The following is a 223150-nucleotide window of genomic DNA, read 5'->3' on the forward strand; positions in this document are numbered from 1 at the left end:
AGTTGACCGGCACGGGGGACGGTGGCAGGATTTACCGGGGCCGGTAAACGGAAGTCAAACCCACGGTGAACTCTTCGTTCGTCACGTCGATCCCGTCGACATCTCCCTCTTCCTCAAGACCGAAAGCGAACGGTGGAAACCGCAGCCCTCATCGTCGTGCTCGTCATCGCGCTGGCACTCTTCTTCGACTTCACGAACGGGTTTCACGACACCGCGAACGCGATGGCCACGCCCATCGCGACCGGGGCGCTGAAGCCCAAGACCGCCGTCCTCCTGGCCGCTCTCCTGAATCTCGTCGGCGCTTTCCTGTCGACCGAGGTCTCCAAGACGATCTCCGGCGGCATCATCCGGGAGGATGCGATCATCGCCGCGGGGGCCGAGCTGTTCCTCGCGTTGATCTTCGCCGGACTCATCGGCGCCATCACCTGGAACATGCTGACCTGGCTGCTCGGCCTGCCGTCGAGCTCCTCCCACGCTCTGTTCGGCGGCCTGATCGGTGCGACCCTGGTCGGTGCCGGCCTCGGCGGCATCGACTTCGGTGCCGTGCTGTCGAAGATCGTCCTCCCGGCCCTCATCGCCCCGATCACCGCCGGCATCATCGCCTTCGTCGCGACGAAGATCGCCTATTCGGTCACACGGCGCTACGACGGCAAGCCGGACGGACGCGACGGCTTCCGCTGGGGTCAGATCTTCACGTCGTCCCTCGTCGCGCTCGCGCACGGCACGAACGACGCACAGAAGACGATGGGTGTCATCACGCTCGCGATGATCACGATCGGCTGGCAGTCGGGTGCGCACCACGAGCCCGAGTTGTGGGTCATCGTCGCCTGTGCGTTCACGATCGCTCTCGGCACGTACCTCGGCGGCTGGCGCATCATCCGCACCCTGGGCAAGGGGCTGACCGACGTGAAGCCGGCGCAGGGCTTCTCCGCGGAGAGCTCGACGGCGGCGACGATCCTCGCGTCCAGCGCTCTCGGCTTCGCCCTCTCCACCACCCAGGTCGCCTCGGGATCCGTCATCGGCTCGGGACTCGGGCGCCGCGGTTCGACGGTCCGCTGGCGGACCGCCGGTCGCATCGGCGTCGGCTGGTTGCTGACCCTCCCGGCAGCGGGCGGCGTCGGGGCGCTCGCGGCGCTGCTCGTCGTCTGGCTCGGCACCTGGGGTGTGGCGATCGACGCCATCCTCGCGGTGGCGATCATCCTCGGGCTGTACATGCGTTCCCGGCACAACGCCGTGACCCCGGCGAACGCCATGAGCGATGTCGCCGAGTCCCACCTCGCGGTCGAGGTCCCCGACACCCCGCCGCCCACGCGCCGGCAGCAGCGCATCGCTCAGGCCAAGGCCGAGGCGAAGGCGCGCGCCGAAGCCAAGGACAAGGCGAAGGCCGAGGCCAAGGCCAAGGCGAAGAAGAAGGCAGCGGCGAAGGCGGATGCGAAGGCCGCCAAGGCGGGTGTCGCGCCGGAACAGGCCAACGCCCCGCGGAACGGGGACTCGGCATGAACGTCGCGATCGACTGGCTCGCGTTCCTGCAGGTGTTCGCCGCCGCCCTCATCGGTGCGGCCGCCATCGTGACCTTCTACGCCCTCGGCCTCCGGCTGCTGGTGCGCAGCGGGCGCGCGCCCGTCGTGAGCCCGGCCGAGTTCACTGACGCGATCACCGTGATCTCCGAGAAGGAACTCAAGCGAGCAGCCAAGCAGGCCGCCAAGGCGGCCAAGAAGAGTCCGCTCACCGAGGGGCAGAAGACGCTTGCCCTGCTGGGTGCCTACGCGTGCTTCGTGCTCTGCGGCGCCGCGGTCATCGCCGGCATCCTCCTCATCGTCCTCGGGCACTGACCCGGCCGGCGTGCCAGGTCAGGGCGTCGGCGACCGCCCCTAGGCTGATGGCATGTCCGCAGCCAACGGAACCCCTCCGGCGTTCGGCCGGTACGCGCCGGCCTCCCATGTCCTAATCCACGTCAGCGACCCACACTTCCTCGCCGGGGGAGCCGCACTGGCAGGACGATACGACGTCGAGCGCACGTTCGGGCGGACGCTGGAGGCGGTCCGCGCCGTGCATCCCGCTCCCGCCGCCATCGTGATCACCGGGGATCTCACGGACCTCGGTGAGCCGGACGCCTACCGCCGGCTACGGGCCGCGATCGAGCCGGTCGCCGCCGACCTCGGCGCTCCCGTGGTCTGGGTCGCGGGCAACCACGACGAACGCCCGGCGCTGCGCGAGGTGCTCCTCGACGGCGAGCCGACCGAAGAGCCGGTCACCGGGGTCTGGGATCTCGACGGTTTGCGCCTGGTGGCTCTCGATACCAGCGTGCCCGGCTGGCATCACGGCGACCTCGACTCGGCCCAGCTCGCCTGGCTCGCCGAGGTCCTCGCCGAGCCGGCACCCCACGGAACGCTCCTGGCGATGCACCACCCGCCGTTGCCCAGCCACCTGCCGCTGTTCGACATCCTCGAACTCCGCCACCAGGACGAACTCGCCGCCGTCATCCGCGGTACCGACGTCCGCGGCATCCTCGCCGGCCACCTGCACTACTCGTCGCATGGGCTCTTCGCCGGTGTCCCGGTGAGCGTGGCCTCCGCCACGTGCTACACGATGAACGTCGCCCGCCCCGCTCCGGAGGTGAACGGCATGGACGCCGCTCAGGCCTTCCAGCTCGTCCACGTGCGGCCCGAGACCATCACGCACACCGTCGTCCCCGTGACCGACGCGCCGACCGGTGACTACTTCTCCGAGGAGTGGATCGCGCGCATGGCGGCACTGACGCCGGAAGGGCGGCTGGAGGCGTTCTCCCGCAAATCCCCGCGGGGACCGGCGTAGACTGGGGGCCATCCCCCACCTTTCCGTTCGCCACGACCCACGAGGATGTGACATGGCTTCTGCCGCGCCCGCCAACACCCGTACCGAGACCGATTCGCTGGGGAGCATGGAGATCCCTGCCGACGCGTACTGGGGGATCCACACCGCCCGCGCCGACGCGAACTTCCCGATCACGAAGCGCCCCATCTCGGTGTACCCCGATCTGGTGATCGCGCTGGCCATGGTGAAGCAGGCCAGCGCGAGGGCCAACAAGGAGATCGGTGTCCTCGACGCCGAGCGGGCCGACCTCATCGATCGCGCGGCGCAGCGCGTCATCGACGGGGAGTTCCACGACCAGTTCACCGTCGGCGTGATCCAGGGTGGTGCCGGCACCTCGACGAACATGAACGCCAACGAGGTCATCACCAACATCGCGCTCGAGATGGCCGGACGCGAGAAGGGCGACTACGCCTTCCTTTCGCCGATCGACCACACCAACCGCAGCCAGTCGACCAACGATGTCTATCCGACGGCCGTCAAGATCGGGCTCTCGCTGACCCTTCGTTCGCTTCTCGACGAGCTGGACGCGCTGCGCGTCGCCTTCCTCGGCAAGGCGGGGGAGTTCCACGACATCCTCAAGGTCGGCCGTACGCAGCTGCAGGACGCCGTGCCCATGACGCTGGGACAGGAGTTCCACGGCTTCGCGACGACGCTGGGGGAGGACCACAGCCGTCTCACCGAGAACGCGTCGCTCATGTTCGAGATCAACATGGGAGCCACCGCGATCGGTACCGGCATCACGACGCATGTCGACTACGCGCCTGCCGTGCTGAAGCACCTCCGCGAGATCACCGGCCTCGACCTGGAGACGGCCACGGACCTCGTCGAGTCCACGAGCGACACGGGCGCGTTCATGTCGTTCTCGTCCTCCCTCAAGCGCAACGCCATCAAGCTCTCGAAGATCTGCAACGACCTGCGGCTGCTCTCCTCGGGTCCCCAGGCGGGTCTCGGTGAGATCAACCTCCCGGCCCGGCAGGCGGGCTCCAGCATCATGCCGGGCAAGGTCAACCCGGTGATTCCGGAAGTGGTCAACCAGGTGGCGTTCGCCGTCGTCGGCGCCGACACGACCGTGACCATGGCCGTCGAGGGCGGTCAGCTCCAGCTCAACGCCTTCGAGCCCGTCATCGCGCACTCGATCTTCCAGTCCATCACCTGGATGCGTCAGGCCATGTGGACGCTGCGCGTGAACTGCGTCGAGGGCATCACCGCCAACCGCGACCGCCTGGGCGCGATGGTCGGTGCCTCTGTCGGCGTCATCACGGCGCTCACGCCCTTCATCGGCTACGCGGCGGCCGCGGCCCTCGCCAAGACGGCCCTGCTGACCAACCGCAACGTCGCCGACCTCGTCGTCGAGGCCGGGCTCATGTCTCGCGACGAGGTCACGAAGCAGCTGTCGCCGGCGCGCCTGTCCGGCCTGGAGGCGGTCACGGCCGCCATTCCGATCGTCACGCCGGACGACCTGATCCAGATCTGAGCGTCGACCGCAGAAGCGAAGGGGACGGGAGCCGGAGCTCCCGTCCCCTTCGCGTGTCCGACGTCAGTCGAGGATGCGGCAGTGTGTGGTGAGCTCGCCGATCCCATCGATGCCGACCGTCACGGTCGAACGGTCGCGCAGGAAGATCTGCGGGTCGCGGGAGTAGCCGGCGCCGCCGGGACTCCCGGTCGAGATGAGCGTGCCGGGGAGCAGCGTGAGCGACTGCGAGAGGTGGGCGATGAGCTTCGCGACCGAGCGCACCATCTGGTCGGTGCTGGCGTCCTGCACCGTGTGTCCGTCGACGACGGTCCAGATGTGGAGGTCCTGCGGGTCGGCGATCTCGTCGGCGGTCACCGCGAACGGTCCGGTGGGCGTGAAACCGTCGAACGACTTGCACCGAGACCACTGCGCCTCGGAGAACTGGATGTTGCGGGCGGTGATGTCGTTGACGACCGTGTAGCCCCAGACATGGGACAGGGCTTCCGCCTCCGGCACGTCCTTGGCCGGCGTGCCGATGAGCACGCCCAGCTCCGCCTCGTAGTCGACCGCCTCACTGAGGGTCCGTGGCCAGGAGGTCGTCTGCTCGTGTCCCGTGAGGGAGTTCGGCCACAGGGTGAACACGGTCGGAGCGGCGTCGGTCTTGAGGCCGAGCTCGCTGGAATGCGCGGCGTAGTTCAAGCCGACGGCGAGCACAGCGGGCGGCGCGATCACCGCGGACGCGAATGCCCAGCCGGTCAGGGGGTGGCGCGGTGCCGTGCCGTCGCGCAGGGCGGCGCGGAGCTCGTCCAGTCCGGAGTCTCCTCGCTCGATCAGCTGCTGCAGCGTGGCAGGCGCGTCGGACAGGAGGTCGGAGACGAGGATGGCGTCCGAGTCCTCCACCACGGCGAGAGCCGCACGGGAGGAGTCTGGACGGCGCAGGTGAGCGAACCGCATGGTTCTACGCTACCGGGTGCGTGCGGCCGGACGGGTGGAGGATGCCCCCAGAGCCCGGCACGGATGCTTGTGCCCCATAAGCTTTGAGCATGACCTTCGGAGGACCGTCCGACCCCCAGCAGCCCGCTCGGTACACGCCGCCGCCGACGACGCCGCCGCAACCGACCGCGTACTCCGCCGCGCAGTACGCCCAGTCGCCGTATCTGCCGTCGTCGTACGGGCAGCAGCCGGGCTATGCCTCGGCGCTCGCGCAGCCCACGCCCTACACGCCACCGGCGCCGGTCGCACCGTCACCCGCGGAGTCGCTGCCGGCGCTCCCGGTGCCGAACAAGAAGGGCCGCACCATCTCGCTGTGGCTGTTCGGCTTCCTCGGCTTCCTGCTGCTCGCCCTGATCGGCTACTTCGGCTGGGCGCTCGGCCCGACGGCGTCCGTGATCGGTCTCGTGCTGGCGCTGATCCCGCTCACCATCGTCTTCCTCGGCGTGCGCATGATCGACCGCTGGGAGCCGGAGCCCAAGCGCCTCGTCGCGTTCGCGATCGCCTGGGGCGCGGTCGCCGCCGTCGGCCTCACCCTCCTCGTCGACATCGGGCTCACGATGCTGCTCGGTATCCGCTCCGAGGAGTTCTCGGCGGTGATCCAAGCGCCGATCGTCGAGGAGTTCTGGAAGGGCCTCGGCGTCTTCCTCATCTTCCTCCTCGCACGACGGTCATTCGACGGGCCGATCGACGGGGTCGTCTACGGCGCCCTCGTCGGGGCGGGCTTCGCGTTCACGGAGAACATCCAGTACTTCGCGATCAGCCTGATCGAGGGCGGCGGCGAGCAGCTCGGCGTCACGTTCATCGTGCGGGCCGTGCTGTCCCCGTTCGCGCATGCGATGTTCACCTCGCTCACCGGGTTCGCGATCGGTCTCGTGGCTCGGCGACACTCGTCTGCGGGAGCAGCGCTCGGCGCCGGGCTCCTCGGCATGCTCGGGGCGATCTTCCTGCACGGGCTCTGGAACGGGTCCGCCACCTTCGCCGACTTCTTCGGCCTCTACTTCACGCTGCAGGTGCCGCTGTTCATCGGGTTCATCCTGGGGATCATCGCGTTGCGGCGGGAGGAGGCCCGGCTCACCCGGGCACGCCTGGCCGAGTACGCGGCGGCCGGGTGGTTCACGCCGGAAGAGGTCACCATGCTCGCCACCCCGGCCGGACGCAAGGTCGGTCTCGCGTGGGCGGCACAGCTCCGGGGTGACCGTCGACCGCTGATGCGCGAGTTCATCAAGGACGCGACGGCCTTGGCAGCGGTGCGCCAGCGTGCGATCACCGGTCGCGACCCGCTGGCCGCCGAGGACGAGCGTGCCCTGCTGGTCCGCACCAGGGCGGCGCGAGCTGCGCTGCTGGCCTACTGAGCGAAAGACCCGGACAGACTCAGCGCCCGGTGCTGCGGCGATGCCTGCATGTCTCCCGGGCGCTGAGTTGATCTGCCACCAGGGTGCACCCGGCCACGGGGACATGTCAAGAGAGACGGAGACTTCCCAGCGGCGGCGTCCCGGCGAGGTGTTCGCTGTGAGCAGGTGCGGTCGCGTTGACCGCGCGCGCGGAGCTCCGGTTGGATGGAAGCATGACTGATCGCACAAAGCCCGAGTTCGACGCCCCGACCGGCCCTGCCCCCGCAGAGCTGGTCATCCGCGACATCATCGAGGGTGACGGTGCCGAGGCCAAGCCCGGCGACACCGTGACCGTCCACTACGCCGGTGTGGAGTTCGAGTCCGGCGAGGAGTTCGACTCGTCGTGGGGCCGCGGCGAGACCATCCAGTTTCCTCTCCGCGGCCTGATCCAGGGGTGGCAGGACGGCATCCCCGGTATGAAGGTCGGCGGTCGTCGTGAGCTGATCATCCCGCCGCACTTCGCCTACGGGCCCGTCGGGGGAGGGCACTTCCTCTCCGGCAAGACGCTGATCTTCATCATCGATCTCGTCGCCGTCGGCTGACATCGTTGTGAGGAAGCGCCCTTCGCCCCCCGTGGCGAGGGGCGCTTTCCTCTTGCGGCGACATTCCTCCGTCATCGCGGGAATACATGCGAATGAATGTATGTTGTGGGAAGGGTGCCGCGGACGATCGCGGTCCCATCCCTCCGCCGCCGCCGCGGCCGACGTCTCCTGAGGAGCAACCATGAGCACCATCGACATCCCCGGTTACCGCCCCGGCACCTGGGTCCTCGACCCCGCCCACAGCGAGGTGACCTTCAGCGTCCGCCACATGATGATCTCCAAGGTGCGCGGCACCTTCGGAGTGAAGAGCGCCACGCTCGTCGCTCCCGAGAACCCCCTCGAGGCCAAGGTCGAGGCCTCGGTCGACGTGACCTCGGTCGACACCAAGGACGAGGGCCGCGACCAGCACCTCCGCTCTGCCGACTTCTTCGACACCGAGAACTTCCCGACCATGGAGTTCGTCTCCACCGGCGCCCGCGTCGAAGGCGGCGACTTCCTCGTGGACGGCGACCTCACCATCCGCGGCATCACGAAACCGGTGACCTTCGAGCTCGACTTCGGCGGCTTCGGCAGCGACCCGTGGGGCAACTACAAGGCCGGCGCCTCCGCCAAGACCGTCATCAACCGCGAGGACTTCGGCCTCACCTGGAACGCCGCGCTGGAGACCGGCGGCGTGCTCGTGGGCAAGGACGTCACGATCACGCTCGACCTCCAGGGCTCGCTGCAGCAGGACTGACGCGCAGACTCTCTCGAACCCCGGGCCCGTCAGGGCTCGGGGTTCTCTGCGTCGTAGTCGTGGAATCGCGGATGGCGCCGCGCCAGGAGTGCGACGAGGGCGATCACGAGAACACCGCCGAGCAGCGGCGGGAACCACAGCGACGTCAGTGTCGCGAGCGTCCCCGCGTAGAGAGCGCCGACGCGTGGACCTCCGGCCACCACCACGACGAAGAGGCCCTGGAGCCGTCCGCGCATTGCGTCGGGCACGGCCGCCTGCATCATGGTGTTGCGGTAGATCGAGCTGACGTTGTCCGAGGCGCCGGAGAGAGCCAGTGCCACGCAGGCCGCGACGATCAGGCTGACGTGCGGCCGGTCCTCACCGGCGGGATCCGGCGAGAGTGCGCCGACGAGGAGGACGAGGCCGAACAGGAGGATGGACGCGCCGTACGCCTCGACCGCGCGCGCGATGCCGCGACCGTGCCACCGGTATTGCACGACACGACCGGAGAGCAGGCTCGACGCGAACGTGCCGACGGCGACGGCGGCCGTGAGGATGCCGGTGGTCAATGCGCCGCCGCCGAGGATGACCGTGCCGAGGGCGGGGAAGAGCACCAGCGGCTGCCCGAACGTCATCGCGATGATGTCGATGATGTACTGCATCCGGATGTTGCCCGCCCGACGGAGGAAGCGCCAGCCATCGACGAGCGACGCGAGGCCCGGGCGCACGATCTCGCCCTCGGGGCGCAGGGCGGGAAGCGTCCACAAGCCGAGGAACATCGACAGCATGAGCACGACGTCGATGGTGTACGTCCACCCGTAGCCCGTGAGCGCCACCAGGAGCCCGGCCAGGGCGGGGCCGGCCATCACGGTGAGTCCGAAGGCGACGCCGTTGAGGGCGGAGGCGGCGGCGAGCAGGTCGCGGGGGAGAAGCCGCGGCACGATCGCGGTCCGTGTGGCCATACCGACGGAGTTCGCGGCCGAGTTCACGATGCTCAGCGCGTACAACCACCAGATCGTCTCCGTGCCGGTCCAGGTGAGGGCGGCGAGGAGTGCGGTGGAGACGAAGGTCACGCTGGCGGCGATCAGCGCGACGCGCCGGCGGTCGAAGGCGTCCGCGAGCATGCCGCCATAGAGGCCGGCGAGGATCATCGGGAGGAGTCCGGCGACGGCGATCATGGACACCGCGAACGTGCTCCCGGTCAGCACGAAGACGTGCAGCATCACGGTCACGATCGTGAGCTGGCCGCCGATGCCGGCGAGCGTGGAACCGATCCACATGCGAGCGAAAGCCGGGCTCGCCTTCAGCGGGGTGAGGTCGATCAGGTGGCCGTGCCGGGGGCTCACGGGGCGATCTTCTTCTGCACATCCCGAGCCTAGTTGACCAGCGCCGCTCGACTGGGAGGGCGTGTGTCGCGGCGGGCGTTTCGACTGGTAGACTCGTCAGGTTGCCGTTCGATCGGCCGCGGATAAAGAGAGCTCACGCATCAGGCGTCGGGCGCCGCGCAACAAGCAGAGAGGGGATCGAATCTATGGCACTGGAAGCAGACGTCAAGAAGGCGATCATCGAAGAGTACGCGACGCACCCCGGTGACACCGGATCCCCCGAGGTGCAGGCCGCGATGCTGACGCAGCGCATCAAGGACCTCACCGAGCACCTGAAGGAGCACAAGCACGACCACCACTCGCGTCGTGGTCTGTTCCTGCTCGTCGGTCAGCGCCGTCGTCTGCTCGGCTACCTCCAGAGCGTCGACATCGAGCGTTACCGCTCGCTGATCGCGCGCCTTGGTCTTCGCCGATAAGGCACCACGGACCCAGCGTTCAATCGCGCAAAACATTCTTGAGAAGGCCGCCCCACGGTGTGGGGCGGCCTTCGTCATGTCCGGGCTTCGCGGCGCGTGTCACACGGTCGTCTGCACCAGGTCGGGGTGGTGGATGGCCGCCACGTCCGGGTGCGCGCGCAGCCGGGACTTCATGGCGTTCTCGCCGTAGGTCGCGTGGATCGGATTGCTCGGGTCCTCGGTGACTCCGGTCGCCTCCGCGGCGAGGTCGGCGGGGAGCTCGAGCAGCGGGAGCTGCTGATCGAGCGCCGGGTTGAAGAAGAACGGGATCGAGATGCGCTCCTCCGGCGCCCGCGGAGAGATCACCCGGTGGTTCGTGGCCTTGAGGTATCCGCCGGTGGCGTACTCCAGCAGTTCGCCGATGTTCACGACGAAGGCGCCGGGCACCGGGGGAGCGTCGACCCAGGTTCCGTCGCGCTCGACCTGCAACCCGCCCTTGCCGGGCTCGACCCAGAGCAGCGTCAGCACGCCGGAGTCCTTGTGTGCGCCCACGCCCTGCTGGGGTTCCGGCTCGTTCGTGCCCGGGTAGCGCACGATCTTGATCAGGGTAGACGGATCACGGAACGGCTCGTCGAAGTAGGTCTCCTCCGCCCCGAGGGTGAGCGCCCAGGCGCGGAGGAGCTTGCGGGCCACCTCCGTCAGGGTGTCGTGCCACTCCGTGACGACCGCCTTCAGCTCCGGCTGGGCGGCGGGCCAGAGGTTCGGGCCGATGAGCCGATTGAACGCGGGCCCCCCTTCGACCGGCTCGCGCTCGGGACCGATGTCGATCTGCTCTCGCCAGTCGACCTTGCCCTGCGTGCGCTCTCCGCCGATCCGCGTGTAGCCGCGGAAGTGCGGGCTGTTGACGTTCTCGATCGCGAGCTTGTCCTCTTCCGGGAGCGCGAAGAAGTCCCGGGCCGCCTGGTGCAGTCGAGCCTCCAGCTCGGGGGAGATGCCTGTGCCTGTCAGATAGAAGAAGCCGACGTCGTGGGTGGCCGCGCGGAGATCGTCGCGGAAGCGCGCCGCGGCCTCGGGGCCGTCGTCGAGCTGGGACAGGTCGAGGATGGGGAGCGAGAGTTCAGCCATGGACCGAGGCTATGTCCGGATGAGACGGGGGAGATGCTCTGTTGCACTCCATTACTTCCGCCCCTTCCTGTCGGAGCACGGGTGATGGCAGTGCTAGAGTCTCGTTGGTAAGGGATGCCTTACCTCAGTTGCCTTCCAGAGAGTGTCTCCCGTGCTCGCCACCTTCCTCATCGGACTCCGCGAGGGTCTCGAAGCCGCGCTCGTCGTCGGCATCCTCGTCGCCTACCTTCGCCGCCTGGGTCGGCGTGACGCGCTGCCGAAGATGGGGGCGGGCGTCGCGCTCGCGATCGCTCTCGCCCTCGGTATCGGCGCGATCCTGACGTTCGGCGCCTACGAGCTGACCTTCCAGGCGCAGGAGCTGATCGGCGGCGGGCTCTCTCTGCTGGCGGTCGCGATGGTGACGTGGATGATCTTCTGGATGCAGCGTGCCGGCCGCACCATGAAGGCGACTCTGGAGAGCGGAGTCGATCGCGCGCTGACCATCGGCGGCCTCTGGGCGCTCATCGCCATCGGGTTCGTCTCCGTCGCCCGCGAGGGGATCGAGACGACCCTCCTGCTGTGGTCCATGGTCCAGTCCTTCGGGGACGCGCCGACCGCGCTGCTCGGCGCCCTCCTCGGCCTCTCCGTCGCCGTGGTCCTCGGCTGGCTGATCTCCCGCGGGGCGCTGCGTCTCGACCTGCGGCGCTTCTTCGCCTGGACCGGAGGGTTCCTCGTGGTCGTCGCGGCCGGCGTCCTCGCGTACGCCGTGATGGACCTGCAGGAGGCCGGCGTCCTCCCCGGTCCGTTCACGGCGGCGGCACCCCAGGACCCCGTCACGGGGGCGGTCGCCGTCGGCGGAGCGGCATTCCCGTTCGGCTGGGCGTTCGACGTGTCGGACGCTATCGCTCCCGGCGGCGCACTGGCCTCCGTCCTGCAGGCCACGGTCGGCTTCATGCCCGCCATGACCTGGCTGCAGGTGCTCGCTTGGAGCCTCTACATCCTCGTCGTCGGCGGGCTCTACCTCCGGGGCCTCCGCTCGGCACGCCCCTCCACGCGCGGCGCCTCCGCCGCCCCGAGTTCCTCCCTCACACAGCAAGGAGCAGCATGATCACCTCGCACCGGGTCCTCGCCGCGGCAGCCGCCGCAGGCACCGCCGCCCTCCTCCTCAGCGGCTGCGTCGCGAAGAGCGACGCGCAGGCCGCAGCGGCTTTCGACGTCTCGTCCACCGACAGCGACTGCAGTGTCTCGGGCTCGACCGCGAAGAGCGGGACGCTGACTTTCGACGTGACGAACGACACCGACCAGGTGTCCGAGTTCTATCTGCTGGCCGAGGACGGCCTGCGCATCGTCGGCGAGGTGGAGAACATCGCTCCGGCGGCCTCTCGCACGTTGACCGTCGTCGCCCAGCCGGGCGAGTACTTCACGCTCTGCAAGCCGGGCATGGTCGGGGACGGAGTCGGCCGAGCCTCCTTCACCGTGACCGGGGACCGGGTGGCGGTGGACGGTCCCGATGCCGAGCAGAAGCAGAACGCGGTCGAGCTCTACGGAGCCTTCGTGAAGGACCAGGTCGGGCAGCTCGTGCCGGCCGTCGAGGAACTCGTGGCCGCCTACGAGGCCGGCGACGACGAGAGCGCCCGGGCCCTCTTCCCGCAGACCAGGGCGTTCTACGAGCGCATCGAGCCGGTCGCCGAGGCGCTCGGCGACCTGGACCCGCGCATCGACTACCGTGAGGTCGACGCGGTCGCCGAGGGATTGGACTGGACGGGCTTCCACCGCATCGAGAAGGACCTCTGGGTGCCGGCGAAGGACGCGCTGAACGCCGACGGGGAGACGCCGGCGTGGCAGGACTGGGCGCCGTCCACGCCCGCGGAGCGCGCCGACTACGGCGACCTGCTGCTGGCCGACGTGCAGGAGCTGTACGACTACGTGCACTCGGACGACTTCACCGCCGCGCTGGACGACCAGGGCATCGGCGGCATCTCCAACGGGTCGATCGCGCTACTCGACGAGGTGGCGACCGGCAAGATCTCCGGCGAGGAGGACTGGTGGTCCGGCACGGACCTCTACGACTTCGCGGCGAACGTCGAGGGCTCGAAGATGGCCTTCTCCCTCGTGCAGGATTTCGCCGCGGCGCAGGGCGACGACGGTGAGGCCCTCGTCTCCGAGATCGAGACGGGCTACGCGGCTCTCGAGGAATCCCTCGCCACGCATGGCTCGCTCGCCGACGGGTTCGTCGGCTACAGCGAGCTGACCGAGGCCGACAAGCGCGAGTTCACCGACCTCATCAACGCCCTCGCCGAGCCGCTCTCGCAGCTCACCGGCACGGTGCTCGACTGACGCCGCCGCACAGGAGGGTATGGACGTGAATGAATCGGAAGCGGGTGCCCCGGAGGCATCCGCGACGTCGGCAGGCGCCTCCTCCGGGGGCGGTCTCAGCCGGCGCGGGCTGCTGGGACTCGCCGTCGGCGGCGGCGTCGCGGGCCTGGCCGTCGGCATGGGCGCCGGACTGTCCGGCGGGGTCGCGCTCGGTCGGGCGCGGGCTGCGGAGGACGCGGACTCGCGGTACGAGTTCTTCGGCGCGCACCAGGCCGGGATCACGACGCCCGTGCAGGACCACCTGCATTTCGCCAGCTTCGACATGATGCCCCGCACGGACCGGGATGACCTCGTCTCGCTTCTGCAGGACTGGTCGTACGCCGCGGCGCGGATGACGCAGGGACTCGAAGTGAGTGCGAGCGGCGCGGTGAACGGCCCCGCCGAGGCGCCCCCGGACGACACGGGGGAGGCACTGGGCCTCCCCGCGGCCGGCCTCACCCTCACCTTCGGCTTCGGCCCGGGGCTGTTCGAGAACGAGGACGGAGACCGCTACGGCCTCGCGGCGCGACGGCCGACCGGTCTCGACCGTCTGCCCGCCTTCCTCGGCGACGACCTCGACCCCGATGCTTCGCACGGCGACCTGTGCGTCCAGGCCTGTGCCGACGACCCTCAGGTCGCGGTGCACGCGATCAGGAATCTCAGTCGCATCGCGTTCGGACGGGCGCGCCTTCGCTGGTCGCAGCTCGGCTTCGGCAAGACGTCCCGGACGACAGCCGCCCAGGCCACCCCGCGCAACCTCTTCGGGTTCAAGGACGGGACCGCCAACATCCTCGCCGACGACACCGCGGCGCTTGCCGACCACGTCTGGGTGTCGAGCGACGACGAGCCGGCATGGATGGCCGGTGGCTCCTACCTCGTCGCCCGGAAGATCGCCATGCTGATCGAGACCTGGGACCGTGTGCGCCTCGCGGAGCAGGACACGATCATCGGACGGGACAAAGGTGCCGGCGCACCGCTCTCCGGTGGAGACGAGTTCACGGCGCCGGACTTCCAGGGCACGGCGATCGATGCGAACAGCCATCTCCGGCTGGCTCACCCGGAACAGAACGCCGGCATCCGGATCCTGCGTCGCGGCTACAACTACGTCGACGGCAACAACGCCCTGGGGCGACTGGACGCCGGGCTGTTCTTCCTGTCGTATCAGCGCGATCCCGCCCAGTTCATCACGCTGCAGCGTCGCCTGTCGACGGACCGTCTGAACGAGTACATCCGGCACGTCGGGTCGGGGATCTGGGCGATCCCGCGGGGAGCCCGACCCGGGTCGTACGTCGGTGCGGAGCTTTTCGCCTGACCGGCTCTCAGGCCGCTGCCGTGTCCTCCAGCACCCCGACGGCGGCCGCGGCGAAGGCGTCCGCTCCGGCATGGTCGTGCGCGGTGACGGTCACCACCGCGTCGTCCAGGAAGAGCAGGAGCTGGCCGTGGGCGCCGTGCAACCGCCAGGCACGCCCCGGACCATGCCAGCCCGCGAGGGCATAGCGGTCGTAGCCAGGGTGGACGCCCGCGACCACGGGGTCCTCATGCATGGCCGCGATCCACGCCGGGGAGACGAGCCTGCGTCCTTCCCACGAGCCGCGATCGCGGATCAGTCGGCCGATGCGCGCGATCTCCCTCGTCCGGAGGGGCAGCCCACCGCCGGCCTCGATGCGGCCGTTCGGGCACCGGGACCAGGTCACGTCCTCGATGCCGAGAGGGCCGAAGAGACGCGCTGAGAGGTAATCGCCGACGTCGCCGACGCGGGTTCCGAGGGCTGTCATCGCGGTGTAGGTGCTGGCGTTGGAGTACTGGAACACGCGCCCGCGTGACGGTCGTCGCAGGAACTCCCGCGCGAGGTCCGGCCAGTCCGTCATCAGCGTCTCGGACCACGGGAGGTCGATGCCGCTGGACATCGACAGCAGATGACGCAGGGTGACCCGCTCGACGCCTTCGCCGAGCTCGTGGTCGGGGAGAAGCTTCGACACCGTGTCGTCGGGACGGATCAGGCCCTCGTCCACGGCCATGCCGACGGCCAGCACGCACACCCCTTTCGCGATCGAGTGCACGTCCTCGCGCACATCGGGCGTCCAGCGGTGGTCGGCGGTGTCGTCGCCGATGCGCACATGCAGACCGTGGGCCGCGAAGCCCTGGGCGGCCGCGATGCCGACGAGTCGATCCCGAACAGCCGCCGCCGTGCCGGCGGCCCGGTACCGCGGCGTCACCGCGGACGCCGGGAGCCGGTCGGGTCGTTGCGGCGACCCTCACGCGACGCGAGCTCGGGGTCGGCGAAGAGCCACCGCGGTCGCGGCTCCACGAGCGGGCGGAACACACGTCGCACCGGTGCCGTCGCGAGCAGCAGCGCGAGGACGACGGAGAGCGCCGTGACGAGGGGGAGCCAGAACCAGGTGGGCTCCAGGTCGCGCAGCACGCCGCTCTCCCGGAACGGGTACAGCACGAACGAATGCAGGAGATAGACGTACATCGTGTACTGGCCGAACGTCGTCCACCAGTAGGACCCGCGGGGAATCAGCGCGAAGAACGCGGCGCAGAGCAGGACCGCGAGGAGCATCAGCGCGATGCGGATGCCGCCGGCCCACCACTGGTCGCCCACGAGGTCGGAGTAGGAGTCCTCGTAGAAAAGCCAGTGGCGCAGGTCGGTGGCCTGCCAGACCGGCAGCCAGTTCCACGCGGCCCAGCCGGCCGCAGCGAGGACGGCGACGGCGGCGACCCGCGCCCACCACGGGCGGAGGTCGAGGAGGTGGAGCCGGTCCACGACGTCGCGCTCCCGCAACCACCAGCCGAGAGCGAAGAACGGCAGCAGGCCGAGAGTGCGGGAGAGCGAGAAGGTGCTGTCGACGTTCGGGAGGTAGCCGGCGCCGACGGAGATCACGATCGTCCACAGCAGCGGCCAGCGCAGGAGGGCGAGGTAGGGGAGGACGAGCCGGAAGATCCCGAGGGCGAGGAGGAACCAGAGCGTCCAGCTCGGCTGGGTGGGGTTCGGCGTCGCCTCGCCTTCCACGAGCCACTTGGTGAGCGTCCACAGCGTCTCGAAGATGACGTAGGGGAGGATGATGTCGGTGATCACCCGGGCCATCTGCGTGCGTGTCGGTGAGCCGGATTTGGAGAAGTACCCGGAGATGATCGCGAACGCCGGCATGTGGAAGGCGTAGAGGGCCAGGTAGAACGCGAACGCGATGTCCGAGTCATAGATGAGGCGCTGGATCGCATGGCCCAGCACCACGAGAACGATGCAGGCATACCGCGCGTTGTCCCAGAAGGGGACGCGTCGTCGTCTACGGGTGACGGGCCCCGTCGTCCCGACTCCGGTGGTGCTCATTCTCCGAGGCTACCGGCCGGGAATAAAGTTGCCCTGCACGCGTTGACCCAATTACATTCAAATGAATAGAACCGGATGCAGGGCACTCGATTCGGAGAACACGGAGCAATCATGAGCGAGCAGTCAGGCGCGCAGGCGATGCAGTTCGGCATCATGTCGGTCAGCGACATCACCCGCGACCCCACCACGGGAGTCACCCCCAGCGAGCAGGAGCGGATCAAGGCGACGCTGGCCATCGCCACGCACGCGGAGGAGGTCGGACTCGATGTCTTCGCGATCGGCGAGCATCACAACCCGCCGTTCTGGTCCTCCAGCCCCACCACGTTCCTCGCCGCCCTCGCCGCGCAGACGGAGCGCCTCATCGTCTCCACCTCAACGACGCTGATCACGACGAACGACCCCGTCCGCATCGCGGAGGAGTACGCGATGCTCCAGCACGTCTCGGACGGTCGCATGGACCTCATGCTCGGCCGCGGCAACACCGGACCGGTGTACCCGTGGTTCGGGCAGGACATCCGTCAGGGGCTCCCGCTCGCGATCGAGAACTACGCACTCCTGCACAAGCTGTGGCGCGAGGACGTCGTCGACTGGGAGGGCAAGTTCCGCACGCCGCTGCAGGGCTTCACCTCCACCCCGCGTCCGCTCGACGGCATCGCCCCGTTCGTATGGCACGGTTCCATCCGGACCCCGGAGATCGCGGAGCAGGCGGCCTACTACGGCGACGGCTTCTTCGCGAACAACATCTTCTGGCCGAAGGAGCACTACCAGCGGCTCATCGAGCTGTACCGTCAGCGCTTCGAGCACTACGGACACGGCACGCGGGAGCAGGCGATCGTCGGTCTCGGCGGACAGGTCTTCATGGCAGCGAAGTCGCAGGACGCGGTGAACCAGTTCCGTCCGTACTTCGACAACGCCCCGGTCTACGGCCACGGCCCCAGCATGGAGGACTTCACGGAGATGACCCCGCTCACGGTGGGCTCTCCGCAGCAGGTGATCGACCGCTACGCAGCGATGCGCGAGCACTACGGCGACTACCAGCGCCAGCTGTTCCTCATCGACCACGCCGGCCTTCCGCTGAAGACGGTCCTCGAGCAGCTCGACATCCTCGGATCCGAGGTCGTGCCGGTGCTGCGCAAGGAGCTGGCGAAGGACCGCCCCGCGGCGGTGCCGGACGCCCCGACGCACGCCGCGCGGGTGAAGGCGACTTACGGCGACGGACCCACGCGGCAGGCGCGTCCCGGTGCGAACCGGGGCGACAACCTCACCGCGGACTCGCCTTACGAGGACACCCCGGCTCCCGCGGGTGCCGCGTTCGGACTCGGCCGGAAGGGGGCGTGACATGACCACGCGTCGCATCGCGGTCGTCTCCGCGGGACTCTCCAACCCCTCGTCCACCCGGATGCTCGCCGACCGGCTGGCCGCCGAGACCGTGAAGGCTCTCGCCGAGCGGGACATCGACGCCACCGTCGATGTGATCGAGCTGCGCGACCACGCGCACGACATCACGAACAACCTGCTCACGGGATTCGCGCCCCCCGCCCTCGAGACGGCGATCAACACCGTGGTCTCGGCGGACGCCCTCATCGCGGTGACGCCGATCTTCTCGACGAGCTACTCGGGTCTGTTCAAGTCGTTCGTCGACGTGCTCGATCCGGATGCCCTCACCGGCAAGCCGGTGCTCATCGGAGCGAACGCAGGCACCGCGCGGCACTCGCTCGCGATCGACTACGCGATCCGCCCGCTGTTCGCCTACCTGCACGCAGAGGCCGTCTCGACGGGCGTCTTCGCGGCGTCCAGCGACTGGGGCGGCGCCGGAGACGATGTCGCGCCGCTGGCGAAGCGCGTCGAGAAGGGGGCTCGCGAGCTCGCCGAGGCGATCGCGCGGCGAGAGGCCGCCACGGTCGCCGACCCGTACGACCCCGCGACGTACCTCGGCGAGGGGCGCTCCTTCGGTCACATGCTCGGCGGCCTCGCCGGGGAGTGATCTCTCGCCCTGCCTCATCATCGCCGTGCCCTGCGCCCGCCCGGGCGCAGGGCACGAGTGCGTCCGGCGGGGTCAGCCGCGATGCGCGCGTTCCCGCCAGGCATACTCCGTTTCGGGGCGTCCCCGACCGCCGAGACGTCCACGCCGCAGGGCGACGCCCGTGACGACGAGGTGTTCGAGGTATCGACGGACGGAGACGCGGGAGAGCCCCAGACGTTCGGCGGCCTCGCGAGCCGAGAGCGGTCCGCTCTGACGCAGCTCGGCGCGGACGCGCGCGAGGGACGAGGCGGAGAGGCCTTTGGGGAGGGCGATGCTTCCGGTCGCCCGTCCGAGCAGAGCGTCGATCTCCTCCTGCGTGGCAGGGCCGCTGGTCGCCTGTGCCTGAGCGCGGTGGTCCCGGTAGTCTTCGAGACGCTCACGGAAGACGGCGAAGGAGAACGGCTTCACGAGGTACTGGAACACCCCGAGCGCCGCCATCTGTCGCACGACCTCCGCGTCGCGGACTGCCGTGACGGCGATCACGTCCACGGTGGCCGCTCGGGCCCGGAGAGTGCGCAGGACCTCGAGCCCGGAACCGTCCGGCATCGTCACGTCGAGCAGGACCAGATCGAATGCGTCCGCCCGGCCGCTCTCCTGCACGGCGGCGAGTGCCGCCCGCGCGCCCGTGCATTCCCCGGTCACGACGAAGCCGCCGAGACGCTCCAGGAAGGTGCGGTGGAGCTCGAGGGTCAGGGCATCGTCGTCGACGAGCAGGGTGCGGATCATCGCCGCCCCCGTCCGTCACGAGCGGCCGGCAGCAGGACCCGGAAGGTCGTGGGGGAGCCGAGCACCGTCACAGAGCCGCCGGCCTCGGCGACGACGGAGCGCACCAGGGCGAGACCGACGCCGCGTCCCTCCGCGCCGGCCGGCTTGGTGGAGTATCCCGCCGCGAAGATCCTCTCCCGCTGGTCCGCGGGGATCCCGGCGCCGCTGTCCGCCACCTCGAGGAGGATACCGCCGTCCCCGTCCGGCTCCAGGCGCACGGCCACCCACCGCTCCTCGGCGGAGGCGGCGGCGTCGAGGGCGTTGTCGATGAGATTGCCGAGGACAGCCACCGCATCGACGGCCGACAGCGGTGTACGGGGCGTGTCCGGCGCGATGTGCACCCGCCACTCGACACCCCGCTCCTTGGCCTGGGACGCCTTGCCGAGCAGCAGGGCTCCCACTGCCGGATCACCGTGGCGCCGGGCCGTGACCTGGTCGACGAGTGACTGACTCTGCCTCGCGGTGTCGGTGAGGATCCCGATCGCCTCGTCGGTGCGTCCCAGCTCCATCAGCGCGACCGCCGTATGCATCCGGTTGCCGTGTTCGTGCGTCTGGGCGCGGAGCGCCTCCCCGAGGGTCCGGATCGATTCGTAGGACGAGACGGCGTCGCGAACCTCGCCGGGAGGGAGATCGCCGGCGAAACGGCGTGTGACACGCCGGGCGACGAGGGCTCCGCCGATGCCGAGCAGCACGAGGGCACCGGTGAGGGTGAGGGACAGCGGGAGCCGACGGACGAGCGTCTGCGCGATGGTCTCGGTGGTGACCCCCGCCGCCACCCACCCCACAGGGTGGCCGTCGACCCGGATCGGCACGATCGTCCGGACGGATGGCCCGAGCGTTCCCCGGAACTCCTCGGTGAGGGCCCGGGGCGAGGAGGGGATCGTCCCGAGGTAGCGTTCGCCGACTCGGGTCGGGTCAGGGTGCGTCACGCGGGTGCCGTCCGGCGTCATCACCGTGACGAAATCGAGGTCGGCACCCGCCACGACCTCCCGGGCGTAGGGAGCGAGGTCGCGGGCCGCCGCCTCCCGATCCCCCTTCAGCAGGGCGGAGGAGACCGAAGGGGAGTCGGCGATCGCCGCGGCTGTCGCCGCGGTCACGCGCTCCGCCTCGGCCCTCGCCGCCCGCTGCGCCTCCGTCACGAGGAACACGGCGACGAGGATCCCGAGCAGCACGGTCGTCACGAGGAGCAGCAGGAAGACACGGGAGGCGGCACTGTGCCAGCGGGCAGAGGACGGCAAGGTTCTCCTCGATCGTCGACGGTCGGGACCGTGACCAATACGACCACAAATAGGGCGCACGCGCGACGCGGGGAGACGGTGGAGGAGCAGCGGCACCGACGCCCCTGCCGCAGACGACGACGTCGACGATCGAGGAGGACGCATGGCGCTCACGACAGGATTCTCGCTTCCCGGATTCCACTGGAGGCGGGGGAAGCACGCATGGGATCGCCACACCTGGCTGTACGTGTCCGTCATCATCGCGGTGGTGCTCGGTGCCGCAGTGGGCCTGTTGTGGCCCGAGGCGGGACGGGCCTTCGAACCCCTGGGCACGGCGTTCGTGTCGCTGATCAAGATGATGATCGCGCCGATCATCTTCTGCACCATCGTGGTCGGGGTCGGCTCGATCGCGAAGGCGGCGACCGTGGGGAAGATCGGCGGGCTGGCACTGCTGTACTTCCTCACGATGTCGACCTTCGCCCTGGCGATCGGCCTCGTCGTCGGGAACATCATCCACCCGGGCGCCGGCCTCGACATGGCGAACGCGAACTACGAGGCGGAGGCGAGCGAGGCGAAGAGCACGCAGGAGTTCCTGCTCGGGATCATCCCGGCGACCTTCTTCTCGGCGTTCACGGGGGAGAGCGTCCTCCAGGTGCTCTTCATCGCTCTGCTGGTCGGCTTCGCCCTCCAGGGGATGGGTGAGCGCGGGGCGCCGATCATGCAGGCCGTCGTCCAACTCCAGAAGCTCGTCTTCCGGATCCTCGGGATGATCCTCTGGCTGGCGCCCGTCGGTGCGTTCGGCGCCATCGCGGCCGTCGTGGGCAAGACGGGGGCCGCGGCGATCTGGAGCCTCGGGGTCCTGATGGTCGCGTTCTACATCACCTGCATCCTCTTCATCGTCCTCGTGCTCGGCCTCCTGCTCTGGGTGGTCACGCGGGTGAACATCTTCGCCCTCATGAAGTACCTCGCCCGGGAGTACCTGTTGATCGTGGGGACGTCCTCGTCGGAGTCTGCGCTTCCCCGACTCATCGCGAAGCTGGAGCACCTGGGCATCTCGAAGCCCGTCGTGGGCATCACCGTCCCCACCGGTTACTCGTTCAACCTCGACGGGACTGCCATCTACCTCACGATGGCGTCGCTGTTCATCGCGACGGGAATGGGCCAGCCGATGTCTATCGGGGAGCAGATCGGTCTTCTCGTCTTCATGATCATCGCGAGCAAGGGCGCCGCGGGCGTGACCGGTGCGGGGCTGGCGACACTCGCCGGAGGACTGCAGGCGTACCGCCCCGACCTGGTGGACGGCGTCGGGGTCATCGTCGGCATCGACCGGTTCATGTCGGAGGGGCGAGCCCTGACGAACTTCACGGGCAACGCGGTCGCCACCGTCCTCATCGGCACCTGGACGAAGCAGATCGACCGCGACCGCGTCCGCCGTGTCCTCTCCGGGGCGCTTCCGTTCGACGAGTCCGTGCTGGACGGCGTGGACCCCCATGCGGCCCCGGCGACGGATGACGTGGGGGTGCCGGAGCTGCAGGACGCCGCGGTCACGGAGATGGCCGCCAAGGAGGAGCGGGCCCGCCGGCGCGCACTCGATCGCTGAGGTCCGCGCAGAGGATGCGGGAGCCCTGGTCGGACTCCCGCATCCGGGTGGTCAACCGCTCTTGCGTCGGAACTCGCGCCGCGTCTGCGGGGCGTTGGCGGCGTGCACGGCGGAGTCGCCGTCGAGGTGAGCCTCGCCCTGCCGGTGGTGCGCGTTCTTCTTCTCGAGCGCTTCCTTGAACTTGCGCTTCATCTCCTCGGAGGAGGAGCCGGCGCCTTCTTCGGTGCTCATGCTCCCGAGCCTAGAGCACGGGTCGCGACGGGTGGGAGTCATCGTCCGAGACGTCGCGTGAGCCGGTCGAGCCCCAACCCGAGCGCGACGGCCACGGCCACGGACACCGGGACGGCGATGAGGGGACCGCCGGGGAGCACTGCGGCGACGACCGCGCCGACCGCGGCCTGGTACATCGCCCACCCGGTCGCGGCCAGGAACACCAACAGCAGATACCGCGGTGGGTGGATGCGGGAGGCGCCCGCCACGAGGTTCACGGCGAGGCGGGCGAAGGGGACGAACCGGGCGGTGAACAGCACGGTGGCGGTCCCGCGATCCAGGCGGACGCGCGCCCAGCCGAGGGCCTGCTGGACGCGGGGCGCTCTCATCCAGCGCCAGCGTTCGATGCCGATGACGCGGCCGATCAGGTAGCAGCAGGCGTCGCCGAGTGCCGCCGCGGCGGCAGCGCAGATGACCACCGCCCAGAGCGCGGGCGTCCCTGCGGTCACCGCGACCGCGCCGAGTGCGGTCACCGCGATCTCCCCGGGGATCACGACGAAGAAGGCGTCTCCGAGCACGAGAACGCTCATCGCGGCGAGGCTCCAGGGGCCCGCGAGCGATTCGGTGAGCAGATCCGTCGGCACTCCGCCAGCCTGCCCCGACGCGGTGAACGGGAACCAACGTGGGGATAGCCGGTGACCCGCGATCCAGCATCCGGTGAACATCCGGTGCCCGGGCTCGATTCGCCATCGACGCGGACGAGCTGCGCACGATCCTGGGGGAGTGAGAGTCGCGATCGTCACCGAGTCCTTCCTTCCGCACATGAACGGCGTGACCGGATCCGTGATGCAGATCCTCCGTCACCTGGAGCGCCGGGGGCACGAAGCCCACGTGCTCGCGCCCGACGCTGCCGGCATCCCTGAGCGGATGCACGGGGCCCGCATCGCAGCGATCCCGAGTGTTCCGCTTCCCGGATACCGGGATGTCCGGGTCGGCGCGGCCACGACCCGTCGGATCGGTGCCGCGCTGGACCGTTTCGGTCCCGATGTCGTCCACCTGGCCTCGCCGTTCGCCCTGGGGTGGCGAGGGCTGCTCGCCGCCGAACGGAGCGGGGTGGCGACGGTCGCGGCCTATCAGACCGATGTGGCCGCCTACGCGGAGAGGTACCGCGTCGCGGCGACGACCGGCATCGCCCACGCGCACCTCGCGCGGCTGCACCGGCGAGCGACCCTCACCCTCGCGCCGTCGACCGAGTCCGCGCAGCAACTCAGCCGTCTCGGCATCGACCGCCTCCGATCCTGGGGAAGAGGGGTGGACGCGGAGCGTTTCCACCCGTCCCGGCGCAGCGACGCGCTCCGCTCGGAGTGGGGCGCCGAGATCGTCATCGGCTACGTCGGGCGCCTCGCCCCCGAGAAGCAGGTGGAGGACCTCGCCGCGCTGCGCGGCATCCCCGGCACCCGGCTGGTCATCGTCGGGGACGGGCCTCGGCGGCAGCGCCTGCAGGAGCAGCTCCCCGAAGCCCTGTTCCTCGGGCGGCTCGACGGCGACGCGCTCGCCGCGGCGCTCGCGTCGTTCGACGTCTTCGTGCATCCGGGGGAGAGCGAGACCTTCGGCCAGACGCTGCAGGAGGCGCACGCGAGCGGCGTGCCCGTGGTGGCGACCGGCCGCGGAGGACCGCTGGACCTCGTCGACGCGGGCGTGGACGGCTGGCTCTACCCTCCGGGCGACCTCGGGGACCTCCGCCGACGGGTGGCCGATCTCGCGTCCGACGAGCGCACCCGTCGAGCCTTCGGGCAGGCAGGCTGGGAGGGCGTGCAAGGACGCAGCTGGGCACACCTGAGCGACCAGTTGCTCGACCACTTCGAGGAGGCGCGGGAGCTCCATGCCGTCGACCGTCGCCTGCGCGCTCGCCGCCTCGTGCGGCCGGAGCCGACTCCGCCCGCACCATCGCGCCGCTGGCGACGGTTCGTCGCGCTCGGCGACTCCTTGACCGAGGGACTCTGCGACCCCGGGCCCGACGGCACGCTTCGGGGGTGGGCTGATCGGCTCACGCTGCTTCTCGCGGCTCGGGGAGGCCTCCACTACGCGAACCTCGCGATCCGGTCGAAGCGCGTGGCCGACGTCTGCGGTACGCAGCTCGATCGGGCGCTGGAGCTCCGACCCGATCTCGTCACCATCCTGGTGGGTGCGAACGACCTCGTGAAGCATCGCGTCGACGTGCTCGCGCTCGCCGCGAGCCTGGAGACGGCGGTGAGGCGACTGCGAGCATCGGGTGCCGACGTGGTCCTGGTCACGCCCTTCCTGCCGGACCGTCGTGCCGCGGTGCTGTACGTTCGGCGCTTCTCGGCGTTCGCCACGGCCCTCGCGGGGACCGCAGCACGGACCGGCGCGATCCTCATCGACACCGACCTGCACCCCTCGTTGGGCGAGCGGCAGCACTGGGGCGAGGATCTCGTGCATCTCAGCAGTCGAGGGCACCGGTTCCTCGCGTACCGGGTTGCGGAGGTGCTCGGGGTGCCTCATGCGGACGCATTGGGGCTGCTGGACGCGGCGTTGCACGAGAACGAGCTCATCGGACGCGCGGCCTGGTGGCGGCGCCACGCCCTCCCGTGGGTCTGGCGTCGACTGCACGGTCGTGCCGCGGGAGACGGTCGGCGGGCCAAGCACGACGACTACGTCTACGTCGGACGTTCCGCTGTGGAACGGGACGCCAGCGTGGTGTGAGGAGGGGAAGGCGTCAGCGCTTGCCCATTCCGCGGTATGTCCAACCGGCGGCGCGCCACGCGTCCGCGTCCAGACAGTTCCGCCCGTCCACCACGATCCGGCCTCGCACGAGTCCACCGGCGTGCTGGGGACTCAGCTCCCTGCGGTACTCGTCCCACTCCGTGACGACCACCACCGCATCCGCGTCTCGCAGCGCGTCGTCCCTGGACGAGGCGTACCCGAGTTGCGGATGCAGGGCACGGGCGTTCTCGATCGCCGCGGGATCGGTCACCACGACGTCCGCACCGAGCCCCCGCAGCCGCACGGCCACCTCCAGCGCCGGCGAATCGCGGATGTCGTCGCTGAACGGCTTGAAGGCCGCCCCGAGGACGGCGACCCTCCTCCCGAAGACGAGGCCCCCGAGAGCGTCCACCACGAGGCGCACCGCGCGGTCGCGACGGCGGAGGTTGATGGCGTCCACCTCGTGCAGGAAGCCGACGGCGTCGCCACGCCCGAGCTCCTCGGCGCGTGCCGCGAACGCTCTGATGTCCTTGGGAAGGCAGCCGCCACCGAAGCCGATCCCGGACCCGAGGTAGCGACGGCCGATGCGTGAATCGTGTCCGAGGGCCTCGGCGAGCAGGGTGACGTCGGCCCCCGCAGCTTCCGCGATCTCCGCCATGGCGTTGATGAAGGAGATCTTCGTGGCGAGGAAGGCGTTGGCCGCCCCCTTGACGAGCTCGGCGGTTGCGAGGTCGGTCACGAGGAAGGGGGTGCCCCCGTCGATCGCCGAGGCATAGGCATGGCGGAGCAGATCGACGGCGGCGAGGCCCATCGGGGTGTCGTCGGCACCCACCACCAGGCGGTCAGGCGTGAGGGTGTCATGGACGGCCCAGCCCTCGCGGAGGAACTCGGGGTTCCACACGAGCGTGGCCCCGGTCGCCTCGATCCGGCGGGCGAGGCGCGCGGCGGTACCGACGGGGACGGTCGACTTCCCGGCCACCACCGTCCCCGGCCGCAGGTGGGGGAGCAGTCCGTCGATCGCCGCTTCGATGGCACGGAGGTCGGCTGCCGGACCGGAGGGGGACTGCGGGGTACCGACGGCGAGGAAGTGCACTTCCGCTGCCGCAGCCGCCCCCGGATCCGCGGCGAAGCGCAGTCGTCCGGACCGCAGCCCCTCGTCCAGGAGCTCGGCGAGCCCCGGCTCGAAGAACGGCGGGACACCCGCCGCGAGGGCGGCCACCCTGTGCTCGTCTACGTCGATGCCGACGACGTCGTGGCCGAGCGAGGCCATCGCCGCGGCATGCACAGCTCCCAAGTACCCGCATCCGATCACTGACATCCTCATCTGCCCAGCACAGCCGAGCATCCCCTCGCGCCGGAGGACGCGCAGTGAACGTCCGGTGACGGTCCGGTGTCGGGCGCACCGCGCGCGGAACCCTCGGCTCCGCGCGCGCACGCTGGTAGGGTGGTCGAGGGTGACCCCGGTCATCCGACAAGTTCATATCGACTCATGGAGCGATCGGCGGAGAAGCTGGTCCCCTGTGGTGGGTTCCTCGGCGGACGCCGGGTGGCTTTCTACTGGTGGCCAGCGCAGGCGAGATTCGCGGGAGTGCCCGCGCGCCCGAACCCTTCCGTTCCGCTCCTTTGAACACGCTCGCGCGCCACACGGGCTCGCGAGTCTAAACAAAGAAGGAGAGACCTCTTGGAAGGTCCTGAAATCACCGCCACCGAGGCCGTTCTCGACAACGGCCGCTTCGGCACCCGCACCATCCGCTTCGAGACCGGCCGCCTCGCGCAGCAGGCTCAGGGCGCCGTCGCCGCGTACCTCGACGGCGAGACCATGCTCCTCTCGGCCACGAGCGCAGGCAAGCACCCGCGTGAAGGCTTCGACTTCTTCCCACTGACGGTCGACGTCGAGGAGCGCTCCTACGCCGCAGGCAAGATCCCCGGCTCGTTCTTCCGTCGTGAGGGTCGTCCCTCGACCGAGGCGATCCTCGTCTGCCGCCTGATCGACCGTCCGCTGCGTCCGTCGTTCGTCGACGGCCTCCGCAACGAGGTCCAGATCGTCATCACGGTCCTCTCGATCGCTCCCGGCGAGTTCTACGACGCCCTGGCGATCAACGCCGCCTCGGCGTCGACCCAGATCTCGGGTCTGCCGTTCTCGGGTCCCGTCGCCGGTGTGCGCCTCGCGTTCATCCCCGGTCACGGGCAGCACGAGGACCAGTGGGTCGCCTTCCCGACCGCGGAGCAGGTCTCCGAGGCCGTGTTCGACCTGATCGTCGCCGGTCGTGTCGTCACCAAGGCCGACGGTTCCGAGGACGTCGCGATCATGATGGTCGAGGCCGAGGCGACCGAGGGCAGCTGGAACCTGATCAAGGCCGGCGCCACCAAGCCGAACGAGGACATCGTGGCCCAGGGCCTCGAGGCCTCGAAGCCGTTCATCGCCCAGCTCGTCAAGGCCCAGGCCGAGCTCGCCGCCACCGCATCGAAGGAGCCGGGGGTCTACCCGGTCTTCCCCGCGTACAGCGACGAGGTCTACGACTTCGTGTCCGAGCGCGCGTTCGCCGAACTCAGCGACGTCTACCAGATCGCCGACAAGACCGAGCGTCAGAACGCCGACGACGCGATCAAGGACCGTGTCAAGGCCGAGCTCATCGAAGCCACCGAAGCGGGTTCGCTGCCGGCTGCGGCTCCGCTGGAGTTCTCCGCGGCGTACAAGTCCGTCACCAAGAAGATCGTCCGCGGTCGCATCCTCACCGAGGGCACCCGCATCGACGGCCGCGGCCTGGCGGACATCCGTCCGCTCGACGCCGAGGTGCAGGTCATCCCGCGCGTGCACGGCTCCGCGATCTTCCAGCGCGGCGAGACCCAGATCATGGGTGTCACCACGCTCAACATGCTCAAGATGGAGCAGCAGATCGACTCGCTGTCGCCCACCACGAGCAAGCGGTACATGCACCACTACAACTTCCCGCCCTACTCGACCGGTGAGACCGGCCGCGTGGGTTCGCCGAAGCGTCGCGAGATCGGGCACGGCTTCCTCGCCGAGCGCGCCCTCGTGCCGGTGCTGCCGAGCCGCGAGGAGTTCCCCTACGCGATCCGTCAGGTCTCCGAGGCCCTCGGTTCCAACGGCTCCACGTCGATGGGCTCCGTCTGCGCCTCGACCCTCTCGCTGCTGAACGCGGGTGTGCCGCTGCGCGCCCCCGTCGCCGGCATCGCGATGGGGCTCGTCTCCGACGAGGTGAACGGGGAGACCCGCTACGCCGCGCTGACCGACATCCTGGGTGCGGAGGACGCGCTCGGTGACATGGACTTCAAGGTCGCCGGCACGAGCGAGTTCGTCACCGCCATCCAGCTCGACACGAAGCTCGACGGCATCCCGTCTTCGGTGCTCGCGGGTGCGCTGACCCAGGCGCGCGATGCGCGCCTGACGATCCTCAACGTCCTCAACGCCGCGATCGACGCACCCGACGAGATGGCGCCGACCGCTCCGCGCGTCATCAGCGTCCAGATCCCGGTCGACAAGATCGGCGAGCTGATCGGCCCGAAGGGCAAGACGATCAACGCGATCCAGGACGAGACCGGCGCGCAGATCTCCATCGAGGAGGACGGCACCGTCTACATCGGCGCGACCGACGGCCCTTCGGCCGAGGCTGCTCGGGCCCAGGTGAACGCGATCGCCAACCCCACTAACCCGGAGGTCGGCGAGCAGTTCCTCGGCACCGTCGTGAAGATCGCCACCTTCGGCGCCTTCATCTCGCTGCTGCCCGGCAAGGACGGTCTGCTGCACGTCACCGAGGTGCGCAAGCTCGCCGGAGGCAAGCGGGTAGAGAACGTCGAGGACGTGCTCTCCGTGGGCCAGAAGATCCTCGTGAAGATCACGAAGATCGACGACCGCGGCAAGCTGTCGCTCGAGCCCGTGCTCGATGACGCGCCCGCTGCGGACGAGGCTCCGGCCGAGGACGCCGCCGAGTAACCACGGCTCCGACAGAACCCGGGCCCTCCTTCGGTGGGGCCCGGGTTCTGTCGTCTCCGCCGTGATCGAAACGTTATGGGAAGTTTGCGCGCCGTTCCTCGGAATGGTCGGGACGTTCGCGTGCGTCGCATACCCTCGAAGTACGCACCGGGGGGTGCCAGTGAAGCAGTGATGTCGATCGGTTCCGACCGGTCGTAGCGGGGGTGAGAGTATGCGGTTGTTCGGCGTAGGCGCAGGACCCGACGCTGAACGCGCCGCGCTGGAGCACCAGGATCACCCGTCCGCACCCATCCCGATCGTCGGGCCCGGTGTGGGGGAGTCCATTCGCACCGCTCTCGGTGAGACCGGGTACGAGACGTTCCCGCTGATGCTCGGCGCCGCGGAGTTCGGGTGGAACGTCGATCTCGAGACGAGTCACGGCATCCTCGACAGGTACGTGGAGTTCGGCGGCAACGCCATCCACACTGCCGACGGGTTCTCCGGCGGCAGAAGCGAGCACATCCTCGGTCAGTGGCTGCGGTCGCGGGACCAGCGGGAGCGTGTCGTCCTCAGTGTCCGCATCGGGGCGCATGCCGACAACCCCGGCCTTGGGTCGGTCAACCTCGTCCGGGCCGTCGAGGGTTCGCTCACCCGTCTCGCCGTCGAACGCATCGACGTGCTCTACCTGGACGCCACACTGGACGCGACCACCAACCTCGAGGACACCTTGGCCACGGTCGAGTGGCTCGTCGAGGCCGGGAAGATCGGCGCGGTCGGCGCTTACGGTTTCACTCCGGAGAGGCTCGTCGAGGCGCGCATCCTCGCCTCCGCGGGATACCCGCGGATCACGGTGATCGACACACCGTACAACCTCGTCCGTCGGCAGCCGTTCGAGGGCGATCTGCGACTCGTCGCCGGGGCGCAGAACCTCGCCGTCACGCCGTCTCACGCGCTGGAGCACGGGTTCCTCTCCGGGCGTCATCGCTCGAAGGCCCTCGCCTCGCGGGGCGTCAGGGGTGAGCAGCTCCGTGGACACCTCAACCGCCGCGGGATCAAAGTGCTGCGCGCGCTCGACCAGGTGGCCGCGGAGCTCGCCGTTCCGGTCGCCGCCGTCTCCATCGCCTGGCTGCTCGCGCAGCGCACGGTGGCTGCGCCGATCGTGAACACGTTCGCGACGGACCACGTCGACGAGCTCATGCAGGGGGCCGGTGTGACGCTCTCCCGTGCGCACGTCGCAGAGCTCACCCGCGCGGGCGCCTGACCTTTCGCCACCCGTGACATAGGGTGGAAGGGAAGACCGGCGGATGCTGGCGACGAGGCGAGCGAGCGAGTTGTGACGCACTACATTTATCTGGTCAGACACGGTGAACATCAGGATGCCGAGCATGGCCTCGCCGACGGACCCCTCTCGCCGCGCGGTCAGCGTCAGGCGGAGCTGATCGCGGATCGACTGTCCGGTCTGCCACTGGACGCTGTCTGGCACTCGCCGCTGCTGCGCGCGGCCGAGACGGCGCGGGCCATCGCCGGTCGTCTTCCCTCCGTGGACCCGGAGCCGTCTGCTCTTCTCTTCGACTGCGTCCCGACGGGGATGACCGAGGAGACGCCGGCGGTGTTCGAGCCCTTCTTCGGTTCGGTCACCGAGGCCGAGATCGACGCAGGCCGCGCCCAGATGTCGGACGCCGTCAACGAGTTCCTCGTGCGGAAGACCGGTGACGTGCATGAGGTCCTGATCACCCACAACTTCGTGATCTCGTGGTTCGTCCGCGAGGTGCTCGCCGCCCCCGACTGGCGGTGGATGACACTCAACCAGTCCCACTGCGGTCTGACGGTGATCGCGCAGAAGCAGGGGCGGCCGTGGACCCTGCTCACGCACAACGACACGGGCCATCTGCCCATGGAGCTGCGGACGGGCATCCCGGACGCGCTGCTCGTGTGATCAGCGGCCCCGCGTGCCGCGACCTCCGATCGTGGCCCGGAAATAGACTGGACACATGACCACGAAGGTAGCCCTCGTCGGCGGGACCGGAAAGCTGGGAACGATCATCGGCGCGGTGATCGCAGAGCTCGACGGTTTCGAGGTGAGCCGGGTGCTGACGTCGGCCAGCGACCTTTCCGAGCTCGCCGGTTCCGATCTCGTGATCGACGCCTCCACGCCGCAGATCAGCATCGATGTGGTGCGGGCAGCGGTGGAGCACGGCCTCAACGTCCTCGTCGCAACGTCCGGCTGGTCCGCCGAGCGGATCGCCCTCGTCCGACCGCTGGTCGAGGCAGCCGGCACCGGGGCGGTCTTCATCCCCAACTTCTCGCTCGGTTCCGTGCTCGGCTCTGCCCTCGCCGCCGCGGCCGCGCCCTACTTCGGCTCCGCGGAGATCGTGGAGGCACACCGGGAGACCAAGGTCGACTCGCCGAGCGGGACCGCCGTCCGCACCGCGGAGCTCATCGCTGCCGCCCGTGCCGCCCAGGGTCCGGTCAGCGCGCCGCACGCGGATCAGCGCGCGCGTGGCCAGCAGGTCGGCAGCGTGCCCATCCACTCTCTCCGTCGGCCGGGGGTGATCGCGAAGCAGGAGGTGATCCTGTCCGGGCCGGGCGAGTCCCTCACCTTCACGCACGACACCACGGACCCCGCGCTGGCCTATGCGCCGGGCATCCGCCTGGCCGTGCCGTATGCGGCGACCGCGACCGGCGTCGTCGTCGGCCTGGAGAACATGATCGACATCGGCATCCGATCGTGATGTCCCGGATCGGGGTCGGGCTGATGGCAGCGGCCCTCCTGCTCTACCTCGTGGTCGCGGGCTGGCTCGCGGTCATGTTCCTGGCCGTCGGGACGCCGGTCTCCATCGGGATGGGGGTCACGCTCCTGGTTCTCGCCCCCGTCGGCGGCTGGGCGCTGGTCCGGGAGATGCTCTTCGGCTTCGGTGCCGACCGGCTGGGGCGGCTGCTCGACGCGGAGGGCGGTATGCCGCCGGTCGAGACCGAGCTCACGCCCAGCGGGCGGATCGCCAAGAAGGACGCGGACGCCATCGTCGCGCGCTACACGGCGGAAGCCGAAGCGGCGCCCGCGGACTGGCGTGCGCGCTATCGCCTCGGCGTCGTGCAGGACGCCGCGGGGCGCCGTAAGGACGCCAGGGCGAGCATCCGGCAGGCGATCCGCCTGTCCCGCGCCTGACGTCCTCGGCGTTCAGGCCAGAGTCGCTTCGAGGGTGATCTCGATGCCCGCCAGGGCCTGGGATACGGGGCACCCGGTCTTGGCGCCTTCGGCGACTTCCTGGAACTTCTCCGGGCTCAGCCCGGGCACGGTGGCGTTGACGTTCAGGTGGCTGCCGGTGATGCCGACGCCCGGCTTGAAGGTGACGGAGGCGCTGGTGTCGACACGCTCCGGCGGTGTGCCGTTCTCGGCGAGGGCGTGCGAGAGGGCCATGCTGAAGCAGGAGGCATGGGCAGCCGCGATGAGCTCCTCCGGCGTCGTGGTGGTGTCGCTGCCCTCGCTGCGGGACTTCCAGTCGAGCGGGAACGTCCCCAGCTGCGAGGAGGAGAAGGCGACCGTGCCGGAACCTTCCGTGAGCGATCCGGTCCAGGTGGCGGCGGCTTCACTGGTGACGGGCATGGTTCCTCCGGTTCTGACGCCACCGGGGGAGCGGCGTCGCTTGTCGTCAGCCTACCGAGCGACCGGGCATCCGGGAACCGGCGTCAGGCGGCGCGGCGCGGTCGTCCGGTCAGACCGATGCGCTGCAGCAGGAGGTAGAGCTGGCACCCGAGGCAGAGTCCGAACGCGGCGTTGAGGAAAGCGGCGAGGAACGCCGCGGCGGTCGCGATCGGCAGAGCCCATGGCACTCCCGCGAGGTGGAACAGGAGGCCGAGGCCGACCACGACGAGACCGACGCCCTGGGCGAATCGCGGGGGTCGAGGATCCTCCAGCTCGGCGGGCGCCGCGAGGCGCGGGCGCACGACGTGGCGGTAGAGGACACCCCACGGTGCGGTGCGCGGGGAGATGACACCCCAGAGGAACAGCAGCGCGATGAGCGTGGCGAGGAGGAACCCAGGGTCGAGTGCCCGCTCGGAGAGACCGGATACCGTCACCGCCCACCCTCGTCCTCCGACGAACGCGAATTCCGACGATCGCGTCAGCGCGAACCAGCCTCTGGTGATCCATGCCGTGGAGATTCCGATGAGGGCGAAGTACGTCGCGACGGCGAGCAGGAACGCCGTGATCGCCGCCGCGAAGCGGGGACCGCGCGGATCGATGCCGGGGGGAGGGGTCATCAGGTGCTCCAGACGGGGTCTCAGACGGCGGCGAGGGCACGGGTCAGGTGCTCGTGAGCGGGAATACCCGCGAACCGCGCGCGGACGACCCCAGTCGCGTCGAGCACGAAGGTGGTCGGCGTCTGCAGCACGCGGTAGCGCGCCGAGAGGTCGGGGCGGTGCGTCAGGTCGATCTCGATGTGCGCGAGGTCGGCGTCGGCGGCCGCGTAGGCGCCGAGAAGTCGACGGACCTGGGGGCAGCGTGCGCACGTCTCCGTGCTGAACTGCACGAGGGTCGCGCTGGAACCCAGGGCCGCACCCTTCGCATCCGCGGGATCGAAGCGCAGGGCCCCGCCGTCGCGAAGGCGACCTTCTCGGCGTCGAACCGCGACCCCCGCCAGGACGCCGAGCACGACAAGCGCGGCCACGGCGGCGAGGGCGACTGCGGGGGACATACGTCGAGAGTACGGCCGGGCGGCCAGGGGCGCCGCGATGTTTCCATCCGTGACGAGGGCATCGTGCCGACGGCACCGCCTTCGGGGCGACCGGGGCGGGTATCCTGACAACCATGAGCGCTGCCGTCCCGACACCGTACGAAGACCTGCTCCGCGACGTGCTCGAGACGGGCACACACAAGAGCGATCGGACCGGGACCGGGACCACGAGCGTGTTCGGACGGCAGATCCGCTTCGACCTGGCGCAGGGCTTCCCTCTCATCACCACGAAGCGCGTCCACTTCAAGTCCATCGCGTACGAGCTGCTGTGGTTCCTGCGCGGCGACTCGAACGTGCGATGGCTGCAGGAGAACGGTGTGTCGATCTGGGACGAGTGGGCGGACGAGGACGGCGACCTCGGCCCGGTCTACGGCGTGCAGTGGCGCTCCTGGCCGACCGCCGACGGCCGCAGCATCGACCAGCTGGCCGAGGTCATCGAGCAGATCCGGCGTTCGCCCGACTCCCGGCGCCTCCTCGTGTCCGCCTGGAACCCGGCCGACATCCCCGACATGGCCCTCGCGCCCTGCCACGCGCTCTTCCAGTTCTACGTCGCCGACGGCAAGCTGTCCTGCCAGCTCTATCAGCGCAGCGCGGACATGTTCCTCGGAGTTCCGTTCAACATCGCCTCGTATGCGCTGCTGACGATGATGATCGCGCAGCAGGTCGGTCTGCAGCCCGGGGACTTCGTGTGGACCGGCGGCGACTGCCACGTCTACGACAACCATGTCGAGCAGGTGCGCGAGCAGCTCACCCGCGAGGCATACCCGTACCCGACGCTGCGATTCGCCCGGAAGCCCGACTCGATCTTCGACTACCGATACGAGGACTTCGTCGTCGAGGACTACCAGCACCACGCACCGATCAGGGCGGCGGTGGCGGTATGACCTGGGTGGGGCTCATCTGGGCCGAGGCCGCCGGTGGGGTGATCGGCGCCGAGGGGGGTATGCCCTGGCACGTCCCCGAGGACCTGGCGCACTTCAAGGAGATCACCCGGGGCGCGCCGGTCGTCATGGGGCGAAAGACGTGGGACTCGCTGCCGGAGCGGTTCCGTCCGCTGCCCGATCGCGACAACATCGTGGTCACGCGCCAGCAGGACTGGTCAGCGGAAGGCGCTCGTCGTGCCGCGACGGTGACGGAAGCCGTCCGCGGTCAGGAGAAGGTGTGGATCATCGGCGGCGCCGAGATCTTCCGCCAGGTGATCGCGGGCGCTGACCGCCTGGAGGTCACGGAGATCGACCTCGAGGTCGACGGCGACACCTTCGCTCCCTCGAAGGCCGGCTGGCGCGTGGTGCAGGAGGGGGACTGGCAGACGTCCCGTACCGGTGTCCGCTACCGCTTCCTGAGGTACGAGCGCTGATGCCCACCGCACTGATCACCGGAGCAAGCGCGGGACTGGGCGCCGAGTTCGCGCGTCAGCTCGCTCGTCGGCGCGCCGATCTCGTGCTCGTGGCACGCTCGGAGGAGACGCTGTCGTCGCTTGCGGCGGAGCTGCGCAGCGAATGGGGAGTGGCCGTCGAGGTGCTGGGCGCCGACCTGTCCGAGGAGGACGGCGTCGAGCGCCTCGCGGCTCGGCTCCGCGATCGGGACGACCCGATCGACCTGCTCGTGAACAACGCCGGCTTCGGGTTGCCGCTGCGGTTCGCCGACAACGACATCGAGGACGAGGTGCGGCACCTCCGCGTGCACGTCGAGGCCTCGATGCGCCTCATGCATGCCGCGCTGCAGACCATGCGGGGTCGAGGCGGCCGGATCATCAACGTCGCTTCGGTCGCCGGATTCATCTCGCGTTCGACCTACTCCGCCTGCAAGGGCTGGCTCATCGATTTCAGCCGGTGGGCGAACACCGCGTACGGCCCGGACGGCGTCAGCGTCACGGCGCTCTGTCCCGGATTCACGCACACGTCCTTCCACGAGCGGATGGGTCTCGCCGTCGGCGAGGAGGGCGTGCCGTCGGTCCTCTGGCTCGACGCCGGTGACGTCGTTCGGGAGGGGCTGCGCGACGCTGCGCGCGGCAAAGCCGTGTCCATCCCGTCCGTGCGGTACAAGGCCGTCGTGGCGGTGACGAAGGTCCTGCCGCGATCCCTCACCGCGGCCGTCGCCCGACGGGGCCGGGTCTGACCGCTGTCAGCGGAACCTCCCGAGTCGGATCCCGGCGAGAGCCATCGCGGCGATCGTCTCGCCGTCCGTGATGCGGCCGTCCGCGATCATCCGGAGGACCTCGCCGAACGGCACCCACTCGACCTCGTCAATGCCTTCCTCGGCACGACTGCCTGCCGCGTCTCCGACCCAATGGATCTCGCGAGCGAGGTAGACGTGCTCGGTCGCCTCCGCCACACCGTCGAGGGCGTGGGTGATCCCGAGGTGCTCCCACTGCCTCGCTCGGTAGCCCGTTTCCTCCAGGAGCTCGCGTTCCGCAGCACGGAGGGGGTCCTCGCCGTCCGTCCCGCCGGCGGGGACCTCGATGGACGGGCCGATCGTGTAGCGATCGATGTTCACGAGACAGACCCGGTCGTCGGCGTCCATCGCGACGACGAACACCGCGGGGTTCCTGACCGTCATCACGCCGTAGATGCCTCTTCCGCCCGGGCCGGTGACGTCGTCCTCACGGACGCGGATCCAGGCGTTCTCGTAGGTCGTGCGCGAGGCGTGCGTGATCCATCCCATGCGGCGAGCCTACGGCCCGCGGGGACGGACGACGCGGGCGCGTCCGCGGCAGCGGCATCCGACCCGATACGCTGGACGCATGACGCACTCGGGCAACCCTTTCGGACAGGTTCTCGTCGCGCTCGTCACTCCGATGACGGCCGACGGCGAAGTCGATTGGCCCGCCGTCGAGAAGCACATCGATGATGTGATCACCGCGGGGGCGGACGGCATCGTCGTGACGGGAACGACCGGCGAGACCTCGACCCTGACGGACCCCGAGAAGCTCAAGCTCGTCGAGGTCGGCAAGTCCGTCTCGGCCGGCCGCGCGAAGATCATCACCGGCGGCGGCTCCAACGAGACCGCCCACGCCATCGAGCTCTACAAGGCGAGCGAGAAGGCCGGGGCCGACGGCATCATGATCGTCACCCCGTACTACAACAAGCCGACGCAGGCCGGCATCCTCACGCACTTCCGACTGGTCGCCGACGCGACGGACCTGCCGGTCATCCTCTACGACATCCCGGGTCGGACCGGTGTGCCCATCAAGTACGAGACGATCCTTCGCCTTGCCAAGCACCCCAACATCCTCGCCGTGAAGGACGCCAAGGGCGACTTCTCCGAGGTGAGCCGTGTGCTCAACCAGACCGACCTCATGTACTTCTCCGGTGACGACGCGAACGTGCTGCCGCACCTGTCCATCGGCGCGACCGGCCTCATCGGCGTGACCGCGAACGTGGCCGCCGCTCCGTACCGGACCATCATCGACGCGGTGAACCGGGGCGACCTCGCCACCGCGACCGCGGAGCACAGGCGGCTGGAACCGCTGGTCCGAGCCGTCATGACGCACGTCCCGGGCACTGTGGCCGCGAAGTACATCCTGCATGGGCTGGGTCGCATCTCCAGCCCGCGCGTCCGTCTTCCCCTCGTCGGCCCGGAGGAGTGGGAGGCCGCCCTCATCGAGGACGAACTCGACCTCGTCACGGGCGTGCCAGGGGCGGACTTCTCGAACTTCCGGCCCGACCGCAACGCGGCCGCGGGCGGTGCTCTGCCGAAGGTGCACGGCACGACGCGCTGAGCCGCGTCATCATGAACGAACGGACGCGTGGAGTGTCCGACTGAGGAGACAGCATGTCCATTCCCCTGGCCGAACCGTCCGCCCTCGACGAAGGGACGCTCCGGGTCATCCCGATCGGCGGCCTGGGGGAGATCGGGCGCAACATGACCGTGTTCGAGTACGCGGGCAAGATCCTGATCGTCGACTGCGGCGTGCTGTTCCCGGAGGAGCACCAGCCGGGCGTCGATCTGATCCTCCCCGACTTCGAGCCGATCCGCGACCGCCTCGACGACATCGTCGGCGTCGTGCTGACGCACGGGCATGAGGACCACATCGGCGCGGTGCCCTACCTCCTGCGGCTCAAGAGCGACATCCCGCTGATCGGCTCCGGCCTGACCCTCGCCCTCGTGGAAGCCAAGCTCAAGGAGCATCGGATCAAGGCCTTCACCCTGACCGTGAAGGAGGGCCAGCAGGAGAAGGTCGGCCCGTTCGATCTCGAGTTCGTCGCGGTGAACCACTCCATCCCCGACGCGCTGGCGGTCGCGATCCGCACCCCTGCCGGCATGGCTCTCGCCACGGGCGACTTCAAGATGGACCAGCTGCCGCTCGACGGCCGCATCACCGACCTGCGCGCGTTCTCCCGGCTGGGGGAGGAGGGAGTCGACCTCTTCCTCGTCGACTCCACCAACGCCGACGTGCCGGGGTTCACCCCCACGGAGCGCTCGATCGGCCCGGTCCTCGACCAGGTCATCGGGAAGGCGCCGCGCCGCGTGATCGTCGCGAGCTTCTCCAGCCACGTGCACCGCGTGCAGCAGGTGATCGACGCCGCGCACGCGCACGGGCGCCGGGTCGCGTTCCTCGGCCGCAGCATGGTGCGCAACATGACCATCGCCGAGCAGCTCGGCTACCTCAAGGTCCCGGCCGGGGTCCTGATCGACTTCAAGAAGGCGCGCGATCTTCCGGACGAGCAGATCGTCTACATGTCCACGGGGTCGCAGGGTGAGCCGATGGCCGTGCTGAGCCGGATGGCCAACCTCGACCACGCGATCGAGGTGAGCGAGGGCGACACCGTCATCCTGGCGTCCAGCCTCATTCCCGGCAACGAGAACGCCGTGTACCGGGTGATCGACGGGTTGACGAAGCTCGGTGCGAACGTGGTGCACAAGGCCAACGCGCGGGTGCACGTGTCCGGCCACGCCGCAGCGGGCGAGCTGCTCTACTGCTACAACATCCTGAAGCCGAAGAACGTCCTGCCGGTCCACGGCGAGTACCGTCACCTGATCGCGAACGCGAAGCTGGCTCAGGACACCGGGATCCCGGAGCAGAACACGATCATCGCCTCCAACGGCACCGTGATCGATCTGAAGGACGGTGTGGCCCGGGTCGCCGGCCAGCTCGACCTCGGATTCGTCTACGTCGACGGCTCGACCGTCGGGGAGATCACCGAAGCCGACCTCAAGGACCGTCGGATCCTCGGCGAGGAGGGCTTCATCTCGGTCATCGTCGTCGTGGACGCCGCCACAGGGCGCATCATCTCGGGTCCCGAGATCCACGCGCGCGGTGTCGCCGAGGACGATGCGGTCTTCGACGACGTCGCACCGAAGATCGTCGCTGCGCTCAAGGAGGCCTCGGGCAACGGCGTGCGCGACACGCATGCGCTGTCGCAGGTCGTACGCCGGACGATCGGCCGCTGGGTGAACCAGAAGCTGCGGAGGCGGCCGATGATCGTCCCCCTCGTCATCGAGGCCTGACCCCCGCCTCACGGCGCGCTGTCGCGCGCCGTGATCGTCGAGTTCCGCGTGGTGACGCGGAGATGGCGGTCGCTGGCCGTACCGTGGAGGCATGGCCAGGAGCAGCACCAAGACCGAGCGCGCCTCGACGAGCGCACCGTCGCGCCCCAAGCGGCAGTCGGCTCCCAAGGCACAGCCCGCTCCCAAGAAGTACATCGACGAGGCCGACAAGCCCCCCGTCGCGGCACGAGCGTGGAACGGGCTTGCCCACGGCGTCGGCGGACTCTTCCGGGCCTTCGGGCCGGAGACGCTGCAGAAGGACGATCGCCGAGACGGATTCCCGTTCCTGCTGGTGATCCTGGCGGCCCTCGGCGCCGTCAACGAGTGGTTCTTCATCGGCAACGAGGTCGCGGCGAACATCAGCGCCTACTCGGTGGGACTCTTCGTCGGTCGTGTCGCCTTCATCATGCCGGTGCTGCTGCTCTTCCTGGCGGGCTGGCTGTTCCGGCATCCGTCGTCGGTGCACGACAACGGACGCATCGGGATCGGCTTCGGGATGTTCGTCCTCGCCCTGGCGGGGATCTTCCACGTCGCGGGCCCTCGTCCGCATCCGAACCAGGGCATGCCAGCGCTGAGCGAGTCGGGTGGACTGCTCGGTTGGCTCGTGGGGCAGCCGCTGACGTACCTCACCGACATCCCCGCCTACATCATCCTCGGGCTGCTGGCGGCCCTCAGCATCCTCATCCTCACGAAGACCCCGCCGAACCGCATCGGCTCCCGTCTCGGAGACCTCTACGCATGGATGTTCGACGCCGAACGCCCGGAGAAGCCGGCGAAGGGCACCTCGGACGCGGTCGACGAGGCCGACAAGGTCGACGACCCCGACGTGCTGCCCTGGTGGCGTCGCAACAAGACAGGCCGGGAGGAAGACCCGGACGAGGGCACCCTCGCCTCCGACGACATCACCGCGCTGCTCTCCACGACCGAGGCCACCCCGGCGTACGACCAGGCCGTGACGGTGGCGAACCCCTACGACGCCGCGACCGAGGTGCTCAGCGACGTCCGCTCCGTCACGGACTCCCTCGCCGAGCAGCAGACCACCGCGCTCCTGGACGACGAGTCCGACACCGGCGAGATGCCGGAGCTTCCGGGTCTCGACGGCTTCGGCACCGAAGGCCCGGGCGACCGCGGACCGCAGGCGCCGGTGGCGCCGTACATCCTGCCCTCGCCCGGCGTGCTGTCGGAGGGGCCGCCGTCGGTCGCGCGCTCCGAGGCGAACGACCGGATCGTCGAGCAGATCACCAGCGTCCTCGACCAGTTCAAGGTCGACGCCAAGGTCACCGGTTTCTCTCGCGGACCGACGGTCACGCAGTACGAGGTCGAGGTCGGGCACGGCGTCAAGGTCGAGAAGATCCTGCAGCTGAGCAACAACTTCGCCTACGCCGTCGCCTCCAACGACGTGCGCATCCTCTCGCCGATCCCCGGCAAGAGCGCGATCGGCATCGAGATCCCCAACACCGATCGCGAGACGGTCGCCCTCGGTGACGTGCTGCGTTCCGCGGCCGCACAGAAGAGCACGCACCCGCTGACCATCGGCGTCGGCAAGGACGTCGGCGGCAACTTCGTCGTCGCCAACCTCGCGAAGATGCCGCACCTCCTGGTCGCCGGCTCGACGGGGTCCGGTAAGTCCAGCTTCGTGAACTCGATGATCACGAGCCTCCTGATGCGGGCCCGACCCTCCGACGTGCGCATGGTCCTCATCGACCCGAAGCGCGTCGAGCTCACGAGTTACGCCGGTGTGCCGCACCTCATCACGCCGATCATCACGAACCCGAAGAAGGCCGCCGAGGCGCTCCAGTGGGTCGTGAAGGAGATGGACATGCGGTACGACGACCTCGCGTCGTTCGGCTTCCGTCACATCGACGACTTCAACCGTGCCGTCCGGGCCGGAGAGGTCGAGGTGCCCCCGGGCAGTGAGCGGGTGCTCAAGCCGTACCCGTATCTCCTCGTCGTGGTCGATGAGCTCGCCGACCTCATGATGGTCGCGCCGCGTGATGTCGAGGACTCGATCGTCCGCATCACCCAGCTGGCCCGTGCCTCCGGTATCCATCTCGTGCTCGCCACGCAGCGGCCGAGCGTCGACGTGGTCACCGGCCTCATCAAGGCGAACGTGCCGTCTCGTCTCGCGTTCGCCGTCACGAGCGTCACGGACAGCCGCGTGATCCTCGACAGCCCCGGGGCCGACAAGCTCATCGGCCAGGGTGACGCCCTGTTCTCGCCCATGGGCTCGTCGAAGCCGTTCCGTCTTCAGGGCGCGTGGGTCGACGAGAAGGAGATCGACGCGGTCGTCAAGCACGTCACGCGCCAGGCCCGCCCCGAGTACCGGGCGGATGTCCAGGAGGCGATGGAGCCGGCGAAGAAGAAGGAAGTGGACGAGGACATCGGTGACGACCTCGAGCTCCTGCTCGCGGCGGCAGAGCTGATCATCTCCTCGCAGTTCGGATCCACGTCGATGCTGCAGCGCAAGCTGCGGGTCGGTTTCGCCAAAGCCGGGCGCCTGATGGATCTGCTCGAGTCGCGAGAGGTCGTCGGTCCCTCCGAGGGCTCGAAGGCACGCGACGTGCTCGCGACTCCCGAACAGCTTCCGCAGGTCATGGCGAAGCTCCGGGGTGAAGACGTCCCCTCGGCCCCTGCGGCACCGGCTGCGCCCGCCGCAGCGACGCCGCCGGTCGAACGTGATCCGCTGGAGGCCCAGTACGACGGGCTGCCGGTCGTCGAGGCGGAGGGCGACGAAGACGCCTGGGGTCTGACGGGACGCGACTGATGGCGATTCCTCGGCAGCTCCCCAACGCCATCACCGTGGCGCGCATCCCGCTCGCGGTGGTGTTCTTCGTGTTCCTCCTCGTCGGTGGGACGTACGGTCTCTCGGACCTCACGGTGCGCTGGATCGCGGCGGTCCTCTTCATCGTCGCGATCTCGACCGATTGGGTGGACGGCTACCTCGCCCGCCGTTACGACATCGTCAGCGACTTCGGGAAGCTGTGGGACCCGATCGCGGACAAGCTCCTCACCGGCGCCGGGTTCGTGGGGCTGGCGATCCTCGGCGAGGTCTCGTGGTGGATCGTCGCGATCATCCTCGTCCGCGAATGGGGGATCACGATTCACCGGCTGGTGGTCGCGAGCGAGCATGTCGTGGCGGCCGCCTGGATGGGGAAGATCAAGACGGCATTCCAGGGTGTCGCCCTCGGTTGGGCTCTCCTTCCCCTGCACGTGTTCATCGGGCTCGGCCCGTGGACCCTCGTGACGACCGTCCTCATGGTCATCGTCCTCGTGCTGACCGTCGTGAGCGGCATCGACTACATCGTCGCGCAGGTGCGTGGGGCGCGCCGGAGCCGATGAGCGATACGACGGCGGCCGAGGCGTTGGCCGGTCTGCGCACCCGCGGTTGGACGCTCGGCGTGGCGGAGTCGCTCACCGGCGGCTCGGTGTGCGCGGCACTCGTCGCGGTTCCCGGCGCGTCCGCGGTGCTCCTCGGCGGTGTCGTCGCCTACGCGACTCCGGTGAAGCGCACGCTGCTCGCCGTCGATGCCGATCTCCTGGAACGACACGGACCGGTGCACGCAGAGGTCGCGAGGCAGATGGCTGCCGGCGTGCGTGATGCCGTGGCCGTCGGCGGGCACCCCGCGGACGTCGGCGTATCCACGACAGGGATCGCCGGACCGGACTCGCCGGACGGACAGCCCGTCGGCACCGTGCACATCGGCGTCGTCACGCCGACCACGAGCCGCACCGAGCAGTTCCGTTTCCTCGGCGACCGCGACGCGGTGCGTGCGCAGTCGGTCGCGGCTGTTCTTGGTGTGCTGGCCGCCGTGCTGAGGGAATAGCGAGCCCCCGCCGCAGGTTGATACGGATGTGCTCACATTCAAACCACAGAGTGCAAGGGTAGATTCTGTGCAAGCCAGGAGGACTAGACTGGCCGTCTCTTCGAGGGACACCTCGATTCACGAACTGCGGAGGAGGTTCCGATGATTCTTGTACGACAGGAGATCGGCGACGTGCTGAGGGACTTCCGTCTGCAGAAGGGGCGGACGCTCCGCCAGGTGGCGAGCAAGGCTTCCGTCGCTCTCGGGTACCTCAGTGAGGTCGAGCGGGGGCAGAAGGAAGCGTCGAGCGAGATCCTCGCCTCGGTGGCCGAGGCCCTTGACGTGCCCATCTCCACGATCATGCGCGAGGTCGGAGATCGCATCTCCGTTCTCGAGGGCATCCAGGTCTTCCCGGATGTCGTTCCCGAGGACCTGGTCGCCTCCGTGGAGCCCGAGCTCTCGCTCCGCTGAGTCTCGGAGAAGGTCCCTATGCGACGCAGTGAGTTCCTCCGTGCCGTCGATGCCGAGTTCCAGGCCCGGGCCACGTCGCTCGTGAACGATCTGGTGCTGTCCGGCATGGACGGGCGCACGGCGGCCGAGGCGCTCGACGCGGGCGTGCCGCCGCGGAACATCTGGCTGGCACTCTGTGCGGACATGGACGTTCCCGAAGCCCGCCGCCACGGTGTCGGGCGCTTGGAGCCACGTGGCCGGTGACGCGACCGCCGATGTGCGGATGTCCGACACGCCGATGAGGGCGCGGTGTCGAAAATGTGTTCGAAGCGGGCGTAGTCTTCTGCACAAGTGGTGAATCGGATCTGATCCTCACGATCCGCGGCTTCTCGACGGAATGTCGGTGGCCCCTCGTACCGTGAGGACCAGGCTGAAAGCCATACGCCTTGTCGGAGAGTTCCTTCCAGCCGGAAGAGCCGCGACAGCCTACAGGCGGCAGCACACGCGCAGAAGGAGCACACCATGCCATCACCCGCTGACCGCGAGAAGTCCCTCGAGACCGCTCTCGCTCAGATCGACCGCCAGTTCGGAAAGGGCTCGGTCATGCGGCTGGGCAGCGATGAGCGGGCCCCCGTGGCCGTCATCCCCACCGGCTCCATCGCCCTCGACGTCGCTCTCGGCGTGGGTGGCCTGCCGCGTGGCCGCATCGTCGAGATCTACGGGCCGGAATCGTCGGGTAAGACGACGCTGACTCTGCATGCCATCGCCAACGCCCAGCGGGCCGGCGGGATCGCGGCGTTCATCGACGCGGAGCACGCTCTCGATCCCGACTACGCCGCGAAGCTCGGCGTGGACATCGACTCGCTTCTCGTCTCGCAGCCCGACACGGGTGAGCAGGCGCTCGAGATCGCTGACATGCTCGTCCGTTCGGGCGCGATCGACCTCATCGTGGTGGACTCGGTCGCGGCCCTGGTGCCACGCGCCGAGATCGAGGGCGAGATGGGTGATTCCCACGTCGGTCTCCAGGCGCGCCTCATGTCCCAGGCGCTTCGAAAGCTCACGGGTGGTCTCAACCAGACCAACACGACGATGATCTTCATCAACCAGCTGCGCGAGAAGATCGGTGTGTTCTTCGGTTCGCCCGAGACCACCGCGGGCGGTAAGGCGCTGAAGTTCTACGCTTCCGTGCGCATGGACATCCGTCGCATCGAAACCCTCAAGGACGGCACGGACGCGGTGGGTAACCGGACCCGCGTCAAGATCGTCAAGAACAAGATGGCACCGCCCTTCAAGCAGGCCGAGTTCGACATCCTGTACGGCGTCGGCATCTCCCGCGAGGGCAGCCTGATCGACTTTGGCGTGGAGCACGGCATCGTCAAGAAGTCCGGATCGTGGTACACCTACGATGGCGATCAGCTGGGCCAGGGCAAGGAGAACGCACGGACGTTCCTGCTCAACAACGCGGACATCGCGTTGGCCATCGAAAGCCAGATCAAGCAGAAGCTCGGAATCGGCGGCCCGGCTGCGGCCGCGGGCGCTGACGAGCTGGCCGAGCGTCGCCCGGCCTGATGACGGAGCAGCGTGGGGGCGATTCCGAACGGATCGCCCCCATCATCCCTCTCTTCGGCGGCTCAGCACGACACGATGGGTCGTCTGCGGCGCACGCGGACAGAGCCCCCGCACGCGAGCGTGGACGGAGCGTGCGGTCGGATGAGGGTGCGGGAGTATGGCGCTCGACCTGGGACGAGCCCGCGAAGGCACCGTCCCGGGTGGACGATGGGGACGGATCGCCCAGTGCGCGCCATCCTGCTCGCGGAGCGGCCGCCCGGGCTGCTGCCTCGGGTGCAGGCAAGGGCAGGCTGCGCGCCGTTAACGACCCGTCTCGGGTGGCGGGCACGGAGGAGGCCGGAGAGAGCGGTCCCTCGGCGGAGGAGATCCGTTCCGCGGCGGAGGAGTCGTTGGTGCGAAAGCTCCGTACGAGGTCACTGTCCGTCTCCGAAGCCCGCCTGGTGCTGAAAGGACACGGCCTGGACGCGGACGGGATCGAAGACGTGATCGACGACTTCGTCCGGCGAGGCTATCTCGACGACGCTGTGCTCGCAGAGCTTCTCGTCACGTCAGGCGTCGAGCGCAAGGGACAGGGGAGGGTCGCGCTGTCGCGCGCGCTGGCGCAGCGAGGGATTCCGCGCGAGATCATCGACGCCGCTCTTGACGAACTCCCGGACGACGATGCGGAGCGGGCACTGGAGTTCGCGCGAGGCAAAGCACGCTCGATGGGGCGACTCGACCCGGACGCGGCGTTGCGGCGGTTGGTCGGGCAGCTGGCACGCCGTGGGTATGGAGGCGCCGTCGCCATGAACGCCGCGAAGACGGCACTGCGAGAAGCGTCGTTCGGGAGCGGCGCCTCCGGTGTCCGGTTCGTGGATTCCGACTGACGAACCCGGAGGGCAGCTTCCGAGGACGCTCGTACAATGGGAGGATCATGACTATCCCCCGCAGCGAACCGACGATCATCCGCGCGTCGTCAGCGGCCATCGATGACGACGGGCGCCAGCGATCCTACGAAGTGCGCACGTTCGGTTGTCAGATGAACGTCCACGACTCCGAGCGTCTGTCGGGCTCCCTGGAGAGCGCCGGCTACGTCCGTGCGGAGGCCGGAACCGAAGCTGACGTCGTGATCATCAACACCTGCGCTGTTCGGGACAATGCCGCCGGCAAGCTCTACGGCACCCTCGGACACCTGGCTGCCGTCAAGCGCCGTAAGGCGGGCATGCAGATCGCGGTCGGCGGCTGCCTCGCTCAGATGGACAAGCAGGCCGTGCTGGACAAGGCGCCCTGGGTCGACGTGGTCTTCGGCACGCACAACATGGGCTCTCTGCCGGGGCTGCTCGAGCGGGCTCGCCACAACGGGGATGCCGAACTGGAGATCCTCGAATCCCTCGAGGTGTTCCCTTCGACGCTGCCCACCAAGCGCGATTCCGCGCACAGCGGCTGGGTGTCGATCTCCGTCGGCTGCAACAACACGTGCACCTTCTGCATCGTCCCGAGTCTGCGGGGCAAGGAGAAGGACCGCCGTCCGGGAGACATCCTCAATGAGATCCGTCTCCTCGTCGAGGACGGTGCCATCGAGGTGACGCTCCTCGGTCAGAACGTGAACTCCTACGGCGTCGAGTTCGGCGACCGCCAGGCGTTCGGCAAGTTGCTGCGCGCCGCCGGGGAGATCGAGGGTCTGGAGCGTATCCGCTTCACGAGTCCGCACCCCGCCGCCTTCACGGACGATGTGATCGAGGCGATGGCAGAGACTCCGGCGGTCATGCCGCAGCTCCACATGCCGCTGCAGTCCGGCAGCGACCGGATCCTCAAGGCCATGCGACGCTCTTACCGCAGCGAGAGATTCCTCGGCATCCTGGATCGGGTCCGTGAGCGCATCCCGCACGCGGCCATCACGACCGACATCATCGTCGGGTTCCCGGGAGAGACGGAGGAGGACTTCGAGGACACGATGCGCGTCGTCGAGCAGTCGCGATTCTCCGGCGCGTTCACCTTCCAGTACTCGATCCGCGAGGGGACCCCGGCGGCGACCATGCCGGACCAGGTGCCCAAGGAGGTCGTGCAGGCCCGCTACGACCGGCTGCTCGCGCTGCAGGAGCGCATCTCGCTGGAAGAGAACCAGAAGCAGGTCGGTCGCCGGATCGAGGTGCTCGTCTCCACGGGTGAGGGCAAGAAGGACACGGAGACCCGTCGTCTCACCGGCCGCGCCGAGGACAACCGGCTCGTGCATTTCGAGGTGACCCCGGGGTCGGAGCAGCCGCGACCCGGCGATGTCGTCACCGTGACCGTCACGCATGCCGCTCCCTTCCACCTTCTCGCCGATGATCCGACGGGGGCTCCGCTCCGCATCCGTCGGACGCGCGGCGGCGATGCGTGGGATCGCGCACAGGCCGAGTCGTGTGCCGTGCCGGCGCCGAGCGACGGTGCGCCGCGCGCCGTCTCGCTCGGCCTGCCGACCCTCCGCGTCGGGGTGTGACCGCGCCACGGCTCTGGGCCGTCGTCGGCGCGACCGGCACGGGCAAGAGCGAGCTGGCGCTCGACCTCGCGGAAGAGCTTCGTCGCCGCGGTAACCGGGCGGAGATCGTCAACGCCGACGCGATGCAGCTCTATCGCGGCATGGACATCGGCACGGCGAAGGTGCCCGAGTCCGAGCGCCGTGGCATCCCCCACCATCTCCTCGACGTTCGGGAGATCACGGAGGAGGCGGCCGTCGCCTGGTATCAGCCGCTCGCACGCGACGCCGTGCGGCGCATCCACGCGGCGGGCGGCGACGCGATCCTCGTCGGCGGATCCGGGCTGTACGTGTCCAGCGTCGTCTACGAGTTCCATTTTCCGCCCCGGGATCCTGCGATCCGCGCACGGTTGGAGCAGGACCTCGAGCGCGACGGCGTCGGGGCTCTCCTGCACCGACTGCGCGAACGTGACCCGGAGGCCGCCGCTCGGGTCGACCCGCGAAACGGCCGGCGCGTGGTCCGGGCTCTCGAGGTTGTCGAACAGGGAAGCGCCACCCACGGGGCGGCACTCCCCGAGAAGCCGACGCTCTGGTATCCGCACACCCGCGTGATCGGGCTGCACGTGGATCGCTCTGAGCTCGTCGCCCGTCTGGACGCTCGTGTCGGGCGGATGTGGGACGCCGGTCTGGTCGCCGAGGTCGCTGGGCTGCGTGACGAGGGGCTGGAACGGGGGACGACCGCCTCGCGTGCCATCGGGTACGCGCAGGCGCTCGCGCAGCTCGACGGTCGCCTCACCGCCGAGGAGGCGATCACCGAGACCCAGGCGCTCACGCGGCGCTACGCACGCCGGCAGGTGGCGTGGTTCAAGCGGTATCCGGAGCTGGAGTGGCTCGAGTCCCCGGTCAGCGTCGCTCGGCTCCTGGACGCCTGAACCGATGTCGGTGACCCGTGCGACGATGCGCGCATGGCTACTCACTACTTCACCGCGTCCAGCATGGACGGCTTCATCGCCACGACAGATCACTCGCTGGATTGGCTGCTGAGCCAGGACATCGACATGGAGGGGCCGATGGCCTATCCAGCCTTCGAGAAGACCATCGGCGCGCTGGTGATGGGCGCGTCGACGTTCGAGTGGGTCATGCGCCACGAGGATGGCCGCTGGGCGTACACGCAGCCCACGTGGGTGCTTTCGCATCGCGATCTCGCGGTGCCGGCCGGCGCCGACGTGCGGGTGACGAGCGCCGACATTCGGGATGTGCACACCGCGATGCTCGACGCCGCGGGTGGCAAGGATCTCTGGGTGGTCGGCGGGGGAGACGTCGCCGGGCAGTTCGCGGATGCCGGACTGCTCGACGAGGTGTGGGTGCAGTACGCCCCGGTCACGCTGGGGGCGGGGGCTCCGTTGCTTCCGCGCCGTCTCGACCTCGAGCTGATCGAGGTGGCCCGCAACCGCAGTTTCCTCTGCGGTCGCTATCGGGTCACGCGGGGGAGCGGGGGGTCGCCGGCTGCCTAGACTGGTGCCATGGTCGCATTCACCAAGGGGCACGGTACCGGCAACGACTTCATCATCATCGCCGACCCCGACGGCCAGCTGGATCTCACGGGGGAGCAGGTCGCGGTGCTCTGCGACCGTCACTTCGGTATCGGTGCGGATGGTGTGCTGCGGGTGGTGCGATCGTCCGCGATCGCGGAGGGCGCGACGGCCCTCGGGGAAGAGCCGGACGCCGAGTGGTTCATGGACTACCGCAACGCGGACGGCTCGGTCGCCGAGATGTGCGGAAACGGGATCCGCGTCTTCGCCCACTACCTCGTCCGCTCCGGCCTCGCCGTCATCGAGCCCGGAAGCACTCTCCCGATCAGCACCCGTGCAGGCGTCCGCGATGTCACCCGCAGTGTCAGCGGCTATCAGGTCGACCTCGGCGTCTGGAAGCTCTCGGGCACAGACCCGCTGGTGCGCGCGGACGGGCTGACCGTCACCCGTCCGGGGCTGGGCATCGATGTCGGGAATCCGCACGTGGTGGTGGCTTTGGCCTCCGACGCCGAGCTCGGGCTGCTGGAGCTCACACGGACGCCCGAGCTGGAGCCCTCTCCGCCCGCCGGCGCCAACGTCGAGTTCGTCGTTCCCAGTGAGCCGCTCGTGCGCGACGGTATCGGGCACGTGCGGATGCGGGTGTTCGAGCGCGGCGTCGGCGAGACCCTGAGCTGCGGGACGGGCGTCGCCGCCACCGCTCTCGCCGTGCGCTACTGGGCCGGTGCCCAGGCCCCTGACAACTGGCAGGTCGAGGTGCCGGGCGGGACGCTCGGCGTGCGCATGTTCCCCGCCGAGGACGGCGAACACGTCGCGCTGTCCGGACCGGCGCAGCTCGTCTATCAGGGCGACGTCGACCTGGCGTAAGGCCTCACGGCTCGACGCTCTACACGATGGCGATCGGCTCCGTCGGCGGGGTGCCGTGCTTGCGTACCTTGAGGATGCGGTAGCCCTTGCCGGTCGCGGTACGGAAGACGCTGTAGCCCGGCTGGAACGTCCCGGCGATCCACCGCTGGAGGGAGTCGGCGCCGAGGTTGCGCTGCACGACAAGCCACGCGTCGCTGCGCTCGTCGAGGCGCGGGATCCACTTCTCCAGCAGGCCGTGCAGCTCGTTCTTCCCGACCCGGATGGGCGGGTTCGACCGGATCGTCCGGAAAGTCACGTCAGCGGGAACATCTCCGGGCAGTGAGGCGTTGACATTGGTGAGACCGAGGGCAGCCGCGTTGCGGCGCACGAGGTCAAGCGCTCGCTCGTTGACGTCGACCGCCCAGACGGTTGCGTGGGGTGAGGCCAATGCCATCGACAGGGAGATGGGACCCCACCCGCTTCCGAGGTCGAGAAGATGACCTCCGGGAGGAACAGGAGGCATGTTGGCGAGGAGCACTGCGGTGCCGGCGTCGAGTCGATCCGGGCTGAAGACGCCACCGGCTGTGGTCACTTCGAGCTCACGGCCTGCCAGGGATACGCGGATCTTGCGCAGGTTCTCGGGGCTAGCCGGGGCCGCAGTGAAGTAGTGGTCGGACCCCATACGGTGAGCGTACCGGACGGCGCGGGCTAAGGTTAAGGCTCGCGAGGAAACCAGAGACAGGAACGGATGACGGAGACGAAGACACCCTCCACCGACGACCAGACGGTCGACCGCGTGCTGGCGAACGCAGAGAAGCGCTCCGAGGTGCGCGTGTTCGGAGCGGCACAGGCGCTCCAGGACGAGGCCACGGCCGCCCACTCGACGGCGGACGGCGAGCAGTGGGACCTCGAGGATCGGCACGCGCTGCGGCGCGTCGGCGGTCTGTCCACCGAGCTCGAGGACGTCACCGAGGTCGAATACCGACAGTTGCGGCTCGAGAACGTCGTGCTGGTCGGCGTGTACCCGCAGGGGGCCCAGGAGGACGCGGAGAACTCGTTGCGCGAGCTCGCCGCGCTGGCCGAAACGGCCGGCGCTGTCGTCCTCGACGGTGTCCTGCAGCGCCGCCCTCATCCTGATGCCGCCACCTACCTCGGGCGCGGCAAGGCGCAGGAGCTGAAGGACATCGTGGCCGCCGTGGGTGCCGACACCGTCATCGCCGACACCGAACTCGCGCCCAGCCAGCGTCGTGCCCTCGAGGATGTCGTGAAGGTGAAGGTGATCGACCGGACCACTGTGATCCTCGACATCTTCAGCCAGCATGCCAAGAGCCGTGAAGGCAAGGCACAGGTCGAACTCGCGCAGCTCGAGTACCTGCTGCCGCGCCTCCGCGGTTGGGGTGAGTCGATGAGCCGCCAGGCCGGTGGGCAGGTCGGCGCCGGCGGTGCCGGAATGGGCTCCCGCGGGCCCGGTGAGACCAAGATCGAACTCGACCGTCGACGCATCCGCACGAAGATGGCACTGCTGCGCAAGCAGATCCGCGACTTCGCTCCCGCTCGCGAGGCGAAGCGCGCCGAACGCAAGCGGAACACGATCCCGTCGGTCGCCATCGCCGGATACACGAACGCGGGAAAGTCGAGTCTGCTGAACGCCCTGACGAGTGCGGGCGTGCTCGTCGAGAACGCCCTCTTCGCCACCCTCGACGCGACCGTGCGTCGCTCGGAGACCGAGGACGGCCGCGTGTACACGCTGACCGACACCGTCGGGTTTGTGCGCAACCTGCCGCATCAGCTCGTGGAGGCCTTCCGGTCGACGCTGGAGGAGGTCGGGGACGCCGACGTCGTGCTGCACGTCGTCGACGGCTCCCACCCCGACCCGGCCGGCCAGTTGCAGACCGTCCGGGACGTGATGGGCGACGTGGGCGTGCGCGACATGCCGGAGATCGTCGTCTTCAACAAGGCCGATCTCATTCCGGAGGACGACCGCCTGGTGCTGCGTGGCCTGGAGCCGCGCGCGCACTTCGTGTCATCGCGGTCGGGCGAGGGTATCGCGGAACTCCGTGCGGCGATCGAGGAAGCTCTGCCGAAGCCTGCGGTCGAGCTTCACGCCGTGATCCCCTACGAGCGCGGTGATCTCGTCGCCGCGATCCATGAGTCGGGGATGCTGCTGTCGGTCGAGCACGAGGAGGCGGGCACGGCCGTCCACGCGCACGTGTCCGAGCGTCTCGCCGCCGATCTCGCTCCGTTCGTCGTCAGCGAGTGACGGCAGGGCTCATCGGGCGAGGAACCGCGCTTCGACGGTCGCGGTGAGGACGATGTCCTGCGGCTCGTACTCCATGGCCGGCGCGGCGTCGGCGGCGAAGGCGACCGCCCCGCGCGCCTTCGCGAGCGGCGCGCCCGGACCGGGCGCGGCCGACGAGAGCAGGCCGGTGTCGGCGATCTCCACGGGGGTCACGGTGGCCAGTCCCAAGGCCGCGGCATATGCCTCGGCGCGTGTCACCGCGACGCCGACGGCCTGTGCGGCGACCTCCCGCTCCACGCGGACGCGTGTCTCGGGGGTGAGGTGCCAGTCGACCCACCCGATCTCCACGCCGTCCCAGGCGGAGATGTCGGAGATCCAGACGGATAGTTCCGAGGCCTCCGCGAAGGTCGCGGTCACATCGATGCTCGCGTAGTACACCGGTGCGAGACGCTTCCCGTCCGCGTTCCACGGGCGCTCCGCACGCACCGAGAGCCGGGTGCTGCTCCAGTCGAGAGCGGCACCGGTGTCGACCCGCCCCACGATGCTGCTCCGGACCGGCTCTGCCAGGCGCATCACGTGGTCGACGACCGCGGCGCGGTCGGGGCCCTCCGCGCGGACAGTGACCCGGATGGTGGCGCGTTCCGGACCCAGGCGTGCCTCGTGCTCGCCGCGGACGGTGACAGTCACTTCACTCATGGCGCCGACTCTACGCGACGCATACCGCCAGCGTGGAATGGCGAGGGGGCCGGGAACGTTGTAGTCTGTGATGCTCGGGTGCTCGTCATCCCGGACTGATAATTCCACAGTGTGACAGCGGCTCCTTCGCGAGAAGGACCACGGGGCTGATCGGTTTCGACAGCGCCTGTGAATCCACGAGAAGCGGGCCGAGGATGCAGAGTTATCTCGTAAACGCCCTCTGCAAAACAATAGTTGCCGAATCCAAGCGCAACGACTTCGCCCTCGCTGCCTAAGCGAGCCCGATAGTCCGTCAGACCGTATGTGATTCCGATACGGATCCTGGCGTCATCTAGGAATCTTGCTGCGTGATGGCGTCTGGACGTCACGTGGGACTCTTCCCAGGCTGGGCTCGTCGACTCAGGTGTCTGTGACAAAGGTCGGAGCCGAGCAGAACGCTTCCACAGACTGCGCCCGGAGAAGGCGTGGAGACTCAGCGTTGGACGGGGGTTCGATTCCCCCCAGCTCCACCAAGCCGTTGTCACTGAAGAAGCCTCCGTGTTCCCCACTGTCGTCGGGGAGGACGGAGGCTTTTTCGTGGAGCCCGCAGGCGGCGGGGAGCGACTACGTGAGGGTGTCGACTGACGTGCTGGGCGGGCTGGTGTTCGCGGGTTCGGAGACGAGGTACAGACCGGTTGGAGCGTTGGCCGTGTAGGCGAGCGCATCCACCCAGGCTCGGTTGATCGCCGGCGCCCGGCTCCCCGCGTATTTGAACACGAGGGATGAACCCGCGTGCACCCAGACAGTCGTCCGTCCGCCCCCGACGCTGCTGTCTTCCTTCCAGGTGAACGTGAACGGCTCGCCTCGGCGGAGCTTCGCGGTCATCACGAGCTGCAGGTGCGTGAGGGCACGATCCTCGATCTCGGTCTTCGGTCCGCCGTCGTAAATCAGTTTTCCCATTGCGGGATCCTTCTCTCGGCCACAGAAACCTGTCCCAAGAGGCGCAACCGAGCTGATTGCTTTGTGGTGTATCCCCAGGCTCTCACCCACGTCAGCGAAAAGAAAGCCCCACCTTCGTCCGATGGATGAGCTGGACGTCGCTTGTTCGGGGGCGTCAATCCCAGTCCCCACCCCAGAATCCATCGTTCCCGTCGCTCGCGGTACCGGCGTGCGGACTGGGTGTGCCATCCGCCGGGTGATCGACGCTGACAGTGACGCTCGTGTACGGAGTGATGAGGGCGCTGACGGTCTCAAGGCGCGACGCGAACGTCACGAAGCTCGCGGCTGTTTGCGAGGCGGCTTCGATACGGCCCATGAGGTCGCCGACGTCGCAATCCTCCGCCAGGATGTAGGTCTCTCGGTCGATGCTGATTCGCGTGGTGGGGAGCATGGCAATCTGTGCATCGTTCGGGGCGGGCAGATGGATCCACCGCAGGTTCGCGGCCCGGCTCAGACTACGCGGTCGACCCGTCGTCACGCAGGGCATTGCGCATTCCCTCGAGGTATGGGCCGAATCCCTACGACGATGTGCTCAGACGCGCAAGGGGGTCGGTGCAGGGATTCGTTCCGGGGTAGCACGGTGCTTCACGACGAAGGGAGACGCCATGCCGAAGGGCGACGTCGATACGTTCCATCAGGAAGGCGGCTGGTTCAACCGCGTGCAAGGCGAGGTGAAGACGTTCAGCGGCCCGCACGATACGAAGGAGGAGGCCGTCGCCGTCGGCCGCGAGACCGCTCGTGCGCGCCAGGCGGAGCACGTCATTCGGCGCGAGGATGGCACCATCGGGGAGCGGAACAGCTACGGCAACGACCCTCGGGATGTCCGCGGGTGAGGGACGACCGGGCCGACAGTGGTCACACGTCGATGATGGACGAGGGGGCTTCGCGACCGTCGGACGACCACGGTTCGCCGGGCTCGGTCGGTGCGGGACGCAGAACGGCATCGATGCGTCTGCGCACCTCGGCGACCTCCTCGGCGTTGTCAGGTGCGTCCACGGTGCTGTTCGTCGTCTCCACCATGAGGACCGTGCTGGCGTTCAGGAGGAACGAAGCCGTGCCGACGTTGCCGTCCGGGCTGATCGACCGGAAGGAGACGGTGTCGGCGTGGCCCTCGTTCGCGACGACTCGGCTGTACTCGAGGAGCGCGTCCGCGGCATCGTCGCCCATGAGTAGCGACTTCTCACCGTACGTCACGTGTTTCATGAGCCGATGCTAGAGTCCCGCCCGCCGCGTTCCGCGCCCCTTGACAGAAACTTAAAGGAGTGCGCGCTGCCACTGCGGCGACCCGGCGAGTCCGCCCGCACGGAAACGAAGTTCCCCCTGGCGACGGCGTCCTGTCGGGCTTACCATGCGCACATGGGGTTCATCATGTACGACAGCACGAGCCAGCTCTACATCGAGGACCGTGCGCTCGCGCATCTCAAGGTGGTGATCGCCACGAAACTCCGACGGAACGAGAGCTTCACGGTGTCGTGGACCCATGCGGAGGGTGACGCATACGGGCGCTCCACGATCTGGCTCCACCCGTCGATCCCGCTTCGCTTCACGTTCGAAGGGCGTGAGGCTCCCAAGCTCAACCCGCAGTGGATCGACGAACTGATGCAATCCGCGAATGCGACGGGCGGAATTCAGCTCGTCGACGAAGTCGTCCAGGGGGCCGCGCCCGAATGAGAGGAGCCCCGCCCCTCGCGAGACGGGGCTCTCTCTGGGCCGGACTCTAGCGCGAGCCGTCGGGGTCTTCGGCGACGACGTCGTCCTCGTCGTCCGCGCCGTCCGTGGGCGGGACGGTGCGCGGTTCGCCCTTGTTGTCCTCGGCGCCGAGGTTGTCGTTCTCCTCCGGGCCGGGGGAGGGCTCGGTGCTGATGTCGTTGCGGTCGCTGTCGTTACCCATGCGCATTCCTTTCCTCAACGGATGTGTCCAGCATCGTCCCTCGACGCTCTGCGACCCAGCCGCTTGACAACAGCACAGGGGACTCTGTTCGTCGTCACTCCGGTCCTTCGACGAGCAGGAGCCCCTGCTTCGTGTCCGCGACCTTCACCCAGCCGTCGCCGAAGAGGTAGGTCATGCCGTAGCCGTCCTCATCCGTGCTCATCGCGTACTGCGGATCCTCGGTGACGTACACCCCTTCTGGGCCCTTCTCGCTCCGCCAGCCTTCGGCGACGAGGCTCTCCTGCGCACGCTCCGCGTCCGTCGCGGACAGCGGAGACCACCCGTACATCTGACCGTGATCCGAGGGCACGGTGAAGTCGGCCCAGAAGCACAGGAGGCCCTGCGGCAGCTCGACTCCGCCGACGATGAACTCGCGCGGCTCCGCCGTCCAGCCCGCGTCCGTGAGCGCGGCGACGGTACCGTGCGAGACCAACGACTCGCACGTCAGCTCGTCACTGCCCGGCGCGGGAGTGGTGGCCGTGTCTCCCGTCGCCGGCGGGGATTCCCGCGACGTCGACGGCGACGGTCCCGGTGCGCTCTCCGGAGCGCAGGCAGCGAGGAGCGCCCCGATCAGCACGAGACCGGTCAGGGTCGCGAGTCGTCGGAGAGTCATGGAGCCTCAGAGCTGGTCAGTCGTGCAGAAGCCGCAGGAAGTCGTCGTGGAGGATGCCGTTGGTTGCGAGCGTCGAGCGCGCCGAGATCGTCTCCGATCCGTCGAAGGCCGTCATGCGTCCGCCGGCTTCCTGGACGATGGCGACGGCAGCGGCGATGTCGTACTCCTTGACGTCGAACTCGGCAACGGCCTCGAGCCGCCCCTCCGCGAGGAGCATGTACGCGTAGACATCGCCATACGCCCGATCGCGCCAGACGCGCTCGCTCAGGCGAAGCAGGGCGTCGAGCTGTCCGGCGTCGCGCCACTGGGCGATGCTCTGGAAGCTCACGCTCGCGTCGTCCAACGAGGAGACGGCAGAGGTGGCCAGACGTCGCTCCGTCCCGTCGGACGCGGTCCATGCGCCGAGACCGGCGGCGGCCCACCACCGGCGGCGGAGCGCGGGCATGCTGACCACGCCGACCTGCGGAACCCCGTCGATCGCGAGCGCGATCATCGTGCCCCACAGCGGAACGCCGCGCAGGAAATTCGAGGTCCCATCGATGGGGTCGATGATCCACTGACGGACGGTGCTGCCCTGAGCGCCGAACTCCTCGCCGAAGATGCCGTCACCCGGGCGCTCGTCCTCGAGCATGCGGCGGATGGCCCGCTCTGTCGCGAGGTCGGCGTCGGTCACGTGCGAGTTGTCCGCCTTGGTGGAGATCTCCAGGTCCGCGGCGTCGAACCGGGGGAGGGACTGCGCGTCCGCGGCGGCGGCGAGACGGAGGGCGAGCTGGAGATCGGCGCGCAGATCGGCGGCGTCGGGAGTGGCGGTCACGAACTCAGGATAGTCGCGGTCGAGGCCACGCCCGCAGACACCATCGGCCAGGATCGGCGGGGCGGAAGGTCCGAGCCACGCCCGGGCCGCGGTCGATTTCGCCTCGGCGCCAACCGCTGGTAATGTAATTCCTCGGTCGGGGTTATCCCGGGCCACGCACCTCTAGCTCAATCGGCAGAGCAACTGACTCTTAATCAGTGGGTTCAGGGTTCAAGTCCCTGGGGGTGCACGGAACTAGCCTCAGAGATCTCGCCATCTCCGAGGCTTTTTCTCTGTCTCGGCACCATCGGCGGCAGTGGCGGGATCACAACCGCACCCCCCCGGGGCCGAAGGAGGCGCGTCTTCGACCTCGCGCCGGAGTGAGTGGGCCAGCCGGGTGAGGCCGGCTCAGGACCGCACCGCGCGTGAGCGCGCCTCAGGCGCGGCGGACGGAGAGAAGCTGCCAGCCCTCCGGCACCTTCGCCTCGATGCCGGCCATGTCTTCCGCCTCGATCTGCTCGACGCCGTCGATGCGCTGGAAGGTACCGGTCGCCTCCATCTTGGCCTCGCCCTTCAGCATCCGCACCGGGGCGGAGGTCAGCGCGTATCCGGGTTCGCGATGCGCATCGAGCTGGGTGTAGACGTCTTCCAGAGAGGTCCCGGTGACATCGACGGTCCGGGATCCTCGAGGGCGGATGAGAGCGACGAGCATCCGTCCAGTCTATGAGCGAGCCCGGATGGTCAGAGATCCCAGTCGAGCGTCGAGCGGGCGTCGATCGGCGCTTCGGCTCCCGTGTCCTCGCGGATCAGATACACAACGACGCGGGACTGGGCCGTGATGAGCACACTGGTGAGACTGTCGCCGGTTGCCAGATCGATGAACGTGGGTTGCGCGCGGGCGGCCGCTTCGATCCGAGACATGAGGTCCGCGACGTCCGTGCTGCGAGGCAGGAGGAAGTCGTGCCCATCGATCTCGATGTGCGTCGTCGTCATTCCCGTCTTGTTCCCCATGGCCTCCACGGTACGAACCGACACGGGCGTTGGTAAGGGGGGTTGAACAGCCTCGGCGGTCGTGTTACGGCCGCGCGAGTGCGCCGTCGCGATCGTCGTGCTGCTGCTCTGCAGGCTCTGGCACGAGGTACAGGCCGCTGGGAGCATTCGCGGTGAAGGCGAGGGCCTCGACCCAGGCGCGGTTCACGCTCGGCTGTCTGCTTCCGTGGTACTTGTACACCAGCGAGCTGCCGGCGTGGATCCAGACCGTCGTCCGACCTCCGCCCATGCTTGCGTCGTCCTTCCACGTGAAGCCGAAGGGCTCGCCGCGGCGGAGCTTCGCGGTCATCACCAGCTGGATGTGAGTGAGAGCGCGATCTTCGATGTCGACCTTGACGCTGTTCTCGTAGATGAACTTGCCCATTGCAAGAGGCCCTTCTCTCCACGGAAACCTGTGCGAAGAGGCGCGGCCAAGCTGACCGCTGGTGTGGGGTCTGCTCAGCGTTTCACATTTCCGCCTGATTTCCTACCCGGCCGGGGTGTCGCGTGTCCTCGCGTGTCTCCCCGCCTCAGCCCACCGGCTCGAGGAGGGTGGGGTCCGCGGGATCGACGGTGCGCGTGTTGCTCACCTTGCGGTCGACGACGTGACCCCGGAGCGTGGCCGCGACGTCGGCGGACGTGTGATCGAGCATGGCGAGCGTGTCGAGCTTGCTCTGCCCGGTGAGCTTCTCCGGCGTGAGCCAGGCGTCCCAGGTGTCCGGGGTCAGGAAGGCGGGCATCCGGTCGTGCACCTCGCCACCGGCGTCGCGTGCCTCCCTCGTGACGACCACGAAGCACCGCACCTTCTCACCGTCGTGCTCCATCGACCACGTGAGACCGGCGGCCGCGAGCAGTCCGTCTCCGTGCAGGAAGTGCGGGGTCTTGTGTCCTTTCTCACCCGTCCACTCGAAGTACCCGCGCATCGGCACGAGACAGCGGGCCGCGGAGAACGCCGGCGCCCAGAAGCCGGCTGCGAGCTTCTCCATCCGCGCATTGATGAGGGGTGCGCGCTGTGGCCGGTTGGGAGGACTCTGCCAGTCCCACCGCACGAGTTCGAGGATGCGTCCCTCACCGCGGTCTCGCACGATCGGCGCGCTCTCCGTCGGCGCGATCGAGTACGCGCCGTGCCAGGACTTCCACCAGTCCTCCGGTCGGCCGCCCTCGGCCACGAACTCACGGATCAATTCGTCCGTCGCCGCGTCGTTCGCGAATCGTCCGCACATCTCGTCGCCTCCATCTCTCCGGTCGCGCGCCCCGCAGCCCGCATCGCCTCCATCATGCGGCATGGCGCGGACATCACCGTGTCAGACGACCTCGATCACCGTGCCGGCGGTGAGCCTCGACAACTGTGTGAAGGTCAGCGGCATGACAGTGTGCGGATGGCCAGCCGCCGCCCAGATCACGTCGTGCTCCAGGAGGGACCTATCGATGAAGGTCGGCAGGGGCTCAGGATGGCCGGCGGGGGCCACTCCGCCGATGGCCTGCCCGGTGGCGGCACGGACGACGGCAGGGGGTGCCATGACCACCGCCCCCGCCCCGATGCTCCGTGCCAGCACCGCGAGGTCCGCCCGGTGCCCGCCGCTGGTCATCACGAGGACGGGCTGACCGTCGGCGAGGAAGACGAGGCTGTTGGCGATCGCGGCGACCTCGCACCCGATCGCGGTGGCCGCCGCCGCGGCGGTGCGCGCCGAGTCCGGAAGGACCCGGATCTCGGTGCGCACTCCGGCCGCGAGCAGGTGCTCCTGCACCCGTCGGCTGCGCTCGGGGAGGGGAGGGTCGTCGATCATGCCCCCACGCTAGCCGAGCGCCTCAGCCGGCGTCGCCGACGAGGATGGCCGCTGCGTCCTCTGCTGTCGCGTCGGCGGGCTCGTCGTCGATGTGCGCGAGGACCTTCCGGCCGAGCAGGATCGTGAGCGCGGCGAGCAGGACAGCCGCGGCGGCGAACAGGTATGGCACGGTGGCGCTGAACAGGTGCCACAGGAGAGCCGCGATCGGCGGGGCCATCGCGCCGCCGAGGAAGCGCACCGCGGAGTAGGCCGAGGAAGCGACGGAGCGGGGCAGGTCCGTCGCCTCCATGACGGCCTCCGTCAACACCGTGTTCATCACGCCGAGCAGCAGGCCGCCCACGATGATGCACACGACGAGAGCGACCGGCTCGGCGACGACCAGGCCTGCGGCAACGAGATCGAGGGCCAGCAGCGGCAGTACGGTGAGGATCACGCGGGTCCTCGGCATGCGACGCATCAGGACGGGGGCGACCCAGACGCTGGTGATCGCGAGGGCCACGCCCCAGCCGAAGAAGGTGAGACCGATCCCCATCGCGCCGAAACCCAGCGGGAAGGGGGAGAACGCGAGCAGGACGAAGAACCCGATGTTGTAGAACAGGGCGGCAACGGCGAGGATCGCGAGCGCCGGGCGGCGTAGGGCGGTGAACGGAGCGGAGAATTTCACGGGCGTGCGCTTCTCACGCGGCCCCCGTAGCAGCACCAGGACGGCGATGAACGCGATGGCCATGAGAGCGACGACGCCGAAGAATGGTCCGCGCCAGCTCTGCTCGCCGAGGATGCCGCCCAGCAGCGGACCCACGGCGATGCCGAGGCCGAGGGCCGCCTCGTACAGCACGATCGCCGCACTGCTGCCACCGGCCGCGGCGCCCACGATCGTGGCCAGCGCCGTCGAGATGAACAACGCGTTGCCCAGCCCCCAGCCGGCACGGAATCCGATGACCGCGTCGACGCTGCCGCTGATCGCACAGAGGAAGGCGAACACGACGATCAGCCCGAGGCCGACGAGCAGAGTGGCCTTGGCGCCGATCCGGCTGGAGATCCAGCTCGTGACGAGCATCGCGAGGCCGGTGACCAGGAGGTAGCTGGTGAAGAGCAGCTCTGTCTCGACCGGTGTGGCCTCGAGAGACTCCGCGATCGCCGGCAGGATCGGATCGACGAGTCCGATCCCCATGAAGGCGACGACGCAGGCGAAGGCGACGGCCCAGACTTGGGCGGGTTGCCTCCAGACCGAGGAAGCGGGGGAAGCGGGGGCGGTGTTCAACGGAGATCTCCTGTTCGGTCTGCGGAGGTCCTCGCGGCGAGGATCTCTGCCGCGCGGGTGAGGGCGTGCCAGTCGTCGTCATCGAGGTCGGCGAAGCGCGGAGCGATCGTCGCCCGGAACTCGGAGCGCCAGGCGGCCAGGGCCGCCGTCCCGTCCGGGGTCACGGCGACGACGGTGGCACGGGAATCGTCGGGGTCGGAGGACCGGTGCACGAGACCCTCGCGTTCGAGGGTGCCGAGGAGCCGGGTCATTCCGGGTTGCGTCGTGCGGGCGGCCGCGGCGAGTTCGCCGACCCGGTGGGGCCCCGACTGGTCGAGCAGGCTGAGGACCCGCCACTGGGCGGCCGGTGCCTCATTACCCGCATCCTGAGCGGCGATGCGTCCCAGTGCGTAGCTCGACAGGACGAGGGAGGGGATGACCTCGGAACGATTCATACCATTGAGTATATATCGAATGGTATGTGTCGAAGGTCAGCGCCGGGCGTGCGCGATCCTGGCCGAGAGCTGATGCGCGTGGGCGAGGAGTATCCGACCCAGCTCGGCCTGACGCTCGGGTCCGAATCGGAAGGCGACACCGGTGAGGCTCAGTGCCCACTCCGGTCGCCCGGCCCGATCGAACACCGCCGCGCCGAGACCCCAGCTCCCCTCGACGATCAGGCCCGGGTTGACGGCGAAACCCCGCTCCTTCGTCTCGGCGAGGCGCTTCCGCAGCGGGCGCTCGCCATGAGCGCGTCCCCAGGTCTCGATGAGCTCCGGGTGGCGCTCCAGGTACGCATCCACATCGTGGTCGGGGAGGAAGGCGAGGATCGCGAGGCCGGCGCTCGCGACTCCGAGCGGGAATCGCACTCCCTCGCTGAGCACGAACGAGCGGATCGGGAAGGAGCCCTCCTCGCGCAGCAGGCACACCGTCTCGTCCGCGCGCCGGACGGAGAAGAACGCGCTCTCCTCGGTCTTGACGGCGAGCGACCGCACGATGTCCCGGGCCAGACCGGTCACGTCGTACCGGGCGGCGGCGACGGATCCCATGAGGAACAACTCGGGCCCCGGCATCCACCGATTGCTGTCGGGATCGCGGTCGACGAGCCCCTCGACCCGCAGGGCGCTGAGGAGGCGGTGCGCGGTCGGTCGCGAGAGGCCAGCGTTACCGGCGAGGTCGTGCAGGGTCGCACCGTCGGTCCCGGCGGACGTGACCAATCGCAGAAGACGCGCGGCCCTGGCGACGGCCTGGGCGCCGGGGACGGCGTTCGTCGCGGATTCCATATCGTGGACGCTAGTGCGGCGCGAGTCCACATCGCAAGAGCGCGGTGGCCGGATGTCCCGGGTGAGCGGGAAGCTGAAGGAGACACGGAACCGAAGGAGCAGACGTGATCGACAAGCAATGGGAATCCGCGGCAGCTGCGGTCGCCGACATCCCGGACGGTGCCTCGCTCGCGGTCGGAGGCTTCGGGCTCTCGGGAAACCCGATCGCCCTCATCGAGGCACTTCTCGCCCAGGGCACGACCGATCTGAGCGTCGTGAGCAACAACTGCGGCGTGGACGATTGGGGCTTGGGCGTCCTGCTCGCGGCGCAGCGCATCAGGAAGATGACCTCGTCCTATGTCGGCGAGAACAAGGAGTTCGAGCGTCAGTTCCTCTCCGGTGAGCTCGAGCTCGAGCTCACGCCCCAGGGCACGCTCGCCGAGAAGCTGCGCGCCGGCGGTGCGGGCATCGCCGCGTTCTTCACGCAGACGGGCGTCGGCACTCAGGTGGCCGAGGGCGGCCTGCCCCGTCGGTACCACTCCGACGGCTCGATCGCGGTGGCCTCGCCGCCCAAGGACGTGCGCACCTTCGCGGTGCACGGCGAGTCCCGCGAGTTCGTGTTGGAGGAGGCGATCACGACCGACTTCTCCCTCGTCCACGCGGCGCGCGGCGACCGGCACGGCAACCTGATCTTCACCAAGGCGGCGCGGAACTTCAACCCGCTCGCTGCGATGGCCGGACGCGTCTGCATCGCGCAGGTCGAGCGGCTCGTCGAACCGGGCGAGCTCGACCCCGATGCGATCCACCTCCCCGGGGTGTTCGTGCATCGGATCGTCGAGGTCGGCGAGGACATCCCCAAGCGCATCGAGCGGCGTACGGTCGCCGCGGAAGGAGCCTGACATGGCGCTCACGAGAGATCAGATGGCAGCGCGCGCCGCGGCCGAGCTGCCGGACGGGGCGTATGTGAATCTCGGCATCGGCCTCCCCACGCTCGTTCCGAACCACGTTCCGTCGGACGTGACCGTGGTGCTGCAGTCGGAGAACGGCATCCTCGGAGTGGGGCCGTACCCTCGGGAGGACGAGGTCGACCCGGATCTCATCAACGCCGGGAAGGAGACGGTGACCACGCTCCCCGGTGCGGCGTTCTTCGATTCCGCCCTCAGCTTCGGCATGATCCGCGGCGGAAAGATCGATGCCGCCATCCTCGGGGCGATGCAGGTCTCCGCTTCCGGCGACCTCGCGAACTGGATGATCCCCGGCAAGATGGTCAAGGGCCCGGGGGGTGCGATGGATCTCGTGCACGGCGCCGGACGGGTGATCGTGCTGATGGAGCATGTCGCCAAGGACGGCTCGCCGAAGATCGTCGACGAGTGCGCGCTGCCGCTGACCGGACGCGGCGTCGTGGATCGGATCATCACGGACCTCGCGGTGATCGACGTGACCCCGGAGGGCCTCGTTCTGGTCGAGCTCGCCCCGGACATCACGGTGGAGCAGGTACGGCAGGCCACGGAGCCGCCGCTCCGTCTCGCCCCCGAACTGCAGATGGGAAGGACCGACAACCATGAGTGAGAACGATGTCGTCATCGTCGCCGCCGCGCGCACCCCGCAGGGCCGGCTGAAGGGGCAGCTCGCCGCGTTCACGGCGCCGCAGCTCGGGTCGTTCGCGATCCGCGGTGCGCTGGAGCAGGGCGGGGTGGACCCGGGAGACGTCGACGCGGTCATCGTCGGCCAGGTGCTGGCCGCGGGATCCGGGCAGAACGCTGCCCGCCAGGCGGCGATCGGCGCAGGGATCGGCTGGGACGTCCCTGCTCACTCCGTGAACAAGGTGTGCCTCTCCGGACTCACCGCCGTGATCGACGCCGCGCGCATGATCCGGACCGGGGACGCCGAGGTCGTCGTCGCGGCGGGCATGGAGTCCATGACCCGCGCGCCTCACCTCCTCATGGGCTCCCGCGACGGCTGGACCTACGGCACGGTCGAGGTGCTCGACCACATGGCCTACGACGGCTTGACCGACGCGTACGACCGGGAGAGCATGGGCGCGTCCACGGAGCGGCACAACGCGCGCTACGAGCTCACCCGGGAGGCCCAGGACCAGGTCGCGGCGCTCTCGCACCAGCGAGCCGCCGCAGCGCAGGAGAGCGGCGTCCTCGACGCGGAGATCGTCCCCATCGAGGTGCCGCAGCGTCGGGGCGAGCCGGTGCGGGTGACCCGCGACGAGGGGGTCCGCCCTGAGACCACGGTGGAGACCCTCGCGGGGCTCCGAGCGGCCTTCGCGGAAGGCGGCTCGATCACGGCGGGCAACTCCTCACAGATCTCGGACGGTGCCTCCGCCGTGGTCGTCACGATGCGGGGGACCGCCGAGGCCAAGGGGTGGCCGGTGCTCGCGACCGTGGGGGCGAGCGGCCAGACCGCAGGGCCCGACAACTCACTCCAGGCGCAGCCCGCGCGGGCGATCGAGCAGGCGTGTCGCAAGCAGGGGATCACGCCGCAGGATCTCGACCTCGTGGAGATCAACGAGGCGTTCGGAGCCGTGGTGGCCCGTTCGCAGACCGAGCTCGGCCTGGACAGCGAGATCGTCAACGTCCACGGTGGCGGCATCGCGATCGGTCATCCGATCGGCGCGTCCGGCAACCGACTCGTCGTCCATGCCGCGCACGAACTCGCCCGTCGGGGCGGGGGCACAGCCGTAGTCGGTCTGTGCGGCGGTGGCGGTCAGGGGGAGGCGCTGGTCCTCACGCGCTGACGACGTCGACTCGGGGGTACGTCAGGATCGCTTGTCCTGGGCGTGCGCCTGCGCGTCGGCCAGAGCCTTCTGCGACCGGAACTGCAAGCGCTGCGCCTTCTTGGACTTCTTCACCGACTGCGGGGAATCGGCGTCCACGGGTATGCCGCGACGCTCACGACGCATATCCACGACGGCCCCGACGGCGAGTGCCATGGTGATGCCCCAGCTCACCCACGACAGGAGCGAGCGCCAGGTGATGGGTTCGTTGCGGGTGCCGCGCAGCAGCGAGATCCCTGCCGAGATCGCGGCGACGAGTCCGGTGCTGAAGAGGTAGCGCATGCCCCTACGGTACCCGCAGGCGGCCGGCGGCCGGCGGAGCCTTGACAAGGCGGGGGAGCGGCTGGCAGAGCGTCCACCCAGCCACGCCGGATATCATGGAACGGTCGCGGTTCACCCGCGGCCGCACACACCGTGTATCTACCGGCCGTCGGCATCTCCGACGGACAGCGGCGGCACCCGACATCGCGTCGTCGACGCGCGAGAGCCATGACACACGCCAGCACCACGCCCGATCTCGCCGAGCCGAGCCTCTTCCGTCTCGCCGGCCTGCCCTACTTCCTCATCGCGTTCATCGCCCGTCTGCCGTTCGCGATGATGGTCGTCGGCGTCCTCACCGTCGTCGTGTCGGCGCGCGAATCACTGTCCCTCGGCGGGCTCACGTCCGCTGCCGTCGGCCTCGGCACCGCGTGCTTCGGACCGCTCCTGGGCGCCGCGGCCGACCGCTTCGGTCAGCGCACGGTGCTCCTCGCACTCGCGGTCGGCAACGCGGCGATGCTCCTGCTCTTCACCGCCGTGGTGTACGGCCCCGCCGCGGACGGATTCGTGCTCCTCGCGGCAATCGGCATCGGCGCGACCGCCCCGCAGGTGGCGCCTCTCTCTCGCTCACGGCTGGTGACGATCATCGGAGAGCGGATGCCCGCGGAGCGTCGAGCGCGCACGGTCTCCGGCACGATGGCGTACGAGTCCGCCGCCGACGAGACGGTCTTCGTGTTCGGCCCGTTCCTCGTAGGCGTGCTCGCATCGGCCCTCGCGCCGTGGGCACCGCTGGTCGGTGCCGCCGTGCTGACCCTGGTGTTCGTCGGCGCCTTCGCCCTGCACCCGAGCGGACGGCACGTGTCGCAGGATCGCACGGACGACGGCCGAGCTCCGTCCTCCGTGTCCGAGCTGTTCCGGCCGCAGCTCCTCATCGTGGTCCTCGGCATCCTCGGGGTCGGTATCTTCTTCGGCACGATGCTCACCTCGCTCACGTCCTTCATGGCCGACCTCGGCGCGCCGGAGCAGGCGGGTCTGCTGTACGGCGTGATGGGTGTCGGATCGGCCCTGCTGGCCCTCGGCGTCGCGTGGCTCCCCGCCCGGTTCACCCTGCGGGCGCGGTGGCTCGTCTTCTCCGGGATTCTGCTCGCCGGCTCGCTGCTGCTGGGTGCGGTCGATTCGCCGGGGGGGATGATGCTCGCCCTGGCGATCATGGGCATCGGCATCGGCCCCACGCTCGTCACCCAGTACAGCTTCGGCGCCGCGCGGAGTCCGCGCGGGCGGTCGGCGACCGTGATGACGATGCTCGGCTCCGGCGTGGTCGTCGGCCAGTCGCTGGGCGCCGCGGTGGCGGGGGAGATCGCGGAGAACGTCGGCACCTCCGCCGCGCTCGTCCTCCCGATGATCGCCGCAGGGATCGCCTTCGCCGCCGGTGTGGGAAACTGGGCGCTCAGCGGTGTGCACCGCACGACCGCCGCTGTCAAGGCCTGAGCGCCGACCGGCGGGACGCGCGCATCCTCGATAGGTTGGAAGCTCCCGGACCGAGGAGTGCCCCTGTGACCGCTGCTGATTTCGTCGTCGTCGCCAACCGCCTCCCGGTGGACCGGGTCGTGGGCCCCGACGGCGAGGAGACCTGGCGGACGTCGCCCGGCGGCCTCGTCGCCGCGCTCGAACCCATGATGCGCCGCGTCCACGGCGCCTGGGTCGGCTGGCCGGGTCAGCCGGACGTCGAGCTCCAGCCCTTCGAGGGCGACGGCATCCACCTCATCCCGGTGGCGCTGAGCGCCGACGAGGTAGCCGACTACTACGAGGGCTTCGCCAACGACACGATCTGGCCGCTCTACCACGACGTCATCGCCCCGCCCCAGTACCACCGCGAGTGGTGGGACGCGTACGTGCGCGTGAACCGCCGCTTCGCGGAGGCCGCCGCGGCGGCGGTCGCGCAGGACGGCACCGTCTGGGTGCACGACTACCAGCTCCAGCTCGTGCCGCAAATGGTGCGCGAGCTTCGCCCCGACGTCACGATCGGCTACTTCCACCACATCCCGTTCCCCGCCCACGGCCTGTACGCGCAGCTGCCGTGGCGCGACCAGGTGCTCCGCGGGCTGCTCGGCGCGGACGTCATCGGCTTCCAGCGGGCGCAGGATGCCACGTACTTCCTGACCGCGGTCCGCCGTCGGCTGCGCTACGAGGTGAAGGGGTCCAGCATCACGATCCCGGATCAGGATGGAACGCGCACGGCGGTGGCCAAGGCCTTCCCGATCTCGATCGACACCGCGCCGTACCTCGAGCTGGCGGCCAGGGAGGACATCCGAGCGCGCGCCGCCGAGATCCGTGCGAGTCTCGGCAACCCGAAGCGCATCCTCCTCGGCGTCGATCGGCTGGACTACACCAAGGGGATCGGACACCGGATCAAGGCGTACGGCGAGCTCCTGGAGGACGGTCGCCTCGACGTCGACGACGTCACGCTCATCCAGGTGGCCAGCCCGAGCCGGGAGCGCGTGGACGCCTACGCGCACCTCCGGGACGAGATCGAGCTCGCGGTCGCCCGTATCAACGGCGACCACGACACGGTCGGCCACTCCGCCATCCGCTACCTCCACCAGGGCTACCCGAGGGAAGAGATGGTCGCGCTGTATCTCGCTGCCGACGTCATGCTCGTGACGGCGCTGCGCGACGGGATGAACCTCGTCGCGAAGGAGTACATCGCCACACGGACGGACAACCGCGGCGTGCTGGTGCTCAGCGAGTTCACCGGGGCGGCGGACGAGCTCCGTCAAGCCGTGCGCGTGAACCCCCACGACATCGCCGGACTCAAGGACGCCATCATGGAGGCGGTCGAGATGTCACCCGCCGAGCAGGCCCGTCGCATGCGTTCGCTCCGCCGCCGGGTCCTGGACAACGACGTGAATGCCTGGTCGTCGTCCTTCCTCGAGGCCCTCGCGAACGTCCGCGGTCGCTGAGTCCCCTTCCGCACACCCCCCTTCCTCGATCGGAGACACCGTGACGCGCCCCTGGATCCCCGGAACCGCAGACGCCGACCTCACCGCTCTCGCGACGACCCCGCGGCTGGTCGTGGCTCTCGACTTCGACGGCACCGCGTCCCCGCTGGTCGTGGACCCCATGGCTGCCAGGGCCCTGCCCGAGGTCGTCGTGCAGATGAACCGCCTCGCTGCGATGCCCGACACCGTCGTGGCTTATGTCTCGGGGCGGAGCATGCACGACCTCCGTGAGATCACCGAGCACACCGACGACTCCGTGGTCGTCCTCGCCGGCTCCCACGGCGCCCAGTACTGGTTCCCCGGGGAGGGCGCCGCCGACGCGCCGGGCGATGCGACCGAGGCGGGAGCGCGCGAGGAGCTGTGGGCCGCCGCGCGGCCGATCATCGACCGTTACGAGGGTGCCGAGCTGGAGCCCAAGACCTTCGGCATGGGTGTGCACACACGGCGCGCGGACCGCGAGACCGAGGAGAAGGTCTTCGCCGAGATCGACGCCCTCGTCGCGGAGCGCTTCCCGCACTGGCGACGACGGGCCGGCCATCGGGTGCTGGAGTTCTCGTCGCGGAACGAGGGCAAGGACGCCGCCATGATCGCCCTTCGCGAGCGTTTCGACGCGACGGGCATCCTGTTCGCCGGAGATGACGTCACCGACGAGGACGCGATGCGGGTGCTGCAGGAGGGGGACCTCGGGGTACGCGTCGGACCGGGCGAGAGCGCCGCCACGTTGCGTGTGGACTCTCCACAACAGATCGCCGCGCTTCTGGAGACGCTCGCGAACGAGAGGGTCGTCGCGCAGGAATAGACTCTCGTCATGTCCTCGCATGATCCCTCCACCAGCGCGCCCATCGACATCAAGCCCCGCAGCCGCGTCGTCACCGACGGCATCGAGGCGACGACCTCCCGCGGCATGCTCCGCGCGGTCGGCATGGGGGACGCCGACTGGGACAAGCCGCAGATCGGCATCGCGTCGAGCTGGAACGAGATCACGCCCTGCAACCTGAGCCTCGACCGGCTCGCGCAGGGGGCGAAGGAGGGCGTGCACTCCGGCGGCGGTTATCCGCTGCAGTTCGGCACCATCTCCGTCTCCGACGGCATCTCGATGGGCCACGAGGGGATGCACTTCTCGCTCGTGTCGCGCGAGGTGATCGCGGACTCCGTCGAGACGGTCATGATGGCCGAGCGCCTCGACGGCTCGGTGCTGCTGGCCGGTTGCGACAAGTCGATCCCCGGCATGCTCATGGCGAGTGCGCGTCTCGATCTGTCGAGCGTGTTCCTGTACGCGGGATCGATCGCGCCCGGCTGGGTCAAGCTCTCCGACGGCACCGAGAAGGACGTCACCATCATCGACTCGTTCGAGGCGGTCGGCGCCTGCCGCGCCGGCCTCATGAGCGAAGAGGACCTCAAGCGCATCGAGTGCGCGATCGCTCCCGGTGAGGGAGCCTGCGGTGGCATGTACACCGCCAACACGATGGCCTCCGTCGCCGAGGCGCTGGGACTCAGCCTTCCTGGCTCCGCCGCGCCGCCCGCTGCCGACCGCCGTCGCGACTACTTCGCGCACCGCTCGGGCGAGGCCGTCGTCAACCTGCTCCGTCAGGGCATCACGACCCGCGACATCCTGACCAAGGAGGCGTTCGAGAACGCCATCGCGCTGGCGATGGCCCTCGGCGGCTCCACCAACGTCGTCCTCCACCTTCTCGCCATCGCTCGCGAGGCCGAGGTCGAGCTGAGCCTGCACGACTTCAACCGCATCGGCGACAAGGTCCCGCACGTGGCCGACATGAAGCCGTTCGGCAAGTACGTCATGAACGACGTGGACCGGCACGGCGGCATCCCCGTCATCATGAAGGCGATGCTCGACGAGGGGCTCCTGCACGGTGACGCGCTGACGGTCACCGGCAAGACGCTCGCCGAGAACCTCGCCGACCTCGACCCGCAGCCGATCGACGGCGAGGTCATCCACACGTTCGACAACCCCATCCACGCCACCGGAGGGCTCACGATCCTGCACGGCTCGCTCGCGCCGGAGGGCGCCGTGGTCAAGACCGCCGGCTTCGACGCGGCCGTCTTCGAAGGCCCCGCACGGGTCTTCGAACGCGAGCGTGCCGCCATGGACGCCGTCGCTGAGGGGTCTATCGAGCCGGGGACCGTGATCGTCATCCGTTACGAGGGCCCCAAGGGCGGACCGGGTATGCGCGAGATGCTTGCGATCACCGCGGCCATCAAGGGCGCGGGGCTCGGAAAAGATGTACTACTCTTGACGGACGGACGATTCTCAGGCGGCACAACCGGCCTGTGCATCGGCCACATAGCACCCGAAGCGGTGGACGCAGGTCCCATCGCCTTCGTGCGCGATGGTGATCTGATACGGGTCGATATCGCAGCTCGTTCTCTCGACCTACTCGTCGACGAGGCGGAGCTCGCCTCCCGCCGCTCCGGCTGGGAGCCGCTTCCCCCGCGCTACACCCGAGGCGTTCTTGCCAAGTACTCGCGCCTCGTGCGGTCCGCCGCCGAGGGAGCGACGACCGGCTGATCCATCGACCGGCTCTGAATCCGCTCGATCGGAGCGCCGGTGTCCCGCACAGTTCATCAGAAGGAAAGTCATGACTGCTGACTCCGTCTCGGCCGTGCCGAGGCCACCCGCCCGCCCATCCGCCCCGGAGATCACCGGCGCAGAGGCCGTCGTCCGCTCGCTCGAGTTGCTCGGCGTCACGGACGTCTTCGGTCTTCCGGGCGGGGCGATCCTCCCGGTCTACGACCCGCTGATGGACGCGTCGCAGCTGCGCCACATCCTGGTGCGGCACGAGCAGGGCGCGGGACACGCGGCCGAAGGGTACGCCTCCGCCTCCGGCAAGGTGGGCGTCTGCATCGCGACCTCCGGACCGGGGGCGACGAACCTCGTCACCGCGATCGCTGACGCGTACATGGACTCGGTCCCGTTGCTCGCGATCACCGGTCAGGTGTTCTCGACGCTGATGGGGACGGATGCCTTCCAGGAGGCCGACATCGTGGGGATCACGATGCCGATCACGAAGCACTCCTTCCTCGTGAAGGATGCGGCGGACATTCCCGGCGCGATCGCGGCCGCCTATGAGATCGCCGGCACAGGCCGTCCCGGTCCGGTGCTCGTGGACATCACGAAGGACGCGCAGCAGGCCGTGGCCCCGTTCGTATGGCCGCCGAAGATCGACCTCCCCGGCTATCGGCCGGTGACCAAGGCACACGGCAAGCAGATCCAGGCGGCGGCTGCCCTCCTCGCGGAGGCGAAGAAGCCGGTGCTGTACGTCGGCGGCGGTGTCGTCCGCGGCCGCGCGGCGGCCGAGCTGCTCGAGCTCGCCGAGTCGACAGGCGCGCCCGTCGTCACGACCCTGATGGCGCGCGGTGCCTTCCCGGACTCGCATTCCCAGCACCTGGGCATGCCCGGGATGCACGGCACGGTTCCCGCAGTCCTGGCGCTGCAGGAAGCCGACCTCATCGTGTCGCTCGGTGCTCGCTTCGACGACCGCGTGACGGGCAAGGCCGCCTTGTTCGCACCGCACGCCAAGGTCGTGCACGTTGACATCGACCCCGCCGAGATCTCGAAGATCCGCACCGCCGATGTGCCGATCGTAGGCGATGTGCGCGACGTCCTCACCGACCTGGATGCGGCCTTCCGCGGCGTCATCGGCAGCGGCAAGCCGGACATCGAAGAGTGGTGGTCGTACCTCGACGGGCTGCGGAACGAGTTCCCGCTCGGCTACGCGCCGACGACCGACGGCCTGCTGGCTCCGCAGTACGTGATCCAGCGCATCGGCGAGCTCACCGGTCCGGAGGGTATCTTCGCCTCCGGCGTGGGTCAGCACCAGATGTGGGCCGCGCAGTTCATCAAGTACGAGCGTCCGAACGCCTGGCTGAATTCCGGCGGTGCGGGCACGATGGGCTACTCGGTGCCCGCGGCCATGGGCGCCAAGGTCGCCGAGCCGGAGCGCCAGGTCTGGGCGATCGACGGCGACGGCTGCTTCCAGATGACCAATCAGGAGCTCGCGACCTGCGCGATCAACAACATCCCGATCAAGGTCGCGATCATCAACAACTCCTCGCTGGGCATGGTCCGGCAGTGGCAGACGTTGTTCTACGACGGCCGCCACTCGAACACCGACCTGAACACCGGGCACGGCACGATCCGCATCCCCGACTTCGTGAAGCTCGCGGAGGCGTACGGCTGCCTCGCGATCCGCGTGGAGAAGGAAGAGGAGGTCGACGCCGCCATCCGGCTCGCGCTGGAGACGAACGACCGCCCCGTGGTGATCGACTTCGTCGTGAGCGCCGACTCCATGGTGTGGCCGATGGTGCCGCAGGGCGTCAGCAACAGCTATGTCCAGTACGCGCGCGACCACGCGCCCGCGTTCGACGAGGAGGACTGAGCCATGTCGACCCATGTCCTGAGCCTGCTGGTGGAGAACACCCCCGGCCTTCTGACCCGCGTCGCCGGCCTGTTCGCGCGCCGGGGCTTCAACATCGACTCCCTCGCCGTCGGCGTGACCGAGGTTCCGGGGATCTCCCGCATCACGGTCGTCGTCGATGTGGAGGAGCTGCCGCTCGAGCAGGTGACGAAGCAGCTCAACAAGCTGATCAACGTCATCAAGATCGTCGAGCTCGACCCGGCGTCGTCCGTGCAGCGCGAGCACATGCTCGTGAAGGTGCGCACGGACAACGCCAGCCGCTCGAACGTGATCGAGGTCGTCAACCTTTTCCGCGCCTCGGTCGTCGACTACGCCGCCGACGCCCTCGTCATCGAGGTCACCGGAGACAAGGGCAAGGTCGAGGCGCTGCTGCGCGCACTGGAGCCCTTCGGCATCAAGGAGATCGCCCAGTCCGGCCTCCTCGCGATCGGCCGCGGCGGCAAGAGCATCACCGAGCGCGTCCTGCGCGGCTGACCTTCGACAGACTCGGGGACCGCGTGTCCCGCACAACCACAACCAAGGAGAGAAACCAGTGAGCACCGAGATCTTCTACGACGACGACGCCGACCTGTCCCTGATCCAGGGCAAGAAGGTCGCCATCGTCGGCTACGGCTCGCAGGGCCACGCCCACGCCCAGAACCTGCGCGACTCGGGCGTCGAGGTCGCGATCGCCCTCAAGGAGGGCTCGAAGTCGGCCGCGAAGGCCGAGGAGGCCGGCTTCCCCGTGAAGACCGTCGCCGAGGCGACCGAGTGGGCCGACGTCATCATGATCCTCGCGCCGGACCAGCACCAGCGCACGATCTACAGCGAGTCCATCGCCCCGAACCTGACGGCGGGCAAGACCCTGGCCTTCGCGCACGGCTTCAACATCCGCTTCGGCTACATCGACGCGCCCGAAGGCGTCGACGTGATCCTCGTCGCCCCCAAGGCACCGGGCCACACCGTACGTCGCGAGTTCGTCGCCGGCCGCGGCATCCCGGACATCATTGCCGTCGAGCGCGACGCGTCCGGCCACGCCTGGGACCTCGCGCTCTCGTACGCGAAGGCCATCGGTGGCACCCGTGCCGGCGTCATCAAGACGACCTTCACCGAGGAGACCGAGACCGACCTCTTCGGCGAGCAGGCCGTGCTCTGCGGCGGCATGAGCCACCTCGTGCAGGCGGGCTTCGAGACGCTCGTCGAGGCCGGCTACCAGCCGCAGATCGCCTACTTCGAGGTGCTCCACGAGCTCAAGCTCATCGTCGACCTCATGTGGGAGGGCGGCATCGCCAAGCAGCGCTGGTCGATCTCCGACACCGCCGAGTTCGGTGACTACGTCTCGGGTCCGCGCGTGATCGACGAGCGCGTCAAGGAGAGCATGAAGGGTGTCCTGTCCGACATCCAGTCCGGCGCGTTCGCGAAGCGCTTCATCGAGGACCAGGACAACGGGGCCGAGGAGTTCCTCGCTCTCCGCGCCAAGGAGGAGCAGCACCCGATCGAGGCGACCGGCAAGGAGCTGCGTTCGCTCTTCGCCTGGAAGCAGCAGGACGAGGACTACGTCGACGGCAGCGCCGCGCGCTGATTCGACTCGCGAACGAACGGGCGTCCCTCCGGGGCGCCCGTTCGGCGTTCCGCCCGGCATTCGTCAGCACAGACATCCGATGTCTGTGCCAGGATGGACGCATGCGACAGGAATGGTTTGATGACGCCCGCTTCGGCATGTTCGTCCACTTCGGCCTCTACAGCGGGGCCGCGCGGCACGAGTGGGTGCAGAACTACGAACGCCTCACCGACGAGGAGTACCGGCCGTACTTCGACAATTTCGATCCCGATCTCTTCGACGCCAGGGCACTCGCGAAGACCGCCAAGGAGACGGGGATGGGTTACGTCGTGCTCACCACGAAGCACCACGACGGCTTCTGCCTGTGGGACTCGAGGCTGACCGACTTCACCTCCGTCGCGGCGGTCGGGCGCGACCTCGTGCGCGAGTATGTCGATGCCCTCCGTGCCGAGGGCATCCGCGTGGGGCTATACCACTCCGTCATCGACTGGCATCACCCCGACTTCACGGTGGACTGGAACCACCCGCGACGCGACGACGAGAACGCTCGCGCCCTGAACGAGGGGCGCGACATGGCCCGCTACCGCGAGTACCTGCATGGCCAGGTCCGGGAGCTGCTCACCGACTACGGCGACATCGACTACCTCTTCTTCGATTTCACCTACCCCGAGTCCAAGGACGGCTGGGCGGGTAAGGGGCCGCAGGACTGGGACGCCGAGGCGCTCCTCGCGCTGTGCCGGGAGCTGCAGCCGGAGATGCTGGTCAACGATCGACTCGGGATCCCCGCGGACTTCGTGACGCCGGAGCAGTACCAGCCGACAGCGCCGATCGTCCGGGACGGCGTGCCTCTCGTTTGGGAGGCGTGCCAGACGCTCAACGGCTCGTGGGGCTACCACCGGGACAACACCGACCAGAAGTCGCCGGCGCTGCTCGTGCAGATGCTCGTCGACTCGGTGTCGATGGGCGGCAACATGCTCCTGAACATCGGCCCGGACGGGCGTGGGGCGATCGCGCCCCGGGACGCGCAGACCCTCGCGGAGATCGGCGAGTGGATGCGCCTCCACGACCGCGTCGTGATCGGGGCCGGTCACGCGCCGTTCACGCCGCCGCGGGAGGGCGTGTACACGCTCCGCGGCGATCGCCTCTATCTGAGCCTGTTCAGCTGGCCGCTCGGCTTCGTCCATCTGCCCGGCCTCGCGGGCAAGGTCTCATATGCGCGGCTCCTGAACGACGGGTCCTGGCTGCGCACGAGCGTCAGTGATCCGGACCAGCAGGCCGACCTGATGACCCCGGCCGGGGAGGCCGAGGGGACCCTGACGGTGCACCTTCCGGTGCGTCGTCCCGACGTGCTGATGCCGGTGATCGAGCTGCGCCTCACGGGGGAGTGACGACGACGGTGGCGGCGGCTCAGGTCGTCGCCACCGGGATCTCCATGCCCTCGAGGGCGAGGCGGGCGGCGCCGTACAGGATGGCGTCGGCGCCGGTGGTGGCGGCCTCGATCCGCAGCCGCTGGGTCGCGAGCGGGTGGCAGGCCTCGTAGACCCGGCTGCGCACCGCGGCGATGAACGGCTCCGAGGCGCTCATGCTTCCGGTCAGGAACAGGGCGTGCGGGTTGAAGAAGTTCACGACCCCCGACAGTGCCTGACCCAGGTGGGTCCCCGCGGTGCGGACGAGTGTCGTCGCCAGCGGGTCCGCGTCCCGTGCCAGCGTCAGGACGTCTGCCGTGGTGCGCACGCCGGTGGTGCCGCGCTCGCGCATCTGCCGCACGAGGCTGGCGCCGCTGGCCACGGTCTCCAGGCAGCCGGTGTTGCCGCAGGAGCAGGGGATGTCCCCGCTGCCGTCGATCCGCGTGTGCGTGATGTCTCCGGCCGCAGCGGTGGCCCCGCGGTGGATGTGCCCGTCCACGATGATCCCGCTGCCGATCGCGGTGCCCGCCTTGACGGTGATGCTGTGCTGCGTGTGCCCGAGCTGGCGACGGTGCTCGCCGAGCGCGGCGAGGTTGGCGTCGTTGTCCACGACGACCGGGACGCCGTGGCGTGCCGACAGGTGTTCGCCGACACGGAATCCGGGCCACCCCGGCATGCGTGATGGCTGGTCGACGGAGCCGGTCGTGACGTCGACCGGGCCGGGCAGGCTCACCCCGATCGCGTGGACCCGGGTCTCGGCGAGCAGACGCTCGAACACCTCCGACACTCTCTTCAGCGTCGCCTCCGGGCCGTCCGCGACGTCGATCGCGATGGTCTCCGAGTGGAGGAGGCCGCCGCTGAGGTCGTGCCGTCCGATGCGGGCATGGCGGCCGCCGAGGTCGGCGGACAGGACGATGCCGTCACCGGCGATCCTGAGCACGCGTGGTCGTCTGCCGCCGCGGGAGGTGCCGGCGCCCGCCTCCTCCAGGACGCCCGCGTCGAGAAGGGCCTGCACGCGCAGGCCGACCGTCGACGCGGCGACGCCGAGCGCGGAGGCGAGCTCAGAACGGGAGCGAGCCTGCCCCCGCGCGACGAAGTCGAGGATGCGCCGCGTGTGCGGATCGTCGACGGGGGTGTCGGCGGGGTTCGTCATGGAGATCCTTCGTCTCGGAGCATCGTCAGCGTAGCGGGGGTGCCGTCTGTTTCGGGGGAATGACGAATGATCACCGCCTGATAAACATCGGATGTTCAGCTTGCGGCACCCTGCGAACTATGACAGCGTAACTTCATACGAAATCCTAATTGGTTAGTTCGAGGCTCGAAATAACCGTTCCCTTCTCAGGAGGCATTCAATGAAGAAGTTGCGTGTGGGGGCTGTCGCCGCTGTCGCGGGCGTGGCCGTGGCGATGACCGGCTGTGCGAGCAGCGGGGGATCCGGAGGCTCGGCCGACGGCGACACCATCGTCGTGGACATGTGGGCCGGCAGCGAGTCGGACGTTGACGCGCTCGAGGCGCAGATCGAGTTCGCTCAGAAGCAGAACCCGGACATCGAGATCAAGCTGCAGACCTCGCCGTGGAGCGACTTCTTCACGAAGCTGACGACCAACATGGCCAGCGGCAACATGGCCTGCATCACCGGTATGAGCGGAGCACAGCTCGGCGGCTACACGGCCGGCTTCCGCGAGCTCAGCGAGGACGACCTCAAGACCGCCGGAATCGACTGGTCGGAGTTCAACCCGAGTGCGGACGGCATCCTCAGCTTCGAGGGCAAGGTCTACGGTGTTCCCTTCGACGTCGCGACCATGCTCGTCTACTACAACCAGGACATGCTCACCGCTGCGGGTGCTGCCACTCCTGAGATCGGCTGGACGTTCGACGACTTCGCCACGATCGCAGCCGACGCCACGAAGGACGGCAAGTACGGATTCGGCATGGGCATGGGCGGCTACCAGTGGATGTCGATGCCGATCGCCTACTCCGCGACGCAGCCCGCCTCCGAGGACGGCACGCTGCACATCGACGACGAAGCCTTCGTCGACGCGGCCTCCTGGTACGCGGGCCTGGTCACGGACAAGAAGGTCGCGGCACCGGTCGCGTCCGCGTCGGACACCGGCTGGGGCGAGAACCAGTACACGGGCGGGAACGCGGCGATGGCCGTGGACGGCACGTGGAACGCGGTCAGCTACCTCAACAACGAGTCCGGTTTCGCCGCCGGCATGGTGCCGCTGCCCGCGGGCGTGGACGGCAACCCCGGCCCCATCCTCGGCTCCGGTTACGGCATCGCCGAGAACTGCAAGAACCCCGAGGCCGCGCTGAAGGTGCTCGGGTCCCTCGTCGGCGAGGACGCGCAGGACTACATCGCCTCGTCCGGCCGCTCCTACCCGGCTCGCATCTCGTCGCAGCCGCTGTACTTCGAGTCGATCGACGAGCAGTACCGCGAGCAGGTGCAGTCGGTGTTCGAGGCCGCGTTCGGTGACACGGTGCCGCTGTACATGACCAAGAGCTGGCAGAAGCTCGACAGCTACATCCAGCCCAACCTCGTCAGCGTCTACAACGGCCAGATGACGATGGAGGAGCTGCTGTCGAACGCCCAGGCGCAGTTCGGCGAGTGAGCCGGATCCGGCCCGCGCAGCAGTAACACAGAAAGACAACGAGATGACGATCACGACGAGACGTCGGGGATCGCTCGCCAAGGTCGAGGGCCGCCAGGCGCTGGGTTTCGCAAGCCCAGCCCTGGTGGGCCTCGCCCTGTTCACGATCGTGCCCGTGGGGCTCTCGATCGTGATGAGCGTCTTCGACTGGCCGACCTTCGGCGAACGCACCTTCAACGGAGTGGACAACTACGTCACGCTGTTCACCAGCAGCCCGGACTTCTGGCCCGCGCTGCGCAACTCGGCGGTGTACACGCTGCTGTACGTGCCGCTGAGCGTCGCTCTCTCGCTCGTGCTCGCGCTCGGACTCGGTCCCCGCATCCGCGGCCGCGGGGCTCTCCGCGTCCTCTTCTTCATCCCGGTCGTGACCCCGATGGTCGCGAACGTGCTGGTGTGGAAGATGATGCTGCAGCCCCAGGGTCTGTTCAACGGCCTCTCGGTCACCTGGTTCGGGGTCGAGCTGCCGAACTTCCTCGCCGACCCCAACTGGGCGATGATCATGGTCGTCGTCATGAGCGTCTGGCAGGGGCTCGGCTACAACATGCTGATCTTCTCCGCCGCCCTCGAGCAGCTCCCGGAGAGTGTGCTGGAAGCCGCGAGCATCGATGGCGCGCAGGGCTTCCGCCGGGTCTGGAGCATCATCATCCCGATGATCTCTCCGTCGATCTTCTTCGCGACGATCATGACGATGATCACCTCGCTCCAGGTCTTCGTCCAGCCGCAGATGCTCACCGGAGGCGGCCCCGGCAACGCCACCAAGCCGCTCGTGATGTACATCTGGGAGCAGGGCTTCACCTTCGGCGATCTCGGGCTCGCCGCCGCCGCCGCATGGATCCTCTTCGCGATCATCATCGCGATCACCGGCATCCAGTTCGCCGCACAGAAGAAGTGGGTGCACTATGAGCACTGAGACCCTCGTCCGGCCCACCGGCACCGCCCCGCGGCGTGAGCGCGAGCGGGAGCGAGCGCGCGGTGCGGCGACCACGCCGGGCGCCCGTGCGCGGCTGATCCTCGCGCACGTCACCATCTACGTCGCGGCGCTCATCTTCATCGCGCCGCTCGTCTACGCGTTCTTCTCGGCCCTCAAGCCGAACTCGGAGATGTTCTCGATGCCGCCGACCCTGGTGGGCTCCGAGATCCGCTGGAGCAACTTCGTCGACGTCTTCGCGTATGGACCGTTCCTGACCTACATCATGAACTCGTTCATCGTGGCGATCGGGGGCACCCTGGTCGTGCTCGTGGTGTCCACGACGGCCGGATACGCGTTCGGGCGCCTGCGGTGGAAGGGCAGGGACGCGGTCTTCGTCCTCTTCCTCGCCACGCTGATGGTGCCCGCCGAGGTCCTCGTGATCCCCATGTTCCAGGTCATGCAGTGGTTCAACTGGGTCGACACCTACCAGGCGCTGATCCTGCCCTTCGCGTTCGGCGCCTTCGGGACGTTCCTGATGCGGCAGTTCTTCCGCGGCATCCCCTACGAGCTGGAGGAGGCGGCACGTGTCGACGGCGCGGGCCCCATCCGGTCGTTCCTGCAGATCATCCTGCCGCTGTCCAAGTCGGCCGTCGCCGTCCTCGCAGTGTTCACGTTCCTGTCGTTCTGGAACAGCTACCTGTGGCCCCTCATCGTGACCGTCGACTACAACGCGCACGGCACCCTGCCCGTCGGTCTGGCGAGCTTCGCCGGCCTCACCGGAACGCGCTGGGACCTGCAGATGGCGGCTGCCATCATCTCGATGATCCCGACCACGCTGCTCGTCATCGTGCTGCAGAAGCACCTGGTCAAGGGCATCGCGATGGCCGGACTGGGCGGACGATGAGCGCGGTCGGGCAGCAGACGGACCACACTCGACGAAGCCTCACGCACGCCGGGCCCGACCTCGCCCTGGCGGGGGTGGACATCGGGGGCACGAAGATCGCGGCCCTCGTCGTGGACCCCTCCGGAGACATCCTCGCCCGAGGCAGCGTGGCGGCACCGGCGAGCGTCGGAGGCTCGGCGATGGCGGACGCGGCAGCCGGCCTCGTCGCACGGCTGGCAGCTGAGGCCGGTGTGTCGGTCGCCGCGGTGGGGGTGGGCGCCGCGGGCGTCATCGACCACGAGAGCGGCACCATCCGCGCCGCGTCCGCCCTGTTCGCGGACTGGGCGGGCTTCCCGCTCGGCCCGGAGCTGGCGCAGCGCCTCGGCGTGCCGGTGCGGGTGGAGAACGACGTGAACGCCTTCCTCCTCGGTGAAGCCGCCGCGGCGGGTCCGAGCGTTCCCGACGTGCTCGGTGTCATGCTCGGCACGGGTGTCGGCGGCGCGCTCGTCATCGGCGGAGAGCTACACCACGGCCCGCACGGCGCGGCCGGGGAGATCGGACACACGCCCGGCTACAGCGACCTCGTCTGCACCTGCGGGCAGACCGGGCACCTGGAGACCCTGGCCTCCGGGACGTCGATCGCCCGCCGGTACGAAGAGCGCACCGGACGCTCGGTGAGTGATGCGAGGGACGTCGCGGAGGTTGCTCGTGCCGGTGATGCCGACGCGCGCGCGGTGTTCGACGCCGCCGGGCGCGCGCTCGCTCTCGCCTGCGCCAGTGCGGCGACGCTCCTCGACCTGCCGACCGCGATCGTGGGCGGCGGCGTCACGGCGGCCTGGGACCTCCTGGCGCCGTCGATCGAGCGGACCCTCCGCACCGACGCCCCGGTGTCCGGCATCGCGCTGCGCATCGTCCCGGCCGTCCTGGGCGCCGACGCCGTCGCGCTCGGCGCCATCGAGAGCGCTCGGCGCGCTCTCGCCCCCGTTTCCTGACCACGACTGCGACCGCAGAGGAGAACAGCACCGTGACCGTACGCCCGGAAGCCCACGAGATCTGGATGGGTCCGCTGCCGCCGCTCGCCGAGGGCGGGCTCGCGCGGCCACGGATCGGCATCGGCGGCATCTCCATCGAGTCGAGCACCTTCTCCCCGCACATCTCGGGGGACGACGCCTTCACGATCCACACAGGCGACGCGTTGCGGGCGTACTACCCATTCCTCGATGCCGGACGTGAGCTCGCCGAGGCCGCGGAGTGGGTCCCGCTCACCCACGGCCGGTCGCTGCCCGGCGGCGCCGTGGACCCGGACACCTATCAGCGGATGAAGGATGCGCTCGTCGAGGGCATCCGCGCGCAGGGGCCGTTCGACGGCTTCTTCTTCGACATCCACGGCGCGATGAGCGTCGTCGGGATGGACGATGCCGAGGGCGATCTGGCCCTCGCGGTGCGCGACGCTCTGGGGCCGGACACCCTCGTGTCCACGTCGATGGACCTGCACGGCAACGTCTCGGAGACGCTGCGCGATGCGGTGGATCTGCTCACCTGCTACCGCATGGCGCCGCACGAGGACTGGCTGAACACGAAGGAGCGGGCGGTGTGGAACCTGCTCGACCGTCTCCGTGGACCGCACGGCGGCGACGTGCAGGCGCGGCGGCCCTTCACCGCCTGGGTGCCCGTTCCGGTGCTCCTGCCGGGGGAGAAGACCAGTACGCGGCTGGAGCCCGCGCAGAGCATCTATGCCGAGCTCCCCGAGATCGAAGCCCTGCCCGGTGTCATCGACGCGTCGGTGTGGATCGGCTACGCGTGGGCGGACGAACCGCGCTGCCAGGCCTACGTCGTGGTCACCGGCGACGACCGGGAGGTCATCGCCCGGGAGGCGGAGCGCGTCGCCCGGATGTTCTGGGAGGCGCGGGAGGACTTCGTCTTCGTCGCGAAGACCGGAAGCCTCGACGACGCTCTGGAGGAGGCGCTGGCCCCCGGTGCCCCGCGTCCATACGTGATCTCGGACTCCGGGGACAACCCGACGGCCGGGGGAGCGGGGGATGTGACCTGGACCCTTGCCCACCTGCTCCTGCGACCCGAGCTCACCGACGGAACGCACACGACGCTGGTCGCCTCGATCTTCGATCCGCGAGCGGTCGCCGAAGCCTTGGCGGCGGGCGTCGGTGCGACGGTCACGCTGTCCGCCGGAGCAGCGGTCGATGCCGGACCTCACGGACCGGTCGAGATCAGCGGCACGGTGTTCTCGATCACCGATGGCGACCCGGACGCCGGCACCCAGGTGGTGATCGCGGTCGGCGGGCTGCACGCCATCGTGACCGCGCGCCGCAAGCCCTTCCACCACCTCTCCGACTTCCGGATGCTGGGCCTCGAGCCGACCACCGCCGACATCGTCGTGGTGAAGATCGGCTATCTGGAGCCGGAGCTGTATGAGCTGGCGGCGGGGTGGACGCTGGCACTCACGCCGGGTGGGGTGGATCAGGACCTGCTCCGGCTCGGGCACCACCGCCTGCGCCCCGGGGTGTTCCCGTTCGACACGACCGGCGACCCCGACCTGACCGCGGTGGTCGTGCGCCGCGGCGCCGACGAGGAGGACACGGCATCATGATGAACTTCGAGAAGCGCACCGGCCCCGACTTCGGTGCGGCGGCCCCGGTCTACCCGGCGAACGGCGTGCCGGACTGGTACCGCGACGCCAAGCTCGGGTTCTTCGTGCACTGGGGCCTGTACTCCGTGCCGGCGTGGGCCGTGCAGCACGGCGAGGGCGTGAACATCCCCACCGAGGACGCCTACGCATGGCACCAGTACGCGGAGTGGTACGGCAACACGGTCCGCATCCCGGGAAGTCCGACGTGGGAGCGCCACCAGCGCACCTACGGTCCCGGGACCTCGTACGAGGACCTCGCCGACCGATGGGACGCCGCCGCTTTCGATGCCGACGCCTTCGTCGGCGAGCTCGTCGCGGCCGGAGCGCGCTACGTCGTGCCCACGACCAAGCACCACGAGGGGTTCTGCCTGTGGGACACCGCGACCACGCGATTCAATGCCGTCGCCCGCGGCCCCCGGCGCGACCTCATCTCCGAGTTCCACGACGCCACGCGCCGCGCCGGAGCCAGGTTCGGCGTGTATTACTCCGGAGCGCTCGACTGGCATGTGAGCGACTTCCCGCCGATCGAGTCCGACACCGACCTCTTCCGCTTCCGTCGCAACGACGCCCACTTCTCCCGGTACGCCGCCGCGCAGTTGGAGGAACTCGTGGAGCGGTTCGCTCCGGACGTCCTCTGGAACGACATCGAGTGGCCGGACGGCGGCAAGGGCACGGAGGAGTACGCCGTGGCCGCCCTGCTGCAGCGCTATTTCGACGCCGTCCCGGACGGGGTCGTGAACGACCGCTGGGGCGTGCCGTACCACGGCTTCCTCACCCGCGAATACACGGACATCCCGGACATCATCCCGGAGCCGTGGGAGTCGACCCGCGGACTCGGCTACTCGTTCGGGTTCAACCAGGCGGAGGACGAGCGGCACTCGCTCTCCGGGACGGCTCTGATCCGGCTCCTCGTCGACGTCGTCGCGAAGAACGGCAACCTGCTCATCAATGTCGGCCCTGCGGCGGACGGCTCGATCCCGGCGCTGCAGCGGACCGCGATGCAGCAGCTCGGCGGCTGGCTGGCCGTGAACGGCTCGGCGATCTACGGCACGCGGCCCTGGACGCGGATGGGGGAGCGGACGGGAACCCCTCGCCGCTACACGACCTCGGCGGACGCGGTCCACGTGCACGCGCTCGACCCGGCGACCGGCGCGCTCGAGCTGCCGCCCGAACTCGAGGCCGCTGCGCTGTCGTGGGCCGACGGCACCCCGGCCCGGGCATCCGCGGACGGCGGCCCGACCCGCGTCGTGATCCCCGCCGGTCTCCGCGACGCTCCGGTCGCCGTGCTCACCGCGCACGGCGCCTGACGCACAGGGACGCCAGATAGGGCCCCGCCGGTGTTCCGGCGGGGCCCTATCCGTGCCGGGGCTCAGGGCGCGTGCGCTCCTCGAGCACCTCGATCACGTGGCGGTACGGGCGGCCGGTGGCCCGGGTCATGCCGATCTCGCACGTGCGGTTCGCTGAGACGAAGGCGTCGAAGCCGCCGCGGGCCGTATCGGCGGCCGCGACCTCGGCCGATTCCTGCTCGGTCGCGCTCGCGGTGAGCTCGGGGTGCAGCATGCCCCGGTCGCCGGCGAACGCGCAGCATCCCCAGCCGTCGGGTACATAAACCTCGTCCGCGACGGCGGCAGCGATTGTCGTCAACGCTCCCGTAGCGCCGAGCGCGGTGGTCGAGCAGGTCGGGTGCACCGCGATCGAGGGGAGCTTGGCGTCGACGGAGAGGCGCGGCAGCACCTCCCGCGCGACGAACGTCGTCGCGTCCTCGATGCGGAGCCCGGTGTACTCGGGATGGGCGGCGACAGCCTGGGCGAGCATCACGTCGAGACCCTCGGTGCAGGAGGCAGCGTCGCAGACGACAGGAAGCTCGCCGTGCCGACTGGCGTCCCAGAGGGAGGCCAGCACCCGGTCGGACATGAGGCGGTAGCCGTCGAGGTGACCCTTCGACTTCCACGGCGTCCCGCAGCAGAGCCCGCCGTTCTCCTCCGGGACCACGACGGGGATCCCGGCACGGTCGAGCAGTGCGCGGAGGGCATCACGGGAGCCGGGGCCCTCGTCCTCCGGGCCGAACATCGTGCCGATGCAGGCTCCGAAGAACACGGCCTGGGCATCCGGCGGGGAGACGGGTCGGGGTGGGGCGGAGCCGCCGCGGGGCAGGCCGCCGTCGTAGAGCGGCACGGTGTCGGCGCCGAGCACCGCCCGTCCGATCCGCGTCGCACCGCGCACGAGCGGAACGGGGAGTGCGTCGGCGACCGTGAGCGCCACGCCGCCGGCGCGAGTGACGGTGCTCCAGTGCTTCGCCGCCGTTCCCCAGGCGGCGCCCTCCACGGCGTTCTCCTGCTCGGCGCGGAGGCGGCGGACGAGGTCGCCCGTGTTGATGTCCACCGGACACGCCACGCCGCACATGCCGTCGACGGCGCAGGTCTGCACGCCGTCGTAGTCGTAGTCCGCGCGGAGGTCGCGCAGCAGCGCCGTATCGCCCTGTTCCTCGGCCCAGGCCATGTCCCGTCGCAGCACGATGCGCTGCCGCGGGGTCAGGGTGATGCTCTTGCTCGGGCACGTGGGCTCGCAGTAGCCGCACTCGACGCAGCGGTCCACCTCCCGCTCGACGCTGGGCACGCGCTTGAGGTCCTGGAGGTAAGAGTCGGGGTCGTCGGACAGCACGACGCCGGGGTTCAGAATCCCGTCCGGGTCGAACAGCCGCTTGATCTCCCACATCATGTCGGTGAGCTCGTCGCCGTACTGCCGCCGCACGAAGGGCGCCATGATCCGGCCGGTGCCATGCTCCGCTTTCAGCGATCCCTCCTGCGCGAGGACGAGTTCGACGAGATCGTCGGTGAAGCGGCGGTACCGCGCCACGCTGTCGGGATCGTCGAAGCGCTCGTTGAGCAGGAAGTGGACGTTGCCGTCCTTCGCGTGCCCGAAGATGACCGAGCCCTCGTAGCCGTGCTCTGCGAACAGTTCGATCAGTCGTTCGCAGGTGGCGAGCAGCCGCGGAACCGGTACGACGATGTCTTCGAGGAGGGCGGTCGTACCGGACGGGCGGGCGCCGGCGACCGCGGTGTAGAGGCCCTTGCGGACGTGCCACAGCGCGGCGCGCTCTCCTGCATCCGTCGTCAGTCGTGGCGCGACGGCGAGCGGGAGGGTGTCGAAGTGCGCCTGCGCTGCCGCACTCTCGCGGGCGAGGGCCTGGTCGTCGGCGGCGTGTACCTCGACGAGCAGCGCAGCATGGCCCTGGACGTCGATCTCGGAGATCGCGGCCGGCACGTCGCTCAGGCCCTGGGCGACGCGCAGCGAGGCGGCGTCCAGGAGCTCGATCGTCGCGAGTCCGAGCTCCGTGAGAGCGGGAAGCGCGGTCATCGCCGCCGACAGCGTCTCGAAGACGAGCAGGCCCGTGGCGATCGCCGGGCGCACCTCGATGGTGCGGAAACGCGCCTCGGCGACGAACCCGAGCGTCCCTTCCGATCCGATGAGGAGGTGTTCGAGGATGCGCACCGGGTCGTCGAAGTCGAGCAGGGCGTTGAGGCCGTAGCCCATCGTGTTCTTCATCGAGAACTGCCGACGCAGGAACGCGACATTCTCGGGGGAGGCGAGCAGGCGCTCCCGCAGGGAGGAGAGCCCAGCGAACAGCGCGGGTTCCGAGGCGCGGAGGACGTCAGCGGCATCCGGGCGTCCGGTGTCGAGGATCGTGCCGCTGGGCAGGACCACCACCATCGACGTGATCGTCTGATACGAGTTCTCCGTGATGCCGCAGGCCATACCACTGGAGTTGTTCGCGACGACGCCACCGATCGTGCACGCGATCTCGCTCGCCGGGTCCGGTCCGAGCTTGCGGCGGTAGCGGGCGAGCCGCGTGTTCACCTGGCGGACGGTCGCTCCGGGGCCCACGCGAATCGCGGCGCCGTCGTCCTCGACGTGGATGTCGCGGAAGCGGCTTCGCGTGTCGACGAGGATGTCGCCGCTGATGCCCTGACCGGAGAGGCTGGTGCCGCCGGAGCGGAACGTGAGCGTGCGCCCGGCCGCCCGGACCGCCGCGAATGCGCGGGCGACGCCCTCGGCGTCGGCGGGCGAGAGGACCGCGTCCGGGACGAGCAGGTAGTGCGAGGCGTCGTGGGCGCGGGCGAAGCGGTCGATGGATCGGGCGTGGACCTGCGTCTCAGCTCCCAGCAGCGCCGGGTCGAGAGGGTGGTCGAGGGTGGTGGGCACGGTGCTCCTCTGCTCCGATTCGAAGATTGTCTGACAAGTGTACTGACGCGTGAACCACTCGCTAGGCTGTTGCGCATGATCTCGACCACGGAGCGCCCGCTGGGGGTGGTCGGCGTGGTCGATGCGGTCACCGGACAGCTGCGCACCCGCATCCTCTCCGGAGAGATCCGCTCAGGGGAGCCGCTCACCGAGGCGGCCGTCTCCCAGGCGTACGGCGTCGCGCGCCCCAGCGCCAAAGCAGCCATCGAGCAGCTCGTGGCGAGCGGCCTCCTCGTGCGGACGGCGCATCGCACGGCGCGGGTGGTCGGTATCGAGCCGGAGACCGTCCGCGACGTCTACCGCACGCGGATCAGACTGGAGAGCGCGGCACTGCGCGAACTCGCGGAGAGCGCCGTCGTTCCACCCGCCGCTGTGGAGGCGAACGCAGAGCTGAAGGCCATGGCCGTGGGTCCCGACCCCGCGACGGTGGATCCCGACCTCCGCTTCCACACGGCGCTCATCGACGCGCTGGGCAGCGAGCGGACCAGCCGCATGTACCGGAGCGTCCTGGACGAGGTGCGGCTGTGCATGGCACAGGTGCAGGGACGGCGCCTCCTCGATGCGGAGCTGATCGCGGCGCAGCATGCGGAGATGCTCGAGGCGGTCGCCACGGGGGACGCGGAGCGTGCGGCCGCGGTGCTCCGCGCACACCTCGCATCGGCCGAGGACCGTCTCGTCGAGGCCCTGAGCGCCTCCTGACGGTCAGTTCGCGTCGGCGGGGGCATCCTCGATCTGGATCGGAGCATCCGTCGGGTTGGCCCAGACGGGCGCGGGGAGAGGCGTGTCGACCTGGCCGGCCTGGATCGCGCGGAGGGCCTCGGTGATCTCGTCGGCATTCTGGGGCACCGCCAGGCCGCACGTGCGCAGCTCGGACGCGAACTGCAGGGTGAGCCGGATCTTCCCCGCCTCGATGGCCTCGGAGGTGGTGCCGGTGCGGATCTCGCTGCCGGTTTGGATCGCGGGCACCTCGTCGCAGACGTGATAGACCTTGCCGCCGTCGACCCACACGACCTCGTCCGCCCCGAGGAGCTGGATCACAGCCGACTGGTCCGCGGTGTACTGCTCGACGGACGGCGGGGCGAAGCTCGTCCCGACGAACGCGGCGAGGACCGCCAGGACGATCCCGACGATGCCCGCGGTCGCCTTCTGTCCTTTGTCCATGTCCTTGTTCAGGAAGATGAGGACCACGAGGGGGAGGAAGGCGACGACCGCGATGATCGCGCCGAGCTGGTTCTGGACGAAGAACCGTGTCCTGTCCGCGCGTCGGGCCGGGTCGAGCGTGTTGGCCTTCTTCCACAGGATCGAGCCGATGATCGACAGCGCGGCGATGATCACCAGGAGGACGAGCAGGGTGACGAAAGCCCACTGCGGGAACTGGGCGGTCGCTCCCTGCTCCTCCAAGAGCCCGGTGTCCGGATCGCGGAGCAGCGTGCCGCCCTCGTCGACGAACTCGCGTTGGCGCAGGAGCCAGAAGATGCCGACGCCCTCGCCGGCGATCGCCAGTGCCCAGAGGACCGCGGCGATGACGCGGAAGCGTGCGGCGGAGGCCTTGGCCTCCGGGCTCGGAGCCCAGCCCGCGGCCGGCTCGCCGGTCGGGGCTCCCGTGTCGACGCGGCGCTGGGCGCCGGAGGACGTGTCCTTGTTCTCCGCCATGGTTGTCCTTTCCCCCGAAAGCCCCCGGCCACTCCGCCGAGGCATCCCCGAGCCTAGTGGCCGCCGTGTCCTACGCTGGAGAGATGACATCCGATTCCGACGACGCCCTGAGCTGGGAGGGCGACGAGAGCGCGGAGCAGCGCGCCCGTGCGGCCGCGCCGCGTTCGGCGCCGGCGCCGGCCCCCGAGCCCGTGAGTGAGGTCGTGACGACCGGTGCCGCAGGGACACCGGCGGAGGACGAGGGGGCTCCGACCGGCCCCAGCAACGCGATGCTGGTCCTCGTCGGCGTCGTCGGTGGCGTCTACCTGCTCTACACGGTCGGCTGGATCGCGGGCGGCCTCCGGCTGCAGCCGCTCGCCTCGTTCCTCGTCGCGGATTTCATGTTCCTGCCCTGGTTCGTGCTGGCCGTCGCGGCGCCCGCGCTGTGGTTCCTCGCGACCTGGGTGCTGACGCGGGGGAGGGCCTCCTGGATCCGTACGGCGGTCCTTTTGGCCGGGGTCGTGCTGCTCGTGCCTTGGCCCTTCGTGACCGTGGGGGTGATCGGCTCGTGAATGCTCCGCAGACACCCTCCGCTGTGGCGACCGGCTCGCCGCGCTGGCTCGTGTGGACCGTGATCGCCCTCGCCGGGCTCTTCTACGCCTACGCGGTGTGGAACGCGGTCGCGCACCTCATCACCATGGCTCAGACCGGTCTCACCGGAACGGGGTGGGCGACCCTTCTGTTCGGCGTGGTCTTCCCGGTGATCGTCTTCGGTTTCGCCTTCGCGATCGGTCGGCGGCGCCGTGTGGGCGAGCTCGCCCTGACGTTCCTCGCCGGGCTGGGCGTCGTCGCGGTGTTCTGGATGAGCCTGCTCGCACTGAGTCTGACGCTGCCGAGCGCCTGAGTCGGATCCGTCGCGCCGTCATACGGCGCAGAGCGGTCTCGGCGCTCCGGTAGAGTTGTCGCGATCGCGCCCCCGACGGTGTGCGGCGCATCGGCCCCTCCCGCCTGTCGCGCTGCCCCGAAGGATCCACTGTGCCGAAGCCTGTCGTGCTCATCGCCGAAGTACTCTCTCCCGCCACGATCGAGGCGCTCGGCCCCGACTTCGACGTCCGCCACGTCGACGGTACCGATCGCGAGGCGCTCTTCGCCGCCCTCGCCGAGTCGGACGCGGTGCTCATCCGCTCGGCGACGCGCATCGACGAGGAGGCGCTGTCGCACGCGCCGAAGCTCAAGGTGGTCGCGCGGGCCGGTGTCGGTCTCGACAACGTCGACATCAAGGCGGCGACGGCCGCCGGCGTCATGGTCGTCAACGCGCCGACGTCGAACATCGTCTCCGCCGCCGAGCTGACGGTCGGCCACATCCTCAGCCTCGCCCGCCGCATCCCGGCCGCGCACGCCTCGCTGGCCGCCGGTCAGTGGAAGCGCAGCTCCTTCACCGGCGCCGAGCTCTTCGAGAAGACCGTCGGCATCGTCGGACTCGGCCGGATCGGCGCTCTCGTCGCCTCTCGCCTCGCCGCCTTCGACATGCGCGTCGTCGCGTACGACCCGTACGTCACCTCGGCCCGCGCCCAGCAGCTCGGCGTGCAGCTCCTCTCGCTCGACGAGCTCGTCGCCGAGGCCGATTTCCTCACGATCCACATGCCCAAGACGCCGGAGACGACCGGCATGATCGGCGCCGAGCAGTTCGCCGCCATGAAGCCGACCGCCTTCGTCGTGAACGTCGCCCGCGGCGGACTCATCGACGAGGAGGCGCTGCACGAGGCCCTCGTCGCCGGTGAGATCGCCGGTGCCGGCCTGGATGTCTTCACGTCCGAGCCCCCGGCCGAGGGTGGCAGCGCCCGCGCGCTGCTCGACCTGCCCAACGTCGTCGTCACCCCGCACCTCGGCGCGAGCACGGAGGAGGCGCAGGAGAAGGCCGGTGTCTCGGTCGCACGCTCGGTGCGGCTCGCGCTCGGTGGCGACCTCGTGCCGGACGCGGTCAATGTCGCCGGTGGCGTCATCGACCCGTACGTGCGCCCCGGCATCTCCCTGGTGGAGAAGCTCGGTCAGATCTTCGCCGCGCTGGCCACGTCGCCGCTCACGAGCCTCGACGTCGAGGTGCACGGCGAGCTCAACGACTACGACGTGAGTGTGCTCAAGCTCGCCGCCCTCAAGGGCGTCTTCACGAACATCGTGAGCGAGACCGTCTCGTATGTGAACGCTCCTCTCCTGGCGGAGCAGCGCGGTATCGCGGTGCGCCTGCTCAAGGACGACGTGAGCGAGGAGTACCGGAACGTCATCACGCTCACCGGCGCGCTCTCCGACGGGTCCCAGCTCTCGGTGTCGGGCACGCTGACCGGACCGAAGCAGGCCGAGAAGCTCGTCGGCATCAATGACCACGCTCTGGAGCTCCCGATCGAGAAGCACCACGTCGTGATGCTCTACACCGACCGCCCCGGCATCGTGGCCGTGTACGGGCAGAAGTTCGGCGAGGCCGGCATCAACATCGCCGGTATGCAGATCTCGCGGATCGCGGCGGGCGACCAGGCGCTCAGCGTGCTGACGCTCGACTCGCCCGTCTCCGAGGAGCTGCTGGACGACGTGCGCGGCGCCATCGACGCCGACCTGTTCCGTCAGATCGAGATCACCGAGGTCTAACGCCGCAGGCAGGGGAGAAGGGCGGGAGCGTGAGGCTCTCGCCCTTCTCCGTGTCGGCGGTCAGGCGGTGGCGCGCAGCACGAGCGCGATGAGGTCGGCGAGTTCGTCGCTGCGCGGGACCAGCCGCTCCGGCCCGTGCACGTCGAGCGAGTTGTTGAAGTAGAGGCCGTCGCTGACGAGCATCACCAGATCGAGGCTGGCGGTGTCGCGGACATGCGGACGGATCGTCTCCGCCCAGCGCCGCCGGGTCTCGCGGAGCATGTCGGCGGCAGAAGCCGAGCCACCCTGGGCGAGCCGGGTGGTGGCGATGAGCGCCCGGTCGAGCGCGTCGTCTTCCATCACCGAGGTCCGCACGTAGTACGCGACGGGACCCTCCTCGGCCGTGCGCATGCGCTCCAGATCGAGGGTGGTCAGGTGGTCCAGGCGTTCCAGGAGCCCCGCCTCGAGGTCGTCCTTCGAGCGGAAGTGGTAGAGCAGGCCCCCCTTCGAGACGCCGGCGGCCTTCGCCGTCGCCTCGAGGGTCGCGGCCCGCTCGCCGTCGTCGATGAGGATCGCTTCGAAGGCATCGAGGACCTTCTCGCGGGCGAGCGGAGGGCGGGGCATCGTTCATCCTCTGTGCAGGAATGGAAGGGACGGTGTCTGTTACTATACCAGCCGGACGGTTTAGTAATGAGCGTCCTCAGGAAGGAAAGGTGTTCCATGACCCGTACGGCGTCGATCCCGACGACGGAGACGGAAGCTCCCCGCGTCGGAGCACGGGGCTGGGCGGCGCTCGTCGTCCTCATGCTCCCGGTGCTGCTGGTGTCGGTAGACAACACGGTGCTGAGCTTCGCGCTGCCCGAGATCTCGATCTCGCTGGCGCCGAGCGGGGCCGAGCAGCTCTGGATCATCGACGTCTATCCGCTCGTGCTCGCCGGACTCCTGGTGACCATGGGGACACTCGGCGATCGCTTCGGGCGTCGTCGGCTGCTCCTCATCGGGGCGACGGGATTCGCCGTCGTCTCGGCGCTGGCCGCCTTCGCGCCGACCGCCGGGCTGCTCATCGCCGCCCGCGCGCTGCTCGGCTTCTTCGGCGCCATGCTGATGCCGTCGACGCTGTCGCTGCTGCGGTCGATCTTCCAGAACCGCGACCAGCGCCGGATGGCGATCGCCGTCTGGGCCTCCGCCTTCTCCGCCGGTTCGGCCCTCGGGCCGATCGTGGGAGGGTTCCTCCTCGAGCACTTCACGTGGGGGTCGGTGTTCCTCATCGCGGTCCCCGTCCTCATCCCGCTGCTGATCGCCGCTCCGCTGCTCGTGCCGGAGAGCCGCGACCCGAACCCGGGCCGCATCGACCCGCTGAGCATCCTGCTGTCCATGGCCGCGATGATCCCGGTTGTCTACGCGATCAAGTCCTTCGCGGTCGACGGTCCGTCGCTGTACGCCGCGGGCTGGGCGCTGCTCGGCCTGGTGATGGGCACGCTGTTCGTGCGTCGCCAGCTCCGCGCCGAGACCCCGATGCTCGACATGGCCCTGTTCCGCCGCGGCTCGTTCTCCGGAGCGATCCTCGTGAACCTGCTCAGCGTCGTGGCCCTCGTCGGCTTCCTGTACTTCGTGTCCCAGCACCTCCAGCTCGTGCTGGGGCTCTCGCCGATGGTCGCGGGCCTGGCTCTGGTGCCCGGCATGGCGGCCATGATCGTCGCCGGACTCACGGTGGTGCCGATCTCGCGGCGGGTTCCGCCGCACGTGCTCATCCCGGCCGCGCTGGTGTTCTCCGTCGCGGGGTACCTCATCGTCGCCGTCACCACGCACGCGCACGGCGTGGCGCCGCTCATCCTCGCCTTCGTCGTGCTGGGCATCGGCATCGGCGCGGCCGAGACCATCTCGAACGAGCTCATCCTGTCCAGCGCCCCCGCGGCGAAGGCGGGTGCCGCGAGCGCGGTGTCCGAGACGGCGTACGAGCTCGGGGCCGTGCTCGGGACCGCGATCCTCGGCGGCATCATCACCGCGTTTTATCGGGGCGCTCTCGTCCTGCCCGAGGGCCTTTCGGCCGAGGTGGCCCGCGCCGCCCAGGAGACGCTGGCGGGCGCGTACACCGCCGCCCAGGAGCTGCCGGGCGCGCTCGGCGATGCCCTGTGGCAGGCGGCAGCCGACGCGTTCGGCTCGGGCGTCACGGTCACCTCCCTCATCGGCGCGGGCCTCGTCGTCGCAGCGGGGGTCATCGCGGCCGTCACACTGCGCAAGGCACCCACGCACTGACCACTACGCTGGGGGACCGGCTCGTGCGACCCGCCGTCGCGCCGCGGCCGGTCCACCCCCGTGCAGTGCGCAAGGAGTCTCATGTCGCGTGTCGTGAAGCTGGCCGTCATCCCCGGTGACGGGATCGGGCCCGAGGTCATCGCCGAGGCGGAGAAGGTGCTCGACGCCGTCACCGCCGACAGCGGCGTGACGTTCGACAAGACCCGCTTCTCGCTCGGTGCCGGCCGGTACCTCGAGACCGGCGACACCCTCACGGACGACGACCTCGCGGCGATCTCCGCACACGACGCGATCCTCCTCGGCGCGGTCGGGGGCACGCCCGGCGACCCGCGCCTGAAGGACGCGAACATCGAGCGCGGACTCCTGCTGAAGCTGCGGTTCACCCTCGACCACTACGTGAATCTCCGCCCCTCGAAGCTCTTCTCGGGCGCGCCCGGTCCCCTGTCGGACCCGGGCGAGGTCGACTTCGTCGTCGTCCGCGAAGGGACGGAAGGGCCCTACGTCGGCAACGGCGGGACGATCCGGAAGGGGACTCCGCAGGAAGTCGCCAACGAGACCTCCGTCAACACCGCGTTCGGCGTCGAACGCGTCGTCCGCTACGCCTTCACCCTCGCGGAACGCCGCCGCCAGAAGCTCACCCTCGTGCACAAGACGAACGTGCTCGTGCACGCCGGTGCGATCTGGCAGCGCATCGTGAACGACGTGGCCGCCGAACACCCGAACGTCGCGGTCGACTACCTGCACGTCGACGCGGCCACCATCTTCCTCGTCACCGATCCCTCGCGCTTCGACGTGATCGTGACGGACAATCTCTTCGGTGACATCCTCACCGACCTCGCCGGCGCCGTCACGGGCGGCATCGGCCTCGCCGCCTCAGGGAACATCAACCCCGATGGCGCCTTCCCCTCGATGTTCGAACCCGTGCACGGCTCGGCGCCGGACATCGCAGGCCAGCAGAAGGCCGACCCGACCGCCGCGATCCTCTCCATCGCGCTGCTGCTCGACCACCTCGGCCTCACGGCCGAGTCGGCGCGTGTGAGCGCCGCGGTCGAGGCGGACATCGCCGCCCGCAGCGGTGCCCGCACCACCGCGGAGATCGGCTCCGCGATCACCGCCCGTCTCTGAACGGCGGGCGTAGGCTGACAGGGCGCGAGGATGCGCCCGCCCCACGAGGATTGGAAGACGACATGACGACGATCGATGCCGAGACGAGCGTGGCTCCCCTGGAGTTCACCGTGACGAAGAACCTGAACGCGGCCTCGCCGGCCCGCGTCGCCGAGGTGCTGGAGAACCCCGGGTTCGGGGTCGTCTTCACGGATCACATGGTCGACATCTGTTGGTCCGCCAAGGGCGGCTGGCACCGTCCTCGCGTGCAGCCCTACGGTCCGATCCCGCTCGACCCCGCCGCCTCGGTGCTGCACTACGCGCAGGAGATCTTCGAGGGCATCAAGGCCTACCGGCACGCCGACGGTTCGATCCACACCTTCCGCCCCGACCGCAACGCCGCGCGTCTGCAGGCGAGTGCCCGCCGCCTCGCGCTGCCGGAGCTGCCCACGGAGTACTTCATTCAGTCGCTCCGGGAGCTCATCGCCGTGGACGGCCGCTGGGTGCCGTCCGGAGCCGACCAGAGCCTCTACCTGCGGCCGTTCATGTTCGCCAAGGAGGCCTTCCTCGGTGTGCGCGCGGCGCAGAAGGTCGCCTACTACGTGATCGCGAGCCCCGCCGGCGCGTACTTCACGGGAGGTGTGAAGCCGGTCCGGATCTGGCTGTCCGAGGACTACGCTCGCGCGGGTCGCGGCGGCACCGGCAAGGCGAAGACCGGTGGCAACTATGCCTCCAGCCTCCTGCCGCAGGCCGAGGCCACCGCGAAGGGTTGCGACCAGGTCGTCTTCCTCAACGAGAAGCGCGACGTCGAGGAGCTCGGCGGCATGAACGTCGTCTTCGTCTTCAAGGACGGCCGGGTCGTCACGCCGGAGTCCGACAGCATCCTCGAGGGGATCACACGCGACTCCCTGCTGCAGCTCGCCGAGGACCGCGGCTACACGGTCGAGAAGCGACCGATCTCGATCGACGAGTGGCGCGAGGGCGTGGCTTCCGGCGACATCGTCGAGGTGTTCGCCTGTGGCACGGCCGCGGTCGTCACTCCGATCGGCGCTCTGGTGGGAGAAGGCTTCGACGAGCCGCAGCCGCTGGGCGAGCTCGCGCTGTCCCTCCGCGAGGAGCTCACCGACATCCAGTACGGGCGCCGCGAGGACAAGCACGGCTGGCTCCTCCGCCTCGACGCCTGATCCGATTCCCCGAGACCCCGTCTTCCCGCCGACACCCCGCCGTGTCGCCGCGTGGAAGGCGGGGTCTCGTCGGCAGAGCGGGGATCTAGGGTGGAGACATGAAGATCGCCCGGTTCAGCCACGACGACGCCATCATGTACGGGATCATCGACGAGCGGGAGCTCGTCGTGCTCGCCGGGGACCCGATGTTCTCCGGGTACGAGACCACCGGCGCGCGCGTCCCGCTGACCGAGGTCACGCTGCTCGCGCCCGTGATCCCGCGCTCCAAGGTCGTGTGCGTCGGCAAGAACTACCACGACCACGCTGCTGAGATGGGCGGCGTGGCCCCCGAGGAGCCGTTGCTGTTCCTCAAGCCGAACACCGCCGTGATCGGCCCGGACGACGCGATCGTGCGCCCCACCGCGCTGTCCGAGCGGACGGAGTACGAGGGCGAGCTCGTGGTGGTGATCGGTCGGATCGCGAAGAACGTGAAGGCGGAGAACGCCCTCGATCACGTGCTCGGGTACACAATCGGCAACGACGTCACGGCTCGCGACCTGCAGCGCAAGGATGGACAGTGGTCCCGCGCGAAGGGCTTCGACACCTTCTGTCCCCTTGGTCCCGTGATCGAGACGGACTTCGACCCGGCGCAGGCCACCATCGAGACGCGCGTGAACGGTGAGGTCCGCCAGCATGCGCCGCTCACCGACATGATCCACTCGGTCGCCGCGATCATCGAGTACGCGTCCGCCGTGTTCACCCTTCTCCCGGGCGACGTCATCATGACGGGCACCCCCGCGGGCGTGGGAACGTTCGAGGCGGGCGACACCGTCGAGGTCGAGATCTCGGGACTCGGCATCCTGCGCAACACCGTGCGCGACGCCGTTCCCGGGTCATGACCGACGTCGCCCTCACGGCGGCGCAGCAACAGGCGGTCCAGCGCCGCACGGTGCTGGTGCTGTCGCTCGGCCAGGTGCTCGGTGGCATCGCCTTCGGCGCCACCGTCTCGCTCGGTGCGCTGCTCGCCGCGGACATCTCGGGCAGCGATGCGCTCTCCGGGCTCGCGACGGCGTCGGTGACGCTGGGAGCGGCGCTCTGCGCGATCCCGCTCGCCCGGATGGCCGCTCGGCTCGGACGGCGCCGCGCCCTCACCCTTGGCAACCTCTTCGCCCTCATCGGGATCGCCGTGGTGATCCTCGCGGCCTCCGTGCGCGTCTTCCCGCTCCTGCTCGTCGGCATCCTGCTGATCGGAGCGGGCAACGCGGGCAATCTGCAGTCCCGGTTCGCGGCGACGGACCTCGCGGCGCCGCAGCACCGCGGGCGCGACCTCTCGATCGTCGTCTGGTCCACGACGATCGGCGGAGTGGCGGGACCGCTGCTGCTCGGTCCGGGGGAGATCGTCGGTCAGACGATCGGCATGCCGCCGCAGACCGGTTCGTACGTGTTCTCGTTCGTCGCGCAGTGCGCGGCGCTCGTGCTCTACCTCGTCGCGCTCCGTCCTGATCCGCTGCTGGCCGCGCAACGCCTGGCCCGGGCGGCGACGGCCAGCGCCAGCGCCGTCGTGACCGATCGTCCGGTGGTCGCGCGCTACGCGATCTTCGCCATCGCGGGCTCGCACGTGGTGATGGCATCGGTCATGGCGATGACCCCCGTGCATCTGTCCCACATGGCCCACGGCGCCCACGGTACGGCGGCGACACCGGCCGACGTCTCGGCGCTCGTGGGCATCACCATCGCGCTGCACGTGGGCGGGATGTACGCCCTCTCGCCGGTGTTCGGCGTGCTCGCCGACCGCTGGGGGCGGCTCCGTGTGGTGCTGCTCGGGCAGGCTCTCCTCGGCGGCGCCCTCGCCTTCGCCGTCTTCGCCGGCACTGAGGCCTGGGGCGTGATGGTCGCCCTGATCCTGCTCGGCCTCGGCTGGAGCGCCGCCACGGTCGCCGGCGCCGCCCTGCTCACCGAGGCGTCCGCACCCGACGTCCGCACGCGGCGCCAAGGACGCAGCGACTCGCTGATGAGCCTGTCCGCCGCCGCCGGGTCCGTCCTCGCCGGCATCGTGCTGTCGAACTTCCAGTACGCCGGGCTCGGCATCGCGGCCTCCGTGCTCGTCCTCGCGATCGTCGCGCTGTCGCCGCTCGCCCGGAGCAACGCGCGGTGAAGGCCTGGGACGGCGTCGGGGAGGCCTATGCCGCCTCGTACGCCGCCCTGTGCGCGGGCACGGTCGATGTCCTCGCCGCCGCCCTCGGACCAGCGGAGGGTCGCAGCCTCCTCGATGTCGGGGCGGGCGAGGGTGGCCTCGCGGCCCGTTTCGCCGGCCTGGAGTGGAACGTCACGGCCTGCGAACCCGAGCCGACCATGCGCGCCGTCGCCCGCCGGCGGCACCCGACGCTCCGCATCATCGACGACGGCCTGCCGACGCTGCCCTTCGACGACCGTTCCGTCGACGCCGTCGTGGCGAACTTCGTGCTGAACCACGTCTCCTCCCCGCGGACCGCCGCCCGCGAGCTGGGTCGGGTCGCGCGGGGACAGGTCGCCGCGACGACCTGGACCCGCTCCCCGTCGTGGTTCTGGGCCGAGGTCGTCGAACGCGCGGGGCTGCGGCCGTCTGCGGGGGAGAGGCTTCCGGCCGAGGAGGACTTCGATCGCACCGCGGACGGCTTCGCGGCCATGCTCGTCGAGGCCGGACTCCCGGAGGTGGCGGTCAGCGAGCACACCTGGACCTGGCACGCCGACCCGGACGCCCTGTGGGTCTCGGTCGAGGGCCGTGTGGCCGGTGCGGGCGCGCAGTACGCCGCGCTCTCCTCCGCCGAGCGATCCCGGTTCCGCGCGGGGTTCGAGGAGACCGTCGCGGCGCATCGGGTGGGAACGGTGCTGCCCCTGGAGCACCGCGCGGCCGTGGCGGTCTCGCGCCGGGGCTGATCTGCCCGCACCCGTAGAATCGAAGGGCTATGGCTACTCCGCATCCCCTCACCACGACCGCCAGCGGCGCCGACGTCCGCGTCCGCTTCTGCCCCTCTCCGACGGGGCTGCCGCACGTCGGCATGGTCCGCACGGCTCTGTACAACTGGGCGTACGCCCGTCACAACGGCGGGAAGATGGTGTTCCGCATCGAGGACACCGATGCCGCCCGAGACAGCGAGGAGAGCTTCCGCCAGCTCGTCGACGCACTGACCTGGTTGCAGATCGACTGGGACGAGGGCGTCGAGGTCGGCGGCCCGCACGCCCCGTACCGCCAGTCCGAGCGGCACGACATCTACCGCGAGGTCATCGACAAGCTCCTCGAGACGGGCGCGCTCTACGAGAGCTACTCGACGGCCGAGGAGATCGACGCCCGCAACGAGGCCAACGGACGTGCGAAGCAGCTCGGCTACGACAACTTCGATCGGGATCTCACGGACGAGCAGAGGGCGGCGTTCCGTGCGGAGGGCCGCCAGCCCGCTCTCCGGCTGCGCGTGCCCGACGAGGACCTCACGTACGTGGACCTCATCCGCGGCGAAGTGACCTTCCCTGCCGGCTCCTTCCCGGACTTCGTCGTGGTGCGACCCAACGGCGTGCCGCTCTACACGTTCGTGAACCCCGTCGACGACGCGCTGATGGGCATCACGCACGTGCTGCGCGGCGAAGACCTCATGCCGTCCACCGCGCGCCAGCTCTCGCTTTACGCGGCCCTCATCGACGCCGGGGTGACGACGTTCGTCCCGCGCTTCGCCCACATGCCGCTCGTGCTGGGGGAGACCGGCAACAAGAAGCTCTCCAAGCGCGACCCGCAGGCGGACCTGTTCCTGCATCGCGAGCGCGGGTTCATCCACGAGGGGCTGCTGAACTACCTCGCGCTCCTGGGCTGGTCGATCGGCCCGGACCGCGACGTCTTCTCGCTCGACGAGTTCATCGCCGCGTTCGACATCGAGAACGTCAACCCGAACCCCGCCCGCTTCGACCAGAAGAAGGCCGAGTCGATCAACGGCGACCACATCCGCATGCTCGACGTGAAGGACTTCGCCGAGCGTACGGTGCCGTACCTCGCGGCGGCCGGTCTGTTCGACGAGCCGACCCATGAGCAGCTCGTCCTGGCGTTCCGTGCGGCTCCGCTGGTGCAGGAGCGCGTGCAGCTGCTGGGCGAGGTTCCGGGTATGCTCGGCTTCCTGTTCCGCGACGAGGTGTCGTACGACGCGGATGCGCTCAAGGGGCTCCCGGCCAACGCCGCCGAGGTGCTCGACGCCTGCGTCGCCGCCCTGGAGCCGGTCACGGACTTCACTCCGGAGAAAATTCAGGAGGCCCTGTCGACGGCGCTGGTGGAGAACCTCGAGCTCAAGCCGCGCGTCGCCTACGGGCCGCCGCGCGTGGCCATCACCGGACGCCGCGTCTCGCCGCCGCTGTTCGAGTCGATGGAGCTGCTCGGCAAGGACGAGTCGCTGCGTCGGCTGCGCGCCCTCTCGGCGTTCCTCGCGAACTGATCCGCGACGCGCCCGAGCGGCGACACAGCACCGGTGGTTTTGGTGATCGGTCGCCGCTCGGGTAGGCTTGACTCTCGGTGCGAGGCTCCGGTTTCGCCCTTGGGGTATGGTGTAATTGGCAACACGGCTGATTCTGGTTCAGTTGTTCTTGGTTCGAGTCCAGGTACCCCAGCCAACAGAGAAGGCCCGGAAACACGGCGAAAGTCCGTGGTCCGGGCCTCTGTCGTTCCCCGGGGGAGAGGCCGTAATCGGTAGCGTGGAGGAATGGGATTCCGCACGGTGATCCGCCGGCTGAACGACGCGAACAGCGTGACGCACGGGGTGGTGACTACCGGCCTCACGGCCGGCCTCGCCGCCATCGAGCCTCGTCGGCTCACGACCGGGCGCCGGGTCGCGTATCGAAGCGCGATCGCCGCGCTGACGGCGTGGACCGTGTGGGCGAGCCTCCGGCCCACGGCCGAGCCGGACCTGGTCGGACCCATCGGCCGCGGCGCCCTCGCGACCGGAGCAGCCGGGGCCGCCTTCGGACTCGCCGAAGCCGGAGAGGCGCTCGACGCACGGCTGCACGACGGTCTCGTGCGCCGAGGCTCGCATCACCCGCGCTGGTGGCTCGTCGCGGGCCAGGCCGCGCTCTCGCTCGGGGCGTGGTGGATCGGCCGCGGACGCCCGCGCGGTGCGGGCCCGGAGCTCGACGAGCACGCTTCGGCGGCGGCCGCCGTCGAACTCCCCCGGGAGGTCCGCGCCCTCGCCGAGCTGTTGCTGTCCGCGACGGACGACCATGGGGCTCCCGAGCTGCGTGCGCAGCTCGCCGACGCGCGACTGGTGCGTGACGACCCTGAGGCGCCGTTCTGGCCCTGGCTGAGCCTGGAGACAGCGCCCGAGGGGCCACGGGCCGTGCCCGGGACCGCTACCTTCCCGGTGCTCGGTCGGTATCGCGCGCTCGACGACCGCACCTTCGACGTCCGTCTCCGCGTCGAAGGGGGACGGATCGACGGGCTCCACATCGAGGAGGGCGACGACTGGACGCCCGAGGATCGTGAGCGGTGGGACGATACCGACCGGGACCTGAGTGCGCTGGCGGGGTGGCCGACGGCGGACGCGATCGAGCTCTTCATCGAGACCGCACACGGCCACCGACCGGTCGCGCCCCGCTGAGGGATCGCCGCTACTCGCACTCCCCGAGGAAGCCGAGGTAGCAGACCGCCTCGTGTGTGACGGCGGGCTCGGCGTCGTCGTTGGAGACCTGACGCGTCGCGGTCTCCGGGGTACGGGTGAGATGGCCGAAGTCGCCCAGGGACGCGACGTACATGCCGTCGGCGTCCTCCGCGATCATCCGGTCGATCTCAGCGCGATGCTGCGCGCACAGGCCGGCCGCGGCGGGAACGAGGTCGACGCCGGCACAGGCGCCCGCGTACTCGGCCTCCATGAGTCCGATGCAGTCGGTCCAGTCCTGGTCGACGGAGCACGGGCTGACGCCGTCGTCGGCGACGAGGAAGCGGCCGGTCTCGTACTCCTCGCTGTGGAAGGTCTCGGGTTCCTCCGGCACGTCGACCTTGGTCCAGTGGCGGGCGGTCACGAGGGCGAACACCGTGACGATGGCGGCGAGGAGGAGCAGCGCCCCCACGACGCCCAAGGTCACCCAGAGCCCGACCCGACTCTTCCGCTCCGGCGTCTCCGGTGCGGAGGACGCCGGCCCACCAGTGCTGTCGAACCCTTGCCCCGGTACGCCGGACAGCGGTGCAGGCGCGGGCGCAAGGCCTGTCGCGAACGCGGGCGCCGCGGCGATCGGGAGCTCGTGTCCTCCGAGGGGTGCCGTCGGAGAGGGGACCGCGGGAGCACTCGTCGCGAGCCAGTAGTCGTACCAGCTCCGGCTCGCCTGCTCGTCGGCGGCGACCTGCTGCGCCTCGGTATCCGTGAGCACCAGGCCCCAGGACTCACGGGTGGGTGCGTGCAGCAGGGAGGACCGGAACTCTTCGAACGACAGTGGCATGTTCGCAGAATATCGGCTGAGCGGCGTGCGCCCGATGTCCCCGGCTCCTGGAACAATGTCGAGGTGATCGGTATGAGGTCTTTCTGGAATGCGCTGCCCACCGAAGGGCGCTGGCTGCTGTCGACCGTGGCGATCCAGACGCTCGGGCGGGGCATGACGCTGCCGTTCACGATCATCTACCTTCACGAAGTCCGCGGCTTCGATCTCGGCTTCTCCGGAGCCCTCATGAGCCTCATCGCGATCACGGGACTCGCGGTCACGGGTCCCGGGGGCACGCTCATCGACCGCTTCGGGGCTCGTCGGGTGCTGATCGTCGGTCTGCTGTCGATGATCGCCGGCTGCACTCTTCTCGCCTACGCCACGCATCCCGCCGTCGCGACCGTGGCCGTCGTGCTCATCGGCATCAACTTCGGAATCTCCTGGCCGGGCTTCAACGCGCTCATCGCCTCGGTGGTCGACGGTGAAGTCCGCCAGCAGTACTTCGGAGTCAACTTCGCCCTGGTGAACCTCGGCATCGGGGTGGGAGGCATCATCGGTGGGTTCTTCGTCGATGTGACCGACCCCTCGACCTTCACCACGATCTTCCTCATCGACGCCGCGACGAGCCTCATCCCGCTCGCCTTGCTCCTCGGTCCTCTCCGGCACGTGCGCACCCAGCCGGACCCCGACCCGTCGGTGGCCACGGAAGGCGGCTATCGCGAGATCCTCCGGCGTCCAGCGGTGCTCTGGATGACGCTGCTGACCTTCTTCTCCGTCTTCATCGGTTACGGACAGATCGAGGCGGGTTTCCCCGCCTACGCTCGACAGATCGCCCAGGTCTCGACCGCCGTCGTCGGCATCTCGTTCGCGGTGAACACGGCCGTCATCGTGCTGCTGCAGTTCGCCGTCCTCCGGCTCATCACAGGGCGCCGGCGCACCAGGGTCATGCAGGTCATGGCGCTCATCTGGGCCGTCTCCTGGGTCATGCTCGGCGCCGCGGGTCTGCTTCCCGACTCCGTCACGGCCGCGATCGCGGTGATCGCGTTCATGGGTGTGTTCGCGTTCGGGGAGACCATGATGCAGCCGACGATCCCGGCCATCTACAACGATCTCGCGACCGACCGCACCCGCGGGCGCTACAACGCTCTCAACTCCGCGGCCTTCCAGGGCGGAGCGATCCTCGGTCCGCTCGTCGCGGGCGTGCTTCTCGGCGTCGGCGTCAGCGGCTGGTTCATCGCGGTCATGGTCGCGGGCAGCCTCGCCGTCGGCGTGCTGGCGGTGGTGCTGGAGCGGGTGCTCCCGGCAGCGGCCAACGGCAGCAGCGCCGAGGTCCATCGAACGGACGATGTCGAACGGACGCCGCCGGTCTAGGCTCCGAGCATGGCCCTCGAACCGCTCTTCCTCCGTCTGGACCGGATCGCGGGTGGGCGGCAGGCCGGTGTGCTGATCAGCGACGCCGGTCGCACCCATCCGCGGACCGTCCGCGCCTTCACCTGGATCCTGTGGCTTCTCGTCGCCGAGTTGGTGCTCGGCGTCGGCGCTGTCGCGGTCGCACTCGTGCTCGCCGCCGACGGGGACAGCGTGCCCTTCGCCGTGTGGATGCGCACGCTCGTGGTGCTGGCGATGACGGCGACACTGTTCTACTTCGCGTGGCGCGCGCGTCGCGGGTGGCGCTGGGCCTACCTTCGGCTGCGCTTGTTCGCTCAGATCTTCCCCGTCATCACGCTCGTCATGGCGGCGATCCCCGGCCTCTACCCGGTCTGGATGGTCACCGAGCAGATCGTGTTCAGCCTGATCATGATCGGCATCGCGGACTTCCTCACCAGTGACCACATGCGGGCGGTCTTCGCGAAGGACGCGGGCGGGGATAGCACGCCGGCGGGGTGAAACGCCACTCCCTTCCGGCCCGGGCCGCAGTCGCTCCACACTCGGGAGAGCTGCACGGCGGGAGGAGACGGGGATGGCACGACTGGTGCGAGTGGTACCGGGACAGGACCCGGGTTTCACGCGGAAGCGGACGAGCTCGGGGTTCCGGTACGTCGACCCGACGGGGGAGCCCGCGCCCGAGGCGGACCGGGAGCGCATCAGTGACCTGGTGATCCCGCCCGCTTGGCAGGACGTGTGGATCGCCGCCGACCCGCTCGCGCACATCCAGGCGGTCGGGATCGACACGGCCGGGCGGAAGCAGTACCTCTATCACCCGCTCTGGCGCGTCTCCCGCGATCGCCGCAAGTTCGTCCGCGCGCTGGACCTCGCAGCCGCCCTGCCCAGTGCGCGTGCGCAGGTCACGAAGGCTCTGAAGGAGGACGGCCAGACGAAGGAGCGAGCCCTCGCGATCGCCTTCCGCCTCCTGGATGACGCCGCGCTTCGGATCGGCTCGGAACGCTACCTGGCCCGCCACGGAAGCCGCGGCCTGACCACGCTCCGCCGCCGCGACGTGCGCATCGACGGGGGTGACGTCGCCCTGTCCTTCCCGGCGAAGAGCGGACAGACCGCCGCGATCGAGATCACGGACGAGGCCCTGGCGGAGGCTCTCACCGATTTCGCGAGCGGCGCCTCGACCGCCTTCCTCCTCGCGTATCGCAAGGGGCGGCGGCGGGTGAAGATCACACCCGCCGAGGTCAACACGTACCTCAAAGAGGTACTGGGAGCGAGTTTCTCGGCCAAGGACTTCCGGACGCTCCACGGTACGATCATCGCCGCCGACGCTCTGGCTCGAATCGGCGTCCTCGACCGCCGCGGTCAGCGCAATCAGGCCGAACGGCTCGCCGTGCAGGCTGCAGCGACCGCCCTCGGCAACACCACGGCCGTCGCTCGCAACAGTTACATCGATCCGCGGGTGTTCCGTCAGTATGCGAGGGGAAGGACCCTCGACCTCGACGTCACCCCGGAGACCGCGATCCGACGGCTCCTCGGAGGACCGGAGACGTCCCGCAAGGTCAACCGGCGAGGGACGTCCATGCCGCGGCGGTGACGCGATCGAGGCTTCCCAGTCCACGTCCGGAAGATGCCAGGATGGGGGGATGCACACCGCGAACCTGACCCGCGAGGAGACCGCAGCGCGATCCGCCGCGATCACCCTCCACCGCATCCGTGTCGAGCTGGACCTGACCGGGGCGCCGGAGCGGGCGCGCACGGGCTTTCCGACGACCACGGTCCTGGAGTTCGATGCGACGGTCGCGAGCACGTGGCTCGACTTCATCGGTGAAGAGGTCCGTCGTGTCGAGGTCAACGGCGAGGAGCGTGAGATCGCCTACGACGGCGCCCGTATCGCGATCGATGGCCTCGCCGCCTCGAATGTCGTCCGGGTCGAGGCGGTCGGTGCGTACAGCCGTTCGGGGGAGGGTCTGCACCGGTTCCACGACCCGGTGGACGACCACACGTACCTGTACACGCAGTACGAGCCGGCGGACGCCCGCCGTGTCATGGCCTGCTTCGAGCAGCCCGACATGAAGGCGGAGTACACCTTCGTCGTGGACGCGCCTTCCGGGTGGGAGGTGCTGTCGAACCAGTCGCCAGCGCACACCGACCTCGGGGTCGGGGTGCAACGTGTCCAGTTCGCGCCGACGTTGCCGATCTCCAGCTACATCACGGCGGTCGCGGCCGGACCGTATGCCCGCGTCGACGGGGAATGGACCAGAGACGAGCAGCAGGTCGCGCTCGGCGTGTTCGTCCGACGTTCGCTCATCGAGCACCTGGAGTCCGACGAGATCCTCGAGGTGACCAGGCAGGGGCTCGACTTCTTCAGCGACGCGTTCGCCTACCCCTACCCGTGGGGCAAGTACGACCAGATCTTCGTCCCCGAGTACAACCTCGGCGCCATGGAGAACCCTGGCCTCGTCACCTTCACGGAGGCGTATCTCTCCCGCGGGGCGGCCACCGAGGCTCAGCGCGCGAGCCGCGCCAACACGATCCTGCACGAGATGGCGCACATGTGGTTCGGGGACCTCGTCACGATGACGTGGTGGGACGACCTCTGGCTCAAGGAGTCGTTCGCCGACTATATGGGCTCGCACGCCTCGGCGGTGGCCACCCGGTTCCACGACGCGTGGGTGACCTTCGCCATGCGCCGCAAGGCATGGGCCTATCAGCAGGATCAACTTCCCACGACGCACCCGATCGTCGCCGACATCCCCGACCTCGAGGCCGCCAAGCTGAACTTCGACGGCATCACCTACGCCAAGGGCGCCTCGGTGCTGAAGCAGCTCGTCGCGTTCGTGGGCGACGACGCGTTCTTCGAGGGTGCCCGCCGGTACTTCGCGGCGAACGCCTTCGGCAACACCACGCTCGATGACTTCCTCGTCGAACTCAGCGCGGTGTCCGGCAGGGACATGACCGACTGGGCCGCCGCCTGGCTGCAGACCACGGGGGTCTCGACGATCTGGGCGGAGACCGACGCCGACGGGACTCACCACCTCGTGCAGGACGACACCCGTCCGCACCGCCTCCGGATCGGACTGTACGACCGTGCCGACGGCCGGATCGTGCGTCGAGAACAGCGGGAGCTGGACCTGATCGGGGAGCGCGTCGAGATCGACCTCCCGGAAGCAGACCTCGTGCTGCTCAATGACGACGACCTCACATACGCCAAGGCACGCCTGGACGAGCGCTCGCTCCGCACCGTCGAGGAGTCCCTCTCCGACATCGAGGACCCGCTCGCCCGTGCGCTCGTGTGGTCTTCGCTCTGGAACGCGACCAGGGACGGCGAGCTCGATGCCGCCCGCTTCGTCGCGATCGTGCGCACGCACGCCCCGAGGGAGTCGAACGGCGGACTCCTGGCGGCGGCGCTCCTGGACGCCGCCTTCGCGCTGCGCCACTTCGTGGCCGAGGACCGGCGCGGTGCTGAGCAGCGTGCGTGGACGGAGACGACGTGGTCGGCTCTTCAGCAGGCGGAGGCGGGCAGTGACGCCCAGCTCTCGTGGGCGCGCGCGTTGGCAGCGGCCTCGGCCTACGACGACGTCCACCACACGGAGATCCGCGCGCTGCTCGACGGTGACGTGCCCGAAGGCCTCCTGGTCGATCCCGACCTCCGCTGGCAGCTCCTCACGGCCCTCGTCACGACCGGCCATGCCGACCTGACGGACGTCGCGGCGGAAGAGGAGCGGGACGACACCGGCGACGGTCGCACCGCGGCGCGTCGGGCGCGCGCCTCCGTTCCTGACGTGGCGGTGCGTGCCGCCGCCTGGACGGCTGCCTGGGAGGATGAGTCGCTGACCAACGACCACCTCGACGCGGAGATCGGCGGGTTCCGCGCCGGCGGGCGACGTGACCTCATCGAGGCTTACGACGAGGAGTACTTCGCGCGGATCGGAGTGGCCTGGGCGGATCGGAGCATCGAGATCGCCAAGCGTCTGGTGCTCGGTCTCTTTCCCGCCAGCCCGTCGCTGACTCTCGTCGACCGCTGGCTCGCGGACAACCCTGGGGCCCCGGCGGCGCTGCGACGACTCATCGTCGAGCAGCGCGACCATCTCGCGCGCGACCTTCGGGTGCGGGGCGCCCAGGGCTGACCGTCAACGGCTCCGACGAGAGTCAGCGCCTCAGGCTCTTCGCGATGGCCCGACCCTCCGAGGACTCAGCCAGCGTGTCCCAGAGCTCCGACGAACTCAGCGACACGTAGACCCCGGGAGCGCCCTGGTCGCCGCAGCCGTCGCCGTAGGAGACGACGCCGATCTGGTACGCGGTGTCGCGCCCAGGCGGCTGGCGGAAGAGCGGGCCACCGCTGTCTCCCTGACAGGAGTCCTTTCCGACGGTGCCCGCACACATGTTCACGCCCGGGCGGAAGGAGTCGTAGCTGAGTTCGCATTCCTCCGTGGCGAGCATCGGCACCTGTACTTGGCGGAGGCGGTCCGGGAAGTTCCCGAGGGCGGTGTCGGTGTTTCCCCAGCCGATCACCGTCGCCGACTGCCCCGGCCGGAGGAGGGCGTCCGTGCCCTTCGTGGGGAGCTTCACGGGAACGATCCCGGTGACGGGGCGGTCCAGCATGACGAAGGCGACATCGAAGGCCTCGTCCCCGTCGAGGTAGCGCGGGTGGACGACGACGGGGCCACCGGCGTCCGGACCGGCGAGACCGCGATCCTGACCCTGCCCGTCGTCGGAGAGGACGGTCCGGCCGACCGTGACGGTCACTCCGTCGACCTCCGGCATGGGGAGCCCGGTGACGGGGTCGGCGCTCGTGACGCAGTGTGCGGCGGTCATCACGACGCGCGGTGCGACGAGCGACCCGCCGCAGAAGGCCTCGCCGCCGAACTGGAGCGACGCCATGAACGGATAGGCGTCGTTCGGCACCGCTTTGCCGCCGATGATCCGCGACGACACACGCTCGTCGCGATCGCCGGCATCATCGGCTGCCAATGCCGCCGTAGGCGCGGCGAGGACGCCGGCGACGATGAGCGCGACGCCGACGAGTGCGAGTCTGAGCCGCTTCCTGCTCTGGTGAAGTGTGGCCATCATAATGGAGACGAGTCCTTTCGTGACAGGTAACACGTTACGGAACTCAGTCCAACATTCGTCCTCAACGGTCGCAAGGGCGCGCCAGTATCCTGGTTCGCGGCGAGAGGCCGAAGGCGCTTACAGGTCCACGGTATCGCCGGGCTCGAGCGCGAGGAACTCCCCGCCACCCTGCTCGGTCGCCCACTGCAGCCGTTGGCGGTGCATGTTCTTGCCGATCACGGACAGCGTCATGTCGTGGGTGCCGAACGCCCGGCGGGGCTTGACCGCGAGGACATAGTCGATCGCCTCACCGATCTTGAGCCAGGGAGCGCCGAGGGGAGCGGCGAGTGTACCGACCTCCACCCCTTCCGGCACCGCGTACGAGTCGCCGGGGTAGTAGAACACATCGTTGACGAGCACGCCGACGTTGTCGATCGTCGGGATCGAGGAGTGGATCACCTCGTGCGTGCCGCCGAAGAAGCGCAGCGTGAACGGGCCTGCAACCACGGTGTCCCCGGGGGAGACGGCGGTGATCTCGTAACCCTCCGCTGCCTTCGCCACGCCCTCCGGGCCGAAGATCGGCGTGCCGGGGGCGGCGCGCAGGATTCGGTCGAGGTGCTCCGGCGTCCAGTGGTCGGGGTGCTCGTGGGTCAGCACGATACCGACCAGCCCGCTGAGGTCGTGCAGTGGAGCGGTGAAGGAGCCCGGATCGATGAGGAGGGTGTCGTCGTTCTGGTCGAGACGGAGGGTGGCATGTTCGAACTTGGTGACGCGCATGAGACGAGTCAACTCCTTCCCGCGGTCTCCGGCAAACGGAATCGGGCGCGCCACGCCCGGGAGTCTGGCCGAACCCGCCCCGATTTGGCGCAGTGAGAATCGCCGTGGCATACTTGAACGGTTGTCGCGGAACGGAACAGTTCTGCAAGACGGCCCCATCGTATAGCGGCCTAGTACGCCGCCCTCTCACGGCGGTAACGCGGGTTCGAATCCCGCTGGGGTCACACAACACGAGGAAAGCCCTCCGGTTCGCCGGAGGGCTTTCCTCGTCTTCAGATGCGTCGCTCAATCGTCCGCACGCAGGGACATCGTCCGGAACGTGCGGGCGCAGAGGGGCGCGATCATGAGGGCCATCATCGCGCCTCCGGCCAGGGCGAACGGTACCCACAGGGGAGCGACGGAGGCGAGCGCGCCGAAGCCCGCCATCGCCAGGGGCATGAGGCAGTCATCACCGAGGCGGGTGAGAGAGCCCATCCGACCGAGGAATGCCGTGTCCACGGTCGCGGCGAAGGTCGCGCTCAGCAACACGGACGCATATCCCGCGGTGGCGCCGATGACCGCCGCGGCGACGCCCACGGTCCAGACGGGACCGAACCCGAGGGCGACGATGCCAGCTCCCTGGAGGAGGAGAGCACCGAACCCGTTCCGCGCCTCCCGCCGCGGCCGCCATCTCGCGACCACCGCGGCACCCCCTGCGGCGCCGAGACCGAGGAGGCTCTCGAAGAGACCGACGGCGGGAACGCCCCATCCTTCGGCGTGCGCACGCAGGGCCAGGCCGATGCCCACCGCCGGGCCGACCGCGAGGTTGAGGCCGGACAGCGCGATGACGAGCGTGCGCGTGGTCGGGTTCGCCGCCAGGTGGGAGAACGCGGCTCCGATGGCGCGGATCGACGACGTTCGGGCAGAGCGGGCGAGTCGGAAACGCGGGCGCAGCACGATCGCGAGGAATCCGACGAGGAGGGCGAACGTCACCGCGTTCGCCGCTGCGCTTCCCATCAGGCCCGCGTGCGCGACGAGCAGACCACCCAGCGCCGCACCGCCCATCGTGCCGAGACGGGACGCCGTCTGAGAGACCGCGGCGTATGCGGGGAGGTCGGCCGTCCGTACGAGTTGTCGGGCGATCGTGCCGGCCGAGGGCTCATAGAACGCGTCGCAGACCCCGAAGGCCACGGCGGCGGCCAGCAGAGCCGGGATGGTGGGCGGATGCCAGAGAACCCACAGCGAGACGCCGACGAGCACGCCGATACGGACGGCATTGCACACGATCATGACCCGTCGGGCGTCCGTGCGGTCCGCCAGGACGCCGCCGAAGAGCAGCACCACCGCGCGCGGGACGGTACCGGCGGCGACGACGAGTCCGGCGACGGCGGGAGAGGCGATCTGCACCGCCGTCCATGCCAGTCCGATCGTCCATACGGCATCGCCTGCGTCCGACAGCGCCTTCACCGCGATCCACACCTGCACCATCCGATCGCGCCGGAACGGAGGCGGGGGCGCCAGGGCGACGGGCTCGGTGAGCGCCGTCATCACGGCTCCGTGGGGAAGGCATGGGCGAAGAAGAAGACGGGAAGGCGCTCTTGACCGTCGTCCTCGTCGATCGAGGCCTGCCAGTCGCGCACGGCCCGAAGAACCCGGGTGGAGAGGTCATGCAGCTCCGCGGGCGTCGCCCAGGCGGTGGTCTCCGTGTTGGAGGCTTCGTAGTTCGCCACCGCGGGGTCTCCGCGGCGCCGATGCCAGCGCTGCAGTCGGTCGATCTGCATCCGGATACCCTGCCGCTGCGCCTCCCTTGCCAGGAGCGCAGCGGCGGGGGAGTCGGCGAAGTCGTCCACCGACCACGTCAGGCCGCGTCGCGCGATCCGCCACCAGCTCGTCCGCCGGTCGCCGGACGGGTCGGCGGCGCGCTCGACGACTCCGGCGCGCTCGAGCATTCGGAGGTGATGACTGACGCTCCCGACCTGGCAGTCCAGGGCGCGGGCGACGGCGGTCACCTGGGAGGTGCCGTACAGCAGCAGGTAGTCGAAGATGCGACGCCGCAACGGATGGTGCACGGCGGTGATCACGGAGATGTCTTCCACGCCCGAAGGTTATGCGGGGCTCGGCAACCGCACAAGAGTTCTTGTATACCGCGGAAAAACGGCGCTTCGGTCACATCTCCGCAGCGGGGGGCGTGGCCGATCCGGATGCCGGTGCCGTCCTCCGGTGTCGCCGCGTGCGGCGGACGACCCAGACGAGCAGCACGACGAGGGCCGCGACCGCGAGCCAGGGGAGCAGGAATCCGACGGCGATCACCAGCGCATTGAGCGAGACGACCAGCCCGTTCCATCCCGCGAGCAGACCGTCACCGAAGCCGGCGGGGTCTGCCGAGGCTGCTGTCCCCGCTCGCGTGAGCTCGACGGTGAGCGAGGAGAGCGCCACCTGGTCTTCGAGTGCGCTGAGCTGCTGTTCGTAGGACTCGAGCTGGGCCTGGCGGTCGGTGAGGGCGACCTCGGCCTCGATGAGATCGTCGACGGTCCCCGACTTCCCCAACAGCTCGGTGAGTCGCTGCACGGAGGCACGGGTCGATTCCACGCGGGCGCGGAGGTCGATCGCTGCCGACGTGACGTCCTGCTTCGTGATCGCGGACGAGAGCACCTCGCCGGTGTCGCCGAGGGCGTCGATCACCGCAGTCAGGTCATCGGCGGGGACGCGGATCGTGATCCAGCCGTATCCGGAGTCCGCGGGCACCCGTTCGGCGGGAGCATCCGTCGCTACTGCCTTGCCGACCTCGGTGCTCTCGACGTAGCCGTCGTGCTCGGCGGCGAGATCGCCGATGGCGGACGCGGCGTCGGAGATGTCGTCGACCTGCAGCGAAGCCTGAGCCGTGGCGACGATGTCGCGGGACTCCTCGGCGGACGACGCCGCCGCATCCGTACCGATGCTTCCGCCCGTGATCGGGAGCGGCGCGCTCTCGACGGACTGGTCGGGCGCACTCGACTCCGCCTCGCCGGTGGACCAGCCGCTCAGGCCGTCGGCCGTGGACACCGATGACCCTCCGCCTCCGACGGCACCGAGGATCGGTGGGGTGACGAGGACTCCGACGACGAAGGCCGCCGCGATACCGCCGGCGGTGAGCCACCGGCGTCGGCGCCTCCTGGCGCGCTCGGCACGCGGCGGTGCCGGCGGCCGCTCACCTTGAATCTCGGTGAACACCGCCTCCTCGATGCGGGCGACGGTCTCGTCCGACAGCGGTGGCAGGGTCTCCTGCGGGGTCAGGTCGTTCATGCGTCCCTCACTTCCTTGACGGCGCCACGCAGCTGCGTGCGCACGCGCGAGAGACGGTTCCGGACGACGGCGTGCGTCACACCGAGTTCATCGGCGGCGGCCTGGTAGGCATAGCCCTCGGACGCACACAGCCGGAAGATCTCCCGGTCGAGTTCGCTCAGGGTGCCGACCTCGGCGGCGATCCGTGCGGCGAGGTCGGCGGTGATCACCTGTTCCTCGACGCTGACGACGTCCGGGAGCTCCTCGTCTGCCGCAGCCGTGGTGTGGGCCTGGTCGCGGCGTCGCTGGCGCAGCCGATTCGCAGCCTGGAAGCGGCAGATCGTCGCGAGCCAGGGCAGGAGCGACTCTCCCTGCAGCTCCAGCCCCGGAAGCTTGCGCCACGCGACCACGAAGGTCTCCTGCGTGACGTCCTCCGCGTCGGCAGCGGATCCCAGGATCCCCTGGGCGATCCAGTACACCGGTCGCACGTGGGCGCGGTACAGCGCGCGGAAGGCACCCTGATCGCCGGCCGCCGCCTGGGCGGCCCATCGCTGGTCAGTCGTCTGCGCAGGCATCCTGGTTCCGTTCGGTGTCTCTCCCTCGAGAGTGTCGGCAGAGCCGTCATCGTCTCACCCCGACCATCGAATCCACAGCCGTGTCATGGATCCCGGTCCTGCGGGCGCCCGCCTCCGGTAGCATTGCCCCGGCGAGAGGGAGTATCCCGAATCCGCGCGTAACGTCATCACGAGCACCGACACCGCTGCTCCGGGCGCGCGCCGCACACGATGCGGGGGAGAGACTTTCGACGATCCCCGACCCCTCGCGAAAGGTGCACAGCGCCCGTGGACATCCCCGTCTGGTTCGAGATCACCTCCATGGTGGTCCTCTCGATCATCCTGATCGCCGACCTGCTCCTCATCCGGCTGCGCCCGCACATCCCCTCCACCAAGGAGTCCACGCTCTGGGTGGTGTTCTACGTGGGGCTCGCGCTGCTCTTCGCCGTCCTGCTGGGCAACGTCGGCGGCTGGCAGAACGCCGGGGACTTCATCACCGGGTGGGCGCTGGAGTACAGCCTCTCCGTCGACAACCTCTTCGTCTTCGTCCTGATCATGGTGCAGTTCGCGGTGCCGCGGCGCTTGCAGCAGCAGGTGCTCATGGTGGGCATCATCATCGCGCTGGTGCTGCGCGGGCTGTTCATCCTCGTCGGCGTGACGATCATCGAGAACTTCTCGCCGATCTTCTACCTCTTCGGTGCCTTCCTCGTCTACACGGCCATCCGTCAGGCGATGCCGGAGGGGGAGCACGAGGACGACGTCAAGCGGGAGAACTTCATCGTCCGCCTCCTCCGCCGGCGCATCGACATCAGCGAGACGTACGACGGCTCGAAGATCCGAACCACGGTCGACGGCAAGCGCATGTGGACGCCGATGATCATCGTGTTCATCACGATCGGCGTCACCGACCTCATCTTCGCGATCGACTCCATTCCCGCGATCTTCGAGATCACCACGAACGGCTTCCTCGTCTTCGCCGCGAACATCTTCGCCCTGATGGGGCTCCGCCAGCTCTACTTCCTGCTCGGCGACCTCCTGGACCGCCTCCGCTACCTGCACTACGGCATCGCGGTGATCCTCGGGTTCATCGGCATCAAGCTCATCCTGCATGCGCTGCACGTCAACGAGCTCCCCTTCATCAATGGCGGCGAGCACGTCGAGTGGGTGCCGGACATCGACAACATGGTGTCGCTCGGCGTGATCCTCGTGTCGATGACGGTCGCGACGATCGCGAGCCTCGTCGCCTCGTCACGGGAGAAGCGCGCGGAGAAGCGCTCCGTGCCGGCGGGGGACTGACGCCCGCGACCCGGACCTCAGAAGGCGCGCAGGTTCGCCTGCAGACCGCCGTCCGCGTACTCGCGGCGCAGAAGCCCTCGGCGGCGGAGGATCGGCACCAGCTCGTCGAGAGTGCGGTGCAGGGTGACCGGATGGAAGTCGCCCCAGAGCAGCACGCCGTCGTTGCCCCAGTCGCCGAGCTCTTCGACGAGGTCGGCGAACTCCTCGGCAGTGCCGACGAAGCCGGTGCGATCCCGCAATCGGCCCGTGCGGGCGAGGGCGGTCAGATGCGCGCGGAGCGGGGCGTCCTCCCCCCGATCACCGATCAGCCGCTGGATGCTGCCGCGGGAGACATGGGCTCCGAAGACCGACGGATCGAGGGGGCGGTCGAGGTCGAGGGCGGTGAGGTCCGTCTCCAGATCGCTCGACTGCTTCCGCGCGATCTGCGCGAGTGCGGCATCGTCCGGGTGCGCGGAGGCGGCCACGATCCGGTCGGCCTCCTCGGCGGACGCCGTGATCACGGGCTGGATCGCGAAGAGGACCTTGATGTCCTCGACGGCGCGTCCGCGGGCGATCGCGGCGTCGTGCACGCGCTGCCGGTACTCCCGCACCGACTTCTCGTGCAGCGGCGCGAGCGCCAGTTGCACGTCCGAGTTGGCCCCCGCGAACTCCAGGCCGCGCCCTGAGCCCCCGGGGGAGACGATGGCCGGCTCGCCCTCGGTGAAGGGAAGAGCGTTCAACGGCCCGTCGAAGGCGTAATGCGCGCCGCGATGCCGCACGGTGCGCATGCGGGTGCCGTCCGCGTAGACACCGGTGGCGGGATCGGCGACGAGAGCGCCGTCGTCCCAGCTGCGCCAGAGCGAGCGGATCCCGGCGAGCCACTCCTCGGCGCGATCGTATGCCTCGTCGTGACCGAGCTGCGGTGCGTCCGAGAAGTGCCGGGCGCTCCCGGTGTCGGTGACCACATTGAGGCCGAGCCGGTGCCCGCTGAGGTGCTGCAGGGTCGCGAATTGGCGGGCGGCCGTGTACGGCAACGACGCCGCGGGGTTCACGGTGGGCACGACCCCGAGGTGCCTCGTCGCCTGGAAGAGGTACGGCGCGAGCAGCAAGGGATCGTGCTTCGGGCCTCCGAACGCGTGACGCACGCGCAGATCGATCGTGTCCGGCGAGCCGAGCGAGGGACTGTCCTCGATGATCACGAGGTCGAAGCCGGCCTGCTCCAGGGTGCGAGCGGACTCTTGGTAGACCTCCGGCCGCGTCCAGTCGTAGTCCCAGTCGAGCGACGGGTATCCCCACCCCTGCGGACCGAACCCGCGGGCGAGGAACCAGCCGAAGTGCTGCGGGCGGCTCATGCCACCGTCTCCCGGACGCCTTCGAGCACGCGTGCCAGGTCGCCGATCAGGTCATCGACATCCTCGATGCCGATCGACAGGCGGAGGGTCCCGGGTGCGACTCCGAGAACCCGGCGCTCCTCGTCGGTGCGCTGTGCGTGGCTGGTCGTGCCGGGGTGCAGCACGAGCGACCGCACGTCGCCGATATGTGTCATGTGTGTGAAGACCGACACCTCCTCCACGAAGCGACGCGCCGCGGCGAGGCCGCCGCGCAGCGTGAAGGTGAAGATCGAGCCGAAGCCGCCCCGGAGGTAACGCACTGCGGTCTCGTGATGAGGGTGCGATGGCAGACCGACGTAGTCGACGCTCTCCACGGCATCGTGCGCAGCGAGCCAGCGCGCGATGACCAGAGCGTTCTGCGACTGGCGCTCGACACGCAGACCGAGTGTCTCGGTGCCCTGGCCGATCAGGAAGGCGTTGAGGGGCGAGGGGGAGGCGCCGAACCGCGGCGCGACCGACTCCCTGGCGTACCCGATGCGTGCGCGGCCGCCGTGGCGGGCGAAGACACTCGGTGCCCCGCCGCGTCCCGGCAGCACGAGGTGCGGGGCGTTGTGCCCGGCGCGGTCCGCATCGAAGCGCCCGTCGTCGATCACCACGCCGCCGAGAACGGCACCCTGGCCGGCGAGGAACTTCGACGCCGAGTGCACCACGATGGCCGCGCCGTGCTCCAGCGGCCGGAGGAGGGCCGGGGTGGCCAGGGTGTTGTCGACGATCAAGGGGACGGCGACCTCGTCCGCCACGGCGCTCACCGCGGCCACGTCGAGCACGTCGTTGCGCGCGTTCGCGAGCGACTCCGCGAAAAGCGCCCTGGTCGTGGGACGGATGGCGTCGCGCCAGGCGTCCGGGTCCGCGATGTCGTCGACGAACGTCGTCTCGATGCCGAGGCGGGCCAGGTTGTCCAGGAACAGCCCGCGGGTGCCTTCGTAGATGTGCGTCGAGGAGACGATATGGTCGCCGGCTCCCACGACCGAGAGCAGCGCGGTCGTCACGGCCGCCTGTCCGCTGGCGACCAGCACCGCGTCCGCCCCGGACTCGAGGCTCGCGAGCTGCCGCTCGACGGCGTGCACCGTGGGGTTGCCGGTGCGGGTGTATCCGAACCCGGATCCGGTGCCGAAGTGGTCCGCGGCATGTTCGAAGTCGTCGAACTCGAATCCGGCCGTCAGGTAGATCGGTGTCACGCGGGAGGCGGCTGCGGCCCGGCCTCTCGCGGCGTGGACGGCGCGGGTGGCGAAACGAGCGGTGTCGACGGTCATGCGGGGCCTCTCGGTCGGTCGGGTGAGCAACAGAGTGTCACGGCGTGTCTCGGCGTGTCCGAGCGGTGGTAACCTGACGTCATGCGGACCGTGCTCCTTCTTAGCGGCCGCGGCGAGACCTCGATCTGAGCCCCTCCTCGTCGCGGAGTCCATCGTGGGCCGAACCGCCATCCACAGGAGACACGCCATGACCACCACCGCCGGTGCGGATTCCGCACGCCCCAGGACGCTCGCCGAGAAGGTCTGGGACGACCACCTCGTCGTCAAGGGTGAGGACGGCCAGCCCGACCTCATCTACATCGACCTTCACCTCGTGCACGAGGTCACCAGCCCGCAAGCCTTCGACGGCCTTCGCAGCGAGGGTCGCCCGCTCCGCCGGCTCGACCTGACCATCGCCACGGAGGACCACAACACGCCGACGTGGGAGATCGACAAGCCGATCGCCGACCTGACCAGCCGGACGCAGATCGAGACGCTGCGCCGCAACGCCGCCGAGTTCGGTGTGCGACTGCACTCGCTGGGCGACGCGGAACAGGGCATCGTGCACGTCGTCGGCCCACAGCTCGGCCTCACGATGCCGGGCATCACCGTGGTCTGCGGCGATTCGCACACGTCGACGCACGGCGCGTTCGGCGCGATGGCGTTCGGCATCGGGACCAGCGAGGTCGAGCACGTCATGGCGACCCAGACCCTGCCGCTGAAGCCGTTCAAGACGATGGCCATCAACGTCGAGGGCACGCTGCGGCCCGGCGTCACCGCGAAGGACATCATCCTCGCCGTGATCGCGAAGATCGGGACCGGCGGCGGCCAGGGCTACGTCCTCGAATACCGCGGCAGCGCGATCCGCGCGCTCTCCATGGAGGGCCGGATGACGATCTGCAACATGTCGATCGAGGCGGGCGCCCGTGCCGGCATGGTCGCCCCTGACGAGACGACGTTCGCCTACCTCGAGGGACGTCCGCACGCCCCGAAGGGACAGGACTGGGACGACGCGGTCGCCTACTGGCGCACGCTGCCGACGGACGAGGGGGCCGTCTTCGACGCCGAGGTCTTCATCGACGCCGACGAGCTGGAGCCGTTCGTGACGTGGGGGACGAACCCCGGACAGGGGAGCTCGCTCTCCGCCGCGGTGCCGGATCCCGCGCAGATCGCCGACCCGAATGAGCGGGCCGCGGCGGAGCGGGCGCTGGAGTACATGGATCTGACGCCCGGCACTCCGTTGAAGGAGGTGCCCGTCGACGCGGTCTTCATGGGTTCGTGCACGAACAGCCGCATCGAAGACCTCCGGGCGTTCGCGTCCATCATCCAGGGCAAGAAGAAGGCTGACGGCGTGCGGGTCATGGTGGTCCCGGGTTCCGCGCGTGTGCGCCTGGAGGCCGAAGCCGAGGGACTCGACCAAGTCATCAAGGACTTCGGGGCGGAGTGGCGCTTCGCCGGCTGCTCCATGTGCCTCGGCATGAACCCCGACCAGCTCGCTCCCGGGGAGCGCTGCGCATCGACGTCGAACCGCAACTTCGAAGGGCGCCAGGGCAAGGGCGGACGCACGCACCTCGTGTCGCCGCTCGTCGCGGCGGCGACGGCCATCCGCGGCACCCTGTCCAGCCCGAGCGACCTGGAGGCCTGACCATGGAGAAGTTCACCACCCACACGGGCATCGCCGCGCCGCTCAAGCGGTCGAACGTCGACACCGACCAGATCATCCCCGCGGTGTTCCTCAAACGCGTCACCAAGACCGGCTTCGAGGACGCGCTGTTCCACGGCTGGCGGCAGGACCCCGACTTCGTGCTCAACCGGGCGCCGTATCAGGGGGCGTCCGTCCTCGTCGCCGGACCGGACTTCGGTACCGGCTCCAGTCGCGAGCACGCCGTCTGGGCTCTCCGCGACTTCGGCTTCAAGGTCGTGCTCAGCCCGCGGTTCGCCGATATCTTCCGCGGGAACGCCGGCAAGCAGGGGCTTCTCGCCGCGACGATCGCGGAAGAGGACCTCGAGCGCTTCTGGGCGATGCTGGACGCCGATCCCGGAGCGCGGATGACGGTCGACCTCGAGGCACGGACCGCCTCCATCGGCGACCCGAGCGGTGCCGCGGAGGCTGGCTTCCAGGCCGACATCGGGATCGACGATTACACTAGATGGCGGCTCCTCGAAGGGCTCGACGACATCGGGCTCACGCTGCGCAACGAAGACAAGATCGCGCAGTTCGAGGCCCGTCGCGAGTCGTGGCGGCCGCGGACCCTCCCCGTCCAGTGAGACGGAGGGGGCGGGGGAGCCAGGGGTAACCCCGCCCCCGATGAATGAAGTGAGGCCCCGAATGACGACACCCGTGCGCGACGCTCTCTCCGATGACGTCCCCGCGCTGACCGGAGACGTCCTCGCGATCCGCGGAGGCCGTCCGCTGCGCGGACGCGTCGATGTGAAGGGCGCGAAGAACCTCGCCACCAAGGCGATGGTCGCGTCCCTGCTCGGGGAGACCACGAGCGTCCTGCGCGACGTGCCGGCGATCAGCGATGTCGCCGTCGTGCGGTCGCTTCTCGAGGTGCACGGCGTCCGCGTGTCGGAGGGCGACGAGCCCGGCTCCCTGGTGTTCGACCCCAGCGACGTCGAGTCGGCCCACTTCGAGGAGATCGACGCCCACGCGGGCGCCTCCCGGATCCCGATCCTCTTCTGCGGCCCGCTGCTGCACCGCCTCGGGCAGGCGTTCATCCCCGACCTCGGCGGGTGCCGGATCGGCGACCGGCCGATCGACTTCCACCTGGACGCGCTGCGCAAGTTCGGCGCGATCGTCGAGAAGCTCCCCAGCGGCATCCGTCTCTCGACAGGCGGCACCCGTCTGCACGGCGCGAACATCCACCTGCCGTACCCGAGCGTCGGCGCCACGGAGCAGGTGCTCCTGACGGCGGTGCGCGCTGAGGGCATCACGGAGCTGCGCAACGCCGCGATCGAGCCCGAGATCATGGACCTCATCGCCGTCCTGCAGAAGATGGGCGCGATCATCTCCTACGAGCCGAACCGCGTCATCCTCATCGAGGGCGTCGACAAGCTGCGCGGCTACGACCACCGGTCGATCTTCGACCGCAACGAGGCGGCCTCGTGGGCCTCCGCTGCTCTGGCCACGGACGGCGAGATCTTCGTCGGCGGCGCCAAGCAGCAGGAGATGCTCACGTTCCTCAACGTCTTCCGCAAGGCGGGTGGCTGGTTCGACATCCAGGAGGACGGCATCCTCTTCCGCCGCGACGGCGACATCAAGCCGGTCGTCATCGAGACCGACGTGCATCCCGGATTCATGACCGACTGGCAGCAGCCCCTCGTGGTCGCCCTGACGCAGGCTCACGGTCGGTCGGTCGTCCACGAAACCGTGTACGAGAACCGCATGGGCTTCACCGAGGCGCTGGTCAAGATGGGCGCCGACATCGTCGTTCACCCGCGGGGACTGCAGGACGGACCTCGACGGGTTCCACGCCGCGACCTCGAGCAGGCCGCCGTCATCACCGGCCCGACGCCCCTCCATGGAGCCGACATCGTCGTTCCCGACCTGCGCGGCGGGTACAGCCACGTGATCGCGGCGCTGACGGCGACCGGCGAATCGAAGGTGTCCGGTGTCGACATCCTCAGCCGCGGCTACGAGAAGTTCCTCGCCAAGCTCGACGCGCTCGGCGCTGACTTCGACGTCCTCCGGTGAGCCCGATGGCTTCCCGGTCTCCGGAGAAGACGCGGCCGAGCGTGTTCTGGCCGCTCGCGGCCATCGTCGTCCCGCTGGTGTCGCTGATCGCGAAGGTCCGCATCATCGGTGCGGAGAAGCTGCCGCGCGAGGGCGCGTTCGTCCTGGCACCGAATCACTACTCGGAGTTCGATCCCCTGATCGTCGCCTTGGCGGTCTGGCGGATCGGGCGCGCTCCGCGGTTCATGGCCAAGGAGAGCCTGTTCCGGGTGCCGGTGCTCGGGTGGTTCCTGCGCAAGACCGGCATGATCCCGGTCGCGCGGACCTCCTCGGCGTCCTCCGCAAAGCAGACGATGGCCCAGTCGGCGGCTCTCGTGGAACACGGTCGCGGAGTGATCGTGTATCCGGAGGGCACGCTGACCCGAGACCCCGACATGTGGCCGATGCGCGGCAAGTCGGGCGCGGTGCGGCTCGCGCTCGCCGACGGCATCCCGCTCATCCCGATGGCGCAGTGGGGGACCCAGGCGATCATGGGCCGCTATCAGAAGGGGCTGAGCCTCTGGCCGCTCCGGAAGCCTGTCACCGTCATCGTCGGCGACCCCGTCGACGTCTCCGACCTCCGCGACCGCGCGGGGGAGCCGGCGGCGCTGACGGAGGCCACCAACCGCCTCATGAATGCGATCACCGGGCTGCTGGAGCAGGTGCGCGGTGAGAAGGCCCCCGCGGAGCGCTGGAACCCGGCGAGCCACGGACAGAAGGAGACCGGACGCCTTGACCCCTAAGAGAACCGCGCCGGCCGGACCCCGCGTCGCCGTGATCGGCGCCGGCAGCTGGGGAACCACGTTCGGCAAGATCCTCGCCGACGGAGGCGCCCAGGTCACGATGTGGGCCCGGCGCGCGGAGCTGGCTCACGAGATCGACGAAGCCAAACGCAATTCCCGTTACCTGCCCGGTATCAACCTGCCGCGCACCATGGCGGCGACGCACGAGCTCGCAACGGCGCTCGACGGCGTGGACCAGGTCTACCTTTCGGTACCGAGCCAGTCTCTGCGCGAGAATCTCAAGGCGCTGCGCCCGCTCATCGCCACCGGCGATGCGCGGATCGTCAGCCTCATGAAGGGTGTCGAGCGCGGCACCGGGCTGCGCATGAGCCAGGTGATCCAGCAGGAGCTGCAGTGCGATCCCGACCGGGTCGCCGTGGCCTCCGGGCCCAACCTCGCGCTGGAGATCGCCCGCGAGCAGCCGACGGCGGCGGTCATCTCGTCGCGCAGCCAGGAGACCGCGGACGTCGTCGCCCGGGCGGCACGCAACTCTTACTTCCGCACGTTCGTGAACACCGACGTCATCGGGACGGAGTTCGGCGGGGTGCTGAAGAACCTCATCGCCGTCGCCATCGGCATCGTCGACGGCGTCGGCTACGGCGAGAACACCAAGGCCTCGATCATCACCCGAGGCCTGGTCGAGATGACCGACTTCGCGGTCGCGAACGGTGCGCAGCCGGAGACTCTGCAGGGACTGGCCGGGCTCGGCGACCTCATCGCGACCTGCCAGTCGCCGCTGAGTCGCAACAACACGGCCGGGCGGCTCCTCGGGCAGGGGTACAGCTTCCAGGACGTCGTGAAGCAGATGCAGCAGACGGCGGAAGGCCTGGCCTCCGTCGCTCCCGTGCTGCAGCTCGCGCGAGAGGCCGATGTGCACATGCCCATCGTGGAGCAGGTGAAGATGGTGCTCGACGGCAAGATGGACCCCCGGGACATCGCCCCGCACCTCACGACGGACGACGACACCCCGCAGGGGGAGAGGACCAACCATGGACAAGCAGACGGTGGTGGTGCTCTTCGGAGGGCGCTCCAGCGAGCATTCGATCAGTTCCGCAACGGCGGGGGGAGTGCTGGGCGCGATCGATCGTGACCGGTATGCCGTGATCCCGGTCGGGATCACCCGCGAAGGCGCCTTCGTCCTGGAGGACGACGACCCGGCGAAGTTCCCGTTGGACGCCGCGCATCTGCCGGAAGTCCTGGACAACGGCACCCGGGTGCTCTGGCCTGAGCCCGGCGCTGACCGGACGCTGCGGGTCGTCCGGCCGGGTGGCGAGACCGAAGGCCTCGGTGAGATCGATGTGGTCCTCCCGATCCTGCACGGACCCCACGGTGAGGACGGGACGATCCAGGGCTTCTTCGACACGCTCGAGATCCCGTACGCCGGCGGCAGTGTGCTCGACTCGGCGCTGTGCATGGACAAGCACTTCATGAAGATCGCGCTCCAGGCGGCCGGCATCGCGGTGGCCCCGGGCATGACCGTGCGGCGCCGGGACTGGGATGCCGATCCCGTGGAGATCCGACGGCGCGCCACCGAGCTGGGCATCCCCGTCTTCGTCAAGCCCGCCCGCGCCGGCTCCAGCGTCGGCGTCTCGAAGGTGACGGCGTCGGAGGAGCTCGACGCGGCCCTCGCTGTCGCCTTCGCTGAAGACGACAAGGTCCTCATCGAGACCGGTGTGACCGGGCGGGAGATCGAGGTCGCCGTCCTGGAGACAGCCGATGGCGTCCGTGCGTCCCTGCCGGGGGAGATCGTGCTGACCGATCGCGGCTTCTACGACTTCGAGGGCAAGTACCTCGGCGGCGACGGCGTCGACGTGGTGTGCCCGGCAGAGCTGACCGACACCGAGGTGGCAGCCATCCAGGAAGCCGGCGTCCGGGCGTTCCATGCGGTGGAAGGTCGTGGCCTCGCCCGGGTGGACATGTTCCTCACCCCGGACGGAGAGCTCGTCGTCAACGAGCTCAACACCATGCCCGGCTTCACGCCCATCTCGATGTTCCCGAAGTGCTGGGTGGCCTCGGGGCTGAGCTACGGCGACCTCATCACCGAACTGATCGAGGCCGGTCTGCGCCGCTGACGCCGTGGTGTTTCCCGCGGGCGATCAGCTCGCGGGGAACTCGACGCGGTCCGTGCACTGCGCGGTGGCAGGTGCGAGTCCAGATTGGATGCTCGACGAGAGGCTGTCGACGATGGACTGGAAATCGACCTGCTCGCCACGACGGATGATGACCTCGATGGCCGGCTCGCGACCGTAGGTGACCAGGCGCTGCCGCTCCTCCTCCTGCTCCAGCACGAGCCAGTCGACGCCTCCGAGAGTCGTGCATACGAGATCGGAAGGGGCGGGAGGCTCCACCCCGCAGCGGAGGACCACGGTGGGGTCGCCCCAGGCGCCGGTGGCCTGGGCGTCGGTCCACACGCGCTCGTAGCCGCCGACGCTGTCCGGCAGCAGCACGGACACGTTGGCGCAGGCGGGGTCGTTGGCGTCGTCCGCGGGCTCGAGGTGCACGGTCGTAGAGCATCCGGCGAGTCCGGCGGCGAGGGTGATCGCCCCCGCGACGGCAGTGAGGCGGCGGGAACGAAGCATGCATCCAGGCTACCTTTGACGACATGCCCTCCCGACCCGCCTCCGACGATCCGCTCCTGGGAGATCTCTCGGAGGGTCGCATCCTCCGCGCCATCCTCCAGAGGACCCCGCCCGGCGCGCACACGCTTCTCGGCCCGGGTGACGACGCCGCGGTCGTCGCGGCCCCGTCGGGCTCCGTGGTCGCCACGACGGACACGCTCGTCCACGGACCTGACTTCCGACTCGCCTGGACCAGCGGCTACGACCTGGGCTGGAAGGCCGCGGCCGTGAACCTCGCCGACATCGCGGCGATGGGCGCGCGTCCCACGGCGCTGCTGGTGGCGCTGGCCGTGCCGCGAGACCTCCGGTTGTCGTTCGTGGAGACCCTGGCGGATGGCTTCCGTGCCGCCTGTGCGTCGCTGGCTCCCGGCTGCGCGGTCGTGGGCGGTGACCTCACGGTGTCCGATGTGCTCACGGTCGCCGTGACGGCTCTGGGCGATCTCGATGGCCGTCCGCCGGTGACGAGGGCGGGAGCGCGGCCTGGCGATGTCATCGCCGTGGCGGGGGAGCTGGGTCATGCCGCGCACGGACTGGCGGTGCTGTTCGGGCGCTTCCGGGACGGCGAAACTCCGGTGCCGGTCGATGCCGGTGCCCTCGGACCGGGGGAGAGCGCCGCAGTGGCGGCACAGCTGCGGCCGTCGCCGCCCATCGGTCTCGGCGTCGTCGCCGCCGCTGCCGGAGCGACCGCGATGATGGACGTCTCGGACGGCCTCGCACTCGACGCGCGCCGTCTCGCAGAGGCCTCCGGTGTCACTCTCGCGCTGGATGGTGCAGCGCTCGGCGGGGCACCGCAGCGGGCACTCGCGGGCGGCGAGGACCACGCTCTGCTCGCGACCTTCCCGGACGGCGTGCTCCCGCCGGGATTCCGCGCGATCGGCGTCGTGCGCTCCCGCGGCGAGGAGGACCTGCTCTGCGACGACCGTCCGGTGGACGTCAGCGGCTGGGACCCCTACCGGGACTGGGACTCCGTCTCCGGCTGAACGTCCGCGACAGCGGCGTCCTCGTGGTCCGGTTCCGCCCACCAAAGGGTGGTGTCGCCGTAGGTCTTCTCCCGGAACGCCCGGAGCCCGGCCGCGGCGAAGTCGGGGGCGGCCGAGCGTCGGGCGCGCTCGACGACCACGACCGCGTCGTCGCCGAGCAGGGGAGAGAGGGCGGCGAGGTCGCCGTTCATCGCCTCGTCGTCGAGGTCGTACGGCGGATCCGTGAACACGAGGTCGTACGGCCCGGACGCCCGGCCGAGGAACGCCCGGACGGTCGCCTCCTGCACCCGCGCGGGGGCTGCGCCGGACGCTTTGGCCACGGCCGCCACGTTGCGTCGCACGACGGCGGCCGCCTGCCGACCGCGTTCGACGAGGTCCGCACTGCGGGCACCACGACTCAGCGCCTCGAGCCCGAGCGCGCCCGAGCCGGCGTAGAGGTCGAGCACCCGGGCGTCTGCGATCGCATTGAGCGATTCGAGGGTGCCGAAGAGCGACTCGCGCACGCGGTCACTCGTCGGTCGGGTCCCCGCGCCAGGGAAGTCGAGCCGGGTGCCGCGTGCCGTTCCGGCGATGATCCTCGTCACCCGTTCACGATACGACAGGCCGCGGGCGGTCGTGTCCGTGCGGGTCCCTAGACTCGGAGCATGTCGCTCACGCTCGAATCCTCGCTGGAGGAGGCCCTCGGTGCGGCGTCGGCCAAGACGCTCGACCGCGCCTTCGGCATGAAGACCGTCGGCGACCTGCTCGCGCACTATCCGCGCCGGTATGCCGATCCGGGGGAGCTCACCCCCATCCGCGATCTCCCCATCGGCGAGACCGTGACCATCGTGGCCGAGGTCCTGTCGTCGAGCTACCGCCGCATGCGAAATCGACCCGGCGCCATGGTCGATGTCGTGATCGGAGACGGCGTCGGTCGCATGTCGCTCACGTTCTTCGCCAAGAACGTCGGGGCGGCGGAGTGGCGTTCCAAGGATCTGGCGGTCGGCCGCCGCGGTGTCTTCTCCGGCAAGGTCGGCGAGTTCAACGGGATGACGCAGTTCGCCCATCCGGAGTACGAGCTGTTCGATGACGAGGATGCCGCGCGACGGCGCGCCGATGCCAGGGCGGCCGTTCCGATCCCGATCTACCCGGCGACTTCCGCGATCCAGACCTGGCAGATCGCCCGGCTCGTCGGGCGAGTGCTCGACGACCTCCCTTCCGTCCCGGACCCGCTGACCGCGGAGATCCGCGCGCGCGAGGAGCTCCTGGCGGCACGGGAGGCGCTGGAGGCGATCCACCGTCCCCGTTCCCGCAACGACATCGACCCCGCGGTGCGCACCCTGCGGATGCACGAGGCGCTGACCCTGCAGACCGCTCTGCTGCAGCAGCGGGATGCGGTGCGGGCACTGGCGGCCACTTCACGACCCGCGTCCCCGGGCGGGCTCCTGGAGCGCTTCGACGCCGCCCTGCCCTATACGCTCACCCCGGACCAGCAGGCCGTCGGCGCACAGATCGCGGACGACCTCGTCGGCTCCTGGCCGATGAACCGACTCGTGCAGGGTGAGGTGGGTTCGGGGAAGACTCTCGTCGCGCTGCGGGCCATGCTGCAGGTCGCGGAGAGCGGGGGACAGGCAGCCCTGATCGCCCCGACCGAGGTTCTCGCGGGGCAGCACCTCCGCTCGATCACCAAGATGCTCGGCCCCGAGCTCGCCCCGCTGTTGATGCCGACGCTGCTCACCGGGCAGATGCCGGCGGCCGATCGCCGCAAGGCCGCGTTGCGCGTCGCGTCGGGGCAGGCGCTGATCGTGGTCGGCACCCACGCGCTCCTCGGGGAGAAGACGACCTTCGCCGATCTCGGTCTGGTCGTGGTCGACGAGCAGCACCGGTTCGGCGTCGAGCAGCGCGAGGCCCTCCGCGCGAAGGGATCAAGCCCGCACGCACTCGTCCTCACGGCGACGCCCATCCCGCGGACGGTCGCGATGACGGTCTTCGGAGACCTCGACACCTCGGTCATCCGCACGATGCCCGCCGGTCGCGCCGGCATCGAGTCCTACGTCGCGCCCTTGGCGGAGCACCCCGGCTGGTTCAACCGCGTGTGGGAACGAGCGGCGGAGGAGATCGCGCAGGGCCGCCAGGTGTTCGCGGTGTGCGCGGCGATCGACACCGCGGCGAAGACGGCCGAGGCGGGGGAGCAAGCGTTGCTCGCCCCCGAGGGCGGCAAAGGACCGCGGTGGGGAGTCGTCCAGCTCGACGAGGCGCTCGCCACACATCCGACCCTCGGCGGGCTCCGGCGGGCGGTGCTCCACGGCAAAATGCCGTCCGAGGAGAAGGACGCCGTCATGCAGGCCTTCGCGCGGGGGGAGATCGACCTCCTGCTCGCGACGACGGTGATCGAGGTGGGCGTGGACGTCCCCAACGCCTCGACGATGATCGTGCTCGACGCCGACCGCTTCGGAGTGTCCCAGCTGCATCAGCTTCGCGGTCGGGTGGGCCGAGGCGGTGTCCCTGGACTATGCCTGCTGGTCACCGAGGCCGAGGCCGGATCGGTGTCCCGCGAGCGCGTCGATGCCGTCGCCGCGACACTCGACGGCTTCGCGCTGGCCGAGGTCGACCTCGAACTCCGTGGCGAAGGGGACGTGCTCGGCGCGGCACAGGCCGGGGTGCGGTCGTCCCTCAAGCTGCTGCGTGTCGTCAAGGACGCGGGCCTCATCACCCGGGCTCGCGAGCTCGCCGAGGACATCCTGTCCACCGACCCCGACCTGGCGGCGCATCCCGGGCTCCGGGAGGCCATCGGCCGGCGCGTCACAGACGAGGACCGCGCGGCCCTCGCGAAGAACTGACCGCCTTTCCCGGTGCCCTAGGCTGGATTCCATGAGCAGCCGGATCGCCGTCGTCCCGGGTTCCTTCGATCCGCCGACCCTGGGTCACCTCGACGTGATCCGGCGCGCGGCGGCCCTGTACGACGAGTTGCACGTGCTCGTCGTACACAACCCCGGCAAAGAGGCGATGCTGCCGATCGCGCAGCGACTCGCCCTTCTGGAGCGGTCGATCGCCGAGGACGGCATGGCGGGAAACATCATCATCGGGTCGTGGAGCATGGGACTTCTCGTCGACTACGCGCGCGATGTGAACGCCGGCGTGCTCGTGAAGGGGATCCGCTCGCAGGTCGACGTGGCCTACGAGTCGCCGATGGCGATCGTCAACCGGCACCTCGCCGACATCGAGACGGTGTTCCTGCTCCCGGACCCGGCGCACGCGATGGTCTCGAGCTCGCTCGTGCGTCAGGTCGCGGGCCTCGGCGGGGATGTCTCGCCGTTCGTGCCGCCGGCCGTCGCCTCCTTCCTCGACACCGGCGCCCGCGGGATCTGATCGCCTCCCGTTCCCGCACTCTCCCGGCCCTCCTCGCCGAGGACCCGGGTAGCATGGCGGGGTGCGTTCCCGACTCAACAGCCCCTTCGTTCTCCCGGTCCGTGACATCGTCCGGCGCCCGGGGGAGATGCGCGAGCACTCCTTCTCCGTGCCCCTGACGGAGCAGTGGGGGGAGGGGATCGTCTCCTTCGAGGCGGGCTCGGAACTCGATCTCGACGTGCGGCTGGAGTCCGTCCACGAGGGCATCCTCGTCACCGGAGAGGCGGAGGGTGAGTATGTCGGCGTGTGCGGTCGATGCCTCACCGACATCGCTCGGCCCGTCGAAGTCGAGTTCCAGGAGCTTTTCGCGTATCCTGGTGAGGAAGAAACTGACTTCGAGGTTCAAGACGACCACGTGGATCTTGAAACTCTCGTCAGGGATGCGGCCGTACTGGCCCTTCCTTTTCAGCCGGTGTGTCAGCCGGATTGCCTCGGGCTCGACCCGGTCACAGGCGAGAGGCTGACCGAGAGCACCGGAACGGAGCAGGCCGCTCCCATCGATCCTCGGTGGAGCGCGCTCCAGCAGATCACAGACCAGGACGGCACGGCAGAACGCGGTGCCGCCGAGAAAGAAGAGAGCTAGTCATGGCTGGTAACCCCCCGAAGCGCAAGGTCTCCCGTTCGAACACCCGCTCGCGCCGCGCGCAGTGGAAGGCGGAGGCCCCCGCGCTCGTCAAGACCATCGAGAACGGCAAGGTCGTCTACAGCCGTCCGCACCAGGCGAAGGTCGTCACCGACTCGCAGGGCACCGAGCTCTTCCTCGAGTACAAGGGCCGCAAGGTCGCCGACGTCTGAGTCGCGTACCGTGACGGAGGTCCCCGGGGGGACGAGACCTCTCCCAGACAAGCTCCGCGTCGACATCGACGCGGAGCTTCTGGAGTTGGCCCTCACCCATCGCTCCTACGCGTACGAACACGGCGGTATCCCGCACAACGAGCGTCTCGAGTTCCTGGGCGACTCGGTGCTGGGCCAGGCCGTGACGGTCATGCTCTTCACACGGCATCCCGAGCTCGACGAGGGGGAGCTGGCGAAGCGGCGCGCGAGCGTCGTGTCGACGGTCGCCCTGGCCGAGGTCGCTCGTGGCATCGACCTGGGCAGCCATCTGCTGCTCGGGCGCGGTGAGGAGCAGACCGGCGGTCGCGACAAGGACTCGATCCTCGCGGACACGATGGAGGCCGTCATCGGGGCCACCTATCTGTCCGCAGGCCCCGAGGCCGCGACGAGCCTCGTACTACGCCTGACCGAGCCACTGCTCGCCGACCCCGAGCGGTACGGCGCGGCGATGGATCCGAAGACGAGCCTGCAGGAACTCGCTGCGCGCCTCGGCGCGACGCCGCCACAGTACTCCGTCGAGGCGAGCGGACCCGATCATGACCGGCGCTTCACGGCGACCGTGGCCGTGGGCGACGTCCGCATGACCGGTGCCGGCAGCAGCAAGAAGACGGCGGAGATGGCCGCTGCCCTGAGTGCCTGGCGCACGCTCAGCGAGCGTGCCTGAGCTTCCCGAGGTCGAGGTCGTCCGCTCCGGCCTCGCACCGGCGGCCGTGGATGCGGTCATCACGGGCGTCAGCGTCTTCGACGAGCGCGCCCTCACCCGACACACCGCCGGTGCTGCCGACTTCGTCCAGCGACTGGAGGGTCGCCGCTTCACCGCGGCGGCGCGGCGCGGCAAGTTCCTCTGGCTCCCCGTGGACGATGGCGACTCCGCTCTGATCGCCCACCTCGGCATGAGCGGGCAGATGCTGCTTCGCGCACCCGACGCCCCGACCGAGCGGCACGAGCGCGTCCGCCTCGGCATCGAGCACCCGCGGCATGGCGAGCTGGCCATCGTCTTCGCGGACCAGCGCACGTTCGGATCGCTCGCCGTCGACGCTCTCATCGCCGACGGCCCCTCCCGTATCCCGACGCAGGTCGCGCACATCGCACGCGACCCGCTCGACCCGTTCTTCGACGACCGGGTCTTCCGGGCCGCTCTCGCCCGGCGGCACAGCGCGATCAAGCGGGTGCTGCTGGACCAGGGTGTCGTGAGCGGCATCGGCAACATCTACGCCGACGAGTCGCTGTGGGCGGCCCGCATCCATCCGGAGACACCGGCCGACGCTCTGCCGACCCGCGCCGTGAATCGCCTGCTCGCGGAAGTGCGATCGGTCCTGCAGAAGGCTCTCGCCGAGGGCGGCACGAGCTTCGACGCCCAGTACGTCAACGTCAACGGGCAGGCCGGGTACTTCGCGCACTCGCTGAACGCCTACGGTCGTGGCGGCAAGCCCTGCCCCCGCTGCGGGACCCCGATCACCCGTGCGGCGTTCATGAACCGCTCGTCGCACTTCTGCCCGCGCTGTCAGCGGAGGCGCTGATCCGGCGCAGCCGGAGCAGGCGACACGTCCGCTCCGTCCGGGTGCGGTGACTGGTCCGCGAGGACATCCGGCGAGTCACGCCGGAGCGAACGCCCGGTCCAGCAGCGGACGCGTCGCCCAGGTGCTCGCCCACACGACGCCGATGCCGGCGGCCACGACGATCGCGATCGTCATCAACGAGAGCGGGGCGACGACGAGCGCGATCCCGACCAGGGGGAACACCAGCAGGGCGGCGCACAGCGCCGATCCCAGGGCCGTGATCAGCAGCGGCGACATGATGGCGCGACGACGAGCACGGTCGACGGTCTCGACGGGCATACCCAGGTGGTGCAGGCTGTGGTGGAGGTCGCTCTTGTCGAGGACGTCCGACGCCTGGTTCACGCCGACGGACGCGGCCACCATCAGGAACGAACCGATGAGGGTGATGATGAGCCCGGTGCGGATGTCCTCCGCGAGCGTGATGCTGGAAGGATCGTCGCCAGCCCCGATCGTGTCCAAGAGGGCGACGCCGGTGCCCGCGAAGACGGCCATGAAGCTCGCCATCGCGATGCCGCCGACCTGACGCCAGGCGGCTTTCGGCGAGTCGAGCACGAGCCGTGCGGCCAGCAGCCGCTCCGGACGCTCTGCCCGACGGAGCTGGCGTCCCGCCGAGACCTTCAGGACCCACGGGCCGAGCAGGTTGAGAACGCTCAGCGCGAGAGCGAACATGGCGCTGACGACGGCGATCGTCGCCACGACCCCGCCGATCATGGGGAAGACCTTGATGAGAGCGAAGGCGAGGGCGATGCCGACGACCGCGATCACGGCGCGGATCCAATGCACGTTCGTCGGGGCCGTCCGCGTACGGACGCCGAGTGGCGAGATCACGACGCGGCGCAGCCCCACGATGGCGCTTCCGGCGGCGAGCACGAGCACGCCTGCCACGACGGCGGCGATCATCACCGGAGGAAGCACGACGGCGGGGAGGCCGAGCGGCTCGCCGCGGAAGGGAATCAGACCGATGAGCGGGCTCAGCGCCAGGTGGCCGCCCACTCCGATCACCGCACCTGCCGCGGCGACGAGCACGGATTCGACGACGGTCGCCGTCGTCACCCCGCCGGGAGTGACGCCGAGCAGCCGCAGCGTCGACAGACGCTCGTCGCGCCGTCGCGCCGACAGCCGGGCGGCGGCACCGCCGAGGGAGGTCAGGGGGACGACGAGGAGGACGAGGGCGATGGCGGCGAGGCCCTGATAGAGGACGGCCTCCGTGTCTGTCCACGTCCAGAAGGCCTGGGCTCCGCCGATGACGGTGAGGACGAGGGCCGTGACGACACCGAAGGCGGTGATCGGCAGCGCGAGGACGCTTCGCTGTCCGGGAGCGGGGCGCAGGAGCAGACCGAGTACGGAGAGGTTCACGCGTTCACCGCCGATCCGAGGATGCGGCCGTCCCGGACCGCAACGGTGCGGGTGCACCGCGCGGCGACGTCGGCATCGTGCGTCACGACGATGAGGGTGCGGCCCTGCCCCGTCGTCGACCACAGGAGCGCATCCATGACCTCGGCGGAGGTGTGCGAGTCCAGGGCTCCGGTCGGCTCGTCCGCGAAGACGAGGTCCGCCCCCGTCGCCTGGGCGCGCGCGATGGCCACCCGCTGGGCCTGTCCTCCCGACAGTTCGCCGATGCGCCGTTCCTCCAGGCCGCCGAGACCCAGCGCCGCGAGCCACGACGCCGCGTGGGGGAGCGCGTCCTTCTTGGCGACGCCGTTGATCATCGAGGCGAGCGCGACGTTCTCCACCGCCGTCAGCTCGGGGATCAGCAGTCCCTGCTGGAAGACGAACCCGAAGCGCTCGCGACGCAGCCGGGATCGCGCCGCCTCACCCAGCGCCGTCACGTCGATGGCCGCGCCCGTCGAGGGGTGGAAGACCACGCGGCCGCTGTCCGGTGCGGTGATGCCCGCCAGCACATGCAGGAGCGTCGTCTTTCCCGAGCCCGATGCGCCCATGATGGCGACGGACTCGCCGCGGTGCACCGCGAGGTCGACACCGGCGAGGGCGTGGGTGACGCCGTAGGTTTTCACGAGGGCGTGGGCTTCGATCACGGGAGCGTTCATGTTCCCAGCCTCGTCGTGGGCCCGTGTCCGCGTCGTCGGTCCGGCGGATGAAGCTGAGCGGCGGCCGTCATCCGGGAGGATGACGGCCGCCGCTCGTCGTCAGATCTTCTTCTGCCACGCTCCGGCGTACGACACGGGCACGAAGCCGATCGCCTCGTTGATGTCGAGCATCGGGCGGTTCTCCTCCGCATTGAAGGTGGAGACCACGGTCGACCCGGGAACGAGCTCCCGCCAGCGCAGGAGGTTGGCGCACTTGACGATCGTGCCGAGCCGGTGACCGCGATGGTCCTTCGCGACCAGGGTCCCGAACTGGTGGGTGGTCCCGGTCTTCTCCGCGCCGATCAGCAGCTCGTTGTACGCGACGAGCGTGCCGGAGGGAACGTGCTCCACCGCCACGACGGAGACCGTCTGGCCGGCCGCGGTCAGCCGTGCGTCCCGGCGGATGACGCGGTCGGCATTCCACACCTCGGCCACGAAGTCCATGTCGCCGCTCGGGGCGTCGGTCGACAGCCGAGCGAGGACGGACGCGTAGCCGTCTCGGAGTTCCGGGGGAGTGGGAAGGAGCCATTCGACGATGCGGTAATCCGGTCCTGCCGCAGCGAGGGCCGCGCGCAGGGCAGCGCGAAGGGGTGCGCTGTCGGCCCGCAGGTCCAACTCGCTGTTCCGCTCGACCTGTTCGAGCGTGTAGCCGTGCGCGGCGACGAGATCGCTCTCGGCGGTAGCCGGAATCCGTCCCCACCCGGTCCGCGGTACGAGCATGCGCTCCCCCTCTTCGGGGCGATGCAGGGTCCACATCTGCAGAACAGTCCGTCCCCGTGTCTGGGCCTCGGTCTCGGCGCGGGCGAGCAGGGCCTCCTCGACGCCTCGCCCCCAGTGTGCGGACGGGACGAGGAGATCGATCTCCGCGGCGTTCGCCTCGGTCTCCTGCGCGAAGGAGACGGTCACCATGCCGACGATCGCGTCTTCTTCGCGGGCCACGAAGCCGAGGTCGAGCGAATCGGTGTCGTCCTGCCAGTCCGGAAGCAGCTGCGCGGCGTCCGGGGCGAGGTCGGGCAGGCCGACCTGCTCGTCGCAGATCTGTCGGTTCAGGGCGCCGTACGCGCGGAAGTCCGCGGCGTTCGCATCGGCGAGTGTGGCCGGGACGATCAACGGCGTGATCGTCAGTGCGGCGGTCGTCATGTCAGGTCCTTCGTGTCGGAGGGAGGAGGAGGTGCCGGTTGCCCCGGCGCCCGTCCGCAGGTGAGCGGACGGGCGCCGGGTCGGCGTCGATGCGGTCGTCATCGCCCGGTCAGCGCATTCCGCGCTGCATGTCGTACAGGAGGAGGGCGTGCGATTCCGCGGCCGAGCGGTGACGCTGCTCTCCGACGAGGAACAGGTCGCCGGGCTCGACGATCCACGTCCGGCGCGGACGTCGGGGCCGCTGCGCCCGCTGAAGCAGCCAGAGGCCGATTCGGAGCGAGAGGCGGTCCGCGACACGGAGCTGATCGAGCTCGTCGTCGCGGGGGATCTGGAGGACCTCGCGGTCCTCGGTATCGGGCGGATGGGTAATGCTGCGTGACAGCGTGATGTTCACGGTGGTTCCTTCGAAAGGGATGGATGGGGTGCGGAAGCACCACGTCAGGACCGAGTCGTCGGCCGCGGCGGGTGCGGACGAGAGCAGCGCCTACGGAGCCGCGGAGAGCGGGGGCCGGAGGCGGCGGGGATCCATGATCCGACGGATCAGAGGGTGGGACGCGACAGAACAGGCGGGAGAAGGCCCGGATCGGGCCTGCGTTCCCAGGCTGCGGTTCTAGCCGAGCGAGCCGTGACGGACGCCGGCGGTCACCGATGCCGCGTGGCGCGGCGCGGAGTGCGCGGGCGCGGCGAGGCCAAAGACCTCTGCGGTGTGCTGAGTGATCATCATCGGTAACCTCCTTTCGTGTGGCGATCCGGAGGCCACCGTAGCGAAACTCTCAGCCGATCGTCAAGCAATTCGTGCTAAAACCGGCGTGTCGCGCTGGACCGAAGCTTCGCTGCGACCGCGCGGGATACCGGCCGTTCCGCGGAATTCCGGTAGCGTAGCCGCGTGAATCTCCCTGGACGAGCGGCCGCCCCATGCACCTGAAGAGCCTGACGCTCAAGGGATTCAAATCGTTCGCCCAGCCCACGAGCTTCGTGTTCGAGCCCGGTGTCACGTGCATCGTCGGCCCCAACGGCTCCGGCAAGTCGAACGTCGTCGATGCCCTCGCCTGGGTGATGGGGGAGCAGGGCGCGAAGACCCTCCGCGGCGGGAAGATGGAGGACGTCATCTTCGCGGGCACCTCGACTCGCGGTCCGCTCGGGCGCGCTGAGGTGCAGCTCACGATCGACAACGCCGACGGCGCGCTGCCGATCGAATATGCCGAAGTGACGATCAGCCGCACGCTCTTCCGTAACGGTTCCAGCGAGTACGCCATCAACGGCGAGAGCTGCCGCCTGCTCGACGTGCAGGAACTGCTCAGCGACTCGGGACTCGGTCGGGAGATGCACGTCATCGTCGGTCAGGGACGGCTCGACACCGTCCTGCAGGCGTCGCCCGAGGACCGCCGCGGCTTCATCGAGGAAGCGGCCGGCATCCTCAAGCACCGTCGGCGGAAGGAGAAGACCCTTCGCAAGCTCGACGCGATGGAGGCCAACCTCACGCGGTTGAGCGACCTCGCCGGGGAGATCCGTCGTCAGCTCAAACCGCTCGGTCGTCAGGCCGAGATCGCCCGGGAGGCACAGACGATCGCCGCGGTGGTGCGGGACGCCAAGGCGCGCCTGTTCGCCGATGACGTCGTCGCGCTGCGCACCGCCCTCGCCGACCACACGCGGACGGAGCAGGAACGGCACACCGAACGGCTCGTGCTGACCGACCAGGCGGAGACCGTACGCGCCGGCATCGCCCGGCTCGAGAAGGACCAGAACTCCGTCGCCGTGGACGAGGCACGCCGTATCGCCTTCGGCCTCGAGCAGGTGCAGGAGCGGATGCGCGGCCTGTACACGCTCGCCAATCAACGCCTCGCGCTCCTCGGCTCTGAGGAGGATGACGCGGCCGTCACCGCGGTGACCGTCACGCAGGCGACGATCGACGAAGCGAAGGAGGATATCGAGTCGATCTCCTCCGGTCTCGGCGATGCCCAGGACGCGGCGGCCGCCGCCGGCCGGGAGGTCGTGAACGCCCGAGCCGAGCTCGACACCCTCGACGTGGACATCGCGGAGCAGAGTGCGCTCGTCTCCGAGTACGACATGCGGGTCTCCGCCCTGCGCGGGAACGCCGACGCGGCCGCCTCGGCATTGGCCGCCGTTCGGGGCGCGGTCCTCCGTCAGGAGAACGCCCTTGAAGCCGCACACGCTCGACGGCGTGAGGCCGAAGAGGCGCTGGAGGCGATCGACGACGCGGAGGCGCCGGAGGGCACGGCGGTCGAGTATGCCGCCGCCTACGAGAGCGCCCAGCGTGCGGCGACGGCGGCGGAGGCGGAACGGGAGAGCCTTCGCGAGCGTCTGCACGCTGCGGAGCGCGAGGTGGACGCCCTCACGGCGAAGGCCGCCGCGTTGAGCAGTGCGCTGTCGCTGTCGGGAGGTGCCGCCGAGATCGTCGCGGAGGGCGGCCCCGGAATCCGCGGTCTCGTCGGCGATGCCGTGCAGGTGCGGGCGGGATACGAAGCAGCGATCGCGGCCGTGCTCGGTCCGCTGGCCGAGGGCGTGCTGGTCGGTTCCGCGGAGGATGCGTTCATCCTGGCGGCGGAGGCCGCGGAGCGCCGCCGTGGGGTGGTCGACTTCGTGGTCGCCGACGCCCCGCGGGAGCGGGCGCCGCACCCGGCCGTCGGCGGCGTCATCGCGGCGACCGAGACGGTGACCGCGCCGGACGGCGTTCTCGGGATCCTGACGCATGTGCTCATCGCCGACGACCTCGATGCGGCGCGGGCCGCACGGCGCGTTCTCGACGCCGACGGCGACACCGCGACCACGATCGTGACGACCGGGGGCGACGTCATCACCGCCCAGACGCTGCGGACCGGCTCCGGAGGGGAGCGCTCTCGCCTCGAACTCGCCGCGGAGCGCGATGCCGCGACCGAGCGGCTCACCGAGATCCAGATCGTCGTCGACTCCTTGCGCGAGGCGCGCATCGACGCCGACGAGGCGGTCGAGGAGACGCGGCGTCAGGCGAAGGACGCGCTCCGCGCACTGCGCGAGCACGATGCGGCCCTCGCGACGCACGCGGAGCAGGTCAACAAGGTGACCGTGCGGCACGAGGCCGCCGTCGCTGAGTGCGACCGCCTCGAGACCGGGCTCGCGCAGGCTCAGTCCGCTGTCGCCGACGCGGAGGCGAAGGCGGAGGCCGCGAAGGCGGAGCTCGATGCCGCGATCGCCGCGCCCCGGCCGGTCCTGGACGCTTCGGCCCGCGACGGGCTGCTGGAGGCGCTGGAGCGTGCCCGTGAGGGCGAGGTGACGGCACGCTTGGAGGTCGAGACGCTGCGTGAGCGCGTGCGTGCCGCGCAGTCTCGGGTGACGGCGCTGGAGCGGCAGCGCGAGCAGGAGCGGGACGCCGCGGCGGAGGCCGCGCGACGTGCCGTGATCCGTCGGGCACAGCGCGAGGCGGCATCCGGAGTGGTGGACGAGCTGCCGCGCATCCTCGACTCCCTGGACCGTTCGGTGACCGAGGCGCGCGTCGCGTTGGCGGAGGCGGAGGCTGCTCGATCGGCGCAGAACGAGGAGCTCGTCGCTCTCCGCGCCCAGGAGTCCTCGCTCCGGGAACGTCTGGCCGGGCTCACAGAGAGCGTGCACGGTCTGGAACTGCAGATCCACGAGAAGAAGCTCCATCTGCACAGCCTGTTGGAGCGCGTATCCTCCGAGCTCTCGTTGGACGAGGACGTGCTCGTCGCCGAGTACGGTCCCGACCAGCTCGTACCCCGGGACCCGGGGGCGGAACCGGCCGACGGCGAGCTCGACGACACGGCGATCCCGTTCGACCGACGTATCCAGCAGCGGCGGCTGGCGGACGCCGAGCGGAAGCTCGCCCAGCTCGGCCGGGTGAACCCGCTCGCGCTGGAGGAATTCGCGGCCCTGGAGCAGCGCCACGCGTTCCTCACCACGCAGCTCGCGGACCTGACGCAGACCCGGCAGGACCTCTTGACGATCATCGCCGACCTCGACGAGCGCATGCAGACGATCTTCGCCAGCGCGTTCGAGGACACCAAGGAGGCGTTCGGCCAGGTCTTCCCGCTGCTGTTTCCCGGCGGCACCGGCAGCATCTCCCTGACCGATCCGGAGAACATGCTGACCACGGGGATCGAGGTCTCGGTCCGTCCCGTGGGGAAGAAGATCGAGCGACTGTCGCTGTTGTCCGGCGGTGAGCGGTCTCTGGCCGCGGTGGCGCTGCTGGTGGCGATCTTCAAGGCGCGTCCCAGCCCGTTCTACATCCTCGACGAGGTCGAGGCCGCGCTGGACGACGCGAACCTCGGGCGGCTCCTCACGGTCTTCGAGCAGCTGCGCGAGAGCTCTCAGCTCCTCGTCATCACGCACCAGAAGCGGACGATGGAGATCGCCGACGCCCTCTATGGTGTGTCGATGCGTCAAGACGGCGTCTCCGCCGTGGTCGGTCAGCGCGTCGGCGACCGCGCCGCCGCCGCTGTCTGACTCGCTCCGCCGTCGAGGCCCGCGCACAACTGCGGAGATCATGGCCACCACCCGGCGTGTCGCCGGCAGAGTCCGGCGTGTCGCCTGCGGTCTCCGAACCTGTGATCAGGTGGACCGGAGCGGGTCACATCGTGAGGGACCGTTCGAACGCGGTGACGGCGGTGGGGAAGTCGGGGTGATCCTGGGGACGGTGAGCGTATCCGGAGAGCACGATGTGGTCAGCCCCGACGTCAACGAGCCGTCGGGCGATGAGCTCGTACTCCTCGTTCCAGCCGCCGGTGACCGCGAGCATCGGGACGCCGTGGAGGGCGCGTGCCCTGATGCCGTGTCCCCACGGAAGGTTCGTCGTCGCCCAATGCCGGGCGACGGCGCGCTCGTCCTCCCAGCGGCTCCGCGTGGAGGGGCCGCCGAACATGAGCGGGCGCAGGATCGACCAGAAGCCGAAGAGGTCGTCCTCGGCCGCGCGTGAGCGCGCCTCCGTCACCACGGCGATATGCCGCTCGATCGGTGCGTCACCGCGGGCGATGTCGTACAGGGCGGGCTCGACGAGGACGAGGCCGGACACCCGCAGGCCGTCGGCGACGGCGCGGACGGCGGTCACCGCGCCGATGGAGTGGGCGAACAGGATCGGCCTCCGGTCGCGCTCTCCCTCGACGAGAGCGCGCGCCTGTGCGTCGACGGATGACTCCGGCGGGAAGCTGAGGAAGGTCCCCGATTCCGGATCCTGCGAGGGCCATGCGGCGGTGCCGCGCCTCCCGGCGCCGTGGAGGAACACCCGGTGCGGGAGCGGCGCGCGGTGCATCCCTGGATGCTACCCGTAGGCTGGACGCATGGCAGAGAAGTCCTGGTCTCTCGGTCGCGCGCTGCGCGGCATGTTCGTGAAGCCCACCATCGACGAGACGACGTGGGAAGACCTGGAGACGGCACTGATCACGGCGGACTTCGGCCCCGACATCAGCGAGCGCATCGTCGAAGAGCTGCGCGACAAGGTCGCGAAGTACCGCACCACCGACCCCAAGGACCTTCAGCGCATGTTGCGGGAGACCCTGGAGGAACACTTCGCCAAGTTCGACACCACGCTCAAGCTGACCGAGCGCCCCGCCGTGGTCCTCGTGGTCGGCGTGAACGGCGTGGGCAAGACGACGACGATCGGGAAGTTCACGAAGTTCCTCCGCGGTTACCAGCGGAGCGTGGTCGTCGGCGCTGCCGACACCTTCCGTGCCGCCGCCGTCGACCAGCTCGCCACCTGGGCTCAGCGCGGGGGCGCGGCGATCGTCCGACCGCAGCAGGAGGGCCAGGACCCCGCGTCCGTCGCCTTCCAGACCGTCGAGTACGCGAAGCGTGAAGGCATGGAGATCGCCATCATCGACACGGCGGGACGCCTGCACACCAAGGGCGGCCTCATGGACGAGCTGGGCAAGATCCGCCGCGTCATCGAGAAGCAGGCACCGATCAGCGAGGTGCTCCTGGTCCTCGACGCGACGACGGGGCAGAACGGCGTCATGCAGGCGGAGACCTTCCTGCAGCACGCCGGCGTCACGGGACTCGTGCTCACCAAGCTCGACGGGTCCGCCAAGGGCGGCTTCGTACTCGCGGTGCAGGAGCGCACGGGCATCCCGGTGAAGCTCCTCGGACAGGGCGAGGGCATCGACGATCTGACCGGTTTCACGCCGCACGTGTTCGTGCAGGCGCTGGTCGGCTGACACAGGGCTACCGCCCCGGGCACCAGGCTGGTTTCATAGCGTTATGGCGATCGAACACGACTACTTCGGACTGCTGTCGTCGGGCCCCGACGGCTCGATCTTCTGGTCGGAGACGGTCGAGCTCGGCGACCAGAGCGTGACGGTCGACCTGACGGCCCCGGACCAGGACGACGTGTCCGCCGACGCCCTCGATATCGCTGCGGGACTCATCGCGGGTCTCGAGAACGTGGACGCGACCGCGCGGCGCGGGATGCTCGCCGAGGTCGACGACCGCACGAGCGAGGTGACCGAGTACATCCTGCAGCAGCAGGAGGTGTTCGGCGACGACCTCCCCGACGTCCTCATCGACGTGTCCGGCGACGCGGCCGTCGACATCATTCGATCCCTGCGCCTGATGAGCATGACGATCCTCGCGGACGAGCACGGTGGGTCCGAACCGTTCGCCGTCCTGGAGTACGCGCTCGACGACAGCGCCACCGACGACGTGCTCCTGGTCAACCTGGGTTCCGACGGCAGCGTGCAGTCGGTCATGAGCGCCGACTGACCGCCGCGCGTCAGACCGCCTGCGCGAAGCCGAGGTCGGCGCTCTCCGCGATGTGCGCGAGGTGCGGGGGGATCTCGCGCCCCTTCGAGGTCATCGACTGCGCCCAGAGCCGTCCGGCCCGGTACGAGGAGCGCACCAGCGGACCGGCCAGCACCCCGAGGAAGCCGATCCGCTCCGCCTCCTCCTTGAACTCGACGAACTCGGCCGGTTTCACCCACCGCGACACCGGGAGATGACGCGGGGTCGGGCGGAGGTACTGGGTGATGGTGATGATGTCGCAGCCGGCATCGTGGAGGTCCTGCAGCGCCTGGACGACCTCCTCCGGCTCCTCGCCCATGCCGAGAATGAGGTTCGACTTCGTGATGAGTCCGGCGTCGCGGGCCTGCGTGAGAACGTTGAGGGAGCGCTCGTAGCGGAAGGCCGGCCGGATGCGCTTGAAGATGCGGGGCACGGTCTCCACGTTGTGCGCGAACACCTCCGGACGGGCATCGAAGATCTGGCCCAGGAAGGCCGGGTCCGCGTTGTGCTCGTTGGCCAGCAGCTCCACGCCGGTGTTCGGGTTCAGCTCGTGGATCTTGCGCACCGTCTCGGCGTTGAGCCAGGCCCCGGTGTCGGGGAGGTCGTCGCGGGCCACGCTCGTGACGGTCGCGTATCGGAGGTTCATTCGCTGCACGCTCTCGGCCACGCGTCGCGGCTCGTCGGTGTCGTAATCAGCGGGCTTTCCCGTGTCGATCTGGCAGAAGTCGCAGCGGCGCGTGCACTGGGAGCCGCCGATGAGGAAGGTCGCCTCCCGGTCCTCCCAGCACTCATAGATGTTCGGGCAGCCGGCCTCCTGGCACACCGTGTGCAGGTCCTCGCTCTTGACGAGCGAGTGCAAGGCGGAGTATTCCGGCCCCATCTTCGCCTTGGTCTTGATCCACTCGGGCTTCCGCTCGATCGGCGTCTCGGCGTTGCGGATCTCGAGGCGAAGGAGCTTGCGCCCCTCGGGTGCGGCGGTCATGCCGGGACTCCTGTCAGGTCGGCTGCGGTGTGTGCGGCACGGAAGGCGTCACGCACGGCGTCGACGAGGTCGAGCGGGCCGACCACGCGCCCGGACACCTCGCTCACCGTCGTCACTCCGGCGTCCGTGATGCCGCAAGGGATGATGTCGCGGAAGGGCGCGAGGCTGTTGTCGCAGTTGACGGCGAAGCCGTGCATGGTGACGCCCTGCTGCACGCGCACACCGATCGCGGCCACCTTGTCCTCCGACAGCGGTCGACGCACCCAGACGCCGCTCCGGCCCTCGACCTGGTGGCCGTCGACGCCGAAGGGACGGAGCACCTCGATGAGGATCCGCTCCAGCCGCCGGACGTGCGCGACCACATCCATCGGCTCCGGGAGCCGGAAGATCGGGTAGCCGACGAGCTGACCCGGCCCGTGCCACGTGATCTTCCCGCCGCGGTCGACGTCGATGACGGGGGTGCCGTCCTGCGGGCGCTCGTGCGGCTCCGTGCGCTTACCCGCGGTGTACACGGCGGCGTGCTCGAGCAGGAGCAGCGTATCCGGCCGGGCGCCGGAGACGACGTCCGCGTGCACGCGGCGTTGCAGCTCCCACCCCTCGGTGTAGGGGACGGGAGTGGGCACGAAGCCCGGGGTGAGGATGTCGAGCATGCGTCGTCGCTTCCCTCGAATACATGGATTGCGTCCAACAATACATCCCTCACGGCGATACGGCGCGCCGCGGTAGCGTGAAGGCATGAATCGGACTGGTCGCGCCGGCCGCCCCAAGGCCTCATCTCGCGAGACCCTCGCCGAGGCCGCCTGCGAGCTCTTCCTCGAGCGCGGCTACGACGCGACCTCCGTCGCCGACATCACGCAGCGTGCCGGCGTGAGTCGGTCGAGCTTCTTCAACTACTTCACGTCCAAGAGCGACGTCCTGTGGTCCGGCATCGATGAGCGCATCGGCGTCGCGATCAGAGCTCTGGATGCTCTCGGGCGTGATGCGACAGGAGAGCGGGTGCGGGCGATCCTCCAGGGGGTCGTGCAGGACTTCGCGCCGGATCCGCTCGCCCTGGCACTGCGGAACGCGGCGGCCATGGCGCTGGAAGAGGAGCTGGTGCGAGACACGGGACTCCGGCTGGCGCGCCTGTCGGCCGCCGTCTCCCGCGCTGCATGCGCCGCCGGGATCGACGTCATGCGCGCCGACGTGCTCGGCGCCGCGCAGGCTGCCGCAGTGCTGTCCGCTCTTCGGGTGTGGGCGGAGGAGGGCGCCGGGCGCGGGACCCCAGAATCCGTGCTCCGTGAAGCCCTCGCCCGGGTCCACGATCTGCCCTGGGGGGAGTGACCCGCGGACGGATCGGCGTCGGCCGGACAGGTCAGTGATGAAGGCATCCCTGACGAGGAGGACACCATGACCCCGGATCCGCTGGACGACCTGCTGGATGGCTCGACGCCGCCCACTCCCACCCTCGCTCGACACGAGCTGCGGGCGATGATCGACGCGTCCCGTCGGCGCGCGCGTCCCCGACTCCGGTCGCGCGGTGCGATCGCCGCCGTGACGGCCGTGGTCCTGGTGGGCGGTGCCGGGGTGGCGACCGCATCCTCCGACTGGCTCTGGGGTGACGGTTTGGAGGACCCCGCACGGAGCTACCGGTTCACCGCGCCGACCTGGGGCGAGTGCGAGATCCGCTTCAGCCGCCTGGACACGCACAACCCGCTGATCCAGGCCGATGTCGATCGTGTGGTCGATCAGTGGTTCGCCTCGGCGGATGTGGAGGCGGAGGCTGCGCCCTACGTGGACGGCCAGTTGCGGATGCACGAGCAGGCCGACGAGGCCGCGGGTGTTCCGGCGACCGATCGGAACGCAGCGGACACACGGGCCTGGATGGCTCACGAGGGTGCGTTGAACGAGGCGCTCCACGCCGAACTCGAGGAGCACGGGTTCGGGCCGATCCCCGGAGCCGAATCCCACTCCCAGGTGCACTGCGACGACGAAACCGGGAGCGGCGAGTGAGCAGTCGAGCCGACGACGCGGCGCTGGTCGCCGCGTTCGAAGCGTGCGCCCCGGATCTCCTGGCCTATCTCGCGCGTCGGGTCGGGTCGGATGACGCCGGCGACCTGCTCGGCGAGACGATGGTCGTCGCCTGGCGGCGTGTCCGGCGTCTTCCGGACGACCCCGAACGCGCGCGGATGTGGCTGTTCGGCGTCGCGCGGAAGACCCTGCTCAACCACACGCGGGGCGAGCGGCGACGGCGCGCCCTGCAGGACCGCATGCGTGGACAGGGAGACGACAGCCCGCTGCACGCGCCGCCGGCGGACGGCGGCTCGGAGGTGCGCGATGCCATCGCGCGCCTCGGTCCGGACCTCGCTGAGATCGTGCGGCTGGTGCACTGGGACGGGTTCACCCTGTCCGACGCGGCCGCGCTGCTCGGCGTCCCGGCGTCCACGGCGAGAGGGCGGTACCAGCGCGCCAAGGAGCAGCTCCGCGCCGCGCTGAGCGTGGAGGCTCCGCTCACGTAGAATCGTAGGCACCATGGCTACCTTTGGCACGCTCTCCGATCGGCTCACCGACACCTTCCGCAACCTGCGCACGAAGGGAAAGCTCACCGCCGCCGACGTCGACGGCACGGTGCGCGAGATCCGTCGCGCTCTGCTCGACGCCGACGTCGCGCTCGCGGTCGTCAAGGATTTCACGGCCAGGGTGCGCGAGCGCGCGCTCGGCGACGAGGTCAACAAGGCGCTGAACCCCGCGCAGCAGGTGGTGCAGATCGTCAACGAGGAGCTCGTCCAGATCCTCGGTGGCGAGCAACGGCGTCTGCAGTTCGCCAAGACCGCGCCGACCGTGATCATGCTCGCGGGCCTTCAGGGATCGGGAAAGACGACGTTCGCCGGCAAGCTGGCCAAGCAGCTCGAAGGAGAAGGCCACACGCCGCTCCTCGTCGCCGCCGACCTCCAGCGTCCGAACGCCGTGAACCAGCTCCAGGTCGTCGCCGAGCAGGCCGGGGCCACGGTGTACGCCCCCGAGCCGGGCAACGGTGTGGGTGACCCGGTCAAGGTGTCGCGCGACGGGGTCGAGTACGCCCGCCGCCAGCAGCATGACGTCGTCATCATCGACACCGCCGGTCGCCTCGGCGTCGACGCCGAGCTCATGAAGCAGGCCGCGGACATCCGCAAGGCCGTCGACCCGGACGAGGTGCTGTTCGTCATCGATGCGATGATCGGTCAGGACGCGGTCAACACCGCGAAGGCCTTCCAGGAGGGCGTCGACTTCACCGGCGTCGTGCTCTCGAAGCTCGACGGCGATGCCCGAGGTGGAGCGGCATTGTCCGTCGCCTCGGTCACCGGTCGTCCGATCATCTTCGCCTCCACGGGTGAGCGGCTGGAAGACCTCGAGCCGTTCTACCCCGACCGTATGGCGAGCCGCATCCTCGACCTCGGTGACATCCTGACCCTCATCGAGCAGGCCCAGCAGGCCTTCGACGAGGAGGAGGCGCGCAAGGTCGCGGAGAAGCTCGCGAACGAGGCCTTCACCCTGGAGGACTTCCTCGAGCAGCTCCAGCAGATGAAGAAGATGGGCTCGATGAAGAAGATGCTCGGGATGCTCCCGGGCATGGGCCAGATGAAGCAGCAGCTCGAAGACTTCGACGAGCGCGAGATCGATCGCACCGAGGCCATCATCCGCTCGATGACGCCTGTCGAGCGTCGCAACCCGAAGATCCTCAACGGGTCGCGTCGACTTCGCATCGCGCGCGGTTCCGGGATGACCGTCACCGACGTGAACCAGCTCGTGCAGCGTTTCGAGCAGGCGGCGAAGATGATGAAGACGGTTGCGCGCGGTGGCACGCCGAACATTCCGGGCATGGGCCCGGTCCCCGGCATGGGAAAGCCCGGTGCCTCGTCGAAGCGAGGCAAGAAGGGCAAGGGCGGCGGCGGTAACCGCTCCCGCTCGGGGAACCCCGCGAAGCGTGCGGCGGAGAACGCCGGCCTCGCGGCCTCGTCGGCTCCGACCGGCTCGGGCTTCGGCCTGGGTGGGGGCGGCGCGGCACCGTCGGAGGCGGACCTCGCCGAGATCCAGAAGCTCTTCGGCAAGAACTGAGCGGCGGCGAACTCAGCGCAGTGCCACCGGTGCGGCCGAAGGGTCGCCCGCGGTCGCCGGCGTGCCTCGCGGTCGCGCCACGAACTGCCCGCCGACGAGGGCGGCGAGCGTGATCACGATGCCCGCCACCTGGACCAGGGTGAAGCTCTCGCCGGCGACGAGGACGCCGAGCAGTGTCGCGACGACCGGTGAGAGCAGTGCGAGGAGGCCGGGCACGATCACTGGCAGACGCTGGATACCGCGGAACCACAGCGTGTAGGCGATGATCCCTCCCGCGGTCGCAAGCCAGAGGTAGCCGAGGAGCGCGCCTGCGTCGAGGGGAGGAGGCGGGCCCTCGACCGCAAAGGTGAGGGGGAGGAGCAGCATCCCTCCCGCGGTGAGCTGCCAGCCCGCGTAGGCCACGGGGCCGACGCCGGAGGGGCGTCCCCAGCGCTTGGTGAGGATCATCCCGAGGCCGGTCGCCGTCACCCCGGCGAGAGCCGCGATGAGGCCCCAGAGATCCAGTGCCGCAGCGGGGCCGAGGACGACGAGGGCGACGCCACCCGCCCCGACCACGGCTGCCGCAGCGGATACCGGCCGGATGCGTTCTCCGAGGACGAGCGCCCCAAGCCCCAGCACGATCAGGGGCTGCGCTCCGGCGACGGCGGCGGCCACCCCACCGGGGAGGCGTTCGGCCGCGAGGAACAGCAGCGGGAAGAACGCTCCGATGTTGAGGGCACCGAGCGCGAGGGTCTTGCCCCACCACGCCCCGTGGGGCAGACGCCGCGCCAGCAGCACCGCGAGGAAGCCCGCGGGGAGCGAGCGGAGGAGGCCGGCGAGGAGCGGATGGCCGGCGGGGAGCAACTCCGTCGTGACGAGGTACGTCGTGCCCCACGCCGCAGGGGCCAGAGCCGTGACGAGTGTGAGTGCGAGGCGGTTCATGTTTTCAGCATGCGAGCCCTCGGCGTATGAGTCCAACGCATTGTTGTCACGCTAACGATGAGCGACGATCATAGACGAATGGATCTCCAGCAACTCCGTTACGTCGTTGCCGTCGCGGACACCGGGTCATTCACCCGGGCGGCCGAGCGCTGTCACGTCACCCAATCAGCACTGAGCCACCAGATCGCCGCCCTCGAGCGCGAAGTGGGTGTGCGGCTGTTCGCGAGGACCAGCCGGAGCGTCCGGGCGACGGAGTCGGGGGAGGCGTTCCTTCATTCCGCACGACGGGCGGTGCGCGCCGCGGACCAGGCGAAGGAGGATGCTGCGGCCGCCGGCGGAGAAGTGCTCGGGGCCCTCCGCCTCGGGATCATCCCCACGGTGACGGCGCTCGACGTTCCGGCGCTGCTCGTGGCGTACCGCGAGGCACACCCGGCCGCGAGGGTGGAGCTCCGGGTGGGCAACAGCGATACTCTCATGGCCGCGATCCGTCGGGGAGACCTCGACGTCGCCCTCCTCGGGCTCCGGGAGGGCCTGGACCCCGACGGGGTGGGCTCCCGGCCGCTCGCGCGGGATCCGCTCGTGGCGGTGCTGCCCCGGGGGCACGACCTCGGGGTTCGGCGATCGCTGCGGCTGAGCGACCTCGCGGATTCCGCGTTCGCCGACTTCCCCACCGGCACGTCCGGGCGGTCCCAGAGCGATGCGGCTTTCCTCGCGGCGGGGGTGCGGCGCGACGTGGCCTTCGAGGCGGACACCGCCGCGAGCCTGATCGGGCTGGTCGCCGCGGGACTGGCCGTCACCCTGCTCGCACCGGGCGTGGTGCGCGGGTTCGAGGATCGCGTCGACACGGTGCCGCTACGAGACGGCCCGGTCCGCATCGAGCATCTGGCGTGGGATGCCGAGGCGCCCCGCAGCGCTGCGCGGGCCTTCCTGCGGATCGTCGACGCCTCGGCCTCCTGAGGCCGACCTCCGTCCTCGGCCGGGGTTCGTCCGCTCACCTGCACGATTCGGGCACGTGTGCACGACGGAACCACCGGAAGCTCCGTGCAGCCGTGCCGCGGTCGTGCACGTGCGTGGTGAGAAGAAGTCGCCGGGACGACGAAGCGGGCCCGGGGAAACCCGGACCCGCTCGTCAGACGGTGGTCAGCGCACGTCGTCGTCGACCCAGTCCATCGACTTCGTGACGGCCTTGCGCCACAGGCGGAGCTGACGGTCGCGTTCCGCCTCGTCGAGAGAGGGCTCCCAACGGCGGTCCTCCTGCCAGTTCGCGGACAGGTCGTCGAGACCGCTCCAGAAACCGACCGCGAGGCCGGCCGCGTAGGCAGCGCCGAGCGCGGTGGTCTCCGCGACGACCGGACGGACTACCGGGACGCCGAGGATGTCGGCCTGGAACTGCATGAGCGCATCGTTGGCGACCATGCCGCCGTCGACCTTGAGCTCGCTGAGGTCCACTCCGGCGTCCGCGTTGACCGCATCGAGCACGTCGCGGGTCTGGAAGGCGACGGCCTCCAGGGCAGCGCGCGCGATGTGGTTCTTGTTCGCGTAACGGGTGAGGCCGACGATCGCGCCGCGGGCGTCCGGACGCCAGTAGGGGGCGAACAGACCCGAGAACGCGGGGACGATGTAGACGCCGCCGTTGTCATCGACCTTGTCGGCCAGCTCCTCGACCTCGGGAGCGGAGGAGATGATGCCGAGCTGGTCGCGCAGCCACTGGATAAGCGAACCGGTGACCGCGATCGATCCCTCCAGTGCGTAGTGCGTGGGCTGATCGCCGAGCTTGTACCCGACGGTGGTCAGCAGCCCGTTCTTCGAGCGGACGATCTCCTCGCCCGTGTTGAAGATGAGGAAGCAGCCCGTACCGTAGGTGTTCTTGCTCTCGCCCTTCTGGAACGCGGCCTGGCCGAACGTCGCCGCCTGCTGGTCGCCGAGGATGCCGGCGATCGGCGTCTCGCGCAGCAGCGATGAGCTCTCAGCCGCGCCGTAGACCTCGGAGGAGGAGCGGATCTCCGGCATCATCGAGCGCGGCACGCCGAACGCCTCGAGGATGTCGTCTCGCCACTCCAGCGTCTCGAGGTCCATGAACATGGTGCGCGAGGCGTTCGTGACGTCGGTCGCATGCACACCGCCGTCGATGCCGCCGGTGAGGTTCCAGAGCACCCAGGTGTCGGTCGTGCCGAACAGGAGGTCTCCGGCCTCGGCCTTCTCGCGCGCGCCCTCGACGTTCTCCAGGATCCAGGTGATCTTGGTGCCGGAGAAGTACGTCGCGAGGGGAAGTCCGACGATCGACTTGAACCGGTCGACGCCCTCGTCGCCCGCGAGGCGGTTGACGATCTCCTGCGTGCGGGTGTCCTGCCAGACGATGGCGTTGTAGACCGGCTTGCCCGTCGTCTTGTCCCACACGACGGCGGTCTCGCGCTGGTTCGTGATGCCGACCGCGGCGATGTCGTGGCGGGTCAGGTCGGCGCGACCGAGCGCCAGGCCGATTACCTCCTGGACGTTGCGCCAGATCTCGGCGGCGTCGTGCTCGACCCAGCCGGCCTTCGGAAGGATCTGCTCGTGCTCCTTCTGGCCGGTGGCGACGATGCTGCCCTTCTTGTCGAAGATGATCGCGCGGCTCGACGTCGTTCCCTGGTCGATCGCGATGATGTAGTCAGCCATGTGTTCTCCTTTGAATTCCCGAGCGGTTGAGGGGGATCAGCCGGCGAGGCTGAGCAGGCCGGGGGCGGCGAGGGCGGCGATGACACCACCGATGAGCGGACCGACGACGGGCACCCACGAGTAGGACCAGTCGCTTGGCCCCTTGCCCTTGATCGGGAGGATCGCGTGGGCGATACGGGGACCGAGGTCTCGGGCCGGGTTGATGGCGTAGCCGGTCGGACCACCGAGGGAGGCGCCGATCGCGACCACGAGCAGGGCGACGGGAAGAGCCGTGAGCGGGCCGAGGCCGCCGGGGGTACCGATCTCGATGTCGCCGTAGTCCGCGAACGCGAAGATGACGAACACCAGCACGAACGTGCCGATGATCTCGGTGACCAGGTTCCAGCCGTAGGACCGGATGGCGGGGCCGGTGGAGAAGACGCCGAGCTTGTTGGCGGCTTCCGGCTCCTCGTCGAAGTGCTGCTTGTAGGCGAGCCAGACGACGATGGCACCGATGATCGCACCGAGCAGCTCGGCAGCCGTCGCGGTGAGGAACATCGCCACCGAGATCTTGCCGGCGACGAAGAGGCCGATACCCACGGCCGGGTTCAGGATGGCACCCGAGTACGCCGAGACGAGCACACCCGCGAACACCGCGAGCCCCCATCCCCAGTTCACCATCAGGAAGCCGCCGCCGAAGCCCTTGTTCTTCGCCAGGGCCACGTTCGCGACGACACCGCAGCCCAGCAGGACCAGCATCGCTGTGCCGACGAGCTCGGAGAGGAAGTAGAGACCGAGATTGACGTCAGTCATGTCTTCGTTGACCTTTCTTGCGGGTCGGGGCCCCTCTGCCCCGACCCCTTATGGGGTAGCACCGCGAGGAGGGCGCGGTGGTCGGAGTCCCGTCAGCCGCGGGCGCGGGACGGGATGTGGAGTCCGTGTCGCTCGTTCAGCAGCAGGCGCGTCTGCTCGACCTCGGCGTCGTGACGCTCGCGGTCCCAGCCGAGGAGCGGTGCCAGGGCGTCGGCGATCTCATCCAGCACCTCGGCGCGGGCGCCACCGGTGAAGGCGATGCTGGTCCGCCGGAGGATGACGTCCTCGAGACGCGTGACCATCTCCTCGTTCACCATCCACTCCAGCTCGCGGGTGGACAGGTCGCCACCGGCGAGGGGCGCATCGTCGCCCTGCTCGACGTGTGCCCAGACCTCCGCAGCGCGGGTGCCGTACCGGGCGAGGAGCTGGTCGGCCCGCGTGCCGGCGCCGGGGAGGTTCTCCTGGATCCAGATGCGCTTCGCCTTCTCGGTGCGCGGGAACTCACGCCCGCCACCGATCGCGCGACCGGCCGTGGACACGGTGCGCGTACGACCGAGGAGGCCGAGCACGGTGTCCGAGAGCGACTCACCGAGCGCGCGGAACGTGGTCCATTTGCCGCCCACGAGGCTCACCAGCGGGACGGCGCCCTGGCGGTCGACCTCGACGCGATAGTCGCGCGAGACGAAGCCCGGGGCGGTGTCCTCGTGGCGAGGGAGGGGTCGGATCCCGGAGAAGTTGTACACGATCTGCTCGCGGGTCACGGCGATCGACGGGAACACGTGGTGGATGAGGTCGAAGAAGTAGTCGATCTCCTCCTCGGTGCAGACCGGGACCTCGCGCGCGTCCGCGTCGATGTCGGTGGTGCCGACGAGGACGCGTCCCTTGAGCGGATAGATCAGCACGATGCGGCCGTCGGAGTGCTCGAAGAAGATCTCGCGGCCTCGCGTCGCCTCGAGCAGTTCAGGGTGGTCGAGGACGATGTGCGAGCCCTTGGTGCCGCCCATGAAGTTCGTGTCGGTGCCCAGTGCCTCGTTCGTGAGGTCGGTCCAGGGTCCGGAGGCGTTCACGACCACGTCGGCCGTCACGGTGAACTCGGTGCCGCTCTCGCGATCACGGAGCGTGACCTCCTCGCCGTCGCGACCGACCGCCTCGACGTAGTTCAGTGCCACGGCACCGGGGTGCGCGGCCCGGCCGTCTTGCAGGACGTCGAGAGCCAACCGCTCCGGGTCGTGCATCGAGGCGTCGTAGTACGTCGCGGTGTACTTGATCTTCGGGTCCAGCGACGGCAGTTCGGCGAGCGACTTCTTACGGCCGAGGAAGCGGTGGCGGGGAACGGTGCCGCCGTCGCGCGAGAACGTGTCGTAGATCGTGAGACCGACCTTGATGAGGAACGCGCCCCGCTCCTTCGGCTTGCCGCTCTTGTGCGTGAGGAACCGGAGGGGAGCGGAGAGGATCCCCGAGAACGTCGAGTAGATCGGGATCGTCGTCTGCAGCGGCTTGACGTAGTGCGGGGCGATCTTCAGCAGCCCGTTGCGTTCCTCGACGGATTCGCGAACGAGGCGGAACTCGCCGTTCTCCAGATAGCGGATGCCGCCGTGGATCATGTGGCTCGAGGCGGCGGAGGCGCCGGAGGCGAAGTCGCCGCGCTCGACGAGGACGACGTCGACGCCCTGCAGGGCGAGATCGCGGAACGTCGAGATGCCATTGATGCCGCCGCCGATGACGAGGACACTGGTGCGCCCGGCTTCGCGGAGCGCGCGGACAGCGTCCCGCTCCGGGGACGCATGGGTGGAATCGATCATCGTCGACCCTCTCTTCCTTGCTTGCCACCAGCATCGACCTCCGTGACGCTCGCGCGCAAGCCCGCTGCACATATGTGCAAGGATCGAGGGAGAGGAGGTCGTCATGGCGGCATCGGGCGCGCAACCACGCGACGACAAGCTGGTCGCGGCGCTCACGGCCGCGCAGCTCTACTACATGCAGGACAAGACCATGGAGGTCATCGCGCAGGAGCTCGGTACGTCGCGTTCGTCGGTGTCCCGGCTGCTCAGCTTCGCGCGGGAGAGCGGCCTCGTCGACATCCGCATCAACTCTCCCCTCGAGCGTCTGGGGATGCTGGAGCAGCGCATCCGGGACCGACACCGTGTCGTCGCCCACGTGGTCCCGATGGCCGAGATCGTCAGCGAGGTGGAGCGCCTGGAACGGGTCGCTTTGACGGCGGGGCGGCTCCTGTCCCAGTTCGTGGATTCGAACATGATCGTCGGCGTGGCGTGGGGGTCGACGATCAGTGCCGTCAGTCGCGGACTCACGCAGAAGGAGACCCACAACACCACATTCGTGCAGCTCAACGGCGCCGGCAACACCCAGACGAGTGGCGTGGAGTACTCCAGCGACATCCTGCAACGGTTCGGCAGCGCGTTCGGTGCGCAGGTGCAGCAGTTCCCGGTGCCCGCGTTCTTCGACGACCCCGCGACGCGGGAGGCCATGTGGCGGGAACGCAGCACGCGCCGCGTCCTCGATCTCCAGGCGAAGATGGACATCGCCGTGTTCAGTCTCGGCTCGCCGGCGGCCGAGGTTCCGAGCCGGGTGTACGTCGGTGGCTATCTCGGACGCGAGGACTACCGCAGTCTCCGGGAAGACCACGCGATCGGTGACGTGGCGACCGTGTTCTTCCGCGCCGACGGCTCGTGGCGCGATATCCGGCTCAACGCGCGAGCGACCGGCCCGGGACTCGACCGTCTGCGGCGGGTGCCGCGCCGCGTCTGCGTCGTCTCGGGCATCCCCAAGCTCGCGAGCCTGCGGGCCGCGATCGCTGCCGACCTGATCACCGACGTCGTCCTCGACGAGGGGCTCGCGCGCCGCCTGGTCGAGGACTGAGCCGTTGTCCCGTCACTCGCCTTCGATCGAGGACTGCGGCCCGGTACGGAATTCGCGGATCAGGTGCTGCACGACAGCCCGAAGGTCGCCGTCCGTGGCGTCGGCGACCGCGAGCTGCCGGGCGTAACTCGCCCCGCCTTCGAGGATCGTCGCGATGCTGCCGAACTCGCGCACGCAGCCGAGCTCGACCGCGATCGGCGCGAGTTCCTCGATCTTCTCGGTGAGGTGCTCGCGCACCGGTCGCTGGGTGCCGATCGTGTCGACGATGACGCGGGCGTCGAGTCCGTAGCGTGCGGCACGCCACTTGTTCTCGCGGTGGTACCAGGCGGGGAGGTCCGGGAGCGCGGCGCCTTCGTCCAGCAGTCGGGAGAAGTGCTCCACGAGCACCTGTACGAGCGCGGCGACGGCCGCCATCTCGGACAGCGTGGAGAGTCCGTCGCACGCCCTGACCTCGATCGTCCCCCAGCGCGGAGCGGGGCGGATGTCCCAGCGCACCTCGGTGGCATCGGCCATGACGCCCGTGCGGACCATGTCGTCGAGGTACCGCTCGAACTCCGACCAGTCACGCAGCGGCCAGGGGAGGCCGGCTGTCGGCAGCTGCTGGAAGACGAGGGCGCGGTTCGAGGCGTACCCCGTACGCTCCCCGGCCCAGAACGGGCTGGAGGCCGACAGTGCCTGGAGGTGGGGGAGGTATGCGGACAGGGCGTTGATGATGGGGAAGACCTTGCGCTGCTCGTCGATGCCCACGTGCACGTGGATGCCCCAGATCATCATGTTGCGTCCCCACCACTGGGTGCGCTCGATGAGCGTGTGATAGCGCGTCTTGTCCGTCACCTGCTGGTCGTACCACTGGGCGAACGGATGACTTCCGGCCGAGAGCAGCTCGATCCCGGCCGGATCGGTGGCCGAACGCACGGCCGCGATCGCGTTCGCGATGTCATCGACCGCGTGCGCGACGGAATCGCCGATGCCGCTGGTGACCTCGATCGTGTTGGTGAGGAGTTCGCCGGTGACGGTGTGGCGTTCATCCTCACTCTCGGCTTCCAGTGCCGCCAAGAGCTCGGGTGCGCGACCGACGAGATCACCGGTCTCAGGATCGGCGAGCATGATCTCCCACTCGAGACCGACGGTGGAGCGGGCCGAAGCGGCGAAGTCGAGCTGCACGGGGACAGTCTGACACGGGGTCGGGCCAGCACCGCAACGCCGTGTCGCTGGTTTCGCACGGGCCCGCGCATCTGGCAGAATAGAGGGTCGGACGGCGTGCTCGACCCTCTATCCAGCACTCGTCCTCCTCATTTGAGCTTCCGCCGGGTGTGCACCCCACGCTCCAGGCGACCGGTTCGTTTCCTTCCACACCATTCAGGAGAATCGTGGCTGTCAAGATTCGTCTCAAGCGCATGGGCAAGATCCGTGCGCCGTACTACCGCATCGTCGTCGCCGACTCGCGCACCAAGCGCGACGGTCGTGTGATCGAGGAGATCGGCAAGTACCACCCCACCGAGGAGCCCTCGTTCATCGAGGTCGACTCCGAGCGTGCGCAGTACTGGCTGTCCGTCGGCGCGCAGCCGACCGAGCAGGTCACCGCCATCCTCAAGATCACCGGCGACTGGGGCACCTTCAAGGGTGACAAGGACGCCAAGTCGACCCTCAAGGTCGCCGGCGAGAAGGCCGTCTTCGAGGCTGACGCTTCGAAGAAGTCGGTCATCAAGCCCAAGGCGGAGAAGGCCGAGCCTGCTGCCGAGGCCCCCGCTGCCGCTGCCGACGCGGAGGCCGCCGAGGCTCCCGCCGCCGACGCCGAGTAATTCATCGTGCTCGCCGCCGCGCTCGAACACATCGTCAAGGGGATCGTCGATCACCCGGAGGATGTGCGCATTCACGAATCCTCGTCGCCGCGAGGCGACCTGCTCGAGGTGCGTGTGCACCCCGATGACCGTGGACGCGTGATCGGGCGCGGCGGCCGCACGGCCAAGGCTCTGCGCACTCTCGTCAGCGCTCTCGCCGACGGGCGGCGTGTCCGCGTCGATGTCGCGGACGACTGACGTGGTGTCGCAGGACCGCATCCAGGGCCGTAACCAGCTTCGCGTCGGGCGCCTGGTCAAGGCTCATGGGCTCAAGGGCGCCCTGAAGCTCGAGCTCTACACCGACAACCCGGAGCGCCGTTTCGTGCCCGGAGCCGTGTTCACGTTGCAGGTGCCCGAGGCATCTCCGTGGCACGGCAAGGAGATCACCGTCCGCGAATACCGCGTGATGAACGGGAATTCCGTCGTCTTCTTCGAGGACGTGGATGACCGGACCGCGGCGGAGAGCCTCGTGCGGGCCATTCTCTGGATGGACCAGGACGAGGACGAGACCGAGGACAACGCCTGGTTCGACCATCAGCTCGTCGGGCTGGACGTCGTGCGCGACGAGGTGGTCGTCGGCCGTGTGGTCCGCGTCGAGCATCTGCCCGCCCAGGACCTGCTGATCGTGAAGCCCTCGGCCGCCGGCACTACCGATGAGGTGATGGTCCCGTTCGTCGAGGCCATCGTGCCGACCGTCGACGTCGCATCCGGTCGCGTCATCGTCACCCCTCCCACCGGGCTCTTCGAGGAGCTTCCCGAGTCGGAGGACGGGACCGCCGCCTCCGACAGCGCCGAGTGACCGCTGATACGGTTCCCCCGTGCGCATCGACGTCGTCTCCATCTTCCCGTCGTATTTCGACGGATTGACGCTCTCCCTGTTGGGCAAGGCGCGAGGCTCAGGTCTGCTCGACCTCCAGGTGCACGACCTGCGCGATTGGACGCACGACCGACACCGGACCGTGGACGACACCCCCTACGGCGGGGGAGCGGGCATGGTCATGAAGCCCGAGCCGTGGGGTCTCGCCCTCGACGAGCTCACGGCGGACGCCGTCCCGGCGCCGACCATCATCTTCCCGTCGCCGGCCGGTGAGGTGTTCACCCAGGCGACGGCGCGGGAGCTCGCCGGTCGACAGCACCTCGTCTTCGGATGCGGCCGCTATGAGGGCATCGACGAGCGTGTCTTCGAGTACGCCGCGGAGCGCGGCGAGGTTCGGCTGCTGAGCCTCGGCGACTACGTGCTCAACGGCGGCGAGGTCGCCACGATGGCGATGATCGAGGCCATCGGGCGGCTGATCCCCGGAGTGGTGGGCAACCCGGAGAGCCTGGTCGAGGAGTCCCACGAGGACGGGCTCCTGGAATACCCGTCGTACACGAAGCCCTCCGTGTGGCGTGAGCGCACGGTTCCTGACGTGCTCCTCAGCGGGAACCACGGAGCGATCGCAGCCTGGCGGCACGAGCAGCAGCTCCTCCGCACCCGACTTCGACGCCCCGACCTGCTCCCGGAGGCTGCCGGCGACGAGTGAGGCGCCGTATCCGCTCGTCCTGTTAGCGTCGAGGCATGGTGGATGTGACACGCGCACGCTCGTTCGAAGGCATCGGCGAAGACTACGACCGCTATCGCCCCGGGTTTCCTGAGCGCGCAGCCGAGGTCATCCTGCCGGTGCCGGTCCGCAGGGCGCTCGACCTGGGGGCGGGGACCGGGAAGTTCACCGGGCTGCTCATCGGGCGCGCGGCCCGGGTGATCGCGGTCGAGCCCTCCGCGCCGATGCTCGCCGTGCTCGCACGGACGTTTCCGGCCGTCGACGCGCGGCCCGGGACCGCCGAGAGCATCCCCGTCCCTGACGCCTCCGTCGACGCCGTCAGCGTCGCGCAGGCGTTCCACTGGTTCGACCGGGATGCGGCGTCCGCCGAGATCGCCCGCGTCCTCGTCCCCGGCGGTGCGCTGGGGCTGCTCTGGAACCGCGCTGACCCGGTCTGCGCGTGGGATCTCGCCTGCCACCGGATCGCGCATCCCGCGGTGGCCACCGGCGACGCGACGTCCGCATCGGCCACGGAACTCCCCGGTTTCGTCCTCGAGGTTCACGAGGAGGTGCGCTGGACGGAGTCGATCACGCGGGACGACTACCTGCGACGGTGGGGCACGGTCAGCAGCTTCCTGGTGGCGGATGAGACGGATCGCGCCGCCATGGTGGCCGAGTTGGAGGCTGTGCTGGACGACGCGGAGGAGACCCGTGGACGGGCGGCGTTCGACCTCCCGCACCTCACCGATGTCTTCCGTTATCGGCGCGCATGAGGATCTGGTCGCTACACCCCGCGTACCTCGACCGTCAGGGCCTGGTCGCCTGCTGGCGGGAGACGCTGCTCGCACAGGCCGTCCTCGCAGACGCCACCAGGGGGTACCGGCGACACCCGCAGCTCGTCCGCTTCCGAGCGGCGGAGGACCCGGAGGCCGCGGTCGCCGCGTACCTGCGCGGTGTGGCCGACGAGGCGGAGGCCCGGGGTTATCGTTTCGACCGTACGCGTATCCGACGCCCGGACGCGGGAATCCCGCCGCTCCCGGTGGCGACGGGCCAGCTCGCGATCGAGTGGGAACACCTGCGGTCGAAGCTCGCCGAGCGGAGCCCCGAAGTGCTCGCGCGCCACGCAGCCGTGGTGCTCCCGGAGGCGCACCCGCTGTTCACGGTCGTGCCCGGGCCGGTCGCGTCCTGGGAGCGCGCCGACCCGGCGTCCGGAGTCAGTCGACGCCGAGGAACGAGCGATCCGTCAGGATGATCGGACCCTCGTCCGTGATCGCGATCGTGTGCTCGGAGTGCGCCCCGCGGGAGCCGTCCGCGCTGCGCAGCGTCCAGCCGTCCGGGTCGGTGATCAGCTCGTCCGTCGTCGCGAGGAACCACGGCTCCAGTGCGAGCACGAGGCCGGCGCGGAGTGGGAAACCGCGACCCGCGCGGCCGTCATTCGCGACGTGCGGGTCGCCGTGCATGGTCCGGCCGACTCCATGGCCGCCGAACTCCATGTTGATCGAATACCCCTCGCCGTGCGCGATGTCGGCGATGGCGGCGGAGATGTCGCCGATGCGCTTGCCGACCACCGAGGTCTCGATCGCGGCGGCCAGCGCGCGCTCGGTGGTGTCGATGAGGCGCAGATCCTCGTCGCGGGGCGTACCCACGACGAAGGAGACCGCGGAGTCCGCGACCCAGCCGTCGACGGAGACGGCGAAGTCGAGGGTGACCAGGTCGCCGTCCTTGAGCGCGTAGTCGTGAGGAAGGCCATGCAGCACGGCGTCGTTCACCGAGGTGCAGATGACCTTTCCGAAGGGGCTCGCGCCGAAGGACGGGTGGTAGTCGATGTAACACGATTCAGCGCCGGCCTTGCGGATCATGTCGTGTGCCCGGCGGTCGATCGCCAGCAGGTTGGTGCCGACCTTCGTCTCGTCGCGCAGGGTCGCCAGCGTCTCGGCGACGAACCGGCCTGCCGCGCGCATCTCATCGATCTCGGCAGGGGTGCGCAGTTCGATCATCAGTGTCCTCTCGTCCCTCCCATTCTCCCTGATCGCGGTGACGGTCGGTGCCTCCCGCTCTCAGCGAACACCGGTGACGCGCACGCGGGGTCGCCGTAGCATCGAACACATGTGGATCCGACAGGCGTTCTTCCGCTGGCTGCTGCCGTCGGCGTTCATCCTGCCGTTGTGGCTGCTCGTCGGCTGGGCGGTGTTCCAGGGCGGCTGGGCGATCCTCTGGGTGCTGCTCATCGCGATGCCCTCGGTGTTCGTGGGGCAGCTCCTTCTCACGCTGCTGACGCGTTCCCGGCCCTCGGTGCGTGCGGAGCGCGCTGTGTCGTGGTGGGACGTCGCAGGGTTCGGCCTGTGGCACGCGCTGACCATCGCGGTCGGCTTCTTCATCGACGGGGCCTTCGGCTGGCTGCTCGCGGCCGCCATCGTCGTGGGCATCGGCCTGGTCTGGCTGCAGCTGTGGCAGCTCTGGAACGAGGCGCGGGGGAGCGGGGCGCGGATTCGCGAGACGATCTCCTGGTCGACCATGGCACCGCCGCGCGCCGACGTGCCGCAGACGAGCGTGCACGAGGTCATCGTGGTGCGGGAGACCGACGACCGTCCCTGATCGACCGTTTTGGTGCGGCCTGCCATCCGTGGCAGAATGGTTCTTTGTGCCGTGACCGGCTCTGCCCCAGGGGAGCCCGCGGACGCGTCAGCGCCGTTCGGCACACTCCCGTTCTTGTTCCTTCCTAATCCGTGCATCCGACCTGAGGCGAGTGCAGAGAGAGACGATCATGCAGATCCTCGACGCCGTCGACGCGGCTTCGCTCCGTTCCGACATCCCCGAGTTCTTCCCCGGTGACACCGTCAAGGTGCACGTCAACATCACCGAGGGCAACCGTTCCCGTATCCAGGTCTTCCAGGGCGTCGTCATCGGCCGCCAGGGCGACGGCGTGCGCGAGACCTTCACCGTTCGGAAGATCAGCTTCCAGGTGGGCGTCGAGCGTACCTTCCCGGTGCACTCCCCGGTGATCGACCACATCGAGGTCGTCACCCGCGGTGACGTGCGCCGCGCCAAGCTGTACTACCTGCGCGAGCTCCGCGGCAAGAAGGCGAAGATCAAGGAGAAGCGCGTCAACAACTGACGCGAAGCTTCTTCACAGCACCCCGGGACACGATGTCCCGGGGTGCTTTCGTTCTGCTCCCCGTATGCGAACCTTGTTACTGCCGTGCGATCGCGGTGCACTCTTCGAGAAGGAACCAGATGACTGACACTCCGTCCGCACGCCCGACACGCCGGCGGCGGGGGTTCCTGGTCTTCCTTCGCGATGTGCTGGTCATCGTCGTCATCGCCGCGCTCGTGTCCTTCGTCATCAAGACGTTCGTGGTCCGCTCGTTCTACATCCCGTCGGCCTCCATGGAGCGCACGCTGCTGATCGACGACCGGATCCTCGTCGACGAGCTGACTCCGCGGTGGTCCGGCTACGAGCGTGGCGACATCGTCGTCTTCAAGGACCCGGGCGGGTGGCTCGACCCCATGCCGCAGACGCCGGCACAACCCCCGCTGATCCAGGCTCTCGACTGGGTGCTCACCTTCGTGGGAATCTCCGCCACAGACACGCAGGATCACCTCGTCAAGCGCGTGATCGGCGTCGAAGGCGATCACGTGGTGTGCTGCAATGCGTTGGGGCAGATCACGATCAACGGTGCTCCCATCGACGAGTTGAGCTATCTGAACCTCCCGGAGGGCGATACGGCTGCGTCCAACGAGCCGTTCGACGTCGTCGTCCCCGACGACTCCGTGTGGCTCCTCGGCGACAACCGCGACCGCTCGCGCGATGCCCGCGCCCACCAGGACCTCCCGAGTGGTGGCTTCGTCCCGGTCTCCAACATCGTCGGCAAGGCGTTCCTGACGACCTGGCCGCTCGACCGGTTCGGGACGATCGACGCGCACCACGAGATCTTCACCGGAGTGCCGGATCCCGAATGACCGTCATCACGCCTCGCCTGACCCTGGAGCGGAAGCTCCTGGGGGAGTGGGATCTGATCATCGCCCTCGATGAGGTCGGTCGCGGAGCGCTGGCAGGACCGGTCGCCGTCGGTGCGGCGGTCATGGATGTCAAGGGAGCGCGGCGCCGCGTGCCCGAGGGACTCCGCGACTCGAAGCTGGTCCCCGAGCGCCGGCGTCCTGAGGTGGCCGCCCGAGCGGCCGCGTGGGTGCAGGCATCGGCGGTGGGCTGGGCGACGGCAGGCGAGGTGGACGAGGTCGGCATCATGCGGGCGCTCGGCCTCGCCGCGTCCCGCGCCGTGCTGGCGGTGGTGGCGCAGGGTGCCACGGTCGAGAACGCTCTGATCCTGCTCGACGGCAACCACGACTACGTCTCGCGCGTGCATCCGGCACCGTTGAACGTCCGGCCGGTCGTCAAGGCGGATCGCGACTGCGCCTCCGTCTCTGCCGCCTCGGTGATCGCGAAGGTCGCAAGAGACGACCACATGGCGGAACTGCACGAAGACCATCGCGACTACCAGTGGGACCGGAACAAGGGGTACGCGAGTCCGGAGCACAGGGAAGCCATCCGATCCTTCGGCCTTTCGCCGTTCCACCGCTCCTCGTGGGCGATCGCCGACGCGCCGACCCTGTTCTGAACCGTCGGGCCACGGATGCCGCGGCCCGCGTCCGTCGACCATAGGATGGACTCATCATGGATGAGGAAGCCTTCGACGACTACGACCGCGAGCTCGAACTCGCGCTGTTCCGCGAGTATCGCGACGTCGTCTCGCAGTTCCAGTACGTCGTGGAGACGGAGCGCCGCTTCTATCTGGCCAACGAGGTCAATGTCGTCCGTCGCGACACCGAGCACGATTTCTACTTCGAGATCTCCATGAGCGACGTCTGGGTCTGGGACATCTACCGTGCCGACCGGTTCGTGAAGGCCGTCCGCGTGCTCACCTTCAAGGATGTCAACGTGGAGGAACTGCAGCGGCGCGAGTTCGAACTGCCGCAGGAGCTCTCGCTCGACGGAGAGTGACACGGGGACCTCTGCGGGTTCCTCCACGATCTCCGCGTTCCGCGCGGTTTCCACACCCACCGGGCTGTCGACGTCCGGCGACAGGGACGGGAGCCCGGTGACGTCCATCCTGTGGGGATGGCAGCGAAAGACGAGCTCGGCCGAGCCGGGGAACAGCAGGCGGCGGATTACTTGACGAAGCGTGGGTATCGCATCGTCGATCGCAACTGGCGGTGTCCCCAAGGAGAGCTCGACATCGTCGCCGTGGTCGGTGCACATCTCGCGGTGGTCGAGGTCAAGACCCGGCGGTCGGCGGTGTTCGGTCACCCGTTCGATGCCATCGATGACCGCAAGCGGCGTCGGCTGTGGCAGCTCGCCTACGCGTGGCGGGCGGCGCATCCCGAGGTGGCACGCGGGCGGGTGCTGCGGCTCGAGGCGATCGGCATCGTGGGCGCAGACCCGGCGACCGCGTCGGTCGAGCATCTCGAGGACATCGCGTGAGCACCGCCCGCACCTGGTCCGTCGCACTCACCGGCGCGGAGGGGCGCCTCGTCGAGGTCGAAGCCGACCTCTCGCCGCAGACACCCGAGTTCCGGATCATCGGGCTCCCCGACAAATCTCTCGGAGAGGCGGTGCAGCGCGTGCACAACGCCTGCGTGAACTCCGGGCTCTCGCTGCCCCGGCGACGTCTCACGGTGAACCTCTCGCCGGCGAGTCTGCCCAAGCACGGTGCTGCCTTCGACCTGGCGATCGCGGTCGCCTCGCTCGCCGCGAGCGACATGCTCACGCGTCGCGCTGTCCGGCAGACGGTGCATCTCGGGGAGCTCGGGCTGGACGGCCGGCTGCGTCCCGTTCGCGGCGTGCTTCCTGCGGTCTTCGCCGCCGCACGCGCCGGCTTCGACCGTGTGATCGTGCCGCACGGCAACGCGACGGAAGCCGGTCTCGTCGAGGGTGTCGAGGTGCAGGGGGCCGCGTCGCTCGCAGAGGTCGCAGCCTGGCACGGAGCCGAGGTGGAGGTGCCGGACGTCGAGCCGATTCCCGGCCCGCCGCCGCCGGAGGCAGAACCGGACGACCGCGACCTCAGCGACGTCGTCGGTCAGGAGGAAGCCGTCGAGGCGCTCATCGTCGCGGCCGCGGGCGGGCACAACATGCTCCTGAGCGGTCCACCCGGAGCCGGCAAGACGATGCTTGCGGGCCGCCTTCCCGGGATCATGCTTCCGCTGACCGAACAGGAGGCCATCGAGGTCGCTTCCGTGCGCTCCCTCTGTGGAGAGCCCGTCACCGGGCTCGACCACCGGCCTCCGCTGGTCGCTCCGCATCACAGTGCCTCGATGGCGGCGATGGTGGGAGGGGGATCGCGAACCGCGCGTCCCGGCGCGGTCGCTCGCGCGCATCGGGGGGTGCTCTTCCTCGACGAGGCAGCGGAGTTCCCCCGAGCGGTCCTGGACGCACTCCGCCAGCCCCTCGAGAGCGGCTTCGTCGACGTGCATCGGTCAGGCTTCGTCGTGCGGTTTCCGGCGCGGTTCCAACTGCTCCTCGCCATGAACCCGTGTCCCTGCGGCAACCGGGGAGTACGTGACGGCGACTGCATCTGTCCGCCGCAGGCGCTGAGACGCTACGCCACCCGTCTCTCCGGCCCGTTGCGCGACCGCGTCGACATCGATCTGCCGGTGACCCGGGTCGCCGCCTCGCGTTCGCTCGCGGGGGAGCGTTCCGGGGTGACGACCGCCGGCGCGCGGGACCGCGTGATGGCTGCCAGCGCACGGGCGGAGCGGCGATGGCGCGGCACGCCGTGGCGTCGGAACGCGGAGGTCCCCGGCACCGTGCTCCGGCACGGCGGGCTCCGGCTCTCGCCGGAGGCGCGGGGGAGCCTCGATCGGGCGCTGGAACGAGGAGCGCTGACGCTCCGCGGCTACGACCGTGCGCTCCGGGTGGCCTGGACCATGGCCGACCTTGCCGGACGCGACCAGCCCGGCACAGACGAGGTCGGACGCGCACTGCTTCTGCGGACAGGGGTGGCGCGTTGATCGACGAGCTCCTCTCCCGGCAGGATGCACTCGACGCGGCGAGGGGCGTCCGAGGTGCCGATGACGTGACGGAAACTCTCGCTCGTGTCGCCTGGTCGGTCGTCGCCGACCCCGGCGACGCGGTCGCCGCGACTCTCGTGCGGGAGTTCGGGCCGGCCGACGGACTGCGCTTCGCTCTGGACACGCCCCAGCGGGCGTGGCCGGTGGTCCGGGCCGCGGGCGCACGACGGGCCTTGGACGAGGCGCGCGCACGGTGGCGGCAGCGCGGTGATGCGGCGGCCGTGATCGGGGCGTTGCGTGCGGCGCAGAAGACCGGTGCGCAGCTGCTCCTTCCGGGAGATCCCGCCTGGCCGGTCGCCGTCGACGACCTCGATGCTGAGGTCCCGATGGTGCTGTGGGTGCGCGGACGCGCTGAGCTCCTGACGAGCATGTCACGCGTCGCCGTCGTGGGCGCGAGGGCGGCCACCGCTTACGGGGAGCGCGTCGCCGCCGACATCGCCGGGGACCTGGCGGCAGGGGAGGCTGTCATCGTGTCCGGCGGAGCCTACGGCATCGACGGCGCTGCCCACCGCGCAGCGCTGACCGTCGGGGGCGGGACGGTCGCCGTTCTCGCCGGGGGAGTGGACCGTCCATACCCCGCCGGTCATCGCACCCTCCTCGCACGGATCGCGGACGACGGGGTTGTCGTGAGCGAAGTTCCCTGCGGCACGGCGCCGACGCGATGGCGGTTCCTCGCTCGCAACCGACTGATCGCGGCAATGGGGCAGGCCACGGTGGTCGTCGAGGCGGGCTGGCGCAGCGGGTCGCTCAACACGGCGGGACGCGCCGCGACACTGGGCAGGCCGCTCGGTGCGGTACCCGGGCCCGTCACCTCCGCGTCGTCGGCCGGGTGCCATCAGTTGCTGCGCGAGTACGACGCCGTGTGCGTCACCTCGGCGGCCGAGGTCGTCGAGATGCTCCCGATCGACGCGCGGCCGGCCCGCGGACACGATGCCACGGACGAAGGGCGGGTGCGGCTTCTCCGTGCGCTCGGCACCCGGACCGTTCGCACCGAGAGGGATCTCGCGCAGCGCGCAGACCTGACGGTCGAGCGGACGAGGGCTCTGCTCGGTCTCCTCGATCTCGACGGCCTCGCGCGACGCGACCGGGGCGGCTGGCGTGGAGTCGCGCCGCGCACGCGGTGAGGCGGCTTGCGGCGGGGCGCCGCGCTCCGGAGGCGGGGGAGCGGCAGGGTAGAACCATGGACTTCGCGGTCGCTGTCGAGGCGTTCGCCGATCACCTGGAGAAGGTGCGTCGGCTCTCACCGGCGACCGTGAAGGCGTACCGGTCCGACCTGCGCGACCTCGGGGCGAGCGTGGCGGGCGGTCCGGTGGACCGGATCGACCTGGAGCTGCTGCGCGAATGGCTGTGGCAGGCGACCCAGCGCGGCGACGCGCGAGCGACCCTGGCCCGACGCGCGGCGACAGCGCGCGCGTTCTTCGGCTGGGCGCGCGAGCAGGAGCTCATCGCGGTCGATCCGAGCCTGCGGCTCGTGGCGCCGAAGCGCGCCAAGACGCTGCCGACCGTCGCCTCGAAGGACGCGATGTCCGAGCTGCTGGATCGCCATCGTCACGCGGCATCGTCGGGTGAACCGGTCGCTCTGCGTGACCACGCGGTGCTGGAGCTCCTCTACGGCGCCGCGGTCCGGGTATCCGAGCTCTGCGGGCTCGACATCGACGACCTCGATCTCGACCGCGGGACGGCCCTCGTGCGGGGCAAGGGCGACAAGGAGCGCGTCGTGCCGTTCGGTGCCCCGGCGCGGGATGCTCTGGATGCATACCTCCGTCGGGCGCGGCCCGCACTGCTCGCACGCACGCAGACCGCTTCCCCCGCCGTCTTCCTCGGCAGCCGTGGGCGCCGCCTCGGCCCGCGAACGGTCTACGAGGTCGTCGCCCGCGCGCTCGCGCCCGTCGTCGGAGCGGACACGGTCGGGCCGCACGCACTCCGCCACACCGCCGCGACTCATCTCCTCGACGGTGGCGCAGATCTGCGCGCCGTGCAGGAGATCCTGGGGCACGCGAGTCTCGGCACCACCCAGATCTACACGCACGTCTCGGCCGAGCGCCTGACGGCGACGTATCGGCTGGCGCACCCCCGCGCCTGACCGGCTTCCCCTGGCGGCCGGGAGTCACGGGTCGCAGCAGGGGAGAAGTCGTGCGCGTGGCACGTCCTCGAACAGGAGCATCGGGTTGATGTACGTCCCGTCGTACCGCACGCCGACATGCAGCGACCCCGGAGACGCATGCCCGCCGACCGAGACCCGGCCGATGCCCTGACCCTGTCGGACCGACTCACCCGCGCGGAGAGAGGACTCCAGCGGCTCGAACGTGCTCACGAGACCATCGGCGTGACGGATCGTGAGCACAGGACGATCGACCACCACGCCTTGGAACGCGACCACACCGTCCGCCGGCGCGACCGCCGCGGCACCGACGGTCGTGGTGACGTCTATGCCCCGGTGCCCGGGGCCGTAGGCGTGCGCCGGCGCGCGATAGGCGGTGCTCACGCGGCGAGTCCCGTCGAGCGGCCAGCGCCACACCCCCTCAGCGGAGGACCCGACCTCCGGGGACAGCAGGGGGCCGGCAGTGGTCGTGGCCTGTGCAGAGGGAGGGGGCGCGAGCGGAGCTGCGCTGCCCAGGAGCACGAAGCAGCCGAGCACGGCCGCAATCGTGCGGCGAGCAGGGGAGGACGGGTGTGCACGGAGGCGGGGACGAGGGTGGGACAGCGAAGCCATGGAGCGAGTGTGCGCCGCGCGAGGCCGTGCCGATCGGCCACGCCGCGACGACCGCGGACGCGGGGGAGAAGGCGCGAGATCTCACACCTGTGCAGGACGAGCCGGTGGTGCATGATCCTGTATGCTGGACGAGCACCTCGATCTCGGGGTGACTACGCGTGCCCAGAGCGACTTCGTCGTGGCATCCACTCCCGCAGGTCCCGTTTCCTAACGGGTGGGCGTGAGCCGGGCACCAGGATGTCCGACCGTCCGGTCGGCATGACAACCTCAACGGCGCCCAGCGCCAGAATCAGGAGACGACCATGGCTGTGGTCACCATCCGCCAGCTGCTCGACAGCGGCGTGCACTTCGGACACCAGACCCGTCGGTGGAACCCGAAGGTGAAGCGCTTCATCCTCACGGAGCGCAGCGGCATCCACATCATCGACCTCCAGCAGTCGCTCGGCTACATCGACAAGGCGTACGACTTCGTCAAGGAGACCGTCGCGCACGGCGGCACCATCCTCTTCGTCGGCACCAAGAAGCAGGCGCAGGAGATCCTCGCGGAGCAGGCCACCCGCGTCGGCCAGCCGTACGTGAACCAGCGCTGGCTCGGTGGCCTCCTCACCAACTTCTCCACCATCGCGAAGCGCCTCGCTCGCATGAAGGAGCTCGAGGAGCTCGACTACGAGAACCCCGCTGCCTCGGGCTTCACGAAGAAGGAGCTGCTGCTCAAGAAGCGTGAGCTGGACAAGCTCCACAAGTCGCTCGGCGGTATCCGCAACCTCACGAAGACGCCGTCCGCCCTCTGGGTCGTCGACGCCAAGCGCGAGCACCTCGCCATCGACGAGGCCAAGAAGCTCGGGATCCCGGTGATCGGCATCCTCGACACCAACGCCGACCCGGACGACTTCCAGTACCCGATCCCGGGCAACGACGACGCCATCCGCTCGGTCTCGCTGCTGACGCGCATCATCGCCGACGCGGCCGCCGAGGGCCTGCAGCAGAAGCACAACCCGGACTCGGGCGACGCAGAGCCGCTGGCCGAGTGGGAGAAGGAGCTCCTCGAGGCTCCCGTCCAGGAGTCCGCTGACGCTGCCGACGCCACCGCCGCCGACGCGGCCGGTGCGCAGGAGCACGACGAGGCGATCGCCGCCGCTTCCGGTGAGGAGACCGCCGAGGTCGCCGCCGCCGAGGCCGCAGACGCCAAGTAATCCTCGTTCACCCACACAACGAAGCAAGGAGCCACCACACATGGCCAACTTCACCATCGCCGACCTCAAGGCGCTGCGTGAGCAGCTCGGCACGGGAATGGTCGACACCAAGAAGGCGCTCGAGGAGGCTGACGGCGACGTCGAGAAGGCCACCGAGATCCTGCGCCTGAAGGGTGCCAAGGGCAACGCCAAGCGCGCCGACCGTTCGACCAGCGAGGGCCTCGTCGTCGCTCGCGAGCAGGACGGCGCCGTGACGCTCGTCGAGCTCGCCTGCGAGACCGACTTCGTCGCCAAGAACGAGCGCTTCATCGCGCTGGCCGACAAGGTCGCCGACGCCGTCGCCGCCGTGAAGGCCGACTCGGTCGAGGCCGCGCTGGCCGCCCCGGCGGGAGACAAGACCGTCGAGCAGCTCATCTCGGAAGAGGCCGCCATCATCGGCGAGAAGGTCGAGCTCCGGCGCGTGCGCACCGTCACCGGTGACAGCGTCGAGGTCTACCTGCACCGCACGAGCAAGGACCTGCCCCCGCAGATCGGTGTCGTCGTCGCCTACTCCGGTGACGACGCCGCGACCGCGCGGAGCATCGCCCAGCACATCTCGTTCGCGAACCCGTCGTACCTGTCCCGCGAGGACGTGCCGGCGGACGCGGTCGAGAAGGAGCGCGAGATCGTCACCGAGATCTCTCGCAACGAGGGCAAGCCGGAGGCTGCTCTGCCGAAGATCGTCGAGGGCCGCGTCGCTGCGTTCATCAAGCAGGTCGCCCTGCTCGAGCAGGACTACGCGAAGGACAACAAGCTCTCCGTCGCCCAGGTGGCGAAGGACGCCGGTATCACCGTGACGGACTTCGCGCGCTTCAAGGTCGGCGCGTAACACTGTCGAAGGGGTTCGGATCGTGTGATCCGAACCCCTTCTTCATGCCCACCAGGCACTATCTTGAATCGGGACGAGAGGACATCCCCCATGACTGAACGCACCGGACGCCGTCGCGTCCTCCTCAAGCTCTCCGGAGAGGCGTTCGGCGCCGGGCAGCTCGGCGTCAACCCCGACGTGGTCAGCCAGATGGCGCGGGAGATCGCCGCCGCGGTCGACCGCGTCGAGGTCGCTGTCGTCGTCGGTGGCGGCAACTTCTTCCGCGGCGCGGAGCTCAGCCAGCGCGGCATGGACCGGGGACGTGCCGACTACATGGGCATGCTCGGCACCGTGATGAACGCCCTCGCCCTGCAGGACTTCCTGGAGCAGGCGGGCGCCGCGACGCGCGTGCAGTCGGCGATCTCGATGACTCAGGTCGCCGAGCCCTACATCCCGCGACGCGCCGAGCGTCACATGGAGAAGGGCCGCGTGGTCATCTTCGGCGCGGGGGCCGGGCTCCCGTACTTCTCCACCGACACCGTCGCCGCGCAGCGGGCGCTGGAGATCGGCGCGCAGGAGGTCCTCGTCGCCAAGAACGGTGTCGACGCGATCTACACCGCCGACCCGAACAAGCACGCCGACGCCGAGCGCATCGACCGCGTGACCTACCGTGATGCGCTCCAGCAGGGCCTCAAGGTCGTGGATTCGACGGCGTTCAGCCTTTGCATGGACAACAACATGGACATGCGGGTCTTCGGCATGGAGCCGGCGGGCAACGTGACCCGTGCACTCTTGGGCGAGGCCATTGGCACGCTCGTCACGGCCTGAGCGCCTGCACGGGACGGGACCCCGCTCCCGATAGAATTTCCAGAACACCCCGACGATAGGAGCTACCGTGATCGCGGACGTCCTCGCTGAAACCACCACCCGTATGTCCCGGGCTGTCGAGGCTGCCAAGGAGGACTTCTCCACGGTGCGCACCGGTCGTGCGAACCCGCAGCTCTTCCAGAAGGTGCTGGTCGACTACTACGGCACGCCGACGCCGCTCGCGCAGCTCGCCTCGTTGGCCAACCAGGAGGCACGGACGCTGATCATCACGCCGTACGACAAGTCGGCCCTGAAGGCGATCGAGCAGGCCATCCGAGACATGCCGAACCTCGGTGCGAACCCGACGAACGACGGCAATCTCGTTCGTGTCACGATGCCGGAGCTGACGGCGGAGCGTCGCAAGGAGTACGTCAAGCTCGTCAAGTCGAAGGCCGAGGACGCGAAGGTCCACGTTCGCGGCATCCGCCGGAAGGCGAAGGACGAGCTCGACGGTCTGAAGAGCGAGCTCGGCGAGGACGAGATCGCTCGCGGTGAGAAGGAGCTGGACGCTCTGACCCGCCAGCACGTCGACCTCATCGACGACGCGCTGAAGCGCAAAGAGGCCGAACTCCTCGAGGTGTAGCCCGTATGTCCGACGAATCGCGAGGCGCCGAGGGGGAATCGCCGGTGTCCCGCCCGGAGGCGGTGCCGAAAGACGGGACCGCGGGCGGAGCCCCGCTGGCGGATGCCGCCTTCCCGGCGTTCGACGCCGCGGCCGTGCCTCCGCGGCCGCCGCTGCCCCCGCCCGGCACGTCGGGCACGGCCTCACGGCTTGATACCGCGGACCACAACGCGATCCGCGAGCAGTGGCGCCAGGCGCGGGACGAGTTCGGTACTCATGTCTCGCATGCGCGCGATCAGCTCGATCAAGCCAACGAGCGCATCAAGCAGCGCACCGGCCGGGACCTCGTCCTCGCGATCCTGATCGGACTCGCCTTCGGTGCGGCGCTCCTCGGATCGCTGCTGTTCATCAAGGCGCTGTTCGTGCCGTTCGCGCTGGCGGCCGCTCTGCTGGGCGTCTATGAACTGACCCGCGCCCTGCGCGCCGCCGGCCGACGCGTCGATGTGATCCCGCAGCTGGTCGCCGCCGCTTTCCTCGTGCTGTCGGCCTACTTCGCCGAGCCCTGGCTGAGCTGGGTGATGCTGTTCGTCTCGGTCGCCTTCGTGATCGTCTGGCGCTTGCTCGCACAGATGGTCGCCAAGGACGGCCGGACATACGGTGACGTGCTCACGGATGCCGTCATCGGCGGCTTCGTGCAGATCTACGTTCCCTTCCTCGCCGGGGTCGCGCTCATCCTGCTCGAGCAGGAGGGCGGTCAGTGGTGGGTCCTCAGCTTCATCGCGATCGCCGTGGCGGCCGACACGGGCGCCTACGCGGCTGGTCTCGCGTTCGGTCGGCACCCGATGGCTCCGCGGATCAGTCCGAAGAAGACGTGGGAGGGCTTCGGCGGTGCCGTCGTCGCCTCCCTGGCGGCCGGTGTCCTCCTGGCGATGTTCCTGCTCGATCTCCCGTGGTGGGGTGGGGTGCTCTTCGGCGGCGCCATCCTCCTCTCGGCGACGCTCGGCGACCTCGGCGAGTCGATGCTCAAGCGCGACCTCGGCATCAAGGACATGAGCTCCTGGCTTCCGGGGCATGGAGGACTCCTGGACCGTCTGGACAGCATCCTGCCGTCCACGATCCCGGCTCTCTGCCTGTACTTCCTCCTCTCTCCCTGGGTGGTGCTGCGATGAACGACGATCGGACCGACGCCCGGACGCGGAGCTCCGCGAAACCGGCCTTCGCGCTCACCAGCGGGCGCACGAAGGGGTACCACCGCGCGGCGGTGGACAGCTTCCTCGCGTCCGCGCGGCAGGCGTTCGAGACCGGCGGAGACGACCTCACGGCCGAGGACGTGCGGACGGCCTCCTTCCCGCTCGTCAAGGAGGGGTACGCGGTCGCGGACGTCGATGCCGCGCTCGGCCGGGTCGAGGACGCCTTCGCCGCGCGCGAACGAGAGCGCGCGGTGCGTTCCCGGGGCGCAGGAGCCTGGGTGGAGCAGGCCAGGGCCGAAGCGCAGGTGATCCTGGACCACCTGGCCCGTCCCCGCCGCCAGCGGTTCGCTCGCACCGGCTTCCTCACTTACGGCTACCGGGTGGACGAGGTCGATCACGTGACGTCGCGCATCGTCCGCTACCTGCGCGACGGCGACGCCCTGACCGCCGAGCAACTGCGTTCCGCGGCCTTCCGCATGCAGCGCGGCGGCTACCGCGAGGAGCAGGTCGACGCGCTTCTCGATGCCACTATCGACGTCATCCTCGCGGTGCGCTGAACCCGTCGATGGCCTGTTCAGGCAGGTATGCGTAAACTGTCCTCCATCGTGAACTCCCGAAACGACATGATTCCCGAACGAAGCGACTCCGCGCTGGTACCCGCAGCGACGGCCACGTCCGCCACCCGTGGCACGCGACGCTGGACGCGTCGCCGCGGTGTCGCCGGCGTCTTCAGCTCTCTCGCCGTCGTCGGATTCGCCGCCGCGATGGTCGCGCCCACTGGTGTCGCGCTGGCGCAGCCGGTCGCCACGGACGCGCCGGACTCCGTCTACGCGGCCGCCCTCGCGGACACGCAGAACCTCACTGTCACCGTGGAAGGCGCGACGATCGCGCCGGTGGAGCGCGGCTCCTTCGAGGTCTACGTCAAACCCAAGCCCAAGCCGAAGCCCAAGCCGAAGCCGGCGACCACGACCTCGTCGTCGGAATCGCAGGGAGGGTCGTCCGGCGGTGGCGGTCTGCCGCCGTACAGTGGCGGCGGCGCTCCTGCGGAGTGGATGGCGGCGGCCGGGATCGCGCAGAGCGACTGGCAGTACGTCGACTACATCGTCTCGCGGGAGAGCGGCTGGAACCCGAACGCGACCAACTCCTCGTCCGGTGCCTGCGGTCTCGTGCAGGCGCTGCCGTGCAGCAAGGTGCCCGGTAACGGCTACAACCCCGTCGACAATCTCCGTTGGGCGACGGGGTATGCCACGGGGCGCTACGGCAGCTGGGCCGGCGCGTACAACTTCTGGGTCAACAACCACTGGTGGTGAGTCGGGACCATGCCCCGCTCACGTCGACGTCCTTCCGCGCGCCCTGAGGGCGAGGACTCCTTCGATCGTCTCCTCGCCGGATGGAAGCGTACCGAGGTCCGTCGGGGCGTCGAGTGGACGGTACAGCCCGTCTCGGCGGTCCAGGCGCAGAAGTCATACGTCTGTCCTGGCTGCGGCCGGTCGGTAGAGCCCGGCACCGCGCATCTCGTCACCTGGCGCGCGGACGGCGTGCTGGGAGAGGCCGCCGCCCTGGCCGACCGCAGGCACTGGCACAACCACTGTTGGAGGATCGCATGACCACGGAGATCCGCGGACCGCTGGAGCTCCCGGCGCGGCGCGAGGACATCGAGTTGCGTACTCAGGACGGCCTCACGCTGGTCGGGGAACTCGCGCTGCCGGAGACGACCGCTCCGCTCGCGACGCTCGTGACCCTGCATCCGCTGCCGACAGCGGGTGGGTTCATGGACTCGCACATCCTCCGCAAGGCTGCGGCGCGCCTTCCCGCGCTGGCCGACCTCGCGGTGCTCCGCTTCAACACCCGCGGCACCACGTCGCCGCGCGGGACGAGCGACGGCGCCTTCGACGGCGGAGGAGCCGAGGAGTTCGACGTGGCCGCGGCGATGGACTTCGTCCGCGACCGCGCCCTCCCTCGCCCGTGGCTCGTGGGCTGGTCGTTCGGAACCGAGCTTGCGCTGAAGTACGGGGCCGATCACGACATCGAGGGCATCATCCTGCTCTCGCCCCCGCTGCATCGAGCAACGGAGGAAGAAGTCGCCGCCTGGGCCGGGACCGACCACCGCGTCATCGTCCTCGTGCCGGAGTTCGACGACTATCTGAGGCCGGCGGAGGCCCGCCAGCGGTTCGCCGCGATCCCGCACGCGCAGTTGATCGCCGTCGAGGGCGGGAAGCATCTGTGGGTGGGGAGACGCAGACCCGGCGGGTGCTCACCGAGATCGTCGCGGCCGTGAACCCGTCGGCGCTCCCGCTGCCGACGCACTGGCCCGCGGGCGGCTGACACGCAGCGGCTGCTTCACCTCTCGTTCATGCGGGGGATCAGCACCTGCCGGTAGAGGATGAGGATGCTGGCTGCCACGGGGATCGCGATGAGGGCACCCAGCAGGCCGAGCAGGCTGCCACCGGCGAGGGCCGCGACGACGACGACCGCCCCGGGCACCGACACGGCGCGGCTCATGATACGGGGCGAGATCACGTACGCCTCGATCTGCATGTAGATGAGGTAGTAGATCGCGGCGGCGAGAGCCGTGCCGGGGGAGCCGAGCCCCGGGATCAGACACACGAGGACGATGATCGTGGAGCCGGTCAGGGTGCCGACCAGGGGGATGAGTGAGAAGAAGAACGCGACGACCGCGAGGACGGCCGGGAACGGTGCGTCGATGATCGTCAGGTAGATGGCGCTGAGGACTCCGTTGATGACGCCCTGACTGACCTGACCCATGACGTAGTAGCCGACCGAGTCGGTGATCTGCTCGGACAGGTCGATGAAGCGGTCACGCTTGGAAGCAGGCACGAGCTGGTAGACCGCTCGCTTGAGCGAGGGCGTCGAAGCCGTGAGGTAGATGGTCAAGATCAGGATGATGAATGCGCCGAACACCCCGCTGAGCACTGCGCCGCTCGCGACGAGGACGCCTTGGCCGATCGATCCGCCGATCTCCGCGAGGTTCGTCGCCAGCCAGTCCTCGACGTAGGCGAAGACGTCGTCGACGCGCAGGTTGGGGAACAGCTCTTGGATCCAGCTCTTGAGGTCATCGGTCGTGCCCTGCTGCACGATCGTCGTGATCTGCGCGATGAGCTGAGAGATCTGCTCGACGAGCACCGGGAGCACGATGAGGACGATGCCGACGAAGACGGCCAGCACCGCGAGGATCGTGGTCAGCACCGCGAGCCAGCGCGGCAGGCGTCGGCGCTCGAGGAACGTGACGAGCGGATCGAGCCCGAGGCTGAGGAACAGGGCGGTGCCGACGTACAGCAGCACGGTCGAGAGCGTCTGCACGCTGTTGATCAGGACGATGCCGAGGCCCACGCCGAGTGTCGCCACGAGGGCGGTGCGAAACGGGCTGTGGATCTTCATGCAGACTCCTCGGGACGGCTGCAGCAAGGCTACCCATGCCGAGCCCTCGGACATCGCCGACGTGCCGGGCGGGGCCAGGGGAGTGCCCTCGTGGTCAACACACAGGTGACTTCGCTAGTCTGAAATGTCGAGTGTGGCATCGCGGGCGGGAAGCCGCGATGCGTGAGGAGACTATTCGTGCGTTTCGTATGGGCCGTCGTGGCCTTCGTGCTGGCTGCCGTGCTGATCGGTGCGGGGATCGCCCAGCGCACCATCTTCGTCGGCCCCTCGTCGCAGCAGGCCCAGGTCGACATCGAGGAGCCGGCTCCGTTCGTCCTCCTGGACGGCGACGTGCTGCGCCTGAACCCGGGCGCCCAGGAGCTGCTCATCCGCGGCGAGGGCGAGATCTTCACCAGCTACGGTCGCACCGCCGACGTGGAGGCATGGCTCTCGGACTCTGACTACAACCACGTGTCCGTCGGAGACGAGGATGAGCTCGTCGTGGAGCACGTGTCGGCCCCGGCCGCAGAAGATGCGGGCGAGACCCCCGCGCCGGAGGAGGGGGATGAGGAGCCTGCCGGTCGGAACCCCTCCGGATCCGATCTGTGGCTGGACTCCTTCAGCGAGGAGAACTTCCTCACCACCGACAACATGCAGCTGCCGGAGGGCACGAGCGTGCTGATCGCGTACGACGGTACGAAGGATGCTCCCGACGACATCGTCGTGTCCTGGCCCCTGGACCAGAGCACACCGCTGGCCGGGCCGCTGATGGTGGCGGGCGGGATCGTCCTGCTGGTCGGCCTCGTCCTCTACGTCCTGGCGATCCGCCACCAGCGCCGTGGCCGCGGTCCGCGCCGGAAGGGCCCCGGTCCGCTCCCCACGACCCAGCCCATCGACGTCGCGGCTCTCCCGCCCGCCGAGCGCGAGGCGCTGGAGGCCCCGGACGGTGACGCACCGCAGTCGGGAGCTGGCGAGGAGGACGCGGAGATCGTCGACGAGAAGCAGACGGACGGGAAGACCACCATGCGCGGAACGCCTCAGGGACGCCGCCGGCGACTGCTCGCCCTTCCCGCTCTCGGCCTTACGGCACTCCTTGCCGCCGGATGCACGGCTGAGTCCTGGCCGCAGTTCGGGGATGCTTCGGCGTCGCCGTCCCCCACTCCGACCGTGATCGCACCGGAGAACCAGAAGCCGCCCGCGGTCACGGAGTCGCAGGCCGACCGGATCCTGCAGGAAGTCTCGGACACGCTCGTGCAGGCGGACGAGGCGAAGGACATCGACCTCGCGGCCACCCGCCTGGACGGTGCGCCGCTGCAGACGCGAGCCACGGAGTACACGCTGCGAGAGAAGCTGACCGACCGACCGGTGCCCGCGGCGATCCCGACCGACGATGTGGAGGTCGTCCTCCCGGAGGCGACGGACCGCTGGCCGCGCACCGTCCTGATGCTCTCGAAGAGCACCGGCGACGACACGGTGCCCCCGGTCCTGCTCACCATGACGCAGGCGGACCCGTGGGCGAACTACAAGGTCACGAACATGGCCGAGATGTCGGCCGACGCGGCGTTCCCCGAGGTCGCAGCGAGCTGGCTGGGCACCTCCCTCGTCCCGGCCGACTCCGCCTTCCTCTCCGTGCCGCCGAACGAGGTCGCGGCCGCGTTCGCCGACGTCGTCGACAACGGGGAGAAGAGCGCCTCCTATGGGATGTTCGACGACCTCGCGCTCACCCTCGCCACCTCGATCAGGGACAGCCGCCAGACCCTGGTGCAGGGGCTCGCGGATGCGGGAGCGGCCAAGACCTCGAAGGCCGCGTTCGACATGAAGCCCACCGACGCTGATCCTGTGTCGATGACGACGCTCGACAGCGGCGCCATCGTCGCTGTCTCGGTGCTGGACGTTGAGACGATCACGCCGACGTCCTCGGACGTCGTCATCCGCTTCGGCGACAACAAGGAGGCGAAGGCTCTGACCGGTGCCAACGAATCCGCGAAGGGCGCCGAGACGACCTATGAGTTCCAGCTGTTCTTCGCCGTCCCGTCCCAGGGGTCGAGCGAGCAGATCCGGCTCCTGGCCTCGCGCCAGGACCTCGTGTCCGTGAAGGTGATCAAGTGAGTGAGATCTCTCCCGCCGCGCTGCGCGGTGCCGTCGACCTGTCGAGCCTGCGCAACCGTCCGTCCGCTCCTGCCGGTGCCGCCCCCGCCCCCGCCGGTACACCGGTGACCGATGTGGTGGTGGATGCCACCGACGAGAACTTCGGCCAGGTCCTGGAGCTCTCCCGTACGGTGCCGGTCGTCGTCGACCTCTGGGCGGAGTGGTGCGGGCCCTGTAAGCAGCTCAGCCCGATCATCGAGAAGGTCACGCGGGAGCTCGGCGGTCGCGTGTTGCTGGCCAAGGTCGACGTCGACGCGAACCCGCAGCTCGCGCAGAGCTTCCGCGCGCAGTCGATTCCCATGGTCGTCGCACTCATCGCCGGTCAGCCGGTCCCGATGTTCACCGGTGCGGTCCCGGAGCAGCAGGTGCGCGATGTCTTCGCGCAGCTGCTGCAGGTCGCAGCACAGAACGGCGTCTCCGGGACCCTGCCGGTCGGCGGCGGCGATGCGGAGGAAGGCACAGCCCCCGCGGAGCCCGAGCTTCCCCCGCTGCATGCGGAAGCGTTCGCAGCCATCGAGCGCGGCGACTACCGCGCGGCGATCACGGCATACGAGAAGGCACTCGCGGAGAACCCGCGAGACGAGGACGCCATCGCGGGCCTCGGTCAGGTCCGGCTGCTGGACCGCGTCCAGGGGCTCGACCTGCAGGCGGCGCGTGCCGCGGCGGCTGAGGCTCCGCTGGACGTGCAGGCCCAGTTCGACGTCGCTGACCTCGACCTCGCCGGCGGGCACGTCGACGACGCCTTCGGGCGTCTGCTCGACCTGTTCGCGCAGCTGCCCTCCGACGAGCGCGCTCCCGTGCGCGAGCGCCTCGTCGAACTCTTCGGCCTCATCGGGGCGAGCGACCCTCGCGTCGTGGCGGCCCGCAACCGGCTCTCCTCGCTGCTTTTCTGAGTCTCCGCGTGAACCGCCCCCGGGCGCGGAAGTCGCCCGTCAGCCGTTGTTCACGGTGGGCACATGCGGTTCGGACTGGTGACGAAGCCAGAGCGTCGACAACGCGGGCAGAGTGATCGAGGCCGTCGATGCGCCCGCGCCGTCGGACTCGGCGACCACCATCCCGAGATTGCCTGATCCGCGTCCCCCGTACGCGGCGGCGTCGGTGTTGAGGATCTCCTGCCACACGCCCTCGCGGGGCATCGCGAGCCGGTAGCCGGTGCGTTCCACCCCGGCGAAGTTGCTGACGACGACGAGACGGCCACCGTGCGCATCACGCCGCTCGAAGGCGATGACGGACGGATCCCAGGAAGGCGCCCCGAGACGCGTGAAGCCGGAACCATCGTTGTCGCGCTCCCAGAGTGGCGCCTGCACGCGGTAGACACCGTTCATCGCGGCGACGAAGTCCTGCAACTGGGCGTGCGACGGCTGATCGCGGAGCCACCAGTCCAGCTCACGGCCCTCGGACCACTCGGCGAGCTGTCCGAACTCCTGCCCCATGAACAGGAGCTTCTTGCCCGGGTGCCCCCACATGTAGGCGAGGAACGCGCGGACGTTCGCGAGCTTGTGCCAGTGGTCGCCGGGCATCTTGGACAGGAGGCTGCCCTTCCCATGCACGACCTCGTCGTGGCTGATGGGCAGGACGTAGTTCTCACCGAACGCGTAGACGAAGGAGAACGTCATCTCGCCCTCGTGGTGCGCGCGGTACATCGGGTCCCGGCCGATGTACTGCAGGGAGTCGTTCATCCACCCCATGTTCCACTTGAAGCCGAATCCGAGGCCGGCGTGGTCGGTCGGCGCCGTGACGCCGGGGAAGCTCGTCGACTCCTCGGCGATCATCAGGATCCCCGGGTGGAGCCGATACGACGTCGCATTGACCTCCTGCAGGAAACGGATGGCCTCGAGGTTCTCCCGGCCGCCATGGATGTTCGGCTCCCACTCGCCTTCCCGGCGCGAGTAGTCCAGGTAGAGCATCGAGGCGACGGCGTCCACCCGCAGCCCGTCGACGTGGAACTCCTCGAACCAGTAGAGGGCGTTCGCGACGAGGAAGCCGCGGACCTCGGGACGGCCGTAGTCGAAGATCAGAGTGCCCCAGTCCTGGTGCTCACCGCGGCGAGGGTCGGGGTGCTCGTACAGCGGCTGGCCGTCGAACCGAGCCAGAGCGAAGTCGTCCTTGGGGAAGTGCCCCGGCACCCAGTCCATGATGACGCCGATGCCCGCCTGGTGAAGGCGATCGATCAGGTGACGCAGGTCGTCGGGGGAGCCGTAACGGCTCGTCGGCGCGTAGTAGCCGCTGACCTGGTAGCCCCAGGATCCGCCGAACGGGTGCTCGGCGAGCGGCATGAACTCGACATGCGTGAAGCCCGTCTCCTGGACGTGCGCGATCAACGGGTCCGCCATCTCGCGGTACCCGAGACCACCCCGCCAGGATCCGACGTGCACCTCGTACACCGACAGCGGCTGGGCGACGGCGTGGGTCGCGGCACGACGGGTCATCCATGCGCCATCCTCCCAGACGTACTTCGATGCGGTCACGACCGATGCCGTCTCGGGCGGGACCTGCGCCGCCTGGGCCATCGGGTCGGCCTTGAGAATCCAGGCGCCGCTTCGCGTCCGGATCTGGTACTTGTACCGGGTCCCGACGGAGAGCCCCGGTACGAAGAGCTCCCAGATGCCGCTGGCGCCGAGAGAGCGCATGGCATGGGTCTCCCCGTTCCAGCCGTTGTGGTCGCCGACGAGCCGAACCGCGGTGGCGTTGGGTGCCCAGACGGCGAACGATACGCCCTGCTCGTCGCCGTGCGTCCGATGGTGCGCCCCGAGCACCTCCCAGAGTCGCTCGTGGCGGCCCTCCGCGATCAGGTGAACGTCGAGATCTCCGAGCGTCGGCGAGTGCCGGTACGGGTCGCCGGCGACGACTTCCTCCTCGTCGCGGTAGCGCGTCGCGATGCGGTAGGGGAGAGGCGGTCCGGGATGGGTGCCCTCCCAGATGCCGTGCGCGGCATGGGCCAGGGTCAGCCGGCTGCCGTCTCCGAAGACCGCTGCCACGGCCTCGGCGAGAGGTCGGCGGACCCGGATCGTGGTGACGGTCCGGTCGGCGGCGTCTTTGGCCGGATGCACGCCGAGCAGCGCGTGCGGGTTGTGGTGCTCAGCGGCCGCGACCGCCTGCCAGTCACCGTCCGATGTCGCCTCGATGCGGCTCATGCGCGCTCCCTCACCTTCAGGATGTGGACGGGCTCGGCGAACGCGTCGAGCCGCACGTAATTGTGGTCGCTCCAGGTCCAGACGCTGCCGGTGAGGAGATCCTCCACCTCGAACTGCTCGCCGAGCGGCACGCCCCACCGTGTGGTGTCGAGGTGGACGGTGGTCTCCCGCACCGAGTGCGGATCGACGTTCGCCACGACGATGAGGGTGTCGGGGAGCCCCGTTCCGGTGAAGGCCGCATCGAGATGCTTGCTGTACACGAGGATCGCGTCGTCGTCGCTCCAGTGGAGCTCGAGGTTGCGGAGCTGCCGCAGCGCGGGGTGGGCGGCGCGGATCTCGTTCAGCCGACGCAGCAGTGGAGCCAGGGACTCGCCTCGCTCCTCGGCCCCCGTCCAATCGCGGAACTTGTACTCGTACTTCTCGTTGTCGATGTTCTCTTCGGAGCCGGGTCGCGCCACGTTCTCGACGAGCTCGTATCCTGCGTACACGCCGTAGACGGGCCCTGCCGTGGCCGCGATGCAGGCGCGGATGCGGTATGCAGCGCGTCCGCCGAACTGGAGGTATTCCGTGAGGATGTCGTGCGTGTTCACGAAGAGGTTCGGGCGCATGTAGTCCGCGGTCTCGTGCGAGATCGACGTGAGGAACTCCTCCAGCTCGGCCTTGGTGTTCCGCCAGGTGAAGTAGCTGTAGCTCTGCTGGAATCCGACCGCGGCGAGCGCGCGCATCACGGCGGGGCGGGTGAACGCCTCGGCGAGGAAGATGACGTCGGGGTCGGTCTCGTTCACGGTGGCGATCAGCCACTCCCAGAACCGGAGCGGCTTGGTATGCGGGTTGTCGACGCGGAAGATGCGCACACCCTCGCCCACCCAGTGCCGGACGACACGGAGCATCTCGGCCGCGATGCCCTCCGGGTCGTTGTCGAAGTTGAGCGGGTAGATGTCCTGGTACTTCTTGGGCGGGTTCTCGGCGTAGGCGATGGTGCCGTCGGGGAGGGTCGTGAACCACTCCGGATGGTCGCGGACCCACGGGTGGTCGGGGGAGGCCTGCAGCGCGAGGTCCAGGGCGACCTCCAACCCCTCCTTCCGTGCCGCGCGCACGAACGCACGGAAGTCCTGCGCGGTGCCGAGGTCCGGATGGATGGCATCGTGACCACCCTCCGCGGAACCGATGGCATAGGGCGAGCCCGGGTCGCCTGGCTCGGCCACGAGCGTGTTGTTGCGACCCTTGCGATTGGTGGTGCCGATCGGGTGGATGGGGACGAGGTAGATCACGTCGAACCCCATGCGGGCGACGCCGGGCAAGCGCTTCGCGGCGGTGCGGAACGTTCCGCTGCGGACCGTGCCGTCCTTCAGCCGGCGTGCGCCCTCCGACCGGGGGAAGAACTCATACCATGCTCCGACGCCCGCTCGCGTGCGTTCGACGCGAAGGAGCTGCTCCGTGGAGGCGGAGCGCAGGGTGGTCACCGGCCGCTCACGGAAGATCGTCGCGAGCTCCTCGTCAACGGCGAGCGCGGCCGTGGTGGCGGCGTCGCCGGTCTTCAGGACGTCGGCACGGGCGCGCAGACGGGTGCGCTGCGCCGCGGGTCGGTCCTTCTCGGCTGCCGCCCTGCGGAGCAGCTCCTCCCCGAGCGCCGCCATCACCGGGACGTCCACTCCGGCAGCGACCTTGACGTGAGCGGCGTGCGCCCAGGTCGCGAAGTCGTCGGAGAACGCCTCGAACCGGTAGTGCCAGAGCCCCACGGCATCGAGGGCGATCTCGGCGCCCCATCGGTCGGTTCCATCGGCGCGCGGAGTCAGCCGGTGGAGGCTCTCTTCCCCGGTCGGCGCGGTCAGCCGGAGATGCACCCCGATGAGATCGTGTCCCTCGCGGAAGGCCACGACGCTGAACGGCACGACCTCGCCGGAGAACGCCTTGGCGGGGAAGCCTCCGGGGACGGCAGGGGTGCCGTCGATCAGAGGGATGCGGGTGGTGCGCAGGGCTCCCGATCTGTCGGCCCCGGAGACGCGCGCCGGGATCTGAACAGGGCTCCGCAGAACCGAGGGCGGGGTTTCACCACGTGGACTCACACGCCGAATCTACCGCTCGGGCGTGCGGGCGGCCTACCGCTCGACCCGGACGCCAAACCGTGATATCACTCGACGCGGAACAGGCGCATCGAGGTACCGGGAACCGGAAGGACCTCACCCGGGGCGAAGATCTCCTCGGTCTCGGAGGGACGCTCGTCGGCGCTGGACCAGAGCGAGACGAACCGGGTCGCCCCGTCGATCGCCTCGGGCAGCCGGACGTCGATCGGGGCCTCCGTGCCGTGCACGATCAGCAGGATGCGGTTGGCGGCTTCCTTGTCGGGCGTCGACGCGGCGACGTATTGGAGCGTGCGGTTGCCCGGGTCCGTCCACTGGCCCGACTCCATGGTGGCACCGTCCTGGTCGTACCAGTCCATGACCGATGCGTTGGGAATGTGCTCGCCGAGGCGCGCATAGCGACAGGGGCGCAGCGCCGGGTTGTCCTGCCGGAGCCGGATGAGGCGCGTCACGTGAGCCCGGAGGTCGTCCTGCCACGGCTTGGACTCCCATGACAGCCAGGAAACGGGGGAGTCCTGGGCGTAGGCGTTGTTGTTGCCGCGCTGGGTTCGACCCACCTCGTCACCCGCCGTGAGCATCGGAATCCCTGCCGAAAGGAGCAGGGTACCGAGGAGGTTGCGCATCGCCTTCCGACGGGCGGCGAGGATCGCGGGGTCGTCGGTCGGGCCCTCGACGCCGTGGTTGAAGGAGCGGTTCAGATCGGCGCCGTCGCGGTTGTGCTCGCCGTTCGCCTCGTTGTGCTTGACGTCGTACGAGACGAGGTCATGGAGGGTGAAGCCATCGTGGGCCGTGACGAAGTTGACGCTCGCGAGTGGCCCGCGGTCCTCGCTGAACGTGTTGGACGAGCCTGCCAGCCGAGTGGCGAAACCGCCGATCCCGACGGGCGCCGAGGCTCTGCGCGCGTAGTCGATGTCACTCAGCCAGAAGTTGCGCACCCGATCGCGGTACCGGTCGTTCCACTCGTGCCAGCCCGAGGGGAAGTTCCCGGTCTGCCAGCCGCCGAGCCCGACGTCCCACGGTTCGGCGATGAGCTTGGACTCCGCGAGCACGCGGTCGGCGGCGATGGCCGTCAGGAGGGGGTGCTCCGGCGTGTAGGTGTGGGCGGCATCGCGCGCGAGCGCCGTCGCCAAGTCGAACCGGAACCCGTCGACCTGCATCTCCTCTGCCCAATACCTCAGCGAGTCGAGGACGAGGCGGGCTCCGGCGTCGGTCGCGGTGTTGAGCGTGTTGCCGCATCCCGTGGTGTCGATGTAGGCGCCGGTCTCGTCCTGCCGGTAGTAGCTCGCGTTGTCGATGCCACGGAGACTGGACCGCGGCCCGCCGATGCCCTCCTCCGACGTGTGGTTGTAGACGACGTCCAGGATCACCTCGAGGCCCGCCTCGTGCAGCAGGCGCACCATGCCCTTGAACTCCGCGATGACCGCCTCCGGTCCGCGCTTCCTGGCGCTCTCCGTCGCGTAGGCGGTGTGCGGCGTGAAGTAGTTCAGCGTGTTGTAGCCCCAGTAGTTCGTCAGCCCGCGCTCCAGGAGCCGCGGCTCCGGAACGAAGGCGTGGACCGGGAGGAGCTCCACCGACGTCACGCCGAGGGTCTGGAGGTACGCGATCATGGCGGGATGCGCGAGACCCGCATAGGTCCCGTGGAGCGCCGGCGGGATGTCGGGGTGGCGCTTGGTCAAGCCCTTCAGATGGCCCTCGTAGATGATCGTGCGGTCCACCGGGATGCGCGGCTTTCTCGACCCGCCCCAGTCGAAGCCGTCCTCGATGACCACTCCGCGCCAGTCCTGGTAGCCGTGTCCCTGCGCGAGTCCCCGCGCGTACGGGTCGAGGAGGAGGGTCTCCGGGTTGAACGTGTTCCCGGGGCCGTGCGGACCCTCGACACGGAGCGCGTACCTCACACCCGGCTGCAGCAGTGGCGTCGTGACCTCCCAGACGCCGCCTGGCCTGCGTTCGAGGGCTGCCTGGTCCACCACCCAGTCGAGGTCGGTCGTGTCGAAGACCACGAGCTCGACGGCAGCGGCGTTCCGGGACCACACCCGAAGCGTGCCCCCGCCGTCGTGCAGGCGCACGCCGAGGTCGTCGAGGACCGAACCACCGGGCACGACGGAGACGCGGGACTCAGGCATGAGTACACCCTAGAGCGTGTTGCATTTCAGTCTCATGACAGGGCGCACGCGGTCCCGACCGGGAAGGCCGACCGTCGAGCACCGGATCCGGGGGAGAATCGAAGCATGCGCCACTATCTCGACCATGCGGCGACCACGCCGCTGCGCCCCGAGGCCCGGGATGCCTGGCTGGAGGCGTCGGCGGTCGTCGGCAACGCCTCGTCGACGCACGGTGCCGGACAGGACGCCCGCCGCATGCTGGAGGAGTCACGGGAACGCGTGGCGGCGGTGCTCGACGCCGACCCCATCGAGGTGGTGCTGACCTCCGGCGGTACGGAGTCGATCAACCTCGCCCTTCAGGGCCTATGGCGGTCGCGCCTTCCGGGGACGGCCGCCGTCGTGCTGCCGGACGGTGAGCACCACGCGACGATGGACACCGTCGCCGCCCTCGTCGACGAGGGGGCCGAGGTCAGGGCCGTGGCGATCTCCGCGCTGTCGCGCATCGATGTGGATCGCTTCGTCGCGGCGTTGCCGGGCGCGGCGTTCGCCACGGCGCTCGTCGCGAACAACGAGACCGGGACGGTCAACGACGCGGGTGCGCTGGCTTCGGCCGCCGCCGATGCCGGCGTGCCGCTGCACCTCGACGCCGTGGCCGCGCTCGGCCACGTCCCCCTCTCGTTCCGCGAGCTGCGGGGCGTCGCGGCCGACGGGGTCGGGCTGGTGGCGCTCAGCGTCGCCGGGCACAAGATCGGTGCACCGGTGGGGGTGGGTGCGCTCGTCGCCGCACGATCCGCGCGGCTGACGCCCCTGCTGCGCGGCGGTGGCCAACAGCGGGGTCTGCGCGCGGGCACACAGGATGTCCCGGGAGCCGCGGCGCTGGCGACGGCGATCGAACTGGCTGAACGAGAGCGCGAGGCGGAGGAGGTTCGCCTTGGTCGGCTCCGTGACCGCCTCGTCGAGGGCGTCCGTGAACGCGTTCCCGCAGCAGAGCTGCTGGGCGACCCCGATCACCGCCTCCCCGGCACGGCGCACCTGCTGTTCCCCGGCGCCGTCGGGGAGAGCCTGCTCTTCCTGCTCGATCTGGCCGGGGTGTCCGCCTCCACCGGCTCTGCCTGTCAGGCAGGCGTCGCCGAGCCCTCGCACGTCGTGATGGCCATGGGCCGGAGCGAGACGGACGCCCGGAGTGTCCTGCGCTTCTCCCTGGGTCGCCCCTCGACGGAGGCCGATGTCGACGCCGTGCTCGCGGCGATCGGGGAGGCGTACGTGCGGGCATCCGGGTCCCGTGCAGCCACGCGCTCGTAGACTGGTGCCATGCGAATCCTTGCGGCCATGAGCGGTGGCGTGGACTCCGCCGTGGCGGCCGCACGCGCCGTCGAAGCGGGCCACGACGTCGTCGGCGTCCATCTCGCGCTCTCCCGCGCCGGGGGCACGCTGCGCACCGGGAGCCGCGGCTGCTGCACGATCGAGGATGCCCTGGACGCTCGCCGCGCCGCCGACCTCCTCGGCATCCCTTTCTACGTATGGGACTTCTCCGAGCGCTTCCGCGATGACGTGATCGACGACTTCGTCGCCGAGTACCGTGCGGGTCGCACCCCCAATCCGTGCATGCGATGCAACGAGAAGATCAAGTTCGCGGCCCTCTTGGAGCGTGCCCTGGAGCTCGGCTTCGATGCGGTCTGCACCGGGCACTATGCGACGCTCGTCGACGGTCCGGAGGGGCTGGAGCTGCACCGAGCCTCGGACAACGCGAAGGACCAGTCCTATGTGCTCGGCGTCCTGACGGCGGAGCAGCTCGCACACACGTACTTCCCGCTCGGCACCACACCTTCGAAGGCGATCGTGCGGGCCGAGGCGGAGCAGCGCGGCCTCAGTGTTGCCCAGAAGCCGGACAGCCACGACATCTGCTTCATCCCCGACGGCGACACCCGGGGCTGGTTGGCGGAGAAGGTCGGTACGGCCACCGGTGAGATCGTCGACCGCACGGGTGCTGTCGTCGGCGAGCACGAGGGCGCTCATGCGTTCACCGTGGGGCAGCGGCGCGGGCTCAAGCTCGGTGTCCCGGCGGCGGACGGGAAGCCCCGTTTCGTACTCGAGGTCCGGCCGGTGTCGAACACGGTGGTCGTCGGCCCCAAGGAAGCCTTGGCGATCGCGGAGATCGCCGGGGAACGCTTCAGCTGGGCCGGCGCCGCGCCGAGTGTGTCGGAGTTCGCGTGTGACGTGCAGATCCGCGCGCACGCCGAGCCTGTCCCGGCCACGGCCACCGTGACGCCCGGGGGCGTGCGCGTCGTCCCGGACACCCCGCTCGACGGCGTCGCGCCAGGACAGACCGCCGTGCTCTACATCGGCACTCGGGTGCTCGGCCAGTTCACGATCGATTCCACGGTCTCGGCGGTCCCGGTCGGCGTCTGATCCCGACGCATGTCGGTCCCCGCTCCTAGACTGACGGAGTGCCGGAGAACATCTCACTGGAAGACGCCCGCAGCGAGGCCACGGAGCTGACGACTCGCATCCTCGAGGCGAAGGACGCGTACTACGGGCGTGACACGTCGCTCGTCGACGACGCGACGTACGACGGCTGGATGCGGCGTCTGGAAGAGCTCGAACGCCTGCACCCCGAGCTGCAGGGGCAGGACTCCCCGACGCAGATGGTCGGCGCCGCCGAGGCGACCGGGCTCGCGACCATCGAGCACGCCGAGCGCATGCTCAGCCTCGACAACGTCTTCTCGATCGACGAACTGCGCGAGTGGGCCCAGAAGACACGGGCGGCCGCGGGGCGTGACGTGGACTGGCTGACCGAGCTCAAGATCGACGGTCTTGCGATCAACCTGCGCTATGAGAACGGCGTGCTGACGTCGGCCGCGACCCGCGGCGATGGGCGGGTCGGCGAGATCGTCACGGAGAACGCGCTCCGGCTCCCCGAGATACCGGAGCGGCTCGCCGGCGAAGGACACCCGCCGATCGTCGAGGTCCGCGGTGAGGTCTTCATTCCGGTCGCCGCGTTCGAGCGTCTCAACGCGGCGCAGGCGGCGTTCCGTGACCGTGCCTTCGCGGACGCCCTCGCGCGCTGGGAAGCCAGGGGCGGGGTGAAGAAGCCGTTCGACGAAGAGAAGGCGCGTACCGCGGCGGCGCGGCGTTTCCCGGCTTTCGCGAACCCCCGTAACGCGGCCAGTGGCGGCCTGCGTCAGCAGATCGACAAGAAGGATGGCCTGGAGCTCGAAGCGGGTCTTCTGCGCATCGAGTCGCTCGCGCTCTACGTGCACGGCATCGGCGCGTGGACGAACCCGCCGGTCGCCGCGCAGAGCCAGGTCTACGAGCTGCTCGCCGAGTGGGGGCTACCGACCAGTCCGCACACCAAGGTGTGTCGCAGCATCGACGAGGTGGTGGCCTTCGTGGAGCACTACGGCGAGCACCGGCACGACATCGAGCACGAACTCGATGGAATCGTGGTGAAGGTCGATGAACTCGACCTGCACGACGAGCTCGGAGCGACGAGTCGGGCACCCCGCTGGGCGATCGCGTACAAGTACCCACCGGAGGAGGTACAGACGAAGCTCCTCGATATCGTCGTCTCCGTCGGGCGCACCGGTCGGGCGACACCGTTCGCGGTCATGGCGCCGGCTCACGTCGCCGGATCCGTTGTCCGTCAGGCCACGCTCCACAACAAGGACGTGGTCAAGGCCAAGGGCGTGCTCATCGGCGACACGGTGGTGCTGCGCAAGGCCGGAGATGTGATCCCCGAGGTACTGGGGCCCGTGGTCGAGAAGCGGGACGGGACCGAACGGGAGTTCGTCATGCCCGCCGACTGCCCCGAGTGCGGTACGCCACTGCGCGCCATGAAGGAGGGTGACATCGACCTTCGGTGTCCGAACGCGCGGTCGTGCCCAGCGCAGGTGCGCGGACGTGTGGAGCACATCGGTTCCCGTGGAGCGCTCGATGTCGAGGCCCTCGGGGAGGTCACCGCGGCCGCGCTGACTCAGCCGACGAGACCGGCTGAGCCCCCTCTGATCACCGAGGCCGGTCTCTTCGCCCTCACGCTGGAGCAGCTCGTGCCCATCGAGGTCGTCGTGCGTGATGCCGAGACCGGCCTGCCGCGAGAGGACGACGACGGTCTCGTGAAGACCCGGGCGCCGTTCCGACGCAACCCGACCGCGGCCGAGAAGAAGTCGGGCCTGGATGGTCCGCAGCCGTCTTCCCAGGCGCTGACCCTGCTCGCGGAGCTGGAGAAGGCGAAGACCAAAGACCTTTGGCGGCTCCTCGTCGCCCTCAACATCCGGCACGTCGGGCCGGTCGCCGCACGCGCGCTCGCGCAGTGGTTCGGATCGCTCGAGGCGATCCGAGCGGCGTCACGAGAGGAGCTGGCTGCTGTCGAGGGGGTCGGCGGCATCATCGCCGACTCGCTGCGGGCATGGTTCGAGGTCGACTGGCATCAGGAGATCGTTCAGCGATGGGCAGAGGCCGGCGTGCAGTGGGCGACACCGGGCCACCCCGGACCGGGAGGTGCGGTGGCGGCCGGCGGCGTGCTGGACGGGCTCACGGTGGTGGCGACCGGGTCGCTCGACGGGTACACCCGTGAAGGCGCGCAGGAGGCGATCATCAAGGCGGGTGGCAAGGCTGCCTCGAGCGTCTCGAAGAAGACCGATTTCGTAGCCGCGGGGCCGGGGGCCGGTTCCAAGCTCGCGAAGGCGGAGGAGTTGGGTATCCGCATCCTCGACGCCGCTCAGTTCCACGTCCTGGTGACGGAGGGTCCTGACGCGCTGGGTTGACGGTCAGGCGGTCTCGGGCGCGGCGGTTGTCGGGGCGAGGAACTGCCGGAGCCGCGGGGAGTCTGCGAAGCCGAGTCCGCGATAGAGGTCGAGGGCGGCGTCGCTCGAATGCACGGTGACCCGCTCGGCTCCGACCGACACGGCGTGTGCGCAGGCGGCGGCGACGAGTCCCCGGCCCGCGCCCCGCCCGCGATACTCCGGCATCACGAACACGCTCTGCAGATCGGCCGAGATGCGGTCGGGCGCGCCTGGTCGCGGCACGCGGGGCACGAGGGCGACCCAGGCCGCGCCGACGACGCGTTCGTCGTCGTCGAGGCGCGCCACGAAGGCCACGTGGGTGCGCCGGTGGGCGTCCCACCACGCGCCGAGCTCCTCGGTGAAGGGCGCCAGCGATCGACCCGCCGTCAGGTCCGCGGGAACGTCCTGCCACTTGAGCCGGGCGAGCGCGGAGACGTCGTCCCTGCCGGCGCGGTCGATGCGCATCGTCTGCCTGTTCAGGCCTTGTGACGCGGCTTCCGGAACGGCTTCTCCTCGCGGTCGCGGCGCGTCGGGCGCTCGTCACGGTCGTATCGGGACGGACGTCCACGGCCGTCGCCGTCGCGCGAGGACGAACCCCGTCGTGCCCCGGGGCCGCGGTCGGGTGCGATCTCGATCAACCGTCCCGAGATGCGGGTGTCGCGGAGCTTGTCCAGTACGGCGGAGTCGAGGTTCGCGGGCAGCTCGACGATCGAGAAGTCCGGGCGGATCGTGATCGCTCCGAAGTCGTCGCGGCCCAGACCGCCCTCGTTCGCCAGCGCCCCCACGATCTGCCGCGGTTCGACGCGGTGCCGTCGGCCCACCTCGATCCGGTACGGCGTGTAGTCGCCGCGGCCGCGGCGCTCCCGCGGCTCGCGGGGCTCCCGGGTCTGGCGCTCGCGTTGCGGACGGTTGTCGGCGGCGACCGCCTGGGAGAGGGCGTCGTCGGCCGGGTCGAGCAGCAGCGGGGTGGCGCCCTGGGCAACGACCGCGAGAGCTGCCGCGACGTCCCCCTCCGGCACGTCGTGATGCCGGACGTAGTGGGCGATGATGTCGCGGAACGCGTCGATGCGTGACGTCTCAGAGAGCGCGGTCGTGATCGCGTCGTCGAAGCGGGCGAGCCGGGTCGTGTTCACGTCCTCGGTGCTCGGCAGCTGCATCTGCGTGGGCTGCTGACGCGTCGCCTTCTCGATGTGCTTGAGCAGGTAGCGCTCGCGCGGGGTGATGAAGCTGATCGCGTCGCCCGTCCGACCGGCCCGCCCGGTCCGTCCGATGCGGTGGACGTAGGACTCGGTGTCGGTCGGGATGTCGAAGTTGACGACGTGGCTGATGCGCTCGACGTCGAGACCGCGGGCGGCGACGTCCGTGGCGACGAGGATGTCGAGCTTGCCGTCCTTGAGCTGGTTGACGCTGCGCTCGCGCTGCACCTGCGGCACGTCGCCGTTGATCGCCGCGGCGGAGTACCCGCGGGCTCGCAGTTTCTCCGCGAGGGTCTCGGTCTCGTTCTTCGTGCGGACGAAGACGATCATCCCGTCGAAGTTCTCGACCTCGAGGATGCGAGTCAGGGCGTCGACCTTCTGGGCGTACGAGACGACGAGGTAGCGCTGCGTGATGTTCGTGTTGGTCGCGGTCTTGGACTTGACCGTGATCTCCTCCGGGTCGCGCAGGTACTGCTGAGCGAGGCGGCGGATCTGCGCCGGCATGGTGGCGGAGAACAGGGCGACCTGCTTCTCCTCGGGGGTCTGAGCGAGGATCTGTTCGACGTCCTCGGCGAAGCCCATCTTCAGCATCTCGTCGGCTTCGTCCAGCACCAGGTACTGCAGCTCCGAGAGGTCGAGCGTTCCCTTGGCCAGGTGGTCCATGATGCGGCCGGGCGTGCCGACGATGACGTGCACCCCACGGCGGAGCGCGGACAACTGCACACCGTAGCCCTGGCCGCCGTAGACGGGCAACACGTGCACGCCCTTCATGCGAGAGGCATACGACTCGAACGCCTCGCAGACCTGGAGCGCGAGCTCACGGGTCGGGGCGAGGACGAGGGCCTGCGGGGTCTTCTGGGCGACATCGAGCCGCTCCAGCACGGGGAGGGCGAACGCGGCGGTCTTGCCGGTGCCGGTCTGCGCCATGCCGACCACGTCGCGGCCGGCGAGGAGCGTGGGAATCGTCGCGGCCTGGATGGGGGAGGGGGTTTCGTACCCGAGGTCCTTGATGGCCTTGAGGACCGGCCCGGTGATGCCGAGGTCCTCGAATCCGGGGGGTTGCAGGGGACTCGTCGGGGGCGTCGGCGGGGGTCACTTCTTCTGGGGTCACTTCCCAAGGGTAGCGCGCCCGCCCATCCGCTTCCTGTGCGGCCGGATTCAGGCTCCCGACGTGAGGGCGAGCAGCTTCTCCTTCACCTGGCGGCGAAGCACCTTTCCGATCAGCGACTTCGGCAGCTCGTCGACGACGAACACCCGGCGCGGCACCTTGTACGGCGTGAGGATGTTGCGTGCATACTCGCGGATCGCTTCGACGTCGACATCCGCGCCGGCATCGACGACGACTGCGGCGACGACCTCCTCGCCCGAGTGGTCGCTGGGCAGACCGACTACGGCGGCGTCGACGACCGAGGGGTGCTGGCGCAGTGCGTTCTCCACCTCGGTCGGTGCGACGTTGAAGCCGCCGGTGATGATGAGCTCCTTGATGCGGTCGACGATGCGCACGAATCCCGCGTCGTCGATCGTGACGATGTCGCCGGTCCGATACCAACCGTCGACGAAGACCGCCTCGGTCTCCTCGGGCTTGCCGTAGTAGCCGGAGAAGACCTGGGGTCCGCGCACGACGAGCTCGCCGGCCGAGCCGGCCGGCACGTCATCGGTGGGATTCTCGGGGTCGACGACGCGGCACTCCGTCCCGGGAAGAGGGAGGCCGACGGTGCCGGGGACGCGGTTGTCGGCGACCGGGTTCGCCATGAGCACGGGAGAGCACTCGCTCAGACCGTACCCCTCGACGAGGTAGCCGTGCGTGGCGGCCTCGAACGGGACGACCAGCTCGTGCGGCAGGGCCATCGCGCCGGAGATCGCCACCTCGATCCCGTCGAGCGAGACGCCCCGTGCGTTCGCCGCGGCCAGCAGCCGGTCGGCGATGGGCGGAACGAGCGGGAGGAAGGTCGCCGGGTGTTTCTTGACGACATCGAGCACGAGGTCGGGATCGAACTTCGGGAAGAGCACGAGACGCGCACCCATCGACATCGCGAAGGTGAGGCAGAGCGTCAGCCCATACGCGTGGAACATGGGCAACACCGCGTACACGACGCACCCTTTGCCGCGCTGGATGGACGGCACCCAGGCCTGGGACTGGGCGGCGTTGGCGAGGAGGTTGCGGTGGGTGAGGGCAGCACCCTTCGGCGTGCCGGTCGTCCCGGACGTGTACTGGATGATCGCGAGGTCGTCCGTGCCGGGCTGCGGGTGCGACGCGGGGATCGGGTCCCTGGCCACCACCGACTCCCAGAGGACGGTGCCGCGAACGCGCTCGGTCAGTGCAGCCCGCGATTCCCTCGCCTTCGCGACCGGCAGCCGGAGGGCGAAGCGGGTGAAGGCGGGCATGGCCCGCGTAACGTCGACGGACACGAGCGTGGAGACAGCCAGGTCGCTCGGGAACTCCTGCACCGTCGCGACGACCTTGTTCCAGACGATCGCGTGCTTGGCGCCGTGGTCCTCGAACTGCTTGCGCAGCTCGCGAGGGGTGTAGAGCGGGTTGTGCTCGACCACGACGGCGCCGAGCCGGAGCACCGCGTAGAACGCGATGATGTGCTGCGGGCAGTTCGGCAGGACGATCGCGACGGGATCGCCCGCACGGACGCCGAGATCCCGGAGCCCCGCGGCGGCGCGATCGATCGCCTCCTGCAGCTGCGCGTAAGTGGTCTCCCTGCCGAAGAACTGCAGAGCCGGCGCGTCGGGGTAGTCGCGTGCCGAGGCGGCGACGATGTCCACGAGGGAGCCGCTGACGGGGGCGAGGTCCTCCGGAACGCCGTCGGCATAGCTGGCGATCCACGGGCGAGGGGGCTGGAACGTGCTCACGCGCCCAGCTTAGGCGGGCCGTGCCGCGCCGAGCGGTGGCCGACGCGCCAACTAGACTGGGGGCGTGTCTGAAATCACCCCTGATCTTGTGCGCCATCTCGGCGTGCTCGCGCGCATCCAGCTGAACGACGACGAGGTGACACGGCTCACGGGCCAGCTCGACGCCATCGTCGACAACATCGCCAAGGTGTCCGAGGTCGCGACCGCCGATGTCGCCGCGACCAGCCACCCGATCCCGCTGAGCAACGTGTTCCGCCCCGACGTGGTCGGCGAGACGCTGACGCATGAGCAGGTGCTGCAGAACGCGCCCGACCAGGCCGACGGCCGCTTCCGTGTCACCGCGATCCTGGGAGAAGAGCAGTGAGCGAAATCATCCAGCTGACCGCGGCGGAGCTCGCCGACAAGCTCGCCGCGCGGGAGGTCTCCAGCGTCGAGGCCACGCAGGCGCACCTCGATCGCATCGCGCAGGTCGACGGCGACGTGCACGCGTTCCTGCACGTCAACGAGCACGCGCTCGACGCGGCGGCGGACGTCGACGCGCGCCGCGCGTCGGGCGAGCAGCTCGGACCGATCGCCGGCGTCCCCCTCGCGATCAAGGACGTCCTGGTCACGACCGATCAGCCGACCACGAGCGGCTCGCGCATCCTCGAGGGCTACCGCTCGCCGTACGATGCGACGGTCGTGGCTCGCTCCCGCGCGGCCGGCCTCATCCCGCTCGGTAAGACGAACATGGACGAGTTCGCGATGGGCTCCTCCACGGAGCACTCCGCGTACGGCCCGACGCGCAACCCGTGGGATCTCGACCGGATCCCCGGCGGCTCGGGCGGTGGTTCCGCTGCGGCCGTCGCCGCCTTCGAGGCCCCGCTCGCCCTCGGCTCCGACACCGGCGGATCGATCCGTCAGCCCGCTCACGTGACGGGCACGGTCGGCGTGAAGCCGACCTACGGCGGCGTCAGCCGCTACGGCGCGATCGCGTTGGCGTCGAGCCTCGACCAGGTCGGCCCGGTCACCCGCACCGTCCTCGACGCGGGCCTGCTGCATGACGCGATCGGAGGCCACGACCCGAAGGACTCCACGTCTCTCGACGAGCAGTGGCCGTCCTTCGCCGCAGCCGCGCGCGAGGGTGCGCGCGGGGACGGGCTCAAGGGTCTCCGCGTCGGCGTGATCCGCGAGCTTCCCGACAGCGGTTTCCAGCAGGGCGTCGCGTCCTCCTTCCGCAGCGCGCTGGCGCTGCTCGAGGCACAGGGAGCGGAGATCGTCGAGATCGGTGCGCCGCACTTCGAGTACGGCGTCGCCGCCTACTACCTGATCCTCCCGGCCGAGGCCTCCAGCAACCTCGCCAAGTTCGATTCGGTCCGGTTCGGGCTCCGTGTCACCCCGGCGGGCAACCCCACCGTCGAGGACGTGATGTCCGCTACGCGCGACGCCGGTTTCGGTGACGAGGTCAAGCGCCGTATCATCCTCGGCACCTACGCGCTGTCCGCCGGGTACTACGACGCCTACTACGGCAGCGCGCAGAAGGTCCGCACGCTGATCCAGCAGGACTTCGCGGCCGCCTTCGCCGATGTCGACGTCATCGCGACGCCCTCCGCGCCGACCACGGCGTTCAAGCTCGGCGAGAAGATCGACGACCCGCTGCAGATGTACCTGAACGACATCACCACGATCCCGGCGAACCTCGCCGGGGTCCCCGGCATCTCGATCCCGAGTGGTCTGTCGGACGACGATGGCCTTCCTGTCGGCATCCAGTTCCTCGCCCCGGCGCGGGAGGACGCTCGCCTGTACCGGGTGGGCGCCGCCCTCGAGTCGCTCCTCGTCGACTCCTGGGGCGAGCCGCTGCTGTCCCGTGCTCCCCAGCTGGAAGGAGGCGCGCGCTGATGGCCGCCGCCAAGCTCATGGACTTCGACAAGGCGCTCGAGCTGTTCGAGCCCGTCCTCGGATTCGAGGTGCACGTCGAGCTCAACACGAACACGAAGATGTTCTCCGACGCCCCCAACCCCGCGAACGAGGCGTATCACGCGGCGGAGCCGAACACCTTGATCGCCCCGGTCGACCTGGGTCTGCCCGGTTCGCTGCCGGTCGTCAACGAGACGGCCATCCGGTCGTCGATCAGCCTCGGTCTCGCGCTGGGCTGCTCGATCGCCGAGTCCAGCCGCTTCGCACGGAAGAACTACTTCTACCCGGACCTGGGCAAGAACTACCAGATCTCCCAGTACGACGAGCCCATCGCGTTCGAGGGTTCGGTCGAGGTGGAGCTCGAGGACGGCACGGTGGTGACGATCCCGATCGAGCGGGCGCACATGGAGGAGGACGCCGGCAAGCTCACGCACATGGGCGGCTCGACCGGCCGGATCCAGGGCGCCGAGTACTCGCTCGTCGACTACAACCGGGCCGGGGTGCCGCTCGTCGAGATCGTGACGAAGACGATCTTCAGCACCGACCACCGCGCGCCGGAGGTCGCCAAGGCGTACGTCGCCGCGATCCGCGACATCGTCCGCGGGCTCGGCATCTCCGAGGCTCGCCTCGAGCGCGGGAACCTTCGCTGTGACGCGAACGTGTCGCTGCGTCGTCGTGGTGAGGAGAAGCTCGGTACGCGCACGGAGACGAAGAACGTCAACTCGATGCGCTCGGTCGAGCGTGCCGTCCGCTACGAGATCCAGCGCCAGGCGCAGATCCTCGCCGACGGAGGGACCATCATCCAGGAGACGCGGCACTGGCATGAGGACACCGGGACCACCTCTCCCGGGCGTCCGAAGTCGGATGCCGACGACTACCGCTACTTCCCTGAGCCCGATCTCCTTCCCGTGCAGCCCTCCCCGGAGCTGATCGAGGAGCTCCGTGCCGCGCTGCCCGAGCAGCCCGTGGCCCGGCGGCGTCGACTGATGGACGAATGGGGCTTCACGCCGCTGGAGTTCCAGGACGTGCGCAACGGTGGTCTGCTCGACGTCGTGGAGGCCACCATCGCCGCCGGTGCCACGCCGGCCGCGGCGCGGAAGTGGTGGACGGGAGAGATCACCCGCCTCGCCAACGCGCAGGAGAAGGACGCCGCCGAGCTCGTCAGCCCGGAGAACGTCGCCGCGCTGCAGCAGCTCGTCGACGCGGGGACGCTGACGGACAAGCTCGCACGGCAGGTGCTGGAGGGCGTGATCGCGGGCGAGGGCTCCCCCCAGGAGGTCGTCGACGCCCGAGGTCTCGCCGTGGTGTCGGACGACGGCGCGCTCATCGCTGCGATCGACGATGCCCTTGCGGCGCAGCCTGACGTGATGGCGAAGATCAAGGACGGCAAGGTCCAGGCCGCTGGTGCCATCATCGGCGCTGTCATGAAGGCCATGAAGGGCCAGGCCGACGCCGCCCGCGTCCGCGAACTCATCCTCGAGCGCGCGGCGCAGTGATCGTCGGTCCCCGGGCCTCCGTGTCGGAGGTCCGGGGGACAATGGGTGCATGGGACACGGTGATGGCAGGGGCCGCATGGTGTCCTCGGCCGACGCCGACGATTCCGGGACGAGGATCCTCCACGTCGACATGGACGCGTTCTATGCGGCCGTCGAGGTGCTGGACGACCCGAGCCTCCGTGGGCGGCCCCTGATCATCGGATCTCCGGACGGGCGCTCCGTCGTTTCGAGCGCCTCCTATGAAGCGCGCCGCTACGGCGTTCGGTCCGCAATGCCGGTGGCCCAGGCGGTGCGGTTGTGTCCGGCAGCGCGCATCGTCCCGCCGCACTTCCCGCGGTACCAGGAGGTCTCGCGGCAGGTCATGGCGATCTTCGAGTCGTTCACACCGCTCGTGGAGCCGCTGTCCGTGGACGAGGCCTTTCTCGACGTCCAAGGGGTGCGCCGGCTCTGGGGGAGCCCCGCGCAGATCGCCGCTCAGATCCGCGAGCGAGTGCTCGCGGAGGTCGGGATCACTTGCAGCGTCGGTGTGGCCGCGACGAAGCACGTGGCGAAGATGGCTTCGACCATCGCCAAGCCGGACGGCATGCTCGTCGTCGCCGAGTCCGACACCCTCGCCTTCCTCGCGCCGCGACCGGTACGGGCGCTCTGGGGGGTCGGACCGAAAGCGGCGGAGGCACTCGAGGCTCGCGGCCTTCGTACGATCGGCGACCTTCGTAGCGCGCCGCCGGAGATGCTGGACAGGGCGGTGGGACCAGCCCTGAGCGCACGTCTCGCGCAACTGGCCAGGGGCGAGGACGCCCGTGCTGTGGACACGGAGCGGGTGGAGAAGAGCATCGGTCACGAGGAGACCTTCGACCACGACATCACCGACCGCGCCTTCCTCCGTGCCGAACTGCTGCGGCTCGCTGACAGGGTCGGGGCACGCCTGCGCCGAGCCGGGTGGGAGACGACGACCGTCTCGATCAAGATCCGTTTCGACGACTTCCGCACCGTCAACCGGTCGCAGACCTTGAGCGAACCGACCGCCGTCGGCCAGCGGATCGGCGAAGCCGCGCAGAGCCTGTTCGCGCTCATCGACCGGCGGGACCCCATCCGCCTCGTGGGTGTCCGAGCCGAGAACCTGCGGCCCGCGGGCGGAGGCGCACTGGCTCTCTGGGACGACGACGAGGACTGGCGCAAGGTCGAGGGGGCCGTCGACGAGGCCATCGCGCGGTTCGGGACGGCGACCATCAGCAGGGCGCGACACATCGGACGAGGTGAGGGCCGAGGTGCCGCGCGGCACCCGAAAGACCATGGCGTCGATTGATCGCACGCCGGGGCTCGCCGTCGGCTACCGTGGGAGCATGCCGAACATTGCACTGGAACTCGGGAATCAGGTCGCGTCCTTCGGCGTGAAGAGCGCGTACGGGGAGCCGCAGGAGGTCGACGGGGTCGTGGTGACTCCGGTGGCGTTCACGTACGCGGGCTTCGGCGGAGCGAGCGGAGACGGTGGCGAAGGCGGGGGAGGCGGCGGAGTCTCGGTTCCCGTCGGCGTCTACGTCCGTCGCGAAGAGGGCCTGCGTTTCGAGCCCAACATCGTGACTCTCCTCGTCGTCGCCGTGCCCTTCGTGTGGGTCACCGGTCGCGCGCTCACGCGCATCATCCGTGCCCTCAAGAAGTGACGACGCGGTCGCAGCCGCCCTCTCACACGCCGCGGGCCTGATCGCGGATGACGTCCGCGCTCTCGCGGCGTCCAACCCCGTCGTGCTGATCGACGGCGGAAGCGGGGCGGGTAAGACGTCGCTCGCCGCGCGTCTTGCCCGTGCCTGGCCGGTGGCCGGCCGCGTGCAGATCGTTGCGCTCGATTCGCTGTACCCAGGGTGGGACGGCCTCGATGAGGGTGCGGAGCGGGCCCTCGAGGGCATTCTGCGGCCGCACGGACGCGGTCTGCTCGGCGCGTGGCGACGCTGGGATTGGGAGCGTGGCGAGGAGGCCGAGACGCACGCCGTGGATCCGGCCTTGGGCGTCATCGTCGAGGGCAGCGGCATCCTGCGCGCGTCGACGGCTCGCTTGGCCGATGTCCGCGTCTGGGTGGAGTCGGGCGAGACCTCGCGCAAGTCGCGGGCGCTCGCAAGGGACGGCGATACCTACCGCCCGCACTGGGATCGCTGGGCCGCGCAGGAGCGCCGTCACATCGAGCGCGATCGCCCTCGAGAACTCGCCACGCGGATCGTCGAAGTCCCCTGAGCGCGGTCAGCGCAGCGCATCCGCATCGGTTTCATCGACGGCCTCGACCAGGAGTTCCAGTCGGTATCCGAGCCAGTCGTACACGGCCTGGCCATCGCCGCCGACATCCGGCTCCTCGTCGGTGATTCCGAGGCGGGTCGCGATCACGAGCCGAATCGCGGTGAGTGTCCGCAGCCATGCGTCGACCTCCCCACGGCGCACGAGGACGTCGCGGGGCTTGCGGGCGTCCTCATCGGTCACCTCGGCGTCGGGGTCGAAGTCCTCCAACGAGGCTCGCATCGTGCGGGCATCGTGCAGCCGACGGTCGAGGAGGTCAGCGCGCGTCGCCGAGGCGAAGGCCGTCGAGGCCCCCTCATCGTCCGGATAGGCGTTCGGCGTGAGTCGTGCCACACCGGGGTCGTCACCCTCGCCCTCCCGGAGCAGTTCCACGAAGTCGTCCACGAGGCGGGCCAGGTGCATTCCCTCGATGGTGGAGACGGAGAGGGTGACGGGTGGGGTGTTCATGGGGCCTTCCTCACGGTCGCCCAGAGTCCGTAGTCGTGCATCGCCTGGGCGTGGACTTCCATCGTCTCGCGAGGACCGGTCGCGACGATCGCGTGGCCCTCATGATGGACGGCGAGCATGAGCCGGGTGGCATGCTCCTGCGAGTAGCCGAAATAGGTGCGGAAGACCCGCACCACGTAGCTCATCAGGTTCACGGGGTCGTTCCAGACGACGACCTCCCACGGCTCCAGGGGAGCGGCGAACAGGTCGGTGGTCTCCTCGACGTCCGGCATCGCGGTCGACACGTCAGGCCCACCCGAGCTCGTGCAGCTGCGCGTCGTCAAGGCCGTGGAAGTGGGCGATCTCATGGACGAGGGTGGTGTGGATTTCATCGCGGAGCTCGTCGAGGGTCTCGCACTGGGCCAGGTGCGGTTCCCGATAGACGATGATGCGGTCGGGAAGCTCACCCATCCCGTACTGGGTCCGCTCCGTCAGAGCCAGGCCGTCGTACAAGCCGAGGAGATCGAGCCCTCCGTCCTCGGGGCGGTCCTCCACGACGAAGACGACGTTCTCGAGCTGCTCGACCATCTCGTCGGGCAGCTGGTCGAGTTCGTCGATCACGAGGGCCTCGAAGGCGGCGGCGTCCATGTCCATCTCCTCCAGCCTACGGCGACCAGGGACGGGCGATCCTCAGTGCAGGACCACCAGGAGGGCGGCGACGGCGATGAAGAGGCTGCCGAACACCGTATTGAGGATTCGTTGCCCTCGTGGCGACCGTGTGAGCCGGCGGAAAGGCCGCGCCGCGGTGGCGAAGAAGCCCCACATCACCAGGACGTCGACGACCACGACCGTCGCGACGAGCGCCAGATACTGGGGGAGCGGGGGCTGGTCGAGGCGGATGAACTGCGGGATGAAGGCGAGGAAGAAGACGATCGCCTTGGGGTTCAGGAGATTCACCCAGAACCCCCGGCGCATCATCGACCAGTGGCTCTCGCGGGCGTCGACGGGGTCGGGGGCGTCATCGAGCGCGGGAGCGGGGCGCGTGAGGATCAGCCTGATCCCGAGGTAGACGAGGTAGGCCGCACCGGCATAACGGATGATGTTGAACAGCAGGTCTGAGCGTGAGACGAGGAGCCCCACTCCGGCCGCGACGATCACGATATGGACGACGAGCGCGATCTGCTGACCGATGATTCCCCAGATCGAACGCTTCCATCCCTGCGAGAGGGAGTTGGACATCGTGTTGATCGCGCCGGCCCCGGGCGTGAAGCTGATCACTACGGACGCGGTGAGAAGGGAGAACCAGACCGCCGGTGACACCAGGACAGTCTAGGGCTGCACCGGGGGTGCGCCGAACCGGGGGAACCGAAGAGGCCCGGACCGAAACGATCCGAGCCTCTTCGAACTGGGGTGAGTAACGGGGCTTGAACCCGCGACCTCCTGGACCACAACCAGGCGCTCTACCAACTGAGCTATACCCACCATGCGCCTGCCGGAACAGGCAACCCCACGAGTCTATTACATGTTCGAGGTGAACTCGGACACGGTCCGCGCAGCGATCTCCTTGGCATCGTCGCTGGAGGGGCCGGGCTCAGCCACGAACACCGCCTCCCGGTAGTACCGCAGTTCCCGGATGGACTCGAGGATGTCAGCTAGAGCGCGGTGACCGCCGTCCTTGGCCGGAGCCTGGAAGAACACCCGCGGATACCACCGACGGGAGAGCTCCTTGATGCTCGAGACGTCGACGTTGCGGTAGTGCAGCCATTGATCGACCTGGGGCATGTACTTCGCGAGGAACATCCGGTCGGTGCCGATGGTGTTGCCGGCAAGCGGCGCACGCCGCTCGAGCGGCACGAAGCGGCGGATGTACGCGAGCGTCTGTTCCTCGGCCTCCGCCAGCGTCACACCGTGGGGGATCTCCTCGATCAGGCCCGATGTCTCGTGCATCTTCGTGACGAAGTCGTTCATGTGGGCGAGGGCCGTCTGGCTCGGACGGATCACGACCTGGAAACCGGGGTCGAGCGGGCGGAGCTCGAAGTCGGTGATGACGACCGCGATCTCGACGAGCTCGTCCACCCCGAGATCGAGCCCGGTCATCTCGCAGTCGATCCAGACGAGCCGGTCGTTCTCGGAAGCAGTCACCATGCCGCCATCCTATCGATTGCCCCGACATCCCCCCGCGGAGCGCGGTACGGTAGAACGTCCGCCTCCGTAGCTCAGGGGATAGAGCAGGAGCCTTCTAATCTCTTGGTCGCAGGTTCGAATCCTGCCGGGGGCGCCACTGACCATCAGTCGCATGACGCGCGTCAGCAGTGCCGGAGCGCGTCGACCGCATCATCCGGACGCCAGAACTCGCCGATCAATCGGAAGCCGCCCGTCGCCAGATGAAGCCGCTCCGCGCGATAGCGCAGGCCGAGGGGGTCGGCGACGACGCGCAGATGCCCCAGGACATGTTCCCGGCTGTCCTGAACACGCCAGAGGTGATCGGCGGCGCGGACGAGGTGTTCCCGATGGGAGGCGAGCTTCGGGGTTGCGATCGGCACTCCGGGAGCGGGGGTCGAAGTCGTAGCGGTCATGGTGTCTCCTCTCATGCGTCGAACATACGACCGACCACCGACATTCGCCCGCGCCCAGGATCCGCCGGTGACCTGGGCTCTTCTCCACGAATTCCCATCTCGACTCGTCGTCCACAGATCCCGGGATCGCGTCCCGACGACCTCGGGCCCGAGAGGCACCCTGGAGGCATCCGGACGGCGAGCCGGCTTCGAGAGGACAACCGCATGATCGACACCGTGACCATCGTGGGACGCGTCGCAACGGAACCCACGCCCGGGCGCACGAGCGCCGGGGTGCCTGTGACGAACTTCCGCCTGGCGAGTACGCATCGCCGCTACGACGCGACGAGCGGATCGTGGGTCGACGCCGGGACGAATTGGTTCTCGGTCGCCGCATTCCGTCAGCTCGCCGATCACGTGCGCGCGTCGCTGCGGGTCGGGGACAGCGTCATCGTCACCGGCCGTCTCCGCGTGCGGCCGTGGGAGAGCAACGGCAAACAGGGCACGAGCGTCGACATCGACGCCGACACGATCGGACACGACCTGCGGTGGGGGACCACGGCCTACCGCCCGAGTTCGCGGCCGTCTCCGGCAGCAGACGAGGGGGCGGACGCTTCGGACGACCGCGAGGAGGGCCGCGACCTGTGGAGTCAGGACGAAGAGATCGCGGCGGCCTAGACTCTGCTCGTGCTTCGAACGGTGTTCTCCTCCCGCGCTGCGGCGCTGATCCTCGTCTCCGGTGTTTCGGTGGTCGTCCTGGCGGGCTGCGCGCCGGAGCCCGAGGCGAAGCCTTCTCCGCCATCCACAGCCAGCGCGGCGCCGACCTCTCCCGCGGCGCCCGTCCTCGTCGCCGAGGGGACGGCGGAAGAGAACCTCCCCGTGTTCACGGCGGTCGCCGAGCGGGTCTGGGGCACGGATCGACGGGGTGAGGGGCGGGCGTACGTCGACGCACTCGTCGACGCCGGGTTCGCCCGCGACGCCATGCAGGTGACGCCGGACGTGACGACCGTGGGGAACCCGGCCGAGAGCATCCAGTTCTCCGTCCGCTGGGGCGAGGAGTCCTGTCTCATCGGTCAGGTCGGGCCCTCCACGGGGGCCGTCGTGACGACGGTCATGCCGCAACTCGCAGGAGGTCGCTGCCTCGTGGGAGCGACGCGGCCGATCGACTGGTGACGCCGCCGGCACCGAGGCACGGGTGAACGGCCGGTAGGCTGGAGTGTCGATCCTCGACGCCAACAGAAGGAGCGGTTTTCGGTGGCAGAGTACATCTACTCCATGGTTCGTGCCCGCAAGGCGGTGGGTGAGAAGCTCATCCTGGACGACGTCACGATGGCGTTCCTGCCGGGCGCGAAGATCGGCATGGTCGGCCCCAACGGCGCCGGAAAGTCGACGATCCTCAAGATCATGGCGGGGCTCGACACCCCGTCGAACGGTGAGGCCAAGCTCTCGCCGGGTTACTCCGTCGGCATCCTGATGCAGGAGCCGGAGCTCGACGAGTCGAAGACGGTCCTCGAGAACATCCAGGACGGTATCGCCATCAAGGCCAAGGTCGACCGGTTCAACGAGATCTCCGCGCTGATGGCCGACCCGGACGCCGACTTCGACGCGCTCCTCGCCGAGATGGGGACGCTGCAGGAGGAGATCGATGCGGCTGATGGCTGGGACCTGGATTCTCAGCTCGAGCAGGCGATGGACGCCCTGCGCACCCCTCCCGGCGACGCCGCCATCGCCCCGCTGTCCGGTGGTGAGAAGCGTCGGGTCGCGCTGGCGAAGCTCCTGCTGCAGAAGCCCGACCTGCTGCTCCTCGACGAGCCCACCAACCACCTCGACGCGGAGAGCGTGCTCTGGCTCGAGCAGCACCTCCAGTCCTACAAGGGCGCGGTGATCGCGATCACCCACGACCGGTACTTCCTGGACCACGTCGCCGAGTGGATCGCCGAGGTCGACCGCGGACGTCTCATCGGCTACGAGGGCAACTACTCCACGTACCTGGAGAAGAAGGCCGAGCGCCTCGACATCCAGGGCAAGAAGGACGCCAAGCTCGCCAAGCGCCTGAAGGACGAGCTGGACTGGGTCCGCTCCAGCGCGAAGGGCCGTCAGACGAAGTCGAAGGCGCGTCTGGCCCGGTACGAGGAGATGGCGGCCGAGGCGGAGCGGACCAGGAAGCTGGACTTCGAGGAGATCCAGATCCCCGCCGGCCCCCGTCTGGGCAATGTGGTCATCGAAGCCAAGAACCTCAAGAAGGGCTTCGACGGGCGCTCGCTCATCGACGGTCTGAGCTTCAGCCTCCCGCCGAACGGCATCGTCGGCGTCATCGGTCCGAACGGCGTCGGAAAGACGACCCTGTTCAAGACAATCGTCGGTCTCGAGCCGCTCGACGGCGGTGACCTGAAGATCGGCGAGACCGTCAAGATCAGCTACGTCGACCAGTCGCGTTCGTCGATCGACCCGAACAAGACGCTGTGGGAGGTCGTCTCCGACGGCCTCGACTTCATCACGGTCGGGAAGACCGAGATCCCGTCCCGCGCCTACGTGTCGAAGTTCGGCTTCAAGGGTCCGGACCAGCAGAAGAAGGCCGGGGTGCTCTCCGGCGGTGAGCGCAACCGCCTGAACCTCGCGCTCACCCTCAAAGAGGGCGGCAACCTGCTTCTTCTCGACGAGCCCACGAACGACCTCGATGTCGAGACGCTGAGCTCGCTGGAGAACGCACTGCTCGAGTTCCCCGGCTGCGCCGTGGTCATCACGCACGATCGCTGGTTCCTCGACCGCATCGCGACCCACATCCTCGCCTATGAGGGCACCGACGAGAAGCCCGACCAGTGGTACTGGTTCGAAGGCAACTTCGAGGCCTACGAGCAGAACAAGATCGAGCGTCTCGGCCCAGATGCGGCCAAGCCGCACCGTTCGACGCACCGCAAGCTCACGCGCGACTGAGCACACGATGAGCACCGACTCGCCGGGTTCCCGCCTGCACATCCCGATCCACCTCCGCTGGGGGGATCTGGATGCCTTCAACCACGTCAACAACACCTCGATGCTCAAGCTGCTCGAGGAGGCGCGCGTCCGCGCGTTCTGGCGTGCGGGACCCGGCGAGGAGGCGCCGTCCACGGCCGTCCTCGACTCCGGGATCGAGGAGGGCATCCTGACGCTCATCGCGCGGCAGGAGATCGAGTACCTCGCTCCCGTGCCGTATCAGCGGCGCCCGCTGGAGGTCCAGATGTGGTTCGGCAAGCTCGGCGGTTCCAGCGTCGAGGTCTGCTACGAGGTGCACAACGATCCAGCGGCCGAGCCGCGGGAGTTGTACGCGCGGTCGACGGCCATCATCGTCCTCGTCGATGCCGGCACCGGGAGGCCGACCCGCCTGACCGCGGAGATGCGCGAGGCCTGGGAGCCGTACGTCGGTCCGTCCATCGAGTACGCCCACCGCTGATTTCGGGGTCGCTCACCGCTCGGGCGACGGACGGAGCGCTCAGCGATCGTCGGGCACGCGGATCATGATCTCCTGGGCGACGCTGGCCACGAGCACGCCCTCCCGCGTGTACACGCGGCCCGTCGCAAGACCGCGACCGCCACGGGCGCTCGGGGACTCCTGCACGTAGAGCAGCCACTCGTCCACCCGCGCGGGGCGGTGCCACCACATGGCATGGTCCAGGCTCGCGACTTTGAGGCCGGGGAGCGACCACGAGACGCCGTGGGCCCGCAGGATCGACTCCTGGATCGTCATGTCGCTGAGGTACGCGAGGGCCGCGCGATGGAGTCGCTGATCGTCCGGCAGCGGCGCGCGCAAGCGCATCCACACCGCCTGACGAGGGACGCGCTCGTCGTCGTTCGGGAGGTAGAGCGGGGAGTCGACGTGGCGGATGTCGGCGGCGCGTTCGCTCAGCATGCGCCGTGCACCTCCCGCGAGCCCGGGGACGCGGTCCTCATCGGGCACGAGGTCCTCCGGCACCGGCACGTTCTCCGGCATCGGCGCGGCGTGCTCGACCCCGGGGTCGGCGTCCTGGAAAGACGCGATCATCGAGAAGATCGGGACGCCGTTCTGGTACGCCTGAGTACGCCGTGTGGAGAAAGACCGGCCGTCGTGGATGCGGTCGACGGCGATCGTGATTCCCTGGCTCGCATCACCGGGGCGCAGGAAATATCCGTGCATCGAGTGGACGGCGCGGTCCTCCGGGAGCGTGCGCTCCGCAGCCACGAGCGTCTGCGCGAGGACCTGGCCACCGTAGATCCGTCCGCTCGGCATCGGGTGAGACGAGCCCGTGAAGATGTCCTCCGTCGTCCGCGCCTGGGTAGCGTCGAGATCGAGGACGTCGAGAAGACGCTCCACAGTCCGGATGGCGTGCTCGTCGGCGCTCATGTCTTCCCCTCCGCGGCCCGGGTCGCCGCTCGTTGGTAGTTTAGAACGCGTGACCCCTCAGCTCCTCCTCGCCGATCCGGACACGGCGAAGGATGTCCTCACCTTCGCCGGACGCGCCGCCCGGGTCTCCGACGAGGGTGTGCGATTACAGGCGCGCGAGGGGATCCTGGCGCTCACCACGGCGGTTCTCGCGCCGCAAGGCCTGTTCGACCAGACGCCGACGATCCTCGGGATGCGCATCGTCCGCGCCGACCCCGAACTCGAGTGCGACCTTGTCATTGACGCCCTCGCGCCGACGGACGATCCGGTTCGCCTCGCTCTGCCGGACACGGGTCTCTCGCCCGCGTGGGCCGGCGTCGCGCCGCCCCGCCAAGGCTGGGCGACGGAGGCCGTGCTTCCGGCGTCCGTCATCGCACAACGTGCGCAGTGGGGCATCTCGGCGGTGGCGCGGGGAGCCGGAGCAGGCTCGGGCGAGGAAGCGGTGCGAGCGCTGCGCGCGGCCGTCTGGGGCGAACCGGACGACGACCTCGGCGGCCTGCCGCGCGGCGTGGCGTTCGCTGCGGACGCGCTGGGCTTCATCTCCGGCGAGGAGGACGTCCCCGTGACGCGTTCCGGCCGCTGGACCCGCCTCGCGTTCCGGCGAGGTCATGTGCTTTGTCGCGGACCGGTGGCGTCCGGACTCACCAGCGTGCGCACCACCGGCACCTGACGCGATCCCGCGTGGTGTCATCATGACGTGCGTGCGCGCCCGTCTCGGCGCCGGGTTTCAGCCGAGAGCCGCCGCCGCGCGCCCCACCTGACGCCCGGAGAAAAGACAGCCCCCGAGGAACGTCCCCTCCAGGGCCCGGTAGCCGTGCGCGCCCCCGCCGCCGAACCCGCTCGCCTCCCCGGCCGCGAAGAGTCCGGGTATCGGCGCGCCGCTCTCGTTCAGCGCGCGTCCGTCGAGGTCCGTGTTGATGCCGCCGAGGGATTTCCGAGTCAGGACGTGGAGCTTGACAGCGATCAGCGGCCCCGCAGCGGCATCCTGCAACCGATGCGGCGCCGCGGTGCGGATGAGCTTGTCCCCGCGATACGCCCGCATTGAGCGCAGCATGCCGATCTGGGGATCCTTGCTGAAGTCGTTGATCATCTCGCGGTCGCGGGCGGTCACCTCACGGCGCACCGCGTCGAGATCCAGGAGCTCACCTCCGGGATGCACCGCCATCTGCGCCAGCAGCGACTCCAGGTCGTTCTCGACGATGAAGTCTTCGCCCTCGTCGAGGAACGACTGCACGGGGCCCGTGGGCCCCTTCGCCAGCCGGGATCTGAGGAGCAGGGCCACGTCCTTCCCCGTGAGGTCCGGGTTCTGCTCGCTGCCGGAGAGAGCGAACTCCTTCTCCACGATCTGACGCGAGGTGACGAACCAGGAGTGGTCGTGTCCCGTCCGCCGGAGGTGTTCGAGAGTGCCCAGGGTGTCGAAGCCGGGGAACAGCGGCACGGGGAGGCGGCGTCCCGTGGCGTCGAGCCACAGCGACGACGGCCCGGGCAGGATGCGGATGCCGTGCTGCGGCCAGACCGGATCCCAGTTCGTGATCCCCTCCACGTAGTGCCACATGCGGTCCCCGTTGATGAGGCGAGCCCCGGCGGCGGCACTCACGGTCTGCATGGAGCCGTCGACGTAGGCCGGGACACCGGAGAGCATGTGGGCCGGGGGAGTGCCGAGGCGTGAAGGCCAGGCCGCGCGGACGAGGTCATGATTCCCGCCGATGCCCCCGGACGCCACGATCGTCGCCGTCGCGTCGATCTCGAACGCGCCGATCACGTCTCGGGATGAGGGGACGCCGCGGGCGGCACCGTCCGACGCCAGCACGCTCCCTCGCGCGCCGGTCACGCGTCCGTCCGTGAGGACGAGCTCCTCGACGCGGTGTCGGGCGAGGACGGTGAGCCGCCCCTCGCGCTCTCCCTGCTCGACGGCGGCCGCGAACGGGGCGACGATCCCCGGCCCGGTGCCCCAGGTGATGTGGAAGCGGGGGACCGAGTTCCCCGGCCCGAGTGCCCCGTACCCGCCACGTTCGGCCCAGCCGACGATCGGGAAGAAGCCGACGCCGCGAGCGCGCAGCCAGGAGCGCTTCTCGCCGGCGGCGAACTGCAGATACGCCTCCGCCCAGCGCCGAGGCCACTCGTCCTCGGGCCTGTCGAAACCAGCGGTGCCGAACCAATCCTGAGTGGCGAGCTCGAGCGAGTCTTTGATGCCCAGGCGGCGCTGCTCGGGCGAGTCCACGAGGAAGAGCCCGCCGAAGGACCACCAGGCTTGTCCGCCCAGGTTCGTGCGTGGCTCCTGGTCGACGATCACGACGCGGCGTCCGGAGTCGAGCGCCTCTGCCGCGGCGACGAGCCCGGCCAACCCCCAACCGATCACGAGGACGTCTGTGGTCGGGGGTGTGGTCGTCATGGGTTCTCCGTTGATTCCTGACGGGTGCGGGTCTCCAGGGTCGTGCGGCCCTGGGGGGCCGTGCCGATGCCGGACGGCTCGAATGTGTTCACCATGGCATAGGCGGCGCGCTCCAGGTAGTCCCAGAGAGTGGTTTCGTGCAACGGGGACAACTGTGCCTCGTCGACGGCCGTGCGCATGTGACGAAGCCAACGATCGCGGGCGTCGGGGTCGACCCGGAACGGCATGTGGCGCATCCGCAGGCGGGGATGGCCGCGGGTCTCGCCGTAGGTGGTCGGTCCGCCCCAGTACTGCTCGAGGAACAGGAGCAGGCGCTCCTCGGCGGGACCGAGGTCCTCCTCGGGGTACATCGGCTTGAGCACGGGGTCGAGGGCGACCTCGCGGTAGAAGACCGACACGATCCGCGCGAAGGTCTCGCGGCCGCCGACCTCGTCGTAGAACGTCACTTGTCTGCACTCCCGTCGCCGGTGTTCTTCTTGCGTCGCCAGATCCCGCGATCGGGGATGACGGGGACGCCGGTGACCGCGTTGGGGCGGGTCTTCGGCGGGTTGGCGCCTCGCACACGGCGCGCACCCTCCAGCCCGGTGGGGACGACGTCGACGAGCCGAGGAACCTCGATCTCCTTCTCCAGGAGCGCTGCCCGCAGGCGGCGCCGGAGTTCCTGCGCCACGTCGTCTCGCGCGTTCGCCCTCGTCTTGATGACGGCCCGGACCACGAGGGCGTCGCCGTCCACCGACTCCAGGCCCCACAGCTCCGGCTTCTCGACGATACGAGTGCGCCACTTCGGGTCTTTCGCCAGTCCCTGCGCCGTCTCCAGCAGGATGTGCTCGACCTGCTCGAGGTCGGAATCCGGTGCCACACCGATGTCGACGATCGCGCGCGCCCAGCCCTGCGACATGTTCCCGATCCGGGTGACCTCGCCGTTACGGACGTACCAGAGGGTCCCGTTCACATCCCGCACCTGGGTGACGCGCACGCTGACGTACTCGACCACGCCACTCGCCAGCCCGAGGTCGACGACGTCTCCGATGCCGATCTGGTCCTCGGCGACGAGGAAGATGCCGTTGAGGACGTCCTTCACGATGTTCTGCGCACCGAAACCGAGGCCGGCGCCCACCGCAGCGGTGAGCAAGGTGAGCGATCCGAGGAGCGCGTTGTCGATGGTGTTCACGACGAGGATGATCGCGATGATCACGAGCATCACGTTGACGATGTTCTGGAGGATCGTGCCGAGAGTGCGCGTGCGCTGGACGAGACGCATGTCGGCCAGGGGTGAGCGCTCGAGCGCCTGCGTGTCGTCGACGGCGGCTTTGTTCTTGGCGGTGTCGACGATGCGGTGCACGACGCGGGTGATCACACGCCGCAGAATCAGCGCGATGAGGACGCACGCGCCGATGATGATCGCGATCGTCAGCAGCTTCCCGCCCACCGTGGTCAGCAGCGCAACCATCTCGGTCGCCCAGGGCGGGAGCTCGGTCGGTGTCGGAGCGGGGGTCGTGTCGGCAGAGATCAGCATCATTTCGATGGTAGCGAGCGGGCCTCTGCGCCGGCTGGAAGAGCGGCGGCAGAGGCCCGGCGGGGTGCGTGGGGAAAGGTCAGTCCTCGGCGTCGCGGGACTGAGCGGCCAGCGCGCGCTCCACGTCCGCGAGGTTCTCGAGCACGAGACGTCGCAGCGCGGGCGGGGCGTCCTGGTGTGCGGAGAGCCAGCCGCGCGTCGCGTCGCGCAGCGCGACGTCCGCGAGAGCGGTGGGGAAGAGCCCCACGACCAGGTACTGGGCGATCTGATACGTCCGCGATTCCCAGACCGGCAGGAGCATGTCGAAGTACTGGGGGACGAAGTCGCCGAGCACAGCGGCACCGGCCGGATGGACGAAGCCGAGGGCTGCGGAGCGGACGATCGTGTTCGGTGCGTCGTCACGCTGGATCAGCGCGTCCCAGGCCTGCTGCTTCGCCTGCGCGTCCGGAAGGGCGGCTCGTGCCTGCGCGGCGAACTCCGCACCCTTGGCGGTGTTGTCGGCGGCCAGCGCAGCGTCGATGGCACCGGCGTCGGTCGCACCGATCGTCGCAAGGCCGACGAGGAGCTGCCAACTCAGGTCGGCATCGATCTCCAGGCCGGGGAGTGTCTCCTCGCCCGAGCGCAGACGCCCGACGATGCCCGCGTGCTCCGGCGTCACCAGGTTGTTCGCGAACGCCGTCACGAACTGCAGCTGGCTGTCGCTGCCGGGCTCCGCTGCTTCGGCCAGCGCCCACAGGCCGTCGGCCACCTTCTGCCGCGCGGCCTCGCGCTCGGCCGGAGCCACGTAGAGTGTGGCCGCCGTGCGCAGCTGCGCGAGAGTAGTGCGGACGGTCGTGGACTCGGTCTCCCGCCCGATGTTGCCGAGCACGAGGTCGATGTAGTCGGAGGCCGCCGTCTCCGCGTCGCGGGTCTGGTCCCAGGCCGCGCCCCACACGAGCGACCGCGCGAGCGGGTCGTGGATGTCGGCGAGGTGGGCGATCGCCGTCCCGAGCGACTTCTCATCGAGACGGATCTTCGCGTAGGCGAGGTCGTCGTCGTTGAGGAGGATGAGGTCGGGGCGGGGCAGGCCCTGCAGCTCGGGGACCTCGGTGCGGTCGCCGTCCACGTCGACCTCGATGTGGTGGGTACGCGTCAGCGCGCCGTCCTGCAGTGAGTAGAAGCCGATGCCGAGTCGGTGCGGTCGGATCGTCGGGTAGTCCGCGGGCGCGGTCTGCGTGATGGCGAAGCGCGAGATCGCGCCGTCGTCACCCTCGACCACCACCGGCTCGAGGGTGTTGACGCCTGCGGTCTCCAGCCACTTCTTCGACCAGGTGCTGAGATCGCGGCCGCTCGTGGCCTCGAGCTCCGACAGCAGGTCGCTGAGCTCGGTGTTGCCCCACGAGTGCTTCTGGAAGTACTGCGAGACTCCCGCGAAGAAGGCCTCGATGCCGACCCAGGCGGCGAGCTGCTTCAAGACGGAGCCGCCCTTGGCGTAGGTGATCCCGTCGAAGTTGACCTGCACGTCCTCGAGGTCGTTGATCTCGGCGACGATGGGGTGCGTGGAGGGAAGTTGATCCTGTCGGTATGCCCAGGTCTTCTCCATGGCGTTGAAGGTGGTCCAGGCCTCGGTCCACTCCGTCGCCTCCGCCGTGGCGATGGTGGATGCCCATTCCGCGAACGACTCGTTGAGCCACAGGTCGTTCCACCACTTCATGGTGACGAGGTCGCCGAACCACATGTGAGCGAGCTCATGCAGGATCGTGACGACGCGACGCTCCTTCACGGCGTCCGTGACCTTGCTGCGGAAGACGTACGTCTCGGTGAAGGTGACCGCGCCCGCGTTCTCCATGGCGCCGGCATTGAACTCGGGCACGAAGAGCTGGTCGTACTTCGCGAACGGGTACGGCACGCCGAACCTGGACTCGAAGTAGGCGAAGCCTTCACGGGTCTTCTCGAAGATGTAGTCGGCGTCGAGGTGCTGCCACAGGCTCTTGCGGCCGTAGACGCCGAGCGGGATGACGCGGCCGGACGCGCTGGTGAGCTCGGAGAAGGTGGCCTCGTACGGACCGGCGACGAGGGCCGTGATGTAGGACGAGATGCGGGGCGTCGGCTCGAAGCCCCAGGTGGCCGTGACGCCGTCGTCGTGGACGATGGGCTCGGGCGTGGGGGAGTTGGAGACGACCTTCCACTCCGCGGGGGCGGTCACCGTGAACTGGAAGGTCGCCTTGAGATCGGGCTGCTCGAACACCGCGAAGACACGGCGGGAGTCCGGCACCTCGAACTGGGAGTAGAGGTACACCTCGCCGTCCACCGGGTCCACGAAGCGATGCAGGCCCTCACCGGTGTTGGTGTAGAGGCAGTCGGCGTCGACGACGAGGACATTCTCCTCCTGGAGCCCGGTGAGAGCGATCCGGGAGTCAGCGAAGACCTCACGGGGGTCGAGCTGCTCTCCGTTGAGCGAGATCTCGCGCACGTCGCGGGCGATGAGGTCGATGAAGGTGAAGCTGTCGGGGGACGCGGAGAAGCGCACGACGCTCCGGGAGCCGAAGACCTCGGCGCCCTTGGTCAGATCGAGGGCGACCTCATAGGAGTGCGTGTCGACGACGTCGCGGCGCTCCTGCGCTTCGATTCGGGTGAGGTTCTCTCCAGGCAAAGCTGTACTCCCAGGGGTGAGGGGACGTAACCGGGGTCGGCGCAGTTGGCACCGACGGCAACCATGACAGCCTACGCCAGTGCGGAGGGCGCGCCGGCGACCCTCCGCATCAGGGATAGTCACGGCCGTGCGGACGCTCGCGCTCGACGGAGGTGGGAAGATGGAGGGGTGACTGCGATCGATCCGAATGTCGTTCCCTTTGCCTCGCCCGCCGCTGCAGGCGGCGATCCCTACGTGACCACGCCCGTCGCCTACGACGCCATCCTGTTGGCGAGCTTCGGCGGCCCGGAGGGACAGGAGGACGTGATCCCCTTCCTCCGGAACGTCACACGCGGCCGCGGCATCCCCGACGAGCGCCTCGAGGAGGTGGCGCACCACTACCGCCACTTCGGCGGTGTGAGTCCGATCAACGGACAGAACCGCGTGCTCAAGGAAGCCCTGGAGAAGGCGCTGGTGGCGCGGGGGATCGCCCTCCCCGTGTACTGGGGCAACCGCAACTGGGGCCCGTACCTCGAAGACGTGCTGCCCGAGGCGTCGGCCAACGGTCACACGACGCTTCTCGCCTTCGCGACGAGTGCGTACAGCTCGTTCTCCAGCTGCCGGCAGTATCGCGAGGACTTCGCGCGTGTCCTGACGGACACCGGTCTCGGCGACACGGTCACGATCGACAAGATCCGCCCCTTCTACGACCACCCCGGCTTCGTCGAGGCTTTCGAGGCGGGCGTGCAGGAGTCCGTTCAGAGCTATCTGGACCAGGGCTTCGCGCCGGCGGAGATCCAGGTCCTCTTCTCCACGCACAGCATCCCGACGGCCGACGCCGAGCGCTCCGGCGCCCGAGACATCGACTGGGGTGAGGGAGGCGCTTATGCCGCACAGCACCTCGCGGTGTCCGAATGGACGATGGAGCAGGTGCGAGCTGCCATCCCGGCCGCCGCTGACGTGCCGTGGGAACTCGTCTATCAGTCCCGGTCCGGCCCTGCGTCGCAGCCGTGGCTGGAGCCCGACGTCTGCGATGTCATCGCCGAGCTCCCGGCCCGCGGCCGAAAGGCGGTCATCGTGGTGCCCGTCGGCTTCATGAGCGACCACATGGAAGTGCTGTGGGATCTCGACACCGAAGCCGCGGAAGCGGCGGACGAGGCGGGTCTCGCGTTCGTCCGCACTCCCACTCCGGGCGTCCGCGACGCGTTCGTCGAGGGCATCGTCGACCTCATCGAGGAGCGGCTGCAGGGGCGCCCGAACTCCGAGCGCCCGCACGTCACCGACCTGCCCGGGGCTTTCGACGTCTGCCGGCCGGGCTGCTGTGAGAACGTGCGCGCGGGGTTCAAGCCCGCGGCCGCCGGCATCGCCCCCTGACCCGCGGACCGCGGATCCTAGGATGGAGACCATGCGCATCCACATCGCCACCGACCACGCCGGCCTCGATTTCTCGACGCGGCTGCAGGAGCACCTCCGCGACGCAGGGCACGACGTGATCGATCACGGTCCGGTGGAGTATGACGCGCTCGACGACTACCCCGCCTTCTGCATCCGCGCGGCACGGGCTGTCGTCGAGGATCAGGGAGCCGGCGTGCCCGCCCTCGGCGTCGTCTTCGGCGGCTCCGGCAACGGCGAGCAGATCGCCGCGAACAAGGTGGCAGGGGTCCGCGCGGCGCTCGTCTGGAACCTGTCCACCGCGGAGCTCGCCCGTGAGCACAACGATGCGAACGTCATCTCGATCGGAGCACGCCAGCACACGTACGACGAGGTGACGGCCTTCATCGACCGTTTCATCGCCACTCCGTTCTCCGGGGAGGAGCGCCACGTGCGCCGCATCGGCCAGATCGCCGACTACGAACGCGACGGCTCGCTCCTGCCGGACCCTCGGGCCTGACATGCCCGAAGGACATTCCGTCCACCGCATCGCGCGGCAGTTCGATCGCAACTTCGTCGGGAAGACGATGAGCGCGTCCAGCCCGCAGGGACGCTTCGCCGAGGGTGCCGCCGTGCTCGACGGTCGCCGAGCCGTGAGCGTGCAGGCCGTGGGCAAGCAGATGTTCCTGGAAGCGGAGGGCGATCTGTGGCTGCGCGTTCACCTCGGCCTCTACGGCGCCTGGGACTTCGCCGGCGAGATCCTCGTCGACCCCACCATCGCGTCGGCGAACGGGCGGATGGGTCAGACGAATCAGCGCGGGACGACGCTGGACGAGGCGATCCTCGACGATGCGGGGGAGAACTCCCTCTCGTCGATCGGAGCGCCGCGACGCGCGAGGGTCCATGTGCGGATGTCCGAGCAGACCAAGGGATTGACCGAGGACGTCGACGAGTGGCCGCCTCCGGTGGTGGGTCAGGTGCGCCTCCGCCTCATGACCGACATCACGGTGGCGGACCTGCGCGGCCCGACGGCGTGCGTGCTGCAGACCCCCGAAGAGATGCTCGCCACCGTCGCGAAGCTGGGGCCCGATCCGCTCGTCGGCGACCCGGCCGAGAACGAGGAACGGTTCGTCCGTGCGGTCAGGAAGAAGCCGACGCCGATCGCTCTGCTCCTGATGGACCAGGCAGTCGTCAGCGGCATCGGCAATGTGTACCGCGCCGAGATGCTCTACCGGCAGCGGCTGAACCCGCACACGCCCGGCCGCGACGTCCCGGAGGATGTCGTCAGGGCGCTCTGGCACGACTGGGTGCGACTGCTGGCCATCGGCGTGGAGACCGGTCAGATGATGACGATGGACGGGTTGTCACCGGACGAGTACCGCGCCGCGATGGCCAGCAGGGACGACCGGCATTGGGTCTATCATCGCGCCGGTCTGCCGTGCCGTGTCTGCGGGACCGAGATCGCCCTGGAGGAGATCGGCGCCCGCAAGCTGTACTGGTGCCCGCGCTGCCAGGCGTGAGCGCTCTGCGGGGGACGGCAGCTCTAGGCTGGGATCCATGCGACAGAATCCGAGCTTCACGCTCGCCGATGAGGCCGAGATCCGCCGCGTCATCGACGCCCATCCCTGGGCGACCGTGGTCAGCGCGCCGGAGGGCGGACTGGTCGCCTCGCACTACGCGGTGCTGCTCGACGATGACCGCGACGACCTGACGATCGTCGGTCATGTCGGGCGTCCGGATGACGCGATCCATGGTCTGGGTCAGCGGGAGATCCTCGTCGCCTTTCAGGGGCCGCACGGCTACGTCTCCCCGGGATGGTACGGCGACGGCCCTGCGGTGCCCACCTGGAACTACACGGCCGTCCATCTGTCGGGCGTGCCTGAGCTCCTCTCCGCCGAAGAGAACCTCCGTGTGCTGCACGCCCTGGTCGCGCGCTTCGAGTCGCGCCTGCCCGAACCGCGGCTCATGTGGGAGCGTCCGAACGACGCCGCTTTCATCGAGCGTCTCGAAGCAGGCACGGTCGGTTTCCGCCTCACACCGACACGAGTCGTCGCCAAACGGAAGCTGAGTCAGAACAAGCCCGCCGAGACGGTCGAGGCCGTGATCGCCGCGCTGAACGCCGAGGGACCGTACGAGAACGCCGCCCTCGCCGCGGAGATGCGTCGTGCCCAGGACGCACGCACCGGAGGCGCGGCATGATCGCCCGCGGCGACCAGGTCGGGACGGTCCGCGCCGTGCGCCCGGTGGGACCGGGCCGGGAGTTCCTCCTGGACGACGAACCGGTCGACCTGCACCTCGTGGACGGTCGCATCGTCGACATCGCACCCACCGGAGCTCTGCCTTCCCGTGGCGAGGTCCTCGAGGCGGACGGGGCGTGGGCGGTGCCCGGACTCTGGGACAACCACGTCCATACAGTGCAATGGGCTCTCGCAGCCGAGCGAGTGCCGTTGGGCCCAGCGGACTCGGCGGCTGAGGCCGCGCACTCGATGCGCGACGCACCCGTGCTTCCCGACGGGAGGAAGGTCGGCACAGGGTTCCGGGATGCGCTGTGGCCGGATCGCCCGACCGTCGCCGCGCTCGATGCGGCGACGGGTATCGTGCCGACCTACCTGATCAACGCGGACGTCCACAGCGTCTGGCTGAACTCGGCCGCCCTCGCGCGCGAGGGCTTCCGCGGGGATGACGGTGTCCTGCGCGAAGAGGACGCGTTCGAGATCTCCCGACGGCTCAACGCCGTCGATCCCGCCCACAGTGACGAGGCCGTCATCCGGGCCGGTTCGGCCGCGGCAGCGCGTGGAGTAACCGGGCTGGTCGATTTCGACATGGCATGGAACGCCGACGCCTGGCCGCGGCGGATCCTCGCCGGCTTCGACGCGCACCGCGTCGAGTTCGCCTTCTATCCGGCCGACCTCGATCGGGCGATCGCGGCCGGTCTGCGCACCGGAGAGCGCCTCTCGACGCCCGACCCGACCGGTCGGGCCGGTGCCCTCGTGCGGGTGGGCGTGTTGAAGGTCATCAGCGACGGCTCGCTCGGGACCCGCACCGCAGCGTGCTCGCACTCCTACCCGGGTGACCCGGAGAACTTCGGGGTGCTGACGGTGCCGCCGGACCAGCTCACGGCGCTGCTCACGACGGCCACGGGAGCCGGGCTCGAAGTGTCCGTGCACGCGATCGGCGATCGCGCCGTGACGGCTGCCCTGGATGCGTTCGGCTTCGCCGGGGCGACGGGATCGATCGAGCACGCGCAGCTGGTGCGCCACGCAGACCTCGCCCGATTCGGTCGGCTCGGAGTGCGCGCGAGTGTCCAGCCGCAGCATGCGGTGGACGATCGTGAGCTGGTGGAACGCCACTGGACCGATCAGACGGCGATCGGCTATCCGCTCGCGTCGCTCCTCGCCGCGGGAGCGGAGCTGCGTTTCGGCTCCGATGCGCCAGTTGCGCCGCTCGACCCGTGGCAGGCGATCTCCGCCGCGGTCTGGCGGACCGACGACCGTCGTCCCGCATGGCACGCAGAGGAGCAGCTGTCGCTGGATCAGGCCCTCGAGGCGAGCGTCCGCACGTCTCTCCGCCCTGGCGAGGCCGCCGACATCGCCATCATCGGAAGGGATCCGCGTCTGGCGGACGCCCCGACGCTTCGGGCGATGCCGGTCGCGGCGACGCTGCTCGGCGGCCGTATCACCCACCTCGACTGAAGCCGCACCGACGGCGAAGGGCGGCCCCGGAATCCGGGACCGCCCTTGGCAAGGGGAGAGCTCAGGCCGCGATGTGCGACACGAGGAACCAGCGGTCCTTCTCGAGGCCGCGCTGGATTTCGATCGCCACGTCCTGGCTCGTGAGGTCGACCTCGTCGAGGCCCTCGACAGCGGCCTTGACGTCCACGAGGATCGCATCGATGTCGGCGATCACGGCGCGGATCAGCTCGTCCGACTGGGCGAAACCGGCGGGCACACCGGTAGCGCCTGCCTTCTCGGCGACGGCGTTCACGCGCGCGTCGATCGGGAGGCCCAGAGCGACGATGCGCTCGGCGGCGGTGTCGGCGAAGTCGCCGGCGTGCGCGACGATCGTGTCGAGCAGCTCATGAACGCCGACGAAGTTCGCGCCGCGGACGTGCCAGTGCGCCTGCTTTCCGTTGACGGTCAGCGCCTGGAGGCCGAGGACGACGGGGGAGAGGAACTGTGCCGCGCCGGCGGCCACTGTCGGGTCGATGGCGGTGGTGGAAACGGTCTGGGCCTTGCTCATCTTGTGCTCCTCCGAACGAAGTTCTCTGACTGACGAGTACAACGCTACTCAGCCTCAGACATTCCGCAAGGAAGCTGAGGCTGCACTCACTTCCGCGTGATTCCGCGGAAGTGAGGGTAGTCTCGCCTCATGAGCATCGCTTCCGGAGCCTCCATCCTCGCCCTGTCGGATCGCGTACCGGAGCTCGACGAAACGGCCTTCGTCGCCGACGGCGCCCGTATCGTGGGCGCCGTCTCCCTGGGCGCCCGTGCCAGCGTCTGGTACAACGCGGTTCTCCGTGGGGACTCCTCGTCGATCGTCATCGGCGAGAGGAGCAACGTCCAGGACAACGTCTCGATTCATGTCGATGCCGGGCATCCCGTCGTGGTCGGCTCGCAGGTGTCCATCGGACACAATGCCGTCGTGCACGGCTGCACCATCGGTGACGGATCTCTCGTCGGGATGGGTGCCGTCGTCCTGAGCGGCGCGGTCATCGGAGAGGGGTGCCTCATCGCCGGAGGGGCCGTGGTGCTCGGCGGGACCGAGGTGCCGCCCGGATCTCTGGTCGCCGGTGTGCCCGCGAAGGTGCGGAGAGCCTTGTCGGACGACGAGCGCGCCTCCCTGGTGGCGAACGCGGCGATCTACCTCGAGCACGCCGCGACGCACGCCGGAGCGACGGAGACGTGACATCGAGCCCCGCTAGGCTGGGGCGGTACGGGGCGGTGGCCAAGCTGGTTAAGGCAGTGGGCTCATAACCCAACGATCGTCGGTTCAAGTCCGACCCGCCCTACCGAACGACACGCTCTGGATCGGGGGTACTCCCTGTCCCGACGGTGACCGGGCCACCTCGTCCTCCGGAAGTCCGGCGGCGATCCGCGAGGCGAGAACGAGGTGAAGACTCTCACCGCAGGGGCATCGCGCGGGGGAACTCCCATTCGCCGGTGAGAACTTCGGGCCTGGGGCGGTAGAGGCGTACCCAGTAGTTCCATCCGGGCGTGATCGGGAGCACGTTCGGTGCATCAGCGGGCGATCCACCGAACTGGATGATGGTGCTGCCGTCGGGTTCCTTCGTCGCCGTCACGCTGTTCAACGAGTATGCGTTCAGCGCATTGGGCTCGAAGTAGCCCCGTGCGTTGTAGACGGCGATGGACCAGAAACCGTCGACGGGCACGTCCCCCACGACGAGTCGGTAGTTCGTGGTGCCGTCGTTGTCTTCAGGGGTGACCGGGAAGTATGTCGCATCCCTGCGGGGGTTGCCGCCCCAAGCGCTGGCAGAGCCGATGAGGTGACGCACAGGATCGACCTCGCCTCGCGCACCGAACATCGCATCGGTGTCAGACAGCGAGTTCGACAGGACCAGCAGGGCATCACGGATCTTTGAGCGTGACTCCTCGTCCCAATCGGGAACTTCGAACGACCCTGAGCGTTCCTGTTCGATGCGGATCTCGTCCTGCAACGCGTGCACGGTAGCGATGTCGTCCGGGTCCGCCGGATCGACCAGGATCCGGACGCCGAGCATCGCATATCGGGTCGGCACCAGATCCGTATCGACGACGTGATCGCCCGGGTCGTAGAAGACAGCAGGCACGTAGTGGTCCTCGTCGATGACCATCAGCGAGAGGAATCGACCATGGGCATCGGGCAAGGTCACTGTGGCGGGGCCCGCTTCGAGGTCGATCAGCGCTGCCGAATACAGCGTGTCGCGGTTGGCGCGGATCACCGTCTGGTCGTCGATGGGCATGGGCTGCCGGTAGTGGAAGAAGCGTCCCAATCCACCGGCCTGGTTCACGGGTGTCGCGAAGTACTTGTCCGTTTCCGCTCGTACGAACGTGTCCACGGTCACCGGTGTGCTCGACATGCCCACATCCTGCCTGACGCCCCTCCGACCGGCAAGAGCCACGGCCAGTGCGATCGCCCAGAACGCATTCGTCGCAAAGACAGCGGGGAACGCCACCCCCGGTGTCTCGGAGCGGCCCGCATCATCAGGGAATCGACCGACGCGTCACCTCAGTGCGCCGTACCGCCGCGAGGAGTGCGGTGGCGGCGGCGAGGATCACGGCCAATCCAGCCGCGACGAGGGCGGGCACGGGGGCGTCTCGGGTGGTGGCGCCGACCGCGGCGAATGCCAGGGCGTAGACGGTTGTCACCCCGAAGACGGCGGTGAGCGGCGTAGAGATCCGAGAGACGAAAAGCAACACGAGCACAGCGGTTCCGGTGGCTGCAGCCGCCAGCGACAACTGCCAGGCGGTTCCCCATTCGCCGCGCACGGGGGCACCGGCGTCGGCCAGCACGGTCGAAGCGTTCAGCCACACGGCGATCGCCGTCCAACCGAGGTACGTGCCGAGGGCGGCCCACAGCACCCCGCGGACCCATCGCGGCCAGGATGCCAGTGACGCACGACGGGTCGCTTTGGCCGCCAGGAGGAGACCGGCGCCCATGACGAGGAAGACGAGAACCGTGAGCACCGTCAGTGCCGGGATGGATGCGAACGCGATCCACGCGCAGAAGCAGGCCGCCGTAACCGCGAGTGGCCCCGCGACGGCTCCGCGCCCCTCGGCATCCACTCTCGCCACGGCTTGCCAGACGGCATAGACGCCGGTGAGCGTGACGATGAGCCCCCAGATCGCGAACGCGGGCCCCGGGGGCACGAGTACCGGGCCGTCCGGGGCGTCCCGACTGAACTCCGAGCCGATGATGGCCGACACGGCGATCGTCACCGGCTGCCCTGCGGCGAAGAACAGCAACGTCCATCGCCGCCCTGCGGCCTTGTCGAACGTTCCCATGTCGCGCCCTCTCGTCGGTGGGACCACAGGTTACTTCCAATATCGAACTATTTCAAGGTGTACCGTTTGTCTGGTGGATGAGGACGGGACCCAGGAGGAGCGGCGACGCCTCGTCGCGGCGTTGACCATGGACCAACAGCTTCTGTTCGCAGAGAGTCAGCGCGTGATTCACTCCTTCGCACGTCAACACTCGCTCAGTGAAAGGGAGTTCGACGCACTGCTGGTGGTCATGACGGCGGAGAATCGGGGAGAACCGATCACGCCGACTGCTCTGGCGCGACGGATTCGGCTGAGCCGCCCTGCAACGACGAGCGTGATCAACAAACTCGTCGCCGCCGGGCACGTCGTTCGCGAGCGCGAGGGGGATGACCTTCGCCGTGTCACGCTTCGGTACGGAGCCACGGCGCGGGCGGTGGGAAGAGAGTTCTTCGGCCCCCTGGCGGACCTTGCGGACGCGCACGCGACGTCCTTCTCCTTGGAGGAGCTGCGAACCGTCCATCGGTACCTCCGTGGGATGGCCGCGGTGATGGGGACGCACGCCGAACGTCTGGAAGCGTGACCCGATCCGGGCCCCGTCGGCGGTGATGCCGAGACGACGGATGGCGGTGCCGGGAGCGGGGAGAGACAACGATGCCCCCGGCACCGGGTAGACGGCGAATGCCTCTACAGACGGACGGACGCGTCGGAAGGGGAAGCGATCCGTCACAGGAGAGATGACGTGCCGCGGATTTCATGACGCTGTTTGCTGCAGGATCACGGAATACTGCGTCGGCCGAGGGAGAACCGCCTCGGGCAATCGCGTAACAAGACCGGCGGCACTGCGTCTCTCTTTGGGGACATCACCCGTGCGGGCGCAAGCACACCGCGCGGGGCCATCGAATCTGGGGAGATCGAAAGTGCCATCACATCACCATGCCTTCACATCGAGTGCGCGCGGAACGCGCCTCACGACCTTCATGGGCGCGCTGCTCGCGCTGTGCCTGACGGTCATCGCTGCCGTCCTCGCCGTGCCGACCGCAGCTCATGCCGCCGAGGTGGACGGGATCACGTCGCTGACCATCACGGAGCCTGCGGACGGGATCGAGGTCTGGGACCGGATCGCCTTCGCCGCGACGTGGTCCGTCCCGGACTCGGCGACAGCGGGAGACACCTTCCGGTTGTCATTCCCGACGAGTCCGAGCCTGACGGGGGTACGCGATGCGTTCGCGCTGACCGCGCCGGACGGGCAGGCGATCGCGGCCTGCACGGTGTCGGCGGGAGAGCTCGTCTGCACGCTCACGGACTATGTCGACAGCCACACCGACGTCAGCGGCACACTGCACTTTCAGGCCCGTGCCGATGAAGAGACGACGCTGACGGAGATCCCGTTCACGACGGGAGGCGGAACCGTGGTTCCCGTGAAGGTCCCGGGGGGAATCGGTCCGGTCCCGTCGTTCCCTGCGCCGAAGACTCCGAGCAAATGGGGTGACGTCACGCTCGACGGCCGCAACATCTCCTGGGGCGTGCACATCCCGTCCGCGGTCCTTGACGGCCGGTCGCCGTCCTTCACCGACACCTTCTCCACGGGGCTCGTCCTCGACCCCGCCTCCGTCACACTGGCCTCCGTGCTCGCGAAGGACTGGTCCGGAGGCAGGTATACGGTCTCGACGCCGCTCCAGGCGGGGTCCGACTACACGGTGACACAGCGCAGCCCGGACTCGTTCACCGTCGCGATCGAGGCTCCGATCGTTCCCGATGCCGTCTACGTCCTGCGGTACCGCACGGCCCTTCCCGCCGACGTCCGCCCGGGGGACACGTTCCACAACACGGTGTCCGGCTCGCGGTGGGAGGCCGAGAGCGCCCCGGTCGTCTACTCCCAGGGAGGCGGTGACGGTGACGGCACGCTTCCTGTCGGTGGCTTCACGGTGACGAAGCAGCTCGCCGGCGGAGGTGCGCCCTTGGTTCCCGACGACCGGCGGTTCACCGTGACGTACTCGTATTAGCGCGCCGGGGAGACCGTGACAGGAGAGATCGCGCTCCTCGCGGGGCAGACCGAGGGTGTGAAGGATCTGCCGGTGGGCACTGTCGTCACCCTCCGCGAGAAAGCGCCGGAGCCGGTCGGGGGCCTGCGTTGGGAAGCGCCCGTCTTCTCCGGTCCAGGAGTGCAGGCCGCTGACGGGGCGGCAACCCTGACGATCACGCGGGGGACCACTGCCGAAGTGATGCTCGTCAACCCGATCGCGGTCGTCCGGCCTCCGGTCGGCGGATTCACGGTCACGAAGGAGTCACCGGAACGGGGGCGTCGCTGGTCCCGGCAGACCGGGAGTTCACCGTGGCGTACTCCTACCTGCACGCGGGGAGAACCGTGAGC

225 protein-coding genes, 6 tRNA genes, 1 other RNA gene and 1 pseudogene (1 of these 233 running past the window's edge) are annotated in these 223150 nt (G+C 69.4%); 151 read left to right on the forward strand and 82 right to left on the reverse strand.

The features are described 5' to 3' along the window. Window positions 1-132: 132 nt before the first annotated feature. The 4 genes from FY549_RS11110 to FY549_RS11125 are packed head-to-tail and all read left to right on the forward strand — an operon-like array spanning window position 133 to window position 4327. The gene (locus tag FY549_RS11110) at window positions 133-1500 is read left to right on the forward strand and encodes an inorganic phosphate transporter (RefSeq protein WP_149085068.1); all 1368 of its coding nucleotides are present in this window, start codon (window positions 133-135) and stop codon (window positions 1498-1500) included. Then, window positions 1497-1832: a peptidase gene (locus FY549_RS11115; protein ID WP_149085069.1), complete on the forward strand. Its 336-nt coding sequence runs from the start codon at window positions 1497-1499 to the stop codon at window positions 1830-1832. Before FY549_RS11110 ends, FY549_RS11115 begins: the two co-directional genes overlap by 4 nt. Window positions 1833-1884: 52 nt before the next feature. Continuing rightward, window positions 1885-2814: a phosphodiesterase gene (locus FY549_RS11120; RefSeq protein ID WP_149085070.1), complete on the forward strand. Its 930-nt coding sequence runs from the start codon at window positions 1885-1887 to the stop codon at window positions 2812-2814. A gap of 52 nt (window positions 2815-2866) precedes the next feature. Then, window positions 2867-4327: an aspartate ammonia-lyase gene (locus FY549_RS11125; RefSeq protein WP_149085071.1), complete on the forward strand. Its 1461-nt coding sequence runs from the start codon at window positions 2867-2869 to the stop codon at window positions 4325-4327. Window positions 4328-4390: 63 nt separating this feature from the next. On the opposite strand, the gene FY549_RS11130 is transcribed toward FY549_RS11125, so the two are convergent. After that, on the reverse strand, window positions 4391-5260 hold the full coding sequence (locus FY549_RS11130) for a fumarylacetoacetate hydrolase family protein (RefSeq protein WP_149085072.1): 870 nt from the start codon (window positions 5258-5260) through the stop codon (window positions 4391-4393). A gap of 89 nt (window positions 5261-5349) precedes the next feature. Here FY549_RS11130 and FY549_RS11135 point away from each other — a divergent pair, with 89 nt between their 5' ends. The 3 genes from FY549_RS11135 to FY549_RS11145 all read left to right on the forward strand — a co-directional run bounded on the left by FY549_RS11135 (window position 5350) and on the right by FY549_RS11145 (window position 7968). After that, window positions 5350-6651, forward strand: a complete 1302-nt coding sequence (locus FY549_RS11135; RefSeq protein ID WP_149085073.1) for a PrsW family intramembrane metalloprotease — start codon at window positions 5350-5352, stop codon at window positions 6649-6651. Window positions 6652-6863: 212 nt separating this feature from the next. After that, a complete protein-coding gene (locus tag FY549_RS11140) occupies window positions 6864-7232 on the forward strand; it encodes an FKBP-type peptidyl-prolyl cis-trans isomerase (RefSeq protein ID WP_149085074.1) in 369 nt (122 codons plus the stop codon). Between the two features lie 181 nt (window positions 7233-7413). Continuing rightward, complete coding sequence (locus tag FY549_RS11145; RefSeq protein ID WP_149085075.1) at window positions 7414-7968, forward strand: YceI family protein; 555 nt, start codon at window positions 7414-7416, stop codon at window positions 7966-7968. 29 nt (window positions 7969-7997) lie between these two features. Here FY549_RS11145 and FY549_RS11150 read toward each other — a convergent pair whose 3' ends face one another. Beyond that, a complete protein-coding gene (locus FY549_RS11150; RefSeq protein WP_149085076.1) occupies window positions 7998-9293 on the reverse strand; it encodes an MFS transporter in 1296 nt (431 codons plus the stop codon). 185 nt (window positions 9294-9478) lie between these two features. Here FY549_RS11150 and rpsO point away from each other — a divergent pair, with 185 nt between their 5' ends. Next, window positions 9479-9748, forward strand: a complete 270-nt coding sequence (rpsO, locus tag FY549_RS11155; RefSeq protein WP_017203073.1) for a 30S ribosomal protein S15 — start codon at window positions 9479-9481, stop codon at window positions 9746-9748. A 99-nt stretch (window positions 9749-9847) separates the two neighbouring features. Here the strand turns inward: rpsO and FY549_RS11160 are convergent, their stop codons facing one another. Continuing rightward, the gene (locus tag FY549_RS11160) at window positions 9848-10852 is read right to left on the reverse strand and encodes an isopenicillin N synthase family dioxygenase (protein ID WP_149085077.1); all 1005 of its coding nucleotides are present in this window, start codon (window positions 10850-10852) and stop codon (window positions 9848-9850) included. 151 nt (window positions 10853-11003) lie between these two features. On the opposite strand from FY549_RS11160, the gene efeU reads away from it, so the two are divergent. The 3 genes from efeU to efeB are packed head-to-tail and all read left to right on the forward strand — an operon-like array spanning window position 11004 to window position 14498. Then, window positions 11004-11939 carry an iron uptake transporter permease EfeU gene (gene efeU, locus FY549_RS11165; RefSeq protein WP_149085078.1) on the forward strand — a complete coding sequence of 312 codons (936 nt, stop codon included), beginning with the start codon at window positions 11004-11006 and terminating at the stop codon, window positions 11937-11939. Further along, window positions 11936-13168: an iron uptake system protein EfeO gene (gene efeO, locus FY549_RS11170; RefSeq protein WP_149085079.1), complete on the forward strand. Its 1233-nt coding sequence runs from the start codon at window positions 11936-11938 to the stop codon at window positions 13166-13168. The genes efeU and efeO overlap by 4 nt, the downstream gene beginning before the upstream one ends. Before the next feature lie 19 nt (window positions 13169-13187). Beyond that, window positions 13188-14498: an iron uptake transporter deferrochelatase/peroxidase subunit gene (efeB, locus tag FY549_RS11175; protein WP_200838553.1), complete on the forward strand. Its 1311-nt coding sequence runs from the start codon at window positions 13188-13190 to the stop codon at window positions 14496-14498. A 7-nt stretch (window positions 14499-14505) separates the two neighbouring features. On the opposite strand, the gene FY549_RS11180 is transcribed toward efeB, so the two are convergent. Further along, on the reverse strand, window positions 14506-15402 hold the full coding sequence (locus FY549_RS11180; RefSeq protein ID WP_149085081.1) for a serine hydrolase domain-containing protein: 897 nt from the start codon (window positions 15400-15402) through the stop codon (window positions 14506-14508). After that, window positions 15399-16517 carry an acyltransferase family protein gene (locus tag FY549_RS11185; protein ID WP_149085082.1) on the reverse strand — a complete coding sequence of 373 codons (1119 nt, stop codon included), beginning with the start codon at window positions 16515-16517 and terminating at the stop codon, window positions 15399-15401. Before FY549_RS11185 ends, FY549_RS11180 begins: the two co-directional genes overlap by 4 nt. Window positions 16518-16628: 111 nt before the next feature. Here FY549_RS11185 and FY549_RS11190 point away from each other — a divergent pair, with 111 nt between their 5' ends. Together FY549_RS11190 and FY549_RS11195 are read left to right on the forward strand one after the other, a co-directional pair. Next, on the forward strand, window positions 16629-17855 hold the full coding sequence (locus tag FY549_RS11190; RefSeq protein WP_149085083.1) for an LLM class flavin-dependent oxidoreductase: 1227 nt from the start codon (window positions 16629-16631) through the stop codon (window positions 17853-17855). 1 nt (window position 17856) lies between these two features. Beyond that, on the forward strand, window positions 17857-18501 hold the full coding sequence (locus FY549_RS11195; RefSeq protein ID WP_149085084.1) for an FMN reductase: 645 nt from the start codon (window positions 17857-17859) through the stop codon (window positions 18499-18501). Between the two features lie 72 nt (window positions 18502-18573). Here FY549_RS11195 and FY549_RS11200 read toward each other — a convergent pair whose 3' ends face one another. Further along, window positions 18574-19266: a response regulator gene (locus FY549_RS11200; RefSeq protein ID WP_149085085.1), complete on the reverse strand. Its 693-nt coding sequence runs from the start codon at window positions 19264-19266 to the stop codon at window positions 18574-18576. Continuing rightward, window positions 19263-20543 (reverse strand): ATP-binding protein, encoded by a 1281-nt coding sequence (locus FY549_RS11205; protein WP_259614012.1) that lies wholly within the window; start codon window positions 20541-20543, stop codon window positions 19263-19265. The genes FY549_RS11200 and FY549_RS11205 overlap by 4 nt, the downstream gene beginning before the upstream one ends. A 142-nt stretch (window positions 20544-20685) precedes the next feature. Here FY549_RS11205 and FY549_RS11210 point away from each other — a divergent pair, with 142 nt between their 5' ends. After that, window positions 20686-22122 carry a cation:dicarboxylate symporter family transporter gene (locus tag FY549_RS11210; RefSeq protein WP_149085086.1) on the forward strand — a complete coding sequence of 479 codons (1437 nt, stop codon included), beginning with the start codon at window positions 20686-20688 and terminating at the stop codon, window positions 22120-22122. A 51-nt stretch (window positions 22123-22173) separates the two neighbouring features. Here FY549_RS11210 and FY549_RS11215 read toward each other — a convergent pair whose 3' ends face one another. Together FY549_RS11215 and FY549_RS11220 are read right to left on the reverse strand one after the other, a co-directional pair. Further along, window positions 22174-22353: a DUF5302 domain-containing protein gene (locus FY549_RS11215; RefSeq protein WP_149085087.1), complete on the reverse strand. Its 180-nt coding sequence runs from the start codon at window positions 22351-22353 to the stop codon at window positions 22174-22176. A 38-nt stretch (window positions 22354-22391) separates the two neighbouring features. Then, window positions 22392-22976, reverse strand: coding sequence for a DedA family protein (locus FY549_RS11220; RefSeq protein WP_149085088.1), 585 nt, complete (start codon window positions 22974-22976; stop codon window positions 22392-22394). A 139-nt stretch (window positions 22977-23115) separates the two neighbouring features. Between FY549_RS11220 and FY549_RS11225 the strand changes: the two genes are divergently transcribed. Continuing rightward, the gene (locus tag FY549_RS11225) at window positions 23116-25056 is read left to right on the forward strand and encodes a GDSL-type esterase/lipase family protein (RefSeq protein ID WP_149085089.1); all 1941 of its coding nucleotides are present in this window, start codon (window positions 23116-23118) and stop codon (window positions 25054-25056) included. Window positions 25057-25069: 13 nt separating this feature from the next. Here FY549_RS11225 and FY549_RS11230 read toward each other — a convergent pair whose 3' ends face one another. After that, window positions 25070-26380, reverse strand: a complete 1311-nt coding sequence (locus tag FY549_RS11230; RefSeq protein WP_149085090.1) for a UDP-glucose dehydrogenase family protein — start codon at window positions 26378-26380, stop codon at window positions 25070-25072. 357 nt (window positions 26381-26737) lie between these two features. Between FY549_RS11230 and FY549_RS11235 the strand changes: the two genes are divergently transcribed. The 5 genes from FY549_RS11235 to FY549_RS11255 all read left to right on the forward strand — a co-directional run bounded on the left by FY549_RS11235 (window position 26738) and on the right by FY549_RS11255 (window position 32156). Continuing rightward, window positions 26738-29011 (forward strand): polyribonucleotide nucleotidyltransferase, encoded by a 2274-nt coding sequence (locus FY549_RS11235; protein ID WP_149085091.1) that lies wholly within the window; start codon window positions 26738-26740, stop codon window positions 29009-29011. A 211-nt stretch (window positions 29012-29222) separates the two neighbouring features. Next, window positions 29223-30251, forward strand: coding sequence for an aldo/keto reductase (locus FY549_RS11240; RefSeq protein WP_149085092.1), 1029 nt, complete (start codon window positions 29223-29225; stop codon window positions 30249-30251). A 72-nt stretch (window positions 30252-30323) separates the two neighbouring features. Continuing rightward, window positions 30324-30926, forward strand: coding sequence for a histidine phosphatase family protein (locus FY549_RS11245; protein ID WP_149085093.1), 603 nt, complete (start codon window positions 30324-30326; stop codon window positions 30924-30926). A gap of 55 nt (window positions 30927-30981) precedes the next feature. Then, a complete protein-coding gene (gene dapB, locus FY549_RS11250; protein ID WP_149085094.1) occupies window positions 30982-31722 on the forward strand; it encodes a 4-hydroxy-tetrahydrodipicolinate reductase in 741 nt (246 codons plus the stop codon). After that, a complete protein-coding gene (locus FY549_RS11255; RefSeq protein WP_149085095.1) occupies window positions 31722-32156 on the forward strand; it encodes a hypothetical protein in 435 nt (144 codons plus the stop codon). Before dapB ends, FY549_RS11255 begins: the two co-directional genes overlap by 1 nt. Window positions 32157-32168: 12 nt before the next feature. On the opposite strand, the gene FY549_RS11260 is transcribed toward FY549_RS11255, so the two are convergent. From FY549_RS11260 to FY549_RS11270, 3 genes are all read right to left on the reverse strand, one after another. Next, complete coding sequence (locus tag FY549_RS11260; RefSeq protein ID WP_149085096.1) at window positions 32169-32594, reverse strand: OsmC family peroxiredoxin; 426 nt, start codon at window positions 32592-32594, stop codon at window positions 32169-32171. An 83-nt stretch (window positions 32595-32677) separates the two neighbouring features. Further along, window positions 32678-33250, reverse strand: coding sequence for a DUF4395 domain-containing protein (locus tag FY549_RS11265; protein ID WP_149085097.1), 573 nt, complete (start codon window positions 33248-33250; stop codon window positions 32678-32680). Between the two features lie 20 nt (window positions 33251-33270). After that, the gene (locus tag FY549_RS11270) at window positions 33271-33684 is read right to left on the reverse strand and encodes a thioredoxin family protein (protein WP_149085098.1); all 414 of its coding nucleotides are present in this window, start codon (window positions 33682-33684) and stop codon (window positions 33271-33273) included. Between the two features lie 113 nt (window positions 33685-33797). Between FY549_RS11270 and FY549_RS11275 the strand changes: the two genes are divergently transcribed. From FY549_RS11275 to FY549_RS11285, 3 genes are read left to right on the forward strand one after another with little or no spacing between them, the layout of a single operon-like run. Further along, window positions 33798-34607 (forward strand): thymidylate synthase, encoded by an 810-nt coding sequence (locus FY549_RS11275; protein WP_149085099.1) that lies wholly within the window; start codon window positions 33798-33800, stop codon window positions 34605-34607. Next, entirely contained in the window at window positions 34604-35080 is a 477-nt protein-coding gene (locus tag FY549_RS11280) for a dihydrofolate reductase (protein WP_149085100.1), read from the forward strand. Before FY549_RS11275 ends, FY549_RS11280 begins: the two co-directional genes overlap by 4 nt. After that, window positions 35080-35841: an SDR family NAD(P)-dependent oxidoreductase gene (locus tag FY549_RS11285; RefSeq protein ID WP_149085101.1), complete on the forward strand. Its 762-nt coding sequence runs from the start codon at window positions 35080-35082 to the stop codon at window positions 35839-35841. Before FY549_RS11280 ends, FY549_RS11285 begins: the two co-directional genes overlap by 1 nt. 6 nt (window positions 35842-35847) lie before the next feature. On the opposite strand, the gene FY549_RS11290 is transcribed toward FY549_RS11285, so the two are convergent. Continuing rightward, window positions 35848-36387 (reverse strand): NUDIX domain-containing protein, encoded by a 540-nt coding sequence (locus FY549_RS11290; RefSeq protein ID WP_149085102.1) that lies wholly within the window; start codon window positions 36385-36387, stop codon window positions 35848-35850. A gap of 79 nt (window positions 36388-36466) precedes the next feature. On the opposite strand from FY549_RS11290, the gene dapA reads away from it, so the two are divergent. The 13 genes from dapA to dapF all read left to right on the forward strand — a co-directional run bounded on the left by dapA (window position 36467) and on the right by dapF (window position 49865). Further along, window positions 36467-37444: a 4-hydroxy-tetrahydrodipicolinate synthase gene (dapA, locus tag FY549_RS11295; protein WP_149085103.1), complete on the forward strand. Its 978-nt coding sequence runs from the start codon at window positions 36467-36469 to the stop codon at window positions 37442-37444. 53 nt (window positions 37445-37497) lie between these two features. Next, window positions 37498-39174 carry a ribonuclease J gene (locus tag FY549_RS11300; protein WP_101846156.1) on the forward strand — a complete coding sequence of 559 codons (1677 nt, stop codon included), beginning with the start codon at window positions 37498-37500 and terminating at the stop codon, window positions 39172-39174. A gap of 91 nt (window positions 39175-39265) precedes the next feature. Further along, window positions 39266-41977, forward strand: a complete 2712-nt coding sequence (locus FY549_RS11305; RefSeq protein ID WP_149085104.1) for an FtsK/SpoIIIE family DNA translocase — start codon at window positions 39266-39268, stop codon at window positions 41975-41977. Continuing rightward, complete coding sequence (pgsA, locus tag FY549_RS11310) at window positions 41977-42552, forward strand: CDP-diacylglycerol--glycerol-3-phosphate 3-phosphatidyltransferase (protein ID WP_149085105.1); 576 nt, start codon at window positions 41977-41979, stop codon at window positions 42550-42552. Before FY549_RS11305 ends, pgsA begins: the two co-directional genes overlap by 1 nt. Further along, window positions 42549-43037 (forward strand): CinA family protein, encoded by a 489-nt coding sequence (locus tag FY549_RS11315; RefSeq protein WP_149085106.1) that lies wholly within the window; start codon window positions 42549-42551, stop codon window positions 43035-43037. The genes pgsA and FY549_RS11315 overlap by 4 nt, the downstream gene beginning before the upstream one ends. A 141-nt stretch (window positions 43038-43178) precedes the next feature. Then, entirely contained in the window at window positions 43179-43487 is a 309-nt protein-coding gene (locus tag FY549_RS11320) for a helix-turn-helix domain-containing protein (RefSeq protein WP_149085107.1), read from the forward strand. An 18-nt stretch (window positions 43488-43505) separates the two neighbouring features. Beyond that, window positions 43506-43730 carry a DUF3046 domain-containing protein gene (locus FY549_RS11325; protein ID WP_149085108.1) on the forward strand — a complete coding sequence of 75 codons (225 nt, stop codon included), beginning with the start codon at window positions 43506-43508 and terminating at the stop codon, window positions 43728-43730. A gap of 258 nt (window positions 43731-43988) precedes the next feature. After that, window positions 43989-45035, forward strand: a complete 1047-nt coding sequence (gene recA / locus FY549_RS11330) for a recombinase RecA (RefSeq protein WP_149085109.1) — start codon at window positions 43989-43991, stop codon at window positions 45033-45035. A gap of 392 nt (window positions 45036-45427) precedes the next feature. Beyond that, window positions 45428-45901, forward strand: a complete 474-nt coding sequence (locus tag FY549_RS16770; RefSeq protein WP_200838557.1) for a regulatory protein RecX — start codon at window positions 45428-45430, stop codon at window positions 45899-45901. Between the two features lie 47 nt (window positions 45902-45948). After that, window positions 45949-47493: a tRNA (N6-isopentenyl adenosine(37)-C2)-methylthiotransferase MiaB gene (miaB, locus tag FY549_RS11340; RefSeq protein ID WP_149085111.1), complete on the forward strand. Its 1545-nt coding sequence runs from the start codon at window positions 45949-45951 to the stop codon at window positions 47491-47493. Continuing rightward, entirely contained in the window at window positions 47490-48401 is a 912-nt protein-coding gene (gene miaA, locus FY549_RS11345; protein WP_149085112.1) for a tRNA (adenosine(37)-N6)-dimethylallyltransferase MiaA, read from the forward strand. The genes miaB and miaA overlap by 4 nt, the downstream gene beginning before the upstream one ends. Before the next feature lie 33 nt (window positions 48402-48434). Further along, the gene (locus tag FY549_RS11350; protein ID WP_149085113.1) at window positions 48435-48983 is read left to right on the forward strand and encodes a dihydrofolate reductase family protein; all 549 of its coding nucleotides are present in this window, start codon (window positions 48435-48437) and stop codon (window positions 48981-48983) included. A 9-nt stretch (window positions 48984-48992) separates the two neighbouring features. Then, complete coding sequence (gene dapF, locus FY549_RS11355; protein ID WP_149085114.1) at window positions 48993-49865, forward strand: diaminopimelate epimerase; 873 nt, start codon at window positions 48993-48995, stop codon at window positions 49863-49865. A gap of 19 nt (window positions 49866-49884) precedes the next feature. Here the strand turns inward: dapF and FY549_RS11360 are convergent, their stop codons facing one another. Then, window positions 49885-50526, reverse strand: a complete 642-nt coding sequence (locus FY549_RS11360) for a class I SAM-dependent methyltransferase (protein WP_149085115.1) — start codon at window positions 50524-50526, stop codon at window positions 49885-49887. A 66-nt stretch (window positions 50527-50592) separates the two neighbouring features. On the opposite strand from FY549_RS11360, the gene hflX reads away from it, so the two are divergent. Beyond that, on the forward strand, window positions 50593-52104 hold the full coding sequence (gene hflX / locus FY549_RS11365) for a GTPase HflX (RefSeq protein WP_149085116.1): 1512 nt from the start codon (window positions 50593-50595) through the stop codon (window positions 52102-52104). A gap of 9 nt (window positions 52105-52113) precedes the next feature. On the opposite strand, the gene FY549_RS11370 is transcribed toward hflX, so the two are convergent. Continuing rightward, window positions 52114-52779 (reverse strand): SIMPL domain-containing protein, encoded by a 666-nt coding sequence (locus FY549_RS11370; RefSeq protein ID WP_149085117.1) that lies wholly within the window; start codon window positions 52777-52779, stop codon window positions 52114-52116. A 142-nt stretch (window positions 52780-52921) separates the two neighbouring features. Between FY549_RS11370 and ssrA the strand changes: the two genes are divergently transcribed. After that, window positions 52922-53291, forward strand: a transfer-messenger RNA (tmRNA) gene (ssrA, locus tag FY549_RS11375). A 91-nt stretch (window positions 53292-53382) separates the two neighbouring features. On the opposite strand, the gene FY549_RS11380 is transcribed toward ssrA, so the two are convergent. Both FY549_RS11380 and FY549_RS11385 read right to left on the reverse strand, forming a co-directional pair. Next, on the reverse strand, window positions 53383-53718 hold the full coding sequence (locus FY549_RS11380; protein ID WP_149085118.1) for an ATP-dependent DNA ligase: 336 nt from the start codon (window positions 53716-53718) through the stop codon (window positions 53383-53385). Window positions 53719-53872: 154 nt separating this feature from the next. Next, entirely contained in the window at window positions 53873-54244 is a 372-nt protein-coding gene (locus FY549_RS11385; protein WP_149085119.1) for a hypothetical protein, read from the reverse strand. A 118-nt stretch (window positions 54245-54362) separates the two neighbouring features. Between FY549_RS11385 and FY549_RS11390 the strand changes: the two genes are divergently transcribed. Beyond that, window positions 54363-54590, forward strand: coding sequence for a DUF2188 domain-containing protein (locus FY549_RS11390; protein WP_149085120.1), 228 nt, complete (start codon window positions 54363-54365; stop codon window positions 54588-54590). A 22-nt stretch (window positions 54591-54612) separates the two neighbouring features. On the opposite strand, the gene FY549_RS11395 is transcribed toward FY549_RS11390, so the two are convergent. Continuing rightward, window positions 54613-54960 carry a hypothetical protein gene (locus FY549_RS11395; RefSeq protein ID WP_149085121.1) on the reverse strand — a complete coding sequence of 116 codons (348 nt, stop codon included), beginning with the start codon at window positions 54958-54960 and terminating at the stop codon, window positions 54613-54615. A gap of 153 nt (window positions 54961-55113) precedes the next feature. On the opposite strand from FY549_RS11395, the gene FY549_RS11400 reads away from it, so the two are divergent. After that, window positions 55114-55428 (forward strand): hypothetical protein, encoded by a 315-nt coding sequence (locus tag FY549_RS11400; protein ID WP_149085122.1) that lies wholly within the window; start codon window positions 55114-55116, stop codon window positions 55426-55428. Window positions 55429-55474: 46 nt separating this feature from the next. Here FY549_RS11400 and FY549_RS16540 read toward each other — a convergent pair whose 3' ends face one another. The 3 genes from FY549_RS16540 to FY549_RS11410 form a co-directional block, all read right to left on the reverse strand. Further along, window positions 55475-55648, reverse strand: coding sequence for a hypothetical protein (locus FY549_RS16540; protein WP_187614860.1), 174 nt, complete (start codon window positions 55646-55648; stop codon window positions 55475-55477). Between the two features lie 94 nt (window positions 55649-55742). After that, window positions 55743-56300, reverse strand: coding sequence for a hypothetical protein (locus FY549_RS11405; protein ID WP_149085123.1), 558 nt, complete (start codon window positions 56298-56300; stop codon window positions 55743-55745). A 16-nt stretch (window positions 56301-56316) separates the two neighbouring features. Further along, entirely contained in the window at window positions 56317-57114 is a 798-nt protein-coding gene (locus FY549_RS11410; protein WP_149085124.1) for an inositol monophosphatase family protein, read from the reverse strand. Window positions 57115-57270: 156 nt separating this feature from the next. Between FY549_RS11410 and FY549_RS11415 the strand changes: the two genes are divergently transcribed. Next, a tRNA-Lys gene (locus tag FY549_RS11415) sits at window positions 57271-57343 on the forward strand. A gap of 186 nt (window positions 57344-57529) precedes the next feature. Here FY549_RS11415 and FY549_RS11420 read toward each other — a convergent pair. From FY549_RS11420 to FY549_RS11455, 8 genes are all read right to left on the reverse strand, one after another. Next, complete coding sequence (locus tag FY549_RS11420; RefSeq protein WP_149085125.1) at window positions 57530-57805, reverse strand: hypothetical protein; 276 nt, start codon at window positions 57803-57805, stop codon at window positions 57530-57532. 29 nt (window positions 57806-57834) lie between these two features. Beyond that, entirely contained in the window at window positions 57835-58104 is a 270-nt protein-coding gene (locus FY549_RS11425; protein ID WP_149085126.1) for a hypothetical protein, read from the reverse strand. Window positions 58105-58168: 64 nt separating this feature from the next. Continuing rightward, window positions 58169-58507, reverse strand: a complete 339-nt coding sequence (locus FY549_RS11430) for an ATP-dependent DNA ligase (RefSeq protein ID WP_149085127.1) — start codon at window positions 58505-58507, stop codon at window positions 58169-58171. A 145-nt stretch (window positions 58508-58652) separates the two neighbouring features. Next, window positions 58653-59345 carry an SOS response-associated peptidase gene (locus FY549_RS11435; RefSeq protein ID WP_149085128.1) on the reverse strand — a complete coding sequence of 231 codons (693 nt, stop codon included), beginning with the start codon at window positions 59343-59345 and terminating at the stop codon, window positions 58653-58655. Window positions 59346-59426: 81 nt separating this feature from the next. Then, on the reverse strand, window positions 59427-59909 hold the full coding sequence (locus FY549_RS11440; protein WP_149085129.1) for a YbaK/EbsC family protein: 483 nt from the start codon (window positions 59907-59909) through the stop codon (window positions 59427-59429). Between the two features lie 22 nt (window positions 59910-59931). Then, window positions 59932-61170, reverse strand: a complete 1239-nt coding sequence (locus FY549_RS11445) for an MFS transporter (protein WP_149085130.1) — start codon at window positions 61168-61170, stop codon at window positions 59932-59934. Beyond that, on the reverse strand, window positions 61167-61604 hold the full coding sequence (locus FY549_RS11450; protein ID WP_149085131.1) for a MarR family winged helix-turn-helix transcriptional regulator: 438 nt from the start codon (window positions 61602-61604) through the stop codon (window positions 61167-61169). Before FY549_RS11450 ends, FY549_RS11445 begins: the two co-directional genes overlap by 4 nt. A gap of 36 nt (window positions 61605-61640) precedes the next feature. Next, complete coding sequence (locus FY549_RS11455) at window positions 61641-62429, reverse strand: IclR family transcriptional regulator (protein WP_149085132.1); 789 nt, start codon at window positions 62427-62429, stop codon at window positions 61641-61643. A 104-nt stretch (window positions 62430-62533) separates the two neighbouring features. On the opposite strand from FY549_RS11455, the gene FY549_RS11460 reads away from it, so the two are divergent. From FY549_RS11460 to FY549_RS11470, 3 genes are read left to right on the forward strand one after another with little or no spacing between them, the layout of a single operon-like run. Further along, entirely contained in the window at window positions 62534-63307 is a 774-nt protein-coding gene (locus FY549_RS11460) for a CoA transferase subunit A (protein WP_149085133.1), read from the forward strand. 1 nt (window position 63308) lies between these two features. Beyond that, window positions 63309-63977 (forward strand): CoA transferase subunit B, encoded by a 669-nt coding sequence (locus FY549_RS11465; protein ID WP_187614861.1) that lies wholly within the window; start codon window positions 63309-63311, stop codon window positions 63975-63977. Beyond that, window positions 63970-65154 (forward strand): acetyl-CoA C-acetyltransferase, encoded by a 1185-nt coding sequence (locus FY549_RS11470; RefSeq protein WP_149085134.1) that lies wholly within the window; start codon window positions 63970-63972, stop codon window positions 65152-65154. The genes FY549_RS11465 and FY549_RS11470 overlap by 8 nt, the downstream gene beginning before the upstream one ends. Window positions 65155-65175: 21 nt before the next feature. On the opposite strand, the gene FY549_RS11475 is transcribed toward FY549_RS11470, so the two are convergent. Then, entirely contained in the window at window positions 65176-65475 is a 300-nt protein-coding gene (locus FY549_RS11475; RefSeq protein ID WP_149085135.1) for a hypothetical protein, read from the reverse strand. A 207-nt stretch (window positions 65476-65682) separates the two neighbouring features. On the opposite strand from FY549_RS11475, the gene FY549_RS11480 reads away from it, so the two are divergent. The 8 genes from FY549_RS11480 (at window position 65683) to FY549_RS11515 (ending at window position 75814) form a co-directional block, all read left to right on the forward strand. Further along, a complete protein-coding gene (locus tag FY549_RS11480) occupies window positions 65683-66939 on the forward strand; it encodes an MFS transporter (RefSeq protein ID WP_149085136.1) in 1257 nt (418 codons plus the stop codon). Between the two features lie 65 nt (window positions 66940-67004). Next, window positions 67005-68411 carry a trehalose-6-phosphate synthase gene (locus FY549_RS11485; protein WP_149085137.1) on the forward strand — a complete coding sequence of 469 codons (1407 nt, stop codon included), beginning with the start codon at window positions 67005-67007 and terminating at the stop codon, window positions 68409-68411. 40 nt (window positions 68412-68451) lie between these two features. After that, the gene (otsB, locus tag FY549_RS11490; RefSeq protein ID WP_149085138.1) at window positions 68452-69249 is read left to right on the forward strand and encodes a trehalose-phosphatase; all 798 of its coding nucleotides are present in this window, start codon (window positions 68452-68454) and stop codon (window positions 69247-69249) included. Between the two features lie 9 nt (window positions 69250-69258). Beyond that, window positions 69259-70977: a dihydroxy-acid dehydratase gene (gene ilvD, locus FY549_RS11495; protein ID WP_149085139.1), complete on the forward strand. Its 1719-nt coding sequence runs from the start codon at window positions 69259-69261 to the stop codon at window positions 70975-70977. Window positions 70978-71047: 70 nt separating this feature from the next. After that, a complete protein-coding gene (locus tag FY549_RS11500) occupies window positions 71048-72847 on the forward strand; it encodes an acetolactate synthase large subunit (protein ID WP_149085140.1) in 1800 nt (599 codons plus the stop codon). 3 nt (window positions 72848-72850) lie between these two features. After that, entirely contained in the window at window positions 72851-73360 is a 510-nt protein-coding gene (ilvN, locus tag FY549_RS11505) for an acetolactate synthase small subunit (RefSeq protein ID WP_025103268.1), read from the forward strand. A 58-nt stretch (window positions 73361-73418) separates the two neighbouring features. Next, the gene (gene ilvC / locus FY549_RS11510; protein WP_060920979.1) at window positions 73419-74447 is read left to right on the forward strand and encodes a ketol-acid reductoisomerase; all 1029 of its coding nucleotides are present in this window, start codon (window positions 73419-73421) and stop codon (window positions 74445-74447) included. A gap of 101 nt (window positions 74448-74548) precedes the next feature. Continuing rightward, entirely contained in the window at window positions 74549-75814 is a 1266-nt protein-coding gene (locus FY549_RS11515; protein WP_149085141.1) for an alpha-L-fucosidase, read from the forward strand. Between the two features lie 19 nt (window positions 75815-75833). Here FY549_RS11515 and FY549_RS11520 read toward each other — a convergent pair whose 3' ends face one another. After that, window positions 75834-76985 carry an ROK family transcriptional regulator gene (locus FY549_RS11520; RefSeq protein WP_149085142.1) on the reverse strand — a complete coding sequence of 384 codons (1152 nt, stop codon included), beginning with the start codon at window positions 76983-76985 and terminating at the stop codon, window positions 75834-75836. Between the two features lie 199 nt (window positions 76986-77184). On the opposite strand from FY549_RS11520, the gene FY549_RS11525 reads away from it, so the two are divergent. From FY549_RS11525 to FY549_RS11550, 6 genes are all read left to right on the forward strand, one after another. Then, the gene (locus FY549_RS11525; RefSeq protein ID WP_149085143.1) at window positions 77185-78444 is read left to right on the forward strand and encodes an ABC transporter substrate-binding protein; all 1260 of its coding nucleotides are present in this window, start codon (window positions 77185-77187) and stop codon (window positions 78442-78444) included. A 43-nt stretch (window positions 78445-78487) separates the two neighbouring features. Then, on the forward strand, window positions 78488-79393 hold the full coding sequence (locus FY549_RS11530) for a carbohydrate ABC transporter permease (RefSeq protein ID WP_149085144.1): 906 nt from the start codon (window positions 78488-78490) through the stop codon (window positions 79391-79393). Then, window positions 79383-80297, forward strand: coding sequence for a carbohydrate ABC transporter permease (locus tag FY549_RS11535; RefSeq protein ID WP_149085145.1), 915 nt, complete (start codon window positions 79383-79385; stop codon window positions 80295-80297). Before FY549_RS11530 ends, FY549_RS11535 begins: the two co-directional genes overlap by 11 nt. Next, the gene (locus tag FY549_RS11540; RefSeq protein WP_149085146.1) at window positions 80294-81268 is read left to right on the forward strand and encodes an ROK family protein; all 975 of its coding nucleotides are present in this window, start codon (window positions 80294-80296) and stop codon (window positions 81266-81268) included. Before FY549_RS11535 ends, FY549_RS11540 begins: the two co-directional genes overlap by 4 nt. Window positions 81269-81333: 65 nt before the next feature. Beyond that, complete coding sequence (locus FY549_RS11545) at window positions 81334-82881, forward strand: M81 family metallopeptidase (protein WP_276545329.1); 1548 nt, start codon at window positions 81334-81336, stop codon at window positions 82879-82881. After that, window positions 82878-84227 carry an alpha-L-fucosidase gene (locus FY549_RS11550; protein WP_149085148.1) on the forward strand — a complete coding sequence of 450 codons (1350 nt, stop codon included), beginning with the start codon at window positions 82878-82880 and terminating at the stop codon, window positions 84225-84227. Before FY549_RS11545 ends, FY549_RS11550 begins: the two co-directional genes overlap by 4 nt. A gap of 46 nt (window positions 84228-84273) precedes the next feature. On the opposite strand, the gene FY549_RS11555 is transcribed toward FY549_RS11550, so the two are convergent. After that, window positions 84274-87123 carry an FAD-binding and (Fe-S)-binding domain-containing protein gene (locus FY549_RS11555; RefSeq protein ID WP_149085149.1) on the reverse strand — a complete coding sequence of 950 codons (2850 nt, stop codon included), beginning with the start codon at window positions 87121-87123 and terminating at the stop codon, window positions 84274-84276. Window positions 87124-87198: 75 nt separating this feature from the next. Between FY549_RS11555 and FY549_RS11560 the strand changes: the two genes are divergently transcribed. Next, window positions 87199-87861: a GntR family transcriptional regulator gene (locus FY549_RS11560; protein ID WP_149085150.1), complete on the forward strand. Its 663-nt coding sequence runs from the start codon at window positions 87199-87201 to the stop codon at window positions 87859-87861. A 3-nt stretch (window positions 87862-87864) separates the two neighbouring features. Here FY549_RS11560 and FY549_RS11565 read toward each other — a convergent pair whose 3' ends face one another. Beyond that, window positions 87865-88815, reverse strand: a complete 951-nt coding sequence (locus FY549_RS11565) for a DUF1345 domain-containing protein (RefSeq protein WP_149085151.1) — start codon at window positions 88813-88815, stop codon at window positions 87865-87867. 83 nt (window positions 88816-88898) lie between these two features. On the opposite strand from FY549_RS11565, the gene FY549_RS11570 reads away from it, so the two are divergent. From FY549_RS11570 to serA, 3 genes are all read left to right on the forward strand, one after another. Continuing rightward, window positions 88899-89366, forward strand: coding sequence for a hypothetical protein (locus tag FY549_RS11570; protein WP_149085152.1), 468 nt, complete (start codon window positions 88899-88901; stop codon window positions 89364-89366). Further along, the gene (locus FY549_RS11575; RefSeq protein ID WP_200838562.1) at window positions 89363-89698 is read left to right on the forward strand and encodes a hypothetical protein; all 336 of its coding nucleotides are present in this window, start codon (window positions 89363-89365) and stop codon (window positions 89696-89698) included. Before FY549_RS11570 ends, FY549_RS11575 begins: the two co-directional genes overlap by 4 nt. A gap of 131 nt (window positions 89699-89829) precedes the next feature. Then, a complete protein-coding gene (gene serA, locus FY549_RS11580; RefSeq protein WP_149085153.1) occupies window positions 89830-91434 on the forward strand; it encodes a phosphoglycerate dehydrogenase in 1605 nt (534 codons plus the stop codon). Window positions 91435-91494: 60 nt separating this feature from the next. Here the strand turns inward: serA and FY549_RS11585 are convergent, their stop codons facing one another. Beyond that, complete coding sequence (locus FY549_RS11585) at window positions 91495-92037, reverse strand: TetR/AcrR family transcriptional regulator (RefSeq protein ID WP_149085154.1); 543 nt, start codon at window positions 92035-92037, stop codon at window positions 91495-91497. A 96-nt stretch (window positions 92038-92133) separates the two neighbouring features. On the opposite strand from FY549_RS11585, the gene FY549_RS11590 reads away from it, so the two are divergent. From FY549_RS11590 to FY549_RS11630, 9 genes are all read left to right on the forward strand, one after another. Further along, entirely contained in the window at window positions 92134-93669 is a 1536-nt protein-coding gene (locus FY549_RS11590) for an MFS transporter (protein WP_149085155.1), read from the forward strand. An 81-nt stretch (window positions 93670-93750) separates the two neighbouring features. Next, a complete protein-coding gene (locus FY549_RS11595; protein WP_149085156.1) occupies window positions 93751-94794 on the forward strand; it encodes a 3-isopropylmalate dehydrogenase in 1044 nt (347 codons plus the stop codon). A 62-nt stretch (window positions 94795-94856) separates the two neighbouring features. Next, complete coding sequence (locus FY549_RS11600) at window positions 94857-95957, forward strand: branched-chain amino acid aminotransferase (protein ID WP_149085157.1); 1101 nt, start codon at window positions 94857-94859, stop codon at window positions 95955-95957. Window positions 95958-96055: 98 nt separating this feature from the next. Next, a complete protein-coding gene (locus tag FY549_RS11605; protein WP_149085158.1) occupies window positions 96056-96835 on the forward strand; it encodes a fumarylacetoacetate hydrolase family protein in 780 nt (259 codons plus the stop codon). Continuing rightward, window positions 96832-98091: an MFS transporter gene (locus FY549_RS11610; RefSeq protein WP_149085159.1), complete on the forward strand. Its 1260-nt coding sequence runs from the start codon at window positions 96832-96834 to the stop codon at window positions 98089-98091. Before FY549_RS11605 ends, FY549_RS11610 begins: the two co-directional genes overlap by 4 nt. Further along, the gene (locus FY549_RS11615; RefSeq protein ID WP_149085160.1) at window positions 98088-98852 is read left to right on the forward strand and encodes a class I SAM-dependent methyltransferase; all 765 of its coding nucleotides are present in this window, start codon (window positions 98088-98090) and stop codon (window positions 98850-98852) included. Before FY549_RS11610 ends, FY549_RS11615 begins: the two co-directional genes overlap by 4 nt. Before the next feature lie 29 nt (window positions 98853-98881). Then, window positions 98882-100387 (forward strand): glutamate--tRNA ligase, encoded by a 1506-nt coding sequence (gene gltX / locus FY549_RS11620; RefSeq protein ID WP_149085161.1) that lies wholly within the window; start codon window positions 98882-98884, stop codon window positions 100385-100387. Between the two features lie 100 nt (window positions 100388-100487). Beyond that, window positions 100488-100562: transfer RNA gene (locus FY549_RS11625), tRNA-Gln, on the forward strand. Between the two features lie 89 nt (window positions 100563-100651). Next, a complete protein-coding gene (locus FY549_RS11630; RefSeq protein WP_149085162.1) occupies window positions 100652-101542 on the forward strand; it encodes a hypothetical protein in 891 nt (296 codons plus the stop codon). A 10-nt stretch (window positions 101543-101552) separates the two neighbouring features. On the opposite strand, the gene FY549_RS11635 is transcribed toward FY549_RS11630, so the two are convergent. Beyond that, window positions 101553-102377 carry a hypothetical protein gene (locus FY549_RS11635; protein ID WP_149085163.1) on the reverse strand — a complete coding sequence of 275 codons (825 nt, stop codon included), beginning with the start codon at window positions 102375-102377 and terminating at the stop codon, window positions 101553-101555. Window positions 102378-102449: 72 nt separating this feature from the next. Between FY549_RS11635 and FY549_RS11640 the strand changes: the two genes are divergently transcribed. From FY549_RS11640 to pepN (FY549_RS11655), 4 genes are all read left to right on the forward strand, one after another. Further along, window positions 102450-103727, forward strand: coding sequence for an MFS transporter (locus FY549_RS11640; RefSeq protein WP_149085164.1), 1278 nt, complete (start codon window positions 102450-102452; stop codon window positions 103725-103727). A 9-nt stretch (window positions 103728-103736) separates the two neighbouring features. Continuing rightward, window positions 103737-104243 (forward strand): hypothetical protein, encoded by a 507-nt coding sequence (locus FY549_RS11645; RefSeq protein ID WP_149085165.1) that lies wholly within the window; start codon window positions 103737-103739, stop codon window positions 104241-104243. A gap of 73 nt (window positions 104244-104316) precedes the next feature. After that, window positions 104317-105330, forward strand: coding sequence for a DNA topoisomerase IB (locus FY549_RS11650; RefSeq protein ID WP_149085166.1), 1014 nt, complete (start codon window positions 104317-104319; stop codon window positions 105328-105330). 49 nt (window positions 105331-105379) lie between these two features. After that, window positions 105380-107863 carry an aminopeptidase N gene (gene pepN, locus FY549_RS11655; protein ID WP_149085167.1) on the forward strand — a complete coding sequence of 828 codons (2484 nt, stop codon included), beginning with the start codon at window positions 105380-105382 and terminating at the stop codon, window positions 107861-107863. A 22-nt stretch (window positions 107864-107885) separates the two neighbouring features. On the opposite strand, the gene FY549_RS11660 is transcribed toward pepN (FY549_RS11655), so the two are convergent. Next, complete coding sequence (locus FY549_RS11660; RefSeq protein WP_149085168.1) at window positions 107886-108806, reverse strand: S1 family peptidase; 921 nt, start codon at window positions 108804-108806, stop codon at window positions 107886-107888. Window positions 108807-108923: 117 nt separating this feature from the next. Beyond that, window positions 108924-109562 (reverse strand): MBL fold metallo-hydrolase, encoded by a 639-nt coding sequence (locus tag FY549_RS11665; RefSeq protein ID WP_149085169.1) that lies wholly within the window; start codon window positions 109560-109562, stop codon window positions 108924-108926. Between the two features lie 151 nt (window positions 109563-109713). Here FY549_RS11665 and FY549_RS11670 point away from each other — a divergent pair. Next, window positions 109714-109786 (forward strand) — tRNA-Glu (locus FY549_RS11670). Window positions 109787-109847: 61 nt separating this feature from the next. Here FY549_RS11670 and FY549_RS11675 read toward each other — a convergent pair. The 4 genes from FY549_RS11675 to FY549_RS11690 form a co-directional block, all read right to left on the reverse strand. Beyond that, window positions 109848-111089: an MFS transporter gene (locus tag FY549_RS11675; protein WP_149085170.1), complete on the reverse strand. Its 1242-nt coding sequence runs from the start codon at window positions 111087-111089 to the stop codon at window positions 109848-109850. Next, complete coding sequence (locus tag FY549_RS11680) at window positions 111089-111637, reverse strand: helix-turn-helix domain-containing protein (protein ID WP_149085171.1); 549 nt, start codon at window positions 111635-111637, stop codon at window positions 111089-111091. The genes FY549_RS11675 and FY549_RS11680 overlap by 1 nt, the downstream gene beginning before the upstream one ends. Before the next feature lie 70 nt (window positions 111638-111707). Continuing rightward, a complete protein-coding gene (locus tag FY549_RS11685; RefSeq protein WP_149085172.1) occupies window positions 111708-112823 on the reverse strand; it encodes a DUF4349 domain-containing protein in 1116 nt (371 codons plus the stop codon). Then, window positions 112820-113377, reverse strand: a complete 558-nt coding sequence (locus tag FY549_RS11690; RefSeq protein ID WP_149085173.1) for an RNA polymerase sigma factor — start codon at window positions 113375-113377, stop codon at window positions 112820-112822. The genes FY549_RS11685 and FY549_RS11690 overlap by 4 nt, the downstream gene beginning before the upstream one ends. A 267-nt stretch (window positions 113378-113644) precedes the next feature. On the opposite strand from FY549_RS11690, the gene FY549_RS11695 reads away from it, so the two are divergent. Next, window positions 113645-114652: a TerC/Alx family metal homeostasis membrane protein gene (locus FY549_RS11695; protein WP_149085174.1), complete on the forward strand. Its 1008-nt coding sequence runs from the start codon at window positions 113645-113647 to the stop codon at window positions 114650-114652. Window positions 114653-114669: 17 nt separating this feature from the next. Here FY549_RS11695 and FY549_RS11700 read toward each other — a convergent pair whose 3' ends face one another. Next, window positions 114670-115983 (reverse strand): LLM class flavin-dependent oxidoreductase, encoded by a 1314-nt coding sequence (locus FY549_RS11700; protein ID WP_149085175.1) that lies wholly within the window; start codon window positions 115981-115983, stop codon window positions 114670-114672. Further along, window positions 115980-117275, reverse strand: a complete 1296-nt coding sequence (locus FY549_RS11705) for an O-acetylhomoserine aminocarboxypropyltransferase/cysteine synthase family protein (RefSeq protein ID WP_149085176.1) — start codon at window positions 117273-117275, stop codon at window positions 115980-115982. Before FY549_RS11705 ends, FY549_RS11700 begins: the two co-directional genes overlap by 4 nt. A 187-nt stretch (window positions 117276-117462) precedes the next feature. Here FY549_RS11705 and leuC point away from each other — a divergent pair, with 187 nt between their 5' ends. The 6 genes from leuC (at window position 117463) to FY549_RS11735 (ending at window position 123823) form a co-directional block, all read left to right on the forward strand. Continuing rightward, complete coding sequence (gene leuC / locus FY549_RS11710; RefSeq protein WP_149085177.1) at window positions 117463-118899, forward strand: 3-isopropylmalate dehydratase large subunit; 1437 nt, start codon at window positions 117463-117465, stop codon at window positions 118897-118899. A 2-nt stretch (window positions 118900-118901) separates the two neighbouring features. Next, on the forward strand, window positions 118902-119522 hold the full coding sequence (gene leuD / locus FY549_RS11715) for a 3-isopropylmalate dehydratase small subunit (RefSeq protein WP_149085178.1): 621 nt from the start codon (window positions 118902-118904) through the stop codon (window positions 119520-119522). A gap of 61 nt (window positions 119523-119583) precedes the next feature. Beyond that, a complete protein-coding gene (gene murA / locus FY549_RS11720; RefSeq protein WP_149085179.1) occupies window positions 119584-120951 on the forward strand; it encodes a UDP-N-acetylglucosamine 1-carboxyvinyltransferase in 1368 nt (455 codons plus the stop codon). A gap of 5 nt (window positions 120952-120956) precedes the next feature. Further along, complete coding sequence (locus FY549_RS11725) at window positions 120957-121712, forward strand: lysophospholipid acyltransferase family protein (RefSeq protein ID WP_149085180.1); 756 nt, start codon at window positions 120957-120959, stop codon at window positions 121710-121712. Then, on the forward strand, window positions 121702-122841 hold the full coding sequence (locus FY549_RS11730; protein ID WP_149085181.1) for an NAD(P)H-dependent glycerol-3-phosphate dehydrogenase: 1140 nt from the start codon (window positions 121702-121704) through the stop codon (window positions 122839-122841). The genes FY549_RS11725 and FY549_RS11730 overlap by 11 nt, the downstream gene beginning before the upstream one ends. After that, on the forward strand, window positions 122741-123823 hold the full coding sequence (locus FY549_RS11735; RefSeq protein WP_149085182.1) for a D-alanine--D-alanine ligase family protein: 1083 nt from the start codon (window positions 122741-122743) through the stop codon (window positions 123821-123823). Before FY549_RS11730 ends, FY549_RS11735 begins: the two co-directional genes overlap by 101 nt. A gap of 24 nt (window positions 123824-123847) precedes the next feature. Here the strand turns inward: FY549_RS11735 and FY549_RS11740 are convergent, their stop codons facing one another. Beyond that, the gene (locus FY549_RS11740) at window positions 123848-124330 is read right to left on the reverse strand and encodes a DUF3515 family protein (protein WP_149085183.1); all 483 of its coding nucleotides are present in this window, start codon (window positions 124328-124330) and stop codon (window positions 123848-123850) included. A gap of 23 nt (window positions 124331-124353) precedes the next feature. Here FY549_RS11740 and thiL point away from each other — a divergent pair, with 23 nt between their 5' ends. Beyond that, the gene (gene thiL, locus FY549_RS11745; RefSeq protein WP_149085184.1) at window positions 124354-125349 is read left to right on the forward strand and encodes a thiamine-phosphate kinase; all 996 of its coding nucleotides are present in this window, start codon (window positions 124354-124356) and stop codon (window positions 125347-125349) included. Here thiL and rsmD read toward each other — a convergent pair. Next, complete coding sequence (gene rsmD, locus FY549_RS11750) at window positions 125319-125933, reverse strand: 16S rRNA (guanine(966)-N(2))-methyltransferase RsmD (RefSeq protein ID WP_149085185.1); 615 nt, start codon at window positions 125931-125933, stop codon at window positions 125319-125321. The two genes, thiL and rsmD, sit on opposite strands and share 31 nt — an antisense overlap. A 60-nt stretch (window positions 125934-125993) precedes the next feature. Between rsmD and FY549_RS11755 the strand changes: the two genes are divergently transcribed. The 6 genes from FY549_RS11755 to mutM all read left to right on the forward strand — a co-directional run bounded on the left by FY549_RS11755 (window position 125994) and on the right by mutM (window position 131090). Continuing rightward, window positions 125994-128168, forward strand: a complete 2175-nt coding sequence (locus FY549_RS11755; protein ID WP_149085186.1) for an ATP-dependent DNA helicase RecG — start codon at window positions 125994-125996, stop codon at window positions 128166-128168. A gap of 31 nt (window positions 128169-128199) precedes the next feature. Beyond that, on the forward strand, window positions 128200-128697 hold the full coding sequence (coaD, locus tag FY549_RS11760) for a pantetheine-phosphate adenylyltransferase (protein ID WP_149085187.1): 498 nt from the start codon (window positions 128200-128202) through the stop codon (window positions 128695-128697). A 127-nt stretch (window positions 128698-128824) separates the two neighbouring features. Continuing rightward, window positions 128825-129319, forward strand: a complete 495-nt coding sequence (locus tag FY549_RS11765; RefSeq protein WP_025103319.1) for a YceD family protein — start codon at window positions 128825-128827, stop codon at window positions 129317-129319. 2 nt (window positions 129320-129321) lie between these two features. After that, the gene (gene rpmF, locus FY549_RS11770) at window positions 129322-129531 is read left to right on the forward strand and encodes a 50S ribosomal protein L32 (RefSeq protein ID WP_013586329.1); all 210 of its coding nucleotides are present in this window, start codon (window positions 129322-129324) and stop codon (window positions 129529-129531) included. A gap of 10 nt (window positions 129532-129541) precedes the next feature. Continuing rightward, complete coding sequence (gene rnc / locus FY549_RS11775; protein WP_149085188.1) at window positions 129542-130234, forward strand: ribonuclease III; 693 nt, start codon at window positions 129542-129544, stop codon at window positions 130232-130234. Then, window positions 130227-131090, forward strand: coding sequence for a bifunctional DNA-formamidopyrimidine glycosylase/DNA-(apurinic or apyrimidinic site) lyase (gene mutM / locus FY549_RS11780; RefSeq protein WP_025103321.1), 864 nt, complete (start codon window positions 130227-130229; stop codon window positions 131088-131090). The genes rnc and mutM overlap by 8 nt, the downstream gene beginning before the upstream one ends. A 75-nt stretch (window positions 131091-131165) precedes the next feature. Here mutM and FY549_RS11785 read toward each other — a convergent pair whose 3' ends face one another. The 4 genes from FY549_RS11785 to FY549_RS11800 form a co-directional block, all read right to left on the reverse strand. Further along, entirely contained in the window at window positions 131166-132485 is a 1320-nt protein-coding gene (locus FY549_RS11785; RefSeq protein ID WP_149085189.1) for an FtsX-like permease family protein, read from the reverse strand. After that, on the reverse strand, window positions 132482-133177 hold the full coding sequence (locus FY549_RS11790; RefSeq protein ID WP_149085190.1) for an ABC transporter ATP-binding protein: 696 nt from the start codon (window positions 133175-133177) through the stop codon (window positions 132482-132484). The genes FY549_RS11785 and FY549_RS11790 overlap by 4 nt, the downstream gene beginning before the upstream one ends. A 99-nt stretch (window positions 133178-133276) precedes the next feature. Next, the gene (locus FY549_RS11795; protein WP_149085191.1) at window positions 133277-134356 is read right to left on the reverse strand and encodes a GNAT family N-acetyltransferase; all 1080 of its coding nucleotides are present in this window, start codon (window positions 134354-134356) and stop codon (window positions 133277-133279) included. A gap of 109 nt (window positions 134357-134465) precedes the next feature. Further along, window positions 134466-134750, reverse strand: coding sequence for a hypothetical protein (locus FY549_RS11800; RefSeq protein WP_149085192.1), 285 nt, complete (start codon window positions 134748-134750; stop codon window positions 134466-134468). Window positions 134751-135271: 521 nt separating this feature from the next. On the opposite strand from FY549_RS11800, the gene smc reads away from it, so the two are divergent. Next, on the forward strand, window positions 135272-138814 hold the full coding sequence (gene smc / locus FY549_RS11805; RefSeq protein WP_149085193.1) for a chromosome segregation protein SMC: 3543 nt from the start codon (window positions 135272-135274) through the stop codon (window positions 138812-138814). 124 nt (window positions 138815-138938) lie between these two features. Here smc and FY549_RS11810 read toward each other — a convergent pair whose 3' ends face one another. Next, window positions 138939-139616: an alpha/beta hydrolase gene (locus FY549_RS11810; protein ID WP_149085194.1), complete on the reverse strand. Its 678-nt coding sequence runs from the start codon at window positions 139614-139616 to the stop codon at window positions 138939-138941. A gap of 28 nt (window positions 139617-139644) precedes the next feature. Here FY549_RS11810 and ftsY point away from each other — a divergent pair, with 28 nt between their 5' ends. Both ftsY and FY549_RS11820 read left to right on the forward strand, forming a co-directional pair. Next, window positions 139645-140517, forward strand: a complete 873-nt coding sequence (gene ftsY / locus FY549_RS11815; RefSeq protein ID WP_149085195.1) for a signal recognition particle-docking protein FtsY — start codon at window positions 139645-139647, stop codon at window positions 140515-140517. 43 nt (window positions 140518-140560) lie between these two features. Further along, window positions 140561-141061 (forward strand): DUF2004 domain-containing protein, encoded by a 501-nt coding sequence (locus tag FY549_RS11820; RefSeq protein ID WP_060922216.1) that lies wholly within the window; start codon window positions 140561-140563, stop codon window positions 141059-141061. A gap of 10 nt (window positions 141062-141071) precedes the next feature. On the opposite strand, the gene lipA is transcribed toward FY549_RS11820, so the two are convergent. Then, window positions 141072-142061, reverse strand: coding sequence for a lipoyl synthase (gene lipA, locus FY549_RS11825; RefSeq protein ID WP_149085196.1), 990 nt, complete (start codon window positions 142059-142061; stop codon window positions 141072-141074). Beyond that, complete coding sequence (lipB, locus tag FY549_RS11830) at window positions 142058-142711, reverse strand: lipoyl(octanoyl) transferase LipB (RefSeq protein WP_149085197.1); 654 nt, start codon at window positions 142709-142711, stop codon at window positions 142058-142060. Before lipB ends, lipA begins: the two co-directional genes overlap by 4 nt. An 85-nt stretch (window positions 142712-142796) precedes the next feature. On the opposite strand from lipB, the gene FY549_RS11835 reads away from it, so the two are divergent. From FY549_RS11835 to ffh, 4 genes are all read left to right on the forward strand, one after another. After that, the gene (locus FY549_RS11835; RefSeq protein WP_149085198.1) at window positions 142797-143384 is read left to right on the forward strand and encodes a TetR/AcrR family transcriptional regulator; all 588 of its coding nucleotides are present in this window, start codon (window positions 142797-142799) and stop codon (window positions 143382-143384) included. A 66-nt stretch (window positions 143385-143450) separates the two neighbouring features. Then, complete coding sequence (locus FY549_RS11840; RefSeq protein WP_149085199.1) at window positions 143451-144053, forward strand: hypothetical protein; 603 nt, start codon at window positions 143451-143453, stop codon at window positions 144051-144053. Next, window positions 144050-144559, forward strand: coding sequence for an RNA polymerase sigma factor (locus tag FY549_RS11845; RefSeq protein ID WP_149085200.1), 510 nt, complete (start codon window positions 144050-144052; stop codon window positions 144557-144559). The genes FY549_RS11840 and FY549_RS11845 overlap by 4 nt, the downstream gene beginning before the upstream one ends. A gap of 13 nt (window positions 144560-144572) precedes the next feature. After that, the gene (gene ffh / locus FY549_RS11850) at window positions 144573-146135 is read left to right on the forward strand and encodes a signal recognition particle protein (RefSeq protein ID WP_149085201.1); all 1563 of its coding nucleotides are present in this window, start codon (window positions 144573-144575) and stop codon (window positions 146133-146135) included. A gap of 12 nt (window positions 146136-146147) precedes the next feature. Here ffh and FY549_RS11855 read toward each other — a convergent pair whose 3' ends face one another. Further along, window positions 146148-147056: an EamA family transporter gene (locus tag FY549_RS11855; RefSeq protein WP_149085202.1), complete on the reverse strand. Its 909-nt coding sequence runs from the start codon at window positions 147054-147056 to the stop codon at window positions 146148-146150. A gap of 78 nt (window positions 147057-147134) precedes the next feature. Between FY549_RS11855 and FY549_RS11860 the strand changes: the two genes are divergently transcribed. Next, complete coding sequence (locus tag FY549_RS11860) at window positions 147135-148013, forward strand: LysR family transcriptional regulator (protein WP_149085203.1); 879 nt, start codon at window positions 147135-147137, stop codon at window positions 148011-148013. A 183-nt stretch (window positions 148014-148196) separates the two neighbouring features. Here FY549_RS11860 and glpK read toward each other — a convergent pair whose 3' ends face one another. The 3 genes from glpK to FY549_RS11875 form a co-directional block, all read right to left on the reverse strand. Continuing rightward, window positions 148197-149711, reverse strand: a complete 1515-nt coding sequence (gene glpK, locus FY549_RS11865; protein ID WP_149085204.1) for a glycerol kinase GlpK — start codon at window positions 149709-149711, stop codon at window positions 148197-148199. A gap of 36 nt (window positions 149712-149747) precedes the next feature. Further along, a complete protein-coding gene (locus FY549_RS11870; RefSeq protein WP_149085205.1) occupies window positions 149748-150503 on the reverse strand; it encodes an MIP/aquaporin family protein in 756 nt (251 codons plus the stop codon). A 92-nt stretch (window positions 150504-150595) separates the two neighbouring features. Next, window positions 150596-152305, reverse strand: coding sequence for a glycerol-3-phosphate dehydrogenase/oxidase (locus FY549_RS11875; protein WP_149085206.1), 1710 nt, complete (start codon window positions 152303-152305; stop codon window positions 150596-150598). Between the two features lie 103 nt (window positions 152306-152408). Here FY549_RS11875 and FY549_RS11880 point away from each other — a divergent pair, with 103 nt between their 5' ends. Beyond that, on the forward strand, window positions 152409-153380 hold the full coding sequence (locus tag FY549_RS11880) for a sugar-binding transcriptional regulator (RefSeq protein WP_149085207.1): 972 nt from the start codon (window positions 152409-152411) through the stop codon (window positions 153378-153380). Window positions 153381-153392: 12 nt separating this feature from the next. Here the strand turns inward: FY549_RS11880 and FY549_RS11885 are convergent, their stop codons facing one another. After that, a complete protein-coding gene (locus FY549_RS11885; RefSeq protein WP_149085208.1) occupies window positions 153393-154544 on the reverse strand; it encodes a glutamate--cysteine ligase in 1152 nt (383 codons plus the stop codon). 206 nt (window positions 154545-154750) lie between these two features. On the opposite strand from FY549_RS11885, the gene rpsP reads away from it, so the two are divergent. The 6 genes from rpsP to FY549_RS11915 are packed head-to-tail and all read left to right on the forward strand — an operon-like array spanning window position 154751 to window position 157993. Further along, window positions 154751-155182 carry a 30S ribosomal protein S16 gene (gene rpsP / locus FY549_RS11890; RefSeq protein WP_149085209.1) on the forward strand — a complete coding sequence of 144 codons (432 nt, stop codon included), beginning with the start codon at window positions 154751-154753 and terminating at the stop codon, window positions 155180-155182. Between the two features lie 6 nt (window positions 155183-155188). Then, window positions 155189-155419, forward strand: coding sequence for an RNA-binding protein (locus FY549_RS11895; protein ID WP_025103341.1), 231 nt, complete (start codon window positions 155189-155191; stop codon window positions 155417-155419). Then, complete coding sequence (gene rimM, locus FY549_RS11900) at window positions 155403-156020, forward strand: ribosome maturation factor RimM (protein WP_149085210.1); 618 nt, start codon at window positions 155403-155405, stop codon at window positions 156018-156020. The genes FY549_RS11895 and rimM overlap by 17 nt, the downstream gene beginning before the upstream one ends. Window positions 156021-156039: 19 nt before the next feature. Beyond that, window positions 156040-156744 (forward strand): tRNA (guanosine(37)-N1)-methyltransferase TrmD, encoded by a 705-nt coding sequence (gene trmD / locus FY549_RS11905; RefSeq protein ID WP_149085211.1) that lies wholly within the window; start codon window positions 156040-156042, stop codon window positions 156742-156744. A 35-nt stretch (window positions 156745-156779) separates the two neighbouring features. Further along, window positions 156780-157514 (forward strand): class I SAM-dependent methyltransferase, encoded by a 735-nt coding sequence (locus FY549_RS11910; protein WP_149085212.1) that lies wholly within the window; start codon window positions 156780-156782, stop codon window positions 157512-157514. After that, window positions 157511-157993 (forward strand): pyrimidine dimer DNA glycosylase/endonuclease V, encoded by a 483-nt coding sequence (locus FY549_RS11915; protein ID WP_149085213.1) that lies wholly within the window; start codon window positions 157511-157513, stop codon window positions 157991-157993. The genes FY549_RS11910 and FY549_RS11915 overlap by 4 nt, the downstream gene beginning before the upstream one ends. Here FY549_RS11915 and map read toward each other — a convergent pair. Next, a complete protein-coding gene (map, locus tag FY549_RS11920; RefSeq protein ID WP_149085214.1) occupies window positions 157956-158738 on the reverse strand; it encodes a type I methionyl aminopeptidase in 783 nt (260 codons plus the stop codon). The two genes, FY549_RS11915 and map, sit on opposite strands and share 38 nt — an antisense overlap. A gap of 109 nt (window positions 158739-158847) precedes the next feature. Between map and FY549_RS11925 the strand changes: the two genes are divergently transcribed. The 9 genes from FY549_RS11925 to FY549_RS11965 all read left to right on the forward strand — a co-directional run bounded on the left by FY549_RS11925 (window position 158848) and on the right by FY549_RS11965 (window position 165889). Next, window positions 158848-159336 carry an MFS transporter permease gene (locus FY549_RS11925; RefSeq protein ID WP_149085215.1) on the forward strand — a complete coding sequence of 163 codons (489 nt, stop codon included), beginning with the start codon at window positions 158848-158850 and terminating at the stop codon, window positions 159334-159336. A 169-nt stretch (window positions 159337-159505) separates the two neighbouring features. Then, the gene (gene rplS / locus FY549_RS11930; RefSeq protein ID WP_101845937.1) at window positions 159506-159856 is read left to right on the forward strand and encodes a 50S ribosomal protein L19; all 351 of its coding nucleotides are present in this window, start codon (window positions 159506-159508) and stop codon (window positions 159854-159856) included. A gap of 119 nt (window positions 159857-159975) precedes the next feature. Then, window positions 159976-160701 carry a signal peptidase I gene (gene lepB / locus FY549_RS11935; RefSeq protein WP_149085216.1) on the forward strand — a complete coding sequence of 242 codons (726 nt, stop codon included), beginning with the start codon at window positions 159976-159978 and terminating at the stop codon, window positions 160699-160701. Further along, window positions 160698-161357: a ribonuclease HII gene (locus FY549_RS11940; RefSeq protein WP_149085217.1), complete on the forward strand. Its 660-nt coding sequence runs from the start codon at window positions 160698-160700 to the stop codon at window positions 161355-161357. The genes lepB and FY549_RS11940 overlap by 4 nt, the downstream gene beginning before the upstream one ends. A 56-nt stretch (window positions 161358-161413) precedes the next feature. Further along, window positions 161414-161740: a DUF2469 family protein gene (locus FY549_RS11945; protein WP_017204525.1), complete on the forward strand. Its 327-nt coding sequence runs from the start codon at window positions 161414-161416 to the stop codon at window positions 161738-161740. 117 nt (window positions 161741-161857) lie between these two features. Next, entirely contained in the window at window positions 161858-162220 is a 363-nt protein-coding gene (locus FY549_RS11950; protein WP_149085218.1) for a YraN family protein, read from the forward strand. Next, window positions 162217-163746, forward strand: a complete 1530-nt coding sequence (locus FY549_RS11955; RefSeq protein ID WP_149085219.1) for a YifB family Mg chelatase-like AAA ATPase — start codon at window positions 162217-162219, stop codon at window positions 163744-163746. Before FY549_RS11950 ends, FY549_RS11955 begins: the two co-directional genes overlap by 4 nt. Window positions 163747-163811: 65 nt before the next feature. Beyond that, a complete protein-coding gene (gene dprA, locus FY549_RS11960; RefSeq protein WP_262380937.1) occupies window positions 163812-164930 on the forward strand; it encodes a DNA-processing protein DprA in 1119 nt (372 codons plus the stop codon). Window positions 164931-164986: 56 nt separating this feature from the next. After that, window positions 164987-165889, forward strand: coding sequence for a tyrosine-type recombinase/integrase (locus FY549_RS11965; protein ID WP_149085221.1), 903 nt, complete (start codon window positions 164987-164989; stop codon window positions 165887-165889). A gap of 24 nt (window positions 165890-165913) precedes the next feature. Here the strand turns inward: FY549_RS11965 and FY549_RS11970 are convergent, their stop codons facing one another. Then, window positions 165914-166519: a murein hydrolase activator EnvC family protein gene (locus FY549_RS11970; RefSeq protein ID WP_149085222.1), complete on the reverse strand. Its 606-nt coding sequence runs from the start codon at window positions 166517-166519 to the stop codon at window positions 165914-165916. 302 nt (window positions 166520-166821) lie between these two features. Between FY549_RS11970 and rpsB the strand changes: the two genes are divergently transcribed. From rpsB to FY549_RS12015, 9 genes and pseudogenes are all read left to right on the forward strand, one after another. Continuing rightward, window positions 166822-167712 (forward strand): 30S ribosomal protein S2, encoded by an 891-nt coding sequence (rpsB, locus tag FY549_RS11975; RefSeq protein WP_149085223.1) that lies wholly within the window; start codon window positions 166822-166824, stop codon window positions 167710-167712. A gap of 40 nt (window positions 167713-167752) precedes the next feature. Continuing rightward, a complete protein-coding gene (gene tsf, locus FY549_RS11980) occupies window positions 167753-168580 on the forward strand; it encodes a translation elongation factor Ts (RefSeq protein ID WP_149085224.1) in 828 nt (275 codons plus the stop codon). A gap of 90 nt (window positions 168581-168670) precedes the next feature. Then, window positions 168671-169387, forward strand: coding sequence for a UMP kinase (pyrH, locus tag FY549_RS11985; RefSeq protein ID WP_149085225.1), 717 nt, complete (start codon window positions 168671-168673; stop codon window positions 169385-169387). Between the two features lie 67 nt (window positions 169388-169454). Continuing rightward, entirely contained in the window at window positions 169455-170009 is a 555-nt protein-coding gene (gene frr, locus FY549_RS11990) for a ribosome recycling factor (protein WP_060922801.1), read from the forward strand. A 5-nt stretch (window positions 170010-170014) separates the two neighbouring features. Continuing rightward, window positions 170015-171157, forward strand: a complete 1143-nt coding sequence (locus FY549_RS11995; protein ID WP_187614862.1) for a phosphatidate cytidylyltransferase — start codon at window positions 170015-170017, stop codon at window positions 171155-171157. Then, window positions 171154-171735: a DivIVA domain-containing protein gene (locus tag FY549_RS12000; RefSeq protein WP_149085226.1), complete on the forward strand. Its 582-nt coding sequence runs from the start codon at window positions 171154-171156 to the stop codon at window positions 171733-171735. The genes FY549_RS11995 and FY549_RS12000 overlap by 4 nt, the downstream gene beginning before the upstream one ends. A 48-nt stretch (window positions 171736-171783) precedes the next feature. Beyond that, a complete protein-coding gene (locus tag FY549_RS12005; protein WP_259613979.1) occupies window positions 171784-172488 on the forward strand; it encodes a lytic transglycosylase domain-containing protein in 705 nt (234 codons plus the stop codon). Between the two features lie 9 nt (window positions 172489-172497). Then, a complete protein-coding gene (locus FY549_RS16775; RefSeq protein WP_149085228.1) occupies window positions 172498-172785 on the forward strand; it encodes a hypothetical protein in 288 nt (95 codons plus the stop codon). Beyond that, window positions 172782-173503: pseudogene (locus FY549_RS12015) on the forward strand (alpha/beta hydrolase). The gene FY549_RS16775 and the pseudogene FY549_RS12015 overlap by 4 nt, the downstream one beginning before the upstream one ends. A 15-nt stretch (window positions 173504-173518) precedes the next feature. Here the strand turns inward: FY549_RS12015 and FY549_RS12020 are convergent. After that, window positions 173519-174577: an AI-2E family transporter gene (locus tag FY549_RS12020; RefSeq protein ID WP_149085229.1), complete on the reverse strand. Its 1059-nt coding sequence runs from the start codon at window positions 174575-174577 to the stop codon at window positions 173519-173521. 177 nt (window positions 174578-174754) lie between these two features. On the opposite strand from FY549_RS12020, the gene FY549_RS12025 reads away from it, so the two are divergent. Both FY549_RS12025 and FY549_RS12030 read left to right on the forward strand, forming a co-directional pair. Then, on the forward strand, window positions 174755-176665 hold the full coding sequence (locus tag FY549_RS12025; RefSeq protein WP_149085230.1) for a glycosyl transferase: 1911 nt from the start codon (window positions 174755-174757) through the stop codon (window positions 176663-176665). Beyond that, the gene (locus tag FY549_RS12030) at window positions 176662-177597 is read left to right on the forward strand and encodes a tetratricopeptide repeat protein (protein ID WP_149085231.1); all 936 of its coding nucleotides are present in this window, start codon (window positions 176662-176664) and stop codon (window positions 177595-177597) included. The genes FY549_RS12025 and FY549_RS12030 overlap by 4 nt, the downstream gene beginning before the upstream one ends. 39 nt (window positions 177598-177636) lie before the next feature. On the opposite strand, the gene glgB is transcribed toward FY549_RS12030, so the two are convergent. The 3 genes from glgB to glgX form a co-directional block, all read right to left on the reverse strand. Then, window positions 177637-179838: a 1,4-alpha-glucan branching protein GlgB gene (gene glgB, locus FY549_RS12035; RefSeq protein ID WP_149085232.1), complete on the reverse strand. Its 2202-nt coding sequence runs from the start codon at window positions 179836-179838 to the stop codon at window positions 177637-177639. Then, window positions 179835-181904 (reverse strand): alpha-1,4-glucan--maltose-1-phosphate maltosyltransferase, encoded by a 2070-nt coding sequence (locus tag FY549_RS12040; protein ID WP_149085233.1) that lies wholly within the window; start codon window positions 181902-181904, stop codon window positions 179835-179837. The genes glgB and FY549_RS12040 overlap by 4 nt, the downstream gene beginning before the upstream one ends. A gap of 65 nt (window positions 181905-181969) precedes the next feature. Next, window positions 181970-184042: a glycogen debranching protein GlgX gene (glgX, locus tag FY549_RS12045; protein ID WP_149085234.1), complete on the reverse strand. Its 2073-nt coding sequence runs from the start codon at window positions 184040-184042 to the stop codon at window positions 181970-181972. 105 nt (window positions 184043-184147) lie between these two features. Between glgX and FY549_RS12050 the strand changes: the two genes are divergently transcribed. Genes FY549_RS12050 through ligA form a run of 3 tightly spaced genes read left to right on the forward strand, consistent with a single transcriptional unit; the run spans window position 184148 to window position 188784 of the window. After that, a complete protein-coding gene (locus FY549_RS12050; RefSeq protein WP_149085235.1) occupies window positions 184148-185323 on the forward strand; it encodes a cysteine desulfurase family protein in 1176 nt (391 codons plus the stop codon). Between the two features lie 9 nt (window positions 185324-185332). Next, complete coding sequence (mnmA, locus tag FY549_RS12055) at window positions 185333-186430, forward strand: tRNA 2-thiouridine(34) synthase MnmA (protein ID WP_149085236.1); 1098 nt, start codon at window positions 185333-185335, stop codon at window positions 186428-186430. 38 nt (window positions 186431-186468) lie between these two features. Continuing rightward, window positions 186469-188784, forward strand: coding sequence for an NAD-dependent DNA ligase LigA (gene ligA, locus FY549_RS12060; RefSeq protein WP_149085237.1), 2316 nt, complete (start codon window positions 186469-186471; stop codon window positions 188782-188784). 3 nt (window positions 188785-188787) lie between these two features. Here ligA and FY549_RS12065 read toward each other — a convergent pair whose 3' ends face one another. The 3 genes from FY549_RS12065 to FY549_RS12075 form a co-directional block, all read right to left on the reverse strand. After that, complete coding sequence (locus tag FY549_RS12065; protein ID WP_149085238.1) at window positions 188788-189267, reverse strand: GNAT family N-acetyltransferase; 480 nt, start codon at window positions 189265-189267, stop codon at window positions 188788-188790. Between the two features lie 11 nt (window positions 189268-189278). After that, window positions 189279-190925 (reverse strand): DEAD/DEAH box helicase, encoded by a 1647-nt coding sequence (locus FY549_RS12070; protein WP_262380938.1) that lies wholly within the window; start codon window positions 190923-190925, stop codon window positions 189279-189281. Between the two features lie 231 nt (window positions 190926-191156). Further along, window positions 191157-192857 carry a long-chain-fatty-acid--CoA ligase gene (locus FY549_RS12075; RefSeq protein ID WP_149085240.1) on the reverse strand — a complete coding sequence of 567 codons (1701 nt, stop codon included), beginning with the start codon at window positions 192855-192857 and terminating at the stop codon, window positions 191157-191159. Between the two features lie 64 nt (window positions 192858-192921). Here FY549_RS12075 and gatC point away from each other — a divergent pair, with 64 nt between their 5' ends. Genes gatC through FY549_RS12105 form a run of 6 tightly spaced genes read left to right on the forward strand, consistent with a single transcriptional unit; the run spans window position 192922 to window position 198475 of the window. After that, entirely contained in the window at window positions 192922-193221 is a 300-nt protein-coding gene (gene gatC, locus FY549_RS12080; protein ID WP_025103377.1) for an Asp-tRNA(Asn)/Glu-tRNA(Gln) amidotransferase subunit GatC, read from the forward strand. Further along, window positions 193218-194735 (forward strand): Asp-tRNA(Asn)/Glu-tRNA(Gln) amidotransferase subunit GatA, encoded by a 1518-nt coding sequence (gene gatA / locus FY549_RS12085; protein ID WP_149085241.1) that lies wholly within the window; start codon window positions 193218-193220, stop codon window positions 194733-194735. Before gatC ends, gatA begins: the two co-directional genes overlap by 4 nt. After that, window positions 194735-196249 (forward strand): Asp-tRNA(Asn)/Glu-tRNA(Gln) amidotransferase subunit GatB, encoded by a 1515-nt coding sequence (gatB, locus tag FY549_RS12090; RefSeq protein ID WP_149085242.1) that lies wholly within the window; start codon window positions 194735-194737, stop codon window positions 196247-196249. Before gatA ends, gatB begins: the two co-directional genes overlap by 1 nt. Window positions 196250-196298: 49 nt before the next feature. Further along, window positions 196299-197555, forward strand: a complete 1257-nt coding sequence (gene dinB, locus FY549_RS12095; RefSeq protein ID WP_149085243.1) for a DNA polymerase IV — start codon at window positions 196299-196301, stop codon at window positions 197553-197555. A 37-nt stretch (window positions 197556-197592) separates the two neighbouring features. After that, window positions 197593-197910 (forward strand): hypothetical protein, encoded by a 318-nt coding sequence (locus tag FY549_RS12100; protein ID WP_149085244.1) that lies wholly within the window; start codon window positions 197593-197595, stop codon window positions 197908-197910. After that, window positions 197894-198475, forward strand: a complete 582-nt coding sequence (locus FY549_RS12105; protein ID WP_149085245.1) for a hypothetical protein — start codon at window positions 197894-197896, stop codon at window positions 198473-198475. The genes FY549_RS12100 and FY549_RS12105 overlap by 17 nt, the downstream gene beginning before the upstream one ends. 6 nt (window positions 198476-198481) lie before the next feature. On the opposite strand, the gene FY549_RS12110 is transcribed toward FY549_RS12105, so the two are convergent. The 6 genes from FY549_RS12110 to orn form a co-directional block, all read right to left on the reverse strand. Further along, window positions 198482-198979, reverse strand: coding sequence for a DUF2017 family protein (locus FY549_RS12110; protein WP_149085246.1), 498 nt, complete (start codon window positions 198977-198979; stop codon window positions 198482-198484). After that, window positions 198976-199251: an ATP-dependent Clp protease adapter ClpS gene (gene clpS / locus FY549_RS12115; RefSeq protein ID WP_149086099.1), complete on the reverse strand. Its 276-nt coding sequence runs from the start codon at window positions 199249-199251 to the stop codon at window positions 198976-198978. Before clpS ends, FY549_RS12110 begins: the two co-directional genes overlap by 4 nt. 13 nt (window positions 199252-199264) lie before the next feature. Then, the gene (locus FY549_RS12120; RefSeq protein WP_149085247.1) at window positions 199265-199612 is read right to left on the reverse strand and encodes a metallopeptidase family protein; all 348 of its coding nucleotides are present in this window, start codon (window positions 199610-199612) and stop codon (window positions 199265-199267) included. 36 nt (window positions 199613-199648) lie between these two features. Next, a complete protein-coding gene (locus tag FY549_RS12125) occupies window positions 199649-200278 on the reverse strand; it encodes a LysE family transporter (RefSeq protein ID WP_187614863.1) in 630 nt (209 codons plus the stop codon). An 86-nt stretch (window positions 200279-200364) separates the two neighbouring features. Then, a tRNA-His gene (locus FY549_RS12130) sits at window positions 200365-200440 on the reverse strand. Window positions 200441-200476: 36 nt separating this feature from the next. After that, complete coding sequence (gene orn, locus FY549_RS12135) at window positions 200477-201103, reverse strand: oligoribonuclease (RefSeq protein ID WP_149085249.1); 627 nt, start codon at window positions 201101-201103, stop codon at window positions 200477-200479. 60 nt (window positions 201104-201163) lie between these two features. Here orn and FY549_RS12140 point away from each other — a divergent pair. Then, window positions 201164-201239, forward strand: a tRNA-Arg gene (locus tag FY549_RS12140). 25 nt (window positions 201240-201264) lie between these two features. Here FY549_RS12140 and FY549_RS12145 read toward each other — a convergent pair. Beyond that, a complete protein-coding gene (locus FY549_RS12145; protein ID WP_149085250.1) occupies window positions 201265-201534 on the reverse strand; it encodes a hypothetical protein in 270 nt (89 codons plus the stop codon). Window positions 201535-201738: 204 nt separating this feature from the next. Here FY549_RS12145 and FY549_RS12150 point away from each other — a divergent pair, with 204 nt between their 5' ends. The 4 genes from FY549_RS12150 (at window position 201739) to FY549_RS12165 (ending at window position 204943) form a co-directional block, all read left to right on the forward strand. Next, the gene (locus tag FY549_RS12150) at window positions 201739-202191 is read left to right on the forward strand and encodes a single-stranded DNA-binding protein (protein WP_149085251.1); all 453 of its coding nucleotides are present in this window, start codon (window positions 201739-201741) and stop codon (window positions 202189-202191) included. Window positions 202192-202200: 9 nt separating this feature from the next. Next, window positions 202201-202686 (forward strand): DUF6993 domain-containing protein, encoded by a 486-nt coding sequence (locus FY549_RS16545; protein ID WP_200838683.1) that lies wholly within the window; start codon window positions 202201-202203, stop codon window positions 202684-202686. A gap of 81 nt (window positions 202687-202767) precedes the next feature. Further along, on the forward strand, window positions 202768-204447 hold the full coding sequence (gene ettA / locus FY549_RS12160; protein ID WP_025103391.1) for an energy-dependent translational throttle protein EttA: 1680 nt from the start codon (window positions 202768-202770) through the stop codon (window positions 204445-204447). Between the two features lie 7 nt (window positions 204448-204454). Next, a complete protein-coding gene (locus tag FY549_RS12165; protein WP_025103392.1) occupies window positions 204455-204943 on the forward strand; it encodes an acyl-CoA thioesterase in 489 nt (162 codons plus the stop codon). Between the two features lie 39 nt (window positions 204944-204982). On the opposite strand, the gene FY549_RS12170 is transcribed toward FY549_RS12165, so the two are convergent. Beyond that, on the reverse strand, window positions 204983-205870 hold the full coding sequence (locus tag FY549_RS12170) for an acyl-CoA thioesterase (protein WP_149085252.1): 888 nt from the start codon (window positions 205868-205870) through the stop codon (window positions 204983-204985). Window positions 205871-205919: 49 nt separating this feature from the next. On the opposite strand from FY549_RS12170, the gene FY549_RS12175 reads away from it, so the two are divergent. Beyond that, complete coding sequence (locus FY549_RS12175; protein ID WP_149085253.1) at window positions 205920-206579, forward strand: hypothetical protein; 660 nt, start codon at window positions 205920-205922, stop codon at window positions 206577-206579. A gap of 57 nt (window positions 206580-206636) precedes the next feature. On the opposite strand, the gene FY549_RS12180 is transcribed toward FY549_RS12175, so the two are convergent. The 4 genes from FY549_RS12180 to pepN (FY549_RS12195) form a co-directional block, all read right to left on the reverse strand. Further along, the gene (locus tag FY549_RS12180) at window positions 206637-208301 is read right to left on the reverse strand and encodes an FAD-binding dehydrogenase (RefSeq protein ID WP_149085254.1); all 1665 of its coding nucleotides are present in this window, start codon (window positions 208299-208301) and stop codon (window positions 206637-206639) included. Continuing rightward, window positions 208298-208789 carry a globin gene (locus tag FY549_RS12185; protein WP_200838687.1) on the reverse strand — a complete coding sequence of 164 codons (492 nt, stop codon included), beginning with the start codon at window positions 208787-208789 and terminating at the stop codon, window positions 208298-208300. Before FY549_RS12185 ends, FY549_RS12180 begins: the two co-directional genes overlap by 4 nt. Continuing rightward, on the reverse strand, window positions 208744-209820 hold the full coding sequence (locus FY549_RS12190; protein ID WP_149085256.1) for a mechanosensitive ion channel family protein: 1077 nt from the start codon (window positions 209818-209820) through the stop codon (window positions 208744-208746). The genes FY549_RS12185 and FY549_RS12190 overlap by 46 nt, the downstream gene beginning before the upstream one ends. Window positions 209821-209896: 76 nt before the next feature. Beyond that, window positions 209897-212449, reverse strand: coding sequence for an aminopeptidase N (gene pepN, locus FY549_RS12195; protein ID WP_149085257.1), 2553 nt, complete (start codon window positions 212447-212449; stop codon window positions 209897-209899). A gap of 168 nt (window positions 212450-212617) precedes the next feature. Here pepN (FY549_RS12195) and FY549_RS12200 point away from each other — a divergent pair, with 168 nt between their 5' ends. Genes FY549_RS12200 through FY549_RS12220 form a run of 5 tightly spaced genes read left to right on the forward strand, consistent with a single transcriptional unit; the run spans window position 212618 to window position 217491 of the window. Continuing rightward, window positions 212618-213802, forward strand: a complete 1185-nt coding sequence (locus FY549_RS12200; RefSeq protein ID WP_149085258.1) for a ferrochelatase — start codon at window positions 212618-212620, stop codon at window positions 213800-213802. A gap of 31 nt (window positions 213803-213833) precedes the next feature. Further along, a complete protein-coding gene (locus FY549_RS12205; protein WP_149085259.1) occupies window positions 213834-214319 on the forward strand; it encodes a ribose-5-phosphate isomerase in 486 nt (161 codons plus the stop codon). A gap of 1 nt (window position 214320) precedes the next feature. Next, entirely contained in the window at window positions 214321-215319 is a 999-nt protein-coding gene (locus tag FY549_RS12210; RefSeq protein ID WP_149085260.1) for an Fpg/Nei family DNA glycosylase, read from the forward strand. 37 nt (window positions 215320-215356) lie between these two features. Beyond that, window positions 215357-215998: an FMN-binding negative transcriptional regulator gene (locus tag FY549_RS12215; protein ID WP_149085261.1), complete on the forward strand. Its 642-nt coding sequence runs from the start codon at window positions 215357-215359 to the stop codon at window positions 215996-215998. Beyond that, a complete protein-coding gene (locus FY549_RS12220; protein ID WP_149085262.1) occupies window positions 215995-217491 on the forward strand; it encodes an amidohydrolase in 1497 nt (498 codons plus the stop codon). The genes FY549_RS12215 and FY549_RS12220 overlap by 4 nt, the downstream gene beginning before the upstream one ends. Window positions 217492-217552: 61 nt before the next feature. Here FY549_RS12220 and FY549_RS12225 read toward each other — a convergent pair whose 3' ends face one another. Further along, complete coding sequence (locus FY549_RS12225; RefSeq protein ID WP_025103404.1) at window positions 217553-218038, reverse strand: Dps family protein; 486 nt, start codon at window positions 218036-218038, stop codon at window positions 217553-217555. A 129-nt stretch (window positions 218039-218167) separates the two neighbouring features. Here FY549_RS12225 and FY549_RS12230 point away from each other — a divergent pair, with 129 nt between their 5' ends. Together FY549_RS12230 and FY549_RS12235 are read left to right on the forward strand one after the other, a co-directional pair. Next, window positions 218168-218704 (forward strand): gamma carbonic anhydrase family protein, encoded by a 537-nt coding sequence (locus FY549_RS12230; RefSeq protein WP_149085263.1) that lies wholly within the window; start codon window positions 218168-218170, stop codon window positions 218702-218704. 29 nt (window positions 218705-218733) lie between these two features. Then, window positions 218734-218807 (forward strand) — tRNA-Ile (locus FY549_RS12235). Window positions 218808-218918: 111 nt separating this feature from the next. On the opposite strand, the gene FY549_RS12240 is transcribed toward FY549_RS12235, so the two are convergent. Both FY549_RS12240 and FY549_RS12245 read right to left on the reverse strand, forming a co-directional pair. Next, the gene (locus tag FY549_RS12240; protein WP_200838681.1) at window positions 218919-219971 is read right to left on the reverse strand and encodes a DUF1254 domain-containing protein; all 1053 of its coding nucleotides are present in this window, start codon (window positions 219969-219971) and stop codon (window positions 218919-218921) included. Between the two features lie 28 nt (window positions 219972-219999). Continuing rightward, window positions 220000-220800: a hypothetical protein gene (locus FY549_RS12245; protein WP_159463183.1), complete on the reverse strand. Its 801-nt coding sequence runs from the start codon at window positions 220798-220800 to the stop codon at window positions 220000-220002. Here FY549_RS12245 and FY549_RS12250 point away from each other — a divergent pair. The 4 genes from FY549_RS12250 to FY549_RS16625 form a co-directional block, all read left to right on the forward strand. After that, complete coding sequence (locus FY549_RS12250; protein ID WP_187614864.1) at window positions 220799-221359, forward strand: MarR family winged helix-turn-helix transcriptional regulator; 561 nt, start codon at window positions 220799-220801, stop codon at window positions 221357-221359. The genes FY549_RS12245 and FY549_RS12250 overlap by 2 nt on opposite strands. A gap of 397 nt (window positions 221360-221756) precedes the next feature. Further along, window positions 221757-222782 (forward strand): Ig-like domain-containing protein, encoded by a 1026-nt coding sequence (locus FY549_RS12255; RefSeq protein WP_149085266.1) that lies wholly within the window; start codon window positions 221757-221759, stop codon window positions 222780-222782. A 15-nt stretch (window positions 222783-222797) separates the two neighbouring features. After that, entirely contained in the window at window positions 222798-223148 is a 351-nt protein-coding gene (locus FY549_RS16925) for a DUF5979 domain-containing protein (RefSeq protein WP_222930617.1), read from the forward strand. Beyond that, window positions 223046-223150: the 5' portion of a DUF5979 domain-containing protein gene (locus tag FY549_RS16625; RefSeq protein WP_262381156.1), read on the forward strand. The gene runs 369 nt beyond the window's last position; 105 of the gene's 474 nt are visible here — the first part of the coding sequence; the start codon lies at window positions 223046-223048; the stop codon falls past the right edge of the window. The genes FY549_RS16925 and FY549_RS16625 overlap by 103 nt, the downstream gene beginning before the upstream one ends.

The sequence above is a fragment of the Microbacterium sp. 1S1 genome (genome assembly GCF_008271365.1).
In the GTDB taxonomy this organism is placed as follows: Bacteria; Actinomycetota; Actinomycetes; order Actinomycetales; family Microbacteriaceae; genus Microbacterium.

Coding starts and splice junctions, on each gene's coding strand:
- FY549_RS11115 (WP_149085069.1), top strand. CDS start 1,497: ATGAACGTCGCGATCGACTGGCTCGCGTTCCTGCAGGTGTTCGCCGCC.
- FY549_RS11120 (WP_149085070.1), top strand. CDS start 1,885: ATGTCCGCAGCCAACGGAACCCCTCCGGCGTTCGGCCGGTACGCGCCG.
- FY549_RS11125 (WP_149085071.1), top strand. CDS start 2,867: ATGGCTTCTGCCGCGCCCGCCAACACCCGTACCGAGACCGATTCGCTG.
- FY549_RS11130 (WP_149085072.1), bottom strand. CDS start 5,260: ATGCGGTTCGCTCACCTGCGCCGTCCAGACTCCTCCCGTGCGGCTCTC.
- FY549_RS11135 (WP_149085073.1), top strand. CDS start 5,350: ATGACCTTCGGAGGACCGTCCGACCCCCAGCAGCCCGCTCGGTACACG.
- FY549_RS11140 (WP_149085074.1), top strand. CDS start 6,864: ATGACTGATCGCACAAAGCCCGAGTTCGACGCCCCGACCGGCCCTGCC.
- FY549_RS11145 (WP_149085075.1), top strand. CDS start 7,414: ATGAGCACCATCGACATCCCCGGTTACCGCCCCGGCACCTGGGTCCTC.
- rpsO (WP_017203073.1), top strand. CDS start 9,479: ATGGCACTGGAAGCAGACGTCAAGAAGGCGATCATCGAAGAGTACGCG.
- FY549_RS11160 (WP_149085077.1), bottom strand. CDS start 10,852: ATGGCTGAACTCTCGCTCCCCATCCTCGACCTGTCCCAGCTCGACGAC.
- efeO (WP_149085079.1), top strand. CDS start 11,936: ATGATCACCTCGCACCGGGTCCTCGCCGCGGCAGCCGCCGCAGGCACC.
- efeB (WP_200838553.1), top strand. CDS start 13,188: ATGGACGTGAATGAATCGGAAGCGGGTGCCCCGGAGGCATCCGCGACG.
- FY549_RS11185 (WP_149085082.1), bottom strand. CDS start 16,517: ATGAGCACCACCGGAGTCGGGACGACGGGGCCCGTCACCCGTAGACGA.
- FY549_RS11190 (WP_149085083.1), top strand. CDS start 16,629: ATGAGCGAGCAGTCAGGCGCGCAGGCGATGCAGTTCGGCATCATGTCG.
- FY549_RS11195 (WP_149085084.1), top strand. CDS start 17,857: ATGACCACGCGTCGCATCGCGGTCGTCTCCGCGGGACTCTCCAACCCC.
- FY549_RS11200 (WP_149085085.1), bottom strand. CDS start 19,266: ATGATCCGCACCCTGCTCGTCGACGACGATGCCCTGACCCTCGAGCTC.
- FY549_RS11210 (WP_149085086.1), top strand. CDS start 20,686: ATGGCGCTCACGACAGGATTCTCGCTTCCCGGATTCCACTGGAGGCGG.
- FY549_RS11215 (WP_149085087.1), bottom strand. CDS start 22,353: ATGAGCACCGAAGAAGGCGCCGGCTCCTCCTCCGAGGAGATGAAGCGC.
- FY549_RS11230 (WP_149085090.1), bottom strand. CDS start 26,380: ATGAGGATGTCAGTGATCGGATGCGGGTACTTGGGAGCTGTGCATGCC.
- FY549_RS11240 (WP_149085092.1), top strand. CDS start 29,223: ATGCGGTTGTTCGGCGTAGGCGCAGGACCCGACGCTGAACGCGCCGCG.
- dapB (WP_149085094.1), top strand. CDS start 30,982: ATGACCACGAAGGTAGCCCTCGTCGGCGGGACCGGAAAGCTGGGAACG.
- FY549_RS11255 (WP_149085095.1), top strand. CDS start 31,722: ATGTCCCGGATCGGGGTCGGGCTGATGGCAGCGGCCCTCCTGCTCTAC.
- FY549_RS11260 (WP_149085096.1), bottom strand. CDS start 32,594: ATGCCCGTCACCAGTGAAGCCGCCGCCACCTGGACCGGATCGCTCACG.
- FY549_RS11265 (WP_149085097.1), bottom strand. CDS start 33,250: ATGACCCCTCCCCCCGGCATCGATCCGCGCGGTCCCCGCTTCGCGGCG.
- FY549_RS11270 (WP_149085098.1), bottom strand. CDS start 33,684: ATGTCCCCCGCAGTCGCCCTCGCCGCCGTGGCCGCGCTTGTCGTGCTC.
- FY549_RS11275 (WP_149085099.1), top strand. CDS start 33,798: ATGAGCGCTGCCGTCCCGACACCGTACGAAGACCTGCTCCGCGACGTG.
- FY549_RS11280 (WP_149085100.1), top strand. CDS start 34,604: ATGACCTGGGTGGGGCTCATCTGGGCCGAGGCCGCCGGTGGGGTGATC.
- FY549_RS11285 (WP_149085101.1), top strand. CDS start 35,080: ATGCCCACCGCACTGATCACCGGAGCAAGCGCGGGACTGGGCGCCGAG.
- FY549_RS11290 (WP_149085102.1), bottom strand. CDS start 36,387: ATGGGATGGATCACGCACGCCTCGCGCACGACCTACGAGAACGCCTGG.
- dapA (WP_149085103.1), top strand. CDS start 36,467: ATGACGCACTCGGGCAACCCTTTCGGACAGGTTCTCGTCGCGCTCGTC.
- FY549_RS11300 (WP_101846156.1), top strand. CDS start 37,498: ATGTCCATTCCCCTGGCCGAACCGTCCGCCCTCGACGAAGGGACGCTC.
- FY549_RS11305 (WP_149085104.1), top strand. CDS start 39,266: ATGGCCAGGAGCAGCACCAAGACCGAGCGCGCCTCGACGAGCGCACCG.
- pgsA (WP_149085105.1), top strand. CDS start 41,977: ATGGCGATTCCTCGGCAGCTCCCCAACGCCATCACCGTGGCGCGCATC.
- FY549_RS11315 (WP_149085106.1), top strand. CDS start 42,549: ATGAGCGATACGACGGCGGCCGAGGCGTTGGCCGGTCTGCGCACCCGC.
- FY549_RS11320 (WP_149085107.1), top strand. CDS start 43,179: ATGATTCTTGTACGACAGGAGATCGGCGACGTGCTGAGGGACTTCCGT.
- FY549_RS11325 (WP_149085108.1), top strand. CDS start 43,506: ATGCGACGCAGTGAGTTCCTCCGTGCCGTCGATGCCGAGTTCCAGGCC.
- recA (WP_149085109.1), top strand. CDS start 43,989: ATGCCATCACCCGCTGACCGCGAGAAGTCCCTCGAGACCGCTCTCGCT.
- miaB (WP_149085111.1), top strand. CDS start 45,949: ATGACTATCCCCCGCAGCGAACCGACGATCATCCGCGCGTCGTCAGCG.
- FY549_RS11350 (WP_149085113.1), top strand. CDS start 48,435: ATGGCTACTCACTACTTCACCGCGTCCAGCATGGACGGCTTCATCGCC.
- dapF (WP_149085114.1), top strand. CDS start 48,993: ATGGTCGCATTCACCAAGGGGCACGGTACCGGCAACGACTTCATCATC.
- FY549_RS11360 (WP_149085115.1), bottom strand. CDS start 50,526: ATGGGGTCCGACCACTACTTCACTGCGGCCCCGGCTAGCCCCGAGAAC.
- hflX (WP_149085116.1), top strand. CDS start 50,593: ATGACGGAGACGAAGACACCCTCCACCGACGACCAGACGGTCGACCGC.
- FY549_RS11370 (WP_149085117.1), bottom strand. CDS start 52,779: ATGAGTGAAGTGACTGTCACCGTCCGCGGCGAGCACGAGGCACGCCTG.
- FY549_RS11380 (WP_149085118.1), bottom strand. CDS start 53,718: ATGGGAAAACTGATTTACGACGGCGGACCGAAGACCGAGATCGAGGAT.
- FY549_RS11385 (WP_149085119.1), bottom strand. CDS start 54,244: ATGCCCTGCGTGACGACGGGTCGACCGCGTAGTCTGAGCCGGGCCGCG.
- FY549_RS11390 (WP_149085120.1), top strand. CDS start 54,363: ATGCCGAAGGGCGACGTCGATACGTTCCATCAGGAAGGCGGCTGGTTC.
- FY549_RS11395 (WP_149085121.1), bottom strand. CDS start 54,960: ATGAAACACGTGACGTACGGTGAGAAGTCGCTACTCATGGGCGACGAT.
- FY549_RS11400 (WP_149085122.1), top strand. CDS start 55,114: ATGGGGTTCATCATGTACGACAGCACGAGCCAGCTCTACATCGAGGAC.
- FY549_RS16540 (WP_187614860.1), bottom strand. CDS start 55,648: ATGGGTAACGACAGCGACCGCAACGACATCAGCACCGAGCCCTCCCCC.
- FY549_RS11405 (WP_149085123.1), bottom strand. CDS start 56,300: ATGACTCTCCGACGACTCGCGACCCTGACCGGTCTCGTGCTGATCGGG.
- FY549_RS11420 (WP_149085125.1), bottom strand. CDS start 57,805: ATGCTCGTCGCTCTCATCCGCCCTCGAGGATCCCGGACCGTCGATGTC.
- FY549_RS11425 (WP_149085126.1), bottom strand. CDS start 58,104: ATGGGGAACAAGACGGGAATGACGACGACGCACATCGAGATCGATGGG.
- FY549_RS11430 (WP_149085127.1), bottom strand. CDS start 58,507: ATGGGCAAGTTCATCTACGAGAACAGCGTCAAGGTCGACATCGAAGAT.
- FY549_RS11435 (WP_149085128.1), bottom strand. CDS start 59,345: ATGTGCGGACGATTCGCGAACGACGCGGCGACGGACGAATTGATCCGT.
- FY549_RS11440 (WP_149085129.1), bottom strand. CDS start 59,909: ATGATCGACGACCCTCCCCTCCCCGAGCGCAGCCGACGGGTGCAGGAG.
- FY549_RS11450 (WP_149085131.1), bottom strand. CDS start 61,604: ATGAATCGTTCCGAGGTCATCCCCTCCCTCGTCCTGTCGAGCTACGCA.
- FY549_RS11455 (WP_149085132.1), bottom strand. CDS start 62,429: ATGGAATCCGCGACGAACGCCGTCCCCGGCGCCCAGGCCGTCGCCAGG.
- FY549_RS11465 (WP_187614861.1), top strand. CDS start 63,309: ATGGCGCTCACGAGAGATCAGATGGCAGCGCGCGCCGCGGCCGAGCTG.
- FY549_RS11470 (WP_149085134.1), top strand. CDS start 63,970: ATGAGTGAGAACGATGTCGTCATCGTCGCCGCCGCGCGCACCCCGCAG.
- FY549_RS11475 (WP_149085135.1), bottom strand. CDS start 65,475: ATGCGCTACCTCTTCAGCACCGGACTCGTCGCCGCGATCTCGGCAGGG.
- FY549_RS11480 (WP_149085136.1), top strand. CDS start 65,683: ATGACACACGCCAGCACCACGCCCGATCTCGCCGAGCCGAGCCTCTTC.
- ilvD (WP_149085139.1), top strand. CDS start 69,259: ATGTCCTCGCATGATCCCTCCACCAGCGCGCCCATCGACATCAAGCCC.
- FY549_RS11500 (WP_149085140.1), top strand. CDS start 71,048: ATGACTGCTGACTCCGTCTCGGCCGTGCCGAGGCCACCCGCCCGCCCA.
- ilvN (WP_025103268.1), top strand. CDS start 72,851: ATGTCGACCCATGTCCTGAGCCTGCTGGTGGAGAACACCCCCGGCCTT.
- FY549_RS11515 (WP_149085141.1), top strand. CDS start 74,549: ATGCGACAGGAATGGTTTGATGACGCCCGCTTCGGCATGTTCGTCCAC.
- FY549_RS11520 (WP_149085142.1), bottom strand. CDS start 76,985: ATGACGAACCCCGCCGACACCCCCGTCGACGATCCGCACACGCGGCGC.
- FY549_RS11525 (WP_149085143.1), top strand. CDS start 77,185: ATGAAGAAGTTGCGTGTGGGGGCTGTCGCCGCTGTCGCGGGCGTGGCC.
- FY549_RS11530 (WP_149085144.1), top strand. CDS start 78,488: ATGACGATCACGACGAGACGTCGGGGATCGCTCGCCAAGGTCGAGGGC.
- FY549_RS11535 (WP_149085145.1), top strand. CDS start 79,383: ATGAGCACTGAGACCCTCGTCCGGCCCACCGGCACCGCCCCGCGGCGT.
- FY549_RS11540 (WP_149085146.1), top strand. CDS start 80,294: ATGAGCGCGGTCGGGCAGCAGACGGACCACACTCGACGAAGCCTCACG.
- FY549_RS11545 (WP_276545329.1), top strand. CDS start 81,334: ATGGGTCCGCTGCCGCCGCTCGCCGAGGGCGGGCTCGCGCGGCCACGG.
- FY549_RS11550 (WP_149085148.1), top strand. CDS start 82,878: ATGATGAACTTCGAGAAGCGCACCGGCCCCGACTTCGGTGCGGCGGCC.
- FY549_RS11560 (WP_149085150.1), top strand. CDS start 87,199: ATGATCTCGACCACGGAGCGCCCGCTGGGGGTGGTCGGCGTGGTCGAT.
- FY549_RS11565 (WP_149085151.1), bottom strand. CDS start 88,815: ATGGCGGAGAACAAGGACACGTCCTCCGGCGCCCAGCGCCGCGTCGAC.
- FY549_RS11570 (WP_149085152.1), top strand. CDS start 88,899: ATGACATCCGATTCCGACGACGCCCTGAGCTGGGAGGGCGACGAGAGC.
- FY549_RS11585 (WP_149085154.1), bottom strand. CDS start 92,037: ATGCCCCGCCCTCCGCTCGCCCGCGAGAAGGTCCTCGATGCCTTCGAA.
- FY549_RS11590 (WP_149085155.1), top strand. CDS start 92,134: ATGACCCGTACGGCGTCGATCCCGACGACGGAGACGGAAGCTCCCCGC.
- FY549_RS11595 (WP_149085156.1), top strand. CDS start 93,751: ATGTCGCGTGTCGTGAAGCTGGCCGTCATCCCCGGTGACGGGATCGGG.
- FY549_RS11600 (WP_149085157.1), top strand. CDS start 94,857: ATGACGACGATCGATGCCGAGACGAGCGTGGCTCCCCTGGAGTTCACC.
- FY549_RS11605 (WP_149085158.1), top strand. CDS start 96,056: ATGAAGATCGCCCGGTTCAGCCACGACGACGCCATCATGTACGGGATC.
- FY549_RS11610 (WP_149085159.1), top strand. CDS start 96,832: ATGACCGACGTCGCCCTCACGGCGGCGCAGCAACAGGCGGTCCAGCGC.
- gltX (WP_149085161.1), top strand. CDS start 98,882: ATGGCTACTCCGCATCCCCTCACCACGACCGCCAGCGGCGCCGACGTC.
- FY549_RS11630 (WP_149085162.1), top strand. CDS start 100,652: ATGGGATTCCGCACGGTGATCCGCCGGCTGAACGACGCGAACAGCGTG.
- FY549_RS11635 (WP_149085163.1), bottom strand. CDS start 102,377: ATGCCACTGTCGTTCGAAGAGTTCCGGTCCTCCCTGCTGCACGCACCC.
- FY549_RS11640 (WP_149085164.1), top strand. CDS start 102,450: ATGAGGTCTTTCTGGAATGCGCTGCCCACCGAAGGGCGCTGGCTGCTG.
- FY549_RS11645 (WP_149085165.1), top strand. CDS start 103,737: ATGGCCCTCGAACCGCTCTTCCTCCGTCTGGACCGGATCGCGGGTGGG.
- FY549_RS11650 (WP_149085166.1), top strand. CDS start 104,317: ATGGCACGACTGGTGCGAGTGGTACCGGGACAGGACCCGGGTTTCACG.
- pepN (WP_149085167.1), top strand. CDS start 105,380: ATGCACACCGCGAACCTGACCCGCGAGGAGACCGCAGCGCGATCCGCC.
- FY549_RS11660 (WP_149085168.1), bottom strand. CDS start 108,806: ATGATGGCCACACTTCACCAGAGCAGGAAGCGGCTCAGACTCGCACTC.
- FY549_RS11665 (WP_149085169.1), bottom strand. CDS start 109,562: ATGCGCGTCACCAAGTTCGAACATGCCACCCTCCGTCTCGACCAGAAC.
- FY549_RS11675 (WP_149085170.1), bottom strand. CDS start 111,089: ATGACGGCGCTCACCGAGCCCGTCGCCCTGGCGCCCCCGCCTCCGTTC.
- FY549_RS11685 (WP_149085172.1), bottom strand. CDS start 112,823: ATGAACGACCTGACCCCGCAGGAGACCCTGCCACCGCTGTCGGACGAG.
- FY549_RS11690 (WP_149085173.1), bottom strand. CDS start 113,377: ATGCCTGCGCAGACGACTGACCAGCGATGGGCCGCCCAGGCGGCGGCC.
- FY549_RS11700 (WP_149085175.1), bottom strand. CDS start 115,983: ATGAGCCGCCCGCAGCACTTCGGCTGGTTCCTCGCCCGCGGGTTCGGT.
- FY549_RS11705 (WP_149085176.1), bottom strand. CDS start 117,275: ATGACCGTCGACACCGCTCGTTTCGCCACCCGCGCCGTCCACGCCGCG.
- leuC (WP_149085177.1), top strand. CDS start 117,463: ATGACCACCACCGCCGGTGCGGATTCCGCACGCCCCAGGACGCTCGCC.
- leuD (WP_149085178.1), top strand. CDS start 118,902: ATGGAGAAGTTCACCACCCACACGGGCATCGCCGCGCCGCTCAAGCGG.
- murA (WP_149085179.1), top strand. CDS start 119,584: ATGACGACACCCGTGCGCGACGCTCTCTCCGATGACGTCCCCGCGCTG.
- FY549_RS11725 (WP_149085180.1), top strand. CDS start 120,957: ATGGCTTCCCGGTCTCCGGAGAAGACGCGGCCGAGCGTGTTCTGGCCG.
- FY549_RS11735 (WP_149085182.1), top strand. CDS start 122,741: ATGGACAAGCAGACGGTGGTGGTGCTCTTCGGAGGGCGCTCCAGCGAG.
- FY549_RS11740 (WP_149085183.1), bottom strand. CDS start 124,330: ATGCTTCGTTCCCGCCGCCTCACTGCCGTCGCGGGGGCGATCACCCTC.
- thiL (WP_149085184.1), top strand. CDS start 124,354: ATGCCCTCCCGACCCGCCTCCGACGATCCGCTCCTGGGAGATCTCTCG.
- FY549_RS11755 (WP_149085186.1), top strand. CDS start 125,994: ATGTCGCTCACGCTCGAATCCTCGCTGGAGGAGGCCCTCGGTGCGGCG.
- coaD (WP_149085187.1), top strand. CDS start 128,200: ATGAGCAGCCGGATCGCCGTCGTCCCGGGTTCCTTCGATCCGCCGACC.
- FY549_RS11765 (WP_025103319.1), top strand. CDS start 128,825: ATGCGCGAGCACTCCTTCTCCGTGCCCCTGACGGAGCAGTGGGGGGAG.
- rpmF (WP_013586329.1), top strand. CDS start 129,322: ATGGCTGGTAACCCCCCGAAGCGCAAGGTCTCCCGTTCGAACACCCGC.
- FY549_RS11790 (WP_149085190.1), bottom strand. CDS start 133,177: ATGAACGCTCCCGTGATCGAAGCCCACGCCCTCGTGAAAACCTACGGC.
- FY549_RS11795 (WP_149085191.1), bottom strand. CDS start 134,356: ATGACGACCGCCGCACTGACGATCACGCCGTTGATCGTCCCGGCCACA.
- smc (WP_149085193.1), top strand. CDS start 135,272: ATGCACCTGAAGAGCCTGACGCTCAAGGGATTCAAATCGTTCGCCCAG.
- FY549_RS11810 (WP_149085194.1), bottom strand. CDS start 139,616: ATGCACCGCGCGCCGCTCCCGCACCGGGTGTTCCTCCACGGCGCCGGG.
- ftsY (WP_149085195.1), top strand. CDS start 139,645: ATGGCAGAGAAGTCCTGGTCTCTCGGTCGCGCGCTGCGCGGCATGTTC.
- FY549_RS11820 (WP_060922216.1), top strand. CDS start 140,561: ATGGCGATCGAACACGACTACTTCGGACTGCTGTCGTCGGGCCCCGAC.
- lipA (WP_149085196.1), bottom strand. CDS start 142,061: ATGACCGCCGCACCCGAGGGGCGCAAGCTCCTTCGCCTCGAGATCCGC.
- lipB (WP_149085197.1), bottom strand. CDS start 142,711: ATGCTCGACATCCTCACCCCGGGCTTCGTGCCCACTCCCGTCCCCTAC.
- FY549_RS11835 (WP_149085198.1), top strand. CDS start 142,797: ATGAATCGGACTGGTCGCGCCGGCCGCCCCAAGGCCTCATCTCGCGAG.
- FY549_RS11840 (WP_149085199.1), top strand. CDS start 143,451: ATGACCCCGGATCCGCTGGACGACCTGCTGGATGGCTCGACGCCGCCC.
- ffh (WP_149085201.1), top strand. CDS start 144,573: ATGGCTACCTTTGGCACGCTCTCCGATCGGCTCACCGACACCTTCCGC.
- FY549_RS11855 (WP_149085202.1), bottom strand. CDS start 147,056: ATGAACCGCCTCGCACTCACACTCGTCACGGCTCTGGCCCCTGCGGCG.
- FY549_RS11860 (WP_149085203.1), top strand. CDS start 147,135: ATGGATCTCCAGCAACTCCGTTACGTCGTTGCCGTCGCGGACACCGGG.
- glpK (WP_149085204.1), bottom strand. CDS start 149,711: ATGGCTGACTACATCATCGCGATCGACCAGGGAACGACGTCGAGCCGC.
- FY549_RS11870 (WP_149085205.1), bottom strand. CDS start 150,503: ATGACTGACGTCAATCTCGGTCTCTACTTCCTCTCCGAGCTCGTCGGC.
- FY549_RS11875 (WP_149085206.1), bottom strand. CDS start 152,305: ATGATCGATTCCACCCATGCGTCCCCGGAGCGGGACGCTGTCCGCGCG.
- FY549_RS11880 (WP_149085207.1), top strand. CDS start 152,409: ATGGCGGCATCGGGCGCGCAACCACGCGACGACAAGCTGGTCGCGGCG.
- rimM (WP_149085210.1), top strand. CDS start 155,403: ATGTCGCGGACGACTGACGTGGTGTCGCAGGACCGCATCCAGGGCCGT.
- FY549_RS11910 (WP_149085212.1), top strand. CDS start 156,780: ATGGTGGATGTGACACGCGCACGCTCGTTCGAAGGCATCGGCGAAGAC.
- FY549_RS11915 (WP_149085213.1), top strand. CDS start 157,511: ATGAGGATCTGGTCGCTACACCCCGCGTACCTCGACCGTCAGGGCCTG.
- map (WP_149085214.1), bottom strand. CDS start 158,738: ATGATCGAACTGCGCACCCCTGCCGAGATCGATGAGATGCGCGCGGCA.
- FY549_RS11925 (WP_149085215.1), top strand. CDS start 158,848: ATGTGGATCCGACAGGCGTTCTTCCGCTGGCTGCTGCCGTCGGCGTTC.
- rplS (WP_101845937.1), top strand. CDS start 159,506: ATGCAGATCCTCGACGCCGTCGACGCGGCTTCGCTCCGTTCCGACATC.
- lepB (WP_149085216.1), top strand. CDS start 159,976: ATGACTGACACTCCGTCCGCACGCCCGACACGCCGGCGGCGGGGGTTC.
- FY549_RS11940 (WP_149085217.1), top strand. CDS start 160,698: ATGACCGTCATCACGCCTCGCCTGACCCTGGAGCGGAAGCTCCTGGGG.
- FY549_RS11945 (WP_017204525.1), top strand. CDS start 161,414: ATGGATGAGGAAGCCTTCGACGACTACGACCGCGAGCTCGAACTCGCG.
- FY549_RS11950 (WP_149085218.1), top strand. CDS start 161,858: ATGGCAGCGAAAGACGAGCTCGGCCGAGCCGGGGAACAGCAGGCGGCG.
- FY549_RS11965 (WP_149085221.1), top strand. CDS start 164,987: ATGGACTTCGCGGTCGCTGTCGAGGCGTTCGCCGATCACCTGGAGAAG.
- FY549_RS11970 (WP_149085222.1), bottom strand. CDS start 166,519: ATGGCTTCGCTGTCCCACCCTCGTCCCCGCCTCCGTGCACACCCGTCC.
- rpsB (WP_149085223.1), top strand. CDS start 166,822: ATGGCTGTGGTCACCATCCGCCAGCTGCTCGACAGCGGCGTGCACTTC.
- tsf (WP_149085224.1), top strand. CDS start 167,753: ATGGCCAACTTCACCATCGCCGACCTCAAGGCGCTGCGTGAGCAGCTC.
- pyrH (WP_149085225.1), top strand. CDS start 168,671: ATGACTGAACGCACCGGACGCCGTCGCGTCCTCCTCAAGCTCTCCGGA.
- FY549_RS11995 (WP_187614862.1), top strand. CDS start 170,015: ATGTCCGACGAATCGCGAGGCGCCGAGGGGGAATCGCCGGTGTCCCGC.
- FY549_RS12000 (WP_149085226.1), top strand. CDS start 171,154: ATGAACGACGATCGGACCGACGCCCGGACGCGGAGCTCCGCGAAACCG.
- FY549_RS16775 (WP_149085228.1), top strand. CDS start 172,498: ATGCCCCGCTCACGTCGACGTCCTTCCGCGCGCCCTGAGGGCGAGGAC.
- FY549_RS12020 (WP_149085229.1), bottom strand. CDS start 174,577: ATGAAGATCCACAGCCCGTTTCGCACCGCCCTCGTGGCGACACTCGGC.
- glgB (WP_149085232.1), bottom strand. CDS start 179,838: ATGAGCCGCATCGAGGCGACATCGGACGGTGACTGGCAGGCGGTCGCG.
- glgX (WP_149085234.1), bottom strand. CDS start 184,042: ATGCCTGAGTCCCGCGTCTCCGTCGTGCCCGGTGGTTCGGTCCTCGAC.
- FY549_RS12050 (WP_149085235.1), top strand. CDS start 184,148: ATGCGCCACTATCTCGACCATGCGGCGACCACGCCGCTGCGCCCCGAG.
- mnmA (WP_149085236.1), top strand. CDS start 185,333: ATGCGAATCCTTGCGGCCATGAGCGGTGGCGTGGACTCCGCCGTGGCG.
- FY549_RS12065 (WP_149085238.1), bottom strand. CDS start 189,267: ATGCGCATCGACCGCGCCGGCAGGGACGACGTCTCCGCGCTCGCCCGG.
- FY549_RS12070 (WP_262380938.1), bottom strand. CDS start 190,925: ATGGCGCAGACCGGCACCGGCAAGACCGCCGCGTTCGCCCTCCCCGTG.
- gatB (WP_149085242.1), top strand. CDS start 194,735: ATGGCCGCCGCCAAGCTCATGGACTTCGACAAGGCGCTCGAGCTGTTC.
- dinB (WP_149085243.1), top strand. CDS start 196,299: ATGGGACACGGTGATGGCAGGGGCCGCATGGTGTCCTCGGCCGACGCC.
- FY549_RS12100 (WP_149085244.1), top strand. CDS start 197,593: ATGCCGAACATTGCACTGGAACTCGGGAATCAGGTCGCGTCCTTCGGC.
- FY549_RS12110 (WP_149085246.1), bottom strand. CDS start 198,979: ATGAACACCCCACCCGTCACCCTCTCCGTCTCCACCATCGAGGGAATG.
- clpS (WP_149086099.1), bottom strand. CDS start 199,251: ATGCCGGACGTCGAGGAGACCACCGACCTGTTCGCCGCTCCCCTGGAG.
- FY549_RS12120 (WP_149085247.1), bottom strand. CDS start 199,612: ATGGACATGGACGCCGCCGCCTTCGAGGCCCTCGTGATCGACGAACTC.
- orn (WP_149085249.1), bottom strand. CDS start 201,103: ATGGTGACTGCTTCCGAGAACGACCGGCTCGTCTGGATCGACTGCGAG.
- FY549_RS12145 (WP_149085250.1), bottom strand. CDS start 201,534: ATGACCGCTACGACTTCGACCCCCGCTCCCGGAGTGCCGATCGCAACC.
- FY549_RS12150 (WP_149085251.1), top strand. CDS start 201,739: ATGATCGACACCGTGACCATCGTGGGACGCGTCGCAACGGAACCCACG.
- FY549_RS12165 (WP_025103392.1), top strand. CDS start 204,455: ATGAGCACCGACTCGCCGGGTTCCCGCCTGCACATCCCGATCCACCTC.
- FY549_RS12170 (WP_149085252.1), bottom strand. CDS start 205,870: ATGAGCGCCGACGAGCACGCCATCCGGACTGTGGAGCGTCTTCTCGAC.
- FY549_RS12180 (WP_149085254.1), bottom strand. CDS start 208,301: ATGACGACCACACCCCCGACCACAGACGTCCTCGTGATCGGTTGGGGG.
- FY549_RS12190 (WP_149085256.1), bottom strand. CDS start 209,820: ATGATGCTGATCTCTGCCGACACGACCCCCGCTCCGACACCGACCGAG.
- FY549_RS12205 (WP_149085259.1), top strand. CDS start 213,834: ATGCGCATCCACATCGCCACCGACCACGCCGGCCTCGATTTCTCGACG.
- FY549_RS12210 (WP_149085260.1), top strand. CDS start 214,321: ATGCCCGAAGGACATTCCGTCCACCGCATCGCGCGGCAGTTCGATCGC.
- FY549_RS12215 (WP_149085261.1), top strand. CDS start 215,357: ATGCGACAGAATCCGAGCTTCACGCTCGCCGATGAGGCCGAGATCCGC.
- FY549_RS12220 (WP_149085262.1), top strand. CDS start 215,995: ATGATCGCCCGCGGCGACCAGGTCGGGACGGTCCGCGCCGTGCGCCCG.
- FY549_RS12225 (WP_025103404.1), bottom strand. CDS start 218,038: ATGAGCAAGGCCCAGACCGTTTCCACCACCGCCATCGACCCGACAGTG.
- FY549_RS12230 (WP_149085263.1), top strand. CDS start 218,168: ATGAGCATCGCTTCCGGAGCCTCCATCCTCGCCCTGTCGGATCGCGTA.
- FY549_RS12250 (WP_187614864.1), top strand. CDS start 220,799: ATGTCGCGCCCTCTCGTCGGTGGGACCACAGGTTACTTCCAATATCGA.
- FY549_RS12245 (WP_159463183.1), bottom strand. CDS start 220,800: ATGGGAACGTTCGACAAGGCCGCAGGGCGGCGATGGACGTTGCTGTTC.
- FY549_RS12255 (WP_149085266.1), top strand. CDS start 221,757: ATGGGCGCGCTGCTCGCGCTGTGCCTGACGGTCATCGCTGCCGTCCTC.